This window comes from Roseivirga spongicola (assembly GCF_001592965.1).
Taxonomy (GTDB): Bacteria; Bacteroidota; Bacteroidia; order Cytophagales; family Cyclobacteriaceae; genus Roseivirga; species Roseivirga spongicola.
In genome coordinates this window covers 980,414-1,211,099 of record NZ_LRPC01000001.1, presented here as the reverse complement: position 1 = coordinate 1,211,099, position 230,686 = coordinate 980,414, and the positions used below count along the sequence as shown (strand labels likewise).

The following is a 230,686-nucleotide window of genomic DNA, read 5'->3' as shown; positions in this document are numbered from 1 at the left end:
ATCTCCATCTAATGCATAAGTCTTATAGCCAGACTCGTGTAGCTCTACTTCAAGCAGATTAGACAACGTTGATTTTCCACTTCCGGAAAGACCTGTAAACCACACTAACAAAGGCCTTTGATTAAGAAGGTTTTGTCTCTTCGTTCTATCAACCTTAAAGTTCTGGCGAATAATATTTTCAGAAACCGATTCGGCCCTTTTTAATCTATTTCTTCTTTCTTTTCTTCTATCTAGGCCAAAATTAACTTTATACCAGACCCTTTCATGCAGATAGTACAAAACCATCTTAGTCACTACCTCTGCGGCTCCAATTTTAAGTCCAGTTATTGGGCTACCTGAAATTATCCAGGCCAATATCATAGTGTCAATTGTCCCAACAATTCTCCATGTAACCGTCTTTGCTAGGTGTCGAACTCTACTATCAGCCATATTCAGGTTTTAAATTACAAACCTAATTAATAAATATCTGAGCCATAAGAACTAGTAGCCTGAATAAATCTACCTATATTGCCCACCATTTTTGTAGACTATTTGAATTTGCAAACATAATATATATTTGCACTCACCAAGAAAAATGAATCAGATTTTAAGTCTCATATCTAAAGAATTTCGCTCCGAATGGCGACAGAAGTATGCTCTTAACGGTATGCTACTGTATTTAGCCTCAACCATATTTGTGTGCTACATGAGCTTCAATGTAAAAGTAGGAGCCATTCAAGGATTAACTTGGAATGCTCTTTTCTGGATCATCATACTTTTTGCAGGAGTCAATTCGGTTGCTAAGAGCTTTATTCAGGAAGCGAATGGTAGACTACTTTACTATTACACCCTTGCCAAGCCAGAACAGATCATCATCTCTAAGATTATCTACTACTCATTATTGATGATAGGTTTAACATTGGTTGGATACTTCTTTTACAGCGTTGTAATGGGTAACCCTATTGAAGATAAACCAATGTTTCTCCTAACAGTAATTCTTGCATCAACTGGTCTCGCATCTGCCCTGACTATGCTTTCTGGAATAGCCTCAAAAGCTCCAAATAGTAGCACACTCATTGCTGTGCTTAGTTTTCCGGTAATGATACCAATGCTGCTTGTCATCATCAAATGTTCTAGAAACGCATTAGACGGGATAGATCGCTCTCAGTATTTAGATCAGATTGGCACACTGGTAGGCATAAATGCCATTATTATTGCGGTTTCCTACCTGTTATTCCCCTATCTTTGGCGCTCATAAGTCAAAGGTAGTTGACCATGAAGAAAAGGTGGTGGAAAATCCTCTGTGTAGTGCTCCTCGTTTATGTTATACTCGGTGCACTTTTGTTTGAAGTTCCCAGACTTGCAATCCTAAACGAAACTATCCGAAATCTGCATTTCCATGTGACTATGTGGTTCGGCATGATCATTCTTCTAACTGTTTCGGTTGTTTATGCCATTAAGTATCTACGATCTAACAAAATTGAGCACGATCATTATTCCGTAGAATTTGCCAATGCTGGTGTGCTATTCGGAATCTTAGGAATAACTACAGGAGCCATTTGGGCAAATTTCACTTGGGGTGAACCATGGAGTGGCGATCCAAAACAAAATAGCTCAGCCATTGCTCTGCTCATCTATTTAGCATATCTGGTATTAAGAAATTCGCTAGAAGATCAGCAACAAAAAGCACGAGTAAGTGCCATATACAACGTATTTGCGTTTGCTGCGTTAATCCCTCTATTATTCATTTTACCAAGGATGACGGACAGTTCGCTTCATCCTGGAAATGGTGGAAATCCAGGCTTTAATGCCTATGACTTAGACAGCAGACTAAGAATGATATTCTACCCCGCAATAATTGGCTGGGCACTCTTGGGCACATGGCTAGTTTCACTTCGTGTACGCATCAGAAAAATTAAAACGGCCTTAGAAGATTAAATCGATGAAAAAGTATCTAATCATATTTCTTTTGTTCTTGTCTTTGAGTGCTTTTGCTCAAGATGGAGCCTACTCTATTACGGACAAAGACTACGGCAATACTTCTGTTGAAATGGCCGATAGTATGCGTTCTAATGGAAAGATTTACGTAGTAGTTGCTGTAGTAATGACCGTCTTTATCGGACTTATTGGTTACACTATAGTTGTAGACCGCAAAATCTCCAAAATCGAAAGGGAGGTTTTCACCGAAAAGGTTAATTCTTAGAGGTTTGTGTTGTAATTTTACCCATAATTAGAAATTGAGGAGGAGATGAAAAAGTCAAGTATAATTGGTCTAGTTGTTATTGCCATTGCTGTAGCAATTATCATTTCAACATCGAGTAGCGCAAGTTCTTATGCCAACTTCGATGAAGCCTATGCTCTGGCTACAAAAGGGAGTGACGAATCGATTCACGTAGTGGGTGAATTGAAGAAAAATGCGCTTGGAGAAGTGGTTGGCTTACAACCAAGCCAAGACATGCTTTCTGTTGAGTTTGTTCTAGTTGATGAAAACAATAAAGAACAAAAGGTTTATTTAAATCAACCTATGCCTACAGACTTATTGAAGTCGGATAAGGTAGTGGTTATTGGAGGATACAAAAGCGACAGATTTGTTGCAGATAAGGTTCTTCTAAAATGCCCTTCGAAATACGAAGAGACCTCTCTTTAATTTGCTGAAACTTAATTCCTAGCTCTTGATCTTAGCTACTACTGTTCACACCGCTTTTGGTAATATCGGTCATTTACTGGTTATCATTTCGTTTGTTGCTTCTATAGTAGCTGCTTTTGCCTATGGTAAAGCTGCTTCTACAGACAATCTTAGCGATAACTCATGGCTGAAGTTTGGTCGTTATTCCTTCTGGATTCACGGAACCGCTGTTCTGGGCACAGCAGTTACACTATTCCTGATCATATATAATAACTACTTCGAGTACCATTATGCTTGGTCTCATGCCTCTAAAGACCTACCTGTTCATTACATGATTGCTTGTTTTTGGGAAGGACAAGAGGGGAGTTTTTTGATTTGGTCTGTTTGGAATGCTCTTTTAGGTTTCGTTCTTATTAAAACCAATAAGAAATGGGAGGCTCCAGTAATGACAGTATTTGCCGCTGTTCAGGCTTTCTTAGCCTCCATGATCTTAGGTGTGGTAATCGGAGACTTCAAATTAGGTTCATCGCCATTCTTACTGTTGAGAGATGTTGTTAGTGACCCTGTTTTCCTAATCAACCCGAACTTCATTCCAGAAGATGGAACTGGTTTAAATCCACTACTTCAGAACTATTGGATGGTGATTCACCCGCCAATGACTTTCTTGGGCTTCGCCTTAACCCTTATTCCTTTCTCTTTCTGTATTGCTGGCCTTTGGAGAAGAGACTTTAAAGATTGGATCCGCCCAGCCTTGCCATGGACAATCTTCGGTGGAGTAATCTTAGGAACTGCCATTATTATGGGGGCCTATTGGGCCTATGAAACCCTCAACTTTGGCGGATACTGGAATTGGGACCCTGTAGAAAATGCAGTCTACATTCCTTGGTTAATATTGATTGCCAGTATGCACACCATGATCATTTTCAAAAAGAATGACACCGCCCTCAAGACATCTATAGTACTAGTTATTTCCACTTTCATATTGATTTTATATGCAACCTTCCTGACCAGAAGTGGAATTCTTGGAGATACTTCCGTACACTCATTCACAGATCTCGGCTTATCAGGACAGTTATTGATTTACCTTTTCTTCTTCATAATTGCATCGATATTTATTGCCGCAAGAGTTTGGAAAGAACTACCTACGTCCGAACAAGAGGCAACGGCATATTCTAGAGAGTTTTGGATATTCATAGGAGCATTGGTGCTTTGTCTGATGTCTTTTCAGGTATTGATTCCGACCTCATTCCCAGTTATCAATAAAATAGTTGAACTATTTGGAGGCTATTCAAGCTTGGCTCCACCAACAAATCAGGTCGAGTTCTACTCTAAATGGCAGGTTTGGTTCGGTATAGGCATTGCATTACTTTCCGGAACAGGGCAATTCTTCTTCTGGAAGAAAATGGACAAAGACAAGCTGAAAAACGCCATTACCTTCCCTATTCTTATTTCTTTGATGCTCTCTGCCTTAGTGTTTGTGCTAGAAGACATTTATAACCCAGTTTATATTGTCGTGTTGGTTGCCGGAATGTATTCTGTGGTTTCCAACTTTAAAATAATGATAGACTTGGTAAAGTCGGGAAGCTACAAGCTTACTGGCGGGTCAATTGCTCATATTGGTATTGCCATGATGCTCGTTGGAATCATGTTCTCAGAAGGTTATTCACAGGTGATTTCAAAAAACACCACCATAATTAGTAGAGAATTTACAGAAGAACAGAATTCAGATAATGTGGTTCTTTTTCTGAATGACCCGAAACCTATGGCTGGCTACTCTCTTCTTTATAAAAGCGAAGGAATGAAAGCCGAAGGAATTCCTGGTTACGTCAAAAAATCTCACCTTGACGATACGGAAGACCCTCACTATAAAATCACTAGAGTCAATATTTCTTCTGAAGGCAAACAATACGCAGAAGCCGGAGATACATTGTATTTCAGAGTGCCAGAAAACACCTATCACGAAATTGAATACACTTCTTTAAGCTCAGGCAAAAAGTTCACCCTTTACCCTAGAATTCAACAGAATGAGAATATGGGTGGAAGAGTACAGTCTCCGTCAATTAAGAAATACTGGAATAGGGATGTTTATACATTCGTTCAGCTAGAAGCCGATTTTGATGATGAATTTACCGAATGGAGTGAGAAGGAAATTATCAAAGTAATGCCTGGCGAAAGATTCTTTATCAATGATTACGTGGCCAATTTCAAAGGCTTGGAAAGAATTCCGAGTGTAAACTTTGTGGATGTTGGACCAAACGATGCTGCAGTTCAGGCAAATATTGAGGTGCTAATTGAAGACAACCAAAAGCTATTGTTGGAACCTAAGTTTGTGATAAAGGACAATAACTTGGCAAGACCAGCTGAATTGAATCAGGAAATTGCTTCAAGAATTACATTAGAAAACATTAACCCCGAAGATGGTTCGGTTGAATTAGGAATTGAAACTACCCAAAAGGATTGGATCATTCTTCAAGCCATTGAAAAGCCACAAATCAACATTCTGTGGATTGGTACAATCATCATGATTTTCGGGTTCATTGTAGCCACTAGAAGACGCTACATTGAATTCATGAAAATGCGTGACAAAGGGTTGGCATAATAATATTGTTTTCAAGTTTCTTTAACCCCTCCAGATAACAGTCGGGACTAAAGGGTGTGAAACTTGAAAAGCTCTTTGTTCCCTTTAGGGTTAAACAAGGAGATTCAAGCCTAAATAATAGCATTTCATCTTCCTTTCAATTTTCCCTATTTTGAATGATTCAAATAGGGATTCATGAGCAACAGAAGATCATTTTTTAGGAAGTCGTTCCTCACCGCAGGAACTTTATCATTATCCTCATTTTTTCAGAAGTCTTTGGCTGAAGATATCTCGGATGCACTTCTGCACTTAAATACTTTATCACCAGAAGATGCTGCTCAAGACGAAGAGCTTTGGAAAAGGATTCAGCAAGCCTATACCACATCAAGCTCAATCATTAATCTGAATAATGGTGGAGTGAGCCCACAACCTAAGGTAGTTCAAGATGCTGCCAATCGTTTTTATACCTATTGCAACGAGGCTCCTTCCTATTATATGTGGCGAATTCTTGACCAGGGAAGAGAACCTCTTCGGGCGAAACTGGCTCACCTGGCCGGAACTGAAGCTGATGAATTGGCCATTAACAGAAATACCACAGAAGCGATTAATACGGTCATTTTTGGGTTGAACCTGAAAGCTGGCGATGAAGTAATTCTCACTAAATATGACTACCCAAATATGATGAACGCCTGGAAACAGCGCGAACAAAGAGATGGAATAGTGTTGAAGTGGCTGGACTTCGAAATCCCTATTGAAAGTGATGAAGAGGTGATTCGAAAATACAGAGAGGCAATTACTTCAAAAACCAAAGTGTTGCACATCACTCATATCATCAACTGGACTGGGCACATTATGCCGGTTAAAGGCCTCTGCGACTTAGCCAGAGAGAATAACCTTTATTCTATTGTCGATGGTGCCCACTCCTTCGCCCATCTCGACTTCAAAATCAGTGATCTTGGTTGCGATTTCTTTGGAACTAGCCTTCACAAATGGCTTTGCGCACCCTTCGGAACCGGACTTCTATACATAAACAAGAACAAGATCAAAGACGTATGGCCACTACTAGGAGCACCAGAAGGACAAGAAGATAATATCCGCAAGTTTGAAAATATTGGAACCCGCTCTTTCGCCATAGAACAAGCTATTGGTTCAGCCATAGACTTTCATCAGGCCATCGGGTCGGCTCGAAAAGAGGCACGCCTCAAATATCTCAAACAGTATTGGGTAGATCAGGTAAAAGATGTGGACAAAGTGAGATTCTACACCTCCACCAAACCACAGTTTAGTGGGGCTCTTTTCAATTTTGGAATCGATGGTCAAGATGCAGGCCCAGTACACAACTCTCTTTTCAACACACATAAAGTACATACCAGCCCAGTGAAATACGAGAAGGTCAACGGGCCAAGAGTTACACCTCATGTTTACACTACCAAATATGATTTAGATAGACTGGTTGAGGCAATCCTTGTAGCAGCGAAGGCATAGATTAGATAACCCACGGTTTAAACCGTGGGTTAAAAATAGATAACTTAGCCCCGTGACTCATCGAATAGCAATTTTAGGAACTGGAAATGTAGCCTGGCACCTAGCTAGAGCCTTAGAAAATGCTGGGCACATCATCGCTCATATCTACAATCGCGATGCCCAGAAAGCCAAGCAATTCGGTTTAGACTACTTCAATGCATCTACCGGAAGCTCTCTGAACCTCTCTGAAATCAACGCTGATATCTTCATTCTTGCGATATCTGATGACTCGATAGAAGAAGTTGCTTCAAGCTTAAGCCTACCTGAAAATGCTATACTCTGTCACACTTCAGGCTCGAAACCTTTGAAGGTTCTTGGCTATGCTCCCACTGAAAATATTGGGGTTTTCTACCCACTTCAGACATTTAGTAAAGGAAAGAAAGTCGATTTTGAAAACATTCCGATTTGTATTGAGGCCGAGAATCGATTTATCTTAGACGCACTCCGAGCGCTTGGCGACTCCATCAGCTCTAAAACTCAAGAGATTTCTAGTCAGCAAAGGAAAGCTATTCATTTGGCGGCTGTATTTGCCTGCAACTTCACCAACCACATGTTCACCGTGGCTCAGAGTATTTTGCAAAATCAGGAAATGGACTTTGAGCTTCTAAAACCTCTAATTGTTGAGACACTTAATAAGTCTTTCGAGATTGGCCCAGAGAGAGCACAAACTGGCCCTGCTATTCGTGAAGACCTCAAAACACTCGATTTGCAGTTCGATTCGTTGAAAAGCGATCCCGAATTGGCTGAAATTTATCGACTTATCTCACAACATATTATCGATTACTACGCCAACTGAAATATCTTTGCTGCGTAAACAAGCGCAATGCAAGTCGCTAAGATTCTACGACCGTCATTCATTTACAACTACCTGAAGCTCATAAGAGCTATCAACCTATTTATGGTTGGGCTCACACAGTATGTTACTGCCCTATTTTTATTAAGCACAAACGGAGATTGGTCTGAAATTCTAAGAGACACTAACTTCTTCCTGATGGTTTCTGCAACTGTTATGATTACCAGTGCCGGTTACCTAATCAACGATTATTACGATATAAAAATAGACTTCGTCAACAAACCCGACCGGGTTGTGGTAGGCAAAGAGCTTCGAAGGCGATGGGTAATTCTCGGGCATACAGCTCTAAACATTACAGCAATTGCCATTGGCTTCTACATTTCTATACCAATCGGTATAATAATGTTCGGAGCCGCATTTATGCTTTGGCTATATTCCAACCAACTCAAAAGACTCGCCTTTATTGGCAATTTCGTAGTGGCTATTCTTACGGGCACAACTCTGATATTAGTGGCCGAGTACTTTCATGAAAGAGCTTACATCATAGCTTGCTATGCTATTTTCGCTGCGTACATTACGTTAGTCAGAGAAATTATTAAGGATACTGAAGACATGAAAGGCGATGCTCGGTTCGGTTGTAAAACCATCCCGATTGTTATGGGGGTAGCCAAAACTAAGTGGGTCATTTATGCAATTATGGTCGCCTTTGAAATTACAGTGGTCATCCTACTTTGGAACATGTCAGTGCTCTTACCAGTTATTCTCGGAATTACTTTGCTACTTTTGGGCTTCGGTGTTCAACGTGCAGACACCGTGAAACAATTTCATAACCTCAGCACCTATTGCAAAATAATTATGTTGCTTGGAGTGCTCAGCATGATCTGGATATGACCAAAAAACGACTCTCAATTTTTGCTTCAGGCAGCGGTTCCAATGCCGAAAAGTTTTTCGAACACTTTAAAAATCATCCGCAGATTGAGATTGTCTCTGTTTTCACCAATAACAAGTCTGCAGGAGTGATAGAAAGAGCTGATCGTTTTGGAATTCAGCATCATGTTTACAATCGAACTTATTGGGAAACGGGTGAGCAAATCATCAAAATTCTGAAGGAGGAAGAAGTCGACTTTATTGTGCTGGCGGGCTTTATGCTACTCATTCCTGAAAAGCTAGTTAAGGAATTCAGTGATAAAATCTTCAATATCCACCCTGCTCTTCTACCTAAGTTCGGAGGTCAGGGAATGTACGGTTCGAATGTACACAAGGCAGTAAAAGCGGCTGGAGAAACGGAGTCTGGTTTGACTATCCACTTCGTGAATGAGCATTACGATGAGGGCAAAATCATTTTTCAGGAAAAGTGTCAGCTAGAACCGACAGATTCAGCCGAAGATATTGCGACTAAAGTACTCAAGCTAGAACACAAAAATTATCCGAAAGTGGTTGAGCAAGAAGTTCTCAAATCCATATAAAATCCCTAGTTTTGCGACTTATTAAATCCCCCTCGGACATGTCGCAGGTAAAAATCCAATCCGCTTTAATTTCAGTATTCTACAAAGACAATCTTGCTCCAATCATTGAGCTTTTAAAAGCCAATGGAGTAACCATTTACTCAACCGGTGGAACTCAAAAATTCATCGAAGAACAAGGAGCAGAAGTGGTTCCAGTAGAAGACCTAACAAGCTACCCATCTATTTTTGGTGGAAGAGTAAAAACCCTTCACCCTAAAGTTTTTGGTGGAATTTTGCACAGACGCGACAATGATGGTGACCTTGGTCAGGCCAAGGAATTCGAAATTCCTTCAATCGACTTGGTGATTGTAGATCTTTATCCGTTCGAAGAAACTGTAGCTTCAGGAGCTCCTGAGCAAGATATCATTGAAAAAATCGATATCGGAGGAATCTCTCTAATCAGAGCAGCAGCTAAGAATTTCAAAGATGTACTTATCGTTTCTTCTCGTGAGCAGTACAGCGCAGTTGAATTATTACTAAAAGAGAAAAACGGTTCAACTGACCTTGCCGATAGAAGGAAGTTTGCTGCTGAGGCATTCGACATTTCTTCTCACTACGACTCTGCAATCTTCAACTACTTCAATGAAGAAGAAGGATTGACGAAGTTCAAAGTAAGTGAGAGACAAGGCAAGCAATTGAGATATGGCGAAAACCCACACCAAGAAGGTCACTTCTATGGTCCAATGGATGAGCTTTTCGACCAACTGAACGGAAAAGAACTTTCATATAACAATTTGGTAGATATTGATGCTGCGGTTTGTTTGATCGAGGAATTCGATGCTTCCGAAAATGCATTCGCTATTTTGAAGCATACTAATGCTTGCGGAGTAGCGATTGGTTCAGACGTGAAAGACGCTTATTTAAAAGCTTTCGCTGCTGATACGGTGAGTGCTTTTGGAGGAGTTTTAGTTTCGAATCAAGCCATTAACATGGCCGCTGCAGAAGAGTTAAATAAGCTTTTCTTCGAAGTGCTAATCGCTCCAAGTTTCGATGCTGATGCGCTAGAATTGTTGAAGGGGAAAAAGAACAGAATTTTACTCGTTAAAAAGCAAAATTTATCGGCCAAGAAGCAATATAAAAGCTTATTGAACGGTGTAATTGTGCAGGATAGAGATTTGGTGACCGACCAAGCTGCGGATTTCAAAACCGTAACTAAAAAAGAGGTGACTGATGCTCAGAAGAGAGCCTTGGTTTTTGCCTCTAAGGTTTGTAAGCACACCAAGTCTAATACTATTATTCTGGCCACCGAAAATCAAATGTTAGCCAGTGGAGTTGGACAAACTTCAAGGGTTGATGCTTTGAAGCAGGCCATTGAAAAAGCCAAATCTTTCAACTTTGAGTTGAAGGGAGCGGTAATGGCTTCAGATGCTTTCTTCCCTTTCCCAGACTGTGTAGAAATTGCACATGGTGAGGGAATCGAAGCAGTAATTCAACCAGGAGGCTCTATTAAGGATGAGCTTTCTATTAACTACTGCGATGAAAATGACATGGCTATGGTATTTACCGGCACCAGACATTTTAAACACTAATTTTGATTAGGCTGGCTTTTTACGAATCATTACATTAGTCAAATTATTTAAACGACAAGGAGACCGACTCAAATGGGTTTTTTCGATTTTCTAACCAGCGATATAGCCATTGACCTTGGAACGGCCAATACGCTGATTATTCATAGAGACAAAATTGTGGTAGACGAGCCGTCTATCATTGCTATAGATAAGAATTCTAACAAGGTTTTGGCCATTGGTAAAGAGGCCATGAACATGCACGAAAAAACGCATGATAACATCAAAACTATCAGGCCACTGAAGGATGGTGTAATTGCGGATTTCGAAGCTGCCGAAATGATGATCAAAGGGATGATCAAAATGATCGACCTGAAGAAAAGAAGCTTTATGCCTTCTTCTCATAGAATGGTTATCTGTATTCCTTCTGGCATTACTGAAGTTGAAAAACGTGCCGTTCGTGACTCAGCAGAGCATGCCAACGCCAAAGAAGTTTACATGATTTATGAGCCAATTGCTGCGGCTATTGGTACTGGAATTAAGATCGATGAGCCAGTTGGTTCAATGATCGTTGATATTGGGGGTGGTACTACTGAGATTGCCGTAATCGCTTTGAGCGGTATTGTGTGTGATCAGTCTATCCGTGTTGCAGGTGATACCTTCACCAAAGATATTCTCGATTACATGAGAAGACAGCACAACCTCCTAATTGGTGAGCGTTCTGCTGAAAAAGTAAAAATAGCCATTGGTTCGGCACTCACTGAGCTAGAAGATGCTCCTGAAGATTACGAAATCAGAGGTCGTGACTTGATGACTGGAATTCCAAAGGTGATCAAGATCTCTTACTCAGAAATTGCCTTCGCACTAGACAAATCGGTTTCTAAAATCGAGGAGGCCGTGTTGAAAGCCTTGGAGATTTCACCGCCAGAACTTTCTGCCGACATCTATGACAGAGGTATTTACCTTACAGGTGGTGGTGCTATGTTGAAAGGTCTTGATAAGCGTTTGGCTCTGAAAACCAAGTTACCTATTCACATTGCAGACGATCCGTTAAGAGCAGTTGTTAGAGGTACAGGTGAAGCCTTGAAAAACATCAATTCATACAGAGCAGTGTTAATGACATAATCTGAATGAATGGGTCAGCTACTTTCATTCCTATATCGATTTAGGGCATTCTTTACCTTCTTGCTCCTTGAGTTCTTTTGTATTTGGCTCATTGTTCGACATAATGATTATCAGCGAAGTAGTTTCACTAAAACCACTGCGGGTGTAGTTGGATCTGTAAATCAGACAACCGCTAATATTACCGAATACTTTAGCCTTAAGAAGGTCAATGAAGAACTAGCTCAAGAAAACGCTAGATTAAAATCTCTTTTGCTTTCAAATAGGGCTATACCTTTCGATAGCTTAACCCAACTATCAATAGCCAGTGACTCTACTGATAGCTTAAGTTATGAGCTAATTCCGGCAGAGATTGTTAGAAATAGCATCAGAAATGCTAATAACTTCTTCATGATTAACAAGGGTTCTAACGATGGTATAGAACCTGGCATGGGGGTAATTAACTCTTTGGGTGTGGTAGGAAAGATTAGAGATGTAAGAGGAGATTTTGCTCAAGGAATATCATTACTGAATACTAGAAACCCAATCTCTGCTAAGCATAAAATAACGGAAAGAATGGGTACGGTACTGTGGGAAGGTGTAAACCCGCAAGTAGCTAAACTGCTTTACCTTACCCCAGATGTTAGAATTGAAGTGGGCGACACAATTGTAACTTCTAGTTTCAACTCTATTTTCCCTAAAGAAATAATGATAGGTACTGTAAGGAGCAGTGAACCTGATAAAAACAATACCTATCTCAATATAGAAATAGATTTAAGCGTGGAATTCGGAAGCCTATCTTTTGTATATGTGATCAAAAACAATGAGAAGCCCGAACTAGACTCTCTAATTAACTCAAACCCGCAACTATTCTAATGAGCAAACACATCGTTTTTCTGGTTATCAGCTTTGTGCTCCTAATGAGTCTTCAAGTTCTGGTATTCAGAAACTTTGTATTTCTACAGGTTGGTTTTCCCTTTATTTACCTACTCTTTTTATTGAGCTTTCCGGTAGACTCTGGCTTTACCACAGCAATGGTCTTTGGGCTTATTTGTGCCATAATTGTAGACCTGTTCTATCAAACATTGGGAATTCACGCTTCTGCAGCGGTATTCATCATGTTTATTAGACCTACCTGGATGAAAATTGTGGTTCCGAGAAGTGGCTATGAAAGTAATGAGCTTTCTACCATTGGTAGCTACGGTATTTCATGGTTTTTAGGCTATGCAGCTCCACTCATTTTTGCCTATTGTTGCATTGTATTTTTTGTTGAAGCCGGATCTGCACAATTCTTCTGGCACACTATAACAAAAGCATTGGTTTCCAGCGTTATAACATTGGTATTTGTGGTCTTTACGCAGTATCTTTTTTATCCAAAATCTAACTGATACATGCTTGAAAATAGAAGATACATAATTCAGGGTCTTTTTATTCTGATTGGAGTAGTATTCTTGGTTAAACTGTTCGCTCTTCAAGTGGTAGATAAAACCTATCAGATGAAAGCTGAACGCAATATTGTACACACAATTGTTGAGTACCCTTTTCGTGGGTTAATGTACGATAGAAATGAAAAGCTGATAGTCTATAACGAGCCTATTTATGATATAATGGTAGTGCCCAGAGATGTGCATGTTGCTGACACTGCCGAGTTTTGCAGGCTTTTCGATATTACCAAAGAAGATTTTCTAGCCAACATGAAGAAGGCGAGAGCCTACTCTCCTGTTAAACCTTCGGCTTTTCTCAAAAAACTCTCTCATCAGAAGTATGCTGAAATTCAGGATAATCTTTATCAATTCAACGGCTTTTATGCCAACCCAAGAACCGTAAGAAGATATACTAAGCCAATATTGGCTAATGAGGTAGGTTATATAGGCGAAGTAAGCCCGCGCGATTTGGAATTAGACACTACCAATTACTACAAATCTGGAGACTATAAAGGACTTACTGGTTTAGAACAGTACTATGAAAAAGAACTACGTGGAGAGCGTGGTGTAAGCCGAAAGGTTGTTAATGTAAATGGCATAGAAAAAGGCAACTTCAAAAACGGTGAACTCGATACGGCTTCAACCCCAGGCAAGAACCTTATAACTACCATTGACTTAGAGCTTCAAGCCTATGCTGAAAAACTAATGGCTGGTAGCCGAGGCAGTGTAGTAGCTATAGATCCAAAAACAGGCGAGATTTTGGTAATGGTCTCGGCACCTTCATACGATCCAAACTTGCTTTCTGGTAAGAACTTTGGAAAGTACTTTCAGCAGATAAAGAACGATACTACCGCCCCTCTATTTAACAGAGCAATTCAGGCCAAATATCCTCCAGGGTCAATATTCAAGACTGTTCAAGCCCTTATTGCTTTAGATGAGGGTGTTATAGATGCTTATGAGCCTATAAAGGTTACATTAGGCAGGTTAGGAGACCATGCCCCTGCTGGTATGTATGATGTTGCTAGAGGTATAGAACACTCCTCTAACAACTACTTCTGGGAAGTAATGCGCAGAACAGTTAATCAGGGAGTTGGCAACAGCATATTCACTGACACTCCAATTGGTCTAGAAAAATGGACAGCTGCTGTTAAACGATTTGGTTTTGGTTCTCCATTAGGGATAGACATCAAAGGAGAGGTTGGAGGAACTGTACCCGATGTAAACATGTATAATCGGATGCATGGCGAAAGAAGGTGGGCTTACCCAACTATCTACTCCCTTTCAATTGGCCAAGGAGAACTGGAAGTTACACCACTTCAAGTGGCTAACCTAGCCGCCATAATTGCTAATAAAGGCTATTATATTACCCCACACCTAGTTAAGGCTATTGAAGAGAATGGCGTACAGAAGCCTCTTCAATTTGAAAAACATTATACTGGCAAAGGAGATGAATACTATCCCGCTATAATTGACGGTATGGTGCGCGCGGTTAAAAGAACTGCAGGCAGAGCTCTGATACCAGATATCCCAATAGCGGGTAAAACTGGAACAGCAGAAAACGGCAAAAAAGATGAAACATTAGATCACTCTGTATTTATGGCATTTGCACCTGCAGATGATCCTAAAATTGCCATAGCGGTATATACTGAAAATGCAGGCTGGGGCGGAGGAGCTTCGGGCGTTACCGCTAGTTTAATTATTGAGAAATACTTGAGAGGCTACATCAAAGAAACCTGGGCCAAAAGAGAAGATTACATCCTGAATAAAAAGTACCTAATAGGGTTACAGCAAGAGAATTGAGAAGAGAGGGCGGATTTTTTACTGACTTAGACTGGCTCGTAGTCTTTATATACTTTATACTAGTTGCGCTGGGCTGGTTCAACATATTTGCTTCCGTATATGACCCCGTAGCCAACCAGAGCATTCTTGATATGACCCTGAATAGTGGTAGACAACTCATTTTTATTGGAGTTGCCTTGGTTCCTATTCTGGTCATACTTCTTTTAGATTTTAGGATATATGAGTCTTTTGCTCCCCTTTTCTATGGACTAATGATACTCTTGCTGGCCGGGGTATTGATTTTCGGTAAAGAGGTAAACGGTGCTAAGGCCTGGTTCGAGGTTGGAGCATTTCGCTTTCAACCTGCTGAGTTTACTAAAATGGCCACGGCCCTAATACTAGCTAGGTTTGTATCTGGCACAGGAGTAAAACTTACCGACCTAAGTTCACAACTTAAAGCATTGCTAATTATTGGGCTCCCCATTGGCCTAATTATGCTACAACCAGACTTCGGTTCCGTTATCATTTTTTCTTCTCTGATCATACCTATGTACAGAGAGGGCTTTCCCTCTATCTACCTAATCTTAGCCCTTATTGTTAGTGTATTGTTTGTACTCACCTTGTTAGTACCACAGAACTATATATTGATTGGAATTGGAGCGGTTACTGTGATTGCGGCCACCATGCAACTAAAAAAGCCCAAAAGGATTATTCCAATCGCTCTTATAGCCATAGGTGTAACTGGGTTTGTGTTGGCTACGGACTTTCTACTCAATGAGGTTGTGGCCGAGTATCAAAGAAAGCGTGTAGAAGCCATATTCAGACCAGAATTGGTCGATCCAATGAATGAAGGATGGAACCTAGAGCAATCCAAAATTGCCATTGGATCTGGGGGTTTTACTGGCAAAGGCTTTTTAGAAGGTACCCAAACCAAGTTTGGTTACGTACCAGAACAAAGTACAGACTTTATCTTCTCTACCTTAGCCGAAGAGCATGGATGGTTAGGTAGTGCGGTGGTGATTATTCTTTTTATCACCCTAGTAATGCGTTTAGTATTTATTGCTGAGAGGCAGAAGTCTAAGTTTGCTAGGTTCTACGGCTATTCTGTTGCCGCCATAATATTTTTCCATTTCACCATTAACATTGCCATGACTATTGGTCTTTTTCCAGTAGTTGGTATTCCATTGCCCTTCTTTAGTTATGGAGGCTCATCACTTTGGTCGTTTACTATTATGCTCTTCGTTTTACTGAAGATTGACATGCATAGAGCACAGGTGCTTTCAAGACACTAGGAAAATGTCTAAATCCAAGAGGCAAATATTAACAGATTTTGAAATTGAGAAAATTCTAGGGAAGCCGATTAAATTTGATTTCAAGTCAAAAACTACCCTGGGGAGCACCTCATTCTTTTTGAAGAAACTTGAAAGCCCTACAGAAAACACAAAACTTAAAGAGAACTCTAAATGCTCATTTCAAAAATATGAACACGGAATTCTACTAAAAGCATATTTATCCAGCAGCATAGAAAACATTCCTATAAGATTCGATTCCATAGCAAAACTTATAGTCATTAAAGGAAATGAAACCGTCAATCCAAGTTGGTATTCTCCTATGTCATGGCTATTAAAACTAGGATTTCCCCTCAGGAAAGCGCGCTACTTTAGACTGCATCTTTCTGAATACCACATTGATCAAATGACACTCATTATCCAAAGTGAAGAATTCCTACTAGAAATGATTGCCAGTGGCTATATGTTCGAAAGCCAACTTAAATTCTTTCAATCGACTATTCCAACAGAAAACCTATCCATAGTCTATAGCTAGGAACTCAATTCTTACCAACTGAAACTACCCTACACAAACCTACGCTCTAACACTCCCATAAACGCCTCTACCTCCTCACTATCCATATCCCAGCCATCGTTGAAAGTATTGGCCTTGTTGAGTGCATCTTGTAAGTCTTGTGCTTGATCTATGGCAGCAAAGGCCTGTTTCATTCTAGCATTGTCACCATTGAATAGGTTATTCTGAAACATGAATTTCTCGTTTAAAGTCAGACTAGACTCAATAGATTTATTCACCTTGCGCTGAAGTCTTTCTGCCAAGGTTTGCCCTTTAGGTGCACCTTCGAATTTATCGTTTAAAGTGGCTGAATGCTTTTCTTCTTTAGGTTGAACCTCCTCCCTAATTGGAGTGGGCGCAGGTGCCTCTGCCCGCTTTTCTTCCAGCACTGGTTCTGGAGCAGGCTCTGGCTTAGGTAGTTCCTTCACCTCAAAGAGCTCCTCCAATAAGCTTGATGAATTGAGTTTTTCCAAAAATACTTTCGGATCAATCTCTTCGCGTTGAACATGAGCTAGCCCATCAAAAGCCTGAAGTATGCTTGCCTTGGTATCGAAATCACCAATCTGTTCTACCAGCTGTTTAAACAACTCTCTGTTATTCTTAATGTATTTAAACTGCAGCTTGAAATCTTGAGGCTTAGCAGACCTATCCAAAACCGCTTCCAGATACGCTCTTGGTTCAAAAGCTATTAAAATGGTATCCGATACCGCTTGGCTTAGTATGGGTTGTAAGTGATGCCTATCAATACTAATGTGGTTAGAAAGTACATTCATAAAGTTTTTCAGTGCCTCTTGAACCTTCTCATGCTTAAAGTCAAAATACGGGCTTTCAAGCCTTTCCACTTCCTTTCTCCATTGGTTAAAAAGTGATCTGATGATAAACGAATTCACTTGTCGTGAATTGGTCAATGAAATCAGATGTTCGCCATCTATTTTTATATAATTTTGAAAGGTTTTATCACAAATGGTTTCGCCAATTTTCTGGCTTACTGTAGGTATTTGAGACTGTTTTAGTTGATAAAGCATGTATGGCAGTTTTTCAAAGTTAAATTAAGCATAATGCCCAAAATCCTGATCCGAAATTTGAATAATACACTCATTGATGTTCCATCTAGTAACGATTCAATTCTTAAGATTATTCAAGACAATCAGATAGACTGGATGTTTGCTTGTGGAGCCAAAGGAAGATGCACCACCTGTAAACTGGTGATTCATAAAGGACTAGAACAGTTTGGAGAGCCAAGTGAGAATGAGCAAAAGTTCCTCGATTTAGGTAGATTAAAGGAAAATGAGCGATTGGCCTGTCAAAACACGCTTCAAGATGATATCGAAGTTAGTGTAGCCGATACCAATAAGTTTCCACATATAACCTATACTGATTAGTATGTTTCTTGAACCACAAAGTAACATTCCTGGCGAACACACCACAGGCAGCATTGAGGTAATCTGTGGCTGTATGTTTTCAGGTAAAACCGAAGAGCTAATCAGGAGGCTGAGACGAGCCACTATTGCTAAGCAAAAAGTGGAAATTTTTAAGCCTGCAGTAGATACGCGTTATGACGATGAAGATGTGGTGTCTCATAATAAGACAGCTATCAGATCTACGCCCGTTCAGTTTGCGTCAGATATTCTACTATTAGCCGGAGATAGCGATGTAATTGGAGTAGATGAGGCGCAATTCTTTGACGAAGAGGTGGTAGACGTATGTAGAAAACTGGCCAATAATGGAAAACGTGTAATTGTTGCTGGCTTAGACATGGACGCCAACGGAAAACCTTTCGGCCCAATGCCTTACCTGCTTGCTATCGCTGAGTTTGTGACCAAACTACACGCCATTTGTGCTGTAAGTGGTTCTTTAGCTTCGTTCTCTTTCAAGTTAACCGATAGTGAAAAAACGGTTGAATTGGGTGAACAAGACATCTATCAGGCGAGGAACAGAAAATACTTTTACGAGGGCCAAAGAGAGAAAGAAAAGCAGAAAAAAGCGAGTGAGAAAAAGTAGCTTCTTTACACTTTGGGTAATTCTCATTTTGTGCTTTCAGCATGTTAAAGCACAAAACACACCCGTTCTCGGTTGGCGATCGAACTTTAGTTATACTGACGTAAAAAGCATTGTAAAAGGCAATTCAAGCCTGTACGCTGCTACAGAAAATACCATTTTTGCCATAGACAGAGCAGAAGGTAGCTTGAGCAAACTCACAAAAATCAATGACCTAAATGACGTGAGTGTGGGCGCATTAGGCCTGATGCCTGACGGTGAAACACTCATTATTGGCTATCAAAATGGTAATATAGACTTTGTTTCAGACTCAGAAATTAAAAACCTGAGCACCGTTAAAGACTTCGAAACTACCCAATCCAAACAGTTTAGATCTATCACTAATAATAGCCGTGACATCTACTTTGCAGGAGACCTTGGTGTAGTTGTCTACAATATTGACCGAGATGAAATTACTGAGGCATATCAAAACCTTGGCCAAGAAGGAAAGCCTCTTTCCATCAATCAGGTGCTGATATATAATGATAGCATTTTTGCTGCTACGGCCGATGGTCTTTTGGCTGCTAGTTTAGCTTCTAACATCAATCGACAAGACTTTAATAATTGGGAAAGAAGCTTACCTGGCTTAGCCTTCTCGAATATTATACAAACTAATTTTGGCTTTTTCGCAGCAAGTGATAGTGACCTTTTCAAACGCGAAAATGGGAACTGGATATTTTATCAGAACCTTTCTTCACCCATAACACACTTGGAAAGTTTAGGCAACGAAGTTCTAGTGAGTTCGGAAACGCAAGTACTGAACCTGACTGAATCATCTCTAGAAAGTATCTACAACACTGAAGGAGATGGAACAAGAATCAATCATGTCTTAAATGATGGTTCATTTATATGGGTTGCTACAGATGGTTTGTCTCTGCAACGACTTATTAAAGGTGCTTCAGAAACTGGAATCTACACTTTGGATGGTCCAACATCCGACCTTTCCTACAATGCTGAATTATTTGGCAGCAAAATCTATTTAAACACATCAACCTTCTCAGATTTAAATGAAGAAAACAGCTTCAGTTTATATAACCACGAAGACAGAAATTGGCTGAACATCAAACCTTCTACAACAGGTGAACCGATTGGTCAGATCATCGACTTAGTTCAATTGAACGATGAAATCTACCTTGCTTCCTACGATCAAGGGCTTTTCAAGACCAATCTGGCAGGGAATTCAGAGGCTCTTATCTCTTCAAATTCAGGGCCTGTCTCAATCAATAGCAGCTATAATCTATCATCTATTACGACAGACGAAGAAGGACTGATTTGGGCTAGCTTCTACGATAGAGAAAGTAATGTGTTTTCCTTCGACCCAAGCAACAACAGCTGGGAAAATCAAAGCCCTAGTCATCCTTTTGCCAGATACACAACCGATATTTTCATTGGCCCAAACGGAGATAAATGGCTTTCGGTTGATCCCAATGAGGGTGGTGGAATTGTTGTTTACAACGAAACCTCCAACCGCGAGAGATACTTAAACTTGAATGGTGGACAAGGTGGGCTTCCTAGCAATGTAGTCACAGATATTGAGCTAGACCAAGACTTTTTTGTCTGGGTAGCTACAAGCCAAGGCATAGCCTTTTTCACTAACCCGTATGGCATACTTGAAGGCGGCTCATTGACAGCATCGGTACCAATTTTTGAAAATCGACTACTACTGAGAAACGAATACATAACGGACATTGGAATAGATCCAGCCAACAGAAAGTGGTTCGGTACAAAAAGTAATGGCATTTGGCTTTTTTCTGAAACCGGTGAAGAACTGATCTATCATTTCACCATCAACAATAGTCCTCTACCATCAAATAATATTCTTTCTCTTGCCATAGAACCTGTTTCTGGTGAAGTATTGATTACCACAGACAAAGGAGCCATCAGCTTTAGAAGTGATGCCACAATTGGTACAGATGAGCACCAAAACGTGAAAGTCTACCCTAACCCAGTAGCACCAAGCTATACTGGCCAAATTGTAATTGAAGGCTTAGTGAATAATGCTCAGCTTAAAATCACAGATGTTTCTGGCAAACTAGTGAAAGAGGTGAGAGCCAATGGCAGCACTGCCATCTGGAACGGAAGAGACTTGAATAACGCAAGAGTAAAATCAGGAGTTTATCTGGTTTTCAGTGCTAGCCAAGATGGGCTCGAAACATATGTAGCGAAAATTGTTATCATCTAATGCTGCATCATACTCAAGGCATCGTTTTAGGTACCATTAAATACAGTGAGACCTCAATTATTGCTAGAATTTTCACGCGAAAATTCGGCATGCAGTCATACATTGTCAATGGAGTTCGCAGTAAAAAAGCCAAAGGTAAGACTGCTTTGTATCAACCTCTTTCGCTGCTAGATATGGTGGTTTATCATAAGCCAGAGAAAGATATTCAGCGAATTTCAGAAGCTAAGTTCTCAGTAAGCTACGCGTCTATTCCCTTCGACCCAACTAAAAGAGCCATTGGTATTTTCTTGATGGAAGTGTTTAGCAAAGTCTTACGGAATGAGTCTGAAAACGAACCACTTTACCAGTTTATAGAGCAATCTTTCATCTATTTCGATCATCAGGAAGAACGTTTCAACAACTTCCACCTACAGCTCTTACTCAAGTCTACTAATTTCTTAGGCTTTGGCCCTGAGAATGGTAAAGACCTGATTTATCAACTAGAAGAAGCCGGTTTTCATTATAGTTTGGTAGAAAATGAATTGGCTTTATTAGACCGATTAATGAATGAAAACATTGGAGCCAATATTTCAATCCCGAATACTTTCAGACGCGATGTATTGGATCATATCATTAAGTTTTATCGAACACACACAGATACACTGAAGGAAATCAAATCCTTAGAAGTATTGAAAACAGTTATGACTAGCTGATTTCAACGTTTATTGCTTATTTTAGACTTCAAACGATAATTACATGAGCTCAATACTTTATGACGAAGTGCCATCTTTAGATTTGGCGCATTTCACGAAAGGAACTCCCGAGCAAAAGGCGGCTTTTGTGCAAGCCTTGGGAGACGCTTATAACAACATTGGTTTTGTGGCCATTAAAAACCACGGCTTAACTGATGAAATGACCGAAAAGCTATATGCTACCATTCAGAAATTCTTTGCCTTACCAGATGAGGTAAAGCAGAAGTATGAAGTGCCTGAGCTTGCCGGTCAACGAGGATATATCGGTAAAGGAAAAGAGCACGCTAAAGGTAGAAGCACTGGCGACTTGAAGGAATTCTACCATGTAGGCCAACATGTAACGGACAACGATCCAATCAAGGAGCAATATCCAGACAATATCTGGCCAGATGAACTTCCTGAAATGGAAGCAATTGGGCTGGAAGTTTATAAAACACTAGAAGCTGCGGGAATAAAAATGCTTCAGGCTATAGCCCTTTATTTAGGACTAGATGAGCATTACTTCGATAGCAAAGTCCATAATGGCAACAGTATTTTAAGGCCAATTCATTACTTCCCAATAGAAAATCCTGATGAAGTTCCGGCAGATGCGGTAAGAGCGGCTGAACATGGCGACATTAACTTGATTACTTTGTTAATGGGAGCTAGTGCCGATGGTCTTCAGGTATTGAGAAATGATGGAGAGTGGATTCCGATTACCGCTTTACCTGAGCAATTAGTGGTGAATGTTGGAGATATGCTTTCCAGACATACCAATAACAAACTTAAGTCTACAATTCACAGAGTGGTTAACCCTCCTAAGGAGAAAATGGGTACCAGCCGCTTTTCAATTCCATTCTTTATGCACCCGCGCTCAGAAATGGACTTGACCTGTCTAGAGAACTGTATAGATGAAGATCATCCGAAGCTTTACAATGACATTACGGCAGGTGAGTTTTTGGAAGAGCGTCTTCGTGAAATAGGTCTTCGAAAGAAATAGAAATTGGGAGCGGTTAAGCGCATCCGGTATTTCATCTTTTTAAAAGATGTATTCATACTGGCCATCAGTGCATTTGGTGGCCCTCAAGCTCATTTGGCCATGCTTTTAAACATTATGGTTAAAAAGCGTGGCTACATTTCTGAAGAAGAATTGATGGAGCTTTATGCGCTTTGTCAGATACTACCAGGCCCCACTTCTACACAAACAATTACAGCCATTGGCTTCCGAATTGGCAAGGCCAATCTAGCCTACCTCACTCTCTTGGTATGGATGCTCCCTGCCGTAGCCATAATGACTACAGCAGCCATTTTGGTTGATAATTATCAGACCAAAAACTTCAGCCTGGAGTTCACCAAATTTATTCAGCCCATGGCTGTAGGGTTCATCAGTTATGGAGCTTACATCATAGCCTCCAAGATGGTGACTACCAAAACTGCAGGGGCGCTTATGGCACTTTCTGCTATTGTCACTTACTTTATTTCTAAGCCTGCTGCACTTCCTATTGTACTCGTATTTGCTGGCTGTTTAACTGCCTTCAAGTACAAAAAGCAAGAAATTGAGGTAAAGGAGAAGGTCAAAATCAAATGGGGGAATTTTACACTCTGGGGACTTGTACTCATTGCGGCTGCGCTCCTTGGTGCTTTCACTCAAGACAGAATAGTTCTACTCTTCGAAAACTTCTATCGTAACGGTAGTTTAATTTTTGGTGGTGGACAGGTACTCATTCCTTTCCTCAATAAGGAGTTTGTAGAGTTTAAAGGATACTTAAGCTCTGAGGAATTTTTGTCAGGTTTAGCCATGGTACAAGCTGTACCTGGCCCTACGTTTTCTGTTAGCTCATTTGTAGGTGCACTATCTGTAAGAGATTTAGGGCTTGGTGCTCAAATACTCGGTGGCTTCATAGCCGCTTGCGGCATATTTCTTCCAGGAACATTTCTAATCTTCTTTGTAATTCGATTTTGGGATAGCCTGAAGAAATATCGGGTGGTAAGAGCATCTTTAGAAGGCATTCATGCTGCTAGTGCTGGCATGGTGGCCTCTGCAGCCTTCTTGCTTTTTGAGCCAATAGATAATTCTGTGCTCAACGTGACGGTAGTAATAGGTACTTTCTTACTTCTTACTTACACCAAAATACCACCTCCACTAATTATTCTAGCTGGTTTAGCCGCAGGGTTCTTAATCTAAGTACTCAATTAATATGCTTCCCTCACCAATATGAATCTTAGCGTTTTGATGAAACACTAAAGGAATATTCTTGGCTTCATGCCCTGCAGGAAAACCAAAAGCAATTGGACACTCTAAATCATCAAAATAAGACAGAATCAGCTCATTCAAGCTTCTTGTAAAGTAACCGTTAGAGTCTTTCACATTAGTGAAATCACCAACCAAAACCCCTTTGAGGTTTTCAAATTTACCAACCCTCTTTAGCTTATTGAGCATTCGATCTACTGCATAAAAGTCTTCTCCAACTTCTTCAAGAAAGAGCACCTTTCCATCAGTATCTATCTCGTTTTTCGCTCCAATTGACTCGCAGATCAAATACAAATTACCCCCAGTAATTTGACCTTCAACCTGGCCTTGTTTTGTCAAATCATTGGCCGATAAAGATGCACTGAAGCTCCGTTCTCCAAACAGCAGTTGCCTAAGTTGTTCATCTGACTCATCATCATTTCCGATGGTATAAGCCATGGGCCCATGAACTGACGGAACGCCCATTCTGCCGGTCTGTAGAAGAAAACTAGTTAAATCACTGAACCCAATCGTCCATATAGGATTAGCCCGAAATGTAGAAAAGTCTACCTGATCCAAAATGTTTGTTGTTCCATAGCCACCTCGAGCAAATATGACGGCTTTAACTTCAGAACTGTCTAATGCCTCTTGTAAATCGGAAAGCCTATGCTCATTGCTTGCAGCCCAGTATTCATCAGAACCCATCACATGAGTTCCCAGCACTACTTCCAGACCCCAACTTTCAATAATTGAAATAGCACCCTCTATAGACTTTTCAAGTCTTTTGGCAGTAGCAACTATAGCAACCTTATCACCTGTTTTAAGCGGATTTAACATAGGCCTAAAATAAAAAAACCCCTTCGCAAGAAGAGGTTTCAAACAATATCTAAATATGATTATTAATTATTTCCGTTGCCAGTAGTTGGAGCAGCACTCTCTTCTGGAGCTTGTTCAGGCATAGGTACACCTAGCTTTTTAAACACAAGTTCTGTTACGTTTAAAGACTCATCAGAAGCTAGAACAATACCTGCTGAGGCTCCTGCTTTAGAGTTAATAATCATTGCATATCCGTTCTCTTTTCTAACAGCCTCAATAGCGTCTTGAACCTTATTGTAAATAGGGTTGATTTTTTCAGCCTGCTTTACACCATAAGCTTGTTCTGCCTGAGCAGAAAACTTTTGAAGTTGATCCTGAAGAGTAAGAAATTCATTTTCTTTTTCTTGTAATACAACCTGATTAGCATTTGGCTGCTGAGCCATTTGCTGAAGCTGTTGATACTTCGTTTCTAGATCTTTTTGCTTGGCTTGGATTTGGGCCTGTAACTGACCGTAATAAGTTTCCAAATCGGAGTTTATACTCTCCATTTCAGGCATGTTAAACACGATATACTCTAGGAATGTATATCCAATTTTTGTTCCCTGAGCCTTTACTGCCGTAGTCATTAGGACTAAGACCACCATCACTAAAAATTTACGCTTCATCTTTACTTATTTAATGTTTTAGTTTCCTTTTTGTTGAGCTTTCATTTCTTCTAAAATAAACTCTGTATAATCATGGACTGGATTGCTAAATATCATCCCAATAGACTCTGCTTTATCGAATATGTAATCCAAGCCATGCTTTTTAGCTATCACCTCTACTGCCAAATTTACTTTGGTCCTCAAAGGGGTTAGCAACTCCTCTACCTTTTTGTAGTAGAGCCCGTCAAAACCAAAAAGCTCAGTGTTTTTATTTAAAGCCTCTTGATTTTTGGCCTCAATCGCCTCTTTCCTTTCTTCTATCATTGCTGGCGTAAGCAAAACCTCGTTTGCTCTTAACTCAGCTCTCATTTTCTCTAGCTCATCATACAAACTCCGTACCTCTTTATCATAGGTCTTCGCCAGAGCTTCTAATTCTTTGGTTTTTTCAGCGTATTCAGGAAGTTGATTTAAGACATATTCAGAATCGAAATGCCCTATTTTTTGCCCATAGCCGTTGCCTTGAGCCAGCGCAAAATTAGAGATTATCACCAATAATGCTACCGTAGTTAATAATTTGTACATGGCCTATCTAATTTGTTGTCCGATAGTGAAATGCACCTGCGAACCACCAACTACAGCCGGACTCAAAGAATCATCAGAATCAAAACCATAAGCCCAATCAATTCCTAATAATCCAAACGCTGGTAAGAATACTCTAGCACCTACACCTGCCGATCTAAATAGGTCTCTTGGAGAGTACTCACTAAAGTCTATCCAAGCATTTCCTGCTTCTCCGAAGGCCAACAAATAAATAGTAGAAGTTGGAGCCTTAGAAACTGGATACCTCAGTTCTGCAGTAAACTTGTTGTAAATAATACCTCCTCTAAATCCGGTTACGGGGTCAACAGGGTCAATCACGTTATCTTCATACCCTCTTAACGCAATTATATCCTGTCCAATTATAAAGTTATTTGCACCATTTAATCCGTTACCACCCAACAAGAACCTCTCAAAAGGTCCAGAATCTGTTCTGCTTGAGTAAGTACCAATGAAACCTAAATGAGCTCTAGCATTGAATACAAACTTAGGTCCTAAAGGAAGGAACATGGAGTAGTCTAACATCCACTTATGATATTCTACTCTTTTATATCTTTCGCTTTCGGTCATTTCAGGATTGTAATCATCTGGGCTAATGACAGACCACGGTGGAGTAGCATTAATCGAGAAGGTAAATTGAGAACCGTAAGATGGATAAGTAGGCTGATCTATATTACTTCTAGAAATAGTAGTATTGAACGTTAAGCTGTGAGACCTTCCACTTGTGAAGCCAAGCGTGTTTCCAAAGTTAGAAACCTCATATAACTGATACCTGATACTATTCTGAACCTGAAAATAATCATCTGGCCAAGTCAATCTTCTTCCTAATCCAACAGAGAACCCTGTTGCCTTTAAGAAACCTAGAACCTCATTATCGTTGAAAAAATCAATACTTCTGTTTACTGTTCTATTAAGGCTAACTGTGAAATTATTAGGCTTTCTTCCGCCTAACCAAGGCTCAGAGAACACCATGCTATAATTTCTGAATCTTCTACCATTCGATTGAACCTGCAAGGAAAGTTTTTGCCCGTCACCACTAGGGTAAGGCCTCCATTTATCCCAATCACCAATATTTTTAACTGAGAAGTTGTTGAGTGACAGACCAACGGTTCCCACAAAGCCAAATGGTCCACCAAAACCACCGGACAATTGAATCTGATCTGATGACTTTTCTACTAAAGTAAATATGATGTCAACCGTTCCTTCTTGAATATTAGGAATTGGTTGAGGATTTATCTGCTCCGGATCGAAGTATCCTAATTGACCTAACTCACGAATAGTTCTAATTAAGTCTCTTCTACTATACTTCTGGCCTGGCAGTGTTCTGATTTCGCGAAGAACTACGTGATCTGATGTTCTATCATTACCCTTCAGAATAATTCTCTTAATAGTAGCCTGCTCACCTTCATACATTCTCATCTCAAGGTCGATGGAATCATTCTCAGCTCTAACTTCTACAACCTCTAGGCTAAAGAATAGGTAACCATCATCTTGGTAAAGAGACATTATATCATCTCCATTTTCGTTATCGAACTGAGTTCTCTGCTCAATTTTTTGACGGTTGTATACATCACCTTTTTCAATCCCCAATTTTTCAGTCAAGAATTCATCCGTATACTTAAAGTTACCAACCCAGTCAATATCTCTTATATAATACCTGCTTCCTTCATCTACCTTAATGTCTAGGTTAATGAAGTCATCGTTTAACTTAGTAACACTGTCACTAACCACTTCCGCATCTCTATAACCTTTAGAGTTATAAAAGTTGATCAGAGAGTTCTTGTCTTCCTTATACTGAGCCTCTATAAACTTGGAGCTCTTTAAAAAATTGAGCTTAACATTGTCATTAATAAACTCCTTGAAGTCGCGGTTAGACACCTCATAAGTACTATCGAAGTAATCGCCAATTGTATTAGGTCTAGTGTTGAAAACCTGTTCGAATAAGCGGTTTATGAGCCAAAAACGAGGTTTTTCCTTGGTGTTCTTTAAAGCTTTCTTTAACCTACCATCATCAAAGGCTTCGTTGCCATCAAACTCAATCTTATTGATTTTGACTTTACCCTTTGTATCAACTATAAAGTTTAATCCAACTCCATCTGTTAGAAGGCTATCTGCATTTTGCTCCGTTTTTACTGCAACATTCAAAAAACCTTTTTCGATGTAGTATTTCTTAATTACCAACTCAGAGTTTTTTATCAAGGCCGAACTAGCCACCTTACCCTTTACATTCAGCTGCTCTTCTAACTCCGAGGCTTGACCAGAGCCAACACCTGATACTCTGTATCTTAGAATTCTTGGGCGCTCCGTAATTCTTACCTCAATAAAGGCTCTGTCTCCTTCAGTTTTTGTTAACCAAAATTGTACGTCTGCAATGATTCCCTGATTCCACAATTTTTTAATAGCATCAGAAACTTGGCGGCCTGGAATAGCAATTCTATCGCCCACTTTTATTCCTGCAAAAGAGGTCAAAGCTCTTTCGTCCAATACATTTAGCCCAGTGAACTTAATGTCTGCTACCTCAAAAACTTTAGGATTTGAATAATCGATTTGAACACCTTCGCCAGCATTTACCCCATATCTCACTTGAGCCATAGCACTGCCAAAGGCAAGCATAAGGAGGCATATAGCTACTATTACTTTTCTCATTCCCGAACTCACTTCTTTATCTGCTCGCTAGTTTTTCCAAATCTTCTTTCTCTTTCTTGGTATGAGACTATAGCCTCATACAAGTGCTCTTTTCTGAAATCAGGCCAGAGCGTATCCGTTATAAAGAACTCGGTGTAAGCCATCTGCCAAAGCAAAAAGTTACTAATTCTCTGTTCTCCACTTGTTCTTATTAACAACTCAGGATCTGGAGTTCCTGAGGTAACCAAATACTTATCTATTGTACTTTGTGCTATGTCTTCAGCTTCTAGCTTACCTTCCTTCACCTCTTCGGCTATGCGCTTAGTGGCTTGGGTGATGTCCCATTTTCCACTGTAGCTCAAAGCTAGCACTAAGGTCATGCGGCTGTTTCCACTTGTTTTTGCAATGGCTTCTGCCAGCTGTTTCTGACACTTTGGTGGCAAGCTAGCTTTATCTCCAATGGTATCTAATCTGATATCATTGTCCATTAAGGTCTTGATTTCACTGCTCAGTGTTGAAACTAAAAGCTCCATTAGAGCAGTTACTTCTAGTTTAGGTCTGTTCCAATTTTCTGTGGAAAAGGCGTAAAGAGTTAAGTACTCAACGCCTAATTCGGCACATCCTTCTGTAACATCGCGAACAGCTTTGATGGCATTTTTATGCCCAAATACTCGGGCAGCACCTTTTTTCTTGGCCCAGCGGCCATTACCATCCATGATTACTGCTATGTGCTTAGGAAGACTTTCCTGCCTGATATTTTCCTTCATCTACACACTTCTCGAAAATGCGAGTGCGAAGGTACAAAAATGAACCAGCTTTTTAAATGCTAATGTTCTCTTTGTCAACTAGGTTAGAAGAAGGGCTTCCAACAGACAATTTTATAGAAAGTATAACTCAAGGAAATGGAGGTATTGAACATCCAATCGTCATCGTTAGGATTACCACCTCTATAGTTCTTAATATTTGGGCTATTGGCCGAAACGTTATCTATTAAGTCGGAGTTGGTTTTTATGGCAGAAGTTGAAATTCCTAAGACCCATCTTCTGTCGAGCCTTAACTTCACTCCTACTCCAACAGGTATTCTGAAATTCATTCCAGTATTATAGTTGTTGAAGTCTTGGTCTTGCCCTTCCATGCGATACAAACCTGCACCAAAAAAAACATAAGGACTCCAAAACTGTTGAAGCTTATCATTTCTATAGTTCAGAAAATGATACTCCAACAAAAGGTCTGTCATAAGAAAACTCCCATCAAAAGAGGCTGCTCTATTAGCTGAAAACACGTCAAAAGCTTCATCATCGACACCTTTAATTTTACCAATACCGGCAGAGATTCTATAGCTCACACCATCATTGATATGCCTTCTGATGAAAAACTGTCCGCCAAGGGCATTGTTGCTGAAATCGTATTTGCGCACAACATCTCCAATGTAGTTATTGGCGCCTATTTCAATACCTATCTCTGACATTTGAGCTTTCGCACTGAGCGAAGCAAGCCCAAAGCATAGAAACAGCAAGAACTTCTTAAAAGACAGAATATCCGTACGATATGAGCGCAAGCTAGACAAAGAGAGTTTTATGTTTAGTAGTGGTTGAGTTAAATATTGTTAAGTCAATTTCGGGCATCTAAGCCCCAATTTAGCTTCTGTCGCAAAGTGTCAAAGTACCGTGTCTCTGGGAATCGAACGAGCTTTGCTTCGAATTCTTCTCTCTTAACGGAAATTTCTACCGAATCGTCTACACTCTGAGATCGAGAGTCTAAAGAAACCATAAACTGACTACTTCTTCCCTCAATTTCAAAGGTAATCTCACTTCTATCTGAAAGAATGATTGGCCTAACATTAAGATTATGAGGACAGACTGGAGTAATAATAAAATTCTTTAGGCTCGGATGAATAAGAGGCCCTCCGCAGCTAAGAGAATAGCCTGTAGACCCTGTAGGGGTAGAAACTATAAGGCCATCGGCCCAATAAGAATTTAGGTAGTCACCATCTACATAGGTGTGAACCACAATCATGGATGAGGTTTCCTTTTTAACAATGGTGAGTTCATTTAACCCAAAGTTAAATGGCTCAAATAGGCCTCTATTGGAGTCTACATGAATTAAAGACCTATTTTCTATATCGTAGGTGCCCGCCACTAACTTATTTAAGGCTGACTGTATATCGTTTCTAGGAATTGTTGCCAAAAAACCCAATCTACCGAGATTAATACCAACAATTGGCGTTTCTGCATCATTAGTATAAGTAATGGTATCTAGTATTGTACCATCTCCTCCTAAACTTAAAACAAAATCATAATCGGAGAGATCTTCTCCTCTTCTAAACGATTTTAATCCATGAGTACTGAACTCTCTTTCATTTAAGTCTTTTTTATACTCCTCTGAAATACTTAGGTGAATGCCATCTTGCTGAAGATGTTCTATAATGTCGGAAATACAGCCTTGAGCTTCAGGCCCTGTGCTTTTTCCGTGTATGGCTATTTTCATGGATTACATTAGATATTGAGGTACTTCATAAGCAGATCATACCTTTCTCTGTCATTGGTTTTTGTTTCTTCTTCTTGAAACCTACCAATAATTCTGTAGCCAAACCTTTCTAAAGACGCGGCTATGTGTGATACCTCTGTTTGATTGATTTTCAACGTAACTCTGAGCATAGAGTTATCGGATATGTCTCTATTGACTGTTACACTTAGTACTCTGGCATTTTCTCCTTCCACCAAGCGTGAAATTTCTGCCAAAGAATAATCTCTGTAACTCACTAAGAGCACTAAAATTGCCCCCTGATCTTGGACAGCAGTAGAGTCTGCAATGGCCTTAATTGTATCTTCAATACCAACTACTCCTAAAAAACCTCCTTCAGCCGAAAGCACCGCCACCATTTGAGAATCGCAATCAGATGCCATTCTTATGATGTCATAAAAATGTTGGTGTTCTGTAACCATACACCCCAAATCTTCTAGCTCATAATCTCTAACTAGCTTTTTAGGGTCGTTATCGTCAAGAATAATGTCTTCTGAAATGAAGCCTAGAAATTTTCCCTTCTCAATAACTGGCAACTGATTTGTTCGCAGCTCTTCCATCCAAATAATGGCTTTTTCGCCATCGTCTGTTGGTTTCAAAGGGGGAATCATGTGATTTACTAAGTTTGCTGCTACCATATCGGTTATCTCAACACTGTTAAGTGGCCGAAAGTTCTACTTTTTCCACTAGGGCAGTTCAAACAATATTATAAAAACTAGCCCAATTTCTAAGCATTTCTATTCCGTATTCTGTCAGAACTGCCTCAGGGTGAAACTGAATGCCGCTCAACATTAGGGCTTCAGACTCCATTGCCATTATTTCTTTCTCGACTGTTTTAGCCGTTGTCTTGAAACCTTCTGGTAGATCTTTCAAAACCAAAGAATGATAACGAACTACATTGAATTTTTCTGGCAAGCCGTTAAAAACGATGCTTTCCTCTGTACGAATGGTAGAAAGCTTACCATGCATAGGCCTGATTGCTTTTGTCAACCTAGCGCCTTGCAGCATACCTAAAGCCTGATGACCAAGACAAATCCCTAAAATGGGAGTCTTTCCAAGAAAACTCTTTGCAATTTTTAAAAGCTGGCCCGCAGTTTCTGGCGTTTCTGGACCGGGCGAAAGAACAACTCCAGAATATTCCTTCTCAAAGAATTTATCAAAGGGCTGGTCATTTCTCAGCACATCTACCTCAACATTCAATTGTTGGAAATAGTCTACTAAGTTGTAAGTAAACGAATCGTAATTATCTACTAGGAGGATCAAGCTGGAGAGAGTAATTCTTTGATAGAATCGAGCATTTCTTGGGCAAATGGAAGCACCACATCAAGGCTAGCAATAAGCTTTGGCCCAAGTTCAGTTAGGAACGGATAAAGTACCAATTCCTCTTCCTGACCAGGTAGCTCAATTCCAAAATTGTTGACTAGCCAAAGCAAAATACTCACTCCAATAGCCCACTTAACTAAGCCAAGAATAGCTCCAGCAAACTTATCGAAACCACCAAGAAGCGTTAAATCAATCATCTTCTTGAGTAGTTTGCCCAACATGTTCACCAGTATAATTATGGCCAGAAATATGACCAAAAAAGAAATGAAGGGTAAAAGCTGATCAAAATCCTCAAAATATTCGGACAAATAAACCATGCCCGTTTCCATCAGCTTAAACCCGCCAATAATAGCTAGCACAAAAGCTAAGACACCAAAAATCTCAAGCAAAAGTCCTTTCCTGAAGCCCAACACAGCTCCAAAGACCAAAGGAATAAGTAAGATGATGTCTAGGGTTTTCAATTACTTAGTAAGCAAAGTTTTTACCATGGTAGAGATAGCTTTTCCATCGGCTTTACCAGCTAATGCTTTTGTAGAAGCACCCATTACTTTACCCATGTCTTGAGGGCCAGTGGCTCCTACTTCTGCAATAATTTTTTGCAACTCAGATTTTAATTCTTCTTCAGAAAGCTGCTTCGGAAGGTAACGCTCAATTACTTCAGCTTCGTCCATTTCAACCTTGTACAGGTCTTCTCTTCCTTGTTCTTTATAAATAGCAGCAGAATCTTTTCTCTGCTTTACAGCTTTGGCCAAAAGTTTCATTTCGGCATCAGAAGAGACTTCTCCCCCACTACCTTTGTCTGTTTCCGCCAAAAGAATCATTGATTTTATAGATCGAAGTGCTTTTAACTCTTCCTTATTTTTAGCCAACATGGCTTTCTTGATATCGGAGTCAATTTGCTGTTTTAGGCTCATGATGAAATATTATTCAGAGATTTGAAATCATTAACTTGCGCACAAAGTTATGCAATAAAGCCAATTTGAATGACTAGACTAAGTGTGAACATCAATAAGGTAGCTACTATTAGAAATGCGCGAGGCGGAAACAACCCCAATGTCGCTAAAGTAGCTCAGGATGCGGAGAGATTTGGGGCAGAGGGTATTACAGTACACCCTAGGCCAGATGAAAGACACATTACTACAAAAGATGTCTATGATTTGAAGGAAGTAGTTACCACTGAATTCAATATTGAGGGTTTCCCAGACGATAGATTTCTAAAAATTTTGGAGGAAATTAAGCCAGACCAAGCCACGTTGGTTCCAGACCCTCCCCACGTTTTAACCTCTAATGCGGGTTGGGATACCATTAACCGAGCAGATGAATTAAAGCCCATCATTGAGCAGATAAAAGCTATGGGCATAAGGGTTTCTATTTTTGTGGAGCCTGAGATAGAAATTATTGAAGGTGCTCATGCTTTAGGTACAGACAGAATTGAACTCTACACGGAAATGTATGCTACAGGATTCAAACAGAACCCTGAAGAAGCCATAGCTAAATATGCCTACGCTGCCGCTAAAGCACATGAATATGGTATTGGCATCAATGCAGGCCACGATCTAGACCTAAACAACCTGAACTACTTAGTAAAAACAATTCCTTATATAGATGAAGTATCCATTGGACACGCACTCATTTGCGATGCGCTGTATTATGGACTAGAAAACACCATTCAACTTTATTTGAGAGCACTCAAAGTATGACATTACTGAATCATAAAATTCTTGGAGAGGGAGAGCCTCTTGTAATTCTTCATGGGCTTTTCGGCTCATTAGATAACTGGATGACCTTAGGTAAAAAATGGGCCGAGGATCGTCAGGTTATTCTGGTAGATCAGCGAAATCATGGCAATTCTTTTCATGCCGATGAATTCAACTACCAGTTAATGGCCCAAGACTTACAAAAGCTGCTTAGCCACCTCAAAATCACCAAGGCTACAATTTTAGGCCACTCAATGGGTGGCAAAACTGCGATGCAATTTGCCATTCAGTACCCAGAAAAAGTTGAGAAGCTTATCATTGCTGACATTGGACCAAAATTTTATCCTGTCCATCACCAGACAATTCTTAAAGGATTCTACTCTGTGCCGGTAAATGAAATAAAGTCTAGAAACGAAGCAGACGATATTTTATCTAAACAAATCACCGAGTTTGGAATTAGACAATTCTTGTTGAAAAACTTGGCTCGAGATAAAAACGGCTTTAGCTGGAAAATGAACTTAGATGTAATTGCCAAGAACATTGAAGAAGTAGGTAAAGCACTCAATCAAAATGCGACTTTCGATAAGCCAACCCTTTTTGTGAGAGGTGGCAATTCGGACTACATTACGAATGATGATGCCAACATGATTCATTCCATCTTCACCGATTCTAAGCTAGAAACAATAGATGGTGCTGGTCACTGGTTGCATGCCGAAAAGCCAGATGAATTCTTCGAATTGATTAACTCATTTCTCAACTAAGATGGAAAAAGGAGTCGTATACCTCATACCCAATGTAATTTCTGCTGAAACTCAAGAAGCTGTAATTCCGGCACATGTAAGAAGTGCTATTTTAGAGACTGACATCTTTTACGTTGAAGACTTAAGAACTGCAAGAAGGTATGTGAGTAGCCTTAAGCTTGGCTTGACAATCGAAGAACTAGACTTTAGAATTCTCGATAAGAAAACCTCTTTTGAAGACTGCTTCGAAATTGCTCAAATAGCTCTGGAGGGGAAAAACCTTGGAGTTATTTCTGAAAGTGGTTGCCCAGGTGTTGCTGATCCTGGAGCCAGACTAGTCCATATGGCTCAGCAATTGGGCATAAAATGTAAGCCACTTGTTGGCCCATCTTCGATTCTAATGGCTTTAATGGCTTCTGGATTCAATGGTCAATCTTTTGCTTTTCATGGTTACTTGCCAATAGATAGGAAAGAACGCCAACAGAAGATCAGACAATTAGAAAAAGAATCAAAAGAAAAAGATCAGACTCAGATTTTCATGGACACGCCATATAGGAACGAAGCCTTACTATTAGATATAATCAAAGTGGCTCGAGCCGATTCATTCCTATGTGTGGCCAGAGATATTACTGGTGAAAAGGAACTAATAAGAACCAAATCGGTTGCTAAATGGACCGCCAAAGAAATAGACCTGAAGAAGATACCAACCATCTTTTTGCTTTATGCCAACTAGAGTTCTCTAATTTCCTTTTACAGTTCTAACTATAAACCTATTTTTGCAGCCTTAAATAATAAATTATGCCATATCTATTTACCTCAGAATCAGTGTCTGAAGGACACCCAGATAAAGTAGCCGATCAGATTTCTGATGCGCTAATCGATAACTTTTTGGCCTTCGACCCTGACTCAAAAGTTGCTTGTGAAACCTTGGTTACTACCGGACAAGTGGTTTTAGCAGGCGAGGTAAAGTCTAACACCTACCTAGACGTTCAGAGAATTGCCAGAGAAATGATTGAGAAAATTGGCTACACGAAAGCCGAATATCAATTCGACAGCAAATCTTGTGGTGTACTTTCTGCCATTCACGAGCAGTCTGAAGATATCAACCGTGGAGTTGACAGAGCTTCTAAAGAAGAGCAAGGCGCAGGTGACCAAGGGATGATGTTTGGTTATGCAACTAACGAAACTGAAAACTACATGCCTTTGGCATTAGACCTTTCTCATAAAATTCTTCAGGTGTTAGCCGATTTAAGAAGAGAAGGAAAAGAAATAACCTACTTGAGACCAGACGCAAAATCTCAGGTAACTATTGAATATTCTGATGACAACGTTCCCACAAGAATCGATGCGATTGTAGTTTCTACACAGCACGATGATTTTGATGAGGAAAATACGATGCTGGCTAAAATTAAGTCTGACATCATAAATATCTTAATTCCACGTGTAAAAGCATTACTGCCAGATCATATTCAGAAGCTATTCAATGATGACATCAAGTATCACATTAACCCAACAGGTAAATTCGTAATTGGTGGTCCTCATGGCGATACTGGTTTAACAGGTCGTAAAATTATTGTAGATACCTACGGTGGAAAAGGCGCTCACGGTGGTGGTGCATTCTCAGGAAAAGACCCATCGAAAGTTGACCGTTCTGCGGCTTATGCCACCAGACATATTGCAAAAAATTTAGTAGCCGCTGGCGTTGCCGATGAGGTTCTAGTACAGGTTTCTTACGCAATTGGTGTAGTTGAACCAATGGGTATTTACATCAACACCTATGGCACTTCTAAAGTAGGAATGAACGATGGCGAAATAGCTAAGAAGGTTTCTGAAGTATTCGACATGAGACCTTACGCCATTGAGACTCGACTAAACCTAAGAACACCTATTTATTCTGAAACTGCGGCTTATGGCCACATGGGTAGAAAGAATGAAGTAGTGAAAAAGACATTCATCAATGCTAGTAACCAACCAAAGGAGTTTGAAGTAGAGCTCTTTACCTGGGAAAAGCTAGACTACGTAGATAAAGTAAAAGAGGCTTTTGGTCTCTAAACAAAAAAAGCCCTGAAATTCAGGGCTTTTTTTTATGGATATGTTTACGAGTTAATGCGCGAGCATTTTCTCTTTGTGCTTCTTAATTTGTCTTCTTAGGGCTTCGGTACAGTGGTCTGTAGCCGCTTCAAACGAACCATTGGTTTTGGTGGCAAACAACTGCTCACCTGGTATATTCAGTTTAATCTCAACTGTCTTATTCTCAATACCCTCATTATTCAATCTGAGAATTACTTCTGCATCGATAGTCCTATCATAAAAAGTATCTAGCTTATCGAGTTTCTTCTGGATAAAATCGATCAACTTAGCATCTGCATCGAAGTGGAGTGATTGAACTTGTACTTTCATCTTTCTATTATTTAAAGGGTTAAACTTATGCCTTTGGATGAGCCTGATCGAAAACCGACTTGAGCTTCTCCAAAGAGTTATGTGTATAAACTTGCGTGGCCGCCAAACTGCTATGTCCTAATAAATCTTTCACCGCATTCAAATCGGCTCCTTTATCTAAAAGGTGGGTTGCAAAAGTATGGCGCAACGCATGAGGGCTCTTCTTATCCAATGACGGCACCTGATTGAGGTACTTTCTAACTATTCGGTAGATCATCATCGGGTATGCCTGCCCTCCATTCTTATTAACGATCAAATATGAATTCTGATCGTGTGAAAAGACATGATTTTTCTCAGCAATTAGATTTTTTAACAACTCATTCAAACGCTTAGAAACAGGGATTATGCGCTCTTTATTGCGTTTTCCTAGTACCTTAATGGTTGACTCTGAGGACTTAAAGTCGGAAACCTTGAGTCCTAAAAGCTCCGAAAGTCGAATGCCTGTTCCATAAAGTAATTCTAGAATAATTTGTTCTGTTTTCCCCTCAAAGGAATCTTCAAAAACAAGTCTATCTAAAAAAGTAGAAAATTCTTCTTCATTAGCGAAGCCAGGCAACTCCTTTTTCACCTTTAAAGACTTAATCTTCTGTGTAGGGTCCTTGGTTATAGACTCTCGCTTGAGCAGGAATTTATAGAACGACCTCAGTGAGGCAATCTTTCTATTGACCGTTCGTGCCGAAGTGCCTTCGTCCATTAAGGATAAAACCCAAGAACGAATCATTAGCTGCGTGGCCTCAGATAAACTTGAAATGTTGAATTGCTGCTGAGCGTATTGCTCAAATTGATTTAAGTCGTTTTGGTACGACTTAACGGTGTGTTGGCTGTACCGTTTTTCGAATGATATGTATCTAAGAAAGGAATCTATCATGCTAGTACTGCGTCTTTACACACAGTACTAACATAATAATTTATAACTACTAAAGAAATGGATTAGTAGTTTTCTTTGGCGTACATCTTTTGCTTGTATGCAGCCTTGATTTTCTCTGTTCTGCGAGTAACGGAAGGCTTCTCAAATTGAGTTCTAGATCTCAATTCTCTAAGTACTCCGGTTCTTTCGAATTTCTTCTTGAAACGCTTAAGCGCTTTGTCGATTGATTCGTTTTCTTTTACGTTAATTACGATCATAACTTAATAACACCTCCTCTCATTCGGGCTGCAAAGGTATACAATTAAACCCGAATGCAATGTTAGTCATTAAAATTATTTCAATAACGATCTGGAAATCACCAGTTTTTGTATCTCTGAAGTACCTTCTCCAATAGTGCAAAGCTTAGAGTCTCTGTAATACTTCTCTACAGGGTAGTCTTTAGTATAGCCATAACCTCCAAAAATTTGAACAGCCTCATTTGAGAAGGAAACAGCACACTCAGAGGCAAAATACTTAGCCATGGCAGACTCTTTTGTCATTGGCTTACCATCGTTTTTCAACTGTGCCGCTCTGTAAGTCAACAATTTAGCAGCCTCAAGCTCTGTAGCCATATCTGCCAATTTGAATGAAATACCTTGGAAGTTGAAAATCGGCTGGTTGAACTGATGTCTTTCTTGAGAGTAAGCCAAAGCCGCTTCAAAGGCTCCTTCTGCAATACCCAAACTCAAAGCAGCAATTGAAATTCTTCCTCCATCTAGAACCTTCATTGCCTGAATAAATCCTTCACCAACATTTCCTAAAAGGTTCTCTTCAGGAATACGACAGTCTTCAAATATCATTTCGGCAGTCTCTGAAGTTCTCATTCCGAGTTTATCTTCCTTTTTACCTGCTTCAAATCCTTTTGTTCCTCTTTCAACCACAAAAGCGGTCATACCATGAGAATCACCTACTTCACCAGTTCTGGCAATTACTACAGCAATATCTCCAGACTTGCCATGGGTAATCCAGTTTTTGGTTCCGTTCAACACCCACTCATTACCGTCTTTTTTGGCAACAGTCTTCATGTTTCCAGCATCAGAACCAGTGTTTGGCTCGGTTAAGCCCCAAGCACCAATCCACTCTGCTGTAGCTAGCTTCGGCAACCACTTTTTTTTCTGATCTTCATTACCAAAAAGAAGAATATGGCCTGTGCAAAGAGAATTGTGCGCAGCCACTGAAAGGCCTATTCCTGGATCTATTTTAGCGATTTCAGACACCACAGTGATGTACTCATCATAAGTAAAGCCTGATCCTCCATATTCTTGAGGAACCAAAACCCCCATGAGACCGAGCTCACCGAACTTTTTGAAAATATGAACTGGGAACTCTTGCTTATCGTCCCATTCATTTCTGAAAGGAGCTATTTCCTTCTCCCCAAAGTCTTTAATCATATCAGCGATCATGCGCTGATTTTCATTCAACTCAAATTCCATATCTATTATAGTTTGTGGAAATTTATCAATTTCATTTCGCCAAACAAACGATCGTTAGGCAAAATAGTTTAACGTTATTTTTCTGCCATTCGCCTTTCCATAAGCTGGCATTCAACTAAATTGCCTTTAAGGATTCTATATAGACCGTACTTTTAAGTAAAAAAAACAACCATGAAAAAGCTATTGATAACAGGAGGCGCAGGATTTATCGGAAGTCATGTGGTTAGACTGTTCGTTAATAAATATTCAGACTACCACATTTACAATCTAGATGCGCTGACTTATGCAGGCAACTTAGAAACACTGAAAGATGTTGAAGAAGCTCCTAACTATACTTTTGTTAAAGGAGACATTGTAGACGCCTCTTTTATCGATGAGCTTTTCGATACACACCAGTTCGATGGCGTTGTTCACCTAGCAGCTGAGTCTCATGTAGACAGATCTATCTCCGACCCTTTGGCTTTCGTTAGAACCAATGTAATAGGCACTGTCAATCTGCTAAACTCAGCGAAAAGAATTTGGGCAGATAATTTCGATAGAAAGCGGTTCTACCACATTTCTACTGACGAAGTATATGGCTCTTTAGGGGAAACAGGCTTCTTTTTAGAGTCTACCTCCTATGATCCTCAATCGCCATATTCAGCCTCAAAGGCAAGTTCAGATCATTTTGTGAGAGCTTATGCCAATACTTACAAACTTCCTGTAGTAATCTCCAACTGCTCCAATAACTACGGACCGAATCAGTTTCCTGAAAAGCTACTTCCTCTTTGTATTCATAACATCAAGAATAATAAGCCTCTGCCAATTTATGGAAAGGGTGATAACATTAGAGACTGGCTGTACGTGGTAGACCACGCAAGGGCCATTGATGATATTTACCACAAAGGCCAAGCAGGAGAAACCTACAACATTGGTGGGTTTAATGAGTGGAAGAATTTAGACATTGTAGAACTGCTTTGCGATGTAATGGACAAGAAGTTGGGCAGAGAAGTAGGAGAATCTAGAAAGCTAATCACATTTGTAAAAGATAGAGCGGGGCACGATAAGAGATATGCCATTGATGCTTCAAAGATTAAAGATGAATTAGGCTGGGAACCTTCGCTTCAGTTTGAAGAAGGTCTTGAAAAAACCGTAGATTGGTACTTATCCAACCAAGAGTGGCTGGATCATGTAACTTCAGGTGATTACAAGAACTACTACAAAAAACAATATCAGCAATGAAAGGAATTATTCTAGCAGGAGGTTCGGGCACTAGGCTTTATCCTTTGACGTACGCAGTAAGCAAGCAGCTTATGCCAGTGTACGATAAGCCAATGATCTATTATCCGCTATCTATACTAATGCTCTCTGGAATTAGAGAAATATTGATCATTTCTACCCCGCATGACTTGCCGAATTTTCAAAAACTATTGGGAGATGGCAGCCAAATTGGCTGTTCATTCAGTTATGCTGAACAACCAAAGCCAGAAGGATTAGCACAGGCCTTTACCATTGGAGCCGATTTTATAGGCAACGATAAGGTAGCCCTCATTTTAGGTGACAACATATTCTATGGCTCAGGTTTGCCCAAGCTATTGAAAGAAAATGCGGATCCAGATGGCGGTATAGTTTACGCCTACAGGGTAAACGACCCAGAAAGATATGGTGTGGTTGAGTTTGATGATGAGATGAACGCCATCTCTATAGAAGAGAAGCCAGAAAACCCTAAATCTAACTGGGCTGTTCCTGGAATCTACTTCTACGATAACCAAGTGGTGGAAATAGCTAAAAACCTTAAGCCAAGCCCAAGAGGTGAATTAGAAATCACGGATGTGAACCGAAAGTACTTAGAAATGGGCAAGCTGAAGGTGAGCACTATGGATAGAGGTACGGCCTGGCTAGACACCGGAACCATAGACTCCCTAATGCAAGCAGGGCAGTTCGTTCAGATTCTGGAGAAAAGACAAGGCATTAAGATTTCTTGTATCGAAGAAATAGCCTACCGAATGGGTTACATCACCGCAGAAAAACTACAAGAGATTGCCAAACCTCTAGAAAAATCTGGCTACGGTGAATACCTGTTGAACCTACTTAAAGGTTAATTACTCATTATAAAGAACAGTAAGAACAACATGTGCAACGGCAGATAAGGTCTCCTTACTAATGATGGACATGTTGTCTTTTTCAGTATGGTGATAGTCACCAAACCCATTTAATTCAGGACGATAGTCAAGAATATCAATCATTGGTATTCTAGCAATTTCGTTAACAAAAACGTGGTCGTCAATAATGCCAGAAAAGCCTATTTGCTTCACAAAGTATTGTTCATACCCGAGTTGGTGAGCCACGTCCCAAGTTTGCTCCAAGGTTCTGCTGGCGTATTGTTTCGAAGCTCCATCGTAGTAAAAGGTTGCTCCTTCAGCACCCACCATATCTAAAAGTATACCATAGTAAGCACTATAATTTGCTTGGTGCTTGTTCTTACTCCAATACTGAGAGCCTAAGCAGTACCAGCTTTGCTTACCAAATTCCTCAGGGTCAACGCCCATACCATTTACTTCATGCTCCCCCCAGTCTTCTCCATCAAAAAGGATCATATCTACACCAACAGAGGGTGGGTTTGGCCCGCTCATGATTCTCGCAATTTCTAAAAGAACAGAAACACCACTGGCCCCATCATTCGCCCCGTCAATTTCTACCATATTGTTATCCGAATCTTTATCTCCGAAAGGTCGAGTGTCCCAATGAGCTGCTAGCAATATTCTCTTTTTACTTTCTGGGTTAAACGAAGCCACTATATTCTTTAGCTCTACCTCTGTTCCATCATAAACCCTATCAGTAAATTCTTGAACGGTCACCTTTGCCCCATAGGCTTCAAACTTATCTACAAACCAGTTTGCCGCCTCTCGGTGTGCCTCTGTGTTAGGCACTCTAGGGCCAAAGTCTACTTGTTTTTGCGTAAACATGTAGAGCGAATCGGCATTGGGTTTTGGAGCCTCTTTAAGCACTGTTTGCTTGCTAGAAGAACGAGAGCTACCCTCCTGACTTCCACAAGAAAGGGTGGCAAAAGTCAATGACGCCAGAAGAAACAAGAATAAATTTTTCATAAATCTGCTTTGAAGCCTAAAAATAGAGGCATTTCTTATAAACTACGAATGAATCAGCTTTTTGATTTGAAATAAAAATCTACTACTTTTGCACCACTTAATGGTTATTTTCCAGAGGGGACACAAAGTCCCCTCTTTCTTTATTACCAATGAAAGAGTTAACAGAATCGATAAAAGAGTTAGCAGAAACACATTTAGAGGATGATTCATTCTTCATTGTCGATGTGATTTCAAAGGGAATAAGCGGAAAAACTAAGATTCTGGTATTGCTAGATAATGATGAAGGAGTAAACATAGATGACTGTGCTACCCTTAGCAGAAAACTGGCTGAAGATATTGAGTTAGAAGATCTCATAGATGTAGCTTATGTTCTTGAGGTTTCATCTCCTGGGCTAGATCACCCACTCTCTTCTGTTAGGCAATACAAAAAGAATGTAGGCAGACGGTTAAAGGTTAAGCTTACTTCTGGCGCTATGCTAGAAGGGGCACTCAATGCCGTAAACGAGGAGGCCATAACATTGGCCGCTGAGCGTAAAGAAAACAAAAAGAAATTGATTGAAGAGAAAGAAGTTCCTTTCTCCGAAATTGAAAAAGCTAATGTGTTAGTGTCATTTAAGTAAATAAAATGGACAGTGGAATTTTAATTGAGTCGTTTGCAGATTTTGCAAAGCAGAAAAACGTAGACAGACCTACCATGATCAGAATTCTGGAAGATGTTTTCAGAACGATGATCAGAAAGAAATTCGAAGTAGATGATAATTTCGACATTGTCATCAATGCCGATAGAGGTGACCTTGAAATCTGGAGGTTCAGAGAAATTGTAGACGATAACTCTGAAGACATCTGGGACTACGATAAAATTAGCTTGACTGACGCCAGAAAAATTGAACCAGATTTTGAAATCGGTGAAGAAGTGGCAGAAGAAATCAAATTAGAAGATTTCGGAAGAAGAGCTGTTATGACTGCTCGTCAGACACTAATCCAAAGAATTAAAGACCTTGAGAAAGACATCCTTTACCAAAAGTACAAAGATTTGGTTGGGGAAATTATTTCTGCTGAGGTATACCAAATACTAGGAAGAGAAGTGCTTTTAATAGATGGTGAGGGCAATGAGCTGTCACTACCTAAATTCGAGCAAATCTCTAAAGACAGATTTAGAAAAGGAGACAATGTTCGCGCCATTGTGGACAGAGTTGAAATGATTAACGGAAACCCCAAAATCATCCTTTCTAGAACATCAGGAGAATTCTTAGAAAGACTTTTCGAAAGCGAAGTTCCAGAAGTATTCGATGGTCTAATTACCATCAAAAAAGTGGTTCGTGAGCCAGGTGAAAGGGCTAAAGTTGCTGTTGAATCTTATGACGATAGAATTGATCCGGTAGGTGCCTGCGTGGGGATGAAAGGATCTAGAATTCATTCAATTGTTCGAGAGCTACAAAACGAAAACATCGATGTTATCAATTTTACAGATAACATGGAGCTATATATTTCCAGAGCTCTTAGCCCTGCGAAAATCTCTAGCATGAAAATACTAACTGATGAAGGAAGAGTCTCAGTTTACCTAAAACCAGATCAGGTTTCTCTTGCTATTGGTAAGGGAGGCCAGAACATTAAACTAGCCTCAAAACTAGTTGGCCTTGAAATAGATGTATTCAGAGAGTTGAATGAATACGAAGAGGAAGATGTAGATTTGGATGAATTTGCAGATGAAATCGATAGCTGGATTATCGATGAATTGAAAAGAATTGGTTTGGATACTGCCAAGAGTGTTCTAGCCCTAGCTCAAGAAGATATTGTGAGAAGAACTGAGCTAGAAGAAGAAACAATAAAGTATCTGTTTGAAATTTTAAAGAAAGAGTTCGAACAATAATAGAGTTTTATATAACCTTAAAAAGAGGGATATTTGAGTATGTCAGAAGAAAAAATGATGAGGCTCAGCCAGGTGGCGAGGAAATTGAACGTAGGTAGAAATACCATCGTAGATTTTCTTTCGGCAAAAGGCTTTTCCGTAGATAGTAGCCCCAACGCCAAAATATCATCAGAACAGTATGATATGTTGGCCAAGGAGTTTGCTGCGTCTGCCCATGAAAAGGAAGAAGCCTCTCATCTAACCATTGGAACCAAGCATGTAGAAGACATGGTCATTGATTCTAGTGGTGTGACTACAGAGCCTAAAAAAGAACCGGCTAAAAAAGAAGAGCCTAAACCTGCTCCAACTCCTCCCCCTACTCCTGAAGAAAATAAGGTAGAGGAGAAAAAACCAGAGCCAGAGGTTAAGCCAGAAGCCGAAAAGCCTAAAGAAGCTCCAAAAGAAGAGCCTAAAAAAGAACCAGCTAAGAAAGAGGAGCCTGCTCCTGAAGCTGAATCTAAACCTGAGGCTGCCCCTAAAGCCAAAGAGGTAGAGCAGAAAAAAGAAGAGGAAAAACCAGAAGAAGAAAAGAAAACTGGCCTCAGAGTGCTCGGAAAAATAGACCTCAATAAAGGCAAGAAGAAAGAAGAAAAGCCTAAACAACAACCTAAGAAGGAAGAGAAAAAAGCTGAAGCTCCTAAGAAAGAAGAGCCAGCCAAACCAGCCGAGCCAGAGAAATATCAGGCAAAAGCAGACTCTCTTCGTGGTCTTAAGGTTCTTGGTAAGATTGAGCTCCCTACTGAAAAGCCTAAGAAGTCTAAAGACGATGACAAGGACAAAAAAGGTGGAGATCAGAGAGGTAAAAGACCAAGAAAGCGTATTCAACAGACCAAAGTTGAAAGAGCTAACAAAGGTTCTAATGATAACCGCAGAGGCGGAAACCAAAACAGAGGCAGAAGACCTGCTCCTAAGGAAGAGCTTACTGATAAGGAAATTCAGGAGCAAATTAAGGAGACACTTGCTCGCCTAAGTGGTGGTAGTAAAGGAGGCGGTAAAAACCGTTCCAAATACAGAAAAGAAAAGAGAAGTGCCGCTGCAGAGGCTGCAGAGGAAGAAATGTTGAGACAACAAGAGGAAAGCAAAATCCTCAAGGTTACAGAGTTCATCTCTGCTAGCGATTTAGCAAGCTTAATGAACGTTTCTGTAAACGAAGTAATCTCAACTTGTATGTCTTTAGGTATGTTCGTCTCTATTAACCAGAGACTAGATGCTGAAGCCATCACTATTATCTCTGATGAATTCGGATACGATGTTCAATTCACATCGGCAGATGATGAGGTAGACGTTGTCGAAGAAGAAGATAAAGAGGAAGATCTTCAAGAAAGAGCTCCTATTGTAACCATCATGGGTCACGTTGACCACGGTAAAACATCCTTGCTAGATTACATTAGGGAAGCCAATGTAACAGCTGGTGAGGCTGGTGGAATTACCCAGCACATTGGTGCTTATGATGTAGAAACTAAAGACGGTAAGAGAATTGCCTTCCTTGATACTCCTGGTCACGAAGCCTTTACAGCCATGCGTGCAAGGGGTGCCAAAATTACTGACGTTGCCATTATTGTGGTAGCAGCTGATGATAACGTGATGCCTCAAACAAAAGAGGCAATCAATCACGCTCAGGTAGCTGAAGTGCCAATTGTAATTGCCATAAACAAGGTAGATAAGCCAACTGCTAACCCTGATAAGATTAGGGAAGAGTTAGCTAACCTGAACATTCTTGTAGAAGATTGGGGTGGTAAATACCAGTGTCAGGAAGTTTCTGCAAAAACAGGACAAGGAATTGAAGAGCTTCTAGAAAAAGTATTACTCGAGGCCGAACTACTTGAGCTTAAAGCTAACCCAGATAAATCTGGTGTTGGTACTGTGGTAGAAGCATCGTTAGATAAAGGTAGAGGTTACCTAGCAACCCTTATGGTTCAATCGGGAACTATGAAAGTGGGAGATGTAGTACTTGCTGGATCGCATTACGGTAAGGTAAAGGCTATGTTCGACCATAGAGGTAACAGATTAAAAGTTGTTGGTCCTTCAACTCCTGTTCAGATGCTTGGTTTAGACGGAGCACCACAGGCAGGTGATCGATTCAATGTGATGGAATCTGAACGTGAGGCTCGAGAAATTGCTAACAAACGAGAGCAAATTCTTAGAGAGCAAAGCGTTAGAACTAAGAAACACATTACACTTGATGAAATTGGTAGACGACTTGCCGTTGGTAACTTCAAAGAGCTTAACGTTATTGTTAAAGGTGACGTGGATGGTTCAGTTGAAGCATTAAGTGACTCACTACTTAAACTATCTACTGAGGAGGTTCAAGTGAACATTATCCACAAAGCAGTAGGTCAAATTTCCGAGTCTGATGTACTCTTGGCTACAGCTTCTGATGCGGTAATTCTTGGTTTCCAAGTAAGACCATCGGGCGGAGCTAGACGACTAGCCGAGAACGAGGAAATTGAAATTAGACTATATTCTATCATCTACGATGCCATTAATGAAATCAAGGATGCGATGGAAGGTCTACTTGAGCCTACAGAGAAAGAGGTTATTACTGGTAACATTGAGGTTCGTGAAACCTTCAAAATCTCTAAAGTGGGAACAGTTGCTGGTTGTTATGTAACTGAAGGCTTTGTGAAGAGACAAAACCAAATCCGTTTAATTAGAGATGGTATTGTAGTTTACACAGGAGACATTGGCCAATTGAAGCGTTTCAAAGACGATGTTAACGAAGTTAAATCTGGCTACGAATGTGGTCTGAGCATTAAGAACTTCAATGATATTAAAGTTGGAGACGTTATAGAAGGCTTCGAAATTCAAGAAGTGAAAAGAACGCTTTAAGACTTACTTTAAAGTATTAAAGACTCATAATGAAAGCGATTGGACTTATATTCAATCGCTTTTTCATTTTGAGCCGTAGTCCAAATAATTGCTCTTCTTATACTCATAGTTTGGGTCGAGCGGATGAAAAAAGATGGCACTTCCCTTTTTGTTCTCCTGGATGATCTCATAGATCAAGTCATTATCTACCAAAACAGGGTCGAAACGCAGCTTATACAATGGTTTTAGCTCAAAGGTGTTCTTTAGGGGTAGCAACTCATACAATTCATAGCTGTACTCCTTCTCCATTTTTCTAGCCTTGCGCTTATTCAATCCCTCAGGAATTTGAGTAATGTCTATTCGTTTTACGGCATAATGTTTCTTCAACTTAAAATCGAATAGATACTTCCAGCCTTCTATTCTTGCCTTTTTCAATGGAAACTGAAATTCTCTCGTCAGCTTAGGCTCCCCTGAAATATCTATAGAGAATATCTTACCAGCCTTTCGTTCATAGAATGTATAAGTATCTTGGTCTAAAGAGGCACTCAACCGGCCATAGATAGGATAGGTCATACGACTTAAACAACTCTTACTTTTATTAAATAATGATTGAATCAGGCCTTTATCATAAGCCCTTCCTTTATACTCTTCATACATTTCCATATTAAACATGTAAAGTGTATCTAGCTCATCAAAACCATATTTATAAGTCGGTGAAGAAAGAGAGCCTAAGGCTTCCAGTTTATTTCCATCAACATAATGATAACTAACACAATCACGGCTTTGGTCATACTTACTGCCAATTATGTAACCTCCTACTATGAAATTAGGCTCAATCATCTCATTATGAAAGGATACGTAACTTACGAAAGCAGATCGTATCTGGATTTTGTGCTCATCTAAAATATAGCTACCATATTCGCTCAAACCGCGAATACTAAAAGTTGAATCACTGGTTAGTAAAAAGTAATCGTTTCCCTCTACTTGAAGTGTATCGGTTACTACATTTTGTTCATTGAGTAAATAAACAAAACGTCTATTCTGTCTCTTTTCATCAGAAAAATGAAGCAGCTTCTGATCCTTCAGGATGTAAAGCTTTTCAAAAACCAAGTTCTCATTAGCGTAAACTAGGTTCCTAGGCAATTCTTGAGCAGCGCTGGATAAGGCAAGCAGGCCTAAAACAAGACTATAAATGATTTTTAGGTGCATCATTCTAAAGAAGTTTGTTCTAACAGAGTGTTTGCATAATTAGTTAAGTCTAATGTAAACTTAATGATGGTCGAGGCCTGCACAATTAGCAAACTGGGGTCACTAATATTCGTTCTATACAACATCAACGTGTTATTTCAATTTTATACTGAAGGTTGAACCTCTAAGAGAAAGATATCAATAGAAAGCAGCAGATTAACGCCACATTCTCAACATCATTCAAAAAGGTAAAATCCTACATTTATTCATTTGACCTTTCCCTTAGTCCCAATTGATAATACAGCGACAGGTCTTCATTAGCAGGCTCGAAAGGGTTCTTCAACCAAAGCTTTCCATTTGCAGTAAAAGCAATAGCTGGCAGTACCTTTTTACTAGGTATTTGAAAGTGGCCAATAGGTTTTAAGCCTAAATCGAAAATATCCACACTCCATTCACCCAACCATCTCGGATTCAATAAGCCATTATCACCAGCAACCTGCTGTTTATGCTTCATTAGTCTATAAATAACTTCATTTTCACTATCATGTATTAAAAAAATATATGCTGCTACATTATTCAACCAATCTTGTTCTTGTTGAAAATCGACATTTGAAGGGAGGCTTTCTGGAGAACCCGACCAATGATCAGAGTGGTAATTAACTACATAAAGTAAATCCCCAGTTTGATTGTTGTAAACCTGAATATCTGGACTTGTACTAAAATATACGTAAGATATATCATCAATGACTAATAAGCTCGGGTCATTGTAGAGAGAAAAGTTCACACCTTTTTTAAAGTGATCAGGGTAAACACCGTAAATGGACTTAAACTCATTATCTTCAATTGAGTAACTAGCGAAAGCCTTGTAATCATAATTATCATTTCGAGCATCTACCCACCGATAAGTATAGAGTTGTAGGGTTTTGTTTTTGGCGTTATAATATGGACCATTCATCAATCCTTGATCGGCATAAACATCATATTCTGTAAATCCGTCTGGTAGAGGGACGTTAGAGAATTCATATTTATTGATCTTTCTAGCTCGATTATTGAACAAATGAATGGCATTTTCATCAATACTTAGTATAAAAATACTATCGGCATTATGGTAGAAAAAGCCATCTATCATACCCTTAATTCCATCAGGTCCGTTTAACGCAAATTGAATTTGCTTTTCTGAAACTTTCGTAGTCAGATTGATAACATCTAAGGCGTGATCTCTGGAATTAATTCCTATCAAGAATGTAGTGTCATCTTTTTCAACTATTTGATAATCAGCATAATCACCTAGCACAAAATCACGAAGATTTAACGTATCTGCTGATACAAAATCTAAAGTCAAACTATCCAGCGGTGTAATTGTGCGAATCCAACCTGCATCAATTCTTGATTGATTCTGATTGGTGCAACTGATTATCAGTAGCAGTGAAACAAAATTCACAACCTTCATACTAAATAAGTTTATTCAACTAATCTGTCCGCAGCTACACTCAATCCCAAAACCCCACCCAAAAGGGAATATAAGCCTTAGCTGAGCAGTGAATTCTTTGATCGCATTCGCTCTCGTTTTCCTTTTACTACAATTCGAAGTACCATCATAATATACTTAACATCAAAAGGATACTCCGTCTGACAAATTATTCTAAGTACAATCCTTTTCTAGATCAAGACATTTAGAATCAATACTGGTTGGATTAGCTCTTATAGTTCGTGTTGTGTTAATCTAGCTAGTGTTGTCTAATGCTCGTGTGCACAAATCCGGATAAACTTCAGAAACGCCTGCCCGGACTCAAATTATACTTTTAATTAGAAAAATTAATCTTTTAAAGTCAAAAGGAAGGAGTGAATATTTTCATCATCAACTACACAAGGCATTTTTTTGATATGTGCAGGACTAATGTAGATCTTGAATGGCATGTACTTTAATGAGGACGAACGACAACAGAAAGGACGCAAGAATTTCGCTTCTAAAAATAAAACAACCCCTGATTTCTACCGAAGTCAGGGTTTTTTATTACCCCTTCTTTTTCCAGTTCAGCTTCTTAATAAGGCTATGAACCTTAGACTCTAGCTCCTTTAGTTCTTCTGGGGCTCCATCATAGTCAATGATTTTCTTATTTACCTCTTCATGGTTGAAGGTAATGGTAGTAGTTGGTAGGTCGGTCTTATTAGACTTGTATTCATTCTCAAAATCATCGAATTGAGACCCCTTAAAATCATTGACCAATGCCTTCAGTTCTTCTTTAGGTAGCTTTGCTTCGAAAGTACCTTCCATCTCAACAAACTGCCTAGCATTCAATAAAACCGAACCATCAGAGAATATTGAAATGTCATAATCAGGGCAAGTACCAAAGCAGGCTGTTTTATTCATGTAAATAACTGGCTCGCTCTCCGAAATGGTTTTAGCAGACTTACAACCGAGTATAAAAACTAGAAGAATCATTGAAAACTTTTTCATATTGAGTCTATTTACATGTTAACTTAACCAAAAATAGTTCTTATTCTAGGAGAACTGCGTTAGTTTAAAATAAACAATAAGCTATATCATGTACAGTTTGTACAAGTATGCTTAGAATAATTAATGTTGGCTTGCCGAGTCTAACCTTGAATTAAAGCTTATGAAAAAACTACTACTAACTATCACTTGCCTAATCTTGGTTAAGGTGGCAATTGCCCAAAAAATGGAGCGCTTAGATGCCAAGCCAGATATTATCTGTTATGCTGGTGACCATAGTACCTTCACCAAAATTCTCAGGAGAAACGATGCTCCGTATGCAAGCCCATCACCTTTTGGAGCCAATATGTTTAATTCAATAGCCCAAACTGGCGCCACCATTGAAGTAACTTATAATGGTTTTAGTGAGGAAGCTCAAGCGGCATTTCAACAAGCCATAGATATTTGGTCTGAGCTTATTTCTTCAGATGTAGTTATTAGAGTTGAAGCAACCTGGCAAGATATGGACGAAGGAGTTCTGGGAGGGGCAATTTGGAATACTGCCTACAGAAATTTTGAAGGAGCAAAAGAGCTTAATGTTTGGTACCCTGTGGCTATTGCCGAGAAAATGGCTGGGCAAGAATTAAACTCTCCTGATGAACCCGATATAGTTGCTACTTTTAACAAGGATGCACCGTGGTATTTAGGACTAGACGGGAACCCTAATAATGGAGAGTTTGACTTGGTTACCGTTGTTCTACATGAATTGGGCCATGGTTTAGGTTTTGTAGATAGCTTTGATGTTAATGATGAGGGCAATGGAAGCACCAACTTTCCACAACCGTTTATTTACGATTTAAGTGTTGAAAACACTGACGGTGATAACCTGACAGACCTGATTGGGAACCCGCAGGAGCTAGGAACAGAACTAACAAGTAATTCCCTTTTTTTCAATGCTCCCACAGCTGTTACCAATAGTGGTTCCAGACCAAGACTTTATGCTCCAACAAGCTATAATGCTGGTTCAAGCATAGCTCACCTAAATGAATCCACGTATCCTTCTGGCAACTCCAACTCATTAATGACCCCTCAAATAGCTCCAAATGAAGTTATTCATGATCCGGGGCAACTCACTATGGATATGTTTGGTGATATGGGTTGGGAATTCACCTATATCGATCACACTAATAGGCCTAATACAGAAGATATTCAAGCAGATAGTTATACCATAACCGCTTCAATAAGATCCGACATTGGGTATAAACCAGAAAGTATAAAGCTCTATTATAGCTTAGACGGTTTTACATCTGATAGTAATGTTTTGCCAATGACTACCACGGCAAACGCAGATGAGTTCACTGCTGAGATTCCCTCGGAAAAGGTAGAAGACCAAGTTTACACATACTATTTTGAAGTAGAGGATGTGAAAAACAGAGTCTTTACTTACCCTAGCCTACTTGTTACAGATAGGTTCTTTAGCTTTAGCTCAAGCCCAGACCAAACAGCACCTGTAATCACTCACAACCAACCGAATTTCATTCGACTCACAGACCCTAAAATCACCATAGACGCGGTAATTACTGACTTTCTACCAGTAAACGCAGAATTGGAGTTTTTTGTAAATGATGGAAATCCGCAAACAATCAGTTTTGAGTTGGTCGATAATGCAACAAGTTTATACCGGGCAGAAATAGTTACCTCCAACCTCTCTCTTATGGAGGGAGATATCGTTAGCTATAAAATTACGGCAACCGACCAATCTGCAGATCAAAATAGCTCTGTTTTCCCTACGTCAGACTATATTGAGCTCAACGTTGTTTCTACAGCCGATCCTGCTAATTATTACTTCAATGATTTTAACGACATCTCTGCATCAGCAATGGACTTCTTTAATAGCAATAATTTCAGGATTAAAGAAGAGGCAGGTTTTGATAATGGAGCTATTCACTCAGACCACCCTTATTTAGATGGAACAGGCACCAACTCGGAAAGTAATTACACTCTAGAATTGAAAATTCCCATAATTGTCAGTGAAGGGGAAGCACTAATGACTTTTGACGAGGTTGTTCTAATAGAACCAGGAGATGCCAACTCTACCTTCGGGAGTAATGATTTCTACGATTATGTTATCGTTGAGGCTTCAAAAAATGGTGGTGTAGACTGGGTGCCACTATTAGATGGTTATGATTCTCGAGTACAAGGAAGCTGGTTATCTACATACAATAGTGCCATCACAGATAATAACTCAACTGCTGCTGGTACTCAAGCGATGTATCGTCAAAGAGAAATTAACTTATTGAGCAATGGTGAAATTATTGCTGGAGATGAGGTTCTAATTAGATTCAGGTTGTTTGCAGATGAGGTAGCTCATGGCTGGGGATGGGCTATAGATAACCTTAATATTCAATTAGACTTGGAATCTCCTGATATAACCCATAACCATATAGATTTCCTAACCTCTTTAAATGACTTCACTATTTCGGCCGATGTTACAGACAACATTGAAGTAGACAGTGTTGGAGTAAACATCCTAGTAAATGGAGTGGACCAAGGGAATATTCCAATGGCTCAAACTATAGGTACTAATTATGAAGCCTTAATAAACGTTGGGAATTTAAGCATTGGCGATGTGATAGAGTACAGAATTGGAGCCTTCGACACAAAAACTCCAGAAGCTAATGCCACTTTCTTACCAAGTGAGGATAGTTATTTTAAAGTCCCTATAATTGAGTTTGGTACGCCTCAAGAATCTTATTCGAACAATTTTGACTCCCCTTCGGACGACTTTGTAGGGAATTTCTTCACTATAGAAACACCAAGTGGTTTTGAGAATGGAGCAATTCATAGCGCTCATCCATATCCATTAGCCTTCGGGGCTAACGCTAGAAGTGAGTTTACTTACACCCTCAAGACTCCTATAGTTGTAAGTTCGACCAAACCATTTGTCACCTATAATGAAGTCCTACTCGTTCAGTCCAATTCAGATTTTGCAGCAGTTGAAGGCTCGAAAGATGGAGGCGCAACTTGGTTCGAAATAGAAAGCTATGATACCAATGATGAACAGGCTTTATGGGGTACGGTTTTTAGTGCTGGTGGTGAGGGTTCTCCTTCACAATTCAAAACAAGGTCAATCAGACTGAGTGAAAATCAGCAACTTTCTGCTGGTGATGAATTTTTGCTGAGATTCAAGCTTGTAAGAAGAAGCCTAGTTCAGGGCTGGGGTTGGGCCATAGATGATCTAGAAATTCAAACTGGCGTTATACAAGGCCTAGATGATGAAATAGCAGTTGAGTTTACACAAGTATATCCGAACCCAATTAATAATGGACAGCTAAATATTCAGTTTAATAATCCTTCAACCAGAACTATAGACTATTCCATTGTCTCAACAGACGGCCAGACCAGATTGGTGGGAACTAACTTAGAGCTAGACAGTGAGCAAAAAGCAAGCATAGATGTTTCAGCTCTCCCTTCTGGTTTATTTGTTTTAAAGCTAGTAAACGGAGAAAGTTCGCAAGTATATAAAGTCTTGAAGCAAGACTAAGTTTTAAATATTTAAGAGATAACTTGAACCCTGATTTCAACTGAAGTCAGGGTTTTTTTTATGACACTTTTTCTAGTACTTACTTTACTTGGCCTTTTAGGAATAATGATTGGGCTAGTTAGACCATTCCGCGTGCTTTGGTGGATGGAAACGAAGAATCGGCTTAAGGTGCTTGGCTATTGGGGTATTCCCACGCTAATCTGTTGGCTGCTATACCTTTTCACATAACAACACTTTCTTACTATCTACATCTGTAGTAGCAAAGATGTATTGATCGCCTCCCTCCTTCAACCCAGTCTTCTTTCTAATCTCCTTGACAGACATCGGATAATTACGAACCGTGATATTCGCTTGATCTGACTTCAGTTGCTTCTTAAGTCTTTTCTTATTGAAAGATAACTGGTCAATTACCCTAAACGCCCTACCCGGAAAATCATCAACCACCTCTTCACTTGTGTATAAATGGCTGTTGACATCGAGCTTTTTCAGGTTGAATTGATTGGCTAAAGACTTAAATGCTCCCGCTTTTAGAATGGCAGCATTAGGCTCATAAAGAAATGTTGTAACTGGTGAAAGTTGAGCTATAACACTCTCCTCCTCGCTATACCGAAACTCAAATGAATCCGCTTGCTCACCAATCAGGTTGATAGCCTTAATCAATGGGGTTTGATTTGGGTCAGCACCAAGCAAAAATAACAGCTCCTTCACCTCATTTTTGACAGCCACCACATGCACCTCCTCAACAAACTCAAGGTCATCAATCGCCTTTTTGATGTCGAGCATTGGAGAGACCTTGATCAGAACCTTATTAGACTTTCGCTTTAGTTCTGGAAGAAGCTCAATAACATTGGGAGAGTAATGCTCTAGAAAAACCACTTTTCTAGACTCATCATCGCGTCTGGCTGGATCTAAATATATCAAGTCAACAGACTCCATTTGTTGAAGATAATCTTCAGCCGATCCTAGAAAAGTAACTATGTTCGATCCTAATTGCTGGTAATTGTGACTTACCACCTTATGCAATTCTGGGTTCATCTCCACATGGGTGGCTTTTTCGAACTTCGTTGCTAAATAGTAGGTATCAACTCCAAACCCTCCAGTCAAATCGACCATTGTCTTTCCCGAAACCAAACTGGCTTTATAATTAGCCGTTTCGCTAGAAGAGCATTGCTCCATAGAAATAGATGCTGGCCAAATTAGCCCGCTTTTCGCAAACCAATCAGGCAACTTATGCTGAGCTTTCTTCTTTGCCGAAATCTGTTCAACAATAGCTTTCATGAGCCAATCAGGAAACTGACTGGCCTTGAGCATTAAATCTGCAGGCTGATCATTTAAATGATCATCAATAAATTTTTGGATTTCCGGTTGGAGAAGCTGCTCGATCAAGCCTCAGTCATTTGCTTTTGCAAATACTCAACTATTTGAACCGCATTGGTCGCGGCCCCTTTTCTAAGGTTATCGGCTACAATCCACATGTTCAAAGTATTGGGTTGGCTCTCATCTCTTCTCAACCTTCCCACAAACACTTCATCCTTTTTATGCGCTGTCAATGGCATCGGATAAACATTGTTCTTCGGGTCATCTTGAAGAATTACACCAGGCATTTCACTCAACAATTGCTTCACTTCTTCCATGTCGAAGTCTTCTTTAAACTCCACATTCACCGCCTCTGAGTGACCTCCCATAGTTGGGATTCTCACGGTGGTAGAAGTAATACCAATTGAATAGTCATTGAATATTTTCTTGGTTTCGTTGATCATCTTCATCTCCTCTTTAGTGTATCCATTATCTGTGAACACATCTATATGAGGAAGCACATTCATATCAATTTTATGAGCGTAACACATAGGTCCATCTACACCATTTCGCTCATTCATCATTTGGTCAACTGCAGCTTTACCTGAACCAGTAACCGATTGATAAGTAGAAACCACAATTCTCTTTATGCCATATCGCTTTCTCAATGGCTCAAGAGCCACTACCATTTGAATGGTTGAGCAGTTTGGATTAGCAATGATTTTATCTTCAGAAGTAATTTCAGATGCATTGATTTCTGGTACAATCAATTTGTGATCTGGACTCATTCTCCAAGCAGAGGAGTTGTCAACTACTGTTGTTCCAACCTCTGCAAATTTTGGTGCCCACTCTAAAGAAGTACCTCCACCAGCCGAAAATATGGCGAAATCAGGAGCTTGAGCAACGGCATCTTCCATAGTGATTACAGTGTACTCCTTACCCTTAAATGTCTTCTTCGACCCAGCAGATCTGGCAGAAGCCACTAAAAGTAGCTCATCGAATTCAACATTTCTTTCTTCCAGAACCTCGAGGATCTCTCCACCTACAAGGCCAGTAGCACCTACAACTGCAATCTTCATGATATCAATTAATTAACTAACTTCGCTTAAAGCTGAAAAACGCACCAAATTTACTACATTAGTATACCTGAGCACAATAAATGAGGAATACTTTTCTCCTGATATTTTTTCTCTGCACGCAGTATCTCGCAGGCCAAGTCAATAGCTTTCCTTATACCCAAGGATTCGAAGCAGCATTTACCACAGGAAACAACGTGGAGTTCATTACCAATTGGACTGCCAATGAAGTGGCAACCACCAACAGAATTTATCAAGGCACGGACGCCAGAACGGGCTCATCATCCATTAATATAATTCCAATTTCTTCCTTCTCTGGCGAAATACTTATATCACTTGACTTAACAGGGATTAATAATCCTAAGCTCACATTCTACGCCTATTCCAAACAAAATGGCAGTGGTACTTCTACTAGGCCAGTGTTGGTAAGTTTTGCTACTTCAATTGATGGTGGCAATAACTTTCTGGATAATGTAGCGATTGGAGATGAAACAACTTTCCCAAACAACAGCACAACTTCCTACACCCAGTATGAATATGAGCTTCCTTCAGATGCAAGTGGTGAGTCAAATGTTATCGTAAAGCTTACGGCTGCAAGAGGTGATGGAAGTGGGTCTGCAGCAGAACTAGTAATGGACGACTTTTCAATTGAAGAACAAGTTCTTCCTTTGGCTTTGAATTCTGTTGTTGCCAATAATGCCAACACTGTGGTTGTTACGTTCAATCAAGATGTAGATCAGGTATCAGCTGAAACCACAAACAATTATGCTATCGACAATGGAATTACCATTTCATCTGCCAATAGAACTGCCAGCAATGAGGTAACGCTCACCACCTCCACCATGCCGAATAATAACTACCAGCTTACGGTGAATGGTGTTAGCAATACAGGCAGTACAAGCTCTGCGGTAAACCTTCAAGAAAGCTTCAACTATATAGAACCACTGTCCATTGAGGGCATAACGGTTCAAAACAAGAATACCCTATTGGTTGATTTCAATTTGAACCTCGAAGAAGTGGCAGCAGAAACTGTTGGAAACTACTCCGTTGATAACGCTATCGGAAACCCGACTACTGCAACCCGCAGTGTTACAAACAATGATCAGGTTACGCTAACCTTTGCTTCTGACTTTGGTGACAACTCATTTGAGTTAACCGTGAATAATGTCACTGATGAGTCGACCTTGACTTCAGCTGTAAATCTCACAGATAACTTCAGTTACCTCCCTTTATCGCTTGAAAATGTAACTGTCACATCTGCCACCACAATTGAATTAGATTTCAATCAGGATTTAGAAACCACTTCCGCAGAAAATGAATCTAACTATACCATCAATTTTGGCCGGGGAAACCCGTCATCTGCAGTACAAAGCGGAGTTGACGCTTCAATTGTTACTCTAACCGTTGGCCAAGCTTTCGTGAATAACACCTATGAAATAAGCATCAACAATGTTTCGAACACCAGCGACAACGCTATAGCTTCAAACCTCACTGCTGATGCACGATTTGAGCAAGCCACTTCTCCCAGACAGATAGTAATCAACGAACTTTTGGCAGACCCTTCGGGTAGCAATGAACCAAATCCGCTGGTGCTACCAAACGGAAGTTCTGAAGAGTTTGTGGAGCTTTTCAATACTACTTCCGAAGCAATCGACTTAACGGGTTTTGAGCTTTCAGGCGGAACAATTGGTGATTTTGTACTGAACGGAGGATCATACGTAATTCTAACCTCAGCCTCAAATGTGGCTACTTATCAGTCTTTTGGTGATGTGGTGGCTGTCTCATCTTGGAACAGCCTGACTAATGGAGGGGAGCAACTGGTTTTGTTTGATAACTTAGGCAACCAAGTAGATAGTTTAACCTATGACCTCACTTGGTATCAAGATGAAGACAAAGCTGATGGTGGTTGGACGCTTGAGCAAATCAACCCTGAATTGGTTTGTAGTGACAATAATAACTGGATAGCTTCTTCAAACGCGCAAGGCGGTACACCAGGAACACAAAACTCGGTGTATGACAACTCTCCAGATATTATCGGACCGAATATTACGGCTGTCAATATCAATACAGATTCCGAAATCATTGTGGTGTTCGATGAGATCATTGATGAAGGAAGCCTTGCAGGAGCCAACTTTAGCCTGAGCAATGGAGTAAGCGTCACTAATTCCAACCTGAACCTCCCTTACGGAAGAAGCATCACTTTGACGCTGAACCCTGCAATGACTTCAGGGACTATCTACACTTTAACCATAACTGGACTGACAGACTGTGCCGGTAATAGTATAGATAACAACTCAATAGACTTCTTATTTGATGATGAGGCTCCTGTTTTACAAAGGCTGGTTTATAAAACTCCAGACCACATCGATCTAATTTTTGATGAAGAAGTGCAGGAAACACTGGCAGAAACTGAAAGCAACTTCAGCATTAACTCAGGAATTGGAAACCCAGATAGAGCCACCTTAAATTCTGAGGTTCGAAACCGAATTACACTTGAGCTAGCCAGTGAACTTACTGAAGGTTCAGTCTACAGTCTAACATATCAGAACCTGACTGACACGCTTGGAAACACCATTGCATTGAGTACTGAAAACTTCGGTTTTCAAAATCAGCTAGATACTATCATTGTCATTTCTAGTCAATTGCTCGACATCTATTTCGATGAAGATTTAGACGAAACTAGTGCTGAAATAGTAGCTAACTATGTAGCGGATGATGGATTAGGCAACCCAGTTACTGCAGCAGTTGATGGTTCGAATGCCAAATTAGTTCACTTGGTCTTTGGTTCAGAATTCCCTGAAAATTCAACTATAGAAATTCAGTTTGAAAACATTCAGGATGCCTCTCTAAACTATCTTCAGGCATTAAATACCGACTTCACTTATGATACAGATGACCCAGATGTGGATTCTGTCGTAGTTGTGGATGAAAACACACTTCGCATTTATTTCGATGAAATCTTGGATGAGACTAGTGCCGAAGCCATCAACAACTACACGGCAAATAACTCAATAGGCACTCCAGCTCAGGCAATTCTTCAGGCAGATAAAACCTCGGTCATCCTTAATTTTTCAGTCAACTTTGAACAGGAAGTGGAAAACAGACTAACACTTACTGCCATTGAAGACCTTTCTGGCAATGCTATTTCCGCCAATAGAAACTATGACTTCACTTACGATAGACTTCCACCAAGGCTAGTGGGAGTTGAACTTCTAAGCCCAACCGTTTTAGCAGTGCAATTCTCAGAAGAGGTGGTTCAAGAAATTGCAGAAAACGTAAACAACTACTCTGTAAACAATGGAATTGGCAGACCTCTTCAGGCAGTTAGAACGGAAAAAAACACCCACATTGTTGAACTCACTTTTACCGATCTAGGCAACTTCGCTGTCAATACGCTTACGATAAGCAACGTAACTGACCTCTTTGAAAACGACCTGATTGTTAACCTAACCGCAACATTCTCTAGCCAACTTCCCGAGTTTGGAAGGTTCATTGTTACCTCTGACACTAGTCTCCAAATTCAATTCACTAAAGAATTGACTCAGGCTTCGGCAGAAGAAATTGAGAATTATGGCTTTGATAGTGGAGTTGGCCCTTTCAGCCTAGCTCAAAGTCAGGCCGATCAATCTATTGTAAACATTCTACTCACTGTGAGGCTAACTGAAGGTGAAAATTACCGAATGGTGGTTGACAACTTGGAAGACCTAGATGGTAACATTCTCGAACCGGTAACCTATGATTTCACGTACAGCGATCTTATCAATCAAATCACTCTAATAAATGCCAATACCCTTGAAATTGATTTTGAAGTGGAATTGGATGAAATGCTTGCTGAAACCACAGCAAACTATGAGTTAGACAGAGCAATTGGCAACCCACTTACAGCAGTTTTAAATGGCACAGACCCAAGCCTCGTAACTCTGTTCTTTGACCAAGCTTTGACTGAATCTGAAACTTATGAGCTTGTTGTAGCTAACCTGCTTGATATATATGGAGATGTTGTTCCTAGAAGCCGCAATACCATCGATTATGATGTAACTGCCCCTACCATTACCGCTGTAAATTCTACTTACAACAATGAAATTGAAGTAGTCTTCAATGAACCTTTAGACAGGGCAACGGCAACTAGTTTAAATCATTATAACTTAAACAATGGTGCAGGTCAGCCATCAGCGATTGAGCTTTCTACAGATGCCACAACCGCCACACTGGTTTTCAGCAGTAGTCTATTTGATGCGACCAATTACACCCTCACGGTTGACCGGGTTGAAGACCTACAAGGGAAAGCAATTAATGCAGCAACCTTCGATTTCACTTTTGAAAGTCCTGTTGTCCCAAGCTTTAGAGATTTAGTAATCAATGAGGTTTACTTCGATAACGAACTAAATGCGGGTATTCCAAACTATGAGTTCATCGAAATTTATAATCAAAGCTCAGATGCTATTGAGCTGAGAGACTTTGCCATCACTGACAAAAGAGATACGGCTTACTTAACAAGTTTCGTCTTACAGGCCAATGCCTATATCACACTTTCCAATCAAGGTGGTCGATTTGAGTTCAAAGACTATGGAAATGCCATGGGCTTAAGCAATTTCCCTTCTCTCTCTAATACTGGTGAAACACTTATTCTACTAGATAGAAATCAAAACACATTAGACTCCCTTCTGTATAGTAAGGCCCACTACAATGATGAAACCAAGCAGAATGGAGGTTTCACCATAGAGCTGATAAACCCTGATAAACCCTGTTTTGATGTAACTAATTATGCGGCCTCCACGAATGCAGATGGGGGAACTCCAGGAACTCAAAACTCAGTGTACAATACTTCTCCCGATGTCACTGCGCCACTCTTATCTTCCATAGAAGTAATTTCAAATTCACAGCTCAGACTTCTGTTTTCTGAGGCCATAGATGTTTCCACTTTACTCATAGCAAACTTCACTACTTCAGGAACTGAGACGGTAAGTGCTGTCACTGTTAATGATGCTTTCGGAACCGACATCACACTTACACTTTCTTCTGAGTTTGCTTTAGGTACAATTCAGACGCTAACCGTTTCGAATGTGGCAGATTGTTCTGGCAACATGCTGAATACTACAACCAACTTTGTTTCAGGTGCCATTCCTGAAGCCAACGAGCTGTTGATTACGGAAATAATGGCCTCTCCAGCGCCTAGCAATGGCTTACCAGAAAGAGAATATGTTGAGATCTACAATAACTCTTCAGAAATTCTATCGCTCAATGGATTAAAGCTCACTGATAACAATTCTACCACTACCCTAAGTGAATATGATTTAGCTCCTGGTGAATATCTAATTCTGGCTTCCAGTTCGGCAGCTGCATCATTACAAGCATATGGAAATGTACTAGTGGTTAACGCCTTCCCGACCTTGTCTTCTGATGATATTGTTACGCTGAGCACGCCTTCAAACACCATTATCTTCTCCGTAGACTTTGATAATTCGTTCTTCCAAGATGATGCGAAAGACAATGGAGGTTACAGCATTGAAATGATCAACCTTAATCCAGGTTGTTATGACAATTCTAACTGGACAGCCTCGAACGATAGTGATGGTGGAACTCCAGGAGCTCAAAACTCAGTCTATGATGATAGCGCTGACACAACAGCTCCTCAACTGCCTTCTTTGGCTGTGAATACCCAAATGCAGTTGGAAGTTACTTTTAACGAGTCAATGGCCTTGGGAACACTGATTCCGGCCAACTTCAGCCTAAGCAGTGGGCTAACCATTTCTTCAGTCGATATTCAAGATAACTTCGGCACATCTCTCCTTCTCAATCTAGATTCAGATTTTGCGAAAGGTATTTTGCACTCTGTCACCCTTTCTAATATCACTGACTGTTCTGGCAATCTATTACCAGACACAACGCTTGAATTCTCTTTAGGAGATACCCCACAAGCCAATGAGATCTTGATCACGGAAATTATGGCTTCGCCAGCTCCAAGCAATGGCTTACCAGAAAGAGAGTACTTCGAAATCTATAATAACTCAAATGAGATTTTGGACATGAGTCAGTTGGTGATCAAAGATGGAAACGCAGCATTTCCTTTACCTTCATTTAACTTATCTCCTGAAGAGTACCTAATCGTTACCACAACTAATGGAGTTTCTGAACTGAGTGCGTATGGCAATGCAGTAGGCGTTAATTCATTCCCAACTTTAACCATTACCGACACGGTAACTCTAGAGAATGCAGATGACGAGTTAGTATTTGAGGTAGCCTACGACCGCTCATTCTACAATGACGAGACTAAAGATGATGGTGGATTTAGCATTGAAATGATCAACCTGAGTCCTGCTTGTTATGATGATGCGAACTGGACAGCAACAACAAGCTCCGTTGGTGGAACACCTGGAGCTCAAAACTCCGTTTTCGATAATTCTCCAGACCTAGCAGCCCCCTCCATTCAAAACTTCACAGTGATTTCAAGTACGGTATTAGAAATAGAGTTTAGTGAATCTATGAATGTTGCCACTTTAGTCGCCAATAACTTCTCATTTAGTGGCTCCTTGTCTATCAGCTCTATCACACAAACGGCAGCTTTCGGTAAAAAAATCAGGATTACGCTGAGTAACGCTTTTACTAGTGGAGAACTTTATAACCTAACCATCCGCAACCTGAGTGATTGTGCAGGAAATACTCTGCCTGAAGAAACACTTGAGTTTTCGAGAGGAGCAACTCCATCGCCTGGTGAATTGGTGATTACCGAAATTATGGCGGCTCCTACCCCTGCTCAAGGCTTACCAGAAGTAGAATACCTGGAAGTTTTAAACGTGTCTTCTCAAATTCTAGACTTAAATGGAGTAATTCTGGCAGATGCTACAACTTCAACTGTGTTGACAAGCTTTGTTATAGAGCCTGGAGAGTATGTAATTCTTGCGCCATCTTCAACAGCCAATCAGCTGAGTAGCTTCGGTAAGGTTTTACCTGTAAATAACTGGCCAAGCTTAAACAACAGCGGAGACCGATCCGCTCTATTCACCCCTAATTCGTTAGAAATTCACTCCGTCAACTATACAGACGAATGGTACCGAAGCGATTTAAGAGCTAATGGCGGCTATTCTTTAGAAATAATCGATCCTGATTATCCGTGTTTAGAAGCTTCAAACTGGATTGCCTCAGATAATGCAGATGGTGGAACCCCAGGTACAATCAATTCAGCCGATGGAGACAACCCAGACCTAAGTGGACCTGCAGTTTTACAAGCCATTGCAGTTACCGATGCTATTATAGAGCTTAGCTTCAATGAAAGACTAGAACCTTCCACCGTAGGTGTAAACAATTTCTCTGCAGATAATGGACTTACGTTTATTTCGGCTCAGTTAGACGAAACCAAAAGGAAGGTTACTTTGGTAACTGCTTCAGATTTAGTGCAAAACACGCTGTATACTATTACTGTTAACAACCTAACCGACTGCACTGGTAACCTGATACAGTCTTCTGGAAAATCCGCCATATTGATCATTGCTGGTACAGCAGAGGCAAAAGACATCATAGTCAACGAGATATTATTTAACCCAGTAAGTGGGGGCGATAGATTTGTAGAGTTCTACAATAGTTCTTCTAAATATATCAACCTGAAAGGATGGAAAATTGCTGGCCAAACAAATACTCGAGTAATAACAGAAGATAACCTGTTCATTCACCCCAATAGTTATTTCGTTATCACCAACGATGCCGCTAATATTAAAACCCAATATCCTTCTGCCGTTGAATCAGCATTTATAGAAATTAGTTCTATGCCAAGCTTGCCTTCAGACGAAGGAACGGTATTTATCTACAATCTGAGTAATTTAGAAATAGACAAGTTCGAATACAGTGAAGATTATCACTCCTCACTTTTAGACGATACTGACGGTGTTTCTTTAGAACGTATACTATTTAGCGGAGAGTCAAATGATAGCAATAATTGGTTTTCTGCTTCTTCTACAGAAGGGGGAGCTACACCGGGTTATGCCAACTCACAGTCGAGAGATCCAGATAGTCAACCTGGAGCTATAAGAATAGACCCTGCTACTTTTGCTCCTGATGCAGCAGGTGCTGCCAACTTCACTACGGTTAACTATTCTTTTGATGATCCGGGAAATACCCTAAACATAAGAATAGTTGATGCTGAAGGTAGAGTAGTAAAACGGGTTACTCAAAATAGTATAGTAGGGACAGATGGCTTCTTCACTTGGGATGGTTCTACAGAAGATGGAGGAAAAGCTAAAGTGGGTTACTATATGATTATTATGGAAGTGATCTCTTCAGAGGGTCGAATAAGCTACATTCGAGAAAAAGTGGCCATTGCATCTCGCTTTTAGTCTTACGCAGTTTACATATAAATAAATGTTAGCTTAATGTTATGGATATTATAACATTGTTAACTATATTCCTGTAATTCAACTAAGAGACCACCTAAGATTTAACTAGATGAACTGTTTAATCAATCAGACTATTGACCGCTACGCAAGAAGTGGTAGGAAACTAGAGGTAATTGCCCGTTATATTCGGCTCAAATACCATGTAAACATTGAGTCTTCTGCGTTAACAAAACGTTTAGAACTGCTCAATACAAATTACTAAAACATAAAGGCTCTTAACGAGCCTTTTTTATTTACATCAAATTTTGCCAACTCTGGTAAAATCAGAATATTTCAGAATAATATTTCGCCTTCATTAACATGAAAAAGGGTGTTATTTCGTTTTCAAAAAACTTCATTATTCTTTGTATTTGAGCAAGGTGGCTTTATTTTAGCGCAAATTTTTCAAGACTAACCTATAACACAAACATATGAGCCAAAGTGAAAAAACGAGATATTCGGAAAGTGAGTTGAATGAATTTGAAGCGCTCATTTTAGAGAAGATTGAAAAGGCAAAAAACGAACTAACTGAGCTTAAAAAGAGCCTTACCAAAGGCGGTGACTCAGGAGATGATATTACTAACCACACTACTAAAGTGCTTGAAGATGGTGCCGACACGCTTGAGAAGGAAAACTTAAACCAGCTTGCCGCCCGTCAACAGAAATTCATCAACAACCTAGAAAATGCTCTAGTGCGTATTAAAAATGGCACCTATGGTATCTGTGTAGATACCGGCAAACTTATTTCTAAAGAAAGGCTTAAGGCTGTGCCACACACCATGCACTCTATTGAGGCCAAGCTGTCGCAAAGAAATTAGTGGACTTTTTAGGCAACCATATTGAAGCCTTAATTTTCTGCGCGCCTAAAGCCATCAAAATAGAAGACATTCAATCCTGCCTCTCAGAAATGTTTGAGGCAGAGATTCCTTTGGAAGATATTGAAAAGGGCTTAGCAGGCATTCAAGAAAAGTATAGTGCCGATGAATTTCCCTTTGAAGTAGTGAAAAGCGGGGGCGGTTATCAGTTTCTGACTAAACCAGCCTATCAGGCAAGTATTGGCATATTGTTAAAGCAGCAATCAAAGAGAAGGCTCTCTGCTTCTGCCATGGAAACTCTTTCCATCATTGCTTACAAGCAACCAGTTACCAAATCTGAAATTGAACAAATAAGAGGTGTTAACTGCGATTACACCGTCCAAAAACTTTTAGAGAAAGAACTAGTGGAAATCAAGGGCAAATCTGAGGCTATTGGCAGGCCCATGCTCTACGGTACTTCCGAAAAATTCATGGACTACTTCGGCATAAACGATCTCAAAGAACTGCCAACACCAAAAGACTTTACCACAGCCGAAAATGAAATTGGCGATAGTGAGCCAGAAGATCAACCTACTATCGAAGAAGAATAGCTAACTTGCCCAAAAAATACAGTAGTGATACTGCAAACTATGGGTAAAAGACCGTTCAAACCAAGAGGCCACTCTGGCCAAACAAAGAAAAATCAGACTCCAGATTACCAAGCACCTAAAGCTTCTCAAAAGGATACATTCCCTATGAGGCTCAATAAGTACATTGCCAACTCTGGCGTATGCTCAAGAAGAGAAGCAGATAAGCTTATTGAGAAAGGAGAAATACGAGTAAATGGAGAAGTAGTCACCGAAATGGGCCATCAGGTGCAGGCAAGTGATGTTGTCAAATATCAAGGCAAAACCCTTAAGCCAGAAAAGCTAGTGTATGTTCTGCTCAACAAGCCTAAAGGGTTCATTACCACTACCTCCGACCCCGATGGAAGGAAAACGGTGATGGACTTGGTAAAAAATGCCTGCGATGAGCAAATATTCCCCGTTGGCAGGCTAGACAGAGCCACTACAGGCTTACTATTATTCACTAACGATGGCGATGTAGCTAAAAAGCTTACGCACCCTTCAAGCAATGTGAAAAAGATTTATCAGGTAACGCTAGATAAGCCTCTCACCAAGAATGACTCTATGACCATTATGGAAGGCTTTGAATTAGAAGATGGGCCTGTGCAAATCGATGACATGGCATTTATTGGTTCAGACAATACAACCATTGGCATAGAAATTCATATTGGCAGAAACAGAATTGTGAGAAGAATTTTCGAGCACTTCGGTTATACAGTAGAAAAACTAGACCGAACTGTATTTGCCAACCTTACCAAAAGAGACCTTCCAAGAGGTAAATGGAGGTTTTTATCAGAAAAAGAAGTTAGAGGCCTGAAATAAAAAATAGTATGCATGCATACTATTTTTTATTACCTTTCTTATATTCGCATACATGTGCAAACGATTTCAACAACCCCAAATAAAAAAGCCTCACGAGGAGGCTTCTTGGTGTGGTGCTGAGTGGATTCGAACCACCGACTCACGGATTTTCAGTCCGATGCTCTACCAACTGAGCTACAGCACCTGAATTGGGAGCACAAAAGTATACAAAAAGTTAAACCGTGCAAAACATTTTCGATAAATTCAGAATTCGTTTATAATCGCCCCTTAAGAACCTTAAAGATGCAATACTTGCCACAACTCGCATTCGTAATAATTCTAGCGGTAGCTTCATGGCTCCTCTACAAGCGAATAACTCAGATTAGAAAGAATATTTTCCTTGGAAAAAGTGAAGACCGAAACGACAATAAGCCTGAACGCTGGAAGACCATGTGGCTTGTAGCCTTCGGTCAGAAAAAGATGTTCAAGAGAATAATTCCGGCCTTTCTTCACTTATTGATCTATGTTGGTTTCTTAGTAATCAACTTAGAAGTACTAGAGTTTGTAATTGACGGTTTGGCAGGCACTCACAGAATCTTCGCTCCTATATTGGGAGATTTCTACACAGTGCTGATCAACGTGTTTGAGTTCCTAACCGTTGGCGTACTCTTTTCCTGCGTAGTATTCCTTATCAGAAGAAACGTTTTAAAAGTTAAGCGATTCCATGCTGCTGAAATGAAGAAATGGCCAACACTAGATGCCAACCTTATTCTAGTGATTGAAATAGTACTTATGTGCGCTATTCTTACCATGAATGCTACAGACATGCTCATTCAAGGAAACGATGAGCACTATGCACAAACTGGTAAGTTTTTCTTCAGTTCATTCCTTACTCCCTTGTTTGAAGGCATGAGCACTTCAACGCTTATCGCTATTGAAAGATCAGCTTGGTGGTTTCACATTGTAGGTATTTTGGCCTTTGCGGTTTATGTAACTTACTCTAAGCACTTACATATCGGAATGGCTTTCCCTAATACATGGTACTCTAACCTCAAAGCAAAAGGCCACATGGAGAATATGCCAGTAGTGACTAACGAGGTAAAAATGATGCTTGGTATGCCTGTTGAAGGAGCTGAAAACCCTCCTGCAGAAGTAGGTAGGTTTGGAGCAAAAGATGTAAACGACTTAAGCTGGGTAAACATTATGAACGCCTACTCTTGTACAGAGTGTGGCCGATGTACCTCTGAGTGCCCAGCTAACCAAACAGGCAAAAAGCTTTCTCCTAGAAAAATAATGATGGATACGAGAGATCGTGCCGAAGAAGTAGGAGCGAGCATTGCCAAAGGCGGAAAAGGACTAGAAGATGGAAAATCTCTTTTGGGTGATTACATTACCAAAGAAGAAATTAATGCCTGTACAAGCTGTAATGCTTGTGTAGAAGCATGCCCAGTAAACATAGATCCGCTTTCAATCATTTTACAAATGAGAAGATACACGGCCATGGAAGAGTCTAGCTCTCCTGCCAGCTGGAATAGCATGTTCCAAAACGTGGAGACTAATTTTGCCCCTTGGAAATTTGCTCCTACCGATAGATTTAAGTGGGCTGATGAATTAAAAAACGCAGAAAAGTAAGAAGATGAGTACTATGAATACAAGTGTTCCGACTATGGCCGAAATGGCCGCAAAAGGCGAAAGCCCAGAAGTTCTTTTTTGGGTAGGCTGTGCGGGTTCTTTCGATGACAGATATAAAAAGGTAACTATTGCCTTCATTAAAATTCTTGAAAAAGTAGGCATCTCTTATGCTGTTTTGGGCGAAGAAGAAACCTGCACTGGCGACCCTGCAAGAAGAGCTGGAAACGAATTCCTTTTTCAAATGCAGGCAATGGCCAACATTCAGGTGCTCGATGGCTATGGCGTTAAAAAGATTGTAACTGCTTGCCCTCATTGCTTCAACACCATCAAGAATGAGTATCCTGATTTAGGTGGAAACTATGAGGTAATTCACCATTCAACCTTCCTTCAGCAATTGATTAATGAAGGTAAAGTAAAAATGAAAGGTGGTGGTGAATTCAAAGGCAAGAAGATTACATATCACGACTCTTGCTACTTAGGAAGAGCCAATAACATTTATGAAGCCCCTAGAGAAGTGCTTCAGGCTTTAGATGCCGAGCTGGTAGAAATGAAAAGATGTCGTACCAAAGGCCTATGCTGTGGTGCTGGAGGAGCTCAAATGTTCAAAGATGCCGAGCCAGGCAATAAAGAAGTAAACATTGAACGTACGGAAGATGCACTGGCTACAGGTGCTAACATTATTGCAGCAGCCTGTCCATTCTGTATGACCATGATGCGCGATGGCGTGAAAAACAAAGAGAAAGAAGATTCTGTAGAAGTGATGGACTTGGCAGAATTAATTGCAAAGAACGAAGGGCTTTAGGCCTGAGTTAAATGGAAATAAGGCTGTTTCAATTGCTATTATTGTCGTCATTCCCAGCTTGACTGGGAATCTCCCCCATATATCGGAACGGAGTCTAGAATAACATTAGCTTTTGAGGCAGCCTTATTCTTTTACAAAGTCATAAATACTCCCAACGAATAACCTGGACTGGCCAACACCCTCTTGGCCGAAAGAGCCCCTCCGATTGACGCTGAAATACCTAGGTTTTCCTTGATGAAGTAATTCACTTCAGGGGTGAAACTTAGATATTCAATATTGTTGGAGAATATACCATTGGAAGGCGTCTCAAAGTCGCTCCCATTATTCAGTGAGTTCACACTGTAGAACTTAATGCCTCCACTCCACTTTTTGCCAAACTTATGGCCAATCTCCAACCCCCACCTGAATTCATCGCTGAAGTTATTAATACGGTTGTTATAGCCTACCAGAGTATTAATCCAGCCTTTTCCACCATTAATACCTCTACTGGCTTCAAGAGCAATCATAGTGTTGAACTCGCCATCACCAGTTTGCAGTACTCCTGTTTCACCTCCTTGATCGTTTCCTAAAGGCAATCCGAAAGTTAGCGTGGCACTCACAACAATTGGCTTGTTGGTTATCAGCCCATATTTGAATGAAATATCTGTGTCACCAAAAGAGTTTACGGCATCTCCTTGAGCCAATACATTGCCATTTCTATCTACTTGCTCGTTTAGCGTTGCCCTAGAAAAGAAAGGCACATAGGCAATTACTCCGAACCGGTCGGTGATTCCATATTCTCCATAAAGACTCGTAATGTAAATACCTGCAGTTGCTATGTCTATTACGTCTCCACTGGGAGCAAAATATCCATTAGACCTGATGAAGTACTCGCTAAGCTTGAAATAGCCTTTTCCTTTGGGAATAGGCCAGCCACCACCAGCCCAGGTCATCTGGGTAGTTAGTAGCAATAGAATTATGATTGTAGATTTCTTCATGGTCTTAATTGTCAAATCGTCCTCGGCCAAATAGCACTCCAAATGGCTTACACCAAACCAAAACGTAATCGTAAGTATTCAAACCAGCATTAGCCAAGCTGATTGGGTACACTTGCTCTCCACGGCTAGCTTGAATAGCCCCCACTTCCAACGCACCTGTAATACTATTCGGACTGTTAGACAGGAAAATGAATAAACCCGGACCTGTACTTGCCTGAAAATTAGACTCAAAAGTGAGTAGCAATTGTCCGTTCTCTTCTAAAAGATTAAAGTCTCCATTCACCGAGTAATTATTCGCCCCCATGAAACTGCCAGTTCTTGCTGTCATTTCCACGGTTTGATCACTAGCGGATATGGTAACCATATCTTCTGCACCTAAATACTCTGCAGTAATTGTAGCTTCACCCAACATATGAGCCTCTGCTAAACCTTCGGCACTAATGGAAATGACACCCTCATTGCTAGAAGACCAATTAACGGTAGCCATCTCTTCTTCACCCATATTATTAAAGTAATCGGCCATAAACTGATAAGACTCTCCTACTGCCAGACTAGTAAGCCTAGTGTCTATGGCCAGCCTTTCATCTACCAGCTCCACATCTACTACATCTGTACCTATACAGCTTGAAATAGATAAAAGCATGAGCCCCAAAAGGCCATGCTTTATCATTACATTTTCAGAACTTTTCATAGCCCCTAGTTTCTAGTAGCCGTGCCTGTTGGTACTCCAGCACTATTGAAAGAAAAGCTATGAGTAGCTGGAGCCGTGGTGGCATCTGTAGGTACTACTGCCGTTAGTGGCTTCAAGAGAAAAGGCGCCTCAGCATTATCGGGCACTGGTTCTACTGAAATAACAACAGTTCTACCCCTTACATCTAGTGGAAATGTCTCGCCTGCAGGAGCGTTGTTGAAAAAGTCTTCTCCTGGAATTGGCGGACCTACATTGTTTTCGGTACCACTGTAAACATTACTATCATCTTGTGTGTCAAACTCGGTAAATGTTCCTGTAGATATCGGTCCAGCGTCTCCAATAACCCAACCCTCATAGGCCCAACCCACGGGTAAGGTAGGCAGATTAAGCCCTGCCGTAGGCGGTGCCCCTGGAGTTCCAAACCAAACCCCGTTCTCATCATTGCCGTTATTACCGTTCGTTTCGTCTGTTGGTGTTCTCAAAAAGAGCATCCCACTAGCATTATTAAAACTACCAAGGGCTGGAGCAACTCCGGTAGACAAGTTGGCTGAAGTTGCGCTAAAATCTCCCGCGAGTAATTTCTGGTCAGAAGGAGCTGGGTCATTATCTGGCACTGGTTCAACAGTAAGAACAAATTTTGTAGCTGCTGCCAGATCTTCAGCATTTACATTAAAGCTGGTTTCTGACATCTCTCCACCAGCATTTACTGTAAATACTCCAGTGCTTACAGGTGAACCATCCACAATTATCCAGCCTTCATAAGCTGCACTACTTCCTAAATCTTCTAACCCTTGAATAGAGAGCGTTAGGTTAGAGCTAGCCGAAGCATCATCATCATTACAGCCCACCACCAAAAGCAGCAGGGCAGGCAAGAAATAAAATAAGGTCTTTTTCATCAGAGTTTTGTTTTGTTGATATTTGATTGGAGTAGTCTAACGGAGCTAATGGAATTATCGTCCAATTGAATTGGTTACAAATGACAACCGAACGACATTTGGAGAGTTATTTCAACAGAACACCCTAATTATGAGAGCAATATTTGACGAATTGAGTGATAAATCGCGCATCTGGATTTTTCAATCTAGCCAACCATTAGTTGGAAAAGCTGAACAAATAACGCAGGAAGCTGACGCTTTTTTACAGCAATGGGCTGCCCATGGTTCTCAGCTCAAAGCCTCTTGTCATGTGGCTTATAATCACTTTCTCATTATAGCCATTGATGAAGATTTTAATATGGCTAGTGGTTGTTCCATAGACAGCATGACACGTTTTGTACAAGAGTTGGCTAAAAAACATGATGTTGAATTATTCGACAGAACTAAGCTGGCCTTCAACAAGGAAGGTGAAATAGTGTTAGTAGAAATGAATAAGATGAAAACACTGGTAGCGGAAGGCTTCTTTACCAGTGAAACACTCTTCTTCAATAATAATATTCAGACCAAGGCTCAACTCAATTCTGAATGGCTCGTAAAGCCAGAGGAAAGTTGGTTAAATAGATACTTTGCTGTGGCAAAAAGCGTATAATAAGAAGGCTTTCAAAAAAATTGGCATAATTTACAATCCATGAGGAAAAACGGTTTTGTCTTAATGCTCATTAGCTTATGGCTTATCAGTGCCTGTAGCTCCAAGCAGAACTTTTTAGGCGTTCAAGAAGAACCAAAGAATGTCAACAGACCATCTAACCCTTCTCTTGGGGCACCACAAAATGCGGCAGACGTGCTCTCGAAAGAAATTGAGGAAACTACCCCAAAAGAACTGAAGGCTTATGCCGAAGACCAGAACTACACTCAGGCTATTCAAGAGTTTAAAGAACTACTGGCCGAAAACCCTAATTCCCCTGAAATAAACTACTACACGGCCGAATCTTACAGGAAACTAGGAGACCTTAGGTCTTCAGCCCCTTATTATGAAAAAGCCTTGGCCGCTGGGTACAACAGTGAAGAACTAGAGTTGAATTACGCCAAAGCTCTTAAAGCAGAAGAGAAATACGATGAAGCCAAAGAAGTACTTAGCAATTACCTAGGCATGGCATCGCTAGAAATTTATAAGGAAAGAGCAGAACGGGAACTGGCTAATCTGGAAAAGCTAGATAGTATTAGCCTAAATGTGAGAAACCTTGACTTAAAGCCGCTAGAAAGCATCAATTCTGAACAGTCTGAATACAGCCCATTCTTCTTCAACAACAAATTATACTTCGTTAGCACACGAGAAGAAACCACGTTCGACAGATACGATGTGCCTTTCAGCGACATATATAGTGTAGATTTAAACGGATTAGAGCCAGATGAAAACTCTATTACCAAGCTTCCTGAGCTTTTCAATACTGCGAATGTAAATGAAGGCTCAATTGCCTTTTCTCCAGATGGTAATACAGTTGTTTTCGCCAAAGGAAACCCTGAAGGAAAAAAGGCCAGAAGGAGTGTAGACCTTTATTTTGCTACTAAACGCAATGGAGAATGGTCTAACCCACAGATAATGCCAATCAATAACCCATCGGCTTGGGATACCTCTCCCACTTTTAACCAAGCGGGAACCACTATCTATTTTGCTTCCGACAGGCCAGGTGGTTACGGAGGTTCAGATATTTACAGAGCTACCTTAAATGAAAGAGGGCGCTGGGCAGATGTAACCAACATGGGGCCTCAAATCAATACAGCAGAAGATGAGGTTTTTCCTTACGTTTCGCCAGATAACAAGCTTTATTTTGCTTCAAACGGTCATGCAGGTTTTGGAATGCTAGATCTATTTGAAGCGGTAAACAGCGGAGGAGTAGTTACTGTCAAAAACCTTGGTCCTTCTTTCAATTCAAGTTCCGATGATTTTGGCTTGGTCTATAGCGATTTTCCCTTTGAGGGCTTCTTTAGCTCTAACAGACCTGGAGGCTCAGGCGGAGATGACCTCTATTCGTTTATAGACAACTCAGCAGATCTCAAAAAAATCACTTATGCCTTAAAAGGAACCACTTACAAGATTGAAGAAGACAGTTCGCAAACCATACTTGGTGAAGTAAGGGTAAAGCTGCTCGACTCCAATGAGCAACTAGTCGATGATGTATTGAGCAGTAGAGGAGGCTCATATAGCTTCCCTATAGAACCAGAAAAAGATTATTTCCTAATTGCTGAAAAGCAAGATTTCTTCACCACCAGAAAAATATTCTCAACTATTGGAGAAGGCATTCCACAGGAAGAGTTAGTAGAAAGGTTTACCGAAAAAGTTTTCACTGAAGACATGGCTTTGGAGCCAATTGTTTTAGAAAAAGCCATTGTAGTACCTAATATCTATTACGATTTAGATAAAGCTGAAATTAGACCAGATGCGGCAGTTGAGCTAGACAAATTGGTTCAGTTATTAAAAGATAATCCGAACATTAGCATAGAACTGAGCTCACACACAGATGCTCGGGCTCCAGACGATTATAACCTCAATCTTTCTCAAAGAAGGGCTCAGGCAGCTGTAGACTACATAGCTTCTCAGGGCATTGAAAGAGACAGGCTTATTGCCAAAGGCTATGGAGAGACACAATTGATTAATGGTTGTACCAACGAAAGAGTAGACGAATGCTCTGAAGAACAACATCAGCAAAACAGAAGAACCGAATTCAAGGTTACAGAATATAACAAGAACTAATACCAAGTTCTGAAGTAATCAACCCTAGAAAGCCTTCCTTTAAGAAGGCTTTCTTATTTTTGCCGAATAATCATTTCAATATGAGCGATCGGTATATGCAAAGAGGCGTTTCTGCCTCAAAAGAAGATGTTCACAATGCAATCAAAAACTTAGACAAAGGCATTTTCCCTAATGCATTTTGTAAAGTTGTTCCAGACTTAATTGCTGGCGACCCTGAGTTTTGCAACATTATGCATGCCGATGGTGCCGGTACAAAGTCCTCTTTGGCCTATTTATATTGGAAAGAAACTGGAGACCTTAGTGTTTGGAAGGGCATAGCACAAGATGCCATTATTATGAATATTGATGACCTTCTTTGTGTTGGAGCTACTCAGAATATTCTGCTTTCATCTACCATTGGTAGAAATAAAAACCTGATTCCAGGAGAGGTTATTTCTGCTATTATCAATGGTACAGAAGAGGTTCTTCAAATGCTGAGAGATAATGGAGTGAACATTATCAGCACTGGTGGAGAAACTGCCGATGTTGGTGATTTAGTTAGAACCATTATAGTAGATAGTACAGTAACTGCCCGCATGAAGCGAGAAGAGGTTATAACCAATGAAAAAATTAAGCCTGGCCAGGTAATAGTTGGTTTAGCTTCTTATGGCCAAGCTTCATATGAAGATGAATACAATGGAGGCATGGGTTCAAATGGATTAACCTCTGCACGGCACGATGTTTTCCATCACTCCATTGCAGAAAAATACCCTGAAAGTTTCGATCCGTCTGTTCCGAAAGACTTGGTATACTCTGGAAGTAAAAAACTTACCGATTCTGTTGAAGGTTCTCCACTCGATGCAGGAAAATTAGTACTCTCTCCTACTCGTACTTATGCCCCAATTATTGTTGAAATACTCAAGCAGTTCCGCAATCAAATTGGAGGTATGATTCACTGCAGTGGTGGTGCCCAAACCAAAGTACTTCACTTCGTAAATGATGTTCACATTGTAAAAGATAATCTATTTGACATACCCCCACTTTTCAAGTTGATTCAACAAGAGAGCGGCACAGATTGGAAAGAAATGTATAAAGTTTTCAACATGGGCCACAGAATGGAAATCTACATTGACGAAAAGTACGCTAATGACATTATTTCCATTAGTAAAAGCTTCAATGTAGATGCAAAAATCATAGGAAGGGTAGAAACATTAGAAGAAACCAAGCTCACGATTGAATCTTCGGTTGGTAAGTATCTATATTAACAAGTAGAAAATAGTCTAAAACGCGATTACTTGTATTTAAACACCTTGTTTAGCATCTTTGAGTGCCTCAGCTAATAAGAATTTTTTAGTTGACCACCTAAACAATTAACAGTGCTACTCGAAGTGTCCAGGAAGTACCTAGTACTACTATGTACAATTGTCTCATTCCTGCTTCTAGAAAATACCGCTCTGGGGCAAACCCCCATAGCTTCGGCTACCTTCAATAATGTTAGTGCAGGCCTTACAACTACAAGTTATGTAGCTACTTCTCCATCAGATGCTGGTGGGGGAATTTCATCTAACACCAGCTACACTGTTAACTACGGACAAACCCGAAACCAATTCATAACCAGCTATACTTTAGGCGCTACTGTTTATGACAATTTCGTTTTACCTGATACCCTAATTATTCAAAGAATAGATGCTGGCCGACAGTTAATCATCTTCTATGAATATGGCAGTACGGATACAGGGCCTAATCCCGATGAAATTAATATTCAACCAGAACAGCAAGATAATGAAGAGGCCTTATACATAAGCGGGCTCTCTAATGCTGGTTATGACAATATTTTGGTGAATGATGCCACCAACTTTGCCAATGTGGAGCGAGTAGATGTTATCTACTTTTCTGGAGTTGTAACGTCTACGCCTGCCAATGCGGTATTTCCAATTGTTGAACGGGGCGGAAATGACGACATACGAGTAGCCGCCATTAAAAGCTTAGACGCTAGTGGCAATCCTGATGAATATTACCCGACAGTTGTAAGAATTAGAGACAACGATGGCGACTGGGGGAGTCTTGGTCAAAATCATACTTCCATTGTTATGAGGAGGCAAGATGCTACTTCAAACCCATTACCTCAGACAATTTTGGGCAGCCAGGTTTTAAATGGAACCGCTGTTAACTTTACAGAATTTGGGGTAGCCGCAGACGAGATAGTTTATGGATATTCCATTTTTGCCGATGATGTAACCGCCACGGGTAGTGACTTGGTAGACTTTTCGGACGACACTAACTATCCAAGAAATACAGGCTCAGGGTCTGGCCTAGACTTGATTGCTGGAATATCCACTGCAGTTGCCAGCGATGACAATCTCAGAAAAGCAACCGGCCCTGGTGGCTACAAAGCTGCCTTAAATACATGGCTTAAAGCAAATGTTGGAGTTACTACCGCCACAGACAATAGTATTGTTACCGATTGGCAAGATCAGTTTCTTGGCGACCATGATGCTACTACCTTAACAACATCCCCAAGATACAGAGACGGCTCAGCCAGTGCCCTAGAAGATATTAACTTCAACCCAACTATAGACTTTCTTTCAGCTACCGAAACGGGCTTGCAGATTGCGAATAATTCAGATTTTAATACTGCCACCTCTTACTCGAAAAAAAGTATCAACATCGCCTTCAGAACTGGAGACGATATAAGTACTAAGCAGCAAATCTATGAGCAAGGTGGTGCTACTAGAGGGCTAAATGTTTACGTAAGAAATGGTAACGTATATGTTGGTGCTTGGAATGAAGCTTCCGATGGAGCTGGCTCTCCTTGGACTTTCAATGCCATTTCCTCTAGTGTTTCAACCGACACCGAATATATCATTTCGGTAGAGCTAGATGGAAATAGCAGTTCTACAGGTCAAATGAGGGCATACCTCAACGGCTTATCAATTGGCACCATCTCTAACGTAGGTTTACTCTACACACACAACGACAATATTGGAATTGGTGATGCCGCTGGCAGCTCACTTTATGACGATGGAACCGCAATTGCAGCCTCATTTTACGGCAGTATTCCTGAAATCATTTATTGTAATGAACCCGCTGGCTTTAGTAGCAGTCAACGAAACAGAATCGAAAGCTACTTGGCTATCAAATACGGCATAACACTCAACCAAAGTACTCCAGTAAACTATGTAAATTCCGCAGGCGTTACCATTTTCAACACCACCATTAGTGCTGCCTCTGGTGGCTTCTTAGAGTACAATAATGACATTGCCGGAATAGGTAGAGACGATGATTCTGAGTTTATTCAACTTTCATCTCAAAGCGAAAATAATGGCAGCATCGTTCAGGTAGATAGAAACAGCTCAATTGGTACTGACGACACATGGTTAATTTGGGGCAATGACGCAGGTAGTTTAACTCCAAGCAGAGTAGCCACAAAACCAGATGTGATTAACGAAAGGATAGAAAGAGTATGGCGTGTGGCCGAAGAAAACTCCGTAGGCGTTACGGATATCTCTTTCGACCTAACGGGGCTTGGATTAGGGACTAACCCAGACGATTTTTCTTTGTTGATTGCCGGAGCCTCATCTGGAGCAGACTTTTCTAGTGCCACTGTTCTTACTGGTGGAACTTTTAATGGGGATGTTATAACCTTCCAAAACGTGAACCTCTCCGATTTACAATACTTTACCCTAGGAACTCAGTTCTTTATTTGTACCCCTGGAAACGTTCAAGATGGGCTATCACTATGGCTCAAGGCCGATGCTGAAACCTACAACACTGGTACCACAAGCGCTACCGATGGACAAACCGTAGAAACTTGGGGAGACCAAAGTAGAAACGATTACGATGCAGTTGAAGATGTGAACAGAAACCCTACTTGGGTAGAAAACTCTTTGAACTTTAACCCAGGCTTAAATTGGAATGCTGGTACCAACGAGATTGGCTTTAACCTAGGCGCTAATTACATTTTCGCCCCAGCAGCAACAGGCGGAGCACACATATTTGCAACTGTTGAACCAGAAGCCACACTTACCGGAGGTGATAGAAATAACAAATGGGTAGTCAATTTTGGAAACAACAACAACAGCGCCTACGGTGTCGCTGCTTATGGAGATAGAGGTAACATAGTGGCCGATGGTAAAAATAACTTCAACATCTCTCCTACTTCTAGTGCTTTTGTTATTGAAGGAGACATAAACACCAACTCGGGCACAGCAGATACTAAAACTTACTTAGTTGATGGATATCAAGCAAACTCTTCCACAGGAGTAGATATTGATATTGACGACTCTGGGATTGGTGAAGCAACAACTCATGGAAGTAACCAAGGACCTGTATCTATTGGCCGACAATCAGAAACAAACGGCATTGACAACAACACTGGCAGAAGGTTCTTTGGCGACATGCAAGAAGTGATTATCTACAATGAAGACATCACTCCAATAGACGCTCAGAAGATTAGGAGCTACCTAGCCATTAAGTATGGAACTACACTTACCAATGACAATGATGCCGATGCCACAACCAACGAAACCATCTCGGGTGCCATTCAAGAAGGTGATTACGTAGCATCGGATGGTAGCACTATCACTTTTGATTATAGTGATGACACAGGATTTACCAACAACATAGCCGGAATAGGCAGAGATGATGACACTTGCCTGGAGCAAAAACAATCGAGATCTAGCAACGCAGGTACTATTTTAACCATTGGCTTGGGAGAAATAGCTTCTACCAATGCCGCAAACTCCAACTCTTTTGAAGATGATTTAGACTTCTTCACTTGGGGAACTGATGGAGCTAGCACAGACAACGCAACCAGAACTACAAACGGAACACCGGGAACAGTTACTGAAAGAATGCTTAGAATTTGGAGGGCTCAAGATACTGGCGATGTAGGTTCAACAGACATTTCCTTTGACCTTACTGGCTTGGGGTATAGCACTAATGCTGCCGATTTTCAGCTCATTGTAGCTAATGGAGGTGATAACACATCACTCGAAAATGGTAGCACCTTCACTGGAGCAACCTTTGATGGTAGCACGCTCACCTTTAGCGATATCGATCTTGCCGATGGGCAATACTTTACCCTTGGAGTAGCAAGAGATTTATGTGCCCCAGGGGGAGTTACTCCTAGCATGGTGCTATGGTTGAGACCTGATTTAGGCACCTCAACCACCACCGATGCGACTGCACTAAACACTTGGACAGATCAATCAACTGCTGGCAATGATGCAACTCAAGATGGCAATGCCCCACAATTCCGAAACAATACTACCGACAATATCAACTTCCAACCTACAGTAGCTTTTGATGGCACAGACGATAGACTTTCTTTGGGCGATTTAAGTGAAATTAAGTCCACAAGTGGAACAGGAAGATACAGCATGTTCGCCATTGGCTTACGAAATGATGGGACTACTAACTATGCTTTAGGCTCTACTGGAGGTACCACTAATCAAGATTTACATTTCGGCTATAGAAGCAGCACGGTAGCTACAATTGCACACTGGGGTAACGATATGGATGTTACAGTAAACGCTTTCGATAGCCCAAGCTCTCCATATTTACTTTTCGCAGATTATGATGGAACTGGCAGAACCATTGAAGAACTGCGTTCAGATGATTTCAATAGAAACACAGACGCCAACACTACCGATCTTTCAGGAACGCAAACCAACTACATCGGAGACTTAGCCAGCGTAGGTAACTACAACGGAGCAATTAGCGAAGTATTAGTATACAATAGCTCGCTTACCGATTTAGAAAAGCTTAGAATCTACTCCTACTTTTCTATCAAATACGGATTGACCCTGCCTCAAGATAACGATGGAGATGCTACCACTAACGAAACTATTTCTGGTGTAGTAGCCGAAGGAGATTTAGTAGACTCTGATGGAAATATCATTTGGGATGAGTCTAACGGAAATGCAACTTATCATAACGGAATGGCAGGAATAGGTAGAGATGATGCCGCTTGTCTCAACCAAAAGCAAAGTACGAGTTCAACAGACGGAAGCATCTTGACTATAGGGCTAGGCTCTGTGGAAACTGACAATGCTTCAAACTCAGATATTCACGGCAATCAAGAATTTCTCATTTGGGGGCACGATGACGCTACAACAGCACAAGCAACTGCAGAAACAGTAGATGTGCCAGTTACTATATCTGAGAGAATGGAAAGAGTTTGGCGTGTGGAAGACACCGGTAATGTTGGAGAAACCGAAATTCAATTCGATTTAGCAGGGCTTGGTTATGGAACCAATGCGGAAGACTTTAGATTAATGGTGGCTTCTAGTGGTTCTGGCGGTACAATGGCTGGAGCTACACTAATAGATGGCGCAACCTTCAATGGCACAACACTCAGCTTCTCTGGAATAGACTTAGCTGATGGCGAATACTTTACCTTAGGCGTAGTTGCCCAATGTGGTCCTGGCGGAGTGAACACAAACTTAGCACTTTGGCTAAAAGGAAATGAAGAGGTTTTCTCGGATGCAGGTACAACATTGGCCACCGATGGTGATGACGCCTCACAGTGGAATGATCAGACTACATTTGGTAGAAATGCCTCAGAAACTAATGGCGGAGGTGGTGCAATTGTTGAACCAGTTTACAATACCGATGTAATAAACTATAACCCAGCACTCTTCATCTCTGACCAAAACACCACTAACAATTCTTATTTTAGAACAGGAGCCTCCACAAATACGGTCGATGGTAATATGTCTTTAGTTGCAGTGTTTACTACCACTCAACTTCAAGGTACTAACAACCAGATTGACAATACCCCATCATTGATTGGTGCGGAAGACAACACCGCTTCAGACGACTATGGCTTAGGCGTTTACAGAGGAGAAGTGGTATTCAATGCAGCCAATACCAATACTTTCACTGCAAGGAGTAATACCACCTATAATAACGGGGAGCCATACATTGCTACAGGAACTAGAGTGCAAGCCGCTTCTGGAGCAGTAGAACTTTATGTAAACTCATTGAACGTGGGTAGTGGAACTTCGGACAACGTTGCGCTAGATGAACCAGACCGATGGGCTATTGGTAATCAAAAAGACTATGACAATGAAGCACAATTTCAGGGCAACATAGCTGAAGTAATTGTTTTCTCTGAAGTACTAACCAACCAAGAATTAGCTCAGGTTGAAACCTACCTTGCACTGAAATATGGCATTACCAGAACTAATGACAATGATAATGACGCTACCACCAATGAGCTCATTACAGGAGCCATTAGAGAGGGCGACTATGTTGCCGCAGACGGTGGTATTATTTGGGATTATTCAGCCAGAGGAGCTACCTACTTCAACGATATAGCTGGAATCGGAAGAGACGACCTATCTTGCCTTAACCAAACGCACTCAAAAAGCGAAAACAATGATGCCATTGTAGACATTAGCATAGATTCTTTTCTAAATGACGACTCTTTCTTGATTTGGGGTAATGATGACGCAGCTATTGAAGCACCGAATAATAGCGAAAGACCAAGTGGAATTAACAGTAGGTTAAACAGAGAATGGCAAGCCCAAGAAACAGGTACTGTTGGAGAAGTATCTGTAACCTTTAACCTTGATGATATTACAGGCACTCCATTGGGGGACAATAATTTAACCTTAGTTAGGCTAATGGTCGATGAAGACGGAGACTTTTCAGATGCCAATACCTTAATATCTCCTACTTCAATAGATGCAGTAAACAATACTGTAACTTTCACCCATAATTTTACTGGAGCCACAGGCTTTTACTTCACCCTTGGTTCTGAAGAAGTAGATGCCCTACCCATTGAATTACTAAGCTTTGAAGCAAGGCACCTAAATGGAGAAGTTGTTCTCACTTGGGTTACAAGTTCTGAAATAAACAATGCTACGTTCAGTATTGAAAGAAGTGTTGGAGGAACTGACTTTACTGAAATTGGAGAGTTAAATGGCTCGGGTACAACTAACGAAACACAGCGATATTCATTTACTGACGCAGAAGTAACTTCAGGAAAATACTATTACCGAATCAAACAAACAGACTTCAGCGGTTCGGCTAGTTACTCTCATATTCAAGGAGTTGCAGTGGAAAAATCTAACCAATTTGACGTTAACATTTACCCTAACCCCAACACAACAGGTATTTTAAACTATGAGATTTCAGTTCCTGTCGAGCTTAACCAACAAATAGTGCTTATGTTAATAGACAGAGAAGGACGCTTAGTAATTCAAAAAAATCTCGCTTCTGAAATGAAGAGTACATTGAATCTAGACGGTATTTCTTCTGGAGTTTACTTTTTACGCTTAGCCTCAGGTAATTACAGCACAACTAAGAAACTAATTATTCAATAAGGGATTTACCTAATTGTTATCATTTAGCGAAAAGCCAAAAAATATATTTCCACCTGTGGATATATATTTAATTTTCTTCATCTTTACGTCCCTTTCACACAAACAACTGCAGTTCACCACAAATAATCTGCAGTTCATATCAATCTAAGAATTCAGTCTTTTTATTGAAATTTTAAAAACTGGTTAGTAACCATAGCGGCTAACTGCCTATAAACCTATGGTTTAACGTGAACAAAAAAATGGCTTCCAAGCTATTAACATATATACTTTCGCAAGTGGTAAAAAGAGAATTTACTGCTGTTCTGGTGGTAATACTAATTGCATCTAATGGGCTCTTAGCGCAAACCCCAATAAGTACCATTAATGTTACTGGGGCAGCAGGCACTTCAACAACTTACATCACAACAGCTCCAAGTGATGCTATCAACGACCTGACCCCCGGAGCAGCATACAATGTAAACAATGGTCAGGGAACCAATAGGAATATTACCGTTGATAATTTCATTGTATCTGGTGTAACGTTCGATAATTTCTTAACCCCAGATACTGTGGCAATTAGGCGTACTGATGGAAGCCGTTTTATAAATATTTGGTATGAACTAATCGATGATCCGCTAGTAACAAGTGGAAGCTTGAACTTAGGGCCAGATGCAGTAAGCGATGCTGATGCCGTTTATCTTACCAGAAACTTAAATGCCGGTTACGATAACATTCTTGTAAATTCTGATGATGAAGGATTAGGGGCAATTCAAGCTCAAACTGAACGTGTGGACATTATTTGGAAAACAGGAATTGTAACTTGCGCACCAGAGAATGCCATTTTTCCAGTTATTGACAGAGGAGGAAACGATGAGGTAAAAGTTGCCGCCATTACTTCACTAAATGCCGATGGTGAACCAGATGCCTTTTCAGACCTAGTGCTGATTCAAGATAGTGATTGGCCTGGAACAGGTCAATCTTTCGATAACTTCCTTATTCTAAGACGGCAGGTTGTAGGTGAAGATCCACTACCCATAGCCAATATAGGAACTTATGTTCCTGGTCAGGGTGCACAAACAGTTCAAGGAGTCTCAGTTTCATTCGATGACCTAGGCATTGCCTCCAATGAGGTGGTTTATGGCTACTCAATATTTGCCTCAGATGTAGACGCATCTCTTCACGACCTTACTGATATCACTACATTTCCCAATACCACTTTAGCAAGCAACAGTGGCTTAGACTTAGTTGCTGGAATCACAGCTGCAGTGTCTTCAGATGATTGCCTAACTCCTGCCGTGGGCCCTGGAGGTTATAAATCTGCCTTGGCCACTTGGCTAAAGGCCAATGGGGTAGATCGTAATGGTACCAATGAGGTTACTTCTTCTGCCTCTCAAGGTGCCAGTGTTACAGACTGGCAAGACCACTGGGTTGGCAACAATGACTTTAGTACCGACCAAGGTACACCCACTTACAACCTCACTTCATCTTTAGTAAACTTTAACCCTTCGGTAGAATTTGCAAGTGCTTCATTAGCTATGACATCAGATCCCGATGAAGACTTTAATGATGCATCATTCTACACCAAAAAAGGAATCAATGTACTAATCAGAACACCTGCAACACTAAGCGGAAAGCAGGTCATTTTTGAACAAGGAGATGGGACTAGAGGAATAAACATACATACTAATGGCTCTACTCTCCATGTAACAGCATGGAACCAAGCTTCTGATGGAGGCGGTGTTGGCTCACCTTGGAACACAGGTGCACCAGTTAATACTATTTCTGTATCTGGTCTAGCTACGGAAACAGAGTATATCATTTCATTCGAACTAGATGGAAACAGTACAACCACCGGTACTGCTAGGGCCTATTTGAATGGTGAACAATTCGGTACACTTTCTAATGTTGGCCTACTTTACGATCACTCAGGAGGAGATGTTACCCTTGGGTCATCAGATGCTACGGAAAGCCTTGAATACAATGATGGAGAAAGTTCTGGTAGTGCCTTCTCATTTGAGGGTGAAATTCCAGAGTTTATCTACTGCAATGAACCAGGGTCATTTCCTTTGACCCAAAGACGAAGAATAGAAAGCTACTTGGCAATAAAGTACGGCATTACTTTAGACCAAAGCCCATCCCCTATCAACTACCTAAATTCTGACGGAGCAGTTATTTTCAATACCACTCTGAACACTGCTGCTGGCGGGTACTTAACTTACAATAATGATATTGCCGGAATTGGCAGAGATGATGCCTCAGAACTTTCTCAACTCAAGTCTAAAAGTGAGAATAATGGCACCATTGTTACTATGGAAAGAGATACTGATTTCCCTCAGGACAATACATTTTTAATTTGGGGAAATGATGCCGCCAATTTTGAAGACAACACAACAAGTAATCTGCCTACTAATATTGGCAGAAGAGTAGATCGTGTATGGCGAGTAGCTGAAACTGGTAGTGCAGGCCTAGTAGATGTGAGCTTCGATCTAACTGGCACTACATTTACGGGAAGTAACTATAGCCTACTTATTGCCGGAAATTCTTCAGCTGGCAACTTCTCAGGAGCACAGATTATAACTGGTGGAGTAGTAAGTGGAAATACCTTAACCTTCAGCGATGTAGACTTTAGTAATGGCCAATTTTTTAGCCTTGGAACTACATTTAATACAAACTGCGGCCCTGGGGGTATAACAAGTATAGGAGGTTTGAGCTTATGGCTAAAAGCTGATCTAGGACCAAGTGGAAATACTGACAATACTAAAATCTCTTCTTGGGTTAATCTTGCAGGCACTGGAAACGATGCATCACAAAGCAACTCTACTTTTCAACCCAAATTTAGATCTAACTATATCAACTTCAATCCTACAATAGAATTTGATGAAGGAAATAAAACCATGATTGGCAATTCGGGATTCTTCACACAAGGCTACTACCTTGTAGTAACGCCTGAATTCGATATTGAGGATGAAACAGACCCTCAATCCCCTATTGGTTACGGCTTAAACAACAGAGGAGGAGCATTTTATCTTGGTGATGGCTTAACTGCATTAGGGCAATCAGCAGACCAAGGCAACCTAATATCTCACTACATATTCGGTGGAGGTTTTACATATCAGCAATACGTAGATGATTCAAAAGTATTGAAGGCTGACAGTACTTATATAATGGGCGTGGCAAGTGATGGAGATGCTAACACAATAGACATTTTGCTTAATGGTGAAATTCTAAACACCTCCAGATACCAAAACTCATATTTAGATCCAACACCTACAGCAGAGGGGTATGCACTAGGAGCAAATCAAGATCTAAACCAGGGCCTTTATGGAAAAATAGCCGAGATTATTAGTTTCTCTGATGTTCTGACTCCGTTAGAAGAGGTTAAAGTTCAAAGTTACTTATCCATTAAGTATGGAATAACAATAAGCACAAACAGAGATGGAGACGCTACTTCTGGAGAAACAGTAAGTGGAAGTATTTCGGAAGGAGACTTGGTGGCATCAGACGATGGTATAATCTGGACTTATTCTACCAATTCTGACTATCACAATAATGTAGCGGGTATAGGAAGAGATGACGATTCATGTTTTGAACAAAAGCAATCTAAAAGCGTCAACTCGAGCAGTATCATTACAATGGGTATAGGAGCGATTGCTACCAGTAATGCCACCAATACCAATAGCTTTAGTGCCGATGATTCATTCCTCATTTGGGGTTCAGATGGATCAGACCCAAATAGTGCCGCAATTACTACCCAACTTCCAGGAACAGTTACCGAACGTATGGATCCTATTTGGAGAGTACAAGAAACAGGAACCGTAGAAGATGTGGCTGTCTCATTCGACTTATCTGGTTTGACTAACTATTCAAGCCGAGTTGCTTCAGATTTTCAGCTAATCATAGCTTCTTCTGGAGAAACCATGCCAGACCTATCTGCGGCATCTACCTATTCAGGGGGAACTTTCAATGGTGATGTACTTACGTTCAGCAATGTAGATTTTTCAGATGGAGATTATTTCACCTTAGGCACAGCCAGAAGTTCTTGCTCCCCGGGTGGTGTCAGTGCAAACCTTGAGCTTTGGCTTAGAGGAGATGAAGGGACTAGTGAAACGGTAGATGGAGACACTGTTTCCAGTTGGTTAGATCAAAGTGGCAATGGATTCAATGCGAGTGCAACAGGTTTAGGAGGAGCCAATTTGGTTTACCCTAGTTATGAAATAGACGAAATGAATTTTAATCCTGCTATCAGATTCTACGATCCTAACTCCACCAATGCAGTATTCATGGAAACCTCAGGATCTCATAGTGTAACTGGAGATATGTCTGTGGTAGTGGTATACAAGTCGGGTCAGTTTCAAGGAAGCAGCAATGACTTTTACAACTCACCGGTGTTTATTAGTACAGGGTCCAATTCTGTAAATACTGACTATGGTCTCGGCATGTACAATGGTAGATTGCACGTTAATGCCGACAACAACAATAGCTTTAATGCCCAATCTGGCACCTCTCCATTATACAATACTTTAGAACCGATTATAGCCACTTTCACCAGAGAGCAAGCTGCCTCAGGAGCCATTGAGCTATATGCTAATTCTGCAAGTGTGGGAAGCGGCACATCTTCAAACACAAGCCTAAATGCAGCATCAACATGGGGGCTAGGTAATCACTCTGGTGCAAATGGCGCAACACAAGTTACTGCCCAGCTTAGTGCCAGAATAGGTGAAGTTATAGTATTTAGCGGTGAGCTCACCAGTACGCAAAAGCAGCAAGTAGAATCTTACCTAGCTATTAAATATGGAATAACCAGAACTGTTTCAGGCTTAAGTGCTTCTGAACAAGATTACTTAGCCTCAGATGGTACAACCCCTTTCTTCGACTGGGATGAAAACACAACCTATAGAAACGATATTGCTGGTGTGGGTAGAGATGATGGAAGCTGTTTAACTCAGACAAAATCTAAGAGCGAAAATAACGATGCAATTGTCACCATGTCTGTCAACTCTTTTAATTCGGATAAATCATTCATGATGTGGGCAAATGACAATGCTGCCATGGAAGATGCCAGTAATAGAGAGTACAATAAGGCTCAGGTAAAAAGTAGGTTAAACAGAGAGTGGAGAATTCAAGAAACAGGTACCGTTTCCTCAGCTACAATTACTTTTGATCTGGCAAACATAACGGGGCCATCTGGTATTGGTACCAACAATTTAAATCAGGTAGTTTTAATGGTAGATGCCGATGGAGACTTTACTAGCAGTGTAACTCTAGTTGAACCACTATCTATAGATGCCGTCAATAAAAAAGTGACTTTTAGTAGAAACTTTACTGATGGTCAGTTCTTTACCCTTGGGTCTAAAGAAGAAGGTGCCCTGCCTATAGAGCTTCTAGCCTTCTCAGCAACACCACTTCAAAGCCAAGTGCATTTGAGCTGGACAACTGCTTCGGAAGATAATAATGCTTATTTCTATATTGAGAGAAGCTCCAATGGAGAGTCTTTCGAAACTATTGGAGACCTTGATGGCGCAGGAAATAGCTCTTCAATTCTAAAATATAGATTCATAGATAGGCAGCCTTTTACAGGAAGAAGCTACTACCGTCTAAAGCAAGTGGACTATAATGGAAACCACACCTATTCGCCTATAGAAGGAGTGTTAATCAAGTCCCAATTTGAACACCGCTTGAGCTTACGACCTAACCCTGTTTCCAAGAATGGAACCTTGAGTATAGATTATTTGATTCCGGCTGAAGTGGGGTCTGGAGCTCTAATCATCTATGATTTGAAAGGAAGAATAATGCTAAAGGAAACGATTAACAGTAATAAATCAGTCTTTACAACAACCTTGAATGAATTCTCTGAAGGTATCTACTTGGTAGTAATTGAATCTGCAAACGGAACAAAGCTCACTAAGCGCCTCGTGATAAATCAATAATTCTAAAGAAGTCTACTTTTCCCGAATATGAATACCCTTTCCCATATAGGGAAAATATTTTCCTGTTGACATATAGTTTTTTGCCATAAATCCTGCAATTTTGTGCCTACGACCACAACCTATCGATTTGGCATGGAATTGCATATAACACCACCGCAGTTCAGCCATGCAACTGCTTAACCAGATTAATAATTAAGTAGACTCCCTTTAAGGGGCTAATTGAGGGCAACTATATGGCACATTCATGTGCTCACCTAAGTACTGGCACTAACTACCGAAGAAGACTCGCTTTTTTCATCGCAGTCATTCTATTTCCAATTTGTTCTGAAGCTCAAACTGTAATAAGCAATATTACCGTTAGCAGCTCTGCAGCTACATCGTCTACAGTGAATGTTACTGCACCATCAGATGCGAGTAATTCCATAACACCTTCAAGCCCATACGATATTCTGTATGGCCAAGGAAATGACATAGCTGTTGCCTCATACACTGTCTCTTCAACGACTTTTGACCGGTTTCTTCGTCCAGACACGCTTGTTCTCAACAGAAGGCTTGCTAGTGATCGACTAGTGAATATTTGGTATACGCTTAATTCCATAAATACAGCGACAGACCCAGACCAACTATTAATCAATCCAACTCCCACAGAAGATGCTGATGCTATTTATCAAACCGGAACACTGAATGCTGGGTACGACAACATTCTAGTGAACGATGATGACTTAGCCGGTGGTAGCATTCAAGTTGAAACTGAGAGAGTTGATGTGATATGGTATCAAGGAATACAGACGTCAACACCAAATAACGCTGTTTTTCCAGTAATTGAGAGGGGCGGAAATGACAATATTGCTATTGCCGCTATTACTAGTCTAAATGCTGATGGTACTCCTGCTTCTTATGGAAATTTAGTTGGTATTCCAGAGAACTTTTGGCCCGGAACGGGGCAAAGCTTCAACAACTATTTGATTTTAAGGAGAGAAACTGCAGGCGTTGAACCTATTCCCTTACTTAATATTGGAACATTAGTAGGCCAGTCTGCACAGACTGTTCAAGGAGTGGCGGTATCATTTACTGAATTAGGAGTTTCGGCAAATCAAAGCATCTATGGCTATTCTTTGTTCTCTGCAGATGTATGTAATGGCTTTGTTACGGATACTAATGATATATTATCAACAGGTTCACAGACCGTAAAATCAGGCATTGACCTAACTGATATCTCTACCTTCCCAAGTGATACTAAATCTGACGACTCTGGGCTCGACCTAGTTGCTGGTGTTTCGGCTGCAGTTGCAAGCGATGATAACCTAGTTGAGACTAAGGGACCAGGCGGCTATAAAGCTGCCCTAGCAACATGGCTTAAAGCCAATGAAAGTGACGATGTTACTACCTCTACAGAAGGTAGCAACGTTACCGACTGGCAAGATCATTGGCTAGGAAATCATGACTTTACAACCGATGGTACCGCACCAATTTATCGCAGTAGCACATCATCTATAAACTTTAACCCTACCGTAGACTTTACTACCACCGATAGAGGTCTTACAACAGGAAACAACTCAGACTTCAACACAGATGTCTATGAGAAAAAGTCTATCAATTTTGCCCTAAGAACTAACACCACAGATGTTAGCACTAGGCAAGTAATTTATGAGCAAGGAGGAGCCACTAGAGGTCTTAACTTCTACATAGAGTCTGGTGTTCTGCATATACATGCTTGGAACCGACAGGCATCAGATGGTTCTGACTCACCGTGGAACGATACAGACCAAACTATTAGCACATCAATATCTGCTAATACAGAATACATTCTAACTTTTGAACTTAACGGTAACTCAAGTAAAACTGGTACTTTCACCGCCTACTTAAACGGTCAAAGCTTTGGCTCAATTTCTAATGTTGGACAACTTTATGCTCATACTGGAGACATAACCCTTGGTAGATCTGGAGGCAACAATAGGTTTGCAAACGGAACAGACACTAATAGCAATTCATTCAGAGGAGAAATCTCAGAGTTGATTTATTGTAACGAGCCTGGTCAAATATTAGCTTCTCAAAGAAACCGTATTGAAAGTTACTTAGCTATTAAGTACGGCATTACACTGAATCAGAGCACTCCAATTAATTACTTCAATTCTGATGGAGCAATAATTTTCAACACTACTCAAAATGCTAGTTTAGGGGGATTCCTTGAATACAATAATGACATTGCTGGAATAGGTAGAGACGATGCTTCTGAGCTGGATCAACCCGCTTCTAGAAGTGAAAATACTGGTAGCGTTGTAACCATAGACAGAGGAGCAACCATAAGTACTGATGACACTTGGCTAATTTGGGGTAATGATGGAGGAGCATTAACCGAAAGCAGTGTGCTTACCATGCCAGATACCATTCAGAACAGATTAACAAGGGTATGGAGAGTTGCTGAGGAAAATGAAGTGCTTACCACTTCTGTTTCTTTTGATCTTACTGGTTTAGGTCTTAGCTCAAATGCAGCGGACTTCTCACTCCTTATTGCCGGAAATACAACTGATGCAGACTTCTCCAATGCAACTGTACTATCAGGCGGAACCTTCAATGGAAATACGATCACATTTACTGGGGTTAACTTAGATGATGGTGAGTACTTTACATTGGGAACTAAGTTTTTCAGATGTTCACCTGGAGGGGTTGAATCTAACTTGGCCTTATGGCTAAAAGCGGATGCTGGAACAAATACTACCACCGAAGGAGGCTTAGTAACCTCCTGGGAAGACCAAAGTGAAAATGGTAATGATGCGACTGGAGCAGGCACTTCTCCAAACTATACTGCCAACAATATTAATTTTAACCCTGCTATTGAGTTTGATGGAATAGATGAGGTTTTAACCTCAACAAGTGGTTTTCACTCCGCTACATACTATTTAGTAGTCAACCCAGATGACAATTTCACTAGTGCATCAACCTATCAAGTGCCTTTAGGGTTTGACGATGGAACAGCATCTCCAACTAACAGCATTGGTGGTTTTGCTATAGGTGGAATATATGGAGGAGTTGATGATGTACTCTCTCATACTGTGGGTAATGGTACTGTCGGTTATGGGTTGAGAGAAAATAACAATAGTAAAACCATTAGCTCAGGCATACCATTAGTGTTTACGGTAAGGGAAAATGCTGGAGCAACGGCTGCAGATATTAGACAAGATGGCTTGGTTGTAAGCAACAGCGTATCTGGGAGCGGCTACCTTTCAGTTAGCGATGAAGAGTACTCACTCGGTAGGTTTGAAACTCCTAACGCCTTCAATTTCACTGGTTTTTATGATGGTAAAATTGGAGAGTTAATCTCCTACTCCACAAGACCTTCAGATGCGGAGAACGATAGAATTGAGTCCTATCTGGCTATCAAATATGGTATAACGCTCGACCAATCAACTGGAAGAGATTACGTAAGAGGTGACGGAACAACTACTTGGAATGCTACTACCAATGCTACCTATGATAATGATATAGCTGGAATTGGAAGAGATGATCTTTCATGTCTCGAGCAAAAGCAGTCTAGAAGCCAAAATGCTAATAGCATAGTCACCATGGGGCTTGGAGGAATTGAAGTCTCTAATAATGCCAATACCAACAGCTTTGCTGACGATGGAGACTTTTTGATTTGGGGTAATGATGGAGACTTTGCCGACCAAGCAAATGCTAACACCGTAGATGTTCCGGGAGTAGTTACCGAAAGAATGGAGAGAATTTGGAAGGTGCAAGACACTGGTAACACAGGAGCTACCACCATTCAATTCGATATTACAGGACTAGGCTATAGTACCAACTTAAGTGATTTCAACCTAATTGTTTCAAATTCTTCTACCATGGCTTCTGGTACAATTATTCCTGCAGCCTCTTTAGAAGATGGGGTTTTAACCTTCACCAACGTAGACCTTACTGACGGTCAATTCTTTACCATTGGAACAGCAAGAACAGATTGCGGCCCAGGTGGAGTAACTACAAACCTTGCATTGTGGTTAAAGGCAAATGAGGGTACTAGCACTACAACAGATGGTGCATCAATTACTACTTGGAGTGATAGAGCCGGAGCTAATGATGCAATAGGTTCAGGAGGTACAGAGCCTAACTTTGTAGAAAGCTCTTTAAACTTTAACCCTTCAGTCAACTTTGATCAAGCCAATACCGAACAAATGGTTGGAGCAGCAGGCTTCCACACCAGAGCTTATTACATGGTTGTTAACCCAGATAGTACTCAGAACAGTTCAAGCACCAATGAAGTACTTATTGGTTTCGATGAACCTGCAGGGGCAACTAACGATTTTGGCGGTCTTATCTTGGGTTCAGCTACAAGTGCGTTTTCAGGTGAGGTCATTAGTCATGCAATTGGAGGCTCAGGAACACGATGGAGACGAGGAATAACACAGACCACCTTTGGTACAGTTAATGCTAACGAGTCATATTTAATGGCTGTGAGAGATAACGCTGGAGGAACAAGCTCAGAAATGCATGTGAATGGTCGCCAGCTTGCGGATCTTAATAGCGGCACGTTCCTTACATCGAGTGATGTAGACTACGAGCTTGGTAGTTTTGTTGCTACAAATGCCTTTGATGTTAATGGACACTACGATGGCCAAATAGCTGAAGTTATTTCATTCTCAACACGCCCTACAGACGCAGAGCACAACAGGGTTCAATCTTACCTTTCTATTAAATATGGAATGACATTGAACAACACTGGCGGTGGCACCGCAGGTGACTACACAAGAGCTGATGGTACAATTATATGGGATGCCTCAGATTACGCAACCTATCATAACGATGTGGCCGGAATTGGACGAGACGATAACGCTTGCTTCAGTCAAAAGCAGTCTACTAGTGCTAATTCTGATGATATTTTGGCAATAGGCCTACAAGAGATAGCAAATACAAACGCGGAAAACTCTAATAGCTTTGACGATTCAGGAGACTATCTCATGTGGGGTAATGATAATGGTGCTACAGCACAAGCAAGTGCAGAAACTTCTGATGTGCCAAATGCCATAGCTGAAAGAATGACAAGAGTGTGGCGTGTTAATGATACTGGAGAAGTAGGTAATACCGAATTGCAGTTTGATTTAACCAGCCTAGGATACAGCGGTAACGAAGAAGATTTCTCTCTTCTAGTAAGCAACTCCTCTACAATGGCCGATGCCACAGTAATAACTGGCGGCACGCTCAACGGCAATATTCTATCCTTCTCAGGTGTAGATTTAGCCGATGGCCAATTCTTTACTATTGGTACTGCTTATAAAACCTGTGGTCCTGGTGGTGTAAATACAAACATTGCTTTGTGGCTTAAGGGTAATGCAGAGGCTTATTCAGACGCTGGTTTTACCTTGGCTAATGACAATGACAACATTCTGCAATGGAATGATCAGAGCTCTCCACAGATTAATGCTTCGCTTGAAACTCTAGATGGCGCTCTACCTGTTGAACCTACTTATCAGACTAATGAGATCAACTTTAACCCAGTAGCTAGGTTCACCGACCCTAACTCATCTAACGCCTCTTATTTGAGAACAACATCTAATTCGGTGACAGGAAACTTCACACTTTTCTCAGTATTTAAAACAGGTCAATCTCAAGGAACTGATGAAGATGCATTAAACTCACCTGTTTTGATTAGCTCTAGAAATGCTGGCTCTGCCGACTGGTCAATGGGTATGCAAGGAGGAACCATCTGGTTAGAAGCCGATTCAGATAACGGGTTCGAAGCACAGACAACTGGAACTTATAATGATAATAATGTACACTTTGTTAGCTCTGTAAAAAATGGAACTGCATTAAACCTATATGTAGATTCAGAGTCTGTAGGAAGTGGAACTGGAAGCGCCACCCTTGGAAGCGCTACTGGATTTGGAATAGGAAATCACTTTAATGAAGATCTTCAAGCTCAATTTGCTGGCGACATTGCTGAAACTTTAGTTTTCTCATCAGCACTTAATTCTGACGAAAGAAGCAGAGTAGAATCATACATGGCCATCAAATATGGATTGACAAGAAATGGCTCTGATGACGGCAGTACCGGAAGTATTGACGAAAGAGACTATAGAGCTGGTGACGGTGGTGTAATCTGGGATTATGATGGTCAAGGAACAACCTATTACAATGATATTTTTGGAATTGGTAGAGATGATTTGTCTTGTTTGGAACAAACTACATCTAGAAGCGAAAATAGTGATGCCTTAGTTACCTTTAGCCTTCCTGGCGGTTTTGGTACTGATGATAGTTTCATTGTTTCTGGTAATGACAACGCAGCTATTGAGAATCCAAACAATCGAGAGTTCAATAGTTCGCAGGTTAAAAGTAGGCTAAATAGAGAATGGAAGGTTCAGGAAACTGGTACAGTAGGTAGTATTCAGGTTACCTTCGATCTAGATGATATCTCTGGACCTCTTGGAGTAGGCACCAACAACTTGAGTCAACTCAGATTAATGGTAGACAACGATGGAGACTTTACATCGGGTACAACCTTGATATCTCCAACCTCATTTAATGGAACAAACAATACCGTAACCTTTACAGTAGACTTTAGTAATGGTCAATATTATACTCTTGGTTCGGAAGAAATTGCGGCCCTACCGGTACAGTTGATATCCTTTACCGCAAATGCTTCGGAAAGCGGAACAGTTCAATTGAGATGGGCTACAGCTTCTGAAGACAACAACTCTTTCTTTACTGTGGAACGCAGTCAAGATGGTCAAAACTTTAGACCTATAGGCACAATAAATGGAGCCGGAAATTCTGAGGGAGTGCAAACTTATCAATTTGCAGATATCGATCCGTTCCAAGGCTATAGCTACTATAGACTTAAGCAGACCGACTTTAATGGTGGCTTCGAGTATACTGAAATAAGGTCTGTATTTGTTAATACTACTTTCAATATAGATTTCACTCTATATCCTAATCCAGTTAATATAGGTACTCCGGTAAATATCAAGTACAAGGTAGATCAGAATAAAGAAGTGAAAATTAGGGTCTTTGATATGAAAGGAACCCAGCTTTATCAAAAAGAAGAACTACTATCATTACGAGGTGAAACTATTACTATACCAACCTCCGGTCTAAATAGAGGCCTGAATCTGATTAAAATCACTGACTCTCAAAACAAGACTTTCACCCTGAAACTTGTAGTACATTAATTAGCACGTAATACAAAATCAATATAAAAAGCCCCAGAATAATATTCTGAGGCTTTTTACTTATTCAGATGAAAAAGCATGTATAAACTTAATTAATACAAACTTTATACAATCATTTATTTCAAATACATTTTTTTGCATTTTACACCACAAAAGAGGAAATAGTCATATAATCCTAAAACTAATTCAGCATTATTAGGTATATTATACTATACCTACAAGAATACCATTATAAATACTTCCGACCTTTATTCAGGCTTAATACTTATACAAAGCACATTTCTGAATGTAGTTAGAACATTAATTGTTCCTTATGCAGCATTTAAGAAAGTATTTGTGTACAGTACTCGCTCTTTTATTAATCGAGTCGTGGGATAATTATGCTTATTCCCAAACAGCTATTTCATCTTATACAGTATCTGTAGTAAATCCAACTAATAGCACTTACAGCGCTACGGCACCTAGTGATGCAAGCAATGACATCAACTCAGGACAAACTTACGATGTAAGCTATGGTAGAGGTGATGACTACAATCTTGTGAGCTACACTATAGCTGGAAGAACTTACGCCAACTCCCTAGAACCAGACACCTTGGTTTTAAGAAGAACAGATGGCGGAAGGTTTGTCAATATCTGGTATACGCTCATCGATATAGACGTTCCACTACTATTTGGTACTACAGAGCTTATAATGGATGGACAAGAGGTAGAAGATGCTGATGCCTTGTATCAAACAGGAAGTCTAATCAGTGGCTATGACAATATTCTAGTAAATGTAGACAACCAAGCTTCTGGAAGTATTCAAGCACAAATAGAAAGAGTAGATGCTATTTGGAGAACTGGAATAGTTACATGCGAACCAGACAGCGCTGTTTTTCCGGTAATAGAAAGAGGTGGCAATGACAGTATAAAAATTGCAGCAATTACCGCTCTAGACAACAACGGTAATCCTTCGGCATATAGCAGCATGGTAGACATTGTAGACTCCGACTGGCCACAATCGGGTATCTATTATGACGACTACTTGATTTTAAGAAGACAAACCGTGGGCGAAAATCCCTTACCCTTATTGAATACTGGAGTTATTGCTGGTCAACCAGGCCAAGTAATACAAGGAGTGGCAGTTTCATTTACAGAATTAGGTATCTCTGCTGGGCAAATAATTTACGGGTACTCTCTGTTTGCCTATGATACCAATGATACCGATCATGATCTTACTGATATTTCAACCTTCCCTACAACTACCTCTGCGGCAGCATCAGGTTTAGATTTAGTCGCAGGTGTTTCCGCTGCTGTATCGGCAGATGATTGCTTGACTCCAGCAATTGGTCCTGGCGGATACAAAGCCGCTCTTTCAACCTGGCTAAAAGCCAATGAAACAGCAGACGTTACAACTTCTACAGAAGGCTCCAACATCACCGATTGGCAAGATCACTGGATAGGCAATCATGACTTTACAACCAGTGTAACCTCTCCTATTTATAGAAGCTCCACTTCTAGCATCAACTTCAATCAGACAGCCGACTTTACAAGTACAGATAGAGGATTAACCACTTCCAATAACTCAGACTTCAACAATAATGGAAGTAGTTATGAGAATAAGGGCATATCCTTAGTATTTAGAACAGACAGTGATGTTACCACAAGGCAAGTGCTTTATGAGCAGGGAGATGATAACCGAGGCATTAATATTTATATAAGAAATGGATCACTTTTCACACATGCTTGGAACAGAACAAGTGATGGCACAGGGGCTCCATGGAATACTGGAGACAACACTTCTAGTATCTCTATTACTGGCGATACTGAGTACGTACTCACTTTTGAGCTTGAAGGAAACTCCTCTATATCTGGTAGCTTTAGGGCCTACCTCAATGGTCAGATAATCGGAACTGTTCCAAATATTGGATTATTGTTTTCCCATACAGGAGATATAAACTTAGGAAGATCTGGAGCAGCTCAAAGGTACGATGATGGCTCAAATTCAAATGCCAACTCATTTAGAGGTGAAATTCCTGAGTTCATATACTGCAATGAGCCCGGAAGCTTTACTGCTTCAACTAGAAACAAAATTGAGAGCTACCTAGCTCTTAAGTACGGTGTAACATTAAATCAAGGTACCCCGATAAATTATGTCAATTCATCTGGAGAAATCATATTCAATACTACACTCAATGCCAGTTTAGGAGGATACTTGGAGTATAATAATGATATAGCGGGTATTGGAAGAGATGATAACTCAGAATTCGAACAGCAGAAATCTAGAAGCGAAAACAATGGTTCCGTAATCACCATAGATAATGGGGCTAGCTTCAATGCAAACGACACTTGGTTGATTTGGGGAAATGACGGTGGCAACGCTGATGACCTTAGTCAGGCATCAGATGTGCCATCGATCATTAACAATAGAGTGGATAGAATTTGGAGGGTCTCTGAGAATGGCAATGTTGGCACGGTTGATATTTCATTCGACCTTAACGAAGTTACCTTTAGCGGTAGCCCAACTAGCTCAGATTATAGCCTGTTAATTGCGGCTAACAATTCGGCAGGTAACTTCTCAAATGCGCAAATAATAACGGGAGGTGTAGTGAATGGGTCAACGCTTACTTTTTTCGATGTTGACTTAGATGATGCGGAATACTTTACGCTTGGCACAGGATACATAGATTGTGGGCCAGGTGGAGTAAGTACCAACTTGGCCCTATGGTTGAAGGCAGATTTAGGACCTAATTCTACCTCAGGAGAAGTAACGTCTTGGGAAGACCTAGCCTCTGGCAACAATGCAACAGGAAGCTCAGGCACCGTTCCATCGTATCTTTCTAACAGCATCAACTTTAATCCAGCCCTAGATTTTGATGGTGTCGATAACGTATTAACGTCAGCAGACGGGTTCTACACCCATGCCTACTACTTGGTGCTCACGCCAGACGACACCTATACTAGCGCCACAACAAGACAAGTTCCATTAGGCTGGGATGACTCTTCAGTGACAACAACCAGTAGCATAGGCGGCTTTTATTTGGGTGGAATTTTTAGTGGATCGGATGATGTTCTTGGGCACTTGGTAGGAAATGGAGCGAATAGTTATGCTCAATTAAGAGTAGATAATACCAAGACTATACCTGCCAATATTCCACAGCTCTTTGAAACTCGTGAAAACGCAGGAGCTACTGCTTCAGGTATTTTCCAGAATGGCATACAAGTAGATAATGCAACAAGTGGAAGTGGCTATTTGGCCGTCTCAAACGAAGAATACGCCATTGGAAGATTTGAAACACCAAACGACTTCTCTTTTACCAATTTCTTTGACGGGAAAATAGCTGAAATCATTTCTTTCTCAAGCAGGCCAACTGATGCTGAGAAAAACAGAATCCAATCTTACCTAGCCATTAAATACGGAATTACGATAGATCAAACCTCTCCGCAAGACTATGTAAACTCAGCTGGAACAACTGTTTGGAACGCAACCACCAATTCTGGCTATGCCAATGATATTGCAGGAATTGGAAGAGACGATGACTCATGCCTTTCTCAAAAACAATCTAAAAGTTCCAATTCAGGGAGCATTGTAACTATCGGAAATGAGGGCATATTTTCTAGTAATGTCACCAACCCAAATTCATTCGATTCAGACAACACCTTCCTAATCTGGGGTAATGATGGAGACAACCCTGCCCAAGCGAATGCTAATACGGTAGATGTTCCTGGAACGGTAACAGAACGAATGGAAACCATATGGAGAGTAGATAAAACGGGAACTATAGAGAATAGCTCCATCTCTTTTGACTTATCTGGGTTGGGCTATTCCTCTTCGGCTACAGATTTTCAACTAATAATATCAGGTTCGCCTACAATGGCTTCGGGCTCAACCATTACAGGTGGAACATTTAACGGTAATGTTTTAACCTTCAATAACATAGAGTTTTCTGATGGCGACTACTTTACCTTAGGAACGGCCAGAGAAACCTGTGGGCCTGGAGGAGTAACCACAGATTTAGCCCTATGGCTCAAAGCCAATGAAGGCACCAATACCACTACAGATGACAGCAACATTTCTTCTTGGGCCGACCAAAGTGTGAATAATAGAAATGGTACAGAATTAGATCTTGGAGGGGTAAATCCTGTAGAGCCAACATATCAGACTTCAGAAATCAACTTCAACCCAGCAATTCAGTTCTCTGACCCGAACTCAACTAATGCGTCCTATATTGAAACAACTAACGGCAACAACGTAAGTGGCGATTTTACCATTATTACCGTCTTTGAATCTGGTCAACTTGGTGGTGATACCGGTGATTTTGAGAATGCCCCAGTGCTACTGGGTGCGGGCACCTCTGGTACAGATTTAGATTACGGACTTGGTATTGCAGAGGGTAGAATACATTTAAATGCTGCGAATAACGATGACCTTACGGTTAGAAGTACTGCAGGCACAACCTACATAGATTTTGAACCATACATTGCTACAGCTACTCGTGTACGGTCTACTGGAGCACTCGCCCTATATATCAACTCTGCCAGTAATGCTACTGGTACAGGAAGCACAAGCACCTTCTCCAATCCTTCTGGTTTTGGTATCGGGAATAATCCTAGCCCCACCGTTGGCTCTCAGTTTGCCGGCAGAATCGCTGAATCTATAGTCTTTTCAGATGACCTTACCACTGCAGAAAGACAAAGAGTAGAATCTTATCTAGCTCTAAAATATGGAATAACCAGAGGAGGCAGTTCAGCATACTTAGCATCTGATGGTGGTACTATATGGAGCTACACTTCAGATGCTTCATACAACAGTGATATTGCTGGAATTGGACGCGATGACAACAGCTGTTTATCACAACTGAAATCTAAGAGTGAAAACAATGACGCAATTGTTACCATGGAAGTAGCTTCTTTCAACACAGACGATTCGTTTTTAATATGGGCAAATGATAATGCACCAATGGAAGATCCTGATAACAGGGAGTATAATAGTAGTCAGGTAAACAGTAGACCGAACAGAGAGTGGCATGTTCAGGAAACCGGAACAATAGGAAGTGTAACCCTAACATTTGATGTATCAGATATTTCTGGGCCTTCTGGTGCTGGGTCAAATAATCTAAACTTGCTGAGATTAATGGTTGATGGAGACGGTGACTTTTCTTCCGGTGTCACTCTTTATTCACCGTCTTCCATCAATTCATCAGAAAAAACAGTGTCCTTCACCGTTAATTTCAGCACTGGCCAATACTTTACCTTAGGATCTGAAGAAATTGGAGCCCTACCTATTGAGTTACTCGCTTTTGATGCAGCATTCAACTCTGAATTAAACTCAGTTATGATTCAATGGAAAACCACTAATGAAGAGTCTAATACCATGTTTGAAGTCCAACGAAGTAATGATGGGCAAGCCTTTAGCACACTTCATGTAATGTCAGGAAAAGAACTTCCAAGCGAAGTAGCTTATAGACACATAGATGATAACCCAGTGGAAGGAAGAAGCTACTATCGCCTAAAAACTACCGATAGAAGTAATAATGATAGCTTCTCTAGAATTGTGGCCGTAGATGTATCATCAGGTAATCATGAAAATGGAGCAATTTATCCGAACCCCGTCAGGCGTGGTTCTAAGGCTCAGATAAGGTTAGCTTCACACGAGTTCAATGATCAAATTAGAATTGAGGTCATTAGTCCAGATGGTGTAGTTCTATACACGGAAGACAAACGCCTAAACCAAATGAATGCTAACCTAGAAATACCTACTGATAAATTAAGAACGGGTATCAACTTGGTGAGGGTAAAATGCTCTCAAGTAACTAAAACTTATAGGTTGCTTATTAAGGATTAGGTTTCAGCAAGCTTGAGAAAACAAGGCCATTGTTAAAAGAAGCTCGTTGAACTGGACTAAACAAAGCCCTTAATGCCTGAGGTATGTCTTGTAATTTAGGAGCCTGAAGCCGAGTGGTAAGCCTGAAAAAAATGATCATCAAGGAAACTATAAGCTTGTTCTTCCTATTAGATGATGGTTTAAAATCAGTCACTAAAAGCGTTCCGTTTTGAGACAGCAAGCCATGTAGTTTTCGAATCGCCAAGTCCAGATAATGTTCATTAAAGCAATCCAAAAAGAAATTACATATAATGAAGTCATATTCTCCATGATGCTGAAAAAAATCAATTTCTAGAAATCTCACATTTTGAAGGTTTCCAGCGTTTTCCTGAGCTTCCAATATCATCTTAGCCGAGAGCTCTACGTAGTCTATGCATTTAGCGTGCAGAAAAGCAGGATGCTTAAGAATTCTTCCAGTTCCCCCTCCAACAACTAATACCCTGTCAGAACTCTTCATTTCGCCCAAATAATGCATTTGAGCTTTCAGCAATTTTTCTCCAAATATTAGCTTAGCCAGCGCATCATAAAAAGGTGCCACCAAATCATACTGATTCTCCTTCATACTAATAGCGCAATACCTGGTAGAAAGAAAATTCCATCGCTCAATATTCTATAGAGCTGATATTTTCGAAAATATTGAGGCCTAAGCACCAGTATTAAAAGGGTGGAAACCATCAATATTAGAATTAGATAGGCCGCAGACAGATTGGTGAGATAGCCAAAATACTGAATTAGCAGAGTGCATAAAACCAGTAGAAATAGAAGCAATCGCTTAACCCTTAATTCTCCAAGCCTTGTCACCACGGAGCTTTGATTATCACTTTTGTCTAGCTCTACTTCATAAGAAGGAATTATCAACAGGTTAGCATAGGCTAGAATCCAAAAAATTAGCAACAAGATCACCCATTCGGCCTCAACAGTTTCGGCCAAACTGAGCGGAGCGGTGGCAATGCCAGCAACATACACAGTTGCCGCGAATAGCTCCTTGCTTATCGCTTTCTTAGCCAGCATTAAATAGACAAAATATAAGCCACTTAGACCTACAAGGACTAAACCTAAGTAGATAGTCTCTTTTGGTAAATACTTTAAATTGTAAAGACCTAAGGCAAAAACTATTAGCGCAACTGAAGAAACCTCCTTGAAATATCTCTGATGAAAAGCATGCCTTGGGTTATTTGATCTTCCCTTGGTTTTATAAGCATCCCTTAAATGATCAAAGGTGTAGATTAACCAAATAGCAATGGCCAAGCCTATCATCATGTAGGCAGAAACTTCAACATTCATAACCCTAGCCAAAAAGAGTGATGATATCACTGCGCCAATGGTAATATCAAGGCTTAGGTTTTGTACGAAATGAATGATTCTTAGCATAAAAAAACCCTGACTCAGAAATGAATCAGGGTTCAATTTATAATAAAATGTTGTTATCCTAGCTAGCAGAGGCCAAGGCTTCAGCACCACCAACAATCTCAAGGATTTCTTTAGTAATTGCCGCCTGACGCGTTCTATTATAAGTCAATTTCAATTCTTTCAATAGTTCAGCAGCGTTATCTGTTGCTTTACCCATGGCTGTCATTCTAGCACCATGCTCAGAAGCATTAGATTCTAGAACAGCTTTGTAGAATTGAATTTTTAACGATTTAGGAATCAATTCTTCAACAATAAAGTCTTTAGATGGCTCATAGATGTAATCGATGCCTGTGTTCACCGTCTCATCTTGTTCAATTTCTACTATAGGTAGGAATTGCTCTGTTTGAACTATCTGAGTGGCAACGTTTTTAAATTCGTTGTACACCAAGTAAACTTTATCGTATTTTCCTTCAGCATAAGAGTTCATAGCATATTCTGCTGCCTCTCTTACGTTGTCGAAAGTTAAGTCACCGAAAACTTCGTAGAAGTCGTTCACCATAGGGTAACCCTTCTTTCTGAAGTTGTCATAAGACTTCTTACCAATTGGAAGAACCTCAACTTCTTTGCCTTGCAATTCATCAGACTCGATTAATCTTCTGCAAGCCTTAACCACATTTGAGTTGAAGGCACCACACAGACCTCTGTCTGAACTTACTGGTACAATTAGCACTCTTCTCACTTCTCTTTCTTCTGAGTAAGTATTCATGCCTTCTTCATTATTACCTGAAGAAACATTGGCTAAAAGTGCCGCCAGTTTTTCTGAATATGGTCTAAGCTGAACAATTCTATCTTGAGCTCTTCTCAGCTTGGCTGCCGCCACCATTTTCATGGCTTTGGTAATCTGCTGTGTAGAGCTTACCGACTGAATTCGTTCTTTAACTTCCTTTAAACTTGCCATAATCTATGGTTATGGGTTACCCCAAAAATCAAATTAATATTTAGCAGAAACTTCCTTAGCAACTTGCTTGATAGACTCAATAGCGCTGTCATCCAATTTTCCAGCTTTCAATAAGTCTAGAGCAGCTCTGTGGCTGTTTCTAAGTACCATTAAGAATTCTTTCTCGAACTCTCTTACTTTCTCTACAGGTACCTTGTCAATTAAGCCCTTAGTAGAAGCGTAAATAATAGCTACTTGCTCTTCTACAGGTACTGGAGAGTACTGTCCTTGCTTAAGGATTTCTTGGTTTCTTCTACCTCTATCAATAGTCAACTGAGTTGCAGCATCAAGGTCTGAACCGAACTTAGCAAATGCCTCTAGTTCACGGAACTGAGCTTGGTCTAGCTTCAACGTACCAGATACCTTCTTCATTGACTTAATCTGAGCTGAACCTCCTACACGAGATACTGAGATACCTACGTTAATAGCAGGTCTCACACCTGAGTTGAAAAGGTTAGTTTCCAAGAAGATCTGACCATCAGTAATTGAAATTACGTTGGTAGGAATATATGCAGAAACGTCACCAGCTTGAGTTTCGATAATTGGAAGTGCTGTTAATGATCCACCACCTTTAACTTTTCCTTTCAAAGAATCAGGAAGGTCATTCATATCTGCAGCAATGCTGTCATTAGCATTCACTTTCGCAGCTCTTTCCAAAAGTCTTGAGTGAAGATAGAATACGTCACCTGGGTAAGCCTCACGTCCCGGAGGTCTTCTCAATAGAAGAGATACCTCACGGTAAGCTACCGCTTGCTTAGAAAGGTCGTCATAAACCACAAGGGCCGGACGTCCCGTATCTCTGAAATATTCACCAATAGCAGCACCTGTAAATGGAGCAAAGAACTGCATTGGAGCAGGATCTGCAGCAGAAGCTGAAACTACTACCGTGTAGTCCATAGCACCACCTTTTTCAAGGGCAGCTACAACACCTGCTACAGTAGAAGCCTTCTGACCTACGGCAACGTAGATACAGAATACAGGCTCACCTGCTTCGTAAAATTCTCTTTGATTAATGATAGTATCGATTACAACGGCAGTCTTACCTGTCTGACGGTCACCAATTACCAACTCACGCTGACCACGACCAATCGGAATCATTGAGTCGATTGCCTTGATACCAGTCTGAAGTGGCTCGTTTACCGGCTGACGATAGATTACACCCGGGGCTTTTCTTTCCAAAGGCATTTCGAACAATTCGCCTTCAATTGGGCCTTTACCGTCAATTGGTTCACCCAGGGTATTAACCACACGGCCAACCATACCTTCACCTACATTGATAGAGGCGATTCTTCCGGTACGCTTAACGGTATCTCCTTCTTTGATCTCAGCTGAATCACCAAGCAATACAGCACCTACGTTGTCTTCTTCAAGGTTCAATACCAAAGCATTCAAACCATTGTCGAATTCCAACAATTCACCAGACTGTGCTTTAGACAGTCCGTAGATTCTGGCAACACCGTCACCCACTTGCAATACGGTACCTACTTCTTCTAGCTCGGCCTCCGATTTAAAGTTAGAGAGTTGCTCTCTTAAGATTGCTGAAACCTCATCAGGTCTTACATCTGCCATTTTATAATCGAGTTAATGTTATCTAATTACTTTAATAGGCCTTTTCGTAGTGGTTTTTGTGAACTCTAAACGAAGGGCTTTCAACTTTGAGTTAATTGAATCATCTATCTGACGGTCTCCAATTTTCAGGATAAAACCACCGATTAATGATTCGTCAATTTTTTCTGTCAACTCCACTTTCTTGGAAGAAATTCTTTCAACCAAATTGATGAATTCCTTTCTCAAGGCGTCATTCAATGGGAAAGTAGTGGTAATGGTAGCTTCCTCAATACCTTTAAACACATTGTATTGATGATGAAACTCCTCAGCCACAGGAATAAGGTAGGCCTCTCTGTGCTTTTTGGTAAGGATAGTAAAGAAAGACATGGTCATGTCATTCACTTTACCCTTGAAAACCTTATCCAGCACAGACAGTTTCTTGTCGTGGCTAATTATTGGGCTTTTCAGCATTAACACTAAATCGCGGCTTTCTTCAGCAATTCCAGTAAGGAGTTGCATGTCTTTGTTCACCTCTTCCAAGACCTTTTTCTCAACAGCAAGGTCTAGAAGTGATTTAGCGTATCTGGAAGCAATTCTATATTCAGACATTCGTCCGGATTTAGTTTAAGTTCAAATCTTTTACATACTCATCAACCAAAGCTTCTTGAGCTTTCTTCTCGCTCAACTGCTTTCTGATGACCTTCTCAGTAATTTCAAGAGAAAGGGCAGCTACCTGAGTTTTTACTTCTGCCAAAGCAGCTCTTTTCTCATTTTCGATAGTTGCTTTAGCATCTTCCAGCATTTTAGCTGTGATTTTGCCAGTCTCTTCTTTTGCTTCCTCTTTAATAGAGTTAGCAACATCCATTGCTTCTTTCAAGATAGAGTCTCTCTCAGCTCTTGCTTCAGCCAAAAGCTTCTCGTTATCGGCCTGAAGTGCCTGCATGTCTTTCTTAGCTTGCTCTGCAGCTAAAAGCGCACTTTCAATAGTTTGCTCACGTTCCTTTAACCCACTAAGAATAGGTTTCCATGCAAACTTACCTAAAACGATAAGTAGAATAATGAAAGCTACTGTTTGTAGTATAAATAAACCGGTATCTGGAATTAATAAGTCCATTCTGTTAGTGTTTTAATAGAACAACTCTAGACCTGCCTAATGCAATGGCCTAAAGTTGTTCAAATGGTTTTTTAAAGTGCCTCTACAATTTGGCCGTTAGATGCAATCAAGAAACATGCAACAACACCGAAAAGAGCAATTACCTCAATAAGAGCGGCAATGATCAACATACCAGACTGCAATTTACCAGCAGCTTCTGGCTGACGAGCCATACCTTCCATAGCGGCAGCACCAATTTTTCCGATACCTAAAGCTGCACCAATTGCAACTAGGCCAGCGCCAATAGCAGCTCCTAAAAGAGCGATACCAGCAGATAATAAAATAGCTAACATAAGTTTGTTATTATAAATGAAACAATGGTTCTAATTAATGGTGGCCATCATCTACCGCCTGACCGATGTACATCGATGAGAACAGGGTAAATACATACGCTTGAATAACGGCTACTAATATTTCAATAAGCGAGATAACCACAGAGAATAATGTACCTGCAATTCCTACCGCCATATTGTTTAGAATGAAACCTAAACCTACAATTGAAAGCACTACAATGTGACCTGCTGTAATTGAAGCAAACAAACGTAGAGTTAAAGAAATAGGCTTAGTGAAAATACCAATTACTTCTACAATCAAGATTACAGGCCTTACAGGAAGTGGCACACCAGGAGTCCACAAAATGTGAGTCCAGTAAGCCTTCTTACCATTAAACTGAGTAATGAAGAAAGTAAATAGCGCCAAACACATGGTTACTGCAATGTTACCTGTAAGGTTAGCCGCACCAGGAGTAAGACCTAATAGGTTATTGAATAGAATAAAGAAGAACAGCGTAAGAAGGTATGGCATAAAACGCTCATACTTATGCTCACCAATGTTAACTTTAGCAATATCGTCTCTAATGAAAACAATTACAGGCTCAAAGAGTGACTGCATACCTTTAGGCGCTCCAAGTCCTTTCTTATATCGTTTTGCAATAGTTAGGAATACGGCAAACAATAAAATCATACTAATGATTAATGAAGCCACATTCTTGGTAATAGAAATATCTAGGAATCCTGCTTGAGTCATACCAGGATGGTCATCGCCATGAGCATCTTCTTCTACATGTGCTGCTTCTTCTCCATGAGAATCTTCTTCTCGATGCTCATTTTCTGAAACTTCTTCTCCGTGAGAATCGTTACTGTGCGATGTAGATGGAACGTAATCTTCAGTTAATTTGAAAAGCTTACCATGATCGATGTAGTAGCCACCATGAGGAATTGGGTTATGGTGCTCATCTTGGAAATCTGATGACATGAAAACTTTTAAACCGTCTTCATGGTCATAGATAATGACAGGTAGAGGAATAGTTACATGGGTATGACCGAGCGTAATAATATGCCACTGGTAATCATCTTTGATGTGGTGCATAATGAAGTCGGTGCCACCACCCTCTTCTTTAGCCTCGTCACCGCCAGATGCTGCCCATAAATTTGAAGAACTTGCCAGACCAAAAACAGCTACTAAAGCGCTAGTGATCAATAAATTGAGAATGTTAGTTCTGCTTTTTTTCATCATTAGTTTTCACCCTCTCCCGAAATCGCGCGCAAGTTAGAGAGAATGGCATATATTTCAAACACTAAGTAAAATAAATAGATTACAAAGAAATTGGCTACCCAAAGTCTCTTATCTTCTAAACCCAAGAAAATTACGGATCCGAGAAAAATCATACTTAAAACCATTCTCAAAACCGTTAATCCAATAAATATATTTGGCCTAATCTGAGGATCTAAAGAAGTGAATGCCCAGTAAGATACTAGCACCACTATTAAACCCAACACAGCCGAAAAGATCATGATTGTCCAAATTCCCTCATGAATCAACTGAATATCCATTTGCTGCAAACTGAAAACGATTGCGCATAGGATCAAGCTAAATATCAGAGATTCAATAATTTGGCGCCCCAAACTTTTCATGGCCGCAAAGGTAGGTCTATTTTGGCTCAATGTTCTAAGTTTTTGACTTTAAAGTTTCCCTGAATTTAAAGAAACACCCAACACTATATTAAAGAGTAAAAAAGGAAGATTGACTCACCAATAAGAAGCTTGTTTGTTAAGAGACAAGCAATGGCATACCAAAATAGCTACTCCTTTGGTAGCGATCGGTAAAGCTGATAGATTCCTCCACCAGCACCAATTAAAACCATAATGATTACGAAGAGTGAATTACCTCCATTCCACCATTGATCCATCTTGTAACCTAACCAACCGCACAAGCCAATAGTGATGAACAGCTGTAAGCCCAGCTGAGAATATTTGAGATAGTTATTAGGCTCTTTTAATGGCCTTTTCTGCGACACGGCTCTGAGGAGTTATAATTTCAATTTCTTTAGCCAGATGGCCCATCTTACAACCACCGTTAAAAGTTGCACCTGGTTCTACCACCAATTGATTAGTTAAGATATCTCCGTTGATTACAGCACTTGGCTTAAGAATAAGCATTTCGGAGATTTCTATGTTTCCACGAACCTTGCCTGCAACTTCTGCTGTTCTGGCTACTACGCTGCCATCTACATAAGCCTCTGCCCCTAAAACAAACTTGGCTTTTGCCTTAACGTTACCATAGATTTTTCCTTCTATGCGAACATTGCCTTCAGATTCTAGGCTGCCTTCTAACACTGTTTCTTTGCCAATGATGTTACTCGATTGACTCAGGTCTTCAGTTGATTTTTTGTCTTCTTTAGAAAACATGGTTGGTCTCTATTTAGTTGATTCTAATTGGTCTTAAAAGGTAATGAATTCTTGCGGGTTTACAGGCGAACCATTAAACCATAATTCAATATGCAAATGCGGACCACTGGTCAACTCTCCCGTATTTCCAATTATTGCTATAATATCTCCGGCAGAAATTACATCTCCCACAGCCTTCATCACTGCCGAATTATGCTTATAAATAGAAATAAGGTTTTCTCTATGTTGAACCGCGATAATGTTTCCGTCATCTTGCGTCCAGCCAGTAAATACGACAGTTCCATCTGCTATAGATTTAACTGGCTCGTCTTTTTTAGATACTATATCTATACCAAAATGTCCCTCTTGTGGATCGAAAGTTGCGACTACAAAACCTGTTAGAGGAGGAAAAAAGTAGGTATTTCTTAACTCCAGGTTATCCATGCTAGAACTCAGCAAGAAGTCTCCTCCACTACCACTTTCAAATTCAGATTTAAATATGCTATCTGTCTTAGCTATTTGGTCATAGTCGGTTTCTTCTTGACTACTCGCCTCAGCGCTCTCAGGTATCTCATTGGTAGTAACATCGCCCTGAAGTACCTTCTTTATGCTTTGTATAAACTGATCTCTGCTCTCTAATTCAAAAGAAAGCGAATCGAGCTCAAAAGTAAGTTCTACCAATTCCTGACGGGTCTGTCTTTCGGCATACCTCGGGTCGAACCATTGGTCTAAAATGGTATTTACTAAATAAAAGCTGAGTGCGAATACCACCAAGAAGCTCAGAAAAGCAAAGAAAATAATCTTGGCGTAAGTAAACTTATAGGTGGCCTTTTCAGAAAAGTTCTCCTCATTCTGAATGATAAGTATATGACGGGCATTAAGCCAGTTAGAAAGCGTCTTCTTAAATCTAGCCACTTATACAAAGGTCAAGGTTGGCAAAAATATTCATTAATACTCAAGAGCCTGAGCAATATTGTATTAATTGCTCATTAATTTCGTTGCTCTAACGAAGTTTTCACCTTTTTGGATAAACAGACTCTACATATCGTCAGAACAATTTTTGCCGCGTTCATTCTAATTTCTGTAGGATGCGCCTCAAAAGGCTATCAGAACCTTAACGCTAGATATAACGGATACTTTTATGCCGACCTATATTTAACGGAAACCTACCAAGCCTTTGAGCAACAGTATGAGTATAACTTCGATGAAATTCTCAAGATCTTTCCTCAAGTAGATTCTTCAATTGTAAGCAGTAATAAGGAAAAGCTAGATGATGCTTTTAAAAAATCTAGTCAGAATATTGAGTGGTGGGAAGGCAGCGACTGGGTAGATGATAGTTACCTGATTATTGGAAAAATCCGATACCTCCGTGCGCAATGGCAGTTTGCCATTGAAACCTTCCAGTACATCAATCAAAACAGCAAGGATGATCAGGTTAGGCAGAAAGCGCTCATTGCCCTAATGCGAACTTATATGGACATGGGTAATAACGACCAAGCCTTACAGGTTTCTCAGTTTCTAGAAGAAGAGTCGCTCACTGAAGAAAATGCTGTTGATTATCTTCTCACTTTGGCATATTTCTATCAGAGGCAAGACAACTATAGCAGAGTAAAAGAATTGTTAGAGCAAGCACAACCAGCGCTAACAGATAAAAACTATAAAATCAGAGTAAACTTTATTTTAGGACAACTTGCTCAAGAGGCCGGTGAGTTTAGAAATGCCTATCTGTTCTATGACAATGCTCAAAAGGGTAATCCTCCTTATGAGATTATGTTTCATGCCAAGCTAAATAAGCTAGCAGTTTCTGGTTTTGCTAACCCTAATTATGTTGATGAGGCCTACAAGGCCTTTGAGAAGATGCTCTCTGATGGTAAGAATACAGAGTATATGGATAACATATTCTATACTATGGGCTTGCTAGAGCAAAACCGTGAAAACTTGCCTCAAGCTATTGAGCACTTCAAATCTGCTGCACAGGTAGAACAGCCCAACCAAAGACAGCAAGGATTGGCCTATTTAAGGTTGGCAGAAATCTACTATGACGATTTAAAGAGGTTCAATTTGGCCAGTGCCTATTATGATAGTGCAGTTCAGAACCTGCCGAAAGACATTGAGAACTTTGAGGATATTTCAAAGAGACAGACCGTTCTGAAAGACTTTGTTACTCAACTCAACATTATTGAAACCAATGATAGCCTTCTTACACTATCTGCTATGAGCAGAGTCCAACTAGAAGTTTATCTGGGAAGATATATTGATGCTAAAGAAGCCAAGGAAAAAGAAAGAAAAGCTAAAGAGCAGCCTAGTAATAGCGGAATCAATAGGGTGGATAATTCAAATTATCAGACACCCGATGGCAGCGGGTCTTGGTACTTCTATAATCAACAAGCCATTAGCCAAGGGCAACTTGAGTTTCAGCGTATTTGGGGCAATAGGCCGTTGGAAAATAATTGGAGAAGATCTTTAAAACAGAACATTGGTATTGGCCCAGCCACTACCGTAGCAGAAGAAGAATTTGACGATCCTAATAAAGGGGCAGCTCAGCCAGACTTAAAGAGTAGTAGAGATACTGAGGTTGAAAAGCTAATGGCTACCATTCCATTTGAAGAAGATGCGAAAGAGAAAGCCCGATTAGAAATACAAGACGCATATTTTAAGCTAGGGAGCATTTATAGGTTCGGTCTGGAGCAAAACAGACAATCCATCGATAGTTATGAAACCCTACTACAGAAGTACCCACAAACTAGCCACAGAATAGATGCTCTTTATGCTCTATACACCTTGTATGAACCAATTGATGCCAGTAAATCTCAACAGTATAGGCAAATGATCATTGATGAGTTTCCTGAAACCATTATGGCCAAAACACTCATTAACCCTAATTACCTGCAAGAAAAGGCTGCCAGAAACAGAGCATTACAGTTACAATATGCTGAAGCGTATGAAGCGTATGAAGCTGGTAATTACTTATTGGCCGACCAAAGGCTACGGTCAGCACTTTCTTCTTTTGAAGATGTAGACTTTTTACCTACGGTAGAATTATTGGCTGCTATACTCAAGGCCAAAACAGAAAGCATTGTTTCTTATGAGCAAGCCTTGAACGATTTTATTGAGAAATACCCAGAAGCTCCACAGACATCTTACGCCAAAAGCTTGTTAGCCGCTGTAGCCCCAACAAAGAACCAGCGCTTGGGTAACCTTAAAGATGCGTTCAGCGAAGATTTCCAGCAAATTCATTTAGTGGCCTTCACTTTTAATCAGGCAAATTTTGAAGCAGACTCTCTAAGAAAACAAATAGATGAGTTCAATGCGGAAAACTTTAAAACAAAACTGTTTTCTGGCTTTGTAAGCTTCAACCCTCAAGAGCAAATTGGAGTAATATACATCAACAGCTTTAAGGTAAAGTCGGCAGCTGAGAGCTACAGAGAATTAATGGAAAAGGAACTGAAAAGAATTGGGCTGCAAGCCGATTCAAATTTTCATAATTTTGCCATATCGCAAGATAACTTCACACTGTTGTTCCAAAACAAAGCGTTAGATCAATACCTGGAGTTCCACAAGAAATTTTACAAAGAATGACCGCTACAGAGAAGCTAAATAAAAGAAGGCCAATACTTAAGAAAATCACCATAGCCTTATGGGTTGTTTTTGCCTTATGCATCATTGGCTTTCCCACTTATATTTGGGCGGTTAGTAATAACCTCAACAATTGGTTTGGTAACCTGCCAAGCTACAGTCAGCTAGAAAACCCTGACCAAAATCTAACTTCTCTACTTTTTACAGCCGATGGTGTACAATTAGGTTCTGGTTACTACAGAAATAATAGAAACCCTGTTACTTACGATCAACTTGGCGATAATCTCGTTCATGCTCTATTAGCAGCAGAAGACATTCGTTTTAACTCTCACTCTGGAATAGACTTAGAAAGTATGTTCCGTGTAGCTTTTGGGGTAATTACTTTCAGTCCTAAAGGCGGTGGATCTACCATTAGCCAACAGTTAGCAAAAAACCTGTTTAACACCCGGGTTATTAAGGCAGAAGACAAAGGCAAATTAGAAGGCGTAAACGGATTCTTAGATCAGCTTATTTACAAAACTAAAGAGTGGATTCTCTCTGTAAGACTGGAAAGATCTTACACCAAAGAAGAGATTATGGCTATGTATTACAATACCGTAGAATTTGGAAACAATGCCTACGGAATTAAGTCTGCAGCCAAAACATACTTCAACAAATTGCCTCATGAATTATCGGTTCAGGAGGCCGCGGTACTAGCGGGCATGCAAAAAGGTGTTACTACTTACAGACCAGATATCAACCCAGAAAACTCAATGCGCAGAAGAAATACTGTAATGAGTCAGATGGTGAAATATGATTTTCTAGACAAACGAGCTTATGACACCCTAAAGGTTCAAGAAATCAATTTGGAAGAATTCCGTCAGCAAGACCATAATACAGGCCTTGCCCAATACTTCCGTGCAGAGGCTAGTAAAGACTTACTTGAACTTTGCCGAAACTTAGGATATGACTTATACGGTGACGGACTCAAAATATACACTACGCTAGACTCTCGAATGCAGGCCTATGCAGAAGATGCTATGGACAGCTCTATGCGGTCACTGCAAGCCTTATTCGACCAAAAACTCGCCAAAGAAGGTAGAGATTTGTGGATAGATAGCAAGGGTAGAGAAATTGAGAATTTCTTCGAAGAGAGTGTAATCCCTAGATCACAGGCCTATAGAAGCTTGGTGAGAAAGTACGGGAGCAAGTCAGATTCTGTTGACTACTATATGAACAAACCTAAAAAGCTGAAAGTCTTCTCTTGGGGTGGAGATATTGACACAGTAATGAGTTCCATTGATTCCATTCGATACTACAAACAGTTTTTACAGTCAGGATTCTTGGCTACTCAACCTAGCACTGGTGCAATTAAAGCATGGGTTGGAGGAGTAAACTTTCAGCATTTCAAATATGACCACGTTCGTTATGGTAAAAGACAGCCAGGCTCATTATTTAAGCCATTCGTCTATGCCACAGCCGTAGAGCAAGGATACTCACCATGCTATACTTTCAGAGACGAGGCTGTTGCCATAAGAACAGGTAACGGATCTGAAGTTTGGGATCCTTCTAATGCGGAAGGCAGGTTCTCAGGAGAAGAGATGACCATGAAACTAGCCATGGCAAAATCTGTAAATTCTATTACTGCCAGAGTAATGGATATAGTTAAGCCAGATAAAGTGGTAGATATGGCAAAACGTGTTGGGATTGAAAGCACTATTCCTCCGTATTATTCAATTGCTCTAGGAACGGAAGACGTATCCTTATTCGAAATCTTAGGTGCTTATGGAACATTCGCCAATAAAGGAACACATATAGAACCATATTATATTTCCAGAATAGAAGACAAGTACGGTAACGAGATATATAGACATGTGCCGAGAAAGAGCAAGGCTATTAATGAAGATGTAGCTTACGTAATGCTTAACATGATGCAAGAAACGGTGAGAAACGGTTCTGGTATAAGACTTTGGGCACCTGGGTACTACAACCTTACTGACTATAATCAAACTGAATTCTCTATTGGCGCGAAAACAGGAACCACCCAAAACGCTTCAGATGGATGGTTTGTAGCAGTCACTAACGATATTGTTGCTGGTGCTTGGGTAGGAGGAGATGACCGTGCCATTCACTTTACTCATTGGCCTGACGGGCAAGGAGCAAGAACAGCAATGCCGATTGTAGCCCTCTTCTTACAAGATATCTACGCTGACTCTACCCTTAATCTTCAAAAGACAGTATTCCAAAGACCACCTAACCTGAGCATGGAAATAGATTGTCAGAAGTTTGTAGATGTACTTACCCCTACGGATACCACCATTTATGACGATGATATTTACTAATTTCGGCCTATGGAGGTCACCCGATTCGATCCTAAGGATGTATTGAATCTTCCCGATAACCCGGGAGTTTACCGTTTTTTCAATGAAGAAGACGTGCTCATTTATGTGGGCAAAGCCAAGAGTCTGAAAAAACGTGTTTCTAGCTACTTCAATAAACAAAGTGGAGTAAATAGAAAAACCAGAAGGCTAGTATCGGAAATCAAGGCCATAGAAGTTACGTTGGTTAACAATGAATTCGATGCGCTGCTGTTAGAGAACAATCTCATTAAGCAGAATCAGCCTCGGTATAACATTCTACTAAAAGACGATAAGACCTACCCGTACATATGTGTTTCCAACGAACGATTTCCACGCATTTACAGTACCCGAAAGTTTATTCCATCTAACGGTACTTACTTTGGCCCATTTGCCTCTGTAAAGGCCATGAATAATATTCTCAGGCTTATCAACTCTTTGTTCACTTTAAGAACTTGCCGATTCGACCTGAGCGAAGAAAACATTAGCAAAGGCAAATTTAAGGTATGTCTGGAGTACCATATTGGCAATTGCAAAGGCCCTTGCGAGGCTCTTCAAATAGAAGCCGATTACCTAGATGATGTAAACCAAGCCATCCACATACTGAAGGGAAATCTCTCAATCCCGAAGCAGTTCTTCAAAGAACAAATGACATCAGCTGCTCAAAAGCTCGAATTTGAAAAAGCCCAACAATACAAAGACAAACTTGAGTCTGTAGATAGGTTCCAATCTAAGTCTATAGTTGTGAGCCCGAACATTGCTGACATGGATGTATTCACCATTGTTTCAGACGAAAAGTGGGCCTTTGTAAACTACCTGAGGATAAAGAACGGAACTATCAATCTCTCTCAAACCAGTGAGATAAAGAAAAGACTCAATGAGTCAGATGAAGAGATCTTGAGTCTCATGATTATAGATTTAAAAGACAAGTTCCAGAGCACTGCTAAGGAGGTACTCACAAATAGAGAACTAGCACTTAACACAGAAAACTTTAAGCTGCTGCTACCACAACGAGGCGATAAAAAGAAGTTGATAGACCTATCGTTAAAGAATGCCCTATTCGCTAAAAAGGAGAAATATACTTCTCTCGAAAATGTAAAGGATAAAGGCAATAGAGTACTTAAGCAGTTACAGGCAGACTTATCGCTTAAAGAACTACCTGTTCATATAGAGTGCTTCGATAACTCTAACATACAAGGTACAAACCCGGTAGCCAGTATGGTCTGCTTTAAAATGGGCAGACCTTCTAAAAAAGATTATCGCCATTACAAGATTAAAACTGTGGTTGGCGCAGACGATTTTGGCTCCATGAAAGAGGTAGTAGGAAGGCGATATAAAAGACTGCTCGATGAAAATGAGCCGCTACCTAAGCTAATTGTTATTGATGGTGGAAAAGGCCAGTTAAATGCGGCTTGCGAGGCGCTCAAAGAGCTCAATATCTATGGAGAGATTCCAATTATTGGTATTGCAAAACGCCTTGAAGAGCTCTACTTCCCAGAAGATTCATTCCCTATCCATATAGATAAGAAGTCGGAATCACTCAGGCTTATTCAAAAACTAAGAGATGAGGCGCATAGGTTTGCTATTACATTCCATAGAGATCTTCGCAGTAAGAATAGCTTTAACTTTGAACTGGAAGAAGTGAAAGGTTTGGGCAAGGCCACAGTAGATAAATTGCTTCAGAAATACCGAACCATGAGTAAGATTGAGCAAGCCCCACATGAAGAAATAGAATCGCTGATAGGCAAATCAAAAGCAGCAATTGTCACCAATTATATCAAACAAAAAAAGGAAGCTAAATAGCTTCCTTCTTCTTTATCTTCAAACCAAGGGTTAGTATTCCCAAAGGTTATGCATTTTCTCCAATAGCTCCATACGCTTTCTCATGGCCTGTTCAATGATGCTATAATCATAGTCAGACTTGCCATAAAGTGTCTGAATATTGCTATCGTCAGAGTTCTGGAACTTAGTAATGTATGCACTGAACAACCTTAAGTCGAACGCATGGGCAAAATTGATATTTCTATCGCGAGGGTTCTTTGGGTTATACCAGTAAGCAGTATTCTTATTACTTTCGGAATAAACCTGCTCAATGTAATTCACCAATTCCTCATACTTAATTCTCACAATCTCTCTTTCTGTTCCTGCTACCGAAGCCTTAGGAGGTGCAACCAAAGTAATGGATACAATATCCCACTTGGCAAGCGATTGATTTCTATCGAAGATCATATCCTCCTCAATCAACAATACATCTAAATCTCCTTTGTTAGCCGGATCCAGTGGTCTAGCAGCAGAAGCAGCTTGGTACTCCACATCAATAATAGAGTCTAATCTTGCATCTGAATACTCTGCAAACCTACCACCATCTCTAGTCTTCAACTCAGCTCTATCCTGCCCTCTCAAGGCTTCGTCATAGTTACCCTGAGCGGTAGACATATTTTTGAGGTTATTTCTGAAGTCTGTTTCAGATAATATATCCTCGTCTGAAAAACCAGCAGCGCCAGTTTCAAAAGTCGCATAAGGAGTTATACCTACTTGTTGATCTAAAGCCTGGCTTTTAGCATCGTAATAGGCTTCAATTCCATTTAAGATTACTTCAGAAATTCTAGACTCTTTAGCATTCCAAGCAGAATTCAACTTTTCGTTGAAGTTCATTTTGGACCAAAGTCTAATACTCCACATCACATCCTCATCTCTGATTGGACGAACAGAGAATTCGTTGTTGAGCTTGCGAGCACTATTAAGCCCGGCAACTCTAGTGGTACTTTCAATAGACTGCAAGAATTTTGCAGGATCGGTACCTGCTCCTTGCTCATCTTGTGCCTTAACTAAAGTCACGAATAATAGTGCCAATAAAATTGCCGAAACTCTTTTCATCTTAGTTAATATTTAAAGTCATATCTCCTGTAAACTTGATAGGAATTCTATCGTTCTTGTAGTTCAACCTTACGATCTCCTCAACATAAACGACAATTCTATCACCGGATTGCATCTGACTGATTAATGGTCCTAAATCCACACGTGAAGTTGGACTAGATATTTCAATTGTTCTTTTAGTTTGTTTTCCTCTTGCTAGAGTTACCTGACCCTTACTCACCAAGAATTGAGAATCTTTCGGGAATCTTTCAGCAAAGTCAGGATCAGAAGGAAGGAACAAAGTCAAATTCGTTGGCTTTTCATCCAAACCGTTTTTAGCATTATACGGCTGACCGTTTGGTCTAACATCTAATCTAGGTAATGGAACTGGCTTAGCCTGAAACTCTCTAGTACCAATTGGTAAACCCGCACTAGAAACCGCAATGCTCACCTCTCTTTGAGAAGGATCTACAATAATCTGCCCTTTTTGAGAACCTGTAGTAAATGTCCCACCAGAAACTCTAAACTGAGGTTGATAAGCTGGCCCTAAAGCAGGTACATTGATATTCAAGTTATTGGCGCAACCTAGGTATAGCACCTCAACAGATTGAGATCTAACATCGATTACAGGACGAGCTACTTGATACTCATGACGAGTAGTTCTAGTGATAGTACCACCATTACCGTCTTCAGCAGTAATTTCTACCTCAAAAGCCTTAGTGGCCAAACCATTAGCATCGTATTCACCTTCTCTAGCACTGGTCTTAAAGTTGATCACTCCTCTACCATTTACCACATCAATTGGGCTACCATTCAACTTAATTTCTGGTTGCAAAGAAGAGTTACCTAGAGTTAAGAATGCTTGAGCATTAAAGTCCAAACCAGCTGTTACCAAGTTAGACTGTGATAAAATTGTTGCCTGAGCATAGTCAATACCAGCAAATCTACCATCTAGCATTTCTTCAGGCTTGATCTCTGTAGATGCAGTTCCTGAGTTAGAGTTACTTCTTGGTGTATTGCTTGGTGTAGCAGAAGCATTGTCTGTTGGAGTTTGCGCTGGAGAAGAGCTTGGAGTACCTGCTGTTACAGGGTCAACATCGCTCAGGTTAGGAATATCTCCAGGCTTAGTAGTTACCGCAGTACCTACCAACCCTCTTAGTTTGTTCAAAGCTTCAGACTCTTTGCTATAGATTTGATTCTTGTAGAAAGTCAACTGTGCTAAAACAGATGCTAAAGGCGCTTTATAAAAGTTGAAGTGAGCGTAGTCATCTTTCAATGCCTCTTTATTGTTTTCATAGAACTTAATGTCTTCCGCCTTTATAGCGATAGACTTAAGCCACTCATCACTCATTCCGCCTTTACCCAAAAGGTTAATGGCGCCATTCACCTTACCGGTATAGTCATCGAGACGAGTTTTTAACTCATCGGCATTACCCAATTCTACTAAGTACCTGCTTGGTTCTTCATACTTCTTCAATGTAGATCTCTCGTACACTTTAGAAGTATCTCCACCAGCTGAAGCTTTTCCTAACTCCAGTTTTAGGTTATCTATGTAGTTAGCCAATTCAGTTGTGTAAGAACGAATTTCTTCAGCTACTTTTTCAACCGCTTGGTCACCTTCTTTGTCTCCTTGGTTTTCTACATCGCTTTGAATGCTTTCTAAAACAGTAGCATTGTAGTCTACCATAGACTCGTTGGCTACTTGTAGCCCATTCTCAATAAGAACGAACTTTTCAAGTACCGTATCTTTAATCTGCAAGGCTAGAAGAGCAGTTAGCACGAGATACATCATGCCAATCATCTTCTGCCGTGGATTTTCCTTAGCTCCTGCCATAATAGATCAGGTTTAGTTGTTGGTTTGTTTCATGGCAGATAGCATAGCACCATACACTTTGTTCAATGAGGTGATGTTGCTATTCAATTGAGCCATTTGAGATTGGAATTCCTCGGTAGCTTTAGCAGTATTCATAGCTCCCTTAATCATGGTTTCCATGTTAGTCAAATAGCCCTTCATGTATTTTGCTACAGACTCAGTGTCTGTTAATTCAGCCTTGTAAGCTCCACTTAAAGCCTGAAGTTGAGTAGCAGCTTCTTTTAACTGAACCTGATATTGCTCAGTAGCTGTTTTCAATTGAGCTTGGTTATTACCAGAACCCTTAACAGAGCTTGCAACCTCTGCAAATGCAGCGGCAGCCTGAGAAGTAGATTGATCAATTTTAGAAAGAGAAGTAGCAGCCGTTTTTGCACTTTTAGCATACTCATCGGTAGCTACTGCTGCATTGGTCATATTGGCTAGAGACTTAGCATTCTGAGCCAAGTTATCCATACCTTGTTTAAGGTTTTGAAGACCATCTTTGCTGATAGCCGCTTGCTTCAACATTTTTTCCAAGGTTACATCGTCTTTTGGAGAAGCCGCACTTGGAGCGCCATCCTTTACAGTGGCATGATATAATTCTTTAGTATAGTCGGTTGCCTTAGGTTCAAATGCACTGAAAGCAAAGATTAGAGCTTCAGTACCAAGACCTAGAATAAGCATTTCAGTTGCACCAGCCCATCCGTTCAATTTGAACATAGCACCTACAATTACAACTGCGGCACCTAGACCGTAGATTTTCGGCATAATGTTGCCGTAGAAGTTTTGGGTAAATTTACTAGCCATCTTTATTTATTTGTTGGGTTGAAGATCAATGTTAGTGTTTGATATTGATTCTATTATTGTCCTAGATAATCCATAGCACATCTGAATCCTATAGAAGCAGAGGCCACATCTCTATATTCAAAAGTTCTAGTTCCTGTTTGTAAATAGTAGGAAATATCATTCCATGCTCCTCCTCTTACTACCTTTTTACCGAAGTGAGGACTTCTGCTTTCTTCTAGAGAATCGTAAGTGAACATTGGGTTAAGATCCCATACTAAAGGATTGTAAACCGGAGAGAAATCATCTCTTACCCATTCTGCCACATTACCTGCCATGTTGTATAGGTTAAATGGGTTTGGAAGGAATGAGTTTACCGGAGCGGTGTAAGGATAGCCATCATCGGCATAAGCACCTCTACCAGGCTTAAAGTTGGCCAAGAAACAACCATCTCTATTTCTAATGTAAGGACCACCCCATGGGTATTTTACAATTTCTTTACCTCCTCTGGCAGCATATTCCCACTCAGCTTCTGTTGGAAGTCTAAAGTTAGGGTAACGGCTTTCAATTGGAGATGTATCTACGAATGTACTTGCTTCAGGTCCTGAGGCTGCTCCACCCTGCGGGCCAGTAGCGCCTAATGGCCCACCAATAGCCCCTGCCGGATCAGCTTGATTTTTATTCTTTCCGAAAGAGAAAAGACCTCCTCCGCCTTCGTTCTTCGCTTGCTGACCATTGTTCAGGAAAATGGTTCTCCAAGCAGAAAACTTCTCTGCAGCATCCCAGCTAACACCCACTACAGGGTAATCATCAAAGGCAGAGTGCTCAAAATAATATTGAGTCATTCTATCTCCGTAGTGATAAGTAAATTCCTGATCCCAGACGTTAGGGTTAGGAACTACCGAAGCCAAAAGCTCTCTTGTGTAATATCTATCACCTTTTTCTGCCAAGTCGGCAATGTGATAAAGGAATTGACGGTATTCGTTATTTGTAATTTCTTCAGCGTCCATGAAGAACGAACTCACCGTAATTTGTCTATTAAAGTTGATTTGAGAGGCAGCCACATCTTCATCTGCTTGCCCCATGTAGAAAGTTCCTCCAGGAATTTGAACCATTCCATAAGGTAGTTCTTGATACCAACCTTCTCTATCGAGTACACCCAGAAGTTGGCCTTCATCGATCAGTGCTTGTTCTTTTCCACCTCCTCCAAGGAAGCCTTCGAACATGCTACATCCCGAACTCAAGAACAACAAAGCCATTAACGTCAGACCCAGTACAGACTTCTTCATTGTTTTAGTTTTTAGTCTATTTGCCCAACCACATATCCCTCATTTGGCAAATAAAGCGCGAAAATTAATATTTTATTGTTAGTAATCCATCCGAGGATAGAAAATTATACAAACCTTAATCTTAAGTAAACTTTTGTTTAGTAACGGTATCTCGGAGTCCTTATGATGTTCCTTCCAAGATTTATTCCGTTGCTTCTTGTTGGGAATTTGTAAATGAGCATAACCTCTTGAGAAGTGGGCTCTTTACTGTCCCTGTCAGCTAGAACTACATCTAGTGCATAAGCCAACGCCAAACTACGATCTTTTAGTATACTGTAACCAATCATAACCGAAGCCGATTCGGATTGGCGATAGGATAATCCTCCCCAAAGTTGGTCGTTGTATCTTCCAACAACGCTCAAGTCCCAAGAGTAGGAGTTAAACCCTACAGATTTCAACAATAAAGTCGGTGTGATCGTAACTTCAGGGCTTACTGCATAATCGTAGCCTGCTGTTAAATAGTAGTGTCGAATTAATTGATTGGCAATTTGATCTTGACCGAAGTCAAATTCTGGTTGAAGTAAGTGATTTGTACTGAAACCACCAAAAAAATTTCCTTTTCTGTAAAGTATCCCTACTCCTACATCTGGACGTATCTGAGATTCTTTTCCGCTGAGGTTAGCCAAGTCATCGCTAGGGTCTACTAAAACGAGTTCGTCAAAATCTAAACCACTAGAAAACATACCCGCTGTAATTCCAATGCTAATAGAAGCATCACCAGGAATAGGAATGTAGTAAGAGCCAGAGAATTTAAGCTCTAAGTTATTTGAAGGCCCTAGGTTGTCATTCATCAGATGAACGCCTAATCCTCCATTCCACCACTTAGATAAACTGCTGTAGCTAATGAATTGGGTGGTTGGTGCACCACCCGGATTTATAGTACCATCATAACCAAACCATTGAGAACGGTGAATGGCAGTTAGTGTATTTGCATTGGACAACCCAGTAAAGGCAGCATTATAGTACATGGGATTAAACATGTACTGTGTGAACTGCGCATCTTGCTGAGCCCTCAATCCAAAGGCTGAAAAAAGAAAGAAAAAGGCTAGGCCAATGGCTCTTGACATATTCAGGTAACGCGAATTTTAGACGTTTTATTTAAACAGTCCCTCAATAATACAAGAAAACTAGCTTTTGCCCTTAGGTGTTGCCAGAATTAAAGATTATTTGCCTTTTTTATGTAAAGCTCCAATGCTCCTGTCATTGAAGGCGCATTTGGTTGAGGCGCTTCAATGTCTATTTCAAGGCTAGCTTCTTTGGCAGCTTGAGCTGTTGTAGGCCCAAAAACGGCTATTCTTGTATCGTTCTGCTTAAACTCTGGAAAGTTAACAAAGAGTGAGTTAATTCCACTTGGGCTATAGAATGCCAAAATATCATAAGTCACATCGTCAAGATCGGACAAATCACTAGCCACAGTTTCATAAATAACTGCTTCTGAAAAATTGTATCCGTTCTTTTCCAAATAATTAGGAATGTCTTCTTTACGAATATTTGAACAAGGGAATAGATACTTTTCGTTCTTGTGCTTTTTCAGAATCTCAATAAGATCTTGAGCGGTTTTAGAACCTGTAAATATCTTTCTCTTTCTAACTACAATATACTTCTGTAGGTAGTACGCGGTCTGTTCAGAAATACAGAAGTATTTCATATCGGCCGGAACCTCAATTTTGAGGTCTTTACAAATGGCAAAGAAGTGATCTACTGCATTACGGCTAGTGAAAATGATAGCCGTATGCTTAAGAATATCAATTTTTTGCTTTCTGAATTCCTTAGCCGCAATCGGGTCAACCTGAATAAAAGGCCTGAAATCAATCTTGATTCCATACTTTTTGGCTAACGAATAATAAGGTGACTTTGGATCAGATGGCTTTGGTTGTGAAACGAGGATACTCTTAACTGGTTTTAGCCTCTCCTCAGACGTGCTATTGGACATATTCTTCCCTGCTTTTTATCCTTTGGCTTTGATTAGGTTATCAGTTTAAGGCCGATTAAAGTAGGCATTAATTCTGTGGTGCAAAGGTAAGAAAATATATATAAGTTGCTACACGCTCCTAAACTTCGAATCTTAAAGAATAAGTTTATCAACCTGAACACTAGGTAAATAACCAATACTACGGCCAAAATCTCTAATGCTACCATCGGAAAGTTAAACCGTACATAGATTGAAATGCTCAAAATAGCATACAACAGGATAGAAAAGCTGTGATTGAAAGACTGGAACTCTTGAAAATGCCTTGTTTCTTCAGCGGGAATATTAAACAACCAGCCAAAGACTCTGACGAATAAAAATTTGAGAAACATTACAAACTGAATGGCTACACCAAGTATGAGCCATACGGCAATTCCCCAAAATAGTGTTGTAATTTCTAGCCAAGGCAAGGCAGCCCTCAATTCAGAATGAAAGAAATAGATACAGAGAATTCCGAAACTAAAACTAAGCGATAGTACTCCGGTAAAATAGAAGCTTTCGGTACTAAACAGCCTAATACCTGAGCCAAAATCTTCTCTATATCGGAAGTTCAGGAATTTGTCGAAGCTATAAATCGAAGAAAATAGTTTAGGGTAAATTATTCTAGAAACCGCAAAAACAATAAAGAGCAGCATGGCTATGGCCATGGCAATATTTCTGAATAACTCGTTTTCTGCTAGTACCTCTTGCATTAAAACCTTGTGGTGAACCCAAAGTGAATTTTAGACTGGTTAAAGTTAATAGCTCCAGTTGAATTTGAGGTTCCTAATGCATAAACAAAATTGAAAATACCTGTATTTGTAGCAAAGCTTATCCCAGTACCTAAGCCCAAGGCTAAATCTGCTTGTTTATTCTCCTGCCTTACAAATCGTTCTTCTACATAGCCCAAGTCTGTAAAAAGTAACAGATAGGAAGTTTCATCTAAATAAAATCTAGACTCCAGATTTGAATAGACAAACGTTGTGGCAAAGTAGCTTGCTTCATCAAACCCTCTGATACTCCTTAAACCACCAATTCTGTAAGCATCGTTTTGGAATAAATTATCACTGCTCAGCAAGCCTCCATGCAATGACGTATACATAGTTGTTTTTGAGCTAAGTGGAAAGTAATAATCAAAACCCAGATCGTATTGGTACTGAAGTGTTTGCATATCTACCTGGGCGTAAAGCTCATTGGGCAATTCTGCATTAGGTCTAATGGTCTTGTTTCCAACAGAACCAGCTAACTCAAAAAGCAGTCCCGATTTTGGTAGAATAACATCATCCAAATTGTTGAAGCTATAGCGGAGTCCATACCTTGTTAATCGGAAATCAAGAATATCAGGAAGTTCATTGCTTCCCTGATATTGAGAGGTAGCTATTAAGTCTGTAGCTGTAAACTTAGTGATGAGCCCTAAATTAGAAGAAGCGCCTAAATTCAGATTAAGGTCGAAACCCAAAATTCGCCTGTTAAACGTACTATCCTGTTTAAGGAAATTGAAATCGCTTTGAAGAGAGAGTGAACTGCCGAACAAGTTTGGGTGATCATATTCTAGCGCGAGTGTCTGCGTTTCTTCATGTAGCCTACGCCAGTGAATACCTATATGTTTACCCGAGGCAAATGGATTATACAATTCTAGATCGAACTGACCGGTGAGCAAAAGCCCACTTTCCCTACCACTATTTGGCAAAAGGCCTATAATGCCATCAATGGTGTTCACTTTTCTTTTTTCTACCTCCAGCACCACGCGGCCTTCACTATTTTGAAAGGTAAGTAAGGGCGACTTGCTAAGCCTTAGGTAAGGTAATTTTCGGAGTTTCGGCACAATGGCATCTACCAAACGTTGATCGTATGTTTTACCAAGTTCAATTCCCAAATAAGCCTCGGCAAACTTAGACTTCAATACATTCGACTGAACTACCTGAACGGAATCAAAAGTTATTGGCGGACCAAAGTCTACATTCAGCGCAGCAGAAAAACCATCGCCTTCAATTTGAAGGGAGTCAAACTTAATTGAAGCGAAAGGGTAGCCATTTCTTTCAGCAAACTTCAAAACGTTAGCTTCTAGTTTTTCGATTTCTGTTATCCTAAATGGCTTGCTACTAAAATTACTCTGCTTAAAATTAAGCCTTCGCCAAAGCTCAGCATCTAGGTTTCCTGCTCGCAGGTTAATCCATTCAAATTGAGGGCCTACAAGTATATAAAGCTTCATCTCAGAATTTTCGAGTTGAGCCTTATTCAATTCGGCAAGTAAAAAACCTTCTCTATGAAGGCCAGAGACTAAGTTCTGCCCTACTGAAATACCAGACAATGAATCGGCTACTCTCCTCGTGTACTTATAAGACCGAAGAATTTGATCAGAATTATCTATTGAGACCACCTCCAAATTGAGCAACTGCTGGGCCTGAGAGACCTTGCCTCCAAGAAAAAGTGATAGGAATAGTGCCAGTAAAGCAAGGCGGTGTAAAGGCATAGCTTATATTTAAGCGAAATTAAGAAAACTTTGGCCGGACTTTATCTGCATATTCCCTTCTGTAAGAAAGCTTGTCATTATTGTGACTTCCATTTTACTCAATCTTTGAAGCAAATTGATGAAATGGTAGACGCCATTTGCAAGGAGCTGACCATGCAAAGCGAGTTTTTAGGTAGAGATTCTGTTTACACTATTTATTTCGGTGGTGGCACGCCTTCTCTATTAGAAGGCCATCATCTTAAAAAGATAATGAAGGTTATTCAGTATGAGTATGACCTTGCCACCAATGTAGAAGTAACCTTAGAAGCAAACCCTGACGATTTAACGCCTGAGAAGCTACAAACCTTTTACCGTCATGGCATTAATCGGCTAAGTATAGGGGTTCAGAGCTTTAATGATGAAAACCTAAAATGGATGAACCGACAACACTCTGGCCAAGAGGCCATAGATGCAATGCATAATGCCAGACAAGCTGGTTTCGAAAACATTAGTATAGATCTAATTTATGCCATTCCGTATGAAGACCATTCTGTGTGGAAGTCTGATTTGAAGCAGGCCATAAGGCTTGGGGCCGAACATATTTCTTCTTATTGCCTGACCATTGAACCGAAAACGGCTTTCGGAAAGTGGGTAGAAAAAGGGCATATGCCAGAAATTGATGAAGACTTTGCAGCAGAGCAGTTCGAAATCTTGTTAGACACCATGAATAAGTATGGCTATGATCAGTACGAGATTTCAAACTTTGCTCAACCTGGTTATGAGTCTAAGCACAATAGCAGCTATTGGAAAGACGAAAAGTATCTAGGCATTGGTCCCTCGGCTCATTCTTATAATGGCAGATTCAGAAAAGCCAATGTAGCGAACAATGCCAAATACCTTAAGGGCCTAAGTGAAAATCAGATACCTTTTGAGGTGATTACCTTAAGCAAAGAAGATCAGGTAAATGAGTACATTCTCACCTCTTTAAGAACAAAATGGGGATGCAGCTTAGACTTACTTAAGCAGAAGTACGGGGTAGATTTGTTGATGCAACACAGAGACTATCTGAATAAAATATCTCTTCAAGACTTGATATATGAAGAAGACGAACACTTGATATTAACCAATGCTGGCAAACTTTTAGCCGATAAACTAGCCTCTGATTTATTCATTTATACTGAAGACTAAATTGGGAGGCACCTGATGCGCTGAGTATTTTCTTCTTTCAGGCAATTAATCATTAATTTCCACATTGAGATAAAGCGCATTGGCTAAAGCAGTAATTTTGTATACTAAATCTGAAAAGTAGTGCTATGAGGAAGAACGATAAGAGTAGAAAGGGACAACCTGAAACCTTAGGCAATGCCATTCAGGATATGCTCAAGTCTTTTCGTATAGAAGACAAATTCAACGAGGCCAGCCTGATTAATTCTTGGGAAAAAATTATGGGCGCTCCAATAGCCAAGCGTACCACCAAAGTGTACATTCATGATAAAAAGCTATTCGTTCACATATCGTCAGCTCCTTTAAAGCATGAACTCAGTATGTCTCGAGACAAAATTTTAGTGCTTATTGCAAGAGAGCTCGGGTCTAGCATAGTAAACGAGGTGGTAATTAAATGAGAAGGGCTACCTTCTAACGAATTAGAACAGCAGCCCTCTCGACTTCAACCTTAACTAATTTTTCTTTATTTCTTGCTGCAAATCGGCCTTAGTGCTTTGTGGCATCTTTACAGTCTTAATCATATTCTGGTCACTCACGAATTTGTTCAATGCTTCCACAATAGCTTCTTTAGTAATAGCTTCAGCCCTCTCATTCCCTTTCATAATTAACTCCATATCTGAGCCTGATTTAATGTAAGTAGCCATCATACTCTGCCAGTAACTATTCTGCTTAATTTGCTCCTCAAAATTCTGCTTTCTAGCATTCACTACCTTGTCTAAATCTTCTTGAGAAAAGTTTCCTTTCTTTAAGTTTTCAAGCTCAGCCATGGCAGCTGCCACCAACTTATCCACGTTTTCTGGTTTACAAGGAAATGAGATATTGAAGGTGAAGTTTTCCTTCGGATATTCTGACATTGCAGCACTCGCACCAGCTCCATAAACACCACCCATTTCCTCTCTGAGCGTTTCTATCATTTTATTGGATAAAATGTTAGCTGCTGCATTTAATAAACCATTGTTCTCCATTGAATATTGATAATCACCACTAAATGTTATGTTTACTTGACTTTTGTCATCTACACCAATATAGATGTTCTCCTCAATCTGACCTTTGGTTATCGTCAGTCCGACATCTTTATAAGTTTCCTTAACTCCAGTAGATGGCAGGGCCGCTAGGTAGTTCTTTAAGTATTCCTTGAAGGAGTCAATTTCAACATTACCCACAAAAACAAAATTGAAATCTCCAGCATTGGCAAACCGCTCCTTATATATACGGATGGCCTCATTCATATCTATCTTCTCTAAATTTTCTGGAGAGGGGAACTGAGCCCTTGGATGATTGTCATACATGATTTGTTGCCGCTGAATGGAATATTGAACGTCTGGGCTAGCAGAGAAATTGGCATATTGATTTTTAGTTCTACCCAACCAACTGTTAAACGCGCTTTCATCGACCCGCACATCTGTGAATCTCAGATAAACTTGTTGAAAGAGCGTTTCTAGATCCTTAACGCTAGAAAAACCAGAGATGCCCTCTTCATAGGTACTAATATAAGGTTGAACTGAGGCCGTTTTTCCTGTCATGAATTTACTCAAGTCAATTAGGCTAAACTCTCCAAGCCCCATTTGGGTAACCACTTGTGCAGCGTTTGCAGCAGACCAATACTCATCGTTTGAGTAGAGAGAGGTTCCCCCAAAACTGAAACCCGTCATTCTTACTTCATCGTTTTTAAAATCGGTAGGCTTTATGTAAACATTTACACCATTGCTCAAAGCTAAATACGTAATGCCAGTTACAGGATCTGTAGATTCGCTAGCAATTTTACCCGGTTTCGGCATCTGAATCATTAAAGCTGTAGCGATAGACTCCTCGGCATAAGGTTCAATGGTCTCATCATTTTTAACCTTATCTAGCACAGCAATCATTTCATCTGCCGAAGGTATGGCGTCAGCCACATCGGCTTTAGCTCTTACTTCTATGGTGCGGTTATCTTCTCTCCACCATTTCTTAAGCAGGGCATTAACTTCTTGCAAACTGATGGAAGGAATTACCTTTTCGCCCAACGCTTTGGTTTGCTCTGCGCTTAATAGTGGGCCGCCTTGCAAAAAATGGCCTAAATAAGAATTTACCAGAGCCCAAGACTCTCGCTTATCTGCTTCCTTAACGAATCTCTCCAAAGAGTTTGTGAATGAGGCCTTAGCTCTTTCGAGCTCGCCTGCGGTAAAACCGTACCTTCTTACTCTCTCATTTTCGCGAACTGCCGCCACAATTCCCTCCATAAACATAACGTCCTTTACATTAATAGAAATAGTGTAATCGTTCTTCCCTTTCCCTAATGCAGAACCATAACCACTGAAACTAAATTGAAACGGTGGGTTTTCTGACTGAACTAGCTCTCTCAACCGCTGATTCATCATTTGAGAGAAAATACTATTCATTAACTGATCTCTAAAAGACTGTAGATCGTTTTCAACCTCGTTTTTGCCTGGTTGAATAAAATTGATGCTAACTGAATTGGAGGTAGCTTCATCGTCTGCTGCCACAGCAACTCTTGTACCCTCAAAATCTGCTGGGCTATAGTAAATACGCTCTCTTGGATTAGTTCTGGCAGGAATTTTACCGAAGTTCTCTTTAACCATTTCTTCCATCTCAGCTAAATCGAAATCTCCTACAGCTATCAAAGCCATCAAATCTGGGCGATACCAATCTCTATAAAACCGCTTAGCAGCATCATATTCAAAGTTTTCAAGTATATCTGCCTCACCTATTGGTAAGCGCTCTGCGTAGCGAGAGCCTGCTAAAGTAATAGGCCAGATTTTTTGCCTCATTCTTTCTGAAGCACCAAGCCTAAGGCGCCACTCTTCCATTACAACACCTCGCTCCTTGTCAATCTCCTCATTTTCAAAAGTGGCTTGGTGTGCCCAGTCGCTCAAAACCAGCATGGCATTCTCCACATTTTCGGGCTTATCTGAAGGAATGGGTAGCATGTAAACGGTTTCATCGAAGCTGGTATATGCATTTAGATCGCCACCAAACTCAAGCCCCATCTTTTGAAGAAAGTCTACCAGCTCGTTCTTCTCAAAGTTCTTGGTACCGTTAAAGAGCATGTGCTCAGTAAAGTGAGCTAAGCCCAATTGGTCTTCATCTTCTACAATTGAACCCGCTTTAACCGCTAACCTAAACTCTATGCGATTTTCAGGCTTAGGATTAGAGCGTAAATAATAAGTGAAACCATTATCGAGCTTACCAATTTTAACATCAGGGTCGAGTGGAAGCTCTTGAAAGGCGAATGTCTGAAGGGGTAGCAATACCCAAGCCACCATCAATAGGGCAGCGAGTTTTTGACTTAAATTTTTCATTGAAACAGTGTTTACTAACTAGTGAGTTAGTTAATATACACTATATTCATTAAACATGAAAAAATTTGACTTTAATTAACAATTATGAAAAAATTATTCCTTAAAGTCTTCTAGTAGTTTCTTTAAGAACTTCGCCTCGTTGAGATTAGACAAGCGCTGAACAAGCTCAATCCTCTGCGCTACAAAAATGGCAACCGCCAAAAATAAGAACAGTAAGAATTCAGTATTTGCTTCTGCAAAAAAGAGAACATAAAGAATAATGGTAGAAAGCAAGAACAAGAGAAATCCGTTAGTTTTGATGTAATAAGTAAGTTCTCGCTTCTTCTCTTTCGACTTGAACTTATTGCTTAAAACGTCTTCCTTCTTCAAAACCAATCTATAGTATGGGGAAAGTGACTTCCACTTTAACTCATTTATTCTCTCTTCTATCTTCATTTGCGTCTTCATCACTATGCTAATAAAACGCAAACTAACATTACTTGTTATTAACATTCAAGTAATATTTGATTAACATTGAAATAATTGAGTAAACTTTACTTTACTTTCTGATAATTTATAAACGATTTTTGCCTAATGAGGATGGTTAATACTCCTATAAAGATTGCCACATCGGCCAGGTTAAAGATTGGCAAAAGGGCAACTTTATCACCGCCTATAAGCGGCAACCAATGCGGTAGATTACCTTCCCATAAGTCTAGGTAAATCATATCTATTACCTGACCATGGAACCATGGGGTTACACTACTATAAGGTGCATTGTCTAACCACTGTCCATAGAAAATACTATCTACCAAATTGCCAACAGCTCCTCCAATAATAAGCGCTATACACCAAGCTAGCGCCTGTGAGTAATTCTTCTTAACTAAAAAAGTTAACAAGTAAGCCAGCGCGCCTATTGCTAATAGCCTAAAAAGTGTTAGGAATAACTTGCCATAGTCTGAGCCAAAACTCATACCGAAAGCCATTCCTTTATTCAAAATGTAGTGGAGCTTAAACCAATCGCCCAGCAGGGTAATTTCTCCTGCTGGGCCCATGGTCATATTGAAATGAACAAGCAGTTTAACTGCCTGATCGATAATTACGATGATTAGTGTAAGAAGAAAGAACTTACGATACCGCAAAATGAGACTATCTTGCCTGAATCTCTACCGCTAAGGTTCTCTCATCAATTTCCACTTCTTGTGGCGCATTCAGGCTATCTGTCAGTTCTAGTGACAAGGCCTGCGTTTCTGTACAAATGTATTCTCTATTGGCTTCAACTGACTTTTCTACAAAGTCATCACCTATATTAATTCTAATATCAATTTTGTCTTGAACCTCTAGCCCCATGTCTTTTCTCATGTTTTGCACACGATTCACCAAGTCTCTGGCCAAGCCTTCCATTTGAAGCTCATCGGTAAGTGTAATATCTAGGGCAACAGTGGTTTTTCCTTCAGAGGCCACAGACCAGCCTGGAATATCCTGACTGCTAATCTCAACATCCTCTAGTACGAGAGAAACCCTTTCTCCATCTAAGTCTAGCTCAAACGTACCTTGAGATTCAATAGCGGCAATTTCGTCTTTTCCCCAAGAGTTGATAGCAGCAGCCACAAGCTTCACTTTCGGCCCAAACTTCTGACCAATAGATCGGAAGTTCGGCTTTACGCTTTTCACAAGAATGCCGCTTTCATCGTCAAGAAACTCAACAGACTTCACGTTAACTTCAGACTTAATCAGCTCTTGAACATGCTCAACATTATGTCTTGTGGCCTTGTCTAGCACAGGAATCATAATTCTGCTCAATGGTTGACGTACTTTCAGCTTTTCTTTCTTTCTCAACGAGTGAGTAAGCGAAGAAATGGTTTGAGCCAACCTCATTTGCGCTTCTAATTCCAAGTTAATACAGCCATCGTCTGCAACTGGGAAATCGGTGAGGTGGATAGATTCTTGAGCATCTAATCCACTAACAGCATTCAAATCCTGATACAGCTTCTCCATATAGAAAGGAGCAACCGGTGCACCTAACTTAGCAATGGTGATTAAGCATGTATAAAGCGTTTGATAAGCAGCTTTTTTATCTTCATTGTATTCGCCCTTCCAGAAACGTTTCCTGTTCAAACGAACATACCAGTTACTTAATTCATCAGTAACAAAATCCATGATGGCTCTTGAAGCCCTCGTTGGCTCATAAGCATCATAAGAAGCGTCAACCTCTTTAATTAGAGAGTTCAGTCTAGAAAGAATCCAGCGATCACTCTCAGGTCTCTTATCCAATGCAATTGGAGCATCTTCAAACCTAAAACCATCTAAATTGGCGTATAGCGCGAAGAAGTTATAGGTATTATGAAGTGTACCGAAGAACCTTCTCTGTACTTCACCAACTCCTTCAATATTAAATTTCAGGTTATCCCAAGGGTTAGCGTTGGAAATCATATACCAACGTGTGGCATCTGGCCCATACTGACCTATGGTTTTGAACGGATCTACCGCATTGCCTAATCGCTTAGACATTTTGTTTCCGTTCTTGTCTAGTACTAGACCATTCGCAATTACATTCTTGAATGCCACATCTTCATGTAGCATTACTGCCAAAGCATGCAGCGTAAAGAACCAACCACGGGTTTGGTCTACTCCTTCAGCAATAAAATCTGCAGGGAAGTTCTTTTCGAAGATATCGCCATTCTCAAATGGGTAGTGCCACTGGGCATACGGCATGGCGCCAGAATCGAACCAAACGTCAATTAAGTCTGGCTCACGGAACATCTTCTGGCCAGAATCACTGGTCAAGACAATGTCGTCTACGTAAGGTCTGTGCAAATCGAAATCATCTCCAATCTGCTCACTCATAAAGCCAGCGTCTATAGACTTCTGAACTTCCTCTTTCAACTCCGCAATTGAGCCAATACACTTTTGCTCAGATTTATCTTCAGAAACCCAAATTGGTAGCGGTGTACCCCAGTAACGCGAACGGCTAAGGTTCCAGTCAACTAGGTTTTCTAACCAGTTACCAAATCGGCCTTCACCAGTAGAGGCAGGTTTCCAGTTAATGGTTTTATTCAGCTCAACCAGTTTGTCTTTATACTCTGTAGTTTTGATAAACCAAGAGTCTAAAGGATAGTAAAGAATTGGCTTATCTGTTCTCCAACAGTGGGGGTAGCTGTGTTCGTATTTTTCTACCTTGAAAGCCCTGTTCTCTTCCTTCAGCTTGATCGAAATCTGTACGTCAAGCGATTTTTCAGGACGCTCTTCTTCAGAATAGTATTCATTCTTAACGTACATGCCAGCAAAGTCCGTGATCTCATCCACGTATTTACCTTGCTTGTTTACAATCGGCACATCCTTGCCTTCTTCATCCTTTACAAAGATGCCAGGCATGTTATTCTGTACGGAAACACGGTAATCGTCTGCACCGAAAGTGCGAGAGATGTGTACAATTCCGGTACCGTCTTCGGTAGTTACAAAATCCCCTACCACTACAGTAAAAGCAGGTTTAGCCGCCTTCACGTACGGCAACAATTGCTCGTAATCTGTTCCAGCTAGGTCTTTGCCTTTGTATTCTTCTACAATCTCAAACGGAATCAGTTTGTCGCCAGCTTTGTAATCTTCTAGCTTAAGATCTTTCGCCTTTTGATTGAAATATGCGTTTACCCGATCCTTCGCTAATATGACATTAATTGGCTCGAAGGTATACTGGTTGAAGGTTTTCACCTTAACATAGGTAATGCCTGCACCAACAGCCAAACCATTGTTGGCAGCCAAAGTCCAAGGAGTGGTTGTCCAAGCTAGGAAATAGTCGTTTTCGCTACCTTCTTTCTTGAACATGGCCGTGATAGTCGTATCCTTCACGTCCTGATAAGTTCCTGGTTGGTTCAACTCGTGAGAGCTTAAACCAGTACCTGCCGCAGGAGAATACGGCTGAATGGTGTAACCTTTATAGAGAAGGTTCTTATCATAAAGACGCTTCAGTAAGCTCCAAAGCGTTTCAATATAGTCTTTTTCAAAAGTGATGTACGGATTGTCAAGGTCTACCCAGTATCCCATTTTCTCAGTCAGATCATCCCACTGATCTTTGAAACGCATTACCGTTTCTCGACACTTTTGGTTGTATTCTTCTACCGATACCTTTTTACCGATATCGTCTTTTTTAATGCCTAATTCTTTTTCGACCTGAAGCTCTACAGGAAGGCCGTGAGTATCCCAACCGCCTTTTCTCTTAACCTGAAAGCCTTTTTGAGTCTTATATCGACAGAAAATATCTTTCACCGTACGCGCCATAACGTGGTGAATACCGGGAGTTCCGTTGGCAGAAGGAGGCCCTTCAAAGAATGTAAATGAAGGATTTCCCTCCTTTTCACTTACAGATTTCTCGAAGATGTTATTCGCCTTCCAAAACTCAAGTATGTCTTCGCCTACCTTGGCGAATTCCGGCTGCTTATATTCTGTGTACTTCTTCACACCTACTCCTTTTTCAGTTTGAATTATTCTTTGTCCGTTGTTCCTACGAATGGATCGTTCTCTTTGATCAATAAATTCTGTGTGTCTATTTCTTCATCTTCATCCTCTATATAGAACTCGTAGTGCTCAATAAGTGGATGGAAATTCTGATTTCTTTTACCGCTATCGAAAACCATTAGCAATGCTGGGAGCAAAGTAAGGTTGGTAAGCATGGCAAAGAAAAGTGTTAACGAGGTTAAAAGGCCAAGTGCTACGGTTCCTCCAAAATCTGAGAAAACGAAGATTACAAAGCCAAAAAACAGAATTACAGAGGTATAGAGCATGCTAGACCCTGTTTCTTTAATACTATTGCTTATAGCAATAGGCACAAAAAACTTCTTAGCAAAAAGCTCTTGCCTGTATTTAGCCAAAAAGTGGATGGAATCATCTACAGAAATACCAAATGCAATGCTAAAGATGAGTGCCGTACTCGGTTTAAGAGGAATACCAAAGTAGCCCATTATTCCGGCTGTCATAATTAGTGGAATAAAGTTCGGTATAAGCGAAATGATGATCATTCTTACGTTGGCAAATAGAATGGCCATAATTACTGCTATGATGGCAAATGCCAACAGCAAACTAAAACGCAGGTTTTCTATTAAGAACTTATTACCCTTTACAAATAGTAAGGTAGATCCTGTCACTGCTGTTTCTACCTCATCATCGTCAAACACTTTCTTTATCTCTGGCTCAATTACATTATTGATAATAGAGTCCATTTTGATAGACCCCATATCTGCAATTTTTAGAGAAACCCTCATAACTTGCCCCGTACTGTCTACAAAAGAATTGAGGAAGTTGGCATTGTCTCCCTGATTACTCAGATATGACAGAATAACGTTTCTATCGCTAGGGCTTGGCAGGCCATAAAACCGTTCGTTTCCATTATAAAATGCTTGACGAACAGCTTTGGCAAAAGATACTATAGAGATAGGAGAAGATACATTTTCCAGCGGCTCTAATGCTGTTTCTAGCCTATCCACACTTCTTAAATTTCTGGCGTTTAAAGTAGACTTAGGCTTTCCAAAATCAATAATGATCTCTAGCGGCATTACACCACTAAAATTGTCTTCAAAGAAGTACAAATCTTGCTTTAGTGTAGACTTCTCTGGAATATCGTCTACCATGTAAGCTACAGAGTACAGTTTGGTAACCCCAATTATAGCTACAGTAATGATAACCGCAGTTGCCGCAAAAACCCTGTATCGATGTCGGTGCACCAACAGATCTAGCAGCATTAAGAACTTCCCTACAATCTTGAACTCTAAATGTTTGAGCTGACTACCTTTTGGAGGAGGTAAATAGCTGAGTATACCAGGAATTAAGATAATGCTTACTATAAAAGTAGCCAGTATGTTAATACCTGCTACCATACCAAACTCCTTCAGTATCTTAATATCTGTTGTAAGCAATACAAGAAAACCAATGGCCGTGGTAAAATTGGTAATAAAGGTTACCAAACCAATTTTTCGAACCGTTCGGCTAAGGGCTTTTACTTTGTTGTTGTGTTTTACAAACTCTTGGTGGTACTTATTAATAAGGTATACCGCATTCGGAATTCCTATTACCACTATGATTGAAGGTATAAGGCCTGTGAGCACATTGATTTTGTAGTTGAAGATGCCTACAAAACCCATCACCCATACAACTACCACACTAATTACTATCAGTGGTACTACTACAGAAACCCAAGACCTGAAGAACAGGAATAAAATGAGTGCAGTAATGGCTAGAGACAATACAATGAAAAGCCTTAGCTCATTACTAGTTTTGGCTTGCATTACCGTTCTCACGAATGGCATTCCGGAATAATGCAGCTCAATTCCTGTTTCGGCAGTAAATTGCTCTCCCATTTCCTGAATATCTGCCACCAAATAATTTCGGTTTACAGAGTTTAGCACTTCACGCTCCATATTAATTAGGATAAGCGTTGCACCATTTTCAGGATTGAGTAACTGACCAGTGTAAAACTTGAGAGATAGTGCCTTATCTAACAGCGAGTCTAGTTCATTCTGACTCTCTGGATAATCTGGCATTAAAGGCTCTAGATCAAAGCTTCTATTTTCAGTGTTTTTCACTACGTTCTGCAGACTAGCTAAAGAGATTACATTAGTAACGCCTTCTGATTCAGCGATTTTCTCTCCCAGCCTTTTGTAGGCATTAAAGTTTTCTAGCTCATACAATGAACTATCCTTAGTACCTAGCACTAAGATGTTTCCATCTTCACCGAATTTCTCCTTAAATTCTTGAAAATAGATATAGGTTTCATCTGTATCCGGAACAGCAGTGTTGAAATTAAAGGCGAGCTGAATATCTCTTGCCATAAAGCCCATAAAGGCTGTAACTAGGGCTACAGAGACAATCAGTATGAACCTGTATTTCAGAACAATATGAGGAAGTTTAGACCACATTTTTAAACAAGACCACAAAGGTAGTATTTTCCCTTTGGAAACATATTTAGAAACAGGGTTATTCGAGCAGTTCTAACTAGGCTCTGCCTGGTAGAGAAATTCCTGTAATCTTGCGGTATAAGTTCATGGCGCTAGAATCAGTCAGGCCAGAAATAAAATCTAGCAAAGACCGAATCTTTTGGTAAAGGTCTTCGGTGGTTCCTATTTCTGTTTTAACATCTTCTGGTAGCAAGCGATAATTGATTTTATCATGACGGCTGGGCTGCTCACTAATTACCGATGGCACAAAAGCCTTGAGCAAACCGTCTATCACCGTAAAGCCAGCTGCCTCAATTTCGAGAACCGTTCTGCATCTGTAGATTTTTTCAACCGAAACTTTTTTAATCTCTTCCAGATAGTCTTTTGCACTAATTACATCGGTTAAAGAATAATCAAAGTCGCCCTCTAAAATTCCCGATTCATTATCTAAGAAGAGCGCTACACTTTGCTCTATTAGCTCATTAATTGCCAAAGCCCTCAGAATAGAAATCTGCTCATTCTTACTCTTTATATTATTAAGCTTCTTTTTATCGAATCGGTCACCTATTACTCCGGCATATAATTCTACAGTATCATCATGCGCCACTAGGCCAAGGTTGCAGCCATCTTCCAAATCTATAACGTGATAACAAATATCGTCTGCCGCCTCTACCAAGAATGCTAATGGATGCCTTACCCATTGGTGATTAGATAATGCTTTTAGGTTAAGGGTCGAAGCCATCTGAGAGAACACCTCTTGTTCTGAAGCATAGAATCCGTACTTCTTTTGGCTTCTTCTAGGCTTGAATGAATCTGCTACCTTAGAAGGTCTCGGATATTTAGTAAAAGCAGCTAAAGTAGGCTCAGTTAACCTTAATCCTTGATAGCCCGACTTATTCAGTAACCTATAACCTTGAGCATTGCCTTCAAACTTCACAAGATCGTTCCATTGCTGTTCCGTGAAGCGGCTTTCTAATAAAGAGCTATTGGTAATAAAATACTCCGATATGGCCTCTTCTCCTGAATGGCCAAAAGCTGGGTTGCCTATATCATGAGCTAAAGAAGCAGAAGCTACTATCACACCGAAATCATGCGCATTCAGATGGTTCTTAAGCCCTGCCGATCTTTCTAACACTTGCTCTCCAACCAAGCGACCTAAAGATCGGCCTACACTGCTTACCTCCAAACTATGCGTCAAACGATTGTGGACAAAATCCTGTTCTGGCAAAGGATGTACCTGAGTTTTATCTTGTAGCTTTCTGAAAGGATGAGAGAAAATTATTCTGTCATAATCACGATCAAAAGAGGTTCTGGCTTTACCAGCAGTTTGATTCTTCGATACGTTCAGTAAGTCTGGCCAATTCATGTAGGCAAATATGGCTTCTTCTTTTTAATGCTCGTCAAAAAATCAGTAAACGAGACATTCATTCTGTTCAAAACCGTGCAAACACATACTTTACTGCAATCCTTTGCAAAAACTGGGGTGTTTTTTAACCTAAATTTTACCCTAATACAGAAAAGACCGACAAGCAGAGCAAAACTATTGATAAAACCACCACAGGTAAGTTATTGAAGCCACAGCAGATATAAAGCATATGTTAAATTTTGCAAACGTTTGCGTTAATTTTAACTTTAGTAGTCTAGATAATGCGCTTAAGGAATTGTACTTTAAGCATTCGATTGCACTTTTTAGGCCACTCGATGGCCAAATCAAGTAAACTTAAAAATGATTGTATGAAAAAGTTTTTACTACTCCTTCTCGTTCTGTCAGTAGGTTTCCAAGGGGCGCTGATGGCACAAACGAGGACAGTTACCGGTAAGGTAACAGGGGCGGATGACGGTATCGGAATCCCCCGAGCGAACATTACAGTAAAGGGTACCACGCGCGGTGTACCTAGTGACTTAGATGGTAACTTTACCATTGAAGTAGCTGCAAATGAAACCCTAGTTTTCTCCTTTGTAGGATACATCTCAAAAGAGGTACTAGTGGGAAATCAAACTACCATAAACGTTGCACTTGAGCCAGACTATGCTGAGCTAGAAGAAGTAGTTGTGGTAGGTTACGGATCTCAAGAGAAAAAAGAGATTACAAGTTCTGTGGTAGCCCTAGATGCCAAGGAGTTTAACAAGGGTAATGTAAACGACCCAGCCCAACTACTCCAAGGTAAAGTTCCAGGCCTAAGTATCTATAATAAAGGAAGTGACCCTAACAGCGGAGCAACTATCCGTTTGAGAGGTATCTCTACAGTAGGTGCCAACGTACAACCACTAGTTGTTATTGATGGTGTTATTGGTGCTTCTTTAGATAACGTTGACCCTAATGACATTGAGTCTGTTAACGTATTGAAAGATGGATCTGCCGCTGCAATCTACGGTTCTCGTGGATCTGCCGGTGTTATTCTTGTAACTACTAAATCTGGAGAAAGAGGCGGTAAAGGCCTTTCTGCTTCATATAATGGTTACGCTGCCGTAGACGATGTGTTCAGATTTCAATCTGTAATGACTCCTGATGAGTACATTGCTGCTGGTGGTAACGATCTAGGCTCAAGAACTATTTGGCAAGAAGAAGTAACCAGAACTGCTGTATCTCACGTGCACAACATCGCTATCTCAGGTGGCTCAGAGAACACTACATTCAGACTTTCTACTAACTTCAGAAATATTCAAGGTGTATTGAAAAAGTCTGGTTTCGACCAAATTAATGCTCGTGCTAATGTTGATCATTATGCCCTTAATGACAAGCTTAACATCAAGTTCAACTTGTCTATGACCAACAGAGAGCAAGACTTCTCCTTTAATGAAGCGCTACGTTATGCGGCCTTATTTAACCCAACCGCTCCTATTTATACAGATGCTTCTCAATCTGAGTTCTTCCAAGCTATCTTGTTCGACAACTTCAACCCTGTTGCTATTATCGAGCAAAACACCAACATCGGTCAAAGAAAGAACTTGAACTTCAATACTCAAGTGAGCTATGATCTTACAGATAACTTAACGTGGTCTGCTAATTACGCTCAGCAGTACTCTACCTCTACCAATGGTGCTTTCTACCCTTCAAACTCACTATTTAGAGGTTTCAACAGAATTGGTTTAGCTAACAGAAGAACAGACGAGAGCAAATTCACTCTTTTCGAAACTTACGGTACGTTTGTTAAAGATTTTGACAACTCAAGCCTTACAGTTTCTGCTGGTTACTCTTTCCAAGAAGAGCAATTCACAGGATTTGGTTTAGAAGCGGGTAACTTCCCTTCTGATGATATTGGATTTAACATTATCAGCGCATCTGGTAACATTGTTGGTGACCTAGCCAATGCTAGCATTTTCAGCTATGAGTCTCCAGAGAACAGAATTCTTGCCTTCTTCGGTAGAGTAAACTTCAACTTAAATAATGGCATATTCTTCAATGCTTCTGTTAGAAGAGAAGGATCTACCAAGCTTGGTGCCGATAACCAATGGGGTACTTTCCCTGCTGTGGGTGTAGGTGCAGACTTATTGCAATATGTAGACCTAGCTGCTTTCAGCCAACTAAAGATTAGAGCTGGATACGGTGTTACAGGTTCACTTCCAGGACCTTCTGGTCTTGCTCAAGACTTATACTCTTACGCTACTACAGGTGGTGGAACAGTAAGTTTTGTTAGAGCTGGAAATCCTGACCTTAAGTGGGAAGAAAAAGCGGAAATCAACCTTGGTTTAGACTTCGGCCTTTTGGGTGGCAAGCTAAACGGTAGCTTAGATGTATATACCAGAGATATTAATGACTTCATTCTAGAGAGAACTGTAGACCCTGCTGTTTACGGAACTAACCTTAGATATGAAAATGCTGGTAAGTTGAATACAAAAGGTATTGAGCTAGCTCTAAACCATACAGGATTTGGTTCAGGCGGTTTCAACTGGTCTCCAGGTATTGTGCTTTCTTCTTACAAAACCACTCTTGAAGAGTTTGTGATTGACGAAAACATGATTGCTAACCTTGGAGCTCCTGGCCAAAACGAAACTAACCTAGTTAGAATTGCAGTTGGCGAGCAGATTGGTCAAATCTGGGGACCTGTATTCTCAGGAAATGTAGATGCAGAAGGAAGACCAATTATGGTAGACCTTAACGATGACGGTCAACTTCTTACAGAGCAAGGTAGTGCTCTTGCTGCAGATGGTGACTTCCAAGAAATTGGTAATGGTATTCCTGATGTAGAACTTGGATGGACTAACCAGTTAACTTATGGCAATTGGGATATGAACTTGTTCTTTAGAGCAGCATTCGGTCACAGCCTTGTAAATACTTTTAGAGCATTCTATGAGCCAATTGATCCGGGAGCAATTAACTCTTACAACAGAACTAAGACAGATCTTCAAATTGAAGACTTAACTGTAGCTCAATTCAGTTCATTGTATGTAGAAAAAGCTGACTTCTTCAGACTAGATAATGCTACTGTAGGTTACAATTTCGATATGGCTAATAACGATATGTTCAGCAACTTGAGACTTTACTTGAGTGTTCAAAACGCATTCGTTATCACTAATTACACAGGTGTAGATCCTGATCCAGTACTACAAGATAGAGGTGCTGTAGACAATGGTGGTGCTCCTGGCAATCCAAATGTATTGGCACCTGGTATTGACAGAAGATATAACTACTTCACGTCAAGAACATTCACATTCGGCCTAAACATTGGTTTCTAATCACTGAAAACGAAGAAGAAAATGAAATATACTATAAGAATATTAGCTCTGGCATTGACCCTATTTACCGTAGGTTCATGTACAGATCTTGAAGAAGAGATCAAAGATGGCTTCACAGAAGACTTTGATCCTAACAACCCAGGCGTTGGTCAAAGTGGCTCTGGTAGCTCTGACGGACTTAACGCTGCATTCTCTAGACTTTTGAACGGCTCTGCTGCGCATAACAGCTACTTCTCTATTCAGGAAGTTTCTACCGATGAAGCGGTTATTACTCAAAAAGGTGGTGACTGGTTTGATGGAGGTATCTGGCTGAACATGCACAGACATGAGTGGGGTTCTACCCACCCTGCCTTGAATAACTTTTGGAATGACGCCTATGGCGGAATCAATGAGTGTAACAGGCTGCTAGATGCTGGCGGACTTTCTAACGATAAGATAGCTCAGTTAAGAGTAGTTAGAGCTTACTTCTATTGGAGATTGATGGACTCTTTTGGTCGCGTAAAAATAGTTACCCAGCCAGGACAAGATGCACCGCAGTCTTCAAGAATTGAAGTTTTCAACTTCATTGAATCTGAGCTTTTAGCTGCAATTCCTGACCTTCCTACTGGTAAGCAAGCATATGCTAGAATCAGTAACTTAGGTGCGCATGCTTTCCTTTCTAGACTTTATCTTAACTCTGAGGTTTACACAGGTATCCCTAGATATGCCGAAGCAATTGCTTCTGCAGATGTAGTAATCAACTCTGGTATTTATAGCCTTACCGATAACTATGCGGATGTATTCTCTCCAGATAATGAAGATGATCCTGAGCACATTTGGATTCTTCCTTTCGATGAAGTTACAGCTGGTGGAATGAACTTTGCGCAAATGACGCTTCACTACCCTAGCCAGTTAACTTACAGATTGGCAGAGCAGCCATGGAATGGATACTCTACACTAGAAGAGTTTTACAATTCTTATGACAATGCCGATGAGAGAAAAGCTAACAACTTTGTGGTTGGCCCTCAATTCGATGTTAACGGCCAGCCTATTCTAGACCTAGCTTTTGACCCTGCAGATCAAGACGGAGCTCCTGTAAACTATACTCCTGAAATCAATCAGTTAGCGCCAAGTGGAAGCCGTCAGGCAGGTGCAAGAATGAGTAAGTTCAGCTTTAAGCAAAAGCAAAGATCTAACATGGATAACGATTACATCCTGTTTAGATATGGTGAAGTGCTTATGAACAAAGCAGAAGCAACTGCAAGACTTACTGGTAACTGGAATAACCCTACTACTTTACTTTTAATGAACCAAATTAGAGAAAGAGCTGGCGTAGCGCCTTATGACGGTACTAACATGCTAGATGACTCTGAATTCTTGGCTGAAAGAGGTAGAGAAATGTTCCAAGAGTCTCTAAGAAGAGTCGACCTAATCAGATTTGATAGATGGGGTGACGCTTGGTGGGAAAAGTCTCAGCATAATGATGACTACAGAAAACTATTCCCTATTCCAAACACTCAGATATTATCTGCTGAGGGTACTTTAACTCAGAACCCAGGATATAATTAGAATTTGAATATTATTAATTAAAATGGGTTGTCGATTACGGCAACCCATTTTTGTATGAAAAAGCTAGTATTACCATTTTTTGTATTGACTCTGGTACTATCGTGCACCGGAGAAAAGAATCAGACGCTTTTTGAGAAAGTTGAAGCAAAAGAAAGCGGAATAGACTTTCGTAATCAGCTAGACTACACTGAAGAATTAAACCCATATACCTACCGCAACTTTTTTAATGGCGGTGGAGTGGCCTTAGGAGATATTAATAATGATGGCCTGCTAGATATTTTCTTCTCTGGCAACATGGTTGAAAACAAGCTATACCTAAACAAAGGCAACTGGCAGTTTAAAGATATTACCCAAGAGTCTGGCACTGGCGGAAGTAAGTTCTGGGCTACAGGAGCCACCTTTGTAGATATTAATGCAGACGGTTGGCTAGACTTATACGTTTGCATCTCTGGCCCTCCGAGCGATGAGCTAGGAAGGAAAAACCAGCTATTCATCAACCAAAAAGATGGAACTTTTAAAGAGTCTGCTGAGCAATTCGGTTTAGACTTTAAAGGATTGGCAGTGCACGCTGCATTTTTTGACTATGACAAAGATGGAGATCTAGATTGTTACCTTCTTACCAATTCATTTAGAGGAGTTGGCATTGGACAAGATATAGTTGAAAATCAAAGAGAGATTCCGAGTGCCGATAATGCTGGGAATAAACTACTTAGAAACGATGATGGTAAATTCGTTGATGTAACCAGTCAAGCCGGTATTTATAACAGTGACATTGGCTTTGGTCTAGGTATTACCCTCTCAGATTACAACCAAGATAGCTGGCCAGACATCTTCGTATCGAACGATTTCTTTGAAAAAGACTACCTGTACATAAATAATCAGGACGGCACCTTCTCAGAGCGATCAGAAGATTATTTTGAGAGTCTTAGCATGGGTTCTATGGGAGCAGACGCCAGCGATTTGAATAATGATGGGCTGCCCGAAATAATGGTTACCGAAATGTTGCCAGCTACCTTGCCTAGAAGAAAAACAAAGGCCACTTACGAATCTTGGGACAAGTATAGCCTCAATACATCTAAAGGTTACTATCATCAATATCCTCGCAACGTATTACAAAGAAACTTAGGCAACGGTCAGTTTTTGGAAATCGGCCGTTTAGCGGGTGTTTCTGCAACCGAATGGAGCTGGGGAACCCTAATTTTCGACACAAATAACGATGGCTTAAATGACATTTTCGTGTCTAACGGAATTTATAAAGACCTATTAGACCGAGACTATCTGAATTACATGGCCAATGAAGCGCGAATTCGGTCAATGATTCAAAACGATGAAGACGTTATTACCAGCTTAATCGATGTAATGCCATCTAAACCAGTGGTTAATGCACTATTTAAAAATGAAGGAGCATTCCAGTTTGAAAACATAAGTCAATCAGCCGGGTTACAAGACGAGAGTTTTAGTAACGGAAGTGCTTATGGAGATTTGGATAATGATGGAGACCTAGATTTAGTGGTTAACAATGTAAACATGCCTGCATTTGTTTATAGAAACAATACAGATACCACAGCCAACCGTTCATTACAAATTGAGCTTCAAGCCAACTCGAACCAAAACACCAAAGCCATTGGTACTTTTGTTCAGGCTTGGGCAAATGATCAGCATTATTCGGCTTACAATTTTCCATCAAGGGGATTTCAAAGTTCCGTTGACCCAAAAATACACTTAGGAGTAGGTTCTTTGAATACTTTAGATTCCATTAGAATCACTTGGCCAAACGGTTCAAAAACAACTTTGGAAAACATCAGAACCAATCAGCTTTTAACACTTGTTCAGCCAGAAAAGCCTCAACAAGCCTTAGAAGCTACCAAAACAACTCAGCAAACCTTAATCCAAGCTTCAAATCAGTTACAGTACAAGCATGAAGAAAACCTTTTTGTAGACTTTGATAGAGAGAGGCTTCTGCTCGAAATGTTTCAGAATGAAGGGCCTGCTTTGGCCATATCAGACATTAATGGAGATGGCATAAACGACATGTTCATAGGCGGCTCAAAAGATATTGCAGGAACCCTGTTTTTGAGTAAAAATGGTGAATTGAAGCCAGTGAAAAGTGCCGCTTTAGAGGCAGACAGAATATCTGAAGATGTATCGGCTGTGTTTTTCGATGCAGATGGAGACGGTAACCAAGACCTTTATGTAAGCAGTGGCGGAAGGGCATTTAGCCGAAGCTCATCTGCCTTAATGGATAGGCTCTATATTAATGATGGCAAGGGCCAGCTAATCAAGTCCCAATCAGCACTCCCATTCACAAACTATTACAGCAATAGTACGGTTTCCGCGGGCGACTTTGACAACGATGGCGATACCGACCTGTTCATTGGCGAGCGATTCGATGCCTTTACCTATGGCGAATCGGGCAGGGCTTTCATTTTTCAGAACGATGGTACTGGTGAGTTTACCGATGTCACCGACAAGGTAGCCCCAGAGCTAATGGAAATTGGAATGGTTACCTCCTCATCTTGGGTAGATATAGACGGTGACGGAGACTTAGACTTAGTAATTAGTGGAGACTGGATGGCCCTTCAGCTTTTTGAAAATAACAACGGCAGACTGCAGAAGCAGGAGGCTTTTCCAAACCTCAACGGTTGGTGGCATACCTTACACCTTTCAGATGTCGACAATGATGGAGACTTAGACATTATCGCTGGTAATCACGGTGAAAACACATTTCTGAAACCTGGCACCAGAATGTATGTGAGTGACTTCGACCAAAACGGCACCAAAGAACAAATCTATTGCGAGAAGATTGACGGCAAGTACTACCCAATAGTAGATAAAGATGAGCTCATAAAGCAGATTCCCTCACTTAAGAAACAGTTGGTTTACTTTGAAGATTATGCCAATAAAAGCATAGATGAACTCTTTAGCCCTGAGGTTTTGTCAAAAGCCAGAGTCTTTGAAATGAACGAAAGGCGCAGTGGTATTTTCTACAACCAAAAAGGTCAGTTCAATTTTAAGCCTCTCCCAAAAGAAGCACAATACTCTCCTATTTACGCTGTTCACTCCGAAGATTTAAACGGTGATGGATTTCAAGATTTAATATTAGGTGGAAACCAATACTTGGTTAAACCACAATTTGGCCGATACGATGCCCTTAAGGGTTTAATTTTATTTGGCAGCCAGACAGGATTCAGCAGTGATAAATTGGAATTTTTAAATATTGATGGCCAAATTAGGCATATCAAGAAAACGACTATAGAAGGAAAAGAAAAGTATCTTTTTGTTATTAATAATGGCCCTTTGTTAACCTATGAGAAGAAGGATTAGTGCGAAAATATTGTTGGCTTTAGGCATGTTGGTAACGGTCTATTCCTGCCATCAGTCAGACTATGCCAAATTGGAGAAAGCCGAACTGGCTAAAGGAGTAAAGTATGACTCCTTATTCCATGGCATTCAGTTTGGTCAAAGTAAAAAGGTATTCTATGACATTTGTTGGGAAAAGAACAGGCAAGGTCTCTTTACAGCCGGTAACCTCAAGAATTATGTAAACTATACCCTCAATGGAGATAGCTCACAAATCAAGGATATAGAGATGTTTTTCTACCCTGAATTCGATAGTGAGGAAACCATAATTGGGATGGACTTAGAATACAAATACAAGGCATGGGCACCTTGGAATGAAGACTTAACATCGGCAAAACTGCTTCCCATACTTAAAGACACCCTAATGAATTGGTATGGAGGAAACCAGTTTATGCAAATAGAAGGAGATGAAAGCTCTGACCCAATTTGGGTAAAAGTAGATGGCAACCGAAGAATTGCCATTAAAGCCAAAGACGAAGAACGATTACAGGTGAAAATGGTCGACCTAACGGCTGATAAATAATTTTTTGATATGAAGCTAAGAAAGACGATTCCGGGTCTATTTATTGTGTTATTGCTGGCCAGTTGCGCAAGCGAAAAACCCAAAGACACTCTTTTTACAGAAATGTCTCCTGAGAAAACAGGGTTCAATTTTGAAAACAAATTGGCCTATGACAGCGCCTTTAACATTTATACCTACCGCAACTTCTACAATGGTGGTGGTGTGTCTATTGGAGACATCAATAATGATGGGCTGCCCGATATATACATGACAGCCAATCAATTGCCTAACAAGCTTTTTTTAAACAAGGGCAACTTCCAATTTGAAGACATCTCCCAGTCAGCTGGTATTTCGGGCAATAGAGCATGGTCTACAGGTGTAACCATGGTAGACATCAATGCAGATGGCTTGTTAGACATCTATGTTTGCAACTCTGGCGATGTTCAAGGAGACAATAAGCAAAATGAACTCTTCATTAATCAGGGAGATCTGACCTTTGTTGAATCTGCCGAAGCATACGGTTTAGCCGACCCTGGCTATACAACACATGCTTCCTTCTTCGACTTCGATAAAGATGGAGATCTGGACGTCTATATTCTCAATAACTCTTACCAAGCCATAGGCAGCTTTGATCTAAGAAGAAACGAACGCCCTAAACGCGATGTTCTAGGCGGAGATAAGCTCATGGAAAATAGAGATGGCAAGTTCTATGACATAAGCGAACAAGCTGGAGTATATGGTTCGGTTATTGGTTTTGGCTTGGGCGTTACGGTAGGCGATGTAAATGGAGACTCTTGGGATGACATTTACGTATCGAACGACTTCTTCGAAAGAGACTACCTTTACTTAAATCAGGCCAATGGTACCTTCAAAGAAGTACTAACGGAAAAAATGAATTCCATCAGTGGGGCATCTATGGGAGCCGATATGGCCGACATTAACAACGATGGGAATAATGACCTCTTCGTAACTGAAATGCTCCCAAATGACTATAAGCGTTTAAAATCAGTCACAACCTTCGAAGATTGGAATCGCTACCAATACGGTCTAAATAACGGGTATTATCACCAGTTTACCCGAAACACCTTTCAAATTAACAACGGCAACAGTTTCTCTGAAATGAGCAGAATGGCTGGAGTAGAAGCCACCGACTGGAGCTGGGGCGCATTAATTTTCGATATGGATAATGACGGTTATAAAGACCTCTTTGTAGCTAACGGAATTTATCAGGACCTGACAGATCAAGACTATCTGCAATACGCCTCAAGCGAAGAAATTATGACCGCCATGGTTACTAAAAATGGCGTAGATTATAAAAGCCTCATAGATATAATTCCTTCTAACCCATTAAAGAACTTCGCTTACAAAAATCAGAATGGTGTAACCTTTCAAGATGTAACTGAAGACTATGGCTTAGCAAAACCTAGCTTTTCTAATGGTGCTGCCTATGGTGATTTAGACAACGATGGCGACTTAGACCTAGTAGTGAACAATGTAAACATGCCTTCATTTCTCTACAGAAATAATTCTGAGATGAAAACTAACCAGAACTATATAGCCCTTGAGCTTAAAGGAGAAGGACAAAATACAATGGGCATTGGTGCCAAAATATGGGTTACCTCAAATGAAACTACCCATTATATTGAGCAGCAGCCTACACGAGGTTTTCAGTCTAGCATAGATCCTCGTCCGTTTATTGGGCTCAATTCTGCAGAAAACGTAGCTGTTAAGGTAGTTTGGCCCTCTGGTAAAATCACTGAAATGAAAGATGTAGAACCAAATCAAAGGCTAACACTGTCTGAGGCTGAAGCGGCTAAACTTAATTTAAGCATCAATAGTAACTCTGCTAAAGCTACCTTCAGCCAAGAAGCCCTTTCCATTGACTATAAACACGAAGAAAACAGCTTTGTAGACTTTGATGTAGACCGTTCACTTTTTCTTATGAAAAGTACACAAGGGCCTAAAATGTCACAAGGAGATATCAATGGAGACGGATACTTAGACATTTGGATAGGTGGCAGTAAAGAAGAAGCCGCCACACTACTGATGGGATCATCGGCAGGTTTTAAAAGCAGAAAATCGGTAGCATTTGAAGAAGATGCCATATCTGAAGATATTCAGAGCGTATTTTTTGATGCTGACAACGATGGAGACTTAGATTTATATGTCTGCAGTGGTAGCATCGAGTATTCATCAAGTTCTTCAGCATTTCAAGACCGTTTATACTTTAACGATGGTAACGGAAACTTTACAAAATCTGCTCAACTACTTCCTAGCCAAAGCCGCTATGTGAGTTCATCTACAGTGGCAGCCGCTGATTTTGATGGCGATGGCGATATAGACCTGTTTGTTGGTGAAGGTAGCAAACCTATGCAGCAGGGGATTCCTGGAGATGGCTTCTTATTAGCAAATGATGGCAAGGGCAAGTTTACCGATGTTACAGAAAAGTATGCTGCTGAATTAAAATCACTCGGAATGATTACCAGTAGCACATTTACAGATGTGAATGGAGACGGCAAGCCAGATCTAGTGATTGTTGGCGAGTACTTAGGCGTTGAAATCTTCCTGAATGAGCAAGGGACTTTTAGCAAGCAAACCCCAGAGAATTTGGCTGCACTAACTGGCTGGTGGAATACCATCCACGCAGTAGATATAGATAAAGACGGAGATATGGACTTCGTTGTCGGAAACCATGGCCTCAATAGTCGCTTTAAAGCTTCCTCTACTGAGCCAATATCCTTATTTGTAAAAGACTTTGATAACAACGGAACCTTAGACCCTATTCTTTCAAAATACATGACGGATGGAAAAGCTTACCCTTATGGGCTAAGACACAACTTAATAGATCAGATCAAAGGCCTTAAAAAAGTGTTGCCAGATTACACCTCTTTTAAAGATATGAGCATAAGAGACATTTTCAATACTCAGCAAATGGATGGTGTCTTAGAAATAAAAGCATCCGAAATGGCCTCTGTACTTATTCTTAACAATGGCAATATGCAGTTTCAAGTAAGTGAATTGCCAAGTCAAGCTCAGGTTAGCCCAATATATGCGATAGCCTCCGGAGATTTTGATAAGGATGGAGATATAGATCTTCTGTTAGGAGGTAACCTCTACGCTGTTAAGCCAGAGGTAGGTCGCTACGATGCCAGTTATGGAACCTACCTCAAGAATGATGGCAACGGAACGTTTATGGTTGCAAAACCAGAAGAAGGCTTCTTTGTTCAAGGCGAAATCAGAGACTTTGCCGTGTTCGATAACTATGTAATTGTTGCAAGAAACAACGATGAGTTGGTAAAGCTGAATTACTGATCAGACATCCGTTTCAACACAAAAGCAAAATTGCAATGAGGAATCACCGGCTAAAAACTCAGAAGAAAATAAGCTCTATTTGGTGGAAGTTAGTCTGTCTAGCCATATTGGTTTCTGCTTGCGCGAGCAAAAAGGAGCCAAATGGACTCTTTCAAAGAATTAGTGCAGCAGATTCTGGGATCGACTTTCGGAACGAATTAACCGAAACGGATGATTTTAATATTATTGAATACCTCTACTATTACAATGGTGGAGGGGTTGCAGCAGGAGACATCAACAATGACGGCCTGATAGACCTCTACTTTACTGCTAATCAAGGCCCAAATAAACTCTATCTCAACAAAGGCAACTTAACTTTTGAAGATGTCACTACCCGTGCTGGAATTCAGGAAATAGGAACATGGTCTACAGGTGCTGTTATGGCCGATATTAATGCCGATGGCTTCCTTGATATATACCTTTGCCAAGTTGGAGATTATAAAGAAGCCAAAGGCAGAAACCAACTGTTCATTAATAATCAAGACGGCACATTTACAGAAAAAGCGGAAGCCTATGGTTTAGACTTTGTTGGCTTTTCTACCCACGCTGGCTTTTTTGATTATGATAATGATGGAGACTTAGACATGTATCTCCTCAACCATTCCATTAAGAACCCTGAAGTTTTTGTTCCAATTAATGAGAGAACTAAAAGTTTTGAAGGGGGCGATAAAATCTTTCAAAATCAGCTAGCTCAAGGTGAAGCTCGCTTTATCGATGTTACCGAAGAAACAGGCATTTACTCTAGCGCACTCGGCTTCGGGTTAGGGTTGGCCCTCAGTGATATTAATAAAGATGGGTGGACCGATATCTACGTTTCTAACGATTTTGCCGAAAACGACTACCTCTACATTAATCAACAAGATGGTACCTTCAAAGAGGAGCTTGAATCCCGAATTCAACATACAAGCCGCTACTCAATGGGGAATTTTGTGGCAGATATTAATAATGACGCTGAATTAGATATTTTCACTACCGACATGTTACCTGGTGACCCTGAAATATGGAAAAAATCAGTAGGAGAAGACAAAGTAGAGGTTTACCGCATCAAAGAGCAATTTGGTTACGGCCACCAGTATGTGAGAAACACCATGCAACTGAATTTGGGCAATGACATGTTCTCAGACATTAGCCTTTTCTCAAATAACTTCGCCACTGACTGGAGTTGGTCACCTCTAATATTCGATATGGATAATGATGGGCTACAAGATATTCACATTACTAATGGAATATATAAGCGCCCAAATGACCTAGACTTCGTGAATTACATGAATAGTAATCCAGGAGCCATGGAAGACAACGAGCTGGAGCGCGCCAGAATCAACTCGTTACCAACGCTTAAAATACCCAACTATGCTGGCCTAAATCAAGGCAACGGAAAGTTTACAACATCACCGCAACAAATGGACTTAGGCTTTGAAGAACCTAGTTATTCCAACGGATCTGTCTATGCCGATTTAGATAATGATGGAGACTTAGATTTAGTTATTAACAACTTAGAGCAAGAAGCCTTTATTTATGAAAACACCTACAGTGGAACAAATTCATACCTCAAAATTCAGTTTAAGGGATCAAAAAACAATCCGTTTGGAATAGGTGCAAAAGTGATAGTAAGCTCCAGTGATGTTACTTACTACAGAGAAAACCAAAACTCTAGAGGTTTTCAATCTAGTGTTGCGCCAGAAGTGCATTTCGGACTAGGGACAAACTCTCAATCAGTATCGTTAAAAGTAATCTGGCCTGATGGCAAAACAGAGAATATAAATAATCAGCCAGTAAATCAAACCATTACCTTAGACTATTCAAAAGCTCAACTTTCCGAAGCAAGCAAAATAACAGATGAAGAAGTCAGTTTGGTTAGCCCTGTAGACTGGTCAGTTGCATACCAACATCGTGAAGACCCCTTCGATGATCATTTGAGAGAGTACTTGCTTCCAAGAAAATTCAGTCACGAAGGGCCAGCATTAGCAGTAGGTGATGTAAATGGAGACGACCTAGACGATATATATTTTGGCGGTGCTAAAGATCAGGTAGGAGAATTGTGGATTCAATCCGAAAATGGAAAGTTTGAAAGACAATTAGGGTTGGTTTTTGAGCAACTCAAGCGTGCAGAAGATGTGGCCGCCCACTTTTTCGATGCTGATGGTGATGCCGACTTAGACCTCTACATTGCCAGCGGAGGTAATGAACTACAAGCAGGTATGCTCTTCAACTTCGATAGGCTCTACTTAAATGATGGAAAAGGCAACTTCCAGTTTTCCCCTGGCAGCCTAACTCAAGTTGGTTCTATTGGTAAAACTGTGGCCATCGCTGACTTTAATGGAGACTCTTTTCCCGATGTATTTGTTGGCTCCAATATTGAGCCCGGCTCATATGGTAATAATCCTCAGCAAATACTCTTAATCAACAACGGTAGAGGTTTCTACCAAAACCAGACTCAAGCCAGAATTCAGAACGCTCAAAACCTTGGAATGATCAATGCCGCAAAGGCTATTGATTTTGATTCTGATGGCGATATGGATTTGCTTTTGGCTGGTGAGTGGACAGGTATTCAACTTTTAGAAAATGATGGAAAGGGAATTTTCAACCGTGTAGATAATTCTATGGCCAACCTAAAGGGTTGGTGGTACAGCTTAGAAATTACCGACCTGAATAATGATGGTTTGCCAGATATTGTAGGTGGCAATCTAGGTCTTAACTCAAAGCTAAAAGCTTCTAAAAAAGAACCTGTAACACTTTACTTGGGCGATTTAGATCAAAATGATCAGACAGACCCGATCATCTTCCACTATCAGGAAGGGAAGGAAACTCCCTTTGCCTCTAGAGATGACCTTATTAAACAGGTTTCAAAAATAAAGAAGTTGCACAGCAACTATGAGGAGTATTCTCAGGGCTCTGGACCTGAAGAAATATTGGGTGAAGACTTTCAGAACATCCCAAATAAAAAGGCCACGGAGTTTAAGTCTCATGCTTTCATTAACCAAGGCAATGGGGAGTTTAGCGCAATACCGCTACCCGAGGTAGCACAACTAAGCCCTATAATGGCCATTGTTACCAATGACTTCAACCAAGATGGTAATGAAGACCTTTTACTATTTGGAAATAATTATGGCTACAGAACTGATTTTGGACGTGCTGACGCCAAGCCAATTACATTACTCTTAGGTAATGGTGATGGTACTTTCAATCCAACAAAAGACCATTTGCTAAACACTAATGAGACTTGGGGCGAATACCGAAATGCATCAAAAATATCTATTGCAGGTGAAGATTATGTGCTCGCAATAAAGAACAATTCAGGCCCTACCCTGCTTAAACTCAAATCTAACCAGTAGCACATTTCCCCTCTAACTCTTTGAGTTTTTGTTAGATATTGATAAATATTCGATTTCAACCCTTCTAACTAATGCTAAAAAGAACAATTGTTTTGCTGCTTGCCATTTCTTTGGCTATCAGCTGTAAGCCCACTCAATACGGTTTTCGAACCAAAGACATAAAATCTGCCCAGCGACTATATGGATTAGAATTCGACAAGACCGGTATTGACACTATGTATCATTACCTGGGCAGAAATAAGAGGGGTTACGAAAACCTGAGAGAGTACCAGGTAGATAACGAAACCTTTCCTGCCCTCACCTTTAACCCACACCCTGCTGGTTTTGAAATGCCCACTGGCCAGCAACAAATTTTGCAGCCAGAAGTATCTGACAACATCATGTTGCCTGCAACTGATGAAGAAATTGCCTTTCTAAGTATTCCCGAACTGGCCTCACTTATTAAAGCACGAAAGATTACTTCTGAGCGGCTTACCAACATTTATTTAGAGAGAATTGAAAAGCACGATGGTCAGCTACAGTCAGTAATTACTGTAACCAAAGAGTTGGCGCTTAAACAGGCCCGTAAAGCCGATAAGGAAATAGCTGCTGGCAATTATAAAGGCATTTTGCACGGCATACCTTATGGTGTAAAAGACTTAATGGCGGTCGAAGGTTATCCCACTACTTGGGGAGCAGAACCTTACAAAGATCAAATGATTGACCACACTGCTACTGTAGTGAATAAGTTAACCGAACAAGGTGCCGTATTGATTGCCAAACTTGTTTCTGGTTCTTTAGCTCGTGGAGATGTTTGGTTTGGCGGCAAAACCAAAAACCCTTGGGATCTTTCACAAGGAGCCAGTGGGTCTTCTGCGGGTTCAGGTTCGGCCACCTCTGCAGGACTTGTGGCATTTTCTCTCGGAACAGAAACCTTAGGATCTATTACCTCACCAGCCACAAGAAATGGCGTTACTGGCCTGAGACCAACCTACGGGAGAATCAGCCGACACGGAGTGATGAGCCTAAGCTGGTCTATGGACAAGGTTGGCCCCATTTGTCGCTCGGCAGAAGACTGTGAAATAGTTCTGGCGGCTATCTACGGAAAGGATCCGCTAGACCCCACTACCAATAATGTGCCCTTCACCCCTGCCAATGGCAAGGTTTCGAATCTAAAAATCGCCAAGTTAGAATCGGATATCCTTTCCGACAGTAAAACCCAAAGAGGAAAAAACGTTATAGCTGCTGTAGCGCTTTTAGAGAAAGAGCTCAACTCTAGCTTCGATACGCTTTCTCTTCCAAAAAATTACCCCTTCAGAGTATTCGATGTAATTCTAAGGGCTGAAGCAGGAGCCTTTTTTGAAGAGCTAGTGAGAAGCGGAGCTGTAGATGATATGGTAGAACAAACCTCCGGCAGTAGAGCCAACTCGCTTCGTCAAGCACGCTTTATTCCGGCAGTAGAATACCTTCAGGCTAACCGTGAACGCAGAAGGCTGATCGAAGAAATACATCAGCTGTTCAAAAATTACGATGTGATTATTGCGCCTTCAGCAAGAAGTAGTCAACTCCAAATCACAAACCTTACTGGTCACCCTGTAATTTCTATCCCTACTGGCTTTGATGAAAAAGGAAGACCTACTAGCCTAACATTAATTGGTAATTTGTACGAAGAAGACAAAATTCTACAGTTAGCTAAGTACTATCAGTCACTAACTGAGTTTGACGAAAAGCATCCACCACTATTCTATACAATCGCAAAATAACTCAGAATGCTGCTTGTATTATTCTAAGTATAACCCAAGGAAGAGATGGCTTATATTTTATGCTTTTCGCTTGATCAAATGCTTGATAGTCATAACATTTGTAATCCTAAAGAAAGGAGATTGTGATGAAGAAGATTTTTTTAACTGTAACGTTGGCTATGCTGTTTGCCATCTCTGCTTGCGATAGTGGAGTAAAAGAACTTGAGATCGAATCTGATGTTTACCATGAGACCATGGATAAGCTATCTGAAATTATTGTCCATGACATTTTTTCTCCACCTGTTGCGAGTAGAATCTATGCTTACCCAAGCATCGCTATGTATGAAGTACTCGCCAAAAATGATGCTGGTTATCAGTCGTTGGCAGGCCAGTTGACAGAGCTGTCAGAAATTCCTGACCCGAAAGAAGAAGTTTCGTACGATTTAGCTGCTCTTCAGGCATTCATAAAAATTGGGACGGCTCTAATTTTCTCGGAAGCAGATATGGACGCCTATCGAGATGAGCTTTATGAAGAATTGGGCAAAGGTGTAAATAGCGACTTTTTTGAAGCCTCCGTGGCTTATGGTGATGAAGTGGCGGCTCACATTCTTCAGTGGGCTGATGGCGATATGTATAAGCAAACACGTACTTACCCTAAATTCACTGTTACCAATGACCCTACGCGTTGGCAGCCAACACCTCCTGGTTATTTTGAAGCGATTGAGCCGCACTGGACACAAATTCGTCCTTTCGCTATAGACTCTGCAAGCCAGTTTACTCCCGAAAGGCCAACAGCCTTCGATATGGACAAGAATAGCACTTTCTATAAAGAAGTGATGGAAGTTTACGAAACGGCAGTAAATCTTACCCAAGAGCAAAAAGAGATTGCCTCTTTCTGGGATTGCAATCCATATGTAATGAATGTAACTGGCCACGTAATGGCAGCCACTAAGAAAATTACTCCTGGTGGGCACTGGATTGGTATTGTAAAAATTGCTTGTCGAAAAGCAGAAACCAACCCAATGCAAACAGCAGAAGCTTATGCACTTACCTCTGTGGCTTTGGCCGATGGCTTTATTAGTTGCTGGAATGAGAAGTTCCGTTCTAACCTGATTAGGCCTGAAACTGTAATTAATAAATACATAGATGAAGAGTGGTTGCCATTGTTACAAACTCCTCCCTTCCCTGAATATACGAGTGGCCACTCAGTTATATCTAATGCCGCAGCCGTAGCACTAACTTCAATCTTTGGCGATAACTTCTCTTTCAGAGACGATACAGAAGAAAAGTATGGCCTAAGCGTGAGAGATTTCGATTCGTTTATAGATGCTTCTGAAGAAGCTGCTATTAGCCGTCTATACGGAGGAATCCACTATATGCCGGCTATCGAAAACGGTGTAACTCAAGGAAGAAAGTTAGGAAACTTCGTGGTAGACAAGCTTGAACTCCGAAACGAAGCATTAAGCCAAAACGAGGAATAATAAGATATCAATCACCACAACAATACGGCCGCGCTCTTTTGAGTCCGGCTTTTTTATTCTTCAACAGGAACAATCTTAACCTTTAGGAAGGTACGGTAGTCCCTCTCATCTTCATACCTACGATCTTTCCATATAAAGTCCTTTTTAGTACTAAGCCTATTAACACCAGTAGGGCCTGTTTCATATTTAAGTTCGCCTAAAAACCCCTCTTCATTGAAAACGAGGTAATTTGCGTCCATATATTTCTGAGCAGCCTCTCTATATTCTTCAGATTCCCAATACCTCGGGTACTTATTTCGAAGCTCTCGATTAATTGACTCAGGTATAATTTTCAAACTGTGGAGTAGAATGTAATCTTTTGTAGAATACACGTTAGAATTAATTCTAAATCTATCAGGGTTTCCAGAATCTCCATAAGACTTAACCTCATAGTCTGGTTGAAATTCCTTCGGAATCACAATGCTATTCAGTAACTCATCACCTTCTGCATTCCAGATGTAAAGCATACTATCAACTGAGTGGATCTGAGCAAATTTACTTCCGAAGTAATTGGTCATATATGGCCATCCATGATCTACATAACCTTTCAGGTTTCGATAGGTACTTGATTCGGGTTTACTCATTATTGAATAACCAGATTCGCTTTCTACATCTATGGCATATACCATTTCAATAGAGTCATAATAATCCATACTTGGATAGCTCGGCCCCTGAGGAGCAGTAATAAAGGCAACGAACTTATCATCTCCTTGATACTCATAATCAAATAACATCCGTGGGTTGTAGTCTAGCATCCATAGACCATTTGTTTCCACGGGGTACGGAAAACGCTTTACTCTCTTGCCTTCTTTATCCAACAGGTGGAAATAATAAGTGCCATAGCATATCAAATAATCATTACCATAGAACGTCCATCCAAAATCATAGTCACCTACATAGTTAGGCCCTTCAATATGTGGGTTGAACTGGCTCAATAACTCTCCCTCTTCATTAATGATTAGAACTTCATTTGAGGTTTTATCGAGAAGCAAAAGCTCCTCGGCTTCCTCATTGTAGTCTAATAAGTCAAGTTCTGAAAGCCATTCAAACACAACGGAATCAGCTACTATGGCCTTATAGTTTCTAGTTTGAGGCACACCTATTTCTTCTTTCGAGGTAGAACAAGACCCCGCGAACAGAATCGCCAAAACAATGAATATGATTAATGTGTGCTTGTTTTTCATGTGGTTTTTAGTTTTAGAAAGTACTGTGTGTGAATCTGTGTAAGATTTTGTTACGAAACGCTTATTTTAAGGTAAGAATTATAAAATGATGACAAAACTCTGGGGAATAGACCTTGGTGGAACTAAGATTGAAGCGGCAGTACTTAAGTCGAAAGATGACCCAACACCTCTTGTTCGAAAGCGAATAGAAACAGAAGCGGCTAAAGGGTATGAACATGTTTTAAGTAACATAAAAAAGCTTATCGATCTGGTAGCCGAAGAAGTTGGGGAGCATCCTTCAATTATAGGTATTGGAACGCCTGGGGCTATTGATCCTCCAACTGGGCTTCTGAAAAACTCCAATTCTCAGGCTATCAACAAAAAACCCTTTAAAAAAGACTTAGAAGCACTTTTGGGCATTCCTACACTCATGGCTAACGATGCCAATTGCTTTGCTTTAGCTGAAGCTAAAATGGGTATTGTTCCTGAAGTTGACCCTGAAGCCCAAGTAGTGTTTGGTGTAATTATGGGTACCGGTTGTGGCGGTGGAATAGTGGTGAACGGAAAGGTTTTGAATGGTAAACAAGGTATTGGTGGAGAATGGGGACATAACTTTTTAGATGCTTCTGGTGGGCCATGCTATTGCGGAAAAACTGGCTGTACCGAAACGGTAATTTCAGGAACTGGCTTAGAAAACTACTACGAACAACTGACCGGAACGCGCAAACGACTCAAAGACATATTGCCAGCAGCAAGAAGTGGAGAAGACGAAAACGCACTAAAAACGCTAGACAGATTAGTTCACTTTTTCGGCTTGGGCATTTCTACTATTATTAATGTGCTAGACCCAGATGTAATTGTCTTAGGTGGTGGTGTGGGCAACGTAGATGAGCTATACACCCGAGGGGTAGAAGAAGCCGAAAAGTACACCTTCAACCCCAGGTTAGAAACTAAAATAGTCAGGCCTAAACTCGGTGATAGTGCCGGTGTTTTTGGTGCCGCATTTTTGTGTGAGTGATAATTGAAATCATTGTAAAAACTGATAGGATCCTTCGTACCTCAGGATGACTGCTACAATACTCTTTCAATAAAAGGAACGTCACTGCCTAATTCTGATAATCGACAGAAGATTGTTTTAACCTAAAAGCCTATCGGATAAGTCATTCCGAGTGAGCGAGGAATCTTATCTATCATAGTAAATCAAACCCATTTCAATTAAAATGTCCCTGGATCAGGAGGCCATTTGGTAATTTGATCATTGAGAAAAAGCCATTTTGGATTGTATGAATTAATCAGGTCAACCTTCTTTTGTCTTGACCAACCCTTTATCTCCTTTTCTCTCTCAATACCCCCAATATTATTATGGTGGTATTCAAAGTAGATGAGATAATAACAATAGTATCTTCCAGCGAAGGTTCTTTTTTCTCCTCGATTTTGATAGTGTTGAATGAGTCGTTTTTCTAGATCATTAGTAACACCGACATAAAGTACCTTTTTCGAAGTATTAGTTAAAATATAAACATGAAGGCCTGCCATAAGTGTGGATTTATTGTTTTCAAGATAATAACTATGGGCTAATTGATAAGATCCTTCGTACCTCAGGATGACTGTTACCATGCTCTTTTGCTGAAGGGAATATCACTGCTTAATTCTGACAACCGACAGAAGATTGTTTTAACCTAAAAACCTCTCGGATAAGTCATTACGAGTAAGCGAGGAATCTTATTAAGCATTAAAGACTTACTTAGAGTGATATAGCCTTCAAGCCTCAGTATGACACTGTCACAAGAGTCGATTGTATAGTAATCATAAATGAAAAAACCTTCGACAGAATGGTCAAAGGTTTTTTCAAATTTTAGAGTAAAAAATCTTGGATTACCTAGTCCCTATCCTTACTATCAATTTTAGCACCCTCTGGCTTGGTGGTAGCGTTTTTCACATGCCGCTCTAACCAAGTATCCATCTCCCATAGCATATGCAGAATAGACTCTTTTGCTGCATATCCATGACTTTCTTCTGGTAACATGACTAACCTAGCAGTTCCCCCATGGCCTTTCACAGCATTGTAAAAACGAATACTTTGAATTGGGAAAGTCCCTGAGTTATTATCGGCCTCACCGTGGATAAGTAAAAGTGGCTCATTAACCTTATCCGCATGCATAAATGGCGACATGTAGTTGTACAAATCTGGATCTTCCCAATAGCTTCTCTCTTCTCGCTGAAAACCAAATGGAGTAAGGGTTCTGTTATATGCTCCACTTCTGGCAATTCCTGCAGCAAACAAGTCTGAATGCGCCAACAAGTTGGCGGTCATAAACGCACCATAGCTATGGCCTCCTACACCTACACGGTTTCTGTCGCCAACCCCTAGTTCTGCCACAGCATCAATGGCCGCTTCAGCATTCATCACCAATTGCTCGCGGAAAGAGTCGTTTGGCTCCTTATCGCCTTCACCAATAATTGGGAATTCAGTATTAGCCATCACCGCATAACCTCTCAACACCCAGAACAATGGAGAGCCTGAGCTTACTCTCGTGAACGAATAAGGCGTTCCTCTTACCTGAGCAGCGGTTGCAATAGATTTGTATTCTCTTGGATATGCCCACATAAGCACTGGAAGCGGACCGTCTTTGGCCTTATCGTATCCTGCTGGGGTATAAAGCACAGCGGTTAAGTCTACCCCATCAGCTCTTTTGTATTTGATAATTTCCTTATTCACTTCCATCATTTCTGGTTGTGGATGAGGGAAATCGGTGATAGCCGTAAGTGTACCTTTCTTCAAGTCCCTGATGAAATAATTCTGAGGCTCGGTTTCAGACTCACGGATAGTCATGATTTTGTCGGCCTTCTCAGTAATGATATCGATTGGTCTTTCGTAGTATGGAGCTTCAGACCTGAATATGATGTCTTGCTTTTTCGTTTTAAGGTTGAACCTGCTCAAGAATGGTCTATCCCCTTCAGGAGAACCACCTACACTGCTCATGAATACCTCATCTTTATCGAATTTCAGAACGTATCTGCCATACTCATTTTTAATGGTCATTGGGTTACCTGGATCATTGTATCTGTCAGTAGTAGCTCTTTCAATGATCACATTTCCTGCTTGGCCAGGTTTGGTAGGGTCTATAATTGTGGCCTTCTCCATGCGGTTTGCCCACCACTGCTCGTTCAACCAAGCTCTTTTTTCATCGCCCCAAACTATACCACCATAACGAAGCGATGTTGTTGCCAACTTAGTTGGCTGACCTTCGAAAGGTGCTGCCTGCATGTAAACGATATCGCGCTCATTAGTATCCATGGCAGGGTCTCCACCATCATTCGCTTCTGCCCAGTACAATGTAGCTGGTGCATCGGCTCTCCAATTCACACTTCTCATTCCTAAGCGAGTAGCATCAAACCCTTTAGGACGAACCTCATCTAAAGCAATTTGGGCCAATACCTTCTTGTTGTTACCATTGGCACTCCATACCTCATAATTGAAAGGAAATCTGGAAGCAGGAACTAGGTAAGAAAAAGGCTTCTGAATTGTTTGTACCAGAATATATTCACCATTTGGTGACACATCGAATCCTTTGATAATTGCAGGTTGACCTATCTTTTTGGCATTCCCGTTCAGGTCTACATTTCTAAGTTGAACCGTAGTGTAATACTCGAAAAGTTGCTCATCATAAGCATTTTCAAGAAGGTCTTGATAAGTTCTAGAAGCAGCCTCAGCTCCTGCAGTTTCCTGAATTACTGGCCCTTTTGGTGCTCTTGGCTTAACAGGCGCATTACCTCTACCGTCTTTTACCGTACTTACTAAAAGTGACTGGCCATCAGGCATCCACTCAAAAGCAGATACATAAGCATTATTAATAATGGCTTCTGTTAGCTTTTTGGCCGATTTACTTTCTAGGTTAACCACCCAAAGTTCAATACCATCTTCTACTGTATTGGTAAAAGCAATCTTCTTTTCGTCATTAGACCAAGAAACATTACTGATGGCAGGCTTAGCCGGCATGTTAGAGAACTCAAAAGTCTCACCTGTTTTAATATTCTTCAAACTCAACCCAGTCATTGGGTTTTGTCTACTTCTACCATTTGTTGCGGGATTAATTCTAGTACCTCCAATACGCAATTCTGGGGCAGCAATATCCTCAATGCTCGGGTAACCTGGTCGCTCCATTAAAAGCATCCATTCTGCTTTAGAATCTATTCTTACCGCAGGAGTACTTGGTGCATCAATAAGTTTCGCGATAGCCTCTGGAGGCCGCTGATAGCCCTCTTGGGCAAAAATTGGTTGGCTGGTGTAGAACAAAATCGCTAGCACTGCTAACAGAAAAAGTCCATAGTTTCTTCTTTTCCGCATGGTTATAAGGTTTAGTGACTTTGAATTTACACCTAAAGACAAAAAGTACAATGCTGGCTGTTTCAGGAACTCATATTATGATTTAAACGGTTGAGAAAGGAAGTTAAGAAGCAGCTTCTCAAACTGGCTTCTCACCGAAAGAATAACGAAATTAAGTTCAAACCATCTTCAACAATATGGCCAGAGTACTGATTCTTTTTGCGCATCCGAAATTTGAACGGTCAAGGATAAATAAAGCCTTAATATCAAGTATAGATCAGACTTCTGATGTTACTATTCATGATTTGTATGAAAAGTACCCAGACTTTAACATAGATATAGACAAAGAAAAAAAGTTACTAGAAGAACACGATGTTGTGGTGTGGCACCATCCGTTTTATTGGTATAGCTGCCCTCCACTGCTTAAGCAATGGATAGATCTAGTCTTGGAGTACAACTGGGCATATGGGCCAAAAGGAAATGCACTTTTAGGTAAAAGAGCCATAAGCGTAATAACTACAGGTGGAAAAGAAGAAGTCTATTGCAGAGAGGGCAAAAACAACTATTCCATTAATGAATTTCTAAGACCATTTGAGCAAACCGCTACACTTTGTGGCATGTTTTATTTGCCTCCCTTTACTGTTACAGGGACTTATACGCTTACTGATGATGAGGTGGAAAATTATGCGCAGCAATACAAGGCAGCCATTAAATTATTATGTGAAGAAGAAGACTTTCACGCATTGAATCAGGCTGATTTTCTCAACAACATTCCTCAACTCAAAACGGCTATATCATGAGTGGAAACGTACTATTCGAGGCTATTGTATTTCTTCTGGGGGCTATCATTTGTGTGCCCATCGCTAAGCGCTTTGGGCTCAGTTCTGTGCTTGGGTACTTGCTTGCAGGTATTCTCATTGGCCCTTATGTAATAGGTTTTGTTGGCTCAGAAGGAGAAGACATTCTTCACTTTGCTGAGTTTGGGGTGGTTATTATGCTGTTTTTGATTGGACTAGAAATAGAGCCTAAAAACTTCTGGCGAATGAGAAAAAGCATTGTCGGAATGGGTGGAGGTCAAGTAATTGTTACTACTCTCCTTTCATTTGGACTTTTTCAGTTGGTAGGTTTTGGGTGGAACGTTTCTATCATTTTTGCTATGGCAGTGGCGCTATCTTCTACTGCCATTGTACTGCAAACCGTGAAAGAAAAAGGCATGATGGAAACACCAAGTGGTGCTGCCTCTTTCTCCATTCTGCTTTTTCAAGATATTATTGTTATTCCAATGCTGGCCATAATCCCGCTTTTAGCCAGCGAAAACTCACATACTGCTACAGGTGACGGACACAGTGAAGGACTGAAAGGATATTTGCTAGAAGGCTTGCCTATCGGTTTACAAGCCTTAACTATTGTGCTTTCTGTAGTTTCCGTGGTGTTAGCTGGTAGGTATTTGTTCGTCCCTATGCTTAGGCTAGTTGCACAAACCAAGGTAAGAGAGCTGCTAGTAGCATGTGGGTTGCTGATAGTCTTGGGGCTAGCATTAGCTATGGAATTGGTTGGTTTAAGCCCAGCCCTAGGTGCATTTTTAGGCGGAGTTGTACTGGCCACAAGTGAATTTAAGCATGAATTAGAAAGCAACTTAGAACCATTTAAGGGCCTACTGCTTGGGCTATTCTTTATTGCGGTTGGTGCCTCCATCAACTTTGTAGTGCTGAGCGAAAACCCGCTAATGATAAGCGGCCTTGTGGTGGGTATCATCCTGATGAAAGCCATAATCATTTATGTAGTAGCATACATATTCAAATTAAAGATGGACCAAAGACTCTTACTAGGAGTTGGTTTGGCTCAGGTAGGTGAATTTGCCTTTGTAATTCTATCATTCGCTTTTCAGCTCAATATTTTAGACCGAGAACATTTAGACATTATGCTGGTGGTAACTGCCCTTTCCATGACGCTGACACCCTTTTTAAATGTGCTCAATGAAAGGCTTGTTTTACCAAGAGTGGGTACTAAAAAGTCTGAGGCCAGATCAATGGATCATATTGCCAAATCGCACCGAACCATTTTAGTTGGCTTCGGACATTTCGGAAGTACGGTTGGCAGGTTTCTTCGGTCTCATGGAATTGAAGCCACCATTCTAGACCAAGACTCTTCACGAGTAGACATTCTTCGTAAAATGGGTTTCGAGGTATATTATGGTGACGCTACCAGAAAAGAGCTTCTTGAGTCTGCTGGAATTGCGGAGGCTGACACCCTCATCTGTGCCATAGACAATCCAGACGTAACCATGGATTTGGTGAAGTTGGTGCAAAAAAACTACCCTAATGTTCGGCTTATGGTAAGAGCCAAAAGCAGAATTGACGCTTATGAGCTTCTAAACATGGGCATTGAGAACGTTTACAGAGAAACCCTAGATACTTCTGTAAAATTGGCAACCGATGTGCTCAGCCATATGGGCTTTAGAAAGTATAGCCTGTTTAGGCAAGGCCAAAATTTTATAAAATATGACGAAGACAGTCTGAAGCGTCTTTCCGAGAAACCTTCCAATAGCGAAGAGTACATTTTTAAAGCGAAGGAAGAAATTGAGCAACAAGAAAGACTTCTGGAGGAAGACCTCAAGCGAGGTTTGGTAGAAGAAGACCACCATTGGGATAGCGAGCAAATCAGACTTTCTCAGAAGTAAGCCCTTACTAATGAGCTCCATCAGGTTTATTACGAAATAATTCGTAGATAAATTCCTATTACGAAAATCTTCGTATATAATTGAAGTACGAAACAAATCGTACTATGATTAAACCTACCGAAAGTGAGCTGGAAATCCTGAACATTCTATGGAATGAGGGGCCTTCGAACGTAAGAACCGTCAACAACATCATCAATCAGCAAAAAGAAGTTGGCTACACAACTACTTTAAAGTTGTTGCAGATAATGACACAAAAAGGCTTGGTAGAAAGAGATGAAAGCGCTCGAACTCATATCTATTCTGCCAAAGTAAAGGCAGAAGATATTCAGGGAGAAATGCTAGATAAGCTGCTCAATACGGCCTTTGGTGGTTCTGCCAGCAAACTGGTGCTAAGCGCACTAGGCTCAGGAAAAACCTCCGCTAAAGAGCTAGAAGAAATAAAAGCACTCATTCAGAAATTGGAAAACGATGGACACCAGTAATCACATACTAGAAGCGCTAGGCCTCAGCTTAGTACATTCACTTTGGCAAGGAGCTTTACTGCTTTTTTTATTGCTCTTAGCCTTGGTGATGCTCCGCAACAAAAGAGCGAAAGTCAGGTATAATACTACCTTGGCGGGAATTGCCTTACTTCCTATCATTCTAGCCTTCAACCTATACTTCTTCTGGCCAAATGCTTATGTGGAAAACTCTGTACCAGCCCAACTACTTACTGAAAGCAACTCTTTTGACTTACCCACAGATTTTCAACCTATTAGCCTTAATCAGGAAAGTAACACCACCATGCTATGGCTAAAGAAAAATGCTTCAACCATAGCCTTCATTTGGTTTGTGGGTGTGGGGCTATTCTTTCTTAAGATTATCGGTTCTTTCATCTGGATGAAAAGGCTCATTAATAACTCTGGTTTTTTGGAGGCTGAAGGCCTAAATGGGCTGTTGAATAAAGTTAAACACAGTTTAAGTATCCGAACAAAAGTCCAGCTGAGGTCTAGTCATTGGATCAAAAGCCCCATCATTATAGGAGTCATCCGACCTACCATTCTCTTTCCCATTGGCTTAATCGAAGGGCTTTCTATAGAGGAGGTAGAAGCCATTCTATACCATGAACTGGCTCATTTGAAACGAAACGACTTTGTTATCAACATCATTATCAACGTATTACAGATAGTATTTTTCTATCACCCTGCTTATTGGTGGATGAAAAGCCAGCTTGACAATGAGCGCGAATATGCCACCGATGAGTTGGCACTCAAATACTCAGAAAAGAAACTCCCTATGATCAAAGCCTTGGCCAAAGTTCAAGCTTTCAGCATGAACCAACCCGGTCTTGCCTTTGCGGGAAACTCAAAAAATCAGGTCCTTAAACGCATTAACATTATGATGAATTCAAAACAACAACCCAATTGGCTAAGTGCCACCTTTACCATCGCCATACTGCTGGTCGCATTTGGCCTAATGAGTGTGCAGGATACCCTGCCGAAAACCGAAAATGCAGAAGAAAACCTACCTGCTTCCATGCTCTTAGATTTAGATTCTGCCACTCATACTGAAACTATTCAGCCGAGCATCGGTAACCCTGAATTTGATAGTGCTCCTCTGCCACAAGACAATGATAGCTTGGCAGTGTCTAAAGCTATTTTGGAAATGGTCAATAAACCAAAAGCATTCATTTTCGAATTTGATGAGGAGGGAGAACTGCTACAAATTACCAAAGATGGAAAGGAGCTGAAAAGCACTGAACTGATTAACTATAAGCAAGCCTACACCAAACTAGTGAGCCTTGGGCTTACAAAACCAAAAACATCCTCAAATTCCTATGAAGAGCAAGTCCGAAATGAATTGAGACAGAGAGAAGCTATCCTTCAAGAAGAGAGGAATAGAGTAGAAAAACGACTAGAACAGATTCAAAACTTAGAAAACAATCGAGATAAGGTTCAACAAGAAAGAGTCAATGTATATCAAGAAAGGTTAGATAAACTCACCAAAGACATAATAGAGACAAAGAAAGTACTAGAAAATAATGCTGAAATAGATGCAGAACTAGAAAAGCGTTACTCGAAAGAAAGAAACAGTACAACCAGTGGCACATATAGCTTGATGCAATTCCCTGGTGGAGCTGAAAATCGAGATCTCTTCAGGTCAATAAATATTAAATATAGTCTGAATGGCTCAGAACCTTTATTGGTGATTGATAATATAGTCATACCAGGTAAAAAGCTAACAGACCTTTCTGACTCCTTGATACTCAAAATTCGAAAAGTAGAATTCTACACAGGAAATAGAATGAAAGAGGTAATTGCCTTTGATAAGTTCAACGACTATCGAGAAGTAATAAGAATTACCAACCAAGACCCTGAGATAAACAAGCCAACTGACAAAGCCCAATTTATTCTAGACGAAAATTTCGAACCAAAGCAAATACTTGTCAATGGAATAGAACTTACTGGCAACGAAAAAGAAAGGGCATTAAACGAATATAGAAGGCATAGGGAGTTGGAGTTTCTTAACAGAGAAAGCCAAAAACTGAACACGTTGATTCAGCTTTATGAAAACCAAGGAATGAATGATTTAGAAATTAAAGGTCAGTTTTTGGATGCCTTGAATAGAAAAGATCTTCTTACCGACAGAATATCAAATACTTATCAGTTCATTGGAGAAAATACAGGCATTCCGAAGATTAATTATGCCTCAATCGGTATTCAATATAAAATGGACTCCCTCTCCATCAACAATATTTTGGGTAACCCCAATCAAAGTGTGTTTTACCTCAATAAATCCAATAGGGAAGACATTTTAAACCATACTCTAACCACCCTTGAAAGAACTAAAGTGGCAATAGAGTTAAATGGAAAACTCAAAAAGGATTGGAGTTTAGAAGACATTAAGTCAAAATTAAACATTCAAAAGATCGGTAAGCTGACCATTGTTAAAGGAAAAACCATGTATAACTACCATTCAAAGCGAAAACTTGGTAATGCTTCTTCCTTACTTATAGTCGAAACTGAAAAATAGTTTAAGCCGCCCAGTGCGGCTTTTTTTATGTTCATCTGCCAAACATTCGAGGCCATTCCCTACTTTTAAGTCTATGGCTAAAGTATTAATTACAGGAGGGACTGGTCTAGTTGGCTCAAGACTTATTCCACTACTTAAATCTAAAGGGCATGAAGTGGTTGTACTCAGCAGGTCTAAAGATGCTTCTAAACCATACCCCATTTTTGAATGGGACTATAAGAAGGAATACATTGAAAGTGGTGCGTTTAATGGAGTAGAGGCTGTCATTCACCTTGCTGGTGCGGGAGTGGCAGACAAAAGGTGGACAGCAGAACGCAAGGAAGAAATATACAATAGCCGTACTAAGACCTCTTTTTTACTCTATAACACGCTAAAAAACATAGATAACAAAGTTAAAACCTTTATTTCTGCCTCTGCCATTGGCTATTATGGACTAGATACTGGAACCACCAACCTAAAAGAAACAGCGCCTGTTGGGCACGATTTTCTAGCCCACGTAGTAGATGCTTGGGAAACTTCAACTAGCAAGGTAACAGACCTTGATATTCGCTTGGTACAACTCCGAATTGGCGTGGTCTTTAGCAAAGAAGGAGGCGCTTTAGTAGAACTACTCAAGCCACCGGTAGCCGCTCCTTTAGGCAACGGAAAACAATATATGAGCTGGATTCATATAGACGATCTTTGCAAGATGTTCCTTTACGCATTAGAGAACGATCAAATGGTAGGCACTTACAATGCTGTAGGACCAAAACCTGCCACCAACCGAGAAGTTACAGAAGCAGCTGCTAAAGCTTTCGACAAAAAATATGTTCCAATTCCAGTACCTGGTCTTGCACTAAAGGTAGTTCTAGGCGAAATGGCCAAAATGGTTGTGGGAGGAAATAGAGTAAGTAGTGAAAAGATTATGGAAGCTGGTTTTGAGTATGATCACCCTAAACTAGAGCCAGCACTAAAACACCTCAAATCCATGTAATTAGAGATCAAAGCAGTAAGTTCATTAAAACTTAAAGGAACTTTGATATGGTGCATCCGTTTAGAAAAAGGTTTTCACCTATGTTTAACTCAAACAGAATAATATGAACAACGAAGATAAAATCAAGCAGGCATTTAGAGACAGAGATTGGAACGAAATTAAGACCCACGACTCTTGGGTAATTTTTAAAGTAATGGCCGAAATGGTTGAAGGCTTTGAAAAGCTCGCTAAAATTGGCCCTTGTGTATCTATCTTCGGTTCTGCCAGAACTAAGCCCGGCACTGAATATTATCAAATGGCAGAAGATATTGCAGCCAAGTTGGTCAGACACGGTTACGGAGTTATTACTGGTGGTGGACCAGGCATTATGGAAGCCGGAAACAAAGGCGCCAGAAGTGAAAACGGAAAATCCGTTGGGCTAAACATTGAGCTACCGCATGAGCAAGGCAATAACATTTACATAGACCCAGATAAACTCATTACGTTCGATTATTTCTTTGTGCGCAAAGTTATGTTTGTTAAGTACTCTCAAGGCTTTGTGGTTATGCCGGGTGGGTTTGGAACATTAGATGAGCTTTTTGAAGCCATTACGTTAATTCAAACTAACAAAATTGGGCGCTTCCCAATTGTTTTGGTTGGTGAAGCATTCTGGTCTGGGCTTATAGATTGGGTAAAAGGCACTATGTTGAAATTCGGAAATATTAGTAATACCGATTTAGATCTGATAAGCATAGTAGAAACCCCAACAGATGCGGTAAGAGTAATCGATGAGTTCTATTCTAAATACTTGCTTTCTCCGAATTTCTAATGACAAAACATATACTGTTCGATTGTGACGGAGTTCTGATCGACACTGAAATTGTAGCTGCAGAAGTAGTAACCAACTGGCTTATTTCTGAAGGCGTAGATATTAACATTGAAACCTTTATAGCCGATTATACAGGTAAAACTTTCACAGACATTTTAGAAATCTTGAAGGCTAAACAGCTGCTAGCAGCTAGCACAGCAACTCGCGAGGCAGTGGCTTTCATGGATGAGGAGATAAGGCGAAACATGCGTCCTATTGTTGGCGTCAAAGAAATGCTATCTGGCGTTCCCGTTACTGCAAGTATGGTTTCCAATAGTGCCGAAGACTACGTGTTAGAGGCCATAGAATTATTAGAAGCCAATCATATATTCCAGAAAAGAGTGTTTTCTGCCGAAATGGTACCTAAGGGAAAACCTGACCCTGCAGTTTATCTGTTGGCTTTAGAAAAATTGAACCTTAACAAAGAAGAGGTTTTGGTTATAGAAGACAGTGTTGCTGGAGTAACCGCCTCTACGGCTGCTGGCTTAAAAACGGTAGGTTTTTTAGGTGGAACTCATGTAAGAAACGGACATGGAGAAAAGCTGAAACAGCTAGGTGCTTTAGACTTAGTGAGAAGCCATAAGGAACTCACAGAATATCTTTCTGGAATCTAGAACCTACCAAACTTTAGAATTATACCGTAGTTAACACCCTCTAGTGCAGAGGCTTTGATAATATCCTGGTTGTTATCTCGGTTCAGGAAGTCTGAACCAGATATACTTCTATAGCTAAAGCCTGCTCCAATTTTCAAGAACTTCGCCACATTAACCTCTAACTCAGCTCCAACTTCTATCATAAAAAAGGCTTCAGAATTTTCAGGATCTATAGGCGCAAATGGGTCTTCCGACTCAACATAATTATAACCACCTGCCCCTAGAGTAAGCGGTAAATTTATGTGAATAACACTCTTTGGGAACAGTACATATTCTATAGCTAAACCACCATAACCGCCTTCTACTCTGATATCTTTTTGCAAAGTTTCGCTGTAGAAACTTTTAGATAATAAGGCGTTTGCATTAAAGCCAACTCCAGTTCTGATAGATGGATAATACATAATCCGCCCACCAATTAAAAAGGCATCCAAATTATCTAGTGGAGCGAAACCGGTATAAAGACCCAGACCCATCCTGAATTTCCTATCATCGGTAGCCCTTTTCTCTTTCTTCTCGCGCTTCGTGTTTTTTCTGTTCTCACTGGCAATTTCGTCCCAAATAGAGGGTTGTGGTGCCTCTTCCTTAAACTTCGGTAGCAAGAGTGAATAGTCTAAGGCTAAGGGATTAGCTTGGTAAGCATAGGGCTCATAAGGCCGCATGTTCCACCTAGGAATAAAAGTACTTGTTTGTGCAAGTAGAGATGATGTAGGAGCTCTAACCTGTGAGCCAAATGAATCTACACTATCGTCCACCGTGGGGTTTGCCAAAGAGTCTAAGCTTGCTTGCTTTTCCTGTTGATTCATCTGCTGAGTGGGAACAGGCTCGCTTTTCTCAATAATGGCTGCTTTTTGAACAGTGGAACTTGAACTAACTACAATGGAGGGTGATACGCTTGGTTGAGTTCTAATGGTGTCTAAAACCTCTTGCTGCGAATCAGGTTTTGGGGTGATTTTCTTTCTCAACAAAACCTGACCATTCATTTCATGCATTTCAACTGACTGACCCAAAAACAACTCAGTGACCACTGAAGCTAATGCAGTATTATGTCTATTGATACTAACTCGCTTTTTTACATCAAAAACTTCTGGTGAATAAACAAATGACAGCGATTCGGTTTCTAGAGATTTCAGAATCTCTTCAATAGATGTATTGCTAAAACTAACCGTCACCTGAGTTTGAAGCAAAGACTGTCTTTGGCCAAAAGCTAATGCCTGACAGAGAATGAGCATAAAACAAATGACTACAGCTTTCATCTTCAATTAGGTACTACAAAAGTAAGTATTTGAGCCTGTAAAACACTGAAAGTGAAATTACAGGCTCGTTAACAAATGGTCAGTTTTAGCTTAAGTTTTTAAAATTTTCCAAATTTCAGAGTGAGTGCTGTGCTGAATCCTGTAAGTGCATCTCGGTCTAAGATTCTATTGCCAGAGTCTATATAAGTCATTTCCATATCTGATGTAACTCTATATTTCACTCCTACGCCAAAGCGTACAAAAGGCAGGAGGTTGAACTCTACATCTACCCCAGGTTCTACCACAAAAAAGGCATGTGAATCTTCCGACTCGTAAAACTCAAAGTCGCGATTAGAACGAACGTAGCTAACGCCTCCAGCTCCAATAGTAACAGGAAAACTCAAGTGGATTGGACTTTTCGGCATGGCAATAAACTCTAACATTAATCCGCCATAGCCACCTGTGGTAATGTATCTAGAACCAAGTGTGGCATCATCAATTCTTTCGGTCATGAAGCCAGTTCCTGAAAGTCCGATTCCAAACTGATGATTAATGAGCCAAGCACCTTGACCTCCAATAGTAAGAGCATCGGCCCCTCCTATCTGAGTATACCCTACATGCACTCCCCCATAGCCTCCGTTCGAACGAATTCCTCCGTTATTAAACAGCGTTCTCATAGGTTCGTCTTCTTGGGCTTGCAGGTTAATCGCTGCGAAAAACACTGCCACCATCAAAATGGCTTTGAATAATTTGTTGTTCATGATATTTCGAGTTGTAAGTTCTTAGTTGCAAGAGCCGCCACTGACCAAAATGGTCTCTTGCTGTTTATTAAATGATGTATTAAAAAGTATTTCTAAAGTGTTTAATATGCTATCCAAATCTTCCTGATCGTATCGAGCCGTCAATGTACAGCTAGCAAATGCTGCATTTTCCATTTCGAATCGAACATTATATGCATTGCCTATATCTTGAAAGACATCGCTCATTTTGGCGTTTTCAAAAACCAAAGTGCCTGTTTGCCATGCCTGAAAGTTTCTATTTGTGTTCTCAGTTTTTTCCAACAGCCCATTCGGGCCCAATGCTACACGCTGACCAGGCGTAAGCACCACTTTCTCGTTTGGAGTAGAAAAACTAACCTTTCCCTCCACCAAAACCAGTTCAAAACCAGTATGGGAAGTAGCTGTTTTTAAGTTGAATGAGGTTCCCAAAACCACGGTTTCAGTATCGTCAGCATTAATAATAAATGGCTTCTGCGGATTACTCACCACATCAAAAAATGCCTCTCCTTCAAACGTAACCCTTCTTTCGTCTTCAAATTCTTCTGGGTATTTGAGGGTAGCACCTTTTTTGAGAGTTACTACAGAACCATCTGGCAGCGTAAAATCAGACTGCTCTTGTGCTGTAATGCTCAATTGCTCAGGCGGACTGTAGAGTAAGCTTTTCGCTAAAAAGCTAGCCGAAACTATGAATACCACCGCAGCGGCAATTCGCCAGAATATTTTAGAATTACCAGCCTTCTGCTGATTCACTTTAGACTGAACTCCTTGCCAGTTTTGGTCTAAGTCTATGCTGTCTAATAGTGAAAACGACTCTGCATTGGACCAAAGCGACTTGAGCTGTTCAATGTATTTCGCATTTTCTTCCGAATCGGCCATCCATGCTTCCATAGCCTCTCTTTCCTCGGCTGTGGCCGTATCTGAAAGGAACTTCAGCATCAATTCATTCGATATGTCGTTCGGGTTTTTCATTGCTTTTCATGGATATGACGAGTGAATCAAAATTCACACGTACGGGTAAGTAAATTTTTTTTTCGAGTCAGCTAATCCAAAAGGAAACCGCCAACAATACCGCCTTCAAATACGGATAAATATCTTCTCTCAGTCGCTTTAGTGCTTTACTGATTTGTGTTTCTACGGTGCGTTTAGAAATATTCAGCTCATCGGCAATCTCTTGATTCTTTTTGCCTTCGAACCGATTCATCTTGAAAATAAGCTGGCATTGTTCCGGCAGTTGCTTAATGCTGTAGTAAATTTTTTCTTGTAATTCAGACTGAAGCATAAGCTCTTCACTATTGAGCCCCTCCACATCAGTATCGGCCTTAATTTCCACATGATGTTTTTCGCGTGTCTTAGTAGATCGGATAAGATCGATACATCTATTCCGCACAGATTGATACAAGAAAGCTTTTAGCGAACTATGGAATTGTAAGCGATCTCTCTGCTCATAGAGCTTTACAAAAACATCTTGAACCAGATCTTCAGCCGCCTCTTTGTCCAAAGAAAACTTGGTAGCAAAAAGTACCAACACCTTAAAATACAGCTCAAAAGTTTCTTGAAAAGCGGTTTCATCTCCCCTAGAGAGGCGCTGTTGTAGTGCTACATCTTGCTGGTTAGACATGCTGCAAAGTAGAAGAAAATTGCTGAATGAATATTGGAAAACTTATAGCGATTCATTTACTTTGAATCTCAAAGTACTTTTGATATGTCAGATAAATACATTCAGGATATAGCGGAGATTCGCCAGATGATGGAGAAGTCTTCACGCTTTATTTCTCTCAGTGGCCTTTCTGGAGTAATGGCAGGAATTTATGCGCTCATTGGTGCCTACGTTGCCTGGAAGTTGGCCTATACTAGCGAAACGCTGGTTTACGACCAACTAATTGTGAGAGATGTGAGAGGAAACCTGACTTGGTTGATGCTAGATGCCGCGGCAGTTCTCTTGTTAGCCATTATTACGGGTGTATACCTGACAAGACAAAAAGCCAAAAAACAGGGAGTCAAAACTTGGGATAAAACAGCTCAGCGACTATTAATTAATCTTTTGATTCCACTTGCAACAGGAGGAATATTAGTCGTTATCTTTTATTACCAAGGCCTTATTGGCCTTATTGCTCCCACTACTTTGATCTTTTATGGCCTCGGTTTAATTAATGCTAGCTATTATACTTATCGCGATGTGAGATTTCTTGGTATTTCTGAAGTAGTTTTGGGCTTGGTTGCTTCGGCCGTTATTGGCTATGGCTTACTAATTTGGGCCATAGGCTTCGGTGTACTGCACATCATTTACGGAGCCATGATGTACTTTAAATACGAGAAATAAGTGGATATCCACAATCTGAATAAAGCTTTTGAAAGCAGGGTCCGGCTAGGGATCATGTCGGCATTGATGGCCAATGAATCGTTGGACTTTAACAGACTTAAGGAGCTGTTGAACCTGACCGATGGCAATTTGGCTAGCCACTTAAAAGCTTTGGAGAAAGAAGAGTATATCGAAGTGTCTAAAACCTTCGTTGGAAGAAAACCAAACACACAATATATGGTCACAAAAACAGGAAAACAGTCATTCAAAGCACATATAGACGCCTTGGAACAATTGATAAAGAACACACAGTAAAAAAATTTACGCTTATACTTTGTAACTCAAAGTACTTTTAAAACAACAAAATGGAAAACAACACAAACAGTACAGTATTTGATAAGATCAACTACTCCATCAAAAATTCGGTCAGTATAAAATTACTCTCAATCGGCTTTCTTATAGCTATCCTACTCATTCCTAATAGCATGATTAAATCGTTGATATCGGAGAGAGAATTCAGGCAAGAAGAGGCTATTCGAGAGATTTCCAGCAGTTGGGCTTCACCTCAACAAATCACTGGTCCAATTCTTACCATTCCTTTCGAGGCTATTCTAGTGTTAGACGATGGTAAGGAGATCAGCACCATCAAATACGCTCACTTTTTGCCGGAAAAGCTTAAGGTGGTGGGTGACATCAACCCAAAGTCGAGAAAAAGAGGAATATATGAAGTAGCACTGTATGAAACCCAACTTCAACTTGAAGGGACATTTTCTCAGCCAGATTTCAGCAAGCTCATTAAGGAAGACGATATTATTTTATGGGATATGGCCACCATAAGCATTGGCATTCCAGACATGCGAGGCATACAGAACAAGATCGAAATTCAGATCAATGATAAACCGTATTTGATGGAGTCTGGCATTCCAAAGAAGTTTGCTCTTCAACTTGCTCACGCAAATGAAAACCAATACTCAACATCGAGAAGAGCCGAATATCAAAGTGGCGTTTCAGCAAATATTGATTGGTCAGAAGAACTTAAGTCTGCCAGCTTTTCAACCCAACTCAGTCTTCATGGTACTCAATCGCTGAAGTTCAACCCAATTGGAAAAAGTACCATAGCTAAGCTCAATTCCCCTTGGCCTCACCCGAGTTTTGAAGGTCAGTTTTTACCGGATAACCATGAAGTAACCGAAAGCGGATTCAGTGCAGAATGGTCTATTTTCGACCTAAATAGAAATTACCCTCAGCAATGGGTGGGCAGTGAACATAGAATTGCAGATTCTGAGTTTGGTGTTAAGCTTTTTCAACCAGTAGATAACTATCAGCAAAACACTCGTTCGGCCAAATATGCAGTGCTGATTCTCTTCCTCACCTTTATCACGTTTTTCTTTATTGAAATTCTTAACAAAAAGAGAATTCACCCAATCCATTACATATTGGTCGGGCTCACACTAACCATATTCTATACCCTACTTTTATCTATTTCAGAACACCTCAATTTTAGTGCGGCCTACTGGATTTCATCCCTGGTAATCATTGCCATGATTTCGCTGTACTCCATGTCTATTCTGAAGAGCAAAAAGCTAGCAGGTATTTTATTCATGTTCTTCAGCATCATTTACACCTTTGTATTCGTTGTGCTGAAATTAGAAGATTACGCGTTGCTTTTCGGGAGCGTTGGCCTACTAATTGTACTAGGCATATGCATGTATCTTTCAAGAAATATAGATTGGTATAATATTAAAGCTAAAGGAGGGTTGAACCATGCAGCAACAGAAGCTTAAGTTTCTACTAAAATTTAGCTTAGTGTTAGTAAGAATCTATTGTTGGTTTAGGCAGAAAAAGAACCTAGAGAGGCTATTAGCCGCCTTTCTATTAGTCCCTGCCATACTTCTACTTATCCCTAGCTATACATTTAAACTCACCCTGTTACAGTCTTTTTTGTTTCAGGCAATGTTAGTGTATGGAGCGCTGAGTGTTTTCTGGATCGTAAAGCACCATTACCGATTAGCGGGTGTCAATTTTGTAATCTACTTTCTCCTTCTGGTAAAAATCAGTGGGCCAATCAGCAAGACTTATAGAATAGATCAGGGGGAAGAATCACTCAAAGTACTTCAATTCAACGTACTTTCTATTAATGATAAGTATGACGAAACCATCAATAGCGTATTGAATCTAGACCCAGATTTTGTCTCCTTTCAAGAGGTTAGTCATCAATGGGCAGAATCTCTTGTTGGTGGCCTTAGTGCTGACTATCCATTTTACAAAGTTGTTGAACACGAAAACCAAGGCCAAGGCATTGCGGTGTTCAGCAAATATCCTTTCCAAGAGGTTGAAGAAGTTCATTTAGATGAAACAGCCAACATTACGGGTAAAATCTTGGTGGGAAATGAAGCCGTTAACTTCTTGGCTTTGCACACCAAGTCACCAACAACCAGAAGTAAGTGGAACAACAGAAATCAGCACCTCAAGTGGGCAGAAGAATACGTCAATAATCAACCTGGGGAATTTTTAGTCTTAGGCGACTTTAACACCGTGCCTTGGGACAATAGAATGCTACATTTTCAGTCTTCTACAAAGCTCACGGATAGCCGTAAAAAGCTGACTCCAACCTACCCGACTTGGAATCCATTTATTGCGCAAATTCCGATAGACTACATCCTCCACTCCAAAGGAATTGGCTGCGACTCACTCGATGCAGTTAGAATCACTTCTGACCACAAAGCGATTATGGGTAGTTTCTTAGTGGCGGGGAAATAAAACCTTGAGCAATCACCACAACCAACCTTTGAAAAACTTGAAATTCTTAGGAATGGCTCAAGTCGAAAAAATGATGAGCCTCTGGGTTAAGGTTTGTCAAAGGTTAATACCGAGTGACAGTCCAACTACTTTCCCATCCTGAGCTTGCCGAAGGATCAGCCCAACAGAAAGGATCATCCAAAACTCTGAAAACAACTAATCATCAGCGTCCTCTAAGAGAGACACTGATGGTGATGTAGAAGAACCTTTGACAAACTTATATCTCCAAAACCTCCACAGCAATTGACTTTAAAGCAATAGCTTACTCAAGTTTGTCAAAGGTAGACACTGCACCTTCCCATCCTGAGCTTGCCGAAGGATCTGCCCAATAAAAAGTATGCCCCAATGAGCTAAGAACAAATAATCATCAGTGTCCTCACGAGAGACACTGATGGTGATGCTGAAGAACCTTTGACAAACTTATATCTCCAAAACCTCCACAGCAATTGACTTTAAAGCAATAGCTTACTCAAGTTTGTCAAAGGTAGAGCACTGCACCTTTCCATCCTGAGCTTGCCGAAGGATCTGCCCATTTTCCTAATTGCCCATTTCCCCAATTCACCAGTTTCCCTAATTAACCAAAACCCGAAACTTTAATCATTCACCCTCAGTTGTATTTGCGTTGTGAAATCCTGACCTTTGTCGATTCTGCGTTTGCAGCCAGATCTGATGGAAAAATTCAAAGAAAATGTGAATATAGAACCTGCTCCTGTAGATATTTCAGGGCATGAAAACATTGAAGTTTTTGGGGCTCGTGAGCACAATCTTAAAAACATCGATGTTACCATTCCTAGAAACAAACTGGTAGTCATCACCGGTATTTCAGGTTCAGGAAAATCATCATTGGCTTTCGATACCATCTATGCTGAAGGGCAGCGCAGGTACATGGAGAGTTTCTCGGCTTACGCCCGCTCTTTTATTGGCGATATGGAGCGTCCCGATGTAGACAAAATTAACGGCCTCAGCCCGGTAATTTCCATTGAGCAAAAAACTACCTCCAGAAACCCAAGGTCTACTGTCGGTACACTAACCGAGATTTACGATTTCCTCAGACTCTTGTACGCACGAGCAGGAATTGCCTACTCCTACCTGAGTGGCAAACCAATGATTCGCCAATCGGAAGATCAGATTATAGATCACCTGATTAAGAATTTCGAAGGGAAGAAACTCATCATTCTAGCCCCTGTGGTGAAAGGTAGAAAAGGGCATTACCGCGAACTCTTTGTGCAGATTCGTAAAATGGGCTTTACTAAGGTTCGAGTAGATGGAGTAGTGATGGAAATGGTGCCTAAAATGCAGGTAGACCGTTACAAAACTCACGACATTGAAATCGTAATCGATCGGATTATTGCAGATCCAAACGATAGATTCCGAATTGCTCAAAGTATTAAAACTGCAATGAATCACGGTAATGGGGTAATGATGGTTCGTGATGAAGACAACCAAATTCACCATTTCTCTAAGTTTTTGATGGACCCAGAAACTGGTCTTTCATACGATGAACCTGCTCCGAATAACTTCTCTTTCAACTCGCCATACGGTGCTTGCCAGACCTGTAACGGACTCGGTCAAATTGAAGAAATAAGCAAAGAGAGTGTAATTCCAGATCCGAATTTGAGCATAAGCAGAGGAGGTATTGCCCCTCTTGGAGATTATCGTGACATCTGGATTTTCAAGAAACTAGAAGCGATTCTAAAAAAGAACAAGGCCAATTTAACTACTCCTATCAAGGACTTACCAGATGGAGTTTTAGACACTCTTCTCTATGGAGATGATGTTCCCGTGGCTGTCAGTTCAAAGAAATACCCAGGAACCAGCTGGAACACCAAGTTCGAAGGAATCATCAAATTCCTAGAGAAGCAGATGGAAGAAGGAACGGAGAAAACTCGCCAGTGGATTTCCGACTTCATGACCGTAAAAACTTGCCCTACCTGTGATGGAGCAAGGTTGAAAAAAGAATCACTTCACTTCTTAATTGCCGATACCAACATTTCTCAACTAGCAGAAATGGATATTGAGAGTTTGTCTCAATGGTTCGTTGGCTTGGAAGAAAGGCTAACTGACAAACAGAATCAGATTGCCCCTGAAGTTCTGAAGGAAATTAGAAAACGAATTGGCTTTTTGCTAGATGTTGGCCTCGATTACCTCACTCTAAACAGACCTTTGAGGACGCTTTCTGGTGGAGAAGCACAAAGAATTAGGTTGGCTACTCAAATTGGTACGCAGCTAGTGGGAGTGCTTTATATTATAGATGAGCCAAGTATTGGCCTGCATCAGAGAGATAATGTGAAGCTGATAAGTGCCCTGAAAAACCTGCGAGATATTGGTAATACCATCATCGTGGTAGAGCACGATAAAGATATGATGCTCGCTTCAGACTTTATCGTAGATATTGGACCGGGAGCAGGTAGACACGGTGGAAATATTGTAGCTGCCAGCGAGCCAAAAACTTTCCTCGAAGAAGGAAGCACCACAGCTCAATACCTGAAAGGAGAAAAGCAGATTGAGATTCCGAAAGAAAGAAGAAAAGGTTCTGGAAATAGCTTAACCTTGAAAGGTGCAAGCGGTAACAACCTGAAGAATGTAACACTCGAAATTCCTTTGGGTAAAATGGTGTGCATTACGGGAGTTTCAGGAAGTGGAAAGTCTACTTTGATTCACGACACCCTTTTCCCTATTCTAAACCACCATTTCTTTAGGTCTAGAAAAGCGCCATTGGCTTACAATGAAATCGATGGGCTGAAGGAAATAGATAAGGTGATTGAAGTTGATCAGTCACCAATTGGACGTACACCAAGATCGAACCCGGCTACATACACTGGTGTATTCTCAGATATCAGAACCTTATTCACCGAGTTGCCAGAAGCAAAAATTAGAGGCTATAAAGCCGGCCGATTCTCCTTCAACGTGAAAGGTGGCCGCTGCGAAACCTGTGAAGGGGCTGGAATGAAGCTCATTGAAATGGACTTTTTGCCGAACGTTCATGTGCCTTGCGAAACCTGTAAGGGAAAGCGTTACAATCGCGAAACACTTGAGGTTCGATTCAAAGGAAAGTCTATCTCAGACGTACTAGATATGACGGTGGAGCAAGCCGTTGAATTCTTTGAAAATCAGCCAAAGATTGTTAGGAAAATCAAGACCTTGAATGATGTTGGCTTAGGCTATATTTCACTTGGTCAGCATGCCACTACCCTTTCTGGTGGAGAAGCCCAAAGGGTAAAACTGGCTACTGAGCTTTCTAAGAAAGATACGGGTAAAACACTCTATATTCTGGATGAGCCTACTACCGGCCTCCACTTTCAGGATATTCAGCATTTGTTAGACGTACTGAATCGCTTAGTCGACAAAGGCAATTCTGTTCTGATCATTGAGCACAACCTAGATGTCATCAAAGTAGCCGACCATATTATAGATCTTGGCCCTGAAGGTGGTGACAAAGGCGGTCAGATTGTGGCACAAGGAACTCCAGAAGAAGTGGCTAAAAGCAAGAAAAGCTATACTGCTAAGTTTTTGAAAGATGAGCTGACCTCCCCTAACCCCTCCTAAATCAGGAGGAAAATTTTAGTGCAATCCGCATCTCCTTTTCCATTCTGAGCGAAGCCGAAGAATCTGCCAACCAAAGTCGTTTGGCAGATCTCTCCACTACGGTCGGGATGGGAAAGAACCCAAGCCACTTTTCTTTATGAGTTTGGCGAAGAATGAGGGGAGTATTAATAACCGCAAAGGGCGCGGAGTTCGCAGAGCACTCGTAAACCAACTGACTCGTCCTAAAAAAAGTTTACAGGTTTAACGTTTAGTACTGTAATAGATTTACAGTTGTTTGATTGTCCTGATCTGGGTTTACAATATCAGGCTTTTTCTTGTAATAGTTCTTCCATATTCTCTTAGGGTTTAGACTTTGATTGTGTACTAGTTCTGGAGTCAACATACCTAAGCTCATGTGTGGCCTTTCTTCATTATATAGCTTTACTATTTCTTTGAGTAAAGCGCTGGCTTCCGTGAGGTTATCTACCTCATAATTATCGAGATATTCACTTTTTATAATACCATTGATTCTTTCGGCTATTGCATTTTCAAGCGGATCTCCATGCTCTGTCATACTTATGTTGATCTGGTTGTCCTGCAATAGCTTTACATATTCTTTACAACAATATTGTATTCCTCTGTCTGAGTGATGGGTGAGCGGTAAATAGCTGTCTGGCTCTTTCTTTAAGCCAGAGACAGCCATTTTGAGCGCTTTCACTGATTCTACTGCCTCAAGGGTATCAGACATCCTATATCCGACAATCTTCTTTGAGTAAGCATCGGTTACAAAAGATATATAGTAGTTTTTACCTTTTGACTTCCAGTAGGTTATGTCACTCACCCATACTTGGTTCTTTCTGTCAATACACTGGTCTTTTATCAGGTTCGGGTACTTCCTCAACCAATGAGATGATTGTGTGGTATAGACCCTGCTACGTCTCTTTTTAACCAACAGATGGTTTCTGCCCAACAGCTCATAAAGTGCGTCTCTGCCCATCTTAATCTGGTGTTCTAGCATAAATGGCTCTAATAATTCATACAGCTTACCTCCCATACGTCTGTGGGTCTTCCTTATCTGATGTACTTGCTGTACTATCAGGTGCTCTTCAATGCTCTTTTCTTCTCTTACCCATAAATGCTGATAATAGGCCTGGCGGTTAACACCAAGTAATCGACACAATCATATCAAGCTTACCGCATGGTAGGTGTCTTTCATCTCATGGATCACTTGGAATCTGACTTTTTTCAATCTCAATCTTGAACTTCTTCTCTGCTATTGCAATCATTCGCTGGTAGGCTTCCAACTTAAGCTGAGCGTCTTCTAGTTCTTTCTTGAGTGCCTTGAGCTGGGCAGAATCTGATTTCTCGTTCGCTGACAATGTAATGGCGCTATGTGGCTTTATTCGATTATCTGCAATATAGCCGAAATCTCGGAGCCAGTTGACGATGGCTGACTTTCCTCCAATACCGTATCTGTATTGCAACTCTACTTTGGTTACACCTCCCTTTTGATACTCTCGGCATACCTTATGCTTAAAACTTGTCTCATACCTTTTGTTCATTTTTACACTTATTTGTGTAAACCTATTTTAGGACAAGACAAACGTGCTAGTCCTTGGTGTCCTCACCAAGACAACCGCTCAGTGAATCGGTGGGGACACCGATTCTGGCTAAAAACTATACTGCTTACCTTTGAAAGACGAGCTGACCACCCCTACCCCCCCTAAAACAGGAGGGGAATTTTAGTGCAATCCGAGTCTCCTTTTACATTCTGAGCGAAGCCGAAGAATCAACCAGACAGAGTCGTTTGGCAGATCCCTCCCTACGTTAGGGATGAGAAAACAGAAATAGTTATCTTTTCCAAGTAAACCGCAACAGACCTTGCCCAAGTTTGAATCAAGTCTTTATGAACCTCCCTTTTGGAAGAAACCGTCAAGGAGCACTTTAGGGCTAATGATTTTTATACTTGTGGGTGCCATAGGCTATTTAATCGCCACTTTTCAGGGGCATCAAGTTAACGCGCTTGTGGCAATTGGCGGATTGGGTGCAATAGGAAGCTTGTACTTCGATATCGGAGAAAAGCCCATACTGGGTGATTACATTGGGGAAATTGTCTTAACAGAAAAGGACATCACTCTTAACGGAGAAAAAATTAATATTTTAGAGGTAAACGGTCTGAACATCTCATTTAATACTTATCAGAATCAAAAGATATTTCATCGGTATGGCTATTATTTTCTATCAGGCACAGAAAATAAAATTAGCGTGAAAACTGGTGGTAAAGAATATAACTATAATTTTCTAATATATAATCGAAATCATATCTCTGACATATTAAGCGTTCTTCACTTTTACTATAAAGAAGGGCTATTTGTTAATGAGAACCCAGGAAATCGAACCTACCTTGGAAAAGACCTCTCTTATGAAGAGATTCAGGATTTCAAGGCCAAATATAAACTAGAGGGAACTGGCTATCGAAAACTACATTAGTCGGATAGGCTAAATAATTTTGAATAAGACAAAAAAATAGTGCTGCCGCATACGCGAACAGCACCATCTTCAACCAAAACATTAAAATCAACACTTTAATCTAACACCTCATCGTCAGGCTCGATTGCCCGACTTCAATCATCGATTTTAATTGCCTTTTTCTGTCTCTATAACGGAAGGCCCAATGGCCTATTATAGTGTTCTAGCTATTATTTGTCTTTTTAACACTTTTTGACTCTTCAATGTTCCATCAAATTTGTTTCATTTTAAGAACCCAAAATGAAAGGCTCATGTTATAACCACAAACCACTAATATGAGCCCATTCGACCATCTCCATCTGGAGATTCCAACCTCTGATAAACCTAGACTGGTTATTATTGGAGGTGGTTTTGCTGGCATCCAACTGGTAAAATCCCTCAAAAACTCTAATTATCAAATCGTCCTTTTAGACAGGCATAACTACCATACCTTTCAGCCGTTGCTGTATCAGGTAGCTACCGCTGGTTTAGAGCCAGACTCTATTGCGGGAGCGTTGCGCCAGCTTTTTGAAAAACACAAAGACTTCTACTTTAGAATGGCGCGCGTTACAGGAATTGATCCAGAGAAGAAGTGTATCAAAACCTTAGTGGGCGAACTGAGCTATGATCTCTTAGTAATAGCTAATGGGTCTAAAACCAACTATTTCGGAGATCAGCAAATGTACGATCGTACTTTTCCGATGAAACAGGTGCCACAGGCGCTTAACCTCAGAAGTCATTTGCTTCAGAACTTCGAACAAACAGTTTTAGCTAAAGATGATGAAGAAAAAGACCGCCTTACAAACTTTGTGATTGTAGGCGGTGGCCCAACGGGAGTTGAAGTAGCCGGAGCATTAGGAGAGCTAAAGAAGCATGTTCTACCTAAAGACTATCCCGATATTAACTTCGATATAATGAAGCTCCATTTAGTAGATGCTGGTCCGCGTTTATTGGCTGGAATGTCGGAAAAATCTAGTCAAAAAGCCGAAAAGTATTTGAAAGAATTCGACATCGATGTGAGGGTAAAGACCATGCTCAAGTCTTACGATGGAAGAGATGTAGTGCTTAGCGATGGCACCCAAATTCCAGCCAAAACGGTAATCTGGGCGGCTGGGGTAACTGGTAACATTGTTGACGGACTTCCGAAAGAAAGCCTGAAAGGAGGAAGAATAGCCGTGGACAGCTTCAATAAAGTGGAAGGTGTTAAAGACATTTATGCGCTTGGCGATATTGCGGGAATGTACAGTGAAGCTTTTCCTAAAGGTCACCCTATGGTAGCTCCGGTAGCCATTCAGCAGGCCACCAATTTGGCTAAAAACCTAAAGCGAAAAAGTCAGGCTGACTGGAAGCCTTTCCAGTATAAAGACAAAGGCTCAATGGCCACAGTAGGTAGAAATAAGGCGGTAGTAGATTTACCTAAATTCCATTTTGGGGGCCTTTTTGCCTGGATGGTATGGATGTTTGTTCACCTGATGTCTATAGTTGGTTTCCGAAACAGACTGGTTATACTAACCAACTGGATATGGAATTACATGACTTATGACCGTGGCACCAGATTAATCATCAGAACATTTTTAAGGAATAAGAACTATAAACCAGGAGATACTCTCTGATTTCCAACCATATTAGCTCTTAACCTCTTGTATTATTGCTTTTCTACGAAAGGCTAAGTTTGCTTATTTTTCAATTTCGAAAATGAGAAAGAGAAGACTTTACTGGATTTTGCAATTAGTAGGTTGGGGGTTGTACTTCTCGGCTAACTTCATTTCTCAAGGCTTCGACCCTCAAAGCTTAGGCGAGCAAGTGGTAAGAAACCAGCGCATTGAGCTTACCATTCATTCCATTTTCTTTTTCCTCCTTTCTCATTACTTCATTAGGGGCATTACCATAAAAAGAGGGTGGCTACAAATCAACATTACCAAGGTTATTCCAAGAATACTGGGCGTAATTCTACTAGCTTCCATCATAGGGAACATTCTTTCCTTTAGCCTATACTTTGTTGTGGGCACCAGAACTCCGAGCGATCAGAGTTTGCAAACCGAAATTCCATTGCTATTTGGTTCTTCTTTTGTGCTCTTTGTTTTGTGGTCTACAGTGTATTTTCTCTACCATTATTTAGAGAGTAACAATCGCTCGTTAAAGTATGAGGCCGCCATGAACGAAATGCACCTCAACCAACTTAAGGCTCAATTGAATCCTCACTTTATCTTTAACGCACTCAATAGCATGAGGGCTTTGGTAGATGAAGAACCTACTAAGGCTAAAATAGCCATTACACAGCTTTCTAACATTCTTAGAAACTCGCTGATTACGGATAAAAAACGAGTGGTAAACTTCAGAAATGAGCTAAATACAGTAAAAGATTACTTGGCGTTAGAGGGCATTCGTTTTGAAGAACGATTGAAGATAAAGTATAAAATAGACCCACGGTCTGACCATTTTGATATACCACCTATGATGATGCAAACGTTAGTTGAAAACGCCATTAAACATGGAGTTTCTAACCTAATGGAAGGTGGCCTCATTGAAATACAGTCGAATGTAACCGATTCTATGCTCACCATTAAGATCAGAAACAGTGGTCAGCTGAGCGGAATCAAGAAAAAACCAACCAATAGAACGGGTGTTGGGTTAATAAATACGAAGGAAAGGCTTAAATTAATCTATGGCGACACCGCCACGTTTAATATTTATAACGAAAATGATAAGTTTGTTGTGACTGAAGTGAAAATACCTCAGCGCATATAATTAATAATCTATGAGAGCACTAATAGTAGACGATGAGAGATTGGCTCGTAAAGAGCTAACCAACCTTTTGCAGGAGTTTCAAGAGATTGAAATTGTGGGAGAAGCGGTGAATGCTGAGGATGCGGAAGAAAAAATAAACAGTCTGAAGCCAGACTTGTTATTCTTAGACATTCAAATGCCTGGTAAAACTGGTTTTGAACTATTGGAGTCTCTAGATTCTGTGCCTGATGTAGTATTTACAACAGCTTATGATGAGTATGCGCTGAAAGCCTTCGACTATAACGCAATGGATTATTTGCTAAAGCCGATTGAGCCAGACAGACTTAAAGAAACTGTGAGTAAGTTAATTGCTCGTCAGTCTAAAAAAGAAGAAGAAAAAACAGAAACTGAGCCTTCTAAACTAGGTCCTAGCGACCGAGTATTTGTTAAAGATGGAGATAAGTGCTGGTTTGTTAAGTTGGAAAACATCCGCTTATTCGAGTCAGACGGAAATTATATCAAAATTTACTTCGATAATTTTAAGCCAATGATTCATAAATCATTGAATGCATTAGATGAGAAGTTAGACGACAGATCTTTTTTCCGTGCCAGCCGTAAGCATATTATAAATCTTACTTGGGTAGAAAGTATTGAGTCTTGGTTTAACGGAGGCTTAATGGTTGTACTCAGAGGTGGAGACAAAGTGGAAGTAAGCCGTAGGCAAGCTGCCCGATTTAAAGAAATGATGAGTTTATAACTCGTTAAAGAAAACCTCGCGCTCGCGAGGTTATTGTGTGTGTTTATTGGCCCTGACGTTACGCGTCAGGGTTTTTTTGTGGTCAACTCTTTTAATGAAGCTGTAGCCTAAAAGCAACAACTTTCAATAACCCTACCAACCTAAAATTGATTAAACCATAAAAAACCACTTGTAAATACCAATTTTTATAAAGTACTTCTGTGCCTGTTCTGAAAGACACACCTGAAAGACCTCACGTTTATTGGAACAAAAAAAGCGACCCGTAGAGGCCGCTTTAAATGTTTTCACAACGGAATAATCCTTATTGTGACTAGTTTTCAAATTGTATTTCAATCTAAAAAGAACTTTTTAAATATAAAATAGCACATCATGAAAAAGATTTTAGGGCTTGATCTGGGAACCAATAGTATTGGGTGGGCGCTTATTGAACAAGACTTTGAAAGTAAAGCAGGGAAAATTAGTGGGGCGGGTAGTAGAATTATACCTATGTCCCAAGACATATTGGGAACATTTGAAACAGGCCAGTCATATTCTCAAACCGCTGACCGCACACATTACAGGTCAATAAGAAGGTTATATCAGCGAACTAAGCTAAGAAGAGAGAGACTTCATCGAAGCCTTAATGTACTGGGATTTTTACCTGAACACTACAAAAACGAGATTGACTTTGAACAAAGGAAAGGTCAATTCTACCCTAATAAAGAGCCCAAAATAGCCTATTACCCAGAACAAGTAGCCAGTAAAGTCAAATACCAATTTCTATTTAAGAGCTCTTTCTTAGAAATGGTCGAGGACTTTAAAAGGAGAGGCTATAATGGAGCAATACCTTATGATTGGACCATCTACTATTTGAGAAAGAAAGCTCTAGAAAAGAAAATAGAAAAGGAAGAATTAGCTTGGTTACTATTAAACTTCAATCAAAAAAGAGGGTACTATCAATTAAGAGGGGAAGAGGAAGATACTAACTCCAATAAGAAAGAAGAATTCTATGAATTAAAGGTAAGCAGTGTTGAACAAACTCATGACACCTCACCATCAGGCACTTGGTATAATGTTCACCTTCAAAATGGCTGGGTTTACAGACGGAAAAGCAAAGATTCTCTAAAAGACTGGGAAGGTTTAAACAAAAAGTTCATCGTCACAACTCACCTGAATGCAGATGGTAGTGAAAAATTGGATAAAGATGGAAATGTATCTCGGAGCTTTCGCGCTCCAAAAGAAGATGATTGGGGGCTTGTGAAAAAGCGCACAGAGTCTGTTTTAGAAAAATCTGGGCTTCATGTTGGTGAATTTATTTATGAAAGCTTATTAGAAAACCCCGAACAGAAAATTAGAGGTAGCCTTATAAAGACAATTGAAAGGAAATATTACAAAAAGGAACTTGAGGCTATTCTTGATAAACAAACATCCTTTCATAGAGAGCTTAGGAATGATGCGTTATATAAAGAGGCTACTCTAGAACTATACCCTAAAAATTCAGCTCACAGATCAAACATCAAGCAACGAGGCTTCAAGTATTTATTCATAGAGGATATCATTTTTTACCAAAGACCTCTTAAAAGCCAAAAACACCTAATTGCTCATTGCCAATACGAAAAACGAACCTATAAAAACAATGGTGGAGAAACCATTGAAGTTTCACTACAGGGAGCACCAAAGTCCCATCCTAGTTTTCAAGAATTTCGTATTTGGCAATTCATTTCTAATCTCCGGTTTTATGACAAAGAAGAAATCGTTGAAGGACAAGAAGTTAGTATTACCGAAAAGCTATTGAAATCAGATTCTGATTTTGCTGAACTTTATCATTGGTTATCTCACCAGAGAGAGGTTGACCAAAATAAAACACTAAAATACTTCACACAGAAAAAGCTCATTCCAAAGCAAAAGAAGGATAATCCAACAATCCGATGGAACTTTCCCGAAGATAAAAAATATGAAATGGGTGAGTTTAAAGCTCAATTATTATCAAGACTAGAAAAAGTACGCAACTGCCAACCCGATAAATTTTTAACCCAAAAGAATGAGCTTGACCTATGGCATATAATTTACTCAGTTACCGATAAGACCGAATTTGAAAAAGCACTTGTAACATTTGCGGAAAAAAGAGAGCTTGATTCAGAGTCGTTTGTTGAAAACTTCAAAAAATTTCCTCCATTTAAAAACGATTATGCCTCGTACTCATTAAAGGCAATCAAAAAGATTCTACCCCTTATGAGAAGAGGTAAATACTGGAAAGCAGAAAACCTAGGACCTCAAACCTTACAGAGAATTGAAAAAATCGTTAATGGCGAGGCAGATGATAAAATTAGCATTCGCGCGAGAAAATTGGCGTTGCACCTAAACGACACCAAAAGTTTTCAAGGGCTACCCACTTCTTTAGCCTGCTATGTGGCTTATAATAGACATTCTGAAAATGAGGAAAATCAGAAGTGGCAGACTCCTTCTGACATTGACAAATACTTAAAAGATTTCAAACAGCATAGTTTAAGAAACCCCATTGTAGAACAGCTTATTACAGAAGCCCTGAGAGTGGTAAGAGATATTTGGAAACATTATGGGCAAGGGCAAAAAGATTTTTTTGATGAAATCCATGTAGAGCTTGGTAGAGAAATGAAAAACCCTGCCATTAAGCGTAAAAAACTTTCTCAAAAGATTCAAGAAAACGAAAACACCAATTACAGAATTAAAGAAGTTCTAAGGAACCTAAAGGAGAACAATATAGATGCTAAACCCTACTCTCCAAGCCACCAAGAGATACTTAAAATTTATGAAGAAGGGGTTTACCAATCGATAGAAAATGTCGAAGATGAGATAGAGAAAATCCGCAAAAATAATACACCCAGTTCTAAAGATATAAATAGGTATAGGCTTTGGCTAGAACAAGGCTATATATCTCCTTATACAGGTGAAGTTATTCCATTAAGTCAACTTTTCTCGAATCAGTATGAAATAGAACATATTATCCCAAGGTCAAGGTTTTTCGATGATTCCTTAGCCAACAAGGTAATTTGTGAAAGTAGTGTAAATGCCCTTAAGGATAACAAAACAGCACTCGAGTTTATAACTAACCATGGGAATGAAAAAGTAGAATTTGCTGGAAAAACAGTAGAAATATTAAGCTCAGATAAGTATACGGAACATTGTAAAAGGTATTTCAAGCGGAACCGAACAAAGCTGAAAAACCTATTAAGTTATGATGTGCCAGAAGGGTTTATCAATAGACAGTTAAACGATAGTAGATTTATCAGTAAGTATGTGAGAAACCTTCTTAGCAATATTGTTCGGGAAGAAGAGGAGCGAGAAGCCATTTCTAAACACATACTAACCATACCAGGGTCAATCACCAGTCAGTTAAAGCAAGATTGGGGGCTTAATGAAAAATGGAATGAGGTTGTTACTCATAGGTTTGAAAGACTGAATAATTTAACGGGCACAACAGACTTTGGCTTTTGGGACAATAAAATCAACGCATTTAGAATAACTGTTCCGAAAGAACTCAGCAAAGGGTTCAACAAAAAAAGAATAGACCATAGGCACCACACATTGGATGCATTAGTTATTGCAGCATGTACCAAGGATCATGTAAACTACATTACCTCTCTTAACACAGAAAGAAATAACCACAGCCTAGTATCCAAACTAAGAAACACTAAAAAAGTGCTGATCAATGGTAAAGAAAGGAGAATAGCCAAGGCCTATAAGCTTCCTTGGTCTTCTTTTCCTCTTGATGCCAAGCATCAATTAGAAACTACTGTCATTAGTTTTAAACAAAACTTGAGGGTTATTAACAAGAGTTCTAACAAAACTTGGCAATGGAGAAATGTTAATGGAGAACAAAAGAAAAAGCTTATACCACAAACCAAAGGAGATAGTTGGGCCATAAGAAAATCCATGCATAAAGCCACGGTTTCAGCCAAAGTTGAAAGTGTTGGAAAGGGTAAAATCAAAACTACCAACCGAACCCCGCTCGGTGAGATCAAGGGCGAAAAACATGTTGAAAAAATTTATGATGCAAGGATACGTGAGGTAATCATTCCAAACCATCTAAATAAGTACTTAGATGAAAAAGGTAAGCCTAATTATGAAGCTGCATTTAGCCAGTCGGGAATAAAGCAACTCAATGAGAATATAGAAGTACTCAATGAGGGCAAACCACACGCCCCCATATACAAAGTCCCTTTGTTTGAAGTTGGTAGTAAGTTCCCTGTTTCTGAGGATGCAAAATCGCCTAAAAACCAAAAGTATGTTGAGGCAGATAAAGGCACCAACCTGTTTTTTGCCGTATATTGGAACGAAGAAAAGCAAAAAAGAAATTTTGAGACTGTACCACTCCACCAAGTAATTGTACATCAAAAACAGGTTGCCTCTTTGCCTACTGAACAACGAACCTCAGTACCGATTAAGCCGGAACTAGGTCTCTTCCTGTTTTCTCTTTCTCCAAATGACCTAGTTTACGTACCTACAGAAGAAGAGATAGAAAACCCACATTTAGTAGACCTTAAAAACCTTTCTAAAGATCAAACCAACCGTATCTATAAAATGGTAAGCTCAACAGGCAATGAGTGTCATTTCATTCCACATCATATTTCGAGGCTTATTATGAAATATAATGCTAAGCAAAAAGTCGGTGAATTTGGAAGTCTGAATAAGGCAGAGAAAGCTATAACGGGTGAAACAATTAAAGAGAAATGTTTAAAAATTCAGATAAACTCTCTAGGTAAGCTTAAAACTGAAAGAATCGCATAATTAGAGGACAACTTTAAGCTTTCCAAGGGTGTTTAAAAGAGCCTCTAAAGCCATAAAACAGAAGCACACATGCAAACAGAAAAGTTATATCATATTTATAACCATGCCAATGGTAGCGAAAACCTTTTTCGGGAGACAGAGAATTACCTTTACTTCTTACGGCAGTGGGACAAATACATTAGCCCAATAGCCGAAACCTTAGCTTACTGTTTAATGCCCAACCATTTTCATTGTTTGGTGCTAATAAAAAAACAAGAGGAGATTGAAGCAACTTTTGGAAAGTTCGAAACTTTCCAAAAGCTAGAGTACCTCTTGAGCAAACAGTTTGCTAATTTTTTCAGTAGCTACACACAAGCTTATAATAAAAGATACAATCGAAAAGGAAGCCTTTTCGCACCTAACTTCAAAAAGAAGGAAATTACCTCTAATGATTACATCACCAAGGTAATTGCCTACATACACACCAATCCAATCCACCACAGGTTTACCCAAGATTTAAGAAAGTGGAGCTTTACCAGCTATTCGAGCATGCTCTCTACTAACTCTACAAAATTAGCTCGGACAATGGTACTCGATTGGTTTGGTGGTAAGAAGCCATTCGAGGACTTTCACCAAGCTTATATAAACACGATTCCCGGTGAAGAAATGAATATTTAAAAAATAAGCTTTTCAAAAGCTTAGAGCTGTTGGAAAGTTCAAACGAATAAGCCTATGATAAAACGTACACTCTTATTTGGTAACCCGGCCCACCTTTCTACAAGAAAAGAGCAACTAGTAGTTAAGTACCCTGATGATGATCAAAAGAAAACCATGCCCATTGAAGATATTGGCGTAGTGCTTTTGGAGCATCCACAAATTACCATTACACACACGCTAATTAGCAAGCTCTTGGGTAACCAAGTTGCTATAATTACCTGCGATGCTCAACATTTGCCTCAAGGTTTAATGCTTAACCTGAATACCCATCATAAGCAGGTAGCTCAAATGCGACACCAGCTTTCGGCAACTCAAGTATTAAAGGATAGGCTATGGAAACAAACAATTCAAGCTAAAATAAAGAATCAGGCAGCACTGCTAAAAATGAATAACATTGCTGCTGAAAATATGGAGAGATGGGCCAGCAAGGTACAGAATGGCGACCCTGAAAACTTTGAAGGTCGCGCAGCAGCCTATTATTGGAAATGTCTATTTACTGATCTTATTCAAAACTTTAAAAGAGGGCGATATGAAGGTGAACCTAACAACTTACTCAATTATGGTTATGCCATTCTAAGGGGAGCCATAGCTAGGTCTTTAATGATTTCTGGGCTACTACCGACCATGGGTTATCACCATAGCAATCAATACAATAGTTATTGTTTAGCCGATGATCTAATGGAACCTTACCGTCCATTTGTAGACCAATTAGTTTTAGAATTGATAAGAACAGAAGATAGCTATACCGAACTGACACCGTCACTAAAACAAGACTTACTTAAGGTTCCAGTTCTCGATGTAATTATAAACAATCAATCCAGCCCGCTAATGTTAGCCGCTCAACAAAGCGCAGCTAGCTTAGCCAAGTGCTATAGTAAAGAAGAAAAAGCACTTAAACTTCCTAGCTTTTGAGTTTTGACAGGTTCAATCAATACAGAGTTATGTGGGTAATGGTATTCTTCGATTTACCAACCGAAACCAAAACAGATACAAAGAACTATCGCAAGTTTGTAGATGTACTGGAGAAAGATGGCTTCACTCGCTTTCAGTTTTCCATTTTTTTGCGTCACTGCCCAAGCATGGAAAATGCCAAAGTCCACATTAAGCGTATAAAACAAAACTTACCGCCTAAAGGGCATGTAGGAATCATGCATATTACCGACAAGCAATTCGGTATGATGGAGGTATATTTTTCTACCAAAAAAGAAGAAGTACCTCAACCAATTCAACAGTTAGAGTTGTTCTAGGATTCTGTTGGCTTACACTCCATTAGCTTCTGGAAAGCTTGAAACTTTCCAAAAGATCCAAAAAAACCCTGATTATCGTTAAAAACAACCAGGGTTTTACAGCCGTAATCAACAGGTTTTCAATTGTTTACGACAAGACATCTTCTTCTAAGATACAATTTGAAAGCTAGTCACAACCTAGCGTTTGCTGATGCGGAACTTTAAAGCCTTCTTCTAAGATACAATTTGAAAGCTAGTCACAACAAGGGGAGGATTTACCCCTCTGTCCTTCGGCTTCTTCTAAGATACAATTTGAAAGCTAGTCACAACTCCCGAAACGGGAAAAAAGAACAGCCTAAACTTCTTCTAAGATACAATTTGAAAGCTAGTCACAACACAAGGCTATTACAGGAGTTGAGAATGTCTCTTCTTCTAAGATACAATTTGAAAGCTAGTCACAACTGGGGAACAATCGCCTTCGAATGGAAGGAGCTTCTTCTAAGATACAATTTGAAAGCTAGTCACAACTAGCAGATCTTTACGTGGGTTGCCCCTCCACTTCTTCTAAGATACAATTTGAAAGCTAGTCACAACTCTAAAGCAGGGTTTAAAATAATCTCTCCTCTTCTTCTAAGATACAATTTGAAAGCTAGTCACAACTACCAGTACAGTAGATGCAGACAAATCTATCTTCTTCTAAGATACAATTTGAAAGCTAGTCACAACTACCCTCTGTTGAATAACGAGGTAAACAAACTTCTTCTAAGATACAATTTGAAAGCTAGTCACAACAAACGCCATCCAGCTCTGGCAGCACGTGAACTTCTTCTAAGATACAATTTGAAAGCTAGTCACAACGGTCAATGACATTGTAAGGAAATCGTCAAACTTCTTCTAAGATACAATTTGAAAGCTAGTCACAACAGGTAAGGAGTGCCTAAGGCTTGCACGGCTCTTCTTCTAAGATACAATTTGAAAGCTAGTCACAACCAGAGCGCTCAACCTGATTACTGCCGATCACTTCTTCTAAGATACAATTTGAAAGCTAGTCACAACCTTAGCCATGCTATTTAAAACAACGGACGACTTCTTCTAAGATACAATTTGAAAGCTAGTCACAACCATAAAGAAGGGCGTGAAATGGTGTATGTACTTCTTCTAAGATACAATTTGAAAGCTAGTCACAACTAGCTAAGGAACACAGTTCCAGCTATGCTTCTTCTTCTAAGATACAATTTGAAAGCTAGTCACAACTGAAAGGCTAGAAGTTATTGCAGAATCAGTCTTCTTCTAAGATACAATTTGAAAGCTAGTCACAACCTATTGACTTATGTCTCAGTAGGTGGTGCCCTTCTTCTAAGATACAATTTGAAAGCTAGTCACAACTCTTCTGCCTTTGCCCTCATTAGTTTTCTGCTTCTTCTAAGATACAGTTTGAAAGACATTAACACTCCAACTATGACATTACTTTTAAAATTGAATCAGAGAATCAAATCAAACACATCTCCCTCTACTCTGTTCATATCTATATGTAAATGTGACTTTTTAGTCTTTGTGCGTCTAATCTTGATATTGATATTATCTGGCTGCTTAAAACATTTTATGCCCGATACGCTGTCAAATTTATATATTGACCTTAAATGAAAGCTTTACTCTTTGCTATAGCCATACTTTGGCAATCCGTACTTTCTCCTCTTAGCACAGATTCTACTGTGGTTCAACAAGAAGTACACCTCTTAATAGAAAAAGGAGGTGTTCCGGTAGATGCAGATTCAACCATATTCTTATTTAACGGTATTGGCCCTTACTCTTTAAAGCAGCGAGTACAAAAGTTAAGAACTGAGTTAGAAAACCTAAAAAGCAATCAGCAAGATTTAAGAGAGTTTACTGTAAAGTATGAAGACCTTGTAAATGACATTATAGTACAAGAAAAAATTATACTGAGCATTAACGATGCTGATGCTAAAGCTTTAGGTCTAAGTCGCAGAGGAGCCACAGAATACTACTTAGAGCTAATTGAAAACTCTCTAAAGATTGAAGAGCCTGCATTCAGCAACATTCTCTTCGTAAATATAGCCATTGCCATACTGATTATAGTTGCGTTTATTTTTGGGCTTAAGTACTATAATAAGCTGTTCAGGCTCATCAGCATAAAAATACAGGCACAAAAAGGAGTAAAATTTAAAGGCTTCAGTGTAAAAGGTTACGAGCTTCTTACCCAAGAGAAGCAAGTAGCTATTGCTACTTGGGGTCTTACTATTGTAAAATATGCCCTACTGCTGTTTTTGATTTACTTATTACTTCCGGCCATTTTTGGCTTATTCCCTTGGACAAGGGGCATTGCACAAAAACTAATAGGCTATGTGGTGCATCCGCTTACCAACTTGGGTATTAACATCCTCAACTACATACCTAACCTCTTATTCATTGTTGTAATTGTTATCATTCTAAGGTACTTCTTAAGAATGCTAGCCTTCTTTACAGAAGAGATTTCTAAAGGTAGGTTGGTAATTAATGGGTTTTATTCCGAGTGGGCAAAACCTACTTTTAACATAGTAAGAGGCATTATTATTGCGCTAGGCTTTGTAGGCATTTGGCCTCTTTTACCAATGTCTGACTCTAAGATATTTCAGGGAGTATCAACCTTTTTTGGTCTATTGGTTGCCCTTGGTGGTGCTGGCGCATTCTCTAATATTATTGCCGGTTTAGTAATCACTTACATGCGTTCGTTCAAAATTGGCGATAGGGTAAAAATCGGTGAAGTAATTGGCGATGTAAAAGAAAAAGCCTTGTTGAACACCAAGGTCAAAACCATCAAGAATGAAATCATTACCATTCCTAACTCTCAAATGCTGAATAGCCATACCATTAACTATACCACAGCAAATGATGAGCAAGGACTTATTTTACACACTACTGTGACTATCGGTTATGATGTGCCATGGCGCCAAGTACAAGAATTGTTGGTAAATGCAGCACTGGCCACAGAACATGTAAAAAAGAAACCTCTTCCTTTTGTACTACAAACGAGTCTTGACGATTTTTACGTGAGTTATCAGCTGAACGCTAGGACGAGAGAAATTCAAAAAATGGCCGTTATCTATTCTGAACTGCATAAAAACATTCAGGATAAGTTTAATGAAGCTGGAGTAGAAATTATGTCGCCACATTATGGTGCGCATAGAGACGGAAACCAAAGCACCATTCCGCAGAAGTATCTGCCAGAAGACTATGAGGTGCCTTGGTTTAGAATTAAAAACAAAGAATGACGCTTAGAAAAAAGCTGTACATAATCATCTTCGGTACCGATACCCCAGCAGGGAAAGCTTTTGATGTTGCCCTACTCGTGGCCATACTTATTAGTGTACTTGCGGTAATGCTAGAAAGTGTACCTAGCCTAAACAACCGGTTTGGATATGTTTTCAAATATGCTGAATGGATATTCACTGTAGTATTTAGCCTTGAGTACCTCACTAGAATTTACGTAACTGACCATCGTAAAAAGTACATCTTTAGCTTCTACGGTCTAATTGACCTGCTTTCACTTTTACCTACTTATTTGAGCTTCATTTTTACAGGCACTCAATACCTATTAATCATTAGAGCATTGAGATTATTAAGAGTTTTCAGAATTCTGAAGCTAGGTAGGTTTGTTGGTGAAGGAGAGCAATTAGGAAGGGCATTAAAGGCCAGTAGGCATAAAATCACGGTCTTTATGGGTACCGTGGTTATGCTGGTGATTCTACTTGGTACCGTTATGTATTTGGTAGAAGGCAGAGACAATGGTTTTACCAGTATTCCGCTGAGTATCTATTGGGCTATAGTTACGCTCACTACTGTGGGCTATGGAGATATTGCTCCGCAAACCATTTTGGGTCAGAGCATCGCCTCATTTGTGATGATTCTCGGTTACGCAATTATTGCTGTGCCAACGGGTATTGTCACTGTCGAGCTTCAAAAAGATAGAGAGTACCAGAAAAACAAAGCTTGCAAAAGCTGTAACTCAAAAGGCCATGACACTGAGGCCTTATATTGCAAATTTTGTGGTGAGAAGTTACCCGAGTGAAAAAAGAAGTTAAGCTAGATATTTATACTCCAGAAGAAGAATTGGCCAATGCTATAACTCATGGTATAGGCATTCTCGGAGCATTGGTAGCTTTTATTTACGTTTTACTTCAGCCAATTGAAAACACTGCTGTGTTTTGGAGTACTTCCGTTTTCTGCGCTACCGCATTCATTCTCTATTCTTCCTCTACCCTGTACCACAGTGTAAAATCTAAATCGAAGAAATTTCTTTTTAAGAAATTAGATCACATATCTATCTACCTGCTTATTGCAGGTACTTTTACCCCCTTCTGTTGGGGTGTTTTAGGAAACACATCGTTAGGAATTAATCTACTAATTGCCGTCTGGGCCATTGCCATTGCAGGTATTGTTTTCAAAATATTCCTTACGGGAAAGCTTGAGTTCATCTCACTGGCATCTTACCTCGGTATGGGCTGGTTAGGCTTTCTTATGTTCGATGAAATTGCCGAAATCCTTTCTCAAGAAGTAGTGAATATGATGCTTTACGGTGGAGTCTCCTATACCGTTGGTGTGGCATTCTACCTAATGCGTAAACTAAAATACCATCATGCTATTTGGCACCTGTTTGTTTTAGGTGGAACTGGCTTCCATATGTATGCCGTGCTAAAGTATGTGGTGGCTTAACTACTCATACTGAACATAATTCTCCCACTTCTCCATTACCGCTGTAAAGTCCTCTGGCAATTCTGAGTTGAACTGTATAAACTTCTTAGTTTCAGGATGAATAAAGCCCAATGACTTCGCATGAAGTGCCTGGCGAGGCATCAACTTAAAAGCATTTTCAACAAATGACTTGTACTTCGAAAACTGAGTTCCCTTCAATACCTGATTTCCACCATAGGTAGCATCATTGAACAAAGGATGCCCCAAATGCTTCATGTGTGCACGAATCTGATGAGTTCTACCAGTTTCCAGATTACACTGAATAAGCGATATGTATCGAAGGTCTTTCAAAAGCTTATAGTGAGTTATAGCGTTACGCCCTCTTGAGCCATCTTCGATAGCCACGGTTACTCTTCTATCTTTTTCACTTCTGCCTAAATGGACATCTATAGTGCCCATTTCCTCTTTCGGTACACCCCAAACTAGGGCGTAGTAGGTTCTTTCAATACTGTGATCGAAGAATTGCTTGGCCAGACTACTCATGGCTTTTTCGGTTTTCGCAATTACCAGAAGGCCAGAAGTATCTTTATCTATTCTGTGTACCAAGCCTGGTCTACCATCATTTCCCGGCATGGTTGGCAACTGCTGAAAATGGTAAGTCAGTGCATTCACTAATGTTCCCGTCCAGTTATTATATGCAGGGTGCACTACCATTCCCGCTTCCTTATTGACAACTAAAATGTGGTCATCTTCAAAGACAATGTTGAGTGGAATATTCTCAGGGACAACATCTGTATCGCGTGGTGGCTCCGGAAGCTCAACTATAATTTCATCGCCAGGGTGCACCTTGTAGTTAGGCTTTACCTCACTACCATTTACTTTCACAAAGCCATCTTTTATGCCCTGCTGAACCTTATTTCTTGTAACGTTAGGCAACCTATCCATCAAGAATTTATCGATTCTATACGGTTCCTGCCCTGGGTCGCACACCAAACGGTGATGCTCAAATAACTCGTCCTGCTCTTCCATTAGTTTGCAAATTTAGATCAATAATTGGGATTTGTCGAAAGGCGTAACTCAACCTAACTTGCACCATGGATTTTTCGCAGATCAATGAACAGCTTCCAATCGAAAGGTTTCAGCACCCTGTTGCCACGGAAAACCAAATTGACCTGCGTATTTTAAGGCTTGACAAAACTCACGGAGAAATTTCTGGCAATAAATGGTTCAAGCTCAAATACAATCTGCTTGAAGCCAGAAATCGAGGCATCAACAAGCTCCTCACTTTCGGTGGAGCCTATTCCAATCACATTTATGCTGTGGCTGCTGCAGCTAAGCTATTCGGGTTTCAAAGCGTTGGTATTATTCGGGGCGAAGAGCACATTCCGCTAAACCCTACTTTACAGTTTGCAACAGATGCTGGAATGCATTTACACTACGTGGATAGGGAGAGCTATCGCAACAAAACTGTGGAGCACTTCATAAATCAATTAAGAGCCGAATTCGGTGAGTTCTATCTCATTCCTGAAGGTGGAACCAACAGATTGGCTATTCAAGGAGCTGCAGAAATTCCTAGTTTAATTCCTGAACCTTTCGATTATTATTGCCTTGCTGTTGGCACAGGAGGAACCATTGCTGGGCTTATTTCAGGAATGAAAGGGCAAGGAAACATTATTGGGTTCAGCTCTTTGAAAGGGTCTTTTTTACAAGATGAAGTAGCCAACTTACTTCAAAGCTTCGGGCATGAAAGCCTTCACAACTGGTCAATCCAAAACGAATATCACTTTGGTGGTTATGCAAAGACCAAACCCAACTTAATAGAGTTTATCAAGGCAATGGAAGAGCAGTTTGAGCTGGAACTAGAGCCCATTTATATGGGAAAAATGCTGTATGGTATACTAGATATGATTGAAAAGGGTCAGTTTGAAAAGGGAAGTAAAATTCTGGCCGTCCACACTGGGGGTTTACAAGGAAGAGCAGGGTTCGGCCTTTAGCCCATTAAATCTTCAAACACTTCTTTAAGCTTCGCGAAAGGCTTAACCGTTACATTTCTTCCTTTAAGATCTAGTCCTTTAGTGTTGAATTTAGAAATATAGATTTCTGTGAACCCTAGTTTTTCGGCCTCAGCTATTCTGCTTTCAATACGATTGACAGCCCTAATTTCTCCACCTAATCCGACCTCTGCTGCAAAAGCCACTTTATCTGAGATAGAAATATCATGATACGCACTCACCAGAGATGCACAAACGGCTAAATCTAGTGCTGGTTCATCAATTCTGATTCCTCCTGCCACATTCAGAAATACATCTTGGGCTCCAAACCGCAAACCTCCACGCTTTTCTAGTACTGCCAAAAGCATGTTTAATCGCTTGGCATCAAAGCCTGTTGAACTTCTCTGTGGCGTGCCGTAAGTTGCAGAACTCACCAACGACTGAATTTCTATCAGTAGAGGCCTGTTCCCCTCAATGGTTGCACCAATCGCAATTCCTGTTAGGTCATCTGCTTTTTGAGAAATCAGAATTTCTGAAGGGTTCGATACTTGGCGAAGACCTTCTGTTTGCATTTCGTAAATACCCAATTCAGAGGTAGATCCAAACCTGTTCTTCACCGTTCTCAAAATTCGATATGACAAATGGCGGTCGCCTTCGAATTGCAAGACCGTATCTACCATATGCTCCAATACCTTCGGGCCAGCAATGCTTCCTTCTTTGGTAATATGACCAATGAGGAAAACAGGAGTTTGTGTCTCCTTAGCGAACTTCATTAGCTCACCTGTACACTCCCTAACTTGAGAAACAGAACCTGCAGCACTTTCTATTCTTTCTGTGTGCAAAGTCTGGATAGAATCAACTATTAGTAAATCAGGCTTTACATTTTTTATTTGGGCGAAGATGTTTTGTGTATTAGTCTCTGAAAGTACAAAGCATTGATCGGTCTGAATTCCGATTCTTTCAGCACGCATTTTTATCTGCTGCTGACTTTCCTCTCCACTAACATATAGCACTTTTTTCTTTCTGGCAGCTAAAGCCAACTGAAGCATTAATGTAGACTTTCCAATGCCTGGTTCACCACCAATTAGTACGAGCGAACCCGCAACAATTCCTCCTCCAAGTACTCGGTTTAACTCCTTATCGTAAGTAACTAATCGTTCTTCAGAGCTATTCTCTACTTCGCGAATATTGATAGGTTTTGGTCTAACCGCGGGACCTGATTCTTCGCGCCAGCTGTCTTCCTCTTTCTTGCCTTTAGAAACCACCTCTTCAGTATAGGTATTCCACTCGTTACAGGATGGACATTTACCGATCCACTTGGCGGAAGTAGCACCACAATTTTGACAGATAAATACTGATTTGGTTTTGGCCATAAGGCAAATTAGCTAAGTAATTCCGATATATCTTCTGTGGTCAACTTCTTAATGAAGCTTTCTTCTGTGGTAATCAAGTCATTGGCCAACTTGAGCTTGTTCTTCTGAAGTGCTAAAATCTTCTCTTCCACCGTATTGCGCGTAATGAACTTATACGTGAAAACGGTATTAACCTGACCAATTCTATGTGCTCTATCTACGGCTTGTTCTTCAATGGCTGGGTTCCACCATGGATCTAGCAAGAACACATAGTCTGCCTTGGTGAGATTCAATCCCAAACCACCCGCTTTCAAGGAAATGAGGAAGACTTTTATGTCTTCATTATTCTGGAACTTCTCTACCTGACCTTGTCGGTCTTTTGTAGAACCATCGAGGTAAGTGAAGTCTACTTTTCGATCTTCCAAAAACTCTTTTACAATGGAAAGATGCTTCACAAACTGACTGAACACCAAGATCTTGTGACCTTCACTAATGGCCGATTCAATCATATAGGTGATATCTTCCAACTTACCTGAACCCCCTTCAAAATCTGGTTCAACCATTTTAGGGTGATTGGCAATTTGCCTCAACTTGGTTAAGCCCTGCAATAACAGCAGCTGCGATTTTTTGATACCGCTTTTCTCTATGGTATCAAGAATTTGGTTCCTGTAGTGCGATTTTACCTCCTCATATTTCTCCTCTTGTTCAGGAGTCATTTGGCTGTACTTCACACTCTCGAACTTCTCAGGAAGATCTCTTGCCACTTGTGATTTTTGCCTTCTCAGAATAAATGGCTTGATAATGACATTGAGCTTTCTGGTTTTATCAATGTCTCCACGTTTTTCAATCGGCTGCTGAAACTCGTTCTTAAAATATTTAGCTGCACCTAATAAGCCTGGGTTAATGAAGCTCATTTGTGACCATAGGTCGAAGGTGCTGTTTTCTAGCGGAGTACCCGTAAGAATAAGGCGATGTCTGGACTTAAGCTCGGTTACGCACTTAGCGATTAGTGAGTCAGGGTTTTTAATGGCCTGAGACTCGTCTAGTATCACATAATTGAAATAGTAAGAAGATAAAATATCTATGTCTATTCGTGTGATACCATAGGAAGTAACGACTAAATCATAATTAGCGAATTGTTCTGCATTTTTATCGCGGTTGGTTCCAGTGTAGACCAAAACCCTAAGGTTTGGTGTAAACTTAGAGGCCTCAATCTGCCAGTTGTAGATCAACGAGGTAGGCATAACCAACAAAGAAGCCTGGCCAGAGGAGTGTTCCGTTTGAGCCTGTAAAAGCGCCAGAGTTTGTACGGTTTTACCCAAACCCATATCGTCTGCCAAACAGCCACCAAAATTGTATTCAGATAGAAAACGCATCCAGTTGTAACCAGCTTTCTGATAAGGTCTTAAGGTGCCATTAAAAGCAGCCGGCATTTCGTAGTCTTCTATTTCTTCAAACTCCTGAAGTTTTTGCAGCTTCCTATCCATAGTGACCTGCGCTAAACTTCCGCTTTGAAGGTCCTGAATAAGGGAAAGGTGATGCTTTCTTAGTTTCAAAGTAGACTGATCGTCTGTTTCTTCCATAAACGCGAAAAGCTCTGCATAGTCTTTAATCCATGCCTCTGGAATAACCGCTATTTCTCCATTAGGTAGTTTAACCTCGCGTTTATGTTTGTTGATAAGTTTTCTTAGCTCTTGGAAAGTGGTTTCAAATTCACCGAATCGAACAGTAGCCTTAATATCGAACCAATCGATACCTTCTTCCACCTTAATCTCGATCTTAGACTCTCCAACAAAGTATTTTTTCCTCTCCGTATCAGTTTGCTGAACCTCTATTCCGAAGTCGTGTAAAAAGTCAGCATTTTCATTTAACCAGTTGAAAGCCGTTGCTCTTGGCAAAGTGGCTCTTCCATTCTGAAACTTTAAGCCTCTTTTACTAAGCTCCTGCACCATTTCAACCTCAACATTTGCATTCCTATTCACCTTATGGAAAATATAGGAGCCATTGCTTTTTTCTAGCTTAACAGAGGCTAGAGGTTGTTTTTCATAGTTAAATTGATACGGGCCATATTTAAAGGCGAGCTTGAAAAGAATTTTGGAGTCTTCTTCATCTTTAAGTTGATTGCTTCGCCCACTGCTATCGAAAAGTGTTCCATTAGTTGTTTGCACAAGCTCAGAGAAATTAATAACCGGTTGAGTTGGGTATTTCTCTGCATTTATTTCGAATCCCTTGGCATAAACATCGAAGCTAGCCACCAATTGAGTCACAAACTTCTGGTAGTAAGTTTCTTCTACCTTCTGCGGAATAACAATAAACTTCTTATTGAGGAAGGGCTTTAGCTTATTGCCGTCTACATTTTTCTCAAAGCTTATGAGTTTATCTTTTACAATAAGCCAAGCAGGTTCAAGACAAACCAAATATGAGTTATTGTATTGCCATTCTAGCTTTTCGCCTTGCAGCTTAATGGTGGGAAAGTAATGAGTATTATCATCGTTTCTCCTAAAATGGAAAAGTACCGTTGCCTTCTCTTCTACCCAATGAATTTGCTTCCAGGCAGGCTCTCCGTCTCGCCCCATCTCAAAGATCATTTTTCCCTTCAGTAGGTCGAGAATTTTGGCTCTTCTCGTCTCTAAATACAGTTCAATAGACTCTTGAAGAACCTTATCTCCTCGCTCTTTATCATAAACCTTAAAAAAGAACTCGTCTGGCTTTACCTTCTTCTTATAGAACTTGAGTACAACAGAATCTTGCTGCATCTCATCCATCAGTTTAATGAGCTTATAGTCGTTCTCATCACAACCAGACTCGAACTCTCTGGCGTTTTTCGATGAAATGTTTTGATGCTGTAAAGTAAGTCGACCTTTCTCATCTAATTGAACCACAAATGATTCAAAGAGATACCCAAGGTATTCATGTTGATAAAGGGAGTAGATTAACTGAAAGGGTTGAGCTGTAGATACCTTCATTTTTGCATTGACCGACTCGCAAATTAAGCCTTTTAGTCCATTCTCAAAAAGAGAAAAATGATGTATTACGAATTAATCGAGAAACTCGATAGGATTAACCTTGGAGGCCAAAAGAGCGGGCCTATATGAGGTAACAATAGTGATAAGTGTGATGCTAACGGCCACTAGCGCAACATCTGTCCAAACTATCTTTACAGGGTAAGCCTGAACCACTGCGTTAGCCATGCCCAAACCAACCAAGCCGTAGCGGTCCTGCAAGTAGCAAAGTAAAAGGCCTAGCACCATTCCAAAGAAGGCACCAATAAAGGCAATCAGAATTCCTTGTTTTAAGAAGATCTGCCTGACCATTTTCGTAGGTGCGCCAATGGCATAGAGTACAGACATATCTCTCCTTTTTTCTATTGCTAGCATTGAAAGAGAGAAGAAAATGTTGAATGAAGCAATGAGGGTGATGAAACTTAACGCAAGATATGTGAAGAGCTTTTCCACCTTAACCGCATTCATAATCTCACTGTGCTGTTGGTCGCTATTGAGAATGGCATACTTATCTCCTACAATGCCTTCTAAGGCCTCTTCAATCTTATCGGCATTAGCATCTGAAGTAAAGTAAACTTCTAAAGCAGTGTAACGATTCTTATAGTCTAATACCTCACTGGCTGCTTCAAACGAAGTTAAAAGAAGCTTTTCGTTAAGCACTTCATCAATGTTTACTTGGGCAGCAGGTCTAAGTCTAACTCTTCTCACCGAATTGGTACTTGGCAATGCTCCTGGCCTCAAATTTTTAGGGTAAATAAGTTCGATCTCATAGGCACCAGTTTCTATCAGAGCCCCTAACTCGTAGTACAACCCTGCTCCCAGAATAGCACTATTTCTACCTTTATCATCTCTAACTTCAAGGTTGCCACGAACCAAAAATGTATCTAGCTTATTGGTTTCAATGAACGATTGCTCTACACCTCTCAACTGCACCACCGCTTGCTGATCTCGGTGAATGGCCACAGCATTGTCTTCGATTATTCTTGAATAAGATTGTATTCCTTGAACCTGCTGAATCTGGCCTAATTGCTCATCTGTTAAAGAAAACGACTTTCCTTCTAGAGGTACAATCTTGAAATCAGCATCATATGTGCTATAAACCCCTCTGAGAACTTCTCCTAATCCGTTGAAAACCGACAGCACTACGATAAGCGCCATAGTACCTATTGCCACCCCGAACATGGAAATCCAAGAAAGCACTTGAATGAAGTTTTTCTTTTTAGTGGTAGTAAAGTACCGCTTAGCTATAAACGTGGAGACATTCAATCTTCTTCGTCCGTTGGGTCTAGATCAGGAATATCCAATGAATCAATGAGTGAGTCTAGCTTTGAGGCTTGTTCTGCAGTGCTGTCTAAGAAGAAAGCTATTTCAGGAACAATTCTTACCTCTTTGCCTATAGCTCTTCCTAAAGCTCCACGCACCTTAGACTTATTCTCTTCAATAAAACTCACAACCTCATCGGAATGAAGAACTGGAAATACACTCACAAAGATTTTAGCAAACCCGAGATCAGGGCTCATTTCAACATCTGTAATGGTAACCAACTTACCTGAGAACTGTGCTGAAAATTGAAGATGGAAGATTTTGCTAACCTCCTCTTTAATTAGTTTTGAAAATTTTTGCTGTCTTTTTGTAGCCATTGCACAAATATCTGATTTATTGATTGATTTTCCTTCCTTTGCATTTTATACCTTAGCTCGTAGTTAAATTAAGACCATTGCTTAGTTATTTTCGACAAAATGACCCCTTTAGAATATTCGGACTGATTGTCTTATTGTTTCTAACACGGCTCTTCTTTTTTCTGGCTGTAGGTACAGAAGCGACTTTCGATCAAATTAAGCTTAATGGTATAGAAACCTACTTTAACGAGGGTGCTGGCCCTCTGTTTCAACTTCTCTCGGCAGGTCTTTCTTTTATACTCAGCAACGCTTATCTCAATGCATCTTTTGCAGCATTGATTATTTTGTGGAATGCTACCTTGTTGAACGCTCTGCTCATAAGAAACTCGGCTTTTGAGGATAACTCTTTTATTCCTTCAGCACTCTACGTTATTCTTATCTCTTTTAATTCAGACAACTTCTTTCTGACTTCCCAACTTTTAGGCACAAGCTTTCTGCTGATTGCCTTCTTATTCTTGCATCAACATTTGAGGTTCAGAAACAGTGACGAAAAAATTCTAAGCATAGGGAGCACTTTGGCTTTAGCCAGTCTATTTCATATTCCTTATATCTGGCTTCTTGTCCTTATTCTCATCCTATTCCTATTTTATTCTGGAACGGTGGGCAGAAGGTATTTACTACTGTTTTGGGGTCTTGCTATGGTCTTGCTACTAGCCTGGCTGCCTTTCCTTTATCTAGAAAAAGGTTCTGACTTCTGGGGTCTGTTTTACAAAGGTCTTTCAACCTTTCAGTTCAATAGCACATGGCTTATAAACATAGGTATAGCATTAGCTCTTCCTTTGCTAATAAGCCTGAAAACTAGTGCTAGCAATTTAGCTGGAATGGGAATGACAAACCTACAAATTACTGTGAAGCGAGTTTTTACTTGGATAGGCCTGTTCGGAATATTACATGTGCTGTTTCTTTCTGGAAATTCAGCAAGCAGCACAAACCTGTTAATTGTGTCTTTAAGTTACTTTTTAACAGAACACTTACTGAATACAAAGAAAAAGTGGATGGCTGAACTAACTTTCAGCCTAGTTATCCTACTTATATTCGTAATGCTTTATGTAGAGCCGCTTTACTGACAAGCGATCTTTCCTACTCTTCTTTGGTGTCTTCCTCCTTCAAAATCAGTATTCAAGAAAGTATCAACAATTTCAGAAGCCAAATCGAAATCAATAAATCTGGAAGGTATACAAACTATATTAGCATTGTTATGCTGGCGCGCCAATGCCGCCAATTCTGTATTCCATACTAAAGCACCTCTAATATCCTGATGCTTGTTCACGGTCATACAAACTCCATTACCACTACCGCAAATAGCAATACCTAATTCAAGGTCACCCTTTTCAACAGCTGTAGCCATTGGGTGCACATAGTCCGGATAATCAGTAGAAGCGTCTGAGTCTGGACCAAAGTCAGTCACATCGAACCCTTTACTTGATAGAATTTTCTTAAGCTCTTCTTTGTATTCGAAACCTGCATGGTCTCCTCCAATTCCTATTTTTCTCATGATTCGTATAGTTCTTTGTCCCTTCTCTTATTTACTCTCTTAGATATGATGATGCTTATTTCATATAGCCCAGATAAAGGCAATGCAATAAGTATTTGACTGAAAACATCGGGCGGTGTTATAACGGCAGAAACCACTAGAATAACTACAATAGCGTGCCTTCTAAATCGCTTCATTAGTTCTGGAGTTACAATACCCGCTTTTGAGAGCATGTAAGAAGCTACTGGCAATTGAAACATTAAACCACAAGCTAAGGCCAAGGTAGAAACTGTACCAAGAATATTAGAAACGTCTGGGATGTTCCGAATTTGATCACTTAGTTGATAGTTGTATAGAAAGTTTATACTTAGTGGAGTTACAATGAAGTAGCCGAATGATACTCCCATGAGAAAAAGGAGAGTTACTACTGCAACAACACCTCTAGAGGCCTTCTTTTCATTAGATCTTAAGCCTGGCTTCACAAATCTCCAGATTTCCCAAAAAGTATAAGGAAAGGCTAAAACTAAGCCTGCCACAAAAGAAGATTTAATATGAACCAAGAACTGACCTTGTAAGGTTCTATTTTGAACCTCAATTCGCATATCATCTATACACAAGGCAGATGAACCAATTAAATCTCCTATTTCACAAAGCTTTCGGTACGTCCAAAAGTCTGAATTAGTTGGCCCCATCACGAGAACATCCCAGAAGAAGTCTTTCGCGATAAAAGCCAATATAGTGAATACCACAATGGCGAGAACTGATCGCACTAGGTGCCATCTTAGCTCTTCCAGATGATCCAGAAAGCCCATTTCCTTCTCATCTTCATCAAAAAGTTGATCTAGTGCCAATTATGCTTTAAATAAAGGATAGGTACCCATCCAATCGTTAACTTCTTTCCTTACTGAGGCAAGGCTTGCTTCATTTTCAGGAGCAGCCAGTACCTTATCTATTAAGTCTACTATTCTCTCCATATCTGATTCAACAAAGCCTCTAGTGGTTATAGCTGCTGTGCCAATTCTCATTCCAGAGGTAACAAAAGGTGACTTATCATCGAATGGCACCATATTCTTGTTAATAGTGATATCTGCTTGACCAAGCGCTGCTTCAGCCAATTTTCCACTCAATCCCTTAGACCTAAGGTCTATTAACATCAGGTGATTATCTGTTCCTCCAGATATTAGGTCATATCCTTTCTTTACGAAAGATTCGGCCATTACCTGAGCATTCTTTTTCACCTGAATAATGTAAGACATATAGTCATCACTCAAAGCTTCTCCAAAAGCTACAGCCTTCGCTGCAATGACGTGCTCTAGTGGGCCGCCTTGAGTTCCAGGGAAAACACCACCATCTAATAATTGAGACATCATCTTTACCTGACCTTTTGGAGTAGAATGACCCCAAGGGTTTTCAAAATCCTCTCCCATCATAATTAAACCTCCTCTAGGTCCACGGAGGGTTTTATGAGTGGTGGTGGTTACAATATGACAATGCTCAAGCGGATCATTCAAAAGACCACGAGCAATTAATCCTGAAGGATGAGAAATATCAGCCAACAGAATAGCTCCAACAGAATCTGCTATTTCACGAAGCCTCACATAATCCCAGTCTCTACTATATGCCGAGGCTCCACAGATAATCATCTGAGGTTTTTCCTTTTTAGCAGTTTCTTCTACCTTATTCCAATCGATAAGGCCTGTCTCTTTTTCTACACCATAGAAGAATGGTTGATAGAGTTTTCCAGAAAAGTTTACTGTTGATCCGTGGGTTAAATGCCCTCCGTGAGATAAATCGAAACCTAAGATTTTATCGCCTGGGTTCAAACAGGCTAACATAACAGCAGCATTGGCCTGAGCTCCAGAGTGTGGTTGAACATTAGCCCAAACGGCTCCGAATAACTCTTTAATTCTATCTATGGCAATGTTTTCTACTTCATCTACAACTTCACAACCACCATAATATCTTTTACCCGGTAAGCCTTCAGCATACTTATTTGTGAGCACTGAACCCATTGAATGCATTACATCATCAGAAACAAAATTCTCAGAAGCAATAAGCTCGATACCTTTTGTTTGTCTTTCCTTTTCTTTGCTGATTAAATCAAAGATTAAACTGTCTTTGGCCATTTTTAGATGTTTGTGCCAAAAATAGCTGATGGCTATTGAATTAACAATTGATAGAAAGCAAGTTATTGAACAGAACTAGGCTTGCTTGTATTTCTGTTGCTTTAAACTTAGCACTTCGAAGATAGAACCTATTACTTGGGCTTGAGTAAATGGTTTTCCGATGTAACCATCAAGCTTATGATTTTTGATGCCCTCCATTACCTCATCGTAAGAAAAGGTAGTATAAGCCATAATAGGAATTGGGGATGAGTGAAACTTCTCGGTTTCGCGAATTAGGTCTGTAGCCTTAAATCCATCTATAACAGGCATATGTAAATCCATCAGAATTAAATCAATCTTCTCCTGATTATAGACTTTCAGCCCCTCTTTAGCAGAAATTGCTCGAAAACAAGTGGCTCCGAATTTTGAAAGCGTTTTTTCAGCTACAATAAGGTTAATGGGACTATCGTCTACGATAAGAACATTTTGCTCAGCTAAAATCGAGGCAGACTTAGACTTCTTCAGTTGTTGAGCTCCTCCATCAGTCTCTTCGAGAGACTGAATTTTGTTATCAATTAAGTAGTACGATCGCATTCCCATAACTTCACCCTTGTATCAATTAGTGATTGGAAAAAGCAATTGTCACCCATTTCCAACAAATTATTTTTAACTTTCTCCCGAGATATAATCATACCTAGATTTGTTATTCTCATTAGTAGTAATTTTCTATAAAAACCTATGCTTGAAAAAAATTTGAAAAAATTTCACTCTCCTTTGGGTGACATTTCAACTTTAAAATCACTAAAGAGAAGAGAGCATGAGTGAAAACTCGTTGATCTTGCGGCTTAAAGCTGGTGATAAGGAAGCCCTAGAGGAAATATATCGGAAGTTTCGACCAAGTTTCATCAAATGGATTACTTACTCACATAAATGTAGTTATGAGCAGGCAATTGACATTTTTCAATACGCCATTCTCTCCTTCTATGAAAACGTTCTAGAAGATGTAATTGAGGAAATGAATGACGCTGGAATAAAAACTTATTTGTATTCCATTGGCAAAAACAAGTTGTTATCCGACTCCAGAAGAGACTCTAAACTTTCTTTTAACGAAGAATATGAAGATCATCTTCTTCTAGAAGAGCTTGATGAGACCCAACAAGATTCCGATTCAAAAATCAATCGGATAAAAAGCGTTATTGAAAACCTCCAAAACCCGTGTGCTGATATTTTAAGACTGTTCTACTTCAACAATCTTTCTAACGATGAGATCGCTGAAATACTAGGTTATAAGAATGGGAACACGGTGAAAAACTTGAAGTACAAGTGCATTCAAAGAATTAAGAGACTGTTACAATAAAGACATGAGTGATTTTGAATTGATTGAAGAATATCTATCTGGAAAGCTTTCTCCGGAAGAGAAACGTAAGTTTAGAAGTAGGCTTCTGAACGATCCTGCATTCAATCAAGAATTTCAGGAATTAAAAGAAATCCGTCTTCAAGTAAGGCAAAGCGCTCGCAACGACATTAAATCCTTTTTCGATGGAATTGAGACCTCTATCGAAAAAGATAAAACAACCAAAGATCAGACTGTTATGAAAAAAGTAATTTCAATTGCTGCTAGCCTTGTGCTAATAGCTGCCATTAGCTACATTGGGCTAAGAGACTTTAATAGCCCTCCGTCAAATCAAGAGCTTTTTAATCAACACTTTACTTCTTACAATAGCCTTACAGGTCAAGTTAGGGGTACTGCTGAAGAAAATTTGTCTTTAGAAGATAAAGCATTTATGGCTTTTGACGCAAAAGACTTTTATGCATCAGAGGAAATGTTAACCTCTTTAGTAGCTGCTGAACCAAGTGCAATGAACTATTTCTACTTAGGAGCTAGTCAACTTGAACTGGGAAAAGCAGAAGAAGCCATCAAAAACTTAAATACCGTAATCAACAACTATTCTGGATTTAAAGCACAATCTGAATGGTATCTAGCATTGGCTCACCTTAGAAATGAAGATGATGATGCCACTATTGGCTCTTTAGCAAGTATAATTACCAAAGAGTCTGAATATGAAGCAAAAGCTAGAGTTCTTCTAGAGGAAATGGGTTATACTCTAGATGATAATGATTTAGATTCAGGCCCTGTTATAATCGTAAATAGAAAGCCAGACAGAGATGATTGGGCACCTGATGGCTCAAAAGACACCAAGGGCTTAAGATCTTGGCAATGGGGAGTTGTTTCAGACTTATCTGGAGAAAAAAGTTATAAGTTCATGACCGATCATCCCATCGATAACTTGGGAGAAGGAGATATGACGGTATTTGTAGTGGTAGAAAGAAAATTTAAAGCCAGAGGTAATAGAAATAACGGTATGGATGGTAGAGCCTTCATTATCGACAAGTATTAAGATACTCTCTAATCACACACATGCACGCGAGAAAAGGAGTCCTATTGGATTCCTTTTCTTTTTTTTGCGCTTACAAAAATCATCACACCAATTATAAAGAATAACCCAATTAAGTATAGCATCCATTTCTGACCAATAAAGCTTTTTTCAAGAGAAGTATTCTGGCCAACATGTATAAAACTAGCCCAATAATATGGGTGACTAAGGTAAGAGTCTCCGTCTTTAATATAATCTAGCTTTACCTTTCTCAATGAAGAATTTAGGTCTTGTTTTTCACTTAGGAAATTGTTGTAAAACTCAACCATTTGAGAAGAAGTAATACGATCATTCACCTCCCATAAACTCATAACAATATTTGGAACACCAACAATCGCAAAACCTCTGGCGATACTAAAAGTACCCTCACCAGACTCTATTTGTCCTTTACCACTCTCACAAGCACTAAGTACCGTGAGCTTTGCCTTTATATTGGCTAAATAGAGCTGATTTGTGTTTAAAACACTGTCCTTTCCATTGAAAATAAGCCTTGATTGAAAACGATTTTCATCTGCCTTTCCATGGACTGCTAAATGTATAATATCATAATTCCTTGCTTCCGTCAGGAACCTTGACCTTGACCCCCTTTCACCCAAGTAATAATCACCCTCAAAACTTGCTTCTAAAAATTGAATCTCCCTCTCTGTTCCAGGCAAGGAAGCATAGGCTCCTTGTCTGGATTGAGCTCTCTTATCAACCTGACTGAAGCCTATTCCTAAAATTTTATAATCATTAGACATAGTAGAAGATGCAGTCTTAGATACATTTGAGGAGATTAAGTATCTGACGTTAAATGAATTGATCAGGTAATCGAAGTCCCAAAACGTGTTGCCAACATTTTCATCTACTAAAAAAGCTTCGAAAGGAACTCTTGTCAAAAATTCGTCTGCTACAATTACTAACTCTTCAGGTCTGGATTTTTGCATTTCTAGAATTGGATCTAAGAGCCTCTTGTATAAATCTGCAGCAAATCTCCTGTATCTTTTTAAATTGTCATCAAAGCTCTCATAATCTGGTGGATTAGAAACTATTTTCAAAAACCCTTCTAAATTACTCTTAAGTAGTGAGTCACTTTCTGTTCTATTCAGAACAATTTCTCGACCTGCATTGACTCCAAAGCTGTAAATGTGGTCATTACCATAAAAGTATTCAATTAAAAGTGATTCTGACTCCAAATTATCTATCGCCTGATTCTCATACTGGTCTATAGGTGACTTTAAATAATTCTTTGAAATACTATCTTTCAAAAAGGCTGTTCTATCTTCTAATGTTATGATTTGTTCGCTCAACCTGAGAACTGAGTCACCTGTGACTGAATTATCTAGCGTATTGTAAAGTATCCCCTTTAAACTGTCTAACCTTGCCGTAGTTAAATAATAGTTTTCTTTAAGTGAGAAAGGTATATCTGAACTGGTGAACTCCTTATAATCTTTCTCTTGTTCTAGAAAGAGATTAGACTTGCTTAGTTGCGCATATTTGAAAGCTTTCCATGCATATTGCTCATCACCAGTTATAGAAAAAAGTTGGAAACTCGCATCAATCCCAGTTTCATACAATTCCTTGAAAAATTGACTTAGGAATAGTTTTCCATCCGACTTATATAGATCGTCTCTATTCGCTCTAATTCTTTCGTGAGTATGATCAACATAATTGATTGCTGATTCGAGATAGGTTATTGGGTCTTGCTCGTAATTATTGAAAATAGCCTTAGATTTTTTTTTGAGGATAGTTAACGACTCTAGAGAAAATCGAGATATACTATCCTTGTTAGGAAAATCTAAGACCGCATCTTGATACTTCAACTCTGTGTTTCTTAATGCACTATCGTAACTAATTAAGGCCTCTTTCCAATTCCCTTCTCTTACCTGAAAATCCCCTATATACCTGTAACAGTTTATTAATACACTACTTGGAAAGTCGACAATAGCCTTCATCTCTTCTAAAGAGCGATTATAATTACTGATAGCTTTTTCTGTTTCTCCCAATTCATATAGATTAATTCCCATATTTAGGAAAGCAGTGGCTCTAGCAATCTTTTGATTCTGCTGATCTCTCTCTGAAAAAGATGCAGCCTGCATATCTAAGAACCTTTCAAAGTACTCAATAGACTGAGTGTAGTCACCCATCTCGTTATAAATAAGTCCTACTAAAGAGATCATTCCAGCGTAGTACTCATTATTCAACATAGACTCATCTGCATTCTGATATTCATCTACTATTTCTAGAGCTGTTTCAAATTGATCTTTGCGAAACAATGCCAGAGACAAGTCGTAGTACACCTCTCCAAACCTAGCACTATTCATTGCTTGAATGTTTTGTTTAAAGTATTTATAGTTACTTATTGCATAAGCTAGGGCAATGTCATACTCACCTTTTTGACTATAAATATCCGGATAATCCTCCAAGAGATACATTAAGTTTTCAGGGTTAGGAGCTCTTTTCTGTTCTTCATTCTCCCAAATCAAACGAATGTCGATGTACTTTTGAACAGTGTCTATACTCTTATTTGAGTATAGGTAACCATAGAACTTATACTCTAAAAAATCACTATATAGGGCACTATCATATGTGATGGACTTACTATATAATATTTGAGCGGAATCTAGATAGCTGGTCGCTCGATAATAGTCCGCACCTATATGAGTCACCTGACCGAAGGAAAGGTAAGTCCTGAACCACAGAAAATTATCTAAAGGAATATGGCTTTCTAATAACTCTTTTGCTTCAGATAAAGTCTCATAAGGAGTCTCATAAGAATAGATTCTTCTTTCTATGTCAGCTTTTTCAATCAGAGCATTAACAGCCAACTCATAATCACCAGCATCCTTAGCAGAGTTATAAATGGAATTGTACTCCTCGATTGTAGCCAAATAGTTTGTTATCGCCTCATCTGTGCGACCTTTACTTATAGCAGATTTCGCTTTGCTGTGAAAATCTATTGCCTTAGTAAAAGCAGAAGTATCCCTTACATATTTTAGCTTTTTATTAGAAAAATCTTGAGACCTTAAGGAAAGACATAAGACCATTAACGAGCAAAAAGTTATTGCCCTGATTATACATGCCTTATTAACTTGATAAGTAAACATTATTTTGTGTTGAGGCGAACTACTATAATATAATAACAAAGACTGCAGCGAACAAGAACTCACGTAATCCGCCTAACAAACGAGCAAAATTATTGGTTTCTAGCACATGAAGTTTACCGTAAAGACAAAAGTAGGTCAATCATTTATAAATGTGAAAAACGGTTTTAACGATGACCTCTTAAGCAGCCTCAGTCCACCTTTTCCAAAAGTCACTCTAAAAAGGTATGATGGTTCCAAACCAGGAGATATTGTAAGCTTAGAACTAAATTTCTTTCTCTTTAAACAGACATGGACAAGTAAAATAGTTGCTGAATCCGAAATAGAGGGAGAATACTACTTTATTGATGAAGGAGTGAAATTACCTCATGGCCTCGTCTTCTGGAGACACAAACACCTAATCAAACAATTAAGTAATGGTACGGAAATCCAAGATATAGTAGAATTCAAGAGCTACAATGAAATCTTAACCTTCATGATGTATCCATTTATACTTTCACAGTTTATTTACAGGAAGCCTTTATACAAAAGGATATTCGGTAAAAACTAAGGGTGGACATATATCGTATGTGTTCTTAATACAGTCAAATCGAAGAACTCATGAAAGGAAAATTACTTACTCTGGCTCTGGCAGTCCTCTGTTTTCAGGCCGTTGCTCAAAACCCTCTTGGGTTCTCATTATCTGATGGCAAAGGTTATGTGGAATTAAGCTTTCGAGAAGAAAGTAACTTAATAGTAGTTCCCATTGTACTTAATGGTAAAGGGCCATTCAACTTCATTCTAGACACTGGTTCGGAATCAGGTTTGGTCTTTGATCGTTGGGTTATAGGAGAGAATAACTTGGTTAACGCACGCGAAATTCCCGTCTATGCTTCGAACGGTAACAAGGTTACAGACTTGTTAGTAGCAAGCGACCTTAATATAAAGATGACAGGTGTAGAGGCGTCACAACAAACCATGCTCGTCCTTAAAGAAAATAATTTGGACATTAAGGGTATGCTAGGCATTGATGCCCATGGTATTCTTGGGTCAGAGTTATTCAACAGATTTGTTGTTGAAATAGATTATGAAGAAGAAAGGATAAGGCTTTATGACCATAGTAAATTTAAAGCTCCGAAAGGCTATAAAAAGGTAAAGATCGATGTTAAGGGTTTTAGGCCTTACATAATCACAGAGATAAAACAGAAAGGTCAAAAGAAGGTAAAAGCCAGCTTATTAATTGATACTGGAGCCAGCAGCGCTATATTCTTGGATGAACAAAGACATGATGAAATCGTTCTCCCCAGAAAAACAATTGAACACACGTTGGGTAGCAGTATTACAGGTAGCCTTGAAGGAAAAATTGGAAGAGTCCAAAAGGTTAATATAGGTGGAAAATTTACATTCAGAAAAGTGCTAACCTCATTTCCACAGGATTGGAAGATACAGAAAAACTTGACGGATGATGATGGCTCCATAGTAAGATATGGAACTATTGGCTCAGATGTTTTATCAAAATTCAACATTATATACGACTATGCTAATGAGGTCGCTTACTTTAAGAAAGAGAAAAATTATAGAGAAGAGTTCAAGTTCAATAGAGCTGGTTTCACTTTTGTAGCACAAGGTAAAGAGCTAAATGAGTATGTTGTAAGCTCCATAATACCTGACTCACCAGCTGAAGAAGTCTCTTTAGAAACAGGAGACGAAATAATTGCCATTTCGGGGAAGCCTGTTTTCTTCTTTTCGATGTCTGAGATGAATGGTCTCTTGCGCGGAGATCCCGGCTCAACCTTAGAGCTAATAATTAAGAGAAACGGGAACTTGTACAGAAAAAGTATTCGATTAAGAAGAATGATTTAATATAAAAGGGCTACTCAAATGAGCAGCCCTTTGTGTTTGAATGCAATCTCCAAATTACTTCGGATCTAATATGTCATTTACTCTTACAAGAGCATCTTCCAAGTGAATTTTGCTCATTCTGTCGGATGTTCTTGAAATGGCAGATCTGATAGATGACTGAAGTGCTTTGAGCTCGGCTCGTGCAATTGGTCTAATATCAGACTGAGAAGCATCAATACTATTGCCAAACCTAGAGTTTGATTCATCTTCTGTCAATAACTCACCAAGTCTTTCAATATGTGCTCTTTGTAAGTTTCTTCTATATGTATCAATAGCCTTACCCGCTCTCAACTCTGACCAAATACCATTTCTGATGTCAGCAGTTAATTCTAAGATGCTATAAGCTTCAGAGCCATTCAAAGTAGAGTTCTCTATTACTCTACCAAGTTTACCCCATCCTAATAAATCGTTAAGGGTAGAAACTTGTAAAGACCTCATGCTTTCAACCGCACCATAATCTTGAAGTCTACCAATAATTTCGTTGTCCAACATCCACATTGGTGTGTTAAACAATTCATCATTTAAGAACTTAACAGCTTCTTTTTGCTTAGCCTTTGGAGCGTGAGTATAAACTAGACCATCCTGATCGGCAGTTTTGTAATCTTCTTTCACACCACCAACATATCTTCTTACATGACCCATGTATCTGTTGAACTGAGAGCGAACCTCACCATACATTTCTTCAAGTTCGGTATAGTCAGAGCCCTGAACATACGTCCAATCACGAACATTAGAAACAATTCTCTTAAGGTTAGCAATACCATAAGCACTAGCCTTCATGGCATCATCTCCTAAATCTTCACTTTGAGCAGTATAGTCATTAGAGTTACCTTGACGCCCGAATCTGTAAAGAGGATCTCCCTTCTTATCTTCAATCCATTTTCTCAATGTAGGAAGTTCAGCTTCTGGAGAGTTTGCATCCAAAATAGGTCTATAACCCCATGCAATTGAATACTTATCGTACTCTCCAATCTCTGGCATAAGTGCCACACCTTTATCTTCTGGCTGAGCCACATAGTTGAATCTGGCATAGTCCATAATAGATGGTGCTGTACCCATTCTTTGAGTAAATTCAGCAGACCTCAAAGAGTCTACAGGATATGCATTACTAGAACCGAAGTTGTGAGGAAGACCAAGGGTGTGACCTACCTCATGAGAAGAAACGAATCTGATCAAACGACCCATTACCTCATCATCAAACTCTGGAGATTGTGCTCTTGGGTTGATAGCCGCAGTCTGAACGAAGAACCATCTTCTCAAAAGAGTCATTACGTTGTGATACCAGTTAATGTCTGACTCAAGAATTTCACCCGAACGAGGATCAGAAACGTGAGGACCATTAGCATTTGGAATTGGAGAGGCTAAGTATCTTACGGTAGAGTATCTTACATCTTCCGGACTCCAATCTGGATCTTCCTCTTTAGACGGTGCTTCTTTAGCAATGATAGCATCTTTGAAACCAGCGGCCTCAAAAGCTACTTGCCAATCTTCTACTCCTTGCTTAATGTATTTTACCCATTTGTCTGGGGTAGCTCTATCGATATAATAAACAATCTGCTTCTTAGGCACAACAAGCTCTCCTCTTCTGAACTTGTCCATATCTTCTTCCTTAACCTCAAGTCTCCATCTGTCTAAGTATCTTACTGTCTTAGACTGTTGAACATCTAGGCCATAGTCTGTAGTACCTCTAGCAAACCAACCTACTCTTCTATCGAAAAGTCTTCTTTGCATAGGCACTTTAGGTAGAAGAATCATTGAGTTACTCATTTCAACAGTAATTGACTCATCTGCACTAGAAGAAGGAGAATTACCTGCGAAATAAGTTTTTACATGTCTTAGTTCAATATTCTCTGGGTAAGCACTTACTCTAGTGATATAAGAACGATCGTTATCCAATCTTGTCACTCTGTAAGCACTTCTGTAGTAACCAGGAAGACCCATAGTTTTATTATCGCTAGACATCAATGAAGTAGCGTCTATTACACTACCTGCTGAATCTTTAGCGATAGCTTTGATCGGGAATGAAGCTAATATTGGTGCGAAGTTAGAGTTCTCTACAGCCTCTGCAATTGGCAAAGAATCTGCAGCGGTTACTTGAGTAGAGATAATTCTAAGCAAAATCTTATCACCCTCTTTCTGCCATCTAAGCATTTGAGTGTTAGTTTTACCTCCACCAAAACCAATGCCTGATGCAGTTTTTGCAATTCTGGTAACCATTAGCATGTCTCTATTCAACAAGCTATCAGAAATTTCAAAGTAGTACTTATCGTCTAGCTTATGTACATTGAATAAACCTTCATCAGTTTCGGCATCTTTGGTGATTACCTTACTGAAAGGCTGAATTCCTCCTTTTTTCTCAGGGGCTTTTTGAGTCTGAGTAGCAGCTTTTTTAGCAGCTTCTTCCTCTTGCTTTTTTCTTTCTCTTCTGCTCTGAGCATCTGCATTGGATAACCCAATCATCATCAGCACTAGAAGGATCAGGCTGGTTAAGCCCTTTCTAGTAATTTTCATTGATTTCATATTACAGTTATTTGTCTATTTGAATTGTCGATAGGATTTCAAACTTAATCCAAAAAGTACTATAAATTTTTCGTTTTATTTAAGTGGTTGAAAAAGCATTCTGTTCGTGAAAGAAATAATTGTAGTAGGTGGTGGGTTAGCAGGCTTAATTTCATCGATAGAGCTAGCCCAATCTGGTTATTTAGTTACCCTATTTGAAAAGAAAAAATACCCTTTTCACAGAGTATGTGGAGAATATATTTCTAATGAAGTAGCTCCATACTTTTCTGCCAACCAATTATTGCCAGATCTAGAATTACCTCAAATTCAGCAATTTGAGCTCTCATCAATAAGAGGAAAGTCATTACAAATGCCCTTAGACCTAGGTGGCTTTGGTCTAAGCCGCTTTGCACTAGACCAGCACTTAGTTAATAAGGCATCTGCACTAGGGGTTCAAGTACATGAGCAAACCACCATTCTTAGTTGTGTTTTCTCGGGTGGAAAGTTTCTCATAGAAACGTCAATCGGAAGACAATTTGAGTCTGACTTGGTGATTGGTGCGTATGGAAAAAATTCAATTCTAGATAAAAAGCTTAGCAGGGAATTCACTTCAAAAAGGTCACCTTTTCTCGGAGTGAAATATCATGTAAAAACAGATGCTCCAAAAAACACGGTAAGCCTCCACAACTTTGAAGGAGGTTATTGCGGCTTCAGCGCCATTGAAGATGGAAAGTACAACCTCTGTTACCTTGGTTCTAGGAGTGTTCTGAAGAAGTACGGAAGCATTGCTGAAATGGAAGAAAATGTGCTTTGTAAAAATCCTCAGCTTAGGCACTTATTCAAAAACTCAGACTTCCTTTTCGATAAGCCAGAAGTAATTAATGAGTTCAGCTTTGCTCCAAAAAAGCTTATTGAAAATCACATTCTAATGGCTGGCGATGCTGCAGGGCTCATCACCCCACTTTGCGGTAACGGTATGGCCATGGCCATTCATAGTGGAAAAATCTTGGCCGATTTAATCAAAGTTTACTGGGCTGGAGATTCGCTGAAAAGAACAGAACTAGAAAATGCCTACCTCAACGAATGGAACTCCCTGTTCAAAAAAAGACTCTGGGTAGGAAGACAAACTCAAAAACTGTTCGGCACAAAATTTAGCTCAGAATTGGCTGTTGGCTTAGTTCAGTCTGTTCGGCCTTTGGCCAAAAGAATAATGAAGAATACACACGGAGAGCCTTTTCAGTAAGCACCTGCCACATTCAATATTCCCGAGGAGTTGAGAAAGAAATAGAGGAAGAACCCCCCCAAACAAGTAGCGCTGATAAAATTCAAGCGCATGGTGTTTTTGAAGTCGGCAGCCGTTGCACTCTTTCTCACTTGTAAATACCACCAGCCGAAAAACAATAGAACTGGCGATAAGGCCAGCAAAAAGTGAAGTCCGTATTTCAATTCGTGATAACTAGCAAAATACCAAACGTATGAGGCTGAAGCAATTGCAAAGCAAATGGCCGTGAAGTGAAATGTTCCCAAAACTCCGAGCTTAATAGAGAGGGTGATATCACCTCTTTTGGAATCTTCTTCATGTTGGTAAACCTGTGTCATTGGGTAAGAGCCCCAAAGAATTGCGGAAGCCAAAAAGCCTGGTATCAATATGTGAGGTTTAAAAATGCTGGTAAAACTGAAATCATTCAAGCCAATATAGACTAACCAAACCACCCAAGCACCTTGAAAGAAGCCAGCGATTAGCCAGCTCAGTAGCGGATACTTTTTCAGTCGTACCGAAGGGTGACTGTATGCACGAGAAACCAAAACATAGACCAAAAGCATAGCGGCCAAGGTCCAGTTTCTTTGAAAGAAATAAAGCGCCAGAAAAAGGCCTATGGTATCGAAGGCCTGAGCAATAAAAAACACATTCTTATCTACCTTGGGCGGATTCTTAAGTCCTCCAATGCTTCCCTCGTCTTTATCGAAGTAGCTATTGAATGCATTGCTAGCTGGGTAAACAAACAAGTGCAGTATAACAAATAGCCAAAGTAGACCAGACTCGTTTAGGTTGGGACTCAACGAGATGGCAAACAAGAAAATTGGCAGTAGAAAATAAGAGAAAGGAATGCGTAAGTGAAGCCAGGTTGCCTTTTTGAACATATTCAGATTTTGTCTGAACAATTTAGCACAAAACGACTATTATAGAATGTGAGTAGTAATATAATCTCCATTGGCCTGGCCAATCCTAAACACTGCATTGAGCAACACAACGTTTTCGAATTTATGGGTCAAGCTCATGGTTTGGAAGGTTCGGCACTTACCAGACTTAAAGCACTTTATCGAGCGTCTGGCATTAAAAAGAGATATTCCGTAATCAACGATTACCAGTCGGCAGATCAATCTCAGTGGACTTTCTACCCTACAAATAAAGCGTTGGAGCCCTTCCCAACAACTGATGATAGAGCTAAACTTTATAGAAAAGAAGCTCAGAGTTTATCAGCGCAAGCGGCTAAAAATGCTTTCAACCATGCCAATCTTTCATTCCAAGATATTACTCATCTTATCACCATTAGTTGCACGGGTATGTATGCTCCAGGTTTAGACATAGACCTAATCCATCAGCTGGGGCTCAAGACTTCTGTAGAACGGACTTGCGTAAACTTTATGGGTTGTTATGCAGCTTTTACTGGCATTAAGCTGGGCGACCAAATTTGCAGAGCTAACCCAAAGGCCAAAGTGCTCATTGTGGCTACCGAACTTTGTACCATCCATTTTCAAAAAGGAGCAGATGATGATAATCTCTTGGCCAATGCCATTTTTGGTGACGGTTCTGCGGCAGTAATCATGTCGGCAGAAAAGACCGACTCAAAGAATAACTTAGTGCTTAGTCCGACAGGGTTCCTAAATGAAATATACCCTGAGGGCTCTTCCGAAATGGCCTGGAACATTGGCAACTTTGGTTTCGAGATGAAATTGAGTGCTTACGTACCATCACTCATTGAAAAAGGAATTGGCGAGTTAGTAAATAGGCTTAAAAGCCAATCAGCTACAGAGACCATCAATCACTTTGCATTTCACCCAGGAGGGAAACGAATCTTGGAAGTAATTGAGTCGGAACTTGAGCTGAGTAAAGAAGCCGATTGGGCAGGTAGAACCGTTTTAGAGAATTATGGTAACATGTCTTCACCCACTATTTTATTCGTAATAAAACAGCTATGGGATAGCCTTACGACCGAAAATAGAAACGAAAGCATTCTCTCCCTCGCCTTTGGGCCTGGCCTAACCATGGAATCAATGCTTCTCAGGGTTTGCTGATTGCTTAAACTGCCGATTGTAGAGTAAAAACTTCCCTAGGTTAGGGTTTGCATTGAGTAACCTATTCTGTTTACGCCTAAAAAATTGATGACTAGCCGACTGCGAACTTTTGGAATAAGTAATCTTTTGAGGAAACATTGGTTGCCCGTAAGCATCTAAAAAGATTTCCCTTTTCAGACTATCATCAGGCCCTAAAACAATAAATGGCGATGAATAATATAACGCATGTTTATTGATTGCATTTTCAATTGAATCTACTTCCGCTTGAGTTGGCAAAAACAATTCTCTGTTGAAAGGATAGTAGGCTAAGGGATTCTTATACTCAGAAACCACCTTTAGAATAAACGCCTGTGCCTCTTTCTGTTGATTGTTTTGAGCTTCAGCGGCAGACACCCCCAAAGTGAAAAACACAAAACATATCAACAATCGCTTCATTATAGCATCAATTTAATCATTATGTTTAATCAATAGAATGAGCGGAAAGTTTAAAAATAGAACCTACGAAGAAGAATTAATGGACGACCTAGCGGCTAGCGGTCCCGTTATTTCTCAAACCTTGAAAGAGTTAGAAACCATTAACAAATGGCTGGGAGGAAACTTTGTAACCATAGACGGCATTGTAAAGCTCATTAGAAGGCGAAACCCTGAAAAGCTGGTTATTGCCGACTTAGGCTGCGGTGGTGGAGACATTCTCAAACTCGTAGCACATTGGGCTTCCAAAAAGAACCTCAATGTGGAATTAGTGGGCTTTGACGCCAACCCTCATATCATTGAGTATGCCCGAGAAAACTGTAAAGAGTTCAGCAACATTCGGTTCGAAGTACAGGATATATTCTCTAAAGAATTCCAACAGCGAGAGTTCGATATCATTCTCTGCACGCTCTTTACGCACCATTTTACAGAAAAACAGCTGACAGGTATTTTCAAGCAATTCAAGTCTCAAGCGAAAATTGGAGTAGTCATTAACGACTTACACAGACATCCGCTGGCTTATCATTCAATCAAGCTGCTGGTGAACCTATTCTCCAAATCGGAAATGGTGAAGAACGATGGGCCTCTTTCTGTGCTTCGAGCTTTCAAAAGAAAAGAGCTGGTTCAGCTGATGAACGATGCAGAAATTGGCCGATTCACCCTCCAATGGATGTGGGCCTTTAGGTGGCAGTTGGTTTTTTGACACATTTGAATGTCAAAATATTCCTTTCTACTTTTTCAATAAGAATCTGCCACGCTTTATATCCATGTATAGTTGAATTGGCCCCTTATGTCTCAACGACATCCAAAGGGCAATCAAAAGGGTTAGGCCGAAGATTAGACCAATAACTATTACTGTATTCATATCTGATGTTGTTTTCTCGATTTAAACTCTAAGTGCTAATATTTTTGAATTGACAAATTCATGTAAATCCGAATAGTCTTTTGTAACACTTTCGCTTGAAAGCAAACATCTTTCAATTGAATTGAATGTGCGTATTATTCAATTAAACTACTCAATGCAAACCTAAATTAATGGTGGAAGAAAATAGGGCTTGCAAAAAATGTTGAGCATTTTTTTGGTAGGGACGATCTTACCAAACCCAACTCACTTTATCCTCAATAGGATTTCTTCTGCCTTGAGGTGCGAAGCCTTCCATTACGTTACCTACGAATAGAAAGCCGAGGAACTTATCGTTTTCTCCTAACCCGAAAAAGGCTTTGGCTTCAGGGTAGAAAGTCACGCCTCCTGTTCCCCAATAACAACCTACACCGTAAGCGGTGGCAGTGAGATACATATTTTGGACTGCCATAGATACCGCGGCTACTTCCTCCACTTCTGGTACAAAGCCTCTTTCATCGCGCTTCATGCCAATGGCAATTACATGCGATGCAGTTAATGGCTTGGTAGCCAACTTTTCAAAAGTAGCTTCATTGAAATTTCCGTTTCGGGTAGAAACCTCTCTGTAAAGGTTCGACTGAAACTCACCCAACTTTTTCAAACCTTCACCTTTGAAAACCATAAATCGCCAAGGCTCAGTCAGCTTGTGAGTTGGCGCCCAATTAGCATTCTCCAACATCTCTTTAATGATGGCATCGTCAACCGGCTCATCAGTATATTGCGCAGGATAAATAGAACGTCTGTTTCTTATTAAATCGTTAACCGATTGGGTATCGAACTTTGTCATATCAGTGTTTGAATTTCAGGTTTAAGCCCACATAAAAACTTCTTTCCGGGGCAGGTTGGAAATATCTTTGTCCAAAAGCATTCAGGTCGTTGCCTAAACTATATTGCTTGTTGAACAAGTTGTTCACTCCTACAAAAAACTCGTAATCCGTTTTTGGAGTTCCTCGTTGGTAACCAATTCTAGTATGGAGTACCTGATAAGCCTCGGAGTAAACAGTGTTCTCATCATTTAAAGGAATTTCATCCGAATATTGGTAAGTCAAGTTGGCGTAAAAACAGCTTCTTAGGCTGAAGTCGGTCATCAGAGAAAGCACATTCGGTGCAGTACCAGTCAAGGCATTTCCGCTCAAGTCATCTCCCCTATCTACATATTCTTTGAACTCAAAATCGTGATGCGTGTAGGCCAATCGGCTGTTGAAGCTGGTAAAGCTTGCGGAAGGCTGAGTGAGCCAATTCCACTGAAGTGCAGCTTCCAAACCCTTTTGGTCTATCTGACCAGAGTTTTGAAATAGCACTACCCCATTACCATCAGTTCCTGTGGTAATGGACTCATCCAGATTGAACATGAACAGTGCCACATCATAAGAAAGCCTTCTGTTTACTGCGGCACCGCGAATATTCAGCTCATAGTTAATGCCAATCTCTGGCTGTAAGGCTGTGTTAATGCTACCTTCATTGGTGCGCACTTCCGTGGTGGTTGGTGGAGAATAGCCATGCGATACCGACAAGTGTGTGCTGAAGTTTTCGGCCCAAGTCTTACTCAAGGCCACTCTTGGACTAAACACTCGATCGAATTCTTTTTTGAATTGGCCAGGTGAATTATTGATTTTATCTTCCACCCGATTGATATCATAATCAATGTGATTTAAACTAGCGCCAACTGTGAGCTTCAGGCTTTCGGTCAGGTTCAACTTAACATCGGCAAACCAGAAAGAAAGCTTATTGGTTAGTTCATCTCTAAAACGAATGGTGTCCGCTTCGCCCGCCACATTCCCGAAATTACTACCATCGAAGTAGGCTACCTGAAACTCGTTTCCATAAGTAACAGAAGATTTTCGGCCTAAAAAGCTAAAATCATTCTCTAGCTGAATACGAAAGCCCACACTGTTTTCTTGGTCTCGTTTATAATCTAGGTTGAAAGGATTCTCAAAGTTGCGGTTGTAGAAATAGGCATTTACATCGCTGCGGAAGTTTTCTGAAAACTCATATTCCTGCCCTCCACGGATAATGAAATACTGATGATCGATTGAGGCATTGAAGGCCTCGCTGCCCGGTCTGGCTTGTCTTCTGTTTTCAGCGAGTTGAGTTGGGTTTAGGCCTCCGGGAATTTCATAAAATAGGTCGGAATAAAGGATTGAAGCCGAATAAGTCTTGCGTTCGTTGGCGAAATGCAGCAAATCAACTTCTGCCACATGCCTTTGCATTGCGTTGTGATCGCGGTATCCATCGCTGGTTTGAAAAGCATACTTACCGGTGATGCTCGTTTTTTCGCCTAACCAGTTTGACTTAACGCTGGAGCGGAAGCTTCCGAAAGAACCAGCCGTGAGCCCCACTTCTGTAGCATTGGAAAGCTGAGACAAGTTGGTGCTTTGGAGTTTGATCACTCCACCATTTCCGGCACCGTAAGCACTGGCCGCAGGTCCTTTAATGATTTCCATATTACCGACATTCGCCAAATCGAGCAGATTCAGAAATGTGTTTCCACCTGGTTCTGTAAATGGAATACCATTCCAATAAACCTTTACATTCCTCACTCCAAATGGCGAACGAATGGAGCTTCCACGAATGGATATCCGATAGCTGGCACCAGCTCTTTCTTCGAACCGCACTCCTGGAACCGTATTTACTGCCGAAACCAAAGAGAAATTATCGAATCTATTTAAATCCTTCGGCTCAAGTCGGGCAATGCCTCCTGCTGTTTTGGAAAGCTTTTCATTATCGGTAAAACCTTCAACCACCACTTCATTCAGGTTTTTTACATTGGCTTCCAGAATTACTTTTTGAGTTTGATTCGGCTTGCCCAAAACCTGCTTTGTTTGAAAATTAACATGCTGAATGGTGAGCAGTTCTGCCGCTTCAATCCCTAAGCTTAGTCTTCCTTCCGTGTCTGAAACTCCGCTCATACCCGATTCACTCAGCACGGTGGCCGCTTCTATAGGCTTAAACTGTTCATCAAGGATTATTAAACTGGTTTGGCCATGAATTGCCAGTGGTGTAAAAGCGCAAAGGCAAACCAGTAGGATTAAATAAGAACTTCTTAAATTCATGGATATTCTTTCTATGCCGTGAGTTGGACGAACAGGCGAATGAAGTCGGTTTTTCTCACTTTACAAACGGCAATTTCATTTATCGGTTAAAACTAATCTTATGATCAGAGCTTTTCTCAGTGGTTTATGCGTGATACTGACTCTCTCAGTTTCGGCACAGCAAGATGTTTATTTTACTTCTACCCCTGCCTTAACACCAGACGGTAGCCAAATAGTTTTCTCTTACGACAGTGACCTGTGGAAAGTAAGCAGCAACGGTGGAACAGCCACTCGCCTCACCGGCATGGACGGTGTGGAAGAATTTCCAAGAATCAGCCCCGATGGTCAGTGGATTGCCTTTTCCTCTACCCAATATGGCAATGCCGATGTCTATGTAATGGCAATCAACGGTGGAGAAATCAAACGACTCACATACAATTCTTCTAATGATAGGGTTGAGACTTGGGCATGGGATAGCAAATCCATACTATTCCAATCTGGCCGATATAATAGATTAAGTGCCTATTCGGTTAACATTACAGGAGGAACACCTAAACGACTTTTCGATCATTACTTTAACTGGCCGCATAATCTGGCTATCCACCCTGATGGTAGAATTTTCTTCAACGAGAGCTGGGAAAGCAGCAATCAGGTACACAGAAAAAGGTACAAAGGTGCATTCAACCCAGATATAAAAACCTTCAATCCTAATACTGGAACTTATGAAGAACTAACCGATTATGATGGAAAGGATATGTGGAGCACCATCGATAAGAGTGGTAACATCTACTTTGCTTCAGATGAATCGAACGGGCAATACAACCTGTACGGTTTTGTAAATAGCAACAAAACCCGACTGACCAATTTCAACACTTCCATTAAGAATCCACAGGTGAATGCCAATGGAGGCTTTGTGGTTTTTGAAAAAGACTATCAGATTTACCTATACAACGTTGCTCGCAAGCGAAGTGAGAAAGTCTATATTTCCATTTTTCAGAATAACACGCTGGCGCAAGACCAAGAGTTTTCTACGAACAGAAATATCTCCACATTCGATGTTTCTCAAGACGAAAAGAAACTAGCTTTCGTGAGCCGTGGTGAACTTTTT

General features: G+C 40.2%; 169 protein-coding genes, 1 tRNA gene and 1 CRISPR repeat array (2 of these 171 cut by a window edge). Of the genes, 92 read left to right on the top strand and 78 right to left on the bottom strand.

The window, feature by feature from the left end:
• Positions 1-429, bottom strand: partial view of an adenylyl-sulfate kinase gene (cysC, locus tag AWW68_RS05255; protein ID WP_084375576.1) — the 5' portion only. Its footprint begins 420 nt before the window's first position; only the first 429 of its 849 coding nucleotides appear in the window; the start codon lies at positions 427-429; its stop codon lies beyond the left edge, outside the window.
• Between the two features lie 145 nt (positions 430-574).
• On the opposite strand from cysC, the gene AWW68_RS05250 reads away from it, so the two are divergent.
• From AWW68_RS05250 to AWW68_RS05175, 16 genes are all read left to right on the top strand, one after another.
• On the top strand, positions 575-1,237 hold the full coding sequence (locus AWW68_RS05250) for a heme exporter protein CcmB (RefSeq protein WP_185101202.1): 663 nt from the start codon (positions 575-577) through the stop codon (positions 1,235-1,237).
• A gap of 17 nt (positions 1,238-1,254) precedes the next feature.
• Positions 1,255-1,917, top strand: a complete 663-nt coding sequence (ccsA, locus tag AWW68_RS05245) for a cytochrome c biogenesis protein CcsA (RefSeq protein ID WP_068217379.1) — start codon at positions 1,255-1,257, stop codon at positions 1,915-1,917.
• 4 nt (positions 1,918-1,921) lie between these two features.
• Entirely contained in the window at positions 1,922-2,182 is a 261-nt protein-coding gene (locus AWW68_RS05240) for a CcmD family protein (RefSeq protein WP_068217376.1), read from the top strand.
• Positions 2,183-2,227: 45 nt separating this feature from the next.
• The gene (locus AWW68_RS05235; RefSeq protein ID WP_068217374.1) at positions 2,228-2,626 is read left to right on the top strand and encodes a cytochrome c maturation protein CcmE domain-containing protein; all 399 of its coding nucleotides are present in this window, start codon (positions 2,228-2,230) and stop codon (positions 2,624-2,626) included.
• A gap of 25 nt (positions 2,627-2,651) precedes the next feature.
• Positions 2,652-5,204, top strand: a complete 2,553-nt coding sequence (gene ccsA / locus AWW68_RS05230; RefSeq protein ID WP_245660209.1) for a cytochrome c biogenesis protein CcsA — start codon at positions 2,652-2,654, stop codon at positions 5,202-5,204.
• A 174-nt stretch (positions 5,205-5,378) separates the two neighbouring features.
• Positions 5,379-6,668, top strand: coding sequence for an aminotransferase class V-fold PLP-dependent enzyme (locus tag AWW68_RS05225; protein WP_068217371.1), 1,290 nt, complete (start codon positions 5,379-5,381; stop codon positions 6,666-6,668).
• A 52-nt stretch (positions 6,669-6,720) separates the two neighbouring features.
• Positions 6,721-7,503 (top strand): Rossmann-like and DUF2520 domain-containing protein, encoded by a 783-nt coding sequence (locus AWW68_RS05220; RefSeq protein WP_068217368.1) that lies wholly within the window; start codon positions 6,721-6,723, stop codon positions 7,501-7,503.
• A gap of 27 nt (positions 7,504-7,530) precedes the next feature.
• Complete coding sequence (locus tag AWW68_RS05215) at positions 7,531-8,391, top strand: geranylgeranylglycerol-phosphate geranylgeranyltransferase (RefSeq protein ID WP_068217365.1); 861 nt, start codon at positions 7,531-7,533, stop codon at positions 8,389-8,391.
• Positions 8,388-8,966 carry a phosphoribosylglycinamide formyltransferase gene (gene purN / locus AWW68_RS05210; protein ID WP_068217362.1) on the top strand — a complete coding sequence of 193 codons (579 nt, stop codon included), beginning with the start codon at positions 8,388-8,390 and terminating at the stop codon, positions 8,964-8,966. The genes AWW68_RS05215 and purN overlap by 4 nt, the downstream gene beginning before the upstream one ends.
• Before the next feature lie 38 nt (positions 8,967-9,004).
• Positions 9,005-10,534: a bifunctional phosphoribosylaminoimidazolecarboxamide formyltransferase/IMP cyclohydrolase gene (purH, locus tag AWW68_RS05205; protein ID WP_068217360.1), complete on the top strand. Its 1,530-nt coding sequence runs from the start codon at positions 9,005-9,007 to the stop codon at positions 10,532-10,534.
• 72 nt (positions 10,535-10,606) lie between these two features.
• Entirely contained in the window at positions 10,607-11,635 is a 1,029-nt protein-coding gene (locus tag AWW68_RS05200; protein ID WP_068217357.1) for a rod shape-determining protein, read from the top strand.
• A gap of 9 nt (positions 11,636-11,644) precedes the next feature.
• Positions 11,645-12,487, top strand: coding sequence for a rod shape-determining protein MreC (mreC, locus tag AWW68_RS05195; protein WP_068217354.1), 843 nt, complete (start codon positions 11,645-11,647; stop codon positions 12,485-12,487).
• On the top strand, positions 12,487-12,999 hold the full coding sequence (locus AWW68_RS05190) for a Rod shape-determining protein MreD (protein ID WP_157717533.1): 513 nt from the start codon (positions 12,487-12,489) through the stop codon (positions 12,997-12,999). Before mreC ends, AWW68_RS05190 begins: the two co-directional genes overlap by 1 nt.
• A gap of 3 nt (positions 13,000-13,002) precedes the next feature.
• Positions 13,003-14,835 carry a penicillin-binding protein 2 gene (mrdA, locus tag AWW68_RS05185; RefSeq protein WP_068217347.1) on the top strand — a complete coding sequence of 611 codons (1,833 nt, stop codon included), beginning with the start codon at positions 13,003-13,005 and terminating at the stop codon, positions 14,833-14,835.
• On the top strand, positions 14,832-16,106 hold the full coding sequence (gene rodA, locus AWW68_RS05180; protein ID WP_068217344.1) for a rod shape-determining protein RodA: 1,275 nt from the start codon (positions 14,832-14,834) through the stop codon (positions 16,104-16,106). Before mrdA ends, rodA begins: the two co-directional genes overlap by 4 nt.
• Positions 16,107-16,110: 4 nt before the next feature.
• Complete coding sequence (locus AWW68_RS05175; RefSeq protein ID WP_068217341.1) at positions 16,111-16,638, top strand: hypothetical protein; 528 nt, start codon at positions 16,111-16,113, stop codon at positions 16,636-16,638.
• Positions 16,639-16,667: 29 nt separating this feature from the next.
• Here the strand turns inward: AWW68_RS05175 and AWW68_RS05170 are convergent, their stop codons facing one another.
• On the bottom strand, positions 16,668-17,681 hold the full coding sequence (locus AWW68_RS05170; RefSeq protein WP_068217338.1) for a hypothetical protein: 1,014 nt from the start codon (positions 17,679-17,681) through the stop codon (positions 16,668-16,670).
• 33 nt (positions 17,682-17,714) lie between these two features.
• On the opposite strand from AWW68_RS05170, the gene AWW68_RS05165 reads away from it, so the two are divergent.
• The 6 genes from AWW68_RS05165 to chrA are packed head-to-tail and all read left to right on the top strand — an operon-like array spanning position 17,715 to position 23,770.
• On the top strand, positions 17,715-18,038 hold the full coding sequence (locus AWW68_RS05165) for a 2Fe-2S iron-sulfur cluster-binding protein (protein WP_068217335.1): 324 nt from the start codon (positions 17,715-17,717) through the stop codon (positions 18,036-18,038).
• Position 18,039: 1 nt separating this feature from the next.
• On the top strand, positions 18,040-18,657 hold the full coding sequence (locus AWW68_RS05160) for a thymidine kinase (RefSeq protein WP_068217332.1): 618 nt from the start codon (positions 18,040-18,042) through the stop codon (positions 18,655-18,657).
• Complete coding sequence (gene porZ / locus AWW68_RS05155; RefSeq protein ID WP_157717532.1) at positions 18,644-20,875, top strand: type IX secretion system anionic LPS delivery protein PorZ; 2,232 nt, start codon at positions 18,644-18,646, stop codon at positions 20,873-20,875. Before AWW68_RS05160 ends, porZ begins: the two co-directional genes overlap by 14 nt.
• Entirely contained in the window at positions 20,875-21,567 is a 693-nt protein-coding gene (recO, locus tag AWW68_RS05150) for a DNA repair protein RecO (RefSeq protein ID WP_068217326.1), read from the top strand. The genes porZ and recO overlap by 1 nt, the downstream gene beginning before the upstream one ends.
• Before the next feature lie 43 nt (positions 21,568-21,610).
• On the top strand, positions 21,611-22,585 hold the full coding sequence (locus AWW68_RS05145; RefSeq protein WP_068217324.1) for an isopenicillin N synthase family dioxygenase: 975 nt from the start codon (positions 21,611-21,613) through the stop codon (positions 22,583-22,585).
• A gap of 3 nt (positions 22,586-22,588) precedes the next feature.
• A complete protein-coding gene (gene chrA, locus AWW68_RS05140; protein WP_068217319.1) occupies positions 22,589-23,770 on the top strand; it encodes a chromate efflux transporter in 1,182 nt (393 codons plus the stop codon).
• Here the strand turns inward: chrA and AWW68_RS05135 are convergent.
• The 11 genes from AWW68_RS05135 to AWW68_RS05085 form a co-directional block, all read right to left on the bottom strand.
• On the bottom strand, positions 23,762-24,652 hold the full coding sequence (locus AWW68_RS05135; protein ID WP_068217316.1) for a S66 peptidase family protein: 891 nt from the start codon (positions 24,650-24,652) through the stop codon (positions 23,762-23,764). The two genes, chrA and AWW68_RS05135, sit on opposite strands and share 9 nt — an antisense overlap.
• Before the next feature lie 62 nt (positions 24,653-24,714).
• Entirely contained in the window at positions 24,715-25,296 is a 582-nt protein-coding gene (locus AWW68_RS05130) for an OmpH family outer membrane protein (RefSeq protein ID WP_084375575.1), read from the bottom strand.
• A gap of 18 nt (positions 25,297-25,314) precedes the next feature.
• Positions 25,315-25,857 (bottom strand): OmpH family outer membrane protein, encoded by a 543-nt coding sequence (locus tag AWW68_RS05125; RefSeq protein WP_068217310.1) that lies wholly within the window; start codon positions 25,855-25,857, stop codon positions 25,315-25,317.
• 3 nt (positions 25,858-25,860) lie between these two features.
• Positions 25,861-28,518 carry a BamA/OMP85 family outer membrane protein gene (locus tag AWW68_RS05120; protein WP_068218486.1) on the bottom strand — a complete coding sequence of 886 codons (2,658 nt, stop codon included), beginning with the start codon at positions 28,516-28,518 and terminating at the stop codon, positions 25,861-25,863.
• A gap of 8 nt (positions 28,519-28,526) precedes the next feature.
• Positions 28,527-29,264 carry an isoprenyl transferase gene (locus AWW68_RS05115; protein WP_068217307.1) on the bottom strand — a complete coding sequence of 246 codons (738 nt, stop codon included), beginning with the start codon at positions 29,262-29,264 and terminating at the stop codon, positions 28,527-28,529.
• Between the two features lie 83 nt (positions 29,265-29,347).
• Positions 29,348-30,013 carry a type IX secretion system protein PorG gene (gene porG, locus AWW68_RS05110; protein ID WP_262501397.1) on the bottom strand — a complete coding sequence of 222 codons (666 nt, stop codon included), beginning with the start codon at positions 30,011-30,013 and terminating at the stop codon, positions 29,348-29,350.
• 95 nt (positions 30,014-30,108) lie between these two features.
• Positions 30,109-30,984, bottom strand: coding sequence for an NAD kinase (locus AWW68_RS05105; protein WP_068217302.1), 876 nt, complete (start codon positions 30,982-30,984; stop codon positions 30,109-30,111).
• An 8-nt stretch (positions 30,985-30,992) separates the two neighbouring features.
• Entirely contained in the window at positions 30,993-31,658 is a 666-nt protein-coding gene (locus tag AWW68_RS05100; protein ID WP_068217299.1) for a CBS domain-containing protein, read from the bottom strand.
• 58 nt (positions 31,659-31,716) lie between these two features.
• On the bottom strand, positions 31,717-32,283 hold the full coding sequence (locus AWW68_RS05095) for an anthranilate synthase component II (protein ID WP_068217297.1): 567 nt from the start codon (positions 32,281-32,283) through the stop codon (positions 31,717-31,719).
• Positions 32,280-32,804, bottom strand: coding sequence for a CvpA family protein (locus tag AWW68_RS05090; protein ID WP_068217294.1), 525 nt, complete (start codon positions 32,802-32,804; stop codon positions 32,280-32,282). The genes AWW68_RS05095 and AWW68_RS05090 overlap by 4 nt, the downstream gene beginning before the upstream one ends.
• Positions 32,805-33,257, bottom strand: a complete 453-nt coding sequence (locus AWW68_RS05085; protein ID WP_068217292.1) for a GatB/YqeY domain-containing protein — start codon at positions 33,255-33,257, stop codon at positions 32,805-32,807.
• Between the two features lie 69 nt (positions 33,258-33,326).
• On the opposite strand from AWW68_RS05085, the gene AWW68_RS05080 reads away from it, so the two are divergent.
• The 4 genes from AWW68_RS05080 (at position 33,327) to metK (ending at position 36,832) form a co-directional block, all read left to right on the top strand.
• Complete coding sequence (locus tag AWW68_RS05080; RefSeq protein WP_068217289.1) at positions 33,327-34,043, top strand: pyridoxine 5'-phosphate synthase; 717 nt, start codon at positions 33,327-33,329, stop codon at positions 34,041-34,043.
• Positions 34,040-34,801, top strand: coding sequence for an alpha/beta fold hydrolase (locus AWW68_RS05075; protein WP_068217285.1), 762 nt, complete (start codon positions 34,040-34,042; stop codon positions 34,799-34,801). The genes AWW68_RS05080 and AWW68_RS05075 overlap by 4 nt, the downstream gene beginning before the upstream one ends.
• A 1-nt stretch (position 34,802) precedes the next feature.
• Complete coding sequence (locus AWW68_RS05070) at positions 34,803-35,513, top strand: SAM-dependent methyltransferase (protein ID WP_068217282.1); 711 nt, start codon at positions 34,803-34,805, stop codon at positions 35,511-35,513.
• 65 nt (positions 35,514-35,578) lie between these two features.
• Complete coding sequence (metK, locus tag AWW68_RS05065; RefSeq protein ID WP_068217279.1) at positions 35,579-36,832, top strand: methionine adenosyltransferase; 1,254 nt, start codon at positions 35,579-35,581, stop codon at positions 36,830-36,832.
• Positions 36,833-36,883: 51 nt separating this feature from the next.
• Here the strand turns inward: metK and hpf are convergent, their stop codons facing one another.
• From hpf to AWW68_RS05045, 4 genes are all read right to left on the bottom strand, one after another.
• On the bottom strand, positions 36,884-37,180 hold the full coding sequence (gene hpf, locus AWW68_RS05060; protein ID WP_068217276.1) for a ribosome hibernation-promoting factor, HPF/YfiA family: 297 nt from the start codon (positions 37,178-37,180) through the stop codon (positions 36,884-36,886).
• Positions 37,181-37,205: 25 nt separating this feature from the next.
• The gene (locus AWW68_RS05055; RefSeq protein ID WP_068217274.1) at positions 37,206-38,087 is read right to left on the bottom strand and encodes a tyrosine-type recombinase/integrase; all 882 of its coding nucleotides are present in this window, start codon (positions 38,085-38,087) and stop codon (positions 37,206-37,208) included.
• Between the two features lie 62 nt (positions 38,088-38,149).
• The gene (gene rpsU / locus AWW68_RS05050; protein ID WP_068217272.1) at positions 38,150-38,344 is read right to left on the bottom strand and encodes a 30S ribosomal protein S21; all 195 of its coding nucleotides are present in this window, start codon (positions 38,342-38,344) and stop codon (positions 38,150-38,152) included.
• Positions 38,345-38,419: 75 nt separating this feature from the next.
• Positions 38,420-39,559, bottom strand: a complete 1,140-nt coding sequence (locus AWW68_RS05045) for an acyl-CoA dehydrogenase (RefSeq protein ID WP_068217270.1) — start codon at positions 39,557-39,559, stop codon at positions 38,420-38,422.
• A gap of 171 nt (positions 39,560-39,730) precedes the next feature.
• Here AWW68_RS05045 and rfbB point away from each other — a divergent pair, with 171 nt between their 5' ends.
• Together rfbB and rfbA are read left to right on the top strand one after the other, a co-directional pair.
• Complete coding sequence (gene rfbB / locus AWW68_RS05040) at positions 39,731-40,780, top strand: dTDP-glucose 4,6-dehydratase (protein WP_068217267.1); 1,050 nt, start codon at positions 39,731-39,733, stop codon at positions 40,778-40,780.
• A complete protein-coding gene (gene rfbA / locus AWW68_RS05035) occupies positions 40,777-41,640 on the top strand; it encodes a glucose-1-phosphate thymidylyltransferase RfbA (protein ID WP_068217265.1) in 864 nt (287 codons plus the stop codon). The genes rfbB and rfbA overlap by 4 nt, the downstream gene beginning before the upstream one ends.
• On the opposite strand, the gene AWW68_RS05030 is transcribed toward rfbA, so the two are convergent.
• Positions 41,641-42,645, bottom strand: coding sequence for a M28 family peptidase (locus AWW68_RS05030; RefSeq protein ID WP_068217261.1), 1,005 nt, complete (start codon positions 42,643-42,645; stop codon positions 41,641-41,643). It lies immediately after the preceding gene.
• Positions 42,646-42,794: 149 nt separating this feature from the next.
• Between AWW68_RS05030 and AWW68_RS05025 the strand changes: the two genes are divergently transcribed.
• Genes AWW68_RS05025 through infB form a run of 3 tightly spaced genes read left to right on the top strand, consistent with a single transcriptional unit; the run spans position 42,795 to position 47,383 of the window.
• A complete protein-coding gene (locus AWW68_RS05025; RefSeq protein WP_068217258.1) occupies positions 42,795-43,265 on the top strand; it encodes a ribosome maturation factor RimP in 471 nt (156 codons plus the stop codon).
• 5 nt (positions 43,266-43,270) lie between these two features.
• Entirely contained in the window at positions 43,271-44,515 is a 1,245-nt protein-coding gene (gene nusA / locus AWW68_RS05020) for a transcription termination factor NusA (RefSeq protein WP_068217255.1), read from the top strand.
• Between the two features lie 39 nt (positions 44,516-44,554).
• On the top strand, positions 44,555-47,383 hold the full coding sequence (gene infB, locus AWW68_RS05015; RefSeq protein ID WP_068217253.1) for a translation initiation factor IF-2: 2,829 nt from the start codon (positions 44,555-44,557) through the stop codon (positions 47,381-47,383).
• Between the two features lie 63 nt (positions 47,384-47,446).
• Here infB and AWW68_RS05010 read toward each other — a convergent pair whose 3' ends face one another.
• The 3 genes from AWW68_RS05010 to AWW68_RS05000 all read right to left on the bottom strand — a co-directional run bounded on the left by AWW68_RS05010 (position 47,447) and on the right by AWW68_RS05000 (position 51,008).
• Positions 47,447-48,574: a hypothetical protein gene (locus AWW68_RS05010; RefSeq protein WP_157717530.1), complete on the bottom strand. Its 1,128-nt coding sequence runs from the start codon at positions 48,572-48,574 to the stop codon at positions 47,447-47,449.
• Between the two features lie 238 nt (positions 48,575-48,812).
• A complete protein-coding gene (locus AWW68_RS05005; protein WP_068217249.1) occupies positions 48,813-50,000 on the bottom strand; it encodes a DUF4221 family protein in 1,188 nt (395 codons plus the stop codon).
• A 564-nt stretch (positions 50,001-50,564) separates the two neighbouring features.
• Positions 50,565-51,008, bottom strand: a complete 444-nt coding sequence (locus AWW68_RS05000) for a DUF6438 domain-containing protein (RefSeq protein ID WP_068217245.1) — start codon at positions 51,006-51,008, stop codon at positions 50,565-50,567.
• A gap of 160 nt (positions 51,009-51,168) precedes the next feature.
• Between AWW68_RS05000 and AWW68_RS04995 the strand changes: the two genes are divergently transcribed.
• Positions 51,169-54,528 carry a T9SS type A sorting domain-containing protein gene (locus AWW68_RS04995; protein ID WP_068217242.1) on the top strand — a complete coding sequence of 1,120 codons (3,360 nt, stop codon included), beginning with the start codon at positions 51,169-51,171 and terminating at the stop codon, positions 54,526-54,528.
• Positions 54,529-54,738: 210 nt separating this feature from the next.
• Here AWW68_RS04995 and AWW68_RS04990 read toward each other — a convergent pair whose 3' ends face one another.
• Positions 54,739-55,914, bottom strand: coding sequence for a class I SAM-dependent methyltransferase (locus tag AWW68_RS04990; protein WP_068217239.1), 1,176 nt, complete (start codon positions 55,912-55,914; stop codon positions 54,739-54,741).
• Positions 55,911-56,903: an aspartate-semialdehyde dehydrogenase gene (locus AWW68_RS04985; RefSeq protein WP_068217235.1), complete on the bottom strand. Its 993-nt coding sequence runs from the start codon at positions 56,901-56,903 to the stop codon at positions 55,911-55,913. Before AWW68_RS04985 ends, AWW68_RS04990 begins: the two co-directional genes overlap by 4 nt.
• Positions 56,904-56,983: 80 nt before the next feature.
• On the opposite strand from AWW68_RS04985, the gene AWW68_RS04980 reads away from it, so the two are divergent.
• From AWW68_RS04980 to AWW68_RS04965, 4 genes are all read left to right on the top strand, one after another.
• Positions 56,984-65,227 (top strand): lamin tail domain-containing protein, encoded by an 8,244-nt coding sequence (locus AWW68_RS04980; protein WP_068217233.1) that lies wholly within the window; start codon positions 56,984-56,986, stop codon positions 65,225-65,227.
• A gap of 470 nt (positions 65,228-65,697) precedes the next feature.
• Entirely contained in the window at positions 65,698-66,084 is a 387-nt protein-coding gene (locus AWW68_RS04975) for a TraR/DksA family transcriptional regulator (protein WP_068217231.1), read from the top strand.
• Complete coding sequence (scpB, locus tag AWW68_RS04970; protein ID WP_068217228.1) at positions 66,084-66,671, top strand: SMC-Scp complex subunit ScpB; 588 nt, start codon at positions 66,084-66,086, stop codon at positions 66,669-66,671. The genes AWW68_RS04975 and scpB overlap by 1 nt, the downstream gene beginning before the upstream one ends.
• 39 nt (positions 66,672-66,710) lie before the next feature.
• Complete coding sequence (locus AWW68_RS04965; RefSeq protein ID WP_068217220.1) at positions 66,711-67,508, top strand: pseudouridine synthase; 798 nt, start codon at positions 66,711-66,713, stop codon at positions 67,506-67,508.
• Positions 67,509-67,619: 111 nt separating this feature from the next.
• Here AWW68_RS04965 and AWW68_RS04960 read toward each other — a convergent pair.
• Positions 67,620-67,692: transfer RNA gene (locus AWW68_RS04960), tRNA-Phe, on the bottom strand.
• Between the two features lie 98 nt (positions 67,693-67,790).
• Between AWW68_RS04960 and AWW68_RS04955 the strand changes: the two genes are divergently transcribed.
• Together AWW68_RS04955 and AWW68_RS04950 are read left to right on the top strand one after the other, a co-directional pair.
• Positions 67,791-69,119, top strand: a complete 1,329-nt coding sequence (locus AWW68_RS04955; protein ID WP_068217217.1) for a 4Fe-4S dicluster domain-containing protein — start codon at positions 67,791-67,793, stop codon at positions 69,117-69,119.
• Between the two features lie 13 nt (positions 69,120-69,132).
• A complete protein-coding gene (locus tag AWW68_RS04950; RefSeq protein WP_394364966.1) occupies positions 69,133-69,921 on the top strand; it encodes a (Fe-S)-binding protein in 789 nt (262 codons plus the stop codon).
• Between the two features lie 131 nt (positions 69,922-70,052).
• On the opposite strand, the gene AWW68_RS04945 is transcribed toward AWW68_RS04950, so the two are convergent.
• From AWW68_RS04945 to AWW68_RS04935, 3 genes are read right to left on the bottom strand one after another with little or no spacing between them, the layout of a single operon-like run.
• On the bottom strand, positions 70,053-70,898 hold the full coding sequence (locus AWW68_RS04945) for a hypothetical protein (RefSeq protein WP_068217210.1): 846 nt from the start codon (positions 70,896-70,898) through the stop codon (positions 70,053-70,055).
• A 4-nt stretch (positions 70,899-70,902) separates the two neighbouring features.
• A complete protein-coding gene (locus AWW68_RS04940; RefSeq protein ID WP_068217207.1) occupies positions 70,903-71,589 on the bottom strand; it encodes a DM13 domain-containing protein in 687 nt (228 codons plus the stop codon).
• Positions 71,590-71,594: 5 nt separating this feature from the next.
• Positions 71,595-72,485, bottom strand: coding sequence for an anti-sigma factor (locus AWW68_RS04935; RefSeq protein ID WP_068217205.1), 891 nt, complete (start codon positions 72,483-72,485; stop codon positions 71,595-71,597).
• Positions 72,486-72,615: 130 nt separating this feature from the next.
• Between AWW68_RS04935 and AWW68_RS04930 the strand changes: the two genes are divergently transcribed.
• The 7 genes from AWW68_RS04930 to AWW68_RS04900 all read left to right on the top strand — a co-directional run bounded on the left by AWW68_RS04930 (position 72,616) and on the right by AWW68_RS04900 (position 102,418).
• On the top strand, positions 72,616-73,113 hold the full coding sequence (locus tag AWW68_RS04930) for a hypothetical protein (protein ID WP_068217204.1): 498 nt from the start codon (positions 72,616-72,618) through the stop codon (positions 73,111-73,113).
• 39 nt (positions 73,114-73,152) lie between these two features.
• A complete protein-coding gene (locus AWW68_RS04925) occupies positions 73,153-75,216 on the top strand; it encodes an OmpA family protein (protein ID WP_084375574.1) in 2,064 nt (687 codons plus the stop codon).
• An 80-nt stretch (positions 75,217-75,296) separates the two neighbouring features.
• Positions 75,297-76,460: an AIR synthase related protein gene (locus AWW68_RS04920; RefSeq protein ID WP_068217200.1), complete on the top strand. Its 1,164-nt coding sequence runs from the start codon at positions 75,297-75,299 to the stop codon at positions 76,458-76,460.
• Positions 76,461-76,571: 111 nt separating this feature from the next.
• On the top strand, positions 76,572-83,528 hold the full coding sequence (locus AWW68_RS04915) for a T9SS type A sorting domain-containing protein (protein WP_068217198.1): 6,957 nt from the start codon (positions 76,572-76,574) through the stop codon (positions 83,526-83,528).
• A 239-nt stretch (positions 83,529-83,767) separates the two neighbouring features.
• Positions 83,768-89,434, top strand: coding sequence for a T9SS type A sorting domain-containing protein (locus AWW68_RS04910; protein WP_068217197.1), 5,667 nt, complete (start codon positions 83,768-83,770; stop codon positions 89,432-89,434).
• A 233-nt stretch (positions 89,435-89,667) separates the two neighbouring features.
• Positions 89,668-96,594, top strand: a complete 6,927-nt coding sequence (locus AWW68_RS04905; RefSeq protein WP_068217195.1) for a LamG-like jellyroll fold domain-containing protein — start codon at positions 89,668-89,670, stop codon at positions 96,592-96,594.
• 313 nt (positions 96,595-96,907) lie between these two features.
• Complete coding sequence (locus AWW68_RS04900; protein WP_068217193.1) at positions 96,908-102,418, top strand: T9SS type A sorting domain-containing protein; 5,511 nt, start codon at positions 96,908-96,910, stop codon at positions 102,416-102,418.
• Here the strand turns inward: AWW68_RS04900 and AWW68_RS04895 are convergent.
• The 12 genes from AWW68_RS04895 to AWW68_RS04840 all read right to left on the bottom strand — a co-directional run bounded on the left by AWW68_RS04895 (position 102,408) and on the right by AWW68_RS04840 (position 111,086).
• Entirely contained in the window at positions 102,408-103,019 is a 612-nt protein-coding gene (locus tag AWW68_RS04895; protein ID WP_068217191.1) for a class I SAM-dependent methyltransferase, read from the bottom strand. The genes AWW68_RS04900 and AWW68_RS04895 overlap by 11 nt on opposite strands.
• Positions 103,016-103,828: a hypothetical protein gene (locus tag AWW68_RS04890; protein WP_068217189.1), complete on the bottom strand. Its 813-nt coding sequence runs from the start codon at positions 103,826-103,828 to the stop codon at positions 103,016-103,018. Before AWW68_RS04890 ends, AWW68_RS04895 begins: the two co-directional genes overlap by 4 nt.
• Before the next feature lie 58 nt (positions 103,829-103,886).
• Entirely contained in the window at positions 103,887-104,765 is an 879-nt protein-coding gene (gene atpG / locus AWW68_RS04885) for an ATP synthase F1 subunit gamma (RefSeq protein ID WP_068217188.1), read from the bottom strand.
• A gap of 33 nt (positions 104,766-104,798) precedes the next feature.
• Entirely contained in the window at positions 104,799-106,373 is a 1,575-nt protein-coding gene (gene atpA / locus AWW68_RS04880; RefSeq protein WP_068217185.1) for a F0F1 ATP synthase subunit alpha, read from the bottom strand.
• An 18-nt stretch (positions 106,374-106,391) separates the two neighbouring features.
• Positions 106,392-106,961, bottom strand: coding sequence for an ATP synthase F1 subunit delta (atpH, locus tag AWW68_RS04875; protein ID WP_068217184.1), 570 nt, complete (start codon positions 106,959-106,961; stop codon positions 106,392-106,394).
• Positions 106,962-106,971: 10 nt separating this feature from the next.
• Positions 106,972-107,466 (bottom strand): F0F1 ATP synthase subunit B, encoded by a 495-nt coding sequence (locus AWW68_RS04870; protein WP_068217183.1) that lies wholly within the window; start codon positions 107,464-107,466, stop codon positions 106,972-106,974.
• A 71-nt stretch (positions 107,467-107,537) separates the two neighbouring features.
• Positions 107,538-107,798 (bottom strand): ATP synthase F0 subunit C, encoded by a 261-nt coding sequence (gene atpE / locus AWW68_RS04865; RefSeq protein WP_068217182.1) that lies wholly within the window; start codon positions 107,796-107,798, stop codon positions 107,538-107,540.
• 34 nt (positions 107,799-107,832) lie between these two features.
• Entirely contained in the window at positions 107,833-109,020 is a 1,188-nt protein-coding gene (atpB, locus tag AWW68_RS04860; RefSeq protein WP_084375573.1) for a F0F1 ATP synthase subunit A, read from the bottom strand.
• Complete coding sequence (locus AWW68_RS04855) at positions 109,020-109,337, bottom strand: hypothetical protein (protein ID WP_068217181.1); 318 nt, start codon at positions 109,335-109,337, stop codon at positions 109,020-109,022. The genes atpB and AWW68_RS04855 overlap by 1 nt, the downstream gene beginning before the upstream one ends.
• A gap of 248 nt (positions 109,338-109,585) precedes the next feature.
• Positions 109,586-109,801, bottom strand: a complete 216-nt coding sequence (locus AWW68_RS04850) for an AtpZ/AtpI family protein (RefSeq protein ID WP_068217179.1) — start codon at positions 109,799-109,801, stop codon at positions 109,586-109,588.
• The gene (locus tag AWW68_RS04845; protein ID WP_068217177.1) at positions 109,770-110,192 is read right to left on the bottom strand and encodes a bactofilin family protein; all 423 of its coding nucleotides are present in this window, start codon (positions 110,190-110,192) and stop codon (positions 109,770-109,772) included. The genes AWW68_RS04850 and AWW68_RS04845 overlap by 32 nt, the downstream gene beginning before the upstream one ends.
• 33 nt (positions 110,193-110,225) lie before the next feature.
• Positions 110,226-111,086: a M23 family metallopeptidase gene (locus AWW68_RS04840; protein WP_245660208.1), complete on the bottom strand. Its 861-nt coding sequence runs from the start codon at positions 111,084-111,086 to the stop codon at positions 110,226-110,228.
• A gap of 108 nt (positions 111,087-111,194) precedes the next feature.
• On the opposite strand from AWW68_RS04840, the gene porW reads away from it, so the two are divergent.
• The 3 genes from porW to uvrC are packed head-to-tail and all read left to right on the top strand — an operon-like array spanning position 111,195 to position 117,886.
• Complete coding sequence (gene porW / locus AWW68_RS04835) at positions 111,195-113,750, top strand: type IX secretion system periplasmic lipoprotein PorW/SprE (protein WP_068217175.1); 2,556 nt, start codon at positions 111,195-111,197, stop codon at positions 113,748-113,750.
• Complete coding sequence (locus AWW68_RS04830) at positions 113,747-116,068, top strand: transglycosylase domain-containing protein (RefSeq protein ID WP_068217173.1); 2,322 nt, start codon at positions 113,747-113,749, stop codon at positions 116,066-116,068. Before porW ends, AWW68_RS04830 begins: the two co-directional genes overlap by 4 nt.
• A 9-nt stretch (positions 116,069-116,077) precedes the next feature.
• Positions 116,078-117,886, top strand: a complete 1,809-nt coding sequence (gene uvrC / locus AWW68_RS04825) for an excinuclease ABC subunit UvrC (RefSeq protein WP_068217168.1) — start codon at positions 116,078-116,080, stop codon at positions 117,884-117,886.
• A 30-nt stretch (positions 117,887-117,916) separates the two neighbouring features.
• Here uvrC and AWW68_RS04820 read toward each other — a convergent pair whose 3' ends face one another.
• The 8 genes from AWW68_RS04820 to AWW68_RS04785 all read right to left on the bottom strand — a co-directional run bounded on the left by AWW68_RS04820 (position 117,917) and on the right by AWW68_RS04785 (position 127,323).
• Positions 117,917-118,960 (bottom strand): hypothetical protein, encoded by a 1,044-nt coding sequence (locus AWW68_RS04820; RefSeq protein ID WP_068217167.1) that lies wholly within the window; start codon positions 118,958-118,960, stop codon positions 117,917-117,919.
• 1 nt (position 118,961) lies between these two features.
• The gene (gene porM / locus AWW68_RS04815; RefSeq protein ID WP_068217166.1) at positions 118,962-120,773 is read right to left on the bottom strand and encodes a type IX secretion system motor protein PorM/GldM; all 1,812 of its coding nucleotides are present in this window, start codon (positions 120,771-120,773) and stop codon (positions 118,962-118,964) included.
• Positions 120,774-120,785: 12 nt separating this feature from the next.
• Entirely contained in the window at positions 120,786-121,598 is an 813-nt protein-coding gene (gene porL / locus AWW68_RS04810) for a type IX secretion system motor protein PorL/GldL (protein WP_068217165.1), read from the bottom strand.
• Between the two features lie 53 nt (positions 121,599-121,651).
• The gene (locus AWW68_RS04805) at positions 121,652-122,863 is read right to left on the bottom strand and encodes an SUMF1/EgtB/PvdO family nonheme iron enzyme (RefSeq protein ID WP_068217164.1); all 1,212 of its coding nucleotides are present in this window, start codon (positions 122,861-122,863) and stop codon (positions 121,652-121,654) included.
• 137 nt (positions 122,864-123,000) lie between these two features.
• On the bottom strand, positions 123,001-123,969 hold the full coding sequence (locus tag AWW68_RS04800; RefSeq protein WP_068217163.1) for a PorP/SprF family type IX secretion system membrane protein: 969 nt from the start codon (positions 123,967-123,969) through the stop codon (positions 123,001-123,003).
• A gap of 89 nt (positions 123,970-124,058) precedes the next feature.
• The gene (locus AWW68_RS04795; protein ID WP_068217161.1) at positions 124,059-124,835 is read right to left on the bottom strand and encodes a uroporphyrinogen-III synthase; all 777 of its coding nucleotides are present in this window, start codon (positions 124,833-124,835) and stop codon (positions 124,059-124,061) included.
• Between the two features lie 32 nt (positions 124,836-124,867).
• Positions 124,868-125,563 carry a DUF4271 domain-containing protein gene (locus tag AWW68_RS04790; RefSeq protein ID WP_068217159.1) on the bottom strand — a complete coding sequence of 232 codons (696 nt, stop codon included), beginning with the start codon at positions 125,561-125,563 and terminating at the stop codon, positions 124,868-124,870.
• The gene (locus tag AWW68_RS04785; RefSeq protein WP_068217156.1) at positions 125,563-127,323 is read right to left on the bottom strand and encodes a ShlB/FhaC/HecB family hemolysin secretion/activation protein; all 1,761 of its coding nucleotides are present in this window, start codon (positions 127,321-127,323) and stop codon (positions 125,563-125,565) included. Before AWW68_RS04785 ends, AWW68_RS04790 begins: the two co-directional genes overlap by 1 nt.
• 30 nt (positions 127,324-127,353) lie before the next feature.
• Between AWW68_RS04785 and hemW the strand changes: the two genes are divergently transcribed.
• Both hemW and AWW68_RS04775 read left to right on the top strand, forming a co-directional pair.
• A complete protein-coding gene (gene hemW / locus AWW68_RS04780; protein WP_068217154.1) occupies positions 127,354-128,490 on the top strand; it encodes a radical SAM family heme chaperone HemW in 1,137 nt (378 codons plus the stop codon).
• A gap of 125 nt (positions 128,491-128,615) precedes the next feature.
• Positions 128,616-128,924, top strand: coding sequence for a DUF721 domain-containing protein (locus AWW68_RS04775; protein ID WP_068217152.1), 309 nt, complete (start codon positions 128,616-128,618; stop codon positions 128,922-128,924).
• A gap of 54 nt (positions 128,925-128,978) precedes the next feature.
• Here the strand turns inward: AWW68_RS04775 and AWW68_RS04770 are convergent, their stop codons facing one another.
• The 6 genes from AWW68_RS04770 to dgt form a co-directional block, all read right to left on the bottom strand.
• Positions 128,979-131,825 (bottom strand): M16 family metallopeptidase, encoded by a 2,847-nt coding sequence (locus tag AWW68_RS04770; RefSeq protein ID WP_084375572.1) that lies wholly within the window; start codon positions 131,823-131,825, stop codon positions 128,979-128,981.
• Between the two features lie 93 nt (positions 131,826-131,918).
• Positions 131,919-132,317: a hypothetical protein gene (locus AWW68_RS04765; protein WP_157717529.1), complete on the bottom strand. Its 399-nt coding sequence runs from the start codon at positions 132,315-132,317 to the stop codon at positions 131,919-131,921.
• Between the two features lie 41 nt (positions 132,318-132,358).
• Positions 132,359-132,946 (bottom strand): lipoprotein signal peptidase, encoded by a 588-nt coding sequence (locus AWW68_RS04760; protein WP_068217147.1) that lies wholly within the window; start codon positions 132,944-132,946, stop codon positions 132,359-132,361.
• Between the two features lie 7 nt (positions 132,947-132,953).
• A complete protein-coding gene (gene ileS / locus AWW68_RS04755; RefSeq protein ID WP_068217146.1) occupies positions 132,954-136,259 on the bottom strand; it encodes an isoleucine--tRNA ligase in 3,306 nt (1,101 codons plus the stop codon).
• A gap of 23 nt (positions 136,260-136,282) precedes the next feature.
• Complete coding sequence (locus AWW68_RS04750) at positions 136,283-138,709, bottom strand: efflux RND transporter permease subunit (protein ID WP_068217145.1); 2,427 nt, start codon at positions 138,707-138,709, stop codon at positions 136,283-136,285.
• 76 nt (positions 138,710-138,785) lie between these two features.
• Positions 138,786-140,093: a dGTP triphosphohydrolase gene (gene dgt, locus AWW68_RS04745; RefSeq protein ID WP_068217144.1), complete on the bottom strand. Its 1,308-nt coding sequence runs from the start codon at positions 140,091-140,093 to the stop codon at positions 138,786-138,788.
• A 368-nt stretch (positions 140,094-140,461) separates the two neighbouring features.
• Here dgt and AWW68_RS04740 point away from each other — a divergent pair, with 368 nt between their 5' ends.
• The 8 genes from AWW68_RS04740 (at position 140,462) to AWW68_RS04705 (ending at position 158,699) form a co-directional block, all read left to right on the top strand.
• Positions 140,462-143,404, top strand: coding sequence for a SusC/RagA family TonB-linked outer membrane protein (locus AWW68_RS04740; RefSeq protein WP_068218477.1), 2,943 nt, complete (start codon positions 140,462-140,464; stop codon positions 143,402-143,404).
• A gap of 21 nt (positions 143,405-143,425) precedes the next feature.
• Positions 143,426-144,952, top strand: a complete 1,527-nt coding sequence (locus tag AWW68_RS04735) for a RagB/SusD family nutrient uptake outer membrane protein (RefSeq protein ID WP_068217142.1) — start codon at positions 143,426-143,428, stop codon at positions 144,950-144,952.
• Between the two features lie 54 nt (positions 144,953-145,006).
• A complete protein-coding gene (locus AWW68_RS04730; protein WP_068217141.1) occupies positions 145,007-148,276 on the top strand; it encodes a VCBS repeat-containing protein in 3,270 nt (1,089 codons plus the stop codon).
• Entirely contained in the window at positions 148,260-148,835 is a 576-nt protein-coding gene (locus AWW68_RS04725; RefSeq protein WP_068217139.1) for a hypothetical protein, read from the top strand. The genes AWW68_RS04730 and AWW68_RS04725 overlap by 17 nt, the downstream gene beginning before the upstream one ends.
• A 9-nt stretch (positions 148,836-148,844) precedes the next feature.
• On the top strand, positions 148,845-152,126 hold the full coding sequence (locus tag AWW68_RS04720; protein WP_068217137.1) for a VCBS repeat-containing protein: 3,282 nt from the start codon (positions 148,845-148,847) through the stop codon (positions 152,124-152,126).
• A gap of 35 nt (positions 152,127-152,161) precedes the next feature.
• The gene (locus AWW68_RS04715) at positions 152,162-155,497 is read left to right on the top strand and encodes a VCBS repeat-containing protein (protein WP_089082265.1); all 3,336 of its coding nucleotides are present in this window, start codon (positions 152,162-152,164) and stop codon (positions 155,495-155,497) included.
• A 71-nt stretch (positions 155,498-155,568) separates the two neighbouring features.
• Positions 155,569-157,239, top strand: a complete 1,671-nt coding sequence (locus AWW68_RS04710) for an amidase (RefSeq protein ID WP_068217134.1) — start codon at positions 155,569-155,571, stop codon at positions 157,237-157,239.
• A 125-nt stretch (positions 157,240-157,364) separates the two neighbouring features.
• Positions 157,365-158,699: a vanadium-dependent haloperoxidase gene (locus AWW68_RS04705; RefSeq protein WP_068217132.1), complete on the top strand. Its 1,335-nt coding sequence runs from the start codon at positions 157,365-157,367 to the stop codon at positions 158,697-158,699.
• Positions 158,700-158,752: 53 nt separating this feature from the next.
• Here AWW68_RS04705 and AWW68_RS04700 read toward each other — a convergent pair whose 3' ends face one another.
• Positions 158,753-159,922: a hypothetical protein gene (locus AWW68_RS04700; RefSeq protein ID WP_068217130.1), complete on the bottom strand. Its 1,170-nt coding sequence runs from the start codon at positions 159,920-159,922 to the stop codon at positions 158,753-158,755.
• An 88-nt stretch (positions 159,923-160,010) separates the two neighbouring features.
• Between AWW68_RS04700 and AWW68_RS04695 the strand changes: the two genes are divergently transcribed.
• A complete protein-coding gene (locus AWW68_RS04695) occupies positions 160,011-160,919 on the top strand; it encodes an ROK family protein (protein ID WP_221405973.1) in 909 nt (302 codons plus the stop codon).
• Between the two features lie 197 nt (positions 160,920-161,116).
• On the opposite strand, the gene AWW68_RS04690 is transcribed toward AWW68_RS04695, so the two are convergent.
• Entirely contained in the window at positions 161,117-161,518 is a 402-nt protein-coding gene (locus AWW68_RS04690; RefSeq protein WP_317038745.1) for a GIY-YIG nuclease family protein, read from the bottom strand.
• A gap of 262 nt (positions 161,519-161,780) precedes the next feature.
• Positions 161,781-164,249, bottom strand: a complete 2,469-nt coding sequence (locus AWW68_RS04685) for a S9 family peptidase (protein ID WP_068217124.1) — start codon at positions 164,247-164,249, stop codon at positions 161,781-161,783.
• 176 nt (positions 164,250-164,425) lie between these two features.
• On the opposite strand from AWW68_RS04685, the gene kefF reads away from it, so the two are divergent.
• From kefF to AWW68_RS04650, 7 genes are all read left to right on the top strand, one after another.
• A complete protein-coding gene (gene kefF / locus AWW68_RS04680; protein ID WP_068217122.1) occupies positions 164,426-165,028 on the top strand; it encodes a glutathione-regulated potassium-efflux system oxidoreductase KefF in 603 nt (200 codons plus the stop codon).
• Entirely contained in the window at positions 165,025-166,908 is a 1,884-nt protein-coding gene (locus tag AWW68_RS04675; protein ID WP_068217120.1) for a monovalent cation:proton antiporter-2 (CPA2) family protein, read from the top strand. Before kefF ends, AWW68_RS04675 begins: the two co-directional genes overlap by 4 nt.
• A 104-nt stretch (positions 166,909-167,012) precedes the next feature.
• Positions 167,013-167,390: a BlaI/MecI/CopY family transcriptional regulator gene (locus AWW68_RS04670; protein ID WP_068217118.1), complete on the top strand. Its 378-nt coding sequence runs from the start codon at positions 167,013-167,015 to the stop codon at positions 167,388-167,390.
• Positions 167,377-169,920, top strand: a complete 2,544-nt coding sequence (locus tag AWW68_RS04665) for a M56 family metallopeptidase (protein ID WP_068217116.1) — start codon at positions 167,377-167,379, stop codon at positions 169,918-169,920. The genes AWW68_RS04670 and AWW68_RS04665 overlap by 14 nt, the downstream gene beginning before the upstream one ends.
• 73 nt (positions 169,921-169,993) lie before the next feature.
• Positions 169,994-170,893, top strand: a complete 900-nt coding sequence (locus AWW68_RS04660) for a TIGR01777 family oxidoreductase (RefSeq protein ID WP_068217114.1) — start codon at positions 169,994-169,996, stop codon at positions 170,891-170,893.
• Positions 170,894-170,996: 103 nt separating this feature from the next.
• On the top strand, positions 170,997-171,701 hold the full coding sequence (locus AWW68_RS04655) for an LOG family protein (RefSeq protein ID WP_068217112.1): 705 nt from the start codon (positions 170,997-170,999) through the stop codon (positions 171,699-171,701).
• Complete coding sequence (locus AWW68_RS04650; protein WP_068217110.1) at positions 171,701-172,354, top strand: HAD family hydrolase; 654 nt, start codon at positions 171,701-171,703, stop codon at positions 172,352-172,354. The genes AWW68_RS04655 and AWW68_RS04650 overlap by 1 nt, the downstream gene beginning before the upstream one ends.
• Here AWW68_RS04650 and AWW68_RS04645 read toward each other — a convergent pair.
• The 4 genes from AWW68_RS04645 to AWW68_RS04630 all read right to left on the bottom strand — a co-directional run bounded on the left by AWW68_RS04645 (position 172,351) and on the right by AWW68_RS04630 (position 176,022).
• Positions 172,351-173,646: an STN domain-containing protein gene (locus AWW68_RS04645; protein WP_068217108.1), complete on the bottom strand. Its 1,296-nt coding sequence runs from the start codon at positions 173,644-173,646 to the stop codon at positions 172,351-172,353. The two genes, AWW68_RS04650 and AWW68_RS04645, sit on opposite strands and share 4 nt — an antisense overlap.
• Before the next feature lie 98 nt (positions 173,647-173,744).
• Positions 173,745-174,386 carry a hypothetical protein gene (locus AWW68_RS04640; protein ID WP_068217106.1) on the bottom strand — a complete coding sequence of 214 codons (642 nt, stop codon included), beginning with the start codon at positions 174,384-174,386 and terminating at the stop codon, positions 173,745-173,747.
• Between the two features lie 21 nt (positions 174,387-174,407).
• Entirely contained in the window at positions 174,408-175,373 is a 966-nt protein-coding gene (locus AWW68_RS04635) for a FecR family protein (protein ID WP_068217104.1), read from the bottom strand.
• Between the two features lie 67 nt (positions 175,374-175,440).
• Positions 175,441-176,022, bottom strand: a complete 582-nt coding sequence (locus AWW68_RS04630) for an RNA polymerase sigma-70 factor (RefSeq protein WP_068217101.1) — start codon at positions 176,020-176,022, stop codon at positions 175,441-175,443.
• An 84-nt stretch (positions 176,023-176,106) separates the two neighbouring features.
• On the opposite strand from AWW68_RS04630, the gene AWW68_RS04625 reads away from it, so the two are divergent.
• From AWW68_RS04625 to uvrA, 5 genes are all read left to right on the top strand, one after another.
• A complete protein-coding gene (locus tag AWW68_RS04625) occupies positions 176,107-176,724 on the top strand; it encodes a hypothetical protein (RefSeq protein ID WP_068217100.1) in 618 nt (205 codons plus the stop codon).
• Positions 176,725-177,018, top strand: a complete 294-nt coding sequence (locus tag AWW68_RS19990; RefSeq protein ID WP_262501394.1) for a winged helix-turn-helix domain-containing protein — start codon at positions 176,725-176,727, stop codon at positions 177,016-177,018.
• Positions 177,019-177,068: 50 nt separating this feature from the next.
• Complete coding sequence (creD, locus tag AWW68_RS04615; RefSeq protein ID WP_068217096.1) at positions 177,069-178,487, top strand: cell envelope integrity protein CreD; 1,419 nt, start codon at positions 177,069-177,071, stop codon at positions 178,485-178,487.
• Positions 178,468-179,463 (top strand): endonuclease/exonuclease/phosphatase family protein, encoded by a 996-nt coding sequence (locus AWW68_RS04610; protein ID WP_068217094.1) that lies wholly within the window; start codon positions 178,468-178,470, stop codon positions 179,461-179,463. The genes creD and AWW68_RS04610 overlap by 20 nt, the downstream gene beginning before the upstream one ends.
• A 708-nt stretch (positions 179,464-180,171) precedes the next feature.
• Entirely contained in the window at positions 180,172-183,048 is a 2,877-nt protein-coding gene (uvrA, locus tag AWW68_RS04605) for an excinuclease ABC subunit UvrA (protein WP_068217092.1), read from the top strand.
• Positions 183,049-183,295: 247 nt separating this feature from the next.
• On the opposite strand, the gene AWW68_RS04600 is transcribed toward uvrA, so the two are convergent.
• Together AWW68_RS04600 and AWW68_RS04595 are read right to left on the bottom strand one after the other, a co-directional pair.
• Positions 183,296-184,207, bottom strand: a complete 912-nt coding sequence (locus tag AWW68_RS04600; RefSeq protein ID WP_068217090.1) for an IS3 family transposase — start codon at positions 184,205-184,207, stop codon at positions 183,296-183,298.
• 37 nt (positions 184,208-184,244) lie between these two features.
• Positions 184,245-184,589 (bottom strand): hypothetical protein, encoded by a 345-nt coding sequence (locus AWW68_RS04595; protein WP_068217088.1) that lies wholly within the window; start codon positions 184,587-184,589, stop codon positions 184,245-184,247.
• A 391-nt stretch (positions 184,590-184,980) separates the two neighbouring features.
• Here AWW68_RS04595 and AWW68_RS04590 point away from each other — a divergent pair, with 391 nt between their 5' ends.
• From AWW68_RS04590 to trhA, 11 genes are all read left to right on the top strand, one after another.
• Positions 184,981-185,517, top strand: coding sequence for a hypothetical protein (locus AWW68_RS04590; protein WP_068217086.1), 537 nt, complete (start codon positions 184,981-184,983; stop codon positions 185,515-185,517).
• A 314-nt stretch (positions 185,518-185,831) separates the two neighbouring features.
• A complete protein-coding gene (locus AWW68_RS04585; RefSeq protein WP_068217084.1) occupies positions 185,832-187,148 on the top strand; it encodes an NAD(P)/FAD-dependent oxidoreductase in 1,317 nt (438 codons plus the stop codon).
• Positions 187,149-187,230: 82 nt separating this feature from the next.
• A complete protein-coding gene (locus AWW68_RS04580; protein WP_068217081.1) occupies positions 187,231-188,283 on the top strand; it encodes a sensor histidine kinase in 1,053 nt (350 codons plus the stop codon).
• A gap of 10 nt (positions 188,284-188,293) precedes the next feature.
• Positions 188,294-189,019, top strand: coding sequence for a LytR/AlgR family response regulator transcription factor (locus AWW68_RS04575; RefSeq protein ID WP_068217079.1), 726 nt, complete (start codon positions 188,294-188,296; stop codon positions 189,017-189,019).
• Positions 189,020-189,388: 369 nt separating this feature from the next.
• Entirely contained in the window at positions 189,389-193,765 is a 4,377-nt protein-coding gene (gene cas9, locus AWW68_RS04570; RefSeq protein ID WP_068217077.1) for a type II CRISPR RNA-guided endonuclease Cas9, read from the top strand.
• 69 nt (positions 193,766-193,834) lie between these two features.
• Positions 193,835-194,422, top strand: coding sequence for a transposase (locus AWW68_RS04565; protein WP_068217074.1), 588 nt, complete (start codon positions 193,835-193,837; stop codon positions 194,420-194,422).
• Between the two features lie 54 nt (positions 194,423-194,476).
• The gene (gene cas1 / locus AWW68_RS04560) at positions 194,477-195,373 is read left to right on the top strand and encodes a type II CRISPR-associated endonuclease Cas1 (RefSeq protein WP_068217072.1); all 897 of its coding nucleotides are present in this window, start codon (positions 194,477-194,479) and stop codon (positions 195,371-195,373) included.
• Entirely contained in the window at positions 195,370-195,708 is a 339-nt protein-coding gene (gene cas2, locus AWW68_RS04555) for a CRISPR-associated endonuclease Cas2 (RefSeq protein ID WP_068217070.1), read from the top strand. Before cas1 ends, cas2 begins: the two co-directional genes overlap by 4 nt.
• A gap of 141 nt (positions 195,709-195,849) precedes the next feature.
• Positions 195,850-197,139: direct repeats of the CRISPR family, unit length 36 nt; unit sequence CTTCTTCTAAGATACAATTTGAAAGCTAGTCACAAC.
• Between the two features lie 188 nt (positions 197,140-197,327).
• Complete coding sequence (locus tag AWW68_RS04550) at positions 197,328-198,956, top strand: mechanosensitive ion channel family protein (protein ID WP_068217067.1); 1,629 nt, start codon at positions 197,328-197,330, stop codon at positions 198,954-198,956.
• A complete protein-coding gene (locus AWW68_RS04545; protein ID WP_068217065.1) occupies positions 198,953-199,753 on the top strand; it encodes an ion transporter in 801 nt (266 codons plus the stop codon). The genes AWW68_RS04550 and AWW68_RS04545 overlap by 4 nt, the downstream gene beginning before the upstream one ends.
• Positions 199,750-200,397, top strand: a complete 648-nt coding sequence (gene trhA / locus AWW68_RS04540) for a PAQR family membrane homeostasis protein TrhA (protein ID WP_068217063.1) — start codon at positions 199,750-199,752, stop codon at positions 200,395-200,397. Before AWW68_RS04545 ends, trhA begins: the two co-directional genes overlap by 4 nt.
• Here the strand turns inward: trhA and AWW68_RS04535 are convergent, their stop codons facing one another.
• Positions 200,398-201,405: an RluA family pseudouridine synthase gene (locus AWW68_RS04535; protein WP_068217061.1), complete on the bottom strand. Its 1,008-nt coding sequence runs from the start codon at positions 201,403-201,405 to the stop codon at positions 200,398-200,400. It abuts the gene before it with no gap.
• A gap of 65 nt (positions 201,406-201,470) precedes the next feature.
• Here AWW68_RS04535 and AWW68_RS04530 point away from each other — a divergent pair, with 65 nt between their 5' ends.
• Positions 201,471-202,370, top strand: a complete 900-nt coding sequence (locus AWW68_RS04530; RefSeq protein ID WP_068217059.1) for a 1-aminocyclopropane-1-carboxylate deaminase/D-cysteine desulfhydrase — start codon at positions 201,471-201,473, stop codon at positions 202,368-202,370.
• Here the strand turns inward: AWW68_RS04530 and radA are convergent.
• From radA to rbfA, 4 genes are all read right to left on the bottom strand, one after another.
• Positions 202,367-203,740, bottom strand: a complete 1,374-nt coding sequence (radA, locus tag AWW68_RS04525; RefSeq protein ID WP_068217057.1) for a DNA repair protein RadA — start codon at positions 203,738-203,740, stop codon at positions 202,367-202,369. The two genes, AWW68_RS04530 and radA, sit on opposite strands and share 4 nt — an antisense overlap.
• A gap of 8 nt (positions 203,741-203,748) precedes the next feature.
• Positions 203,749-206,685 (bottom strand): DEAD/DEAH box helicase, encoded by a 2,937-nt coding sequence (locus tag AWW68_RS04520; protein ID WP_068217051.1) that lies wholly within the window; start codon positions 206,683-206,685, stop codon positions 203,749-203,751.
• Positions 206,686-206,757: 72 nt separating this feature from the next.
• Complete coding sequence (locus tag AWW68_RS04515) at positions 206,758-207,987, bottom strand: ABC transporter permease (RefSeq protein WP_068217049.1); 1,230 nt, start codon at positions 207,985-207,987, stop codon at positions 206,758-206,760.
• A complete protein-coding gene (gene rbfA / locus AWW68_RS04510; RefSeq protein ID WP_068217047.1) occupies positions 207,984-208,361 on the bottom strand; it encodes a 30S ribosome-binding factor RbfA in 378 nt (125 codons plus the stop codon). Before rbfA ends, AWW68_RS04515 begins: the two co-directional genes overlap by 4 nt.
• Positions 208,362-208,438: 77 nt before the next feature.
• Here rbfA and AWW68_RS04505 point away from each other — a divergent pair, with 77 nt between their 5' ends.
• The gene (locus AWW68_RS04505; RefSeq protein ID WP_157717528.1) at positions 208,439-209,467 is read left to right on the top strand and encodes a DUF6427 family protein; all 1,029 of its coding nucleotides are present in this window, start codon (positions 208,439-208,441) and stop codon (positions 209,465-209,467) included.
• On the opposite strand, the gene rpiB is transcribed toward AWW68_RS04505, so the two are convergent.
• From rpiB to AWW68_RS04485, 4 genes are all read right to left on the bottom strand, one after another.
• Complete coding sequence (rpiB, locus tag AWW68_RS04500; protein ID WP_068217043.1) at positions 209,461-209,898, bottom strand: ribose 5-phosphate isomerase B; 438 nt, start codon at positions 209,896-209,898, stop codon at positions 209,461-209,463. The genes AWW68_RS04505 and rpiB overlap by 7 nt on opposite strands.
• On the bottom strand, positions 209,892-210,725 hold the full coding sequence (gene tatC / locus AWW68_RS04495) for a twin-arginine translocase subunit TatC (RefSeq protein ID WP_068217041.1): 834 nt from the start codon (positions 210,723-210,725) through the stop codon (positions 209,892-209,894). The genes rpiB and tatC overlap by 7 nt, the downstream gene beginning before the upstream one ends.
• Complete coding sequence (gene glyA / locus AWW68_RS04490; RefSeq protein WP_068217039.1) at positions 210,726-212,000, bottom strand: serine hydroxymethyltransferase; 1,275 nt, start codon at positions 211,998-212,000, stop codon at positions 210,726-210,728.
• A gap of 75 nt (positions 212,001-212,075) precedes the next feature.
• Complete coding sequence (locus AWW68_RS04485) at positions 212,076-212,573, bottom strand: response regulator (RefSeq protein ID WP_157717527.1); 498 nt, start codon at positions 212,571-212,573, stop codon at positions 212,076-212,078.
• A gap of 223 nt (positions 212,574-212,796) precedes the next feature.
• On the opposite strand from AWW68_RS04485, the gene AWW68_RS04480 reads away from it, so the two are divergent.
• On the top strand, positions 212,797-213,336 hold the full coding sequence (locus AWW68_RS04480; protein WP_068217035.1) for an RNA polymerase sigma factor: 540 nt from the start codon (positions 212,797-212,799) through the stop codon (positions 213,334-213,336).
• Between the two features lie 4 nt (positions 213,337-213,340).
• On the top strand, positions 213,341-214,378 hold the full coding sequence (locus AWW68_RS04475) for a tetratricopeptide repeat protein (protein ID WP_068217033.1): 1,038 nt from the start codon (positions 213,341-213,343) through the stop codon (positions 214,376-214,378).
• A 41-nt stretch (positions 214,379-214,419) separates the two neighbouring features.
• Here AWW68_RS04475 and AWW68_RS04470 read toward each other — a convergent pair whose 3' ends face one another.
• Positions 214,420-217,284, bottom strand: a complete 2,865-nt coding sequence (locus tag AWW68_RS04470) for a CHAT domain-containing protein (RefSeq protein ID WP_185101199.1) — start codon at positions 217,282-217,284, stop codon at positions 214,420-214,422.
• A 322-nt stretch (positions 217,285-217,606) separates the two neighbouring features.
• Between AWW68_RS04470 and AWW68_RS04465 the strand changes: the two genes are divergently transcribed.
• Positions 217,607-218,047: an SRPBCC family protein gene (locus AWW68_RS04465; protein ID WP_068217028.1), complete on the top strand. Its 441-nt coding sequence runs from the start codon at positions 217,607-217,609 to the stop codon at positions 218,045-218,047.
• 50 nt (positions 218,048-218,097) lie between these two features.
• Positions 218,098-219,339 (top strand): aspartyl protease family protein, encoded by a 1,242-nt coding sequence (locus AWW68_RS04460; protein ID WP_068217026.1) that lies wholly within the window; start codon positions 218,098-218,100, stop codon positions 219,337-219,339.
• A gap of 54 nt (positions 219,340-219,393) precedes the next feature.
• Here AWW68_RS04460 and AWW68_RS04455 read toward each other — a convergent pair whose 3' ends face one another.
• On the bottom strand, positions 219,394-221,898 hold the full coding sequence (locus AWW68_RS04455; protein ID WP_245660207.1) for a zinc-dependent metalloprotease: 2,505 nt from the start codon (positions 221,896-221,898) through the stop codon (positions 219,394-219,396).
• Between the two features lie 106 nt (positions 221,899-222,004).
• On the opposite strand from AWW68_RS04455, the gene AWW68_RS04450 reads away from it, so the two are divergent.
• Complete coding sequence (locus AWW68_RS04450; protein WP_068217024.1) at positions 222,005-223,120, top strand: NAD(P)/FAD-dependent oxidoreductase; 1,116 nt, start codon at positions 222,005-222,007, stop codon at positions 223,118-223,120.
• On the opposite strand, the gene AWW68_RS04445 is transcribed toward AWW68_RS04450, so the two are convergent.
• Positions 223,114-224,019, bottom strand: a complete 906-nt coding sequence (locus AWW68_RS04445; RefSeq protein ID WP_068217021.1) for a UbiA family prenyltransferase — start codon at positions 224,017-224,019, stop codon at positions 223,114-223,116. The genes AWW68_RS04450 and AWW68_RS04445 overlap by 7 nt on opposite strands.
• A 48-nt stretch (positions 224,020-224,067) precedes the next feature.
• Here AWW68_RS04445 and AWW68_RS04440 point away from each other — a divergent pair, with 48 nt between their 5' ends.
• Complete coding sequence (locus AWW68_RS04440; RefSeq protein ID WP_068217020.1) at positions 224,068-225,174, top strand: type III polyketide synthase; 1,107 nt, start codon at positions 224,068-224,070, stop codon at positions 225,172-225,174.
• Here the strand turns inward: AWW68_RS04440 and AWW68_RS04435 are convergent.
• Positions 225,151-225,609: a hypothetical protein gene (locus AWW68_RS04435; RefSeq protein WP_157717526.1), complete on the bottom strand. Its 459-nt coding sequence runs from the start codon at positions 225,607-225,609 to the stop codon at positions 225,151-225,153. The two genes, AWW68_RS04440 and AWW68_RS04435, sit on opposite strands and share 24 nt — an antisense overlap.
• 37 nt (positions 225,610-225,646) lie before the next feature.
• On the opposite strand from AWW68_RS04435, the gene AWW68_RS04430 reads away from it, so the two are divergent.
• A complete protein-coding gene (locus AWW68_RS04430) occupies positions 225,647-226,348 on the top strand; it encodes a methyltransferase domain-containing protein (protein WP_068217015.1) in 702 nt (233 codons plus the stop codon).
• Positions 226,349-226,375: 27 nt separating this feature from the next.
• On the opposite strand, the gene AWW68_RS20355 is transcribed toward AWW68_RS04430, so the two are convergent.
• The 3 genes from AWW68_RS20355 to AWW68_RS04420 form a co-directional block, all read right to left on the bottom strand.
• Positions 226,376-226,510, bottom strand: a complete 135-nt coding sequence (locus AWW68_RS20355; protein WP_262501393.1) for a hypothetical protein — start codon at positions 226,508-226,510, stop codon at positions 226,376-226,378.
• Between the two features lie 229 nt (positions 226,511-226,739).
• Positions 226,740-227,333, bottom strand: a complete 594-nt coding sequence (locus AWW68_RS04425) for a nitroreductase family protein (RefSeq protein ID WP_068217013.1) — start codon at positions 227,331-227,333, stop codon at positions 226,740-226,742.
• Between the two features lies 1 nt (position 227,334).
• Complete coding sequence (locus AWW68_RS04420) at positions 227,335-229,599, bottom strand: TonB-dependent receptor family protein (RefSeq protein ID WP_068217011.1); 2,265 nt, start codon at positions 229,597-229,599, stop codon at positions 227,335-227,337.
• A gap of 100 nt (positions 229,600-229,699) precedes the next feature.
• Between AWW68_RS04420 and AWW68_RS04415 the strand changes: the two genes are divergently transcribed.
• A protein-coding gene (locus tag AWW68_RS04415; RefSeq protein ID WP_068217009.1) for a S41 family peptidase crosses the window boundary here: on the top strand, positions 229,700-230,686 show its start. It continues 2,142 nt past the right edge of the window; the window shows 987 of its 3,129 coding nt (coding positions 1-987); it begins with the start codon at positions 229,700-229,702; its stop codon lies off the right edge, out of view.

Coding starts and splice junctions, on each gene's coding strand:
- AWW68_RS05250 (WP_185101202.1), top strand. CDS start 575: ATGAATCAGATTTTAAGTCTCATATCTAAAGAATTTCGCTCCGAATGG.
- ccsA (WP_068217379.1), top strand. CDS start 1,255: ATGAAGAAAAGGTGGTGGAAAATCCTCTGTGTAGTGCTCCTCGTTTAT.
- AWW68_RS05240 (WP_068217376.1), top strand. CDS start 1,922: ATGAAAAAGTATCTAATCATATTTCTTTTGTTCTTGTCTTTGAGTGCT.
- AWW68_RS05235 (WP_068217374.1), top strand. CDS start 2,228: ATGAAAAAGTCAAGTATAATTGGTCTAGTTGTTATTGCCATTGCTGTA.
- AWW68_RS05225 (WP_068217371.1), top strand. CDS start 5,379: ATGAGCAACAGAAGATCATTTTTTAGGAAGTCGTTCCTCACCGCAGGA.
- AWW68_RS05215 (WP_068217365.1), top strand. CDS start 7,531: ATGCAAGTCGCTAAGATTCTACGACCGTCATTCATTTACAACTACCTG.
- purN (WP_068217362.1), top strand. CDS start 8,388: ATGACCAAAAAACGACTCTCAATTTTTGCTTCAGGCAGCGGTTCCAAT.
- purH (WP_068217360.1), top strand. CDS start 9,005: ATGTCGCAGGTAAAAATCCAATCCGCTTTAATTTCAGTATTCTACAAA.
- AWW68_RS05200 (WP_068217357.1), top strand. CDS start 10,607: ATGGGTTTTTTCGATTTTCTAACCAGCGATATAGCCATTGACCTTGGA.
- mreC (WP_068217354.1), top strand. CDS start 11,645: ATGGGTCAGCTACTTTCATTCCTATATCGATTTAGGGCATTCTTTACC.
- AWW68_RS05190 (WP_157717533.1), top strand. CDS start 12,487: ATGAGCAAACACATCGTTTTTCTGGTTATCAGCTTTGTGCTCCTAATG.
- mrdA (WP_068217347.1), top strand. CDS start 13,003: ATGCTTGAAAATAGAAGATACATAATTCAGGGTCTTTTTATTCTGATT.
- AWW68_RS05175 (WP_068217341.1), top strand. CDS start 16,111: ATGTCTAAATCCAAGAGGCAAATATTAACAGATTTTGAAATTGAGAAA.
- AWW68_RS05170 (WP_068217338.1), bottom strand. CDS start 17,681: ATGCTTTATCAACTAAAACAGTCTCAAATACCTACAGTAAGCCAGAAA.
- AWW68_RS05165 (WP_068217335.1), top strand. CDS start 17,715: ATGCCCAAAATCCTGATCCGAAATTTGAATAATACACTCATTGATGTT.
- AWW68_RS05160 (WP_068217332.1), top strand. CDS start 18,040: ATGTTTCTTGAACCACAAAGTAACATTCCTGGCGAACACACCACAGGC.
- recO (WP_068217326.1), top strand. CDS start 20,875: ATGCTGCATCATACTCAAGGCATCGTTTTAGGTACCATTAAATACAGT.
- AWW68_RS05145 (WP_068217324.1), top strand. CDS start 21,611: ATGAGCTCAATACTTTATGACGAAGTGCCATCTTTAGATTTGGCGCAT.
- AWW68_RS05135 (WP_068217316.1), bottom strand. CDS start 24,652: ATGTTAAATCCGCTTAAAACAGGTGATAAGGTTGCTATAGTTGCTACT.
- AWW68_RS05130 (WP_084375575.1), bottom strand. CDS start 25,296: ATGAAGCGTAAATTTTTAGTGATGGTGGTCTTAGTCCTAATGACTACG.
- AWW68_RS05125 (WP_068217310.1), bottom strand. CDS start 25,857: ATGTACAAATTATTAACTACGGTAGCATTATTGGTGATAATCTCTAAT.
- AWW68_RS05120 (WP_068218486.1), bottom strand. CDS start 28,518: ATGAGAAAAGTAATAGTAGCTATATGCCTCCTTATGCTTGCCTTTGGC.
- AWW68_RS05115 (WP_068217307.1), bottom strand. CDS start 29,264: ATGAAGGAAAATATCAGGCAGGAAAGTCTTCCTAAGCACATAGCAGTA.
- AWW68_RS05105 (WP_068217302.1), bottom strand. CDS start 30,984: ATGAAAATAGCCATACACGGAAAAAGCACAGGGCCTGAAGCTCAAGGC.
- AWW68_RS05100 (WP_068217299.1), bottom strand. CDS start 31,658: ATGGTAGCAGCAAACTTAGTAAATCACATGATTCCCCCTTTGAAACCA.
- AWW68_RS05085 (WP_068217292.1), bottom strand. CDS start 33,257: ATGAGCCTAAAACAGCAAATTGACTCCGATATCAAGAAAGCCATGTTG.
- AWW68_RS05080 (WP_068217289.1), top strand. CDS start 33,327: ATGACTAGACTAAGTGTGAACATCAATAAGGTAGCTACTATTAGAAAT.
- AWW68_RS05075 (WP_068217285.1), top strand. CDS start 34,040: ATGACATTACTGAATCATAAAATTCTTGGAGAGGGAGAGCCTCTTGTA.
- AWW68_RS05070 (WP_068217282.1), top strand. CDS start 34,803: ATGGAAAAAGGAGTCGTATACCTCATACCCAATGTAATTTCTGCTGAA.
- metK (WP_068217279.1), top strand. CDS start 35,579: ATGCCATATCTATTTACCTCAGAATCAGTGTCTGAAGGACACCCAGAT.
- hpf (WP_068217276.1), bottom strand. CDS start 37,180: ATGAAAGTACAAGTTCAATCACTCCACTTCGATGCAGATGCTAAGTTG.
- AWW68_RS05055 (WP_068217274.1), bottom strand. CDS start 38,087: ATGATAGATTCCTTTCTTAGATACATATCATTCGAAAAACGGTACAGC.
- rpsU (WP_068217272.1), bottom strand. CDS start 38,344: ATGATCGTAATTAACGTAAAAGAAAACGAATCAATCGACAAAGCGCTT.
- AWW68_RS05045 (WP_068217270.1), bottom strand. CDS start 39,559: ATGGAATTTGAGTTGAATGAAAATCAGCGCATGATCGCTGATATGATT.
- rfbB (WP_068217267.1), top strand. CDS start 39,731: ATGAAAAAGCTATTGATAACAGGAGGCGCAGGATTTATCGGAAGTCAT.
- rfbA (WP_068217265.1), top strand. CDS start 40,777: ATGAAAGGAATTATTCTAGCAGGAGGTTCGGGCACTAGGCTTTATCCT.
- AWW68_RS05030 (WP_068217261.1), bottom strand. CDS start 42,645: ATGAAAAATTTATTCTTGTTTCTTCTGGCGTCATTGACTTTTGCCACC.
- AWW68_RS05025 (WP_068217258.1), top strand. CDS start 42,795: ATGAAAGAGTTAACAGAATCGATAAAAGAGTTAGCAGAAACACATTTA.
- nusA (WP_068217255.1), top strand. CDS start 43,271: ATGGACAGTGGAATTTTAATTGAGTCGTTTGCAGATTTTGCAAAGCAG.
- infB (WP_068217253.1), top strand. CDS start 44,555: ATGTCAGAAGAAAAAATGATGAGGCTCAGCCAGGTGGCGAGGAAATTG.
- AWW68_RS05010 (WP_157717530.1), bottom strand. CDS start 48,574: ATGATGCACCTAAAAATCATTTATAGTCTTGTTTTAGGCCTGCTTGCC.
- AWW68_RS05005 (WP_068217249.1), bottom strand. CDS start 50,000: ATGAAGGTTGTGAATTTTGTTTCACTGCTACTGATAATCAGTTGCACC.
- AWW68_RS05000 (WP_068217245.1), bottom strand. CDS start 51,008: ATGAAAAAGTTTTCAATGATTCTTCTAGTTTTTATACTCGGTTGTAAG.
- AWW68_RS04995 (WP_068217242.1), top strand. CDS start 51,169: ATGAAAAAACTACTACTAACTATCACTTGCCTAATCTTGGTTAAGGTG.
- AWW68_RS04985 (WP_068217235.1), bottom strand. CDS start 56,903: ATGAAGATTGCAGTTGTAGGTGCTACTGGCCTTGTAGGTGGAGAGATC.
- AWW68_RS04980 (WP_068217233.1), top strand. CDS start 56,984: ATGAGGAATACTTTTCTCCTGATATTTTTTCTCTGCACGCAGTATCTC.
- AWW68_RS04975 (WP_068217231.1), top strand. CDS start 65,698: ATGAGCCAAAGTGAAAAAACGAGATATTCGGAAAGTGAGTTGAATGAA.
- AWW68_RS04965 (WP_068217220.1), top strand. CDS start 66,711: ATGGGTAAAAGACCGTTCAAACCAAGAGGCCACTCTGGCCAAACAAAG.
- AWW68_RS04955 (WP_068217217.1), top strand. CDS start 67,791: ATGCAATACTTGCCACAACTCGCATTCGTAATAATTCTAGCGGTAGCT.
- AWW68_RS04950 (WP_394364966.1), top strand. CDS start 69,133: ATGAATACAAGTGTTCCGACTATGGCCGAAATGGCCGCAAAAGGCGAA.
- AWW68_RS04945 (WP_068217210.1), bottom strand. CDS start 70,898: ATGAAGAAATCTACAATCATAATTCTATTGCTACTAACTACCCAGATG.
- AWW68_RS04940 (WP_068217207.1), bottom strand. CDS start 71,589: ATGAAAAGTTCTGAAAATGTAATGATAAAGCATGGCCTTTTGGGGCTC.
- AWW68_RS04935 (WP_068217205.1), bottom strand. CDS start 72,485: ATGAAAAAGACCTTATTTTATTTCTTGCCTGCCCTGCTGCTTTTGGTG.
- AWW68_RS04930 (WP_068217204.1), top strand. CDS start 72,616: ATGAGAGCAATATTTGACGAATTGAGTGATAAATCGCGCATCTGGATT.
- AWW68_RS04925 (WP_084375574.1), top strand. CDS start 73,153: ATGAGGAAAAACGGTTTTGTCTTAATGCTCATTAGCTTATGGCTTATC.
- AWW68_RS04920 (WP_068217200.1), top strand. CDS start 75,297: ATGAGCGATCGGTATATGCAAAGAGGCGTTTCTGCCTCAAAAGAAGAT.
- AWW68_RS04910 (WP_068217197.1), top strand. CDS start 83,768: ATGGCTTCCAAGCTATTAACATATATACTTTCGCAAGTGGTAAAAAGA.
- AWW68_RS04905 (WP_068217195.1), top strand. CDS start 89,668: ATGGCACATTCATGTGCTCACCTAAGTACTGGCACTAACTACCGAAGA.
- AWW68_RS04900 (WP_068217193.1), top strand. CDS start 96,908: ATGCAGCATTTAAGAAAGTATTTGTGTACAGTACTCGCTCTTTTATTA.
- AWW68_RS04895 (WP_068217191.1), bottom strand. CDS start 103,019: ATGAAGGAGAATCAGTATGATTTGGTGGCACCTTTTTATGATGCGCTG.
- AWW68_RS04890 (WP_068217189.1), bottom strand. CDS start 103,828: ATGCTAAGAATCATTCATTTCGTACAAAACCTAAGCCTTGATATTACC.
- atpG (WP_068217188.1), bottom strand. CDS start 104,765: ATGGCAAGTTTAAAGGAAGTTAAAGAACGAATTCAGTCGGTAAGCTCT.
- atpA (WP_068217185.1), bottom strand. CDS start 106,373: ATGGCAGATGTAAGACCTGATGAGGTTTCAGCAATCTTAAGAGAGCAA.
- atpH (WP_068217184.1), bottom strand. CDS start 106,961: ATGTCTGAATATAGAATTGCTTCCAGATACGCTAAATCACTTCTAGAC.
- AWW68_RS04870 (WP_068217183.1), bottom strand. CDS start 107,466: ATGGACTTATTAATTCCAGATACCGGTTTATTTATACTACAAACAGTA.
- atpE (WP_068217182.1), bottom strand. CDS start 107,798: ATGTTAGCTATTTTATTATCTGCTGGTATCGCTCTTTTAGGAGCTGCT.
- atpB (WP_084375573.1), bottom strand. CDS start 109,020: ATGATGAAAAAAAGCAGAACTAACATTCTCAATTTATTGATCACTAGC.
- AWW68_RS04855 (WP_068217181.1), bottom strand. CDS start 109,337: ATGGATATTCAGTTGATTCATGAGGGAATTTGGACAATCATGATCTTT.
- AWW68_RS04845 (WP_068217177.1), bottom strand. CDS start 110,192: ATGTTTTCTAAAGAAGACAAAAAATCAACTGAAGACCTGAGTCAATCG.
- AWW68_RS04830 (WP_068217173.1), top strand. CDS start 113,747: ATGACCGCTACAGAGAAGCTAAATAAAAGAAGGCCAATACTTAAGAAA.
- uvrC (WP_068217168.1), top strand. CDS start 116,078: ATGGAGGTCACCCGATTCGATCCTAAGGATGTATTGAATCTTCCCGAT.
- AWW68_RS04820 (WP_068217167.1), bottom strand. CDS start 118,960: ATGAAAAGAGTTTCGGCAATTTTATTGGCACTATTATTCGTGACTTTA.
- porM (WP_068217166.1), bottom strand. CDS start 120,773: ATGGCAGGAGCTAAGGAAAATCCACGGCAGAAGATGATTGGCATGATG.
- porL (WP_068217165.1), bottom strand. CDS start 121,598: ATGGCTAGTAAATTTACCCAAAACTTCTACGGCAACATTATGCCGAAA.
- AWW68_RS04805 (WP_068217164.1), bottom strand. CDS start 122,863: ATGAAGAAGTCTGTACTGGGTCTGACGTTAATGGCTTTGTTGTTCTTG.
- AWW68_RS04800 (WP_068217163.1), bottom strand. CDS start 123,969: ATGTCAAGAGCCATTGGCCTAGCCTTTTTCTTTCTTTTTTCAGCCTTT.
- AWW68_RS04795 (WP_068217161.1), bottom strand. CDS start 124,835: ATGTCCAATAGCACGTCTGAGGAGAGGCTAAAACCAGTTAAGAGTATC.
- AWW68_RS04790 (WP_068217159.1), bottom strand. CDS start 125,563: ATGCAAGAGGTACTAGCAGAAAACGAGTTATTCAGAAATATTGCCATG.
- AWW68_RS04785 (WP_068217156.1), bottom strand. CDS start 127,323: ATGCCTTTACACCGCCTTGCTTTACTGGCACTATTCCTATCACTTTTT.
- AWW68_RS04775 (WP_068217152.1), top strand. CDS start 128,616: ATGAGGAAGAACGATAAGAGTAGAAAGGGACAACCTGAAACCTTAGGC.
- AWW68_RS04770 (WP_084375572.1), bottom strand. CDS start 131,825: ATGAAAAATTTAAGTCAAAAACTCGCTGCCCTATTGATGGTGGCTTGG.
- AWW68_RS04765 (WP_157717529.1), bottom strand. CDS start 132,317: ATGTTAATAACAAGTAATGTTAGTTTGCGTTTTATTAGCATAGTGATG.
- AWW68_RS04750 (WP_068217145.1), bottom strand. CDS start 138,709: ATGTGGTCTAAACTTCCTCATATTGTTCTGAAATACAGGTTCATACTG.
- dgt (WP_068217144.1), bottom strand. CDS start 140,093: ATGAATTGGCCAGACTTACTGAACGTATCGAAGAATCAAACTGCTGGT.
- AWW68_RS04740 (WP_068218477.1), top strand. CDS start 140,462: ATGAAAAAGTTTTTACTACTCCTTCTCGTTCTGTCAGTAGGTTTCCAA.
- AWW68_RS04735 (WP_068217142.1), top strand. CDS start 143,426: ATGAAATATACTATAAGAATATTAGCTCTGGCATTGACCCTATTTACC.
- AWW68_RS04730 (WP_068217141.1), top strand. CDS start 145,007: ATGAAAAAGCTAGTATTACCATTTTTTGTATTGACTCTGGTACTATCG.
- AWW68_RS04725 (WP_068217139.1), top strand. CDS start 148,260: ATGAGAAGAAGGATTAGTGCGAAAATATTGTTGGCTTTAGGCATGTTG.
- AWW68_RS04720 (WP_068217137.1), top strand. CDS start 148,845: ATGAAGCTAAGAAAGACGATTCCGGGTCTATTTATTGTGTTATTGCTG.
- AWW68_RS04715 (WP_089082265.1), top strand. CDS start 152,162: ATGAGGAATCACCGGCTAAAAACTCAGAAGAAAATAAGCTCTATTTGG.
- AWW68_RS04710 (WP_068217134.1), top strand. CDS start 155,569: ATGCTAAAAAGAACAATTGTTTTGCTGCTTGCCATTTCTTTGGCTATC.
- AWW68_RS04705 (WP_068217132.1), top strand. CDS start 157,365: ATGAAGAAGATTTTTTTAACTGTAACGTTGGCTATGCTGTTTGCCATC.
- AWW68_RS04700 (WP_068217130.1), bottom strand. CDS start 159,922: ATGAAAAACAAGCACACATTAATCATATTCATTGTTTTGGCGATTCTG.
- AWW68_RS04695 (WP_221405973.1), top strand. CDS start 160,011: ATGACAAAACTCTGGGGAATAGACCTTGGTGGAACTAAGATTGAAGCG.
- AWW68_RS04690 (WP_317038745.1), bottom strand. CDS start 161,518: ATGGTAACAGTCATCCTGAGGTACGAAGGATCTTATCAATTAGCCCAT.
- AWW68_RS04685 (WP_068217124.1), bottom strand. CDS start 164,249: ATGCGGAAAAGAAGAAACTATGGACTTTTTCTGTTAGCAGTGCTAGCG.
- kefF (WP_068217122.1), top strand. CDS start 164,426: ATGGCCAGAGTACTGATTCTTTTTGCGCATCCGAAATTTGAACGGTCA.
- AWW68_RS04675 (WP_068217120.1), top strand. CDS start 165,025: ATGAGTGGAAACGTACTATTCGAGGCTATTGTATTTCTTCTGGGGGCT.
- AWW68_RS04670 (WP_068217118.1), top strand. CDS start 167,013: ATGATTAAACCTACCGAAAGTGAGCTGGAAATCCTGAACATTCTATGG.
- AWW68_RS04665 (WP_068217116.1), top strand. CDS start 167,377: ATGGACACCAGTAATCACATACTAGAAGCGCTAGGCCTCAGCTTAGTA.
- AWW68_RS04660 (WP_068217114.1), top strand. CDS start 169,994: ATGGCTAAAGTATTAATTACAGGAGGGACTGGTCTAGTTGGCTCAAGA.
- AWW68_RS04655 (WP_068217112.1), top strand. CDS start 170,997: ATGAACAACGAAGATAAAATCAAGCAGGCATTTAGAGACAGAGATTGG.
- AWW68_RS04650 (WP_068217110.1), top strand. CDS start 171,701: ATGACAAAACATATACTGTTCGATTGTGACGGAGTTCTGATCGACACT.
- AWW68_RS04645 (WP_068217108.1), bottom strand. CDS start 173,646: ATGAAAGCTGTAGTCATTTGTTTTATGCTCATTCTCTGTCAGGCATTA.
- AWW68_RS04640 (WP_068217106.1), bottom strand. CDS start 174,386: ATGAACAACAAATTATTCAAAGCCATTTTGATGGTGGCAGTGTTTTTC.
- AWW68_RS04635 (WP_068217104.1), bottom strand. CDS start 175,373: ATGAAAAACCCGAACGACATATCGAATGAATTGATGCTGAAGTTCCTT.
- AWW68_RS04630 (WP_068217101.1), bottom strand. CDS start 176,022: ATGTCTAACCAGCAAGATGTAGCACTACAACAGCGCCTCTCTAGGGGA.
- AWW68_RS04625 (WP_068217100.1), top strand. CDS start 176,107: ATGTCAGATAAATACATTCAGGATATAGCGGAGATTCGCCAGATGATG.
- creD (WP_068217096.1), top strand. CDS start 177,069: ATGGAAAACAACACAAACAGTACAGTATTTGATAAGATCAACTACTCC.
- AWW68_RS04610 (WP_068217094.1), top strand. CDS start 178,468: ATGCAGCAACAGAAGCTTAAGTTTCTACTAAAATTTAGCTTAGTGTTA.
- uvrA (WP_068217092.1), top strand. CDS start 180,172: ATGGAAAAATTCAAAGAAAATGTGAATATAGAACCTGCTCCTGTAGAT.
- AWW68_RS04595 (WP_068217088.1), bottom strand. CDS start 184,589: ATGAACAAAAGGTATGAGACAAGTTTTAAGCATAAGGTATGCCGAGAG.
- AWW68_RS04590 (WP_068217086.1), top strand. CDS start 184,981: ATGATTTTTATACTTGTGGGTGCCATAGGCTATTTAATCGCCACTTTT.
- AWW68_RS04585 (WP_068217084.1), top strand. CDS start 185,832: ATGAGCCCATTCGACCATCTCCATCTGGAGATTCCAACCTCTGATAAA.
- AWW68_RS04580 (WP_068217081.1), top strand. CDS start 187,231: ATGAGAAAGAGAAGACTTTACTGGATTTTGCAATTAGTAGGTTGGGGG.
- AWW68_RS04575 (WP_068217079.1), top strand. CDS start 188,294: ATGAGAGCACTAATAGTAGACGATGAGAGATTGGCTCGTAAAGAGCTA.
- cas9 (WP_068217077.1), top strand. CDS start 189,389: ATGAAAAAGATTTTAGGGCTTGATCTGGGAACCAATAGTATTGGGTGG.
- AWW68_RS04565 (WP_068217074.1), top strand. CDS start 193,835: ATGCAAACAGAAAAGTTATATCATATTTATAACCATGCCAATGGTAGC.
- cas1 (WP_068217072.1), top strand. CDS start 194,477: ATGATAAAACGTACACTCTTATTTGGTAACCCGGCCCACCTTTCTACA.
- AWW68_RS04550 (WP_068217067.1), top strand. CDS start 197,328: ATGAAAGCTTTACTCTTTGCTATAGCCATACTTTGGCAATCCGTACTT.
- AWW68_RS04545 (WP_068217065.1), top strand. CDS start 198,953: ATGACGCTTAGAAAAAAGCTGTACATAATCATCTTCGGTACCGATACC.
- AWW68_RS04535 (WP_068217061.1), bottom strand. CDS start 201,405: ATGGAAGAGCAGGACGAGTTATTTGAGCATCACCGTTTGGTGTGCGAC.
- AWW68_RS04530 (WP_068217059.1), top strand. CDS start 201,471: ATGGATTTTTCGCAGATCAATGAACAGCTTCCAATCGAAAGGTTTCAG.
- radA (WP_068217057.1), bottom strand. CDS start 203,740: ATGGCCAAAACCAAATCAGTATTTATCTGTCAAAATTGTGGTGCTACT.
- AWW68_RS04520 (WP_068217051.1), bottom strand. CDS start 206,685: ATGAAGGTATCTACAGCTCAACCCTTTCAGTTAATCTACTCCCTTTAT.
- rbfA (WP_068217047.1), bottom strand. CDS start 208,361: ATGGCTACAAAAAGACAGCAAAAATTTTCAAAACTAATTAAAGAGGAG.
- glyA (WP_068217039.1), bottom strand. CDS start 212,000: ATGGCCAAAGACAGTTTAATCTTTGATTTAATCAGCAAAGAAAAGGAA.
- AWW68_RS04485 (WP_157717527.1), bottom strand. CDS start 212,573: ATGCGATCGTACTACTTAATTGATAACAAAATTCAGTCTCTCGAAGAG.
- AWW68_RS04480 (WP_068217035.1), top strand. CDS start 212,797: ATGAGTGAAAACTCGTTGATCTTGCGGCTTAAAGCTGGTGATAAGGAA.
- AWW68_RS04475 (WP_068217033.1), top strand. CDS start 213,341: ATGAGTGATTTTGAATTGATTGAAGAATATCTATCTGGAAAGCTTTCT.
- AWW68_RS04465 (WP_068217028.1), top strand. CDS start 217,607: ATGAAGTTTACCGTAAAGACAAAAGTAGGTCAATCATTTATAAATGTG.
- AWW68_RS04460 (WP_068217026.1), top strand. CDS start 218,098: ATGAAAGGAAAATTACTTACTCTGGCTCTGGCAGTCCTCTGTTTTCAG.
- AWW68_RS04455 (WP_245660207.1), bottom strand. CDS start 221,898: ATGAAATCAATGAAAATTACTAGAAAGGGCTTAACCAGCCTGATCCTT.
- AWW68_RS04445 (WP_068217021.1), bottom strand. CDS start 224,019: ATGTTCAAAAAGGCAACCTGGCTTCACTTACGCATTCCTTTCTCTTAT.
- AWW68_RS04435 (WP_157717526.1), bottom strand. CDS start 225,609: ATGAAGCGATTGTTGATATGTTTTGTGTTTTTCACTTTGGGGGTGTCT.
- AWW68_RS04430 (WP_068217015.1), top strand. CDS start 225,647: ATGAGCGGAAAGTTTAAAAATAGAACCTACGAAGAAGAATTAATGGAC.
- AWW68_RS20355 (WP_262501393.1), bottom strand. CDS start 226,510: ATGAATACAGTAATAGTTATTGGTCTAATCTTCGGCCTAACCCTTTTG.
- AWW68_RS04425 (WP_068217013.1), bottom strand. CDS start 227,333: ATGACAAAGTTCGATACCCAATCGGTTAACGATTTAATAAGAAACAGA.
- AWW68_RS04420 (WP_068217011.1), bottom strand. CDS start 229,599: ATGAATTTAAGAAGTTCTTATTTAATCCTACTGGTTTGCCTTTGCGCT.